At 40.6% G+C, this 230,686-nt stretch carries 197 protein-coding genes, 1 tRNA gene, 1 other RNA gene, 3 pseudogenes and 1 riboswitch (2 of these 203 cut by a window edge); of the genes and pseudogenes, 185 read left to right on the top strand and 17 right to left on the bottom strand.

Annotation, left to right across the window (positions count from 1 at the left end):
• The 5 genes in view from brnQ to BQ5364_RS13855 are tightly spaced (at most 56 nt apart) and all read left to right on the top strand, a layout consistent with a single transcriptional unit that may run on beyond the window.
• Window positions 1-108: the 3' end of a branched-chain amino acid transport system II carrier protein gene (gene brnQ / locus BQ5364_RS13870; RefSeq protein WP_071144481.1), read on the top strand. Its footprint begins 1,212 nt before the window's first position; only the last 108 of its 1,320 coding nucleotides appear in the window; its start codon lies off the left edge, out of view; its stop codon occupies window positions 106-108.
• Window positions 105-692, top strand: coding sequence for a Maf family protein (locus BQ5364_RS13865; RefSeq protein WP_004613577.1), 588 nt, complete (start codon window positions 105-107; stop codon window positions 690-692). The genes brnQ and BQ5364_RS13865 overlap by 4 nt, the downstream gene beginning before the upstream one ends.
• Window positions 689-2,038 carry an MATE family efflux transporter gene (locus tag BQ5364_RS13860; RefSeq protein WP_004613578.1) on the top strand — a complete coding sequence of 450 codons (1,350 nt, stop codon included), beginning with the start codon at window positions 689-691 and terminating at the stop codon, window positions 2,036-2,038. The genes BQ5364_RS13865 and BQ5364_RS13860 overlap by 4 nt, the downstream gene beginning before the upstream one ends.
• A 56-nt stretch (window positions 2,039-2,094) precedes the next feature.
• On the top strand, window positions 2,095-2,262 hold the full coding sequence (locus BQ5364_RS18105; protein WP_022251013.1) for a hypothetical protein: 168 nt from the start codon (window positions 2,095-2,097) through the stop codon (window positions 2,260-2,262).
• 16 nt (window positions 2,263-2,278) lie between these two features.
• Complete coding sequence (locus tag BQ5364_RS13855; protein ID WP_044987649.1) at window positions 2,279-2,932, top strand: HAD family hydrolase; 654 nt, start codon at window positions 2,279-2,281, stop codon at window positions 2,930-2,932.
• A gap of 30 nt (window positions 2,933-2,962) precedes the next feature.
• On the opposite strand, the gene BQ5364_RS13850 is transcribed toward BQ5364_RS13855, so the two are convergent.
• The gene (locus BQ5364_RS13850; RefSeq protein ID WP_071144480.1) at window positions 2,963-3,823 is read right to left on the bottom strand and encodes a class I SAM-dependent methyltransferase; all 861 of its coding nucleotides are present in this window, start codon (window positions 3,821-3,823) and stop codon (window positions 2,963-2,965) included.
• 274 nt (window positions 3,824-4,097) lie between these two features.
• Here BQ5364_RS13850 and yedF point away from each other — a divergent pair, with 274 nt between their 5' ends.
• The 7 genes from yedF to BQ5364_RS13815 are packed head-to-tail and all read left to right on the top strand — an operon-like array spanning window position 4,098 to window position 11,416.
• Complete coding sequence (yedF, locus tag BQ5364_RS13845) at window positions 4,098-4,697, top strand: sulfurtransferase-like selenium metabolism protein YedF (RefSeq protein WP_044987650.1); 600 nt, start codon at window positions 4,098-4,100, stop codon at window positions 4,695-4,697.
• A gap of 30 nt (window positions 4,698-4,727) precedes the next feature.
• On the top strand, window positions 4,728-5,768 hold the full coding sequence (gene selD, locus BQ5364_RS13840; RefSeq protein ID WP_083382863.1) for a selenide, water dikinase SelD: 1,041 nt from the start codon (window positions 4,728-4,730) through the stop codon (window positions 5,766-5,768).
• Between the two features lie 13 nt (window positions 5,769-5,781).
• On the top strand, window positions 5,782-7,185 hold the full coding sequence (gene selA, locus BQ5364_RS13835; protein ID WP_004613584.1) for an L-seryl-tRNA(Sec) selenium transferase: 1,404 nt from the start codon (window positions 5,782-5,784) through the stop codon (window positions 7,183-7,185).
• Between the two features lie 2 nt (window positions 7,186-7,187).
• Window positions 7,188-9,104 carry a selenocysteine-specific translation elongation factor gene (selB, locus tag BQ5364_RS13830; RefSeq protein WP_071144479.1) on the top strand — a complete coding sequence of 639 codons (1,917 nt, stop codon included), beginning with the start codon at window positions 7,188-7,190 and terminating at the stop codon, window positions 9,102-9,104.
• The gene (locus BQ5364_RS13825) at window positions 9,101-10,033 is read left to right on the top strand and encodes a selenium metabolism-associated LysR family transcriptional regulator (protein WP_004613587.1); all 933 of its coding nucleotides are present in this window, start codon (window positions 9,101-9,103) and stop codon (window positions 10,031-10,033) included. The genes selB and BQ5364_RS13825 overlap by 4 nt, the downstream gene beginning before the upstream one ends.
• A gap of 2 nt (window positions 10,034-10,035) precedes the next feature.
• A complete protein-coding gene (locus BQ5364_RS13820; protein WP_044987652.1) occupies window positions 10,036-11,175 on the top strand; it encodes an aminotransferase class V-fold PLP-dependent enzyme in 1,140 nt (379 codons plus the stop codon).
• Window positions 11,176-11,179: 4 nt separating this feature from the next.
• Window positions 11,180-11,416 (top strand): putative Se/S carrier protein, encoded by a 237-nt coding sequence (locus BQ5364_RS13815; RefSeq protein ID WP_004613590.1) that lies wholly within the window; start codon window positions 11,180-11,182, stop codon window positions 11,414-11,416.
• 30 nt (window positions 11,417-11,446) lie between these two features.
• Here BQ5364_RS13815 and BQ5364_RS13810 read toward each other — a convergent pair whose 3' ends face one another.
• Both BQ5364_RS13810 and BQ5364_RS13805 read right to left on the bottom strand, forming a co-directional pair.
• Window positions 11,447-12,043, bottom strand: a complete 597-nt coding sequence (locus BQ5364_RS13810) for a TetR/AcrR family transcriptional regulator (RefSeq protein ID WP_004613591.1) — start codon at window positions 12,041-12,043, stop codon at window positions 11,447-11,449.
• 121 nt (window positions 12,044-12,164) lie between these two features.
• A complete protein-coding gene (locus BQ5364_RS13805) occupies window positions 12,165-13,199 on the bottom strand; it encodes a proline racemase family protein (protein ID WP_071144478.1) in 1,035 nt (344 codons plus the stop codon).
• Between the two features lie 385 nt (window positions 13,200-13,584).
• Between BQ5364_RS13805 and BQ5364_RS13800 the strand changes: the two genes are divergently transcribed.
• From BQ5364_RS13800 to glmM, 17 genes are all read left to right on the top strand, one after another.
• Window positions 13,585-13,682, top strand: a tRNA-Sec gene (locus tag BQ5364_RS13800).
• A 126-nt stretch (window positions 13,683-13,808) separates the two neighbouring features.
• Complete coding sequence (gene prdC, locus BQ5364_RS13795; RefSeq protein ID WP_318253558.1) at window positions 13,809-15,131, top strand: proline reductase-associated electron transfer protein PrdC; 1,323 nt, start codon at window positions 13,809-13,811, stop codon at window positions 15,129-15,131.
• Between the two features lie 149 nt (window positions 15,132-15,280).
• Window positions 15,281-17,131, top strand: coding sequence for a D-proline reductase (dithiol) proprotein PrdA (gene prdA / locus BQ5364_RS13790; protein ID WP_022251020.1), 1,851 nt, complete (start codon window positions 15,281-15,283; stop codon window positions 17,129-17,131).
• Window positions 17,132-17,148: 17 nt separating this feature from the next.
• Window positions 17,149-17,436, top strand: coding sequence for a CBO2463/CBO2479 domain-containing protein (locus BQ5364_RS13785; RefSeq protein WP_004615227.1), 288 nt, complete (start codon window positions 17,149-17,151; stop codon window positions 17,434-17,436).
• A gap of 3 nt (window positions 17,437-17,439) precedes the next feature.
• Window positions 17,440-18,165 (top strand): D-proline reductase (dithiol) protein PrdB, encoded by a 726-nt coding sequence (gene prdB, locus BQ5364_RS17515; protein ID WP_083382861.1) that lies wholly within the window; start codon window positions 17,440-17,442, stop codon window positions 18,163-18,165.
• 126 nt (window positions 18,166-18,291) lie between these two features.
• Window positions 18,292-19,059 carry a proline reductase cluster protein PrdD gene (gene prdD / locus BQ5364_RS13770; RefSeq protein WP_071144477.1) on the top strand — a complete coding sequence of 256 codons (768 nt, stop codon included), beginning with the start codon at window positions 18,292-18,294 and terminating at the stop codon, window positions 19,057-19,059.
• A gap of 12 nt (window positions 19,060-19,071) precedes the next feature.
• The gene (locus tag BQ5364_RS13765; RefSeq protein ID WP_071144476.1) at window positions 19,072-19,548 is read left to right on the top strand and encodes a glycine/sarcosine/betaine reductase component B subunit; all 477 of its coding nucleotides are present in this window, start codon (window positions 19,072-19,074) and stop codon (window positions 19,546-19,548) included.
• Between the two features lie 7 nt (window positions 19,549-19,555).
• Window positions 19,556-20,206, top strand: a complete 651-nt coding sequence (locus tag BQ5364_RS13760) for a YcxB family protein (RefSeq protein ID WP_071144475.1) — start codon at window positions 19,556-19,558, stop codon at window positions 20,204-20,206.
• A 162-nt stretch (window positions 20,207-20,368) separates the two neighbouring features.
• Window positions 20,369-24,709: an alpha-L-fucosidase gene (locus tag BQ5364_RS13755; RefSeq protein WP_083382859.1), complete on the top strand. Its 4,341-nt coding sequence runs from the start codon at window positions 20,369-20,371 to the stop codon at window positions 24,707-24,709.
• Between the two features lie 253 nt (window positions 24,710-24,962).
• A complete protein-coding gene (locus tag BQ5364_RS13750; protein WP_071144474.1) occupies window positions 24,963-28,718 on the top strand; it encodes an alpha-L-fucosidase in 3,756 nt (1,251 codons plus the stop codon).
• Window positions 28,719-28,798: 80 nt separating this feature from the next.
• The gene (locus BQ5364_RS13745) at window positions 28,799-30,082 is read left to right on the top strand and encodes an L-cysteine desulfidase family protein (RefSeq protein ID WP_071144473.1); all 1,284 of its coding nucleotides are present in this window, start codon (window positions 28,799-28,801) and stop codon (window positions 30,080-30,082) included.
• A gap of 5 nt (window positions 30,083-30,087) precedes the next feature.
• Window positions 30,088-31,083: an aldo/keto reductase gene (locus BQ5364_RS13740; RefSeq protein ID WP_044988346.1), complete on the top strand. Its 996-nt coding sequence runs from the start codon at window positions 30,088-30,090 to the stop codon at window positions 31,081-31,083.
• Window position 31,084: 1 nt separating this feature from the next.
• The gene (glgB, locus tag BQ5364_RS13735; protein ID WP_071144472.1) at window positions 31,085-32,866 is read left to right on the top strand and encodes a 1,4-alpha-glucan branching protein GlgB; all 1,782 of its coding nucleotides are present in this window, start codon (window positions 31,085-31,087) and stop codon (window positions 32,864-32,866) included.
• A gap of 119 nt (window positions 32,867-32,985) precedes the next feature.
• On the top strand, window positions 32,986-33,699 hold the full coding sequence (locus tag BQ5364_RS13730; protein WP_022251029.1) for an IMP cyclohydrolase: 714 nt from the start codon (window positions 32,986-32,988) through the stop codon (window positions 33,697-33,699).
• Between the two features lie 11 nt (window positions 33,700-33,710).
• A complete protein-coding gene (locus BQ5364_RS13725; protein ID WP_004614901.1) occupies window positions 33,711-34,886 on the top strand; it encodes a phosphoribosylaminoimidazolecarboxamide formyltransferase in 1,176 nt (391 codons plus the stop codon).
• 193 nt (window positions 34,887-35,079) lie between these two features.
• Window positions 35,080-42,900, top strand: a complete 7,821-nt coding sequence (locus tag BQ5364_RS18525) for a glycoside hydrolase family 2 TIM barrel-domain containing protein (RefSeq protein WP_071144471.1) — start codon at window positions 35,080-35,082, stop codon at window positions 42,898-42,900.
• Window positions 42,901-43,079: 179 nt separating this feature from the next.
• Window positions 43,080-44,426: a phosphoglucosamine mutase gene (gene glmM, locus BQ5364_RS13715; protein ID WP_071144470.1), complete on the top strand. Its 1,347-nt coding sequence runs from the start codon at window positions 43,080-43,082 to the stop codon at window positions 44,424-44,426.
• Window positions 44,427-44,851: 425 nt separating this feature from the next.
• Here the strand turns inward: glmM and BQ5364_RS13710 are convergent, their stop codons facing one another.
• Complete coding sequence (locus BQ5364_RS13710) at window positions 44,852-45,694, bottom strand: YitT family protein (protein ID WP_004614896.1); 843 nt, start codon at window positions 45,692-45,694, stop codon at window positions 44,852-44,854.
• 121 nt (window positions 45,695-45,815) lie between these two features.
• On the opposite strand from BQ5364_RS13710, the gene eno reads away from it, so the two are divergent.
• From eno to BQ5364_RS13680, 6 genes are all read left to right on the top strand, one after another.
• Window positions 45,816-47,120, top strand: a complete 1,305-nt coding sequence (gene eno, locus BQ5364_RS13705) for a phosphopyruvate hydratase (protein ID WP_004614895.1) — start codon at window positions 45,816-45,818, stop codon at window positions 47,118-47,120.
• A gap of 114 nt (window positions 47,121-47,234) precedes the next feature.
• Window positions 47,235-47,477 (top strand): preprotein translocase subunit SecG, encoded by a 243-nt coding sequence (gene secG, locus BQ5364_RS13700; RefSeq protein WP_022251032.1) that lies wholly within the window; start codon window positions 47,235-47,237, stop codon window positions 47,475-47,477.
• 112 nt (window positions 47,478-47,589) lie between these two features.
• Entirely contained in the window at window positions 47,590-49,758 is a 2,169-nt protein-coding gene (gene rnr, locus BQ5364_RS13695) for a ribonuclease R (RefSeq protein WP_071144469.1), read from the top strand.
• Window positions 49,724-50,191 (top strand): SsrA-binding protein SmpB, encoded by a 468-nt coding sequence (gene smpB, locus BQ5364_RS13690; RefSeq protein WP_004614892.1) that lies wholly within the window; start codon window positions 49,724-49,726, stop codon window positions 50,189-50,191. The genes rnr and smpB overlap by 35 nt, the downstream gene beginning before the upstream one ends.
• Window positions 50,192-50,203: 12 nt before the next feature.
• The gene (locus BQ5364_RS13685; RefSeq protein ID WP_004614891.1) at window positions 50,204-50,437 is read left to right on the top strand and encodes a hypothetical protein; all 234 of its coding nucleotides are present in this window, start codon (window positions 50,204-50,206) and stop codon (window positions 50,435-50,437) included.
• Window positions 50,438-50,450: 13 nt separating this feature from the next.
• Entirely contained in the window at window positions 50,451-50,951 is a 501-nt protein-coding gene (locus BQ5364_RS13680; protein WP_022251033.1) for a zinc-ribbon domain-containing protein, read from the top strand.
• A gap of 31 nt (window positions 50,952-50,982) precedes the next feature.
• Here BQ5364_RS13680 and BQ5364_RS13675 read toward each other — a convergent pair whose 3' ends face one another.
• On the bottom strand, window positions 50,983-51,450 hold the full coding sequence (locus tag BQ5364_RS13675) for an NUDIX hydrolase (RefSeq protein ID WP_022251034.1): 468 nt from the start codon (window positions 51,448-51,450) through the stop codon (window positions 50,983-50,985).
• Window positions 51,451-51,617: 167 nt separating this feature from the next.
• On the opposite strand from BQ5364_RS13675, the gene BQ5364_RS13670 reads away from it, so the two are divergent.
• Entirely contained in the window at window positions 51,618-52,514 is an 897-nt protein-coding gene (locus BQ5364_RS13670; RefSeq protein WP_159431693.1) for a DMT family transporter, read from the top strand.
• Window positions 52,515-52,523: 9 nt separating this feature from the next.
• Here the strand turns inward: BQ5364_RS13670 and BQ5364_RS17965 are convergent, their stop codons facing one another.
• Complete coding sequence (locus BQ5364_RS17965; protein WP_004614887.1) at window positions 52,524-52,673, bottom strand: hypothetical protein; 150 nt, start codon at window positions 52,671-52,673, stop codon at window positions 52,524-52,526.
• 134 nt (window positions 52,674-52,807) lie between these two features.
• A riboswitch (glycine riboswitch) is annotated at window positions 52,808-52,906 on the top strand.
• Between the two features lie 87 nt (window positions 52,907-52,993).
• Here BQ5364_RS17965 and BQ5364_RS13665 point away from each other — a divergent pair.
• From BQ5364_RS13665 to BQ5364_RS13650, 4 genes are all read left to right on the top strand, one after another.
• Complete coding sequence (locus BQ5364_RS13665; RefSeq protein ID WP_004614886.1) at window positions 52,994-54,355, top strand: alanine/glycine:cation symporter family protein; 1,362 nt, start codon at window positions 52,994-52,996, stop codon at window positions 54,353-54,355.
• Window positions 54,356-54,447: 92 nt separating this feature from the next.
• On the top strand, window positions 54,448-55,059 hold the full coding sequence (locus BQ5364_RS13660; protein ID WP_004614885.1) for an aryl-sulfate sulfotransferase N-terminal domain-containing protein: 612 nt from the start codon (window positions 54,448-54,450) through the stop codon (window positions 55,057-55,059).
• The gene (locus tag BQ5364_RS13655; protein WP_071144468.1) at window positions 55,034-55,933 is read left to right on the top strand and encodes an ABC transporter ATP-binding protein; all 900 of its coding nucleotides are present in this window, start codon (window positions 55,034-55,036) and stop codon (window positions 55,931-55,933) included. Before BQ5364_RS13660 ends, BQ5364_RS13655 begins: the two co-directional genes overlap by 26 nt.
• Window positions 55,908-57,848, top strand: coding sequence for a DUF6449 domain-containing protein (locus BQ5364_RS13650; protein ID WP_071144467.1), 1,941 nt, complete (start codon window positions 55,908-55,910; stop codon window positions 57,846-57,848). The genes BQ5364_RS13655 and BQ5364_RS13650 overlap by 26 nt, the downstream gene beginning before the upstream one ends.
• 53 nt (window positions 57,849-57,901) lie before the next feature.
• On the opposite strand, the gene BQ5364_RS13645 is transcribed toward BQ5364_RS13650, so the two are convergent.
• Together BQ5364_RS13645 and abc-f are read right to left on the bottom strand one after the other, a co-directional pair.
• Window positions 57,902-58,420, bottom strand: coding sequence for a peptidylprolyl isomerase (locus BQ5364_RS13645; protein WP_004614882.1), 519 nt, complete (start codon window positions 58,418-58,420; stop codon window positions 57,902-57,904).
• 94 nt (window positions 58,421-58,514) lie between these two features.
• Window positions 58,515-59,859: pseudogene (gene abc-f / locus BQ5364_RS13640) on the bottom strand (ribosomal protection-like ABC-F family protein).
• Window positions 59,860-60,078: 219 nt separating this feature from the next.
• Here abc-f and BQ5364_RS13635 point away from each other — a divergent pair.
• The 11 genes and pseudogenes from BQ5364_RS13635 (at window position 60,079) to BQ5364_RS13590 (ending at window position 72,778) form a co-directional block, all read left to right on the top strand.
• A complete protein-coding gene (locus tag BQ5364_RS13635) occupies window positions 60,079-61,023 on the top strand; it encodes a DMT family transporter (protein WP_004614877.1) in 945 nt (314 codons plus the stop codon).
• Between the two features lie 38 nt (window positions 61,024-61,061).
• Window positions 61,062-61,898, top strand: a pseudogene (locus BQ5364_RS18945) (energy-coupling factor transporter ATPase); the annotation flags it as partial.
• Window positions 61,896-62,828: an energy-coupling factor transporter ATPase gene (locus BQ5364_RS18940; RefSeq protein ID WP_318253615.1), complete on the top strand. Its 933-nt coding sequence runs from the start codon at window positions 61,896-61,898 to the stop codon at window positions 62,826-62,828. The pseudogene BQ5364_RS18945 and the gene BQ5364_RS18940, both read left to right, overlap by 3 nt.
• A 13-nt stretch (window positions 62,829-62,841) precedes the next feature.
• Window positions 62,842-63,666: an energy-coupling factor transporter transmembrane component T family protein gene (locus BQ5364_RS13625; RefSeq protein ID WP_071144466.1), complete on the top strand. Its 825-nt coding sequence runs from the start codon at window positions 62,842-62,844 to the stop codon at window positions 63,664-63,666.
• A 3-nt stretch (window positions 63,667-63,669) separates the two neighbouring features.
• A complete protein-coding gene (gene truA, locus BQ5364_RS13620) occupies window positions 63,670-64,407 on the top strand; it encodes a tRNA pseudouridine(38-40) synthase TruA (RefSeq protein ID WP_004614874.1) in 738 nt (245 codons plus the stop codon).
• Between the two features lie 25 nt (window positions 64,408-64,432).
• Complete coding sequence (locus BQ5364_RS13615) at window positions 64,433-65,191, top strand: acyl-CoA dehydratase activase (RefSeq protein ID WP_071144465.1); 759 nt, start codon at window positions 64,433-64,435, stop codon at window positions 65,189-65,191.
• A 234-nt stretch (window positions 65,192-65,425) separates the two neighbouring features.
• Complete coding sequence (locus tag BQ5364_RS13610; RefSeq protein ID WP_004614872.1) at window positions 65,426-66,427, top strand: reverse transcriptase family protein; 1,002 nt, start codon at window positions 65,426-65,428, stop codon at window positions 66,425-66,427.
• Window positions 66,424-66,681, top strand: coding sequence for a hypothetical protein (locus tag BQ5364_RS13605; RefSeq protein ID WP_022250326.1), 258 nt, complete (start codon window positions 66,424-66,426; stop codon window positions 66,679-66,681). Before BQ5364_RS13610 ends, BQ5364_RS13605 begins: the two co-directional genes overlap by 4 nt.
• 22 nt (window positions 66,682-66,703) lie before the next feature.
• Complete coding sequence (locus BQ5364_RS13600; RefSeq protein WP_071144464.1) at window positions 66,704-68,884, top strand: DNA topoisomerase III; 2,181 nt, start codon at window positions 66,704-66,706, stop codon at window positions 68,882-68,884.
• Window positions 68,885-69,193: 309 nt separating this feature from the next.
• Window positions 69,194-71,806: a bifunctional acetaldehyde-CoA/alcohol dehydrogenase gene (adhE, locus tag BQ5364_RS13595; protein WP_071144463.1), complete on the top strand. Its 2,613-nt coding sequence runs from the start codon at window positions 69,194-69,196 to the stop codon at window positions 71,804-71,806.
• A gap of 216 nt (window positions 71,807-72,022) precedes the next feature.
• Complete coding sequence (locus BQ5364_RS13590; RefSeq protein ID WP_004614868.1) at window positions 72,023-72,778, top strand: aminoglycoside phosphotransferase family protein; 756 nt, start codon at window positions 72,023-72,025, stop codon at window positions 72,776-72,778.
• A gap of 201 nt (window positions 72,779-72,979) precedes the next feature.
• Here the strand turns inward: BQ5364_RS13590 and BQ5364_RS13585 are convergent, their stop codons facing one another.
• Window positions 72,980-74,059, bottom strand: coding sequence for a cell wall hydrolase (locus BQ5364_RS13585; RefSeq protein WP_004614867.1), 1,080 nt, complete (start codon window positions 74,057-74,059; stop codon window positions 72,980-72,982).
• 114 nt (window positions 74,060-74,173) lie between these two features.
• Here BQ5364_RS13585 and BQ5364_RS13580 point away from each other — a divergent pair, with 114 nt between their 5' ends.
• From BQ5364_RS13580 to mutY, 8 genes are all read left to right on the top strand, one after another.
• The gene (locus BQ5364_RS13580; RefSeq protein WP_004614866.1) at window positions 74,174-74,752 is read left to right on the top strand and encodes a hypothetical protein; all 579 of its coding nucleotides are present in this window, start codon (window positions 74,174-74,176) and stop codon (window positions 74,750-74,752) included.
• Complete coding sequence (locus tag BQ5364_RS13575; protein WP_004614865.1) at window positions 74,745-75,575, top strand: Cof-type HAD-IIB family hydrolase; 831 nt, start codon at window positions 74,745-74,747, stop codon at window positions 75,573-75,575. The genes BQ5364_RS13580 and BQ5364_RS13575 overlap by 8 nt, the downstream gene beginning before the upstream one ends.
• A 15-nt stretch (window positions 75,576-75,590) precedes the next feature.
• Window positions 75,591-76,427, top strand: coding sequence for an undecaprenyl-diphosphate phosphatase (locus tag BQ5364_RS13570; RefSeq protein ID WP_004614864.1), 837 nt, complete (start codon window positions 75,591-75,593; stop codon window positions 76,425-76,427).
• Between the two features lie 132 nt (window positions 76,428-76,559).
• Window positions 76,560-77,339 (top strand): ABC transporter substrate-binding protein, encoded by a 780-nt coding sequence (locus BQ5364_RS13565; protein ID WP_022250333.1) that lies wholly within the window; start codon window positions 76,560-76,562, stop codon window positions 77,337-77,339.
• Window positions 77,340-77,440: 101 nt separating this feature from the next.
• Window positions 77,441-78,142, top strand: coding sequence for an amino acid ABC transporter permease (locus BQ5364_RS13560; RefSeq protein ID WP_004614862.1), 702 nt, complete (start codon window positions 77,441-77,443; stop codon window positions 78,140-78,142).
• Entirely contained in the window at window positions 78,129-78,851 is a 723-nt protein-coding gene (locus BQ5364_RS13555; protein ID WP_004614861.1) for an amino acid ABC transporter ATP-binding protein, read from the top strand. Before BQ5364_RS13560 ends, BQ5364_RS13555 begins: the two co-directional genes overlap by 14 nt.
• 19 nt (window positions 78,852-78,870) lie before the next feature.
• Entirely contained in the window at window positions 78,871-79,227 is a 357-nt protein-coding gene (locus BQ5364_RS13550; protein WP_004614860.1) for an arsenate reductase family protein, read from the top strand.
• Window positions 79,228-80,988 carry an A/G-specific adenine glycosylase gene (gene mutY, locus BQ5364_RS13545; protein ID WP_071144462.1) on the top strand — a complete coding sequence of 587 codons (1,761 nt, stop codon included), beginning with the start codon at window positions 79,228-79,230 and terminating at the stop codon, window positions 80,986-80,988.
• Window positions 80,989-81,013: 25 nt separating this feature from the next.
• On the opposite strand, the gene BQ5364_RS13540 is transcribed toward mutY, so the two are convergent.
• The 3 genes from BQ5364_RS13540 to BQ5364_RS13530 all read right to left on the bottom strand — a co-directional run bounded on the left by BQ5364_RS13540 (window position 81,014) and on the right by BQ5364_RS13530 (window position 83,498).
• Window positions 81,014-81,664 carry a phosphatase PAP2 family protein gene (locus BQ5364_RS13540; protein ID WP_004614858.1) on the bottom strand — a complete coding sequence of 217 codons (651 nt, stop codon included), beginning with the start codon at window positions 81,662-81,664 and terminating at the stop codon, window positions 81,014-81,016.
• 98 nt (window positions 81,665-81,762) lie between these two features.
• Window positions 81,763-82,569, bottom strand: a complete 807-nt coding sequence (locus BQ5364_RS13535; protein ID WP_044988307.1) for a glycerophosphodiester phosphodiesterase family protein — start codon at window positions 82,567-82,569, stop codon at window positions 81,763-81,765.
• A 2-nt stretch (window positions 82,570-82,571) separates the two neighbouring features.
• On the bottom strand, window positions 82,572-83,498 hold the full coding sequence (locus BQ5364_RS13530; RefSeq protein WP_044988305.1) for a diacylglycerol/lipid kinase family protein: 927 nt from the start codon (window positions 83,496-83,498) through the stop codon (window positions 82,572-82,574).
• A gap of 135 nt (window positions 83,499-83,633) precedes the next feature.
• On the opposite strand from BQ5364_RS13530, the gene BQ5364_RS13525 reads away from it, so the two are divergent.
• The 17 genes from BQ5364_RS13525 to BQ5364_RS13445 all read left to right on the top strand — a co-directional run bounded on the left by BQ5364_RS13525 (window position 83,634) and on the right by BQ5364_RS13445 (window position 101,381).
• Window positions 83,634-84,548 (top strand): ArsR/SmtB family transcription factor, encoded by a 915-nt coding sequence (locus BQ5364_RS13525; RefSeq protein WP_071144461.1) that lies wholly within the window; start codon window positions 83,634-83,636, stop codon window positions 84,546-84,548.
• Window positions 84,549-84,636: 88 nt separating this feature from the next.
• Window positions 84,637-85,806, top strand: a complete 1,170-nt coding sequence (locus BQ5364_RS13520) for a galactokinase (RefSeq protein WP_004614854.1) — start codon at window positions 84,637-84,639, stop codon at window positions 85,804-85,806.
• A 15-nt stretch (window positions 85,807-85,821) separates the two neighbouring features.
• On the top strand, window positions 85,822-87,312 hold the full coding sequence (gene galT, locus BQ5364_RS13515) for a UDP-glucose--hexose-1-phosphate uridylyltransferase (RefSeq protein WP_004614853.1): 1,491 nt from the start codon (window positions 85,822-85,824) through the stop codon (window positions 87,310-87,312).
• 24 nt (window positions 87,313-87,336) lie between these two features.
• On the top strand, window positions 87,337-88,374 hold the full coding sequence (locus tag BQ5364_RS13510) for an aldose epimerase family protein (protein WP_004614852.1): 1,038 nt from the start codon (window positions 87,337-87,339) through the stop codon (window positions 88,372-88,374).
• Between the two features lie 87 nt (window positions 88,375-88,461).
• Window positions 88,462-88,808, top strand: a transfer-messenger RNA (tmRNA) gene (gene ssrA / locus BQ5364_RS13505).
• Window positions 88,809-88,906: 98 nt separating this feature from the next.
• The gene (locus BQ5364_RS13500; RefSeq protein WP_022251124.1) at window positions 88,907-89,824 is read left to right on the top strand and encodes a sensor histidine kinase; all 918 of its coding nucleotides are present in this window, start codon (window positions 88,907-88,909) and stop codon (window positions 89,822-89,824) included.
• 131 nt (window positions 89,825-89,955) lie between these two features.
• Window positions 89,956-90,633 carry a response regulator transcription factor gene (locus tag BQ5364_RS13495; RefSeq protein ID WP_004614848.1) on the top strand — a complete coding sequence of 226 codons (678 nt, stop codon included), beginning with the start codon at window positions 89,956-89,958 and terminating at the stop codon, window positions 90,631-90,633.
• Complete coding sequence (locus BQ5364_RS13490; protein ID WP_004614847.1) at window positions 90,633-92,114, top strand: sensor histidine kinase; 1,482 nt, start codon at window positions 90,633-90,635, stop codon at window positions 92,112-92,114. The genes BQ5364_RS13495 and BQ5364_RS13490 overlap by 1 nt, the downstream gene beginning before the upstream one ends.
• Window positions 92,115-92,131: 17 nt before the next feature.
• On the top strand, window positions 92,132-92,740 hold the full coding sequence (gene hisH / locus BQ5364_RS13485; RefSeq protein ID WP_071144460.1) for an imidazole glycerol phosphate synthase subunit HisH: 609 nt from the start codon (window positions 92,132-92,134) through the stop codon (window positions 92,738-92,740).
• A gap of 11 nt (window positions 92,741-92,751) precedes the next feature.
• The gene (hisF, locus tag BQ5364_RS13480) at window positions 92,752-93,513 is read left to right on the top strand and encodes an imidazole glycerol phosphate synthase subunit HisF (RefSeq protein WP_004614845.1); all 762 of its coding nucleotides are present in this window, start codon (window positions 92,752-92,754) and stop codon (window positions 93,511-93,513) included.
• Between the two features lie 13 nt (window positions 93,514-93,526).
• Complete coding sequence (locus BQ5364_RS13475) at window positions 93,527-94,201, top strand: uracil-DNA glycosylase (protein WP_004614844.1); 675 nt, start codon at window positions 93,527-93,529, stop codon at window positions 94,199-94,201.
• Between the two features lie 146 nt (window positions 94,202-94,347).
• The gene (locus BQ5364_RS13470) at window positions 94,348-96,582 is read left to right on the top strand and encodes a heavy metal translocating P-type ATPase (RefSeq protein WP_071144459.1); all 2,235 of its coding nucleotides are present in this window, start codon (window positions 94,348-94,350) and stop codon (window positions 96,580-96,582) included.
• Window positions 96,583-96,714: 132 nt separating this feature from the next.
• Window positions 96,715-97,074: an ArsR/SmtB family transcription factor gene (locus BQ5364_RS13465; RefSeq protein ID WP_004614841.1), complete on the top strand. Its 360-nt coding sequence runs from the start codon at window positions 96,715-96,717 to the stop codon at window positions 97,072-97,074.
• Between the two features lie 23 nt (window positions 97,075-97,097).
• Window positions 97,098-98,960, top strand: coding sequence for a heavy metal translocating P-type ATPase (locus BQ5364_RS13460; protein WP_071144458.1), 1,863 nt, complete (start codon window positions 97,098-97,100; stop codon window positions 98,958-98,960).
• A gap of 16 nt (window positions 98,961-98,976) precedes the next feature.
• A complete protein-coding gene (locus tag BQ5364_RS13455; RefSeq protein WP_071144457.1) occupies window positions 98,977-99,501 on the top strand; it encodes a tetratricopeptide repeat protein in 525 nt (174 codons plus the stop codon).
• Between the two features lie 9 nt (window positions 99,502-99,510).
• On the top strand, window positions 99,511-100,761 hold the full coding sequence (hflX, locus tag BQ5364_RS13450) for a GTPase HflX (protein WP_004614838.1): 1,251 nt from the start codon (window positions 99,511-99,513) through the stop codon (window positions 100,759-100,761).
• A 5-nt stretch (window positions 100,762-100,766) separates the two neighbouring features.
• A complete protein-coding gene (locus tag BQ5364_RS13445; RefSeq protein WP_022251118.1) occupies window positions 100,767-101,381 on the top strand; it encodes a tRNA 5-(aminomethyl)-2-thiouridylate-methyltransferase MnmM in 615 nt (204 codons plus the stop codon).
• On the opposite strand, the gene BQ5364_RS17510 is transcribed toward BQ5364_RS13445, so the two are convergent.
• Window positions 101,263-102,156 (bottom strand): AraC family transcriptional regulator, encoded by an 894-nt coding sequence (locus tag BQ5364_RS17510; RefSeq protein ID WP_117787691.1) that lies wholly within the window; start codon window positions 102,154-102,156, stop codon window positions 101,263-101,265. The genes BQ5364_RS13445 and BQ5364_RS17510 overlap by 119 nt on opposite strands.
• A 127-nt stretch (window positions 102,157-102,283) precedes the next feature.
• Here BQ5364_RS17510 and dapF point away from each other — a divergent pair, with 127 nt between their 5' ends.
• From dapF to BQ5364_RS12965, 95 genes and pseudogenes are all read left to right on the top strand, one after another.
• On the top strand, window positions 102,284-103,141 hold the full coding sequence (gene dapF / locus BQ5364_RS13440) for a diaminopimelate epimerase (RefSeq protein WP_004614835.1): 858 nt from the start codon (window positions 102,284-102,286) through the stop codon (window positions 103,139-103,141).
• A 174-nt stretch (window positions 103,142-103,315) separates the two neighbouring features.
• Complete coding sequence (gene addB, locus BQ5364_RS13435) at window positions 103,316-106,720, top strand: helicase-exonuclease AddAB subunit AddB (protein WP_071144456.1); 3,405 nt, start codon at window positions 103,316-103,318, stop codon at window positions 106,718-106,720.
• Window positions 106,711-110,364 carry a helicase-exonuclease AddAB subunit AddA gene (gene addA / locus BQ5364_RS13430; RefSeq protein ID WP_071144455.1) on the top strand — a complete coding sequence of 1,218 codons (3,654 nt, stop codon included), beginning with the start codon at window positions 106,711-106,713 and terminating at the stop codon, window positions 110,362-110,364. The genes addB and addA overlap by 10 nt, the downstream gene beginning before the upstream one ends.
• Before the next feature lie 2 nt (window positions 110,365-110,366).
• The gene (locus tag BQ5364_RS13425; protein ID WP_004614832.1) at window positions 110,367-110,630 is read left to right on the top strand and encodes a DUF1294 domain-containing protein; all 264 of its coding nucleotides are present in this window, start codon (window positions 110,367-110,369) and stop codon (window positions 110,628-110,630) included.
• Window positions 110,631-110,737: 107 nt separating this feature from the next.
• Window positions 110,738-111,061: a PadR family transcriptional regulator gene (locus BQ5364_RS13420; RefSeq protein WP_071144454.1), complete on the top strand. Its 324-nt coding sequence runs from the start codon at window positions 110,738-110,740 to the stop codon at window positions 111,059-111,061.
• Window positions 111,058-111,687: a DUF1700 domain-containing protein gene (locus BQ5364_RS13415; RefSeq protein ID WP_022251112.1), complete on the top strand. Its 630-nt coding sequence runs from the start codon at window positions 111,058-111,060 to the stop codon at window positions 111,685-111,687. Before BQ5364_RS13420 ends, BQ5364_RS13415 begins: the two co-directional genes overlap by 4 nt.
• On the top strand, window positions 111,687-112,448 hold the full coding sequence (locus BQ5364_RS13410; RefSeq protein WP_071144453.1) for a DUF4097 family beta strand repeat-containing protein: 762 nt from the start codon (window positions 111,687-111,689) through the stop codon (window positions 112,446-112,448). The genes BQ5364_RS13415 and BQ5364_RS13410 overlap by 1 nt, the downstream gene beginning before the upstream one ends.
• A gap of 61 nt (window positions 112,449-112,509) precedes the next feature.
• A complete protein-coding gene (locus BQ5364_RS13405) occupies window positions 112,510-112,710 on the top strand; it encodes an alpha/beta-type small acid-soluble spore protein (RefSeq protein ID WP_004614828.1) in 201 nt (66 codons plus the stop codon).
• Window positions 112,711-112,802: 92 nt separating this feature from the next.
• Window positions 112,803-113,483, top strand: a complete 681-nt coding sequence (locus BQ5364_RS13400) for a WecB/TagA/CpsF family glycosyltransferase (RefSeq protein ID WP_004614827.1) — start codon at window positions 112,803-112,805, stop codon at window positions 113,481-113,483.
• Window positions 113,484-113,672: 189 nt separating this feature from the next.
• Window positions 113,673-114,761 (top strand): PucR family transcriptional regulator, encoded by a 1,089-nt coding sequence (locus tag BQ5364_RS13395; protein ID WP_004614826.1) that lies wholly within the window; start codon window positions 113,673-113,675, stop codon window positions 114,759-114,761.
• A gap of 17 nt (window positions 114,762-114,778) precedes the next feature.
• Window positions 114,779-115,456, top strand: coding sequence for a cell division ATP-binding protein FtsE (gene ftsE / locus BQ5364_RS13390; RefSeq protein ID WP_022251108.1), 678 nt, complete (start codon window positions 114,779-114,781; stop codon window positions 115,454-115,456).
• Complete coding sequence (gene ftsX, locus BQ5364_RS13385) at window positions 115,456-116,367, top strand: permease-like cell division protein FtsX (protein WP_022251107.1); 912 nt, start codon at window positions 115,456-115,458, stop codon at window positions 116,365-116,367. The genes ftsE and ftsX overlap by 1 nt, the downstream gene beginning before the upstream one ends.
• Before the next feature lie 8 nt (window positions 116,368-116,375).
• Entirely contained in the window at window positions 116,376-117,506 is a 1,131-nt protein-coding gene (locus BQ5364_RS13380) for a murein hydrolase activator EnvC family protein (protein ID WP_044988296.1), read from the top strand.
• Window positions 117,507-117,522: 16 nt separating this feature from the next.
• A complete protein-coding gene (locus BQ5364_RS13375) occupies window positions 117,523-118,713 on the top strand; it encodes a S41 family peptidase (RefSeq protein WP_071144452.1) in 1,191 nt (396 codons plus the stop codon).
• A gap of 89 nt (window positions 118,714-118,802) precedes the next feature.
• Window positions 118,803-120,089, top strand: a complete 1,287-nt coding sequence (locus tag BQ5364_RS13370; RefSeq protein ID WP_071144451.1) for a dihydroorotase — start codon at window positions 118,803-118,805, stop codon at window positions 120,087-120,089.
• Window positions 120,090-120,101: 12 nt separating this feature from the next.
• Window positions 120,102-121,028, top strand: coding sequence for an orotidine-5'-phosphate decarboxylase (pyrF, locus tag BQ5364_RS13365; protein WP_004611193.1), 927 nt, complete (start codon window positions 120,102-120,104; stop codon window positions 121,026-121,028).
• A gap of 12 nt (window positions 121,029-121,040) precedes the next feature.
• Entirely contained in the window at window positions 121,041-121,823 is a 783-nt protein-coding gene (locus tag BQ5364_RS13360) for a dihydroorotate dehydrogenase electron transfer subunit (protein WP_004611192.1), read from the top strand.
• Window positions 121,823-122,725 (top strand): dihydroorotate dehydrogenase, encoded by a 903-nt coding sequence (locus BQ5364_RS13355; RefSeq protein ID WP_004611191.1) that lies wholly within the window; start codon window positions 121,823-121,825, stop codon window positions 122,723-122,725. Before BQ5364_RS13360 ends, BQ5364_RS13355 begins: the two co-directional genes overlap by 1 nt.
• Window positions 122,726-122,754: 29 nt before the next feature.
• Window positions 122,755-123,132, top strand: a complete 378-nt coding sequence (locus BQ5364_RS13350; protein ID WP_071144450.1) for a DUF4190 domain-containing protein — start codon at window positions 122,755-122,757, stop codon at window positions 123,130-123,132.
• A 10-nt stretch (window positions 123,133-123,142) separates the two neighbouring features.
• Window positions 123,143-124,072 (top strand): helix-turn-helix domain-containing protein, encoded by a 930-nt coding sequence (locus BQ5364_RS13345; protein WP_083382855.1) that lies wholly within the window; start codon window positions 123,143-123,145, stop codon window positions 124,070-124,072.
• Window positions 124,073-124,173: 101 nt separating this feature from the next.
• Entirely contained in the window at window positions 124,174-124,710 is a 537-nt protein-coding gene (locus tag BQ5364_RS13340; RefSeq protein ID WP_044986561.1) for a prolyl-tRNA synthetase associated domain-containing protein, read from the top strand.
• Window positions 124,711-125,015: 305 nt separating this feature from the next.
• A complete protein-coding gene (locus tag BQ5364_RS13335) occupies window positions 125,016-126,059 on the top strand; it encodes a virulence RhuM family protein (RefSeq protein WP_044986512.1) in 1,044 nt (347 codons plus the stop codon).
• 346 nt (window positions 126,060-126,405) lie between these two features.
• Window positions 126,406-126,849, top strand: a pseudogene (locus BQ5364_RS13325) (DUF1016 N-terminal domain-containing protein); the annotation flags it as partial.
• A 56-nt stretch (window positions 126,850-126,905) separates the two neighbouring features.
• Window positions 126,906-128,894: an excinuclease ABC subunit UvrB gene (uvrB, locus tag BQ5364_RS13320; protein ID WP_004611182.1), complete on the top strand. Its 1,989-nt coding sequence runs from the start codon at window positions 126,906-126,908 to the stop codon at window positions 128,892-128,894.
• A gap of 9 nt (window positions 128,895-128,903) precedes the next feature.
• Window positions 128,904-131,741, top strand: a complete 2,838-nt coding sequence (uvrA, locus tag BQ5364_RS13315; protein WP_071144449.1) for an excinuclease ABC subunit UvrA — start codon at window positions 128,904-128,906, stop codon at window positions 131,739-131,741.
• Window positions 131,742-131,845: 104 nt separating this feature from the next.
• Window positions 131,846-132,835 carry a rod shape-determining protein gene (gene mreB / locus BQ5364_RS13310; RefSeq protein WP_004611180.1) on the top strand — a complete coding sequence of 330 codons (990 nt, stop codon included), beginning with the start codon at window positions 131,846-131,848 and terminating at the stop codon, window positions 132,833-132,835.
• A 94-nt stretch (window positions 132,836-132,929) separates the two neighbouring features.
• Window positions 132,930-135,140 (top strand): SF1B family DNA helicase RecD2, encoded by a 2,211-nt coding sequence (gene recD2, locus BQ5364_RS13305; protein WP_022251096.1) that lies wholly within the window; start codon window positions 132,930-132,932, stop codon window positions 135,138-135,140.
• A 37-nt stretch (window positions 135,141-135,177) separates the two neighbouring features.
• Window positions 135,178-135,882: a ComF family protein gene (locus BQ5364_RS13300; protein WP_004611178.1), complete on the top strand. Its 705-nt coding sequence runs from the start codon at window positions 135,178-135,180 to the stop codon at window positions 135,880-135,882.
• A 57-nt stretch (window positions 135,883-135,939) separates the two neighbouring features.
• Window positions 135,940-136,335: a hypothetical protein gene (locus BQ5364_RS13295; RefSeq protein ID WP_004611177.1), complete on the top strand. Its 396-nt coding sequence runs from the start codon at window positions 135,940-135,942 to the stop codon at window positions 136,333-136,335.
• A complete protein-coding gene (locus BQ5364_RS13290) occupies window positions 136,336-137,394 on the top strand; it encodes a hypothetical protein (protein ID WP_004611176.1) in 1,059 nt (352 codons plus the stop codon).
• Window positions 137,395-137,427: 33 nt separating this feature from the next.
• On the top strand, window positions 137,428-138,309 hold the full coding sequence (cdaA, locus tag BQ5364_RS13285; protein ID WP_004611175.1) for a diadenylate cyclase CdaA: 882 nt from the start codon (window positions 137,428-137,430) through the stop codon (window positions 138,307-138,309).
• Entirely contained in the window at window positions 138,287-139,534 is a 1,248-nt protein-coding gene (locus BQ5364_RS13280; protein ID WP_071144448.1) for a CdaR family protein, read from the top strand. The genes cdaA and BQ5364_RS13280 overlap by 23 nt, the downstream gene beginning before the upstream one ends.
• A 19-nt stretch (window positions 139,535-139,553) precedes the next feature.
• Window positions 139,554-139,817, top strand: a complete 264-nt coding sequence (locus BQ5364_RS13275) for an HPr family phosphocarrier protein (RefSeq protein WP_022251092.1) — start codon at window positions 139,554-139,556, stop codon at window positions 139,815-139,817.
• A 17-nt stretch (window positions 139,818-139,834) separates the two neighbouring features.
• A complete protein-coding gene (locus tag BQ5364_RS13270; RefSeq protein WP_004611172.1) occupies window positions 139,835-140,752 on the top strand; it encodes a nucleotidyltransferase family protein in 918 nt (305 codons plus the stop codon).
• Window positions 140,753-140,983: 231 nt separating this feature from the next.
• Window positions 140,984-141,508 (top strand): GerMN domain-containing protein, encoded by a 525-nt coding sequence (locus BQ5364_RS13265; RefSeq protein WP_022251091.1) that lies wholly within the window; start codon window positions 140,984-140,986, stop codon window positions 141,506-141,508.
• A gap of 23 nt (window positions 141,509-141,531) precedes the next feature.
• Entirely contained in the window at window positions 141,532-144,888 is a 3,357-nt protein-coding gene (locus BQ5364_RS13260; protein WP_071144447.1) for an N-acetylmuramoyl-L-alanine amidase, read from the top strand.
• Between the two features lie 157 nt (window positions 144,889-145,045).
• On the top strand, window positions 145,046-146,986 hold the full coding sequence (locus tag BQ5364_RS13255) for a polysaccharide biosynthesis protein (RefSeq protein ID WP_083382853.1): 1,941 nt from the start codon (window positions 145,046-145,048) through the stop codon (window positions 146,984-146,986).
• Between the two features lie 11 nt (window positions 146,987-146,997).
• Entirely contained in the window at window positions 146,998-148,191 is a 1,194-nt protein-coding gene (locus tag BQ5364_RS13250) for a DegT/DnrJ/EryC1/StrS family aminotransferase (RefSeq protein WP_071144769.1), read from the top strand.
• Between the two features lie 14 nt (window positions 148,192-148,205).
• Window positions 148,206-148,886 carry a sugar transferase gene (locus tag BQ5364_RS13245; RefSeq protein ID WP_004611166.1) on the top strand — a complete coding sequence of 227 codons (681 nt, stop codon included), beginning with the start codon at window positions 148,206-148,208 and terminating at the stop codon, window positions 148,884-148,886.
• 18 nt (window positions 148,887-148,904) lie between these two features.
• A complete protein-coding gene (locus BQ5364_RS13240; protein ID WP_004611165.1) occupies window positions 148,905-150,152 on the top strand; it encodes a glycosyltransferase family 4 protein in 1,248 nt (415 codons plus the stop codon).
• On the top strand, window positions 150,149-151,264 hold the full coding sequence (locus BQ5364_RS13235; protein ID WP_004611164.1) for a glycosyltransferase: 1,116 nt from the start codon (window positions 150,149-150,151) through the stop codon (window positions 151,262-151,264). The genes BQ5364_RS13240 and BQ5364_RS13235 overlap by 4 nt, the downstream gene beginning before the upstream one ends.
• Window positions 151,261-152,379: a glycosyltransferase gene (locus BQ5364_RS13230; RefSeq protein ID WP_071144446.1), complete on the top strand. Its 1,119-nt coding sequence runs from the start codon at window positions 151,261-151,263 to the stop codon at window positions 152,377-152,379. Before BQ5364_RS13235 ends, BQ5364_RS13230 begins: the two co-directional genes overlap by 4 nt.
• 14 nt (window positions 152,380-152,393) lie before the next feature.
• On the top strand, window positions 152,394-153,707 hold the full coding sequence (locus BQ5364_RS13225; RefSeq protein WP_071144445.1) for a nucleotide sugar dehydrogenase: 1,314 nt from the start codon (window positions 152,394-152,396) through the stop codon (window positions 153,705-153,707).
• Between the two features lie 11 nt (window positions 153,708-153,718).
• The gene (locus tag BQ5364_RS13220) at window positions 153,719-154,792 is read left to right on the top strand and encodes a Gfo/Idh/MocA family protein (protein WP_071144444.1); all 1,074 of its coding nucleotides are present in this window, start codon (window positions 153,719-153,721) and stop codon (window positions 154,790-154,792) included.
• Between the two features lies 1 nt (window position 154,793).
• Window positions 154,794-155,369 carry an acyltransferase gene (locus BQ5364_RS13215; protein WP_004611157.1) on the top strand — a complete coding sequence of 192 codons (576 nt, stop codon included), beginning with the start codon at window positions 154,794-154,796 and terminating at the stop codon, window positions 155,367-155,369.
• Window positions 155,370-155,372: 3 nt separating this feature from the next.
• On the top strand, window positions 155,373-156,500 hold the full coding sequence (locus tag BQ5364_RS13210) for a DegT/DnrJ/EryC1/StrS family aminotransferase (RefSeq protein ID WP_071144443.1): 1,128 nt from the start codon (window positions 155,373-155,375) through the stop codon (window positions 156,498-156,500).
• A gap of 11 nt (window positions 156,501-156,511) precedes the next feature.
• On the top strand, window positions 156,512-157,849 hold the full coding sequence (locus BQ5364_RS13205) for an O-antigen ligase family protein (protein WP_071144442.1): 1,338 nt from the start codon (window positions 156,512-156,514) through the stop codon (window positions 157,847-157,849).
• A gap of 15 nt (window positions 157,850-157,864) precedes the next feature.
• Complete coding sequence (locus BQ5364_RS13200) at window positions 157,865-159,004, top strand: glycosyltransferase (protein ID WP_071144441.1); 1,140 nt, start codon at window positions 157,865-157,867, stop codon at window positions 159,002-159,004.
• Entirely contained in the window at window positions 159,004-160,053 is a 1,050-nt protein-coding gene (locus tag BQ5364_RS13195; protein ID WP_071144440.1) for a glycosyltransferase family 2 protein, read from the top strand. Before BQ5364_RS13200 ends, BQ5364_RS13195 begins: the two co-directional genes overlap by 1 nt.
• 1 nt (window position 160,054) lies before the next feature.
• Window positions 160,055-161,605, top strand: coding sequence for a lipopolysaccharide biosynthesis protein (locus BQ5364_RS13190; RefSeq protein ID WP_071144439.1), 1,551 nt, complete (start codon window positions 160,055-160,057; stop codon window positions 161,603-161,605).
• A gap of 117 nt (window positions 161,606-161,722) precedes the next feature.
• A complete protein-coding gene (locus BQ5364_RS13185) occupies window positions 161,723-162,757 on the top strand; it encodes a glycosyltransferase family 2 protein (protein ID WP_071144438.1) in 1,035 nt (344 codons plus the stop codon).
• A complete protein-coding gene (locus BQ5364_RS13180; RefSeq protein WP_235837171.1) occupies window positions 162,736-164,265 on the top strand; it encodes an O-antigen polysaccharide polymerase Wzy family protein in 1,530 nt (509 codons plus the stop codon). Before BQ5364_RS13185 ends, BQ5364_RS13180 begins: the two co-directional genes overlap by 22 nt.
• Before the next feature lie 188 nt (window positions 164,266-164,453).
• Entirely contained in the window at window positions 164,454-166,847 is a 2,394-nt protein-coding gene (locus tag BQ5364_RS13175) for a VanW family protein (protein WP_159431692.1), read from the top strand.
• A gap of 112 nt (window positions 166,848-166,959) precedes the next feature.
• Complete coding sequence (locus BQ5364_RS13170; RefSeq protein WP_071144435.1) at window positions 166,960-168,057, top strand: glycosyltransferase family 4 protein; 1,098 nt, start codon at window positions 166,960-166,962, stop codon at window positions 168,055-168,057.
• 2 nt (window positions 168,058-168,059) lie between these two features.
• Window positions 168,060-169,160 (top strand): glycosyltransferase family 1 protein, encoded by a 1,101-nt coding sequence (locus BQ5364_RS13165; RefSeq protein WP_071144434.1) that lies wholly within the window; start codon window positions 168,060-168,062, stop codon window positions 169,158-169,160.
• Window positions 169,161-169,178: 18 nt separating this feature from the next.
• Complete coding sequence (locus BQ5364_RS13160; RefSeq protein WP_004611142.1) at window positions 169,179-170,144, top strand: glycosyltransferase family 2 protein; 966 nt, start codon at window positions 169,179-169,181, stop codon at window positions 170,142-170,144.
• Window positions 170,145-171,050 (top strand): beta-1,6-N-acetylglucosaminyltransferase, encoded by a 906-nt coding sequence (locus BQ5364_RS13155; protein WP_071144433.1) that lies wholly within the window; start codon window positions 170,145-170,147, stop codon window positions 171,048-171,050. It begins immediately after the preceding gene.
• Window positions 171,040-172,554: a lipopolysaccharide biosynthesis protein gene (locus BQ5364_RS13150; protein WP_071144432.1), complete on the top strand. Its 1,515-nt coding sequence runs from the start codon at window positions 171,040-171,042 to the stop codon at window positions 172,552-172,554. The genes BQ5364_RS13155 and BQ5364_RS13150 overlap by 11 nt, the downstream gene beginning before the upstream one ends.
• A gap of 19 nt (window positions 172,555-172,573) precedes the next feature.
• Window positions 172,574-173,488 (top strand): glycosyltransferase family 2 protein, encoded by a 915-nt coding sequence (locus BQ5364_RS13145; RefSeq protein WP_071144431.1) that lies wholly within the window; start codon window positions 172,574-172,576, stop codon window positions 173,486-173,488.
• An 18-nt stretch (window positions 173,489-173,506) separates the two neighbouring features.
• On the top strand, window positions 173,507-173,899 hold the full coding sequence (locus tag BQ5364_RS13140; protein ID WP_004611138.1) for a GtrA family protein: 393 nt from the start codon (window positions 173,507-173,509) through the stop codon (window positions 173,897-173,899).
• A 7-nt stretch (window positions 173,900-173,906) separates the two neighbouring features.
• Complete coding sequence (locus tag BQ5364_RS13135) at window positions 173,907-175,526, top strand: DUF6020 family protein (protein ID WP_071144430.1); 1,620 nt, start codon at window positions 173,907-173,909, stop codon at window positions 175,524-175,526.
• A 29-nt stretch (window positions 175,527-175,555) separates the two neighbouring features.
• Window positions 175,556-176,950 carry an LCP family protein gene (locus BQ5364_RS13130; RefSeq protein WP_071144429.1) on the top strand — a complete coding sequence of 465 codons (1,395 nt, stop codon included), beginning with the start codon at window positions 175,556-175,558 and terminating at the stop codon, window positions 176,948-176,950.
• Window positions 176,951-177,006: 56 nt separating this feature from the next.
• Window positions 177,007-178,077, top strand: a complete 1,071-nt coding sequence (locus tag BQ5364_RS13125) for an LCP family protein (protein ID WP_022251232.1) — start codon at window positions 177,007-177,009, stop codon at window positions 178,075-178,077.
• Between the two features lie 42 nt (window positions 178,078-178,119).
• A complete protein-coding gene (locus tag BQ5364_RS13120; protein ID WP_004611134.1) occupies window positions 178,120-179,733 on the top strand; it encodes a cohesin domain-containing protein in 1,614 nt (537 codons plus the stop codon).
• A gap of 130 nt (window positions 179,734-179,863) precedes the next feature.
• Window positions 179,864-181,690, top strand: coding sequence for a glutamine--fructose-6-phosphate transaminase (isomerizing) (glmS, locus tag BQ5364_RS13115; RefSeq protein WP_022251230.1), 1,827 nt, complete (start codon window positions 179,864-179,866; stop codon window positions 181,688-181,690).
• A 91-nt stretch (window positions 181,691-181,781) separates the two neighbouring features.
• A complete protein-coding gene (locus tag BQ5364_RS13110; protein WP_162841124.1) occupies window positions 181,782-183,275 on the top strand; it encodes a S1C family serine protease in 1,494 nt (497 codons plus the stop codon).
• A gap of 141 nt (window positions 183,276-183,416) precedes the next feature.
• On the top strand, window positions 183,417-184,652 hold the full coding sequence (gene glyA, locus BQ5364_RS13105) for a serine hydroxymethyltransferase (RefSeq protein WP_022251228.1): 1,236 nt from the start codon (window positions 183,417-183,419) through the stop codon (window positions 184,650-184,652).
• 180 nt (window positions 184,653-184,832) lie between these two features.
• Window positions 184,833-187,076, top strand: a complete 2,244-nt coding sequence (locus tag BQ5364_RS13100; RefSeq protein WP_022251227.1) for a heavy metal translocating P-type ATPase — start codon at window positions 184,833-184,835, stop codon at window positions 187,074-187,076.
• An 11-nt stretch (window positions 187,077-187,087) separates the two neighbouring features.
• Entirely contained in the window at window positions 187,088-187,387 is a 300-nt protein-coding gene (locus tag BQ5364_RS13095) for a metal-sensing transcriptional repressor (protein WP_022251226.1), read from the top strand.
• A 13-nt stretch (window positions 187,388-187,400) separates the two neighbouring features.
• Complete coding sequence (locus BQ5364_RS13090) at window positions 187,401-187,598, top strand: metal-binding protein (RefSeq protein ID WP_004611128.1); 198 nt, start codon at window positions 187,401-187,403, stop codon at window positions 187,596-187,598.
• A gap of 65 nt (window positions 187,599-187,663) precedes the next feature.
• Entirely contained in the window at window positions 187,664-189,409 is a 1,746-nt protein-coding gene (locus tag BQ5364_RS13085) for a DUF3114 domain-containing protein (protein WP_159431691.1), read from the top strand.
• A 12-nt stretch (window positions 189,410-189,421) separates the two neighbouring features.
• A complete protein-coding gene (locus tag BQ5364_RS13080) occupies window positions 189,422-190,096 on the top strand; it encodes a hypothetical protein (RefSeq protein ID WP_071144427.1) in 675 nt (224 codons plus the stop codon).
• A gap of 64 nt (window positions 190,097-190,160) precedes the next feature.
• On the top strand, window positions 190,161-190,382 hold the full coding sequence (locus BQ5364_RS13075; RefSeq protein ID WP_004611125.1) for a spore coat associated protein CotJA: 222 nt from the start codon (window positions 190,161-190,163) through the stop codon (window positions 190,380-190,382).
• Window positions 190,379-190,648 (top strand): spore coat protein CotJB, encoded by a 270-nt coding sequence (locus tag BQ5364_RS13070; RefSeq protein WP_004611124.1) that lies wholly within the window; start codon window positions 190,379-190,381, stop codon window positions 190,646-190,648. The genes BQ5364_RS13075 and BQ5364_RS13070 overlap by 4 nt, the downstream gene beginning before the upstream one ends.
• A gap of 3 nt (window positions 190,649-190,651) precedes the next feature.
• A complete protein-coding gene (locus tag BQ5364_RS13065; RefSeq protein ID WP_004611123.1) occupies window positions 190,652-191,269 on the top strand; it encodes a manganese catalase family protein in 618 nt (205 codons plus the stop codon).
• Between the two features lie 163 nt (window positions 191,270-191,432).
• Window positions 191,433-193,298 carry an asparagine synthase (glutamine-hydrolyzing) gene (gene asnB / locus BQ5364_RS13060; RefSeq protein WP_004611122.1) on the top strand — a complete coding sequence of 622 codons (1,866 nt, stop codon included), beginning with the start codon at window positions 191,433-191,435 and terminating at the stop codon, window positions 193,296-193,298.
• A 7-nt stretch (window positions 193,299-193,305) separates the two neighbouring features.
• Window positions 193,306-194,499 carry an FtsW/RodA/SpoVE family cell cycle protein gene (locus tag BQ5364_RS13055; protein WP_071144426.1) on the top strand — a complete coding sequence of 398 codons (1,194 nt, stop codon included), beginning with the start codon at window positions 193,306-193,308 and terminating at the stop codon, window positions 194,497-194,499.
• Between the two features lie 89 nt (window positions 194,500-194,588).
• The gene (locus tag BQ5364_RS13050; RefSeq protein ID WP_004611120.1) at window positions 194,589-195,428 is read left to right on the top strand and encodes a DegV family protein; all 840 of its coding nucleotides are present in this window, start codon (window positions 194,589-194,591) and stop codon (window positions 195,426-195,428) included.
• 22 nt (window positions 195,429-195,450) lie between these two features.
• Window positions 195,451-195,699 (top strand): hypothetical protein, encoded by a 249-nt coding sequence (locus BQ5364_RS13045; protein ID WP_004611119.1) that lies wholly within the window; start codon window positions 195,451-195,453, stop codon window positions 195,697-195,699.
• Window positions 195,700-195,906: 207 nt separating this feature from the next.
• Window positions 195,907-196,344: a division/cell wall cluster transcriptional repressor MraZ gene (gene mraZ, locus BQ5364_RS13040; protein ID WP_022251219.1), complete on the top strand. Its 438-nt coding sequence runs from the start codon at window positions 195,907-195,909 to the stop codon at window positions 196,342-196,344.
• A gap of 26 nt (window positions 196,345-196,370) precedes the next feature.
• Window positions 196,371-197,306: a 16S rRNA (cytosine(1402)-N(4))-methyltransferase RsmH gene (gene rsmH, locus BQ5364_RS13035; protein WP_004611117.1), complete on the top strand. Its 936-nt coding sequence runs from the start codon at window positions 196,371-196,373 to the stop codon at window positions 197,304-197,306.
• A gap of 63 nt (window positions 197,307-197,369) precedes the next feature.
• A complete protein-coding gene (locus BQ5364_RS13030) occupies window positions 197,370-197,846 on the top strand; it encodes a hypothetical protein (RefSeq protein WP_004611116.1) in 477 nt (158 codons plus the stop codon).
• A 7-nt stretch (window positions 197,847-197,853) separates the two neighbouring features.
• On the top strand, window positions 197,854-199,740 hold the full coding sequence (locus BQ5364_RS13025) for a peptidoglycan D,D-transpeptidase FtsI family protein (RefSeq protein WP_207646122.1): 1,887 nt from the start codon (window positions 197,854-197,856) through the stop codon (window positions 199,738-199,740).
• Window positions 199,741-199,803: 63 nt separating this feature from the next.
• Window positions 199,804-201,537, top strand: coding sequence for a peptidoglycan D,D-transpeptidase FtsI family protein (locus tag BQ5364_RS13020; RefSeq protein WP_004611114.1), 1,734 nt, complete (start codon window positions 199,804-199,806; stop codon window positions 201,535-201,537).
• A gap of 54 nt (window positions 201,538-201,591) precedes the next feature.
• Window positions 201,592-202,548, top strand: coding sequence for a phospho-N-acetylmuramoyl-pentapeptide-transferase (gene mraY, locus BQ5364_RS13015; protein WP_022251217.1), 957 nt, complete (start codon window positions 201,592-201,594; stop codon window positions 202,546-202,548).
• Window positions 202,549-202,568: 20 nt separating this feature from the next.
• On the top strand, window positions 202,569-203,921 hold the full coding sequence (gene murD / locus BQ5364_RS13010) for a UDP-N-acetylmuramoyl-L-alanine--D-glutamate ligase (protein WP_004611112.1): 1,353 nt from the start codon (window positions 202,569-202,571) through the stop codon (window positions 203,919-203,921).
• An 18-nt stretch (window positions 203,922-203,939) separates the two neighbouring features.
• A complete protein-coding gene (locus BQ5364_RS13005) occupies window positions 203,940-205,025 on the top strand; it encodes an FtsW/RodA/SpoVE family cell cycle protein (protein WP_022251215.1) in 1,086 nt (361 codons plus the stop codon).
• Between the two features lie 24 nt (window positions 205,026-205,049).
• Window positions 205,050-205,832: a cell division protein FtsQ/DivIB gene (locus tag BQ5364_RS13000; RefSeq protein ID WP_071144424.1), complete on the top strand. Its 783-nt coding sequence runs from the start codon at window positions 205,050-205,052 to the stop codon at window positions 205,830-205,832.
• A gap of 136 nt (window positions 205,833-205,968) precedes the next feature.
• On the top strand, window positions 205,969-207,168 hold the full coding sequence (ftsZ, locus tag BQ5364_RS12995; RefSeq protein ID WP_022251213.1) for a cell division protein FtsZ: 1,200 nt from the start codon (window positions 205,969-205,971) through the stop codon (window positions 207,166-207,168).
• A gap of 212 nt (window positions 207,169-207,380) precedes the next feature.
• Window positions 207,381-208,118 carry a sigma-E processing peptidase SpoIIGA gene (locus tag BQ5364_RS12990; protein ID WP_004611107.1) on the top strand — a complete coding sequence of 246 codons (738 nt, stop codon included), beginning with the start codon at window positions 207,381-207,383 and terminating at the stop codon, window positions 208,116-208,118.
• Between the two features lie 11 nt (window positions 208,119-208,129).
• Window positions 208,130-208,873, top strand: coding sequence for an RNA polymerase sporulation sigma factor SigE (sigE, locus tag BQ5364_RS12985; RefSeq protein WP_004611106.1), 744 nt, complete (start codon window positions 208,130-208,132; stop codon window positions 208,871-208,873).
• A 67-nt stretch (window positions 208,874-208,940) separates the two neighbouring features.
• Complete coding sequence (locus BQ5364_RS12980; protein ID WP_004611105.1) at window positions 208,941-210,548, top strand: MBL fold metallo-hydrolase RNA specificity domain-containing protein; 1,608 nt, start codon at window positions 208,941-208,943, stop codon at window positions 210,546-210,548.
• Window positions 210,549-210,680: 132 nt separating this feature from the next.
• On the top strand, window positions 210,681-211,460 hold the full coding sequence (gene sigG / locus BQ5364_RS12975; RefSeq protein ID WP_004611104.1) for an RNA polymerase sporulation sigma factor SigG: 780 nt from the start codon (window positions 210,681-210,683) through the stop codon (window positions 211,458-211,460).
• 138 nt (window positions 211,461-211,598) lie between these two features.
• Complete coding sequence (locus BQ5364_RS12970) at window positions 211,599-212,261, top strand: HAD family hydrolase (protein WP_004611103.1); 663 nt, start codon at window positions 211,599-211,601, stop codon at window positions 212,259-212,261.
• A 13-nt stretch (window positions 212,262-212,274) separates the two neighbouring features.
• A complete protein-coding gene (locus BQ5364_RS12965; protein ID WP_004611102.1) occupies window positions 212,275-212,538 on the top strand; it encodes a hypothetical protein in 264 nt (87 codons plus the stop codon).
• 21 nt (window positions 212,539-212,559) lie between these two features.
• Here the strand turns inward: BQ5364_RS12965 and BQ5364_RS12960 are convergent, their stop codons facing one another.
• Window positions 212,560-212,991: an FMN-binding protein gene (locus tag BQ5364_RS12960; protein ID WP_004611101.1), complete on the bottom strand. Its 432-nt coding sequence runs from the start codon at window positions 212,989-212,991 to the stop codon at window positions 212,560-212,562.
• A gap of 143 nt (window positions 212,992-213,134) precedes the next feature.
• Here BQ5364_RS12960 and pth point away from each other — a divergent pair, with 143 nt between their 5' ends.
• The 4 genes from pth (at window position 213,135) to BQ5364_RS12940 (ending at window position 218,995) form a co-directional block, all read left to right on the top strand.
• The gene (gene pth, locus BQ5364_RS12955) at window positions 213,135-213,710 is read left to right on the top strand and encodes an aminoacyl-tRNA hydrolase (protein ID WP_022251209.1); all 576 of its coding nucleotides are present in this window, start codon (window positions 213,135-213,137) and stop codon (window positions 213,708-213,710) included.
• 12 nt (window positions 213,711-213,722) lie between these two features.
• A complete protein-coding gene (mfd, locus tag BQ5364_RS12950; RefSeq protein ID WP_004611099.1) occupies window positions 213,723-217,061 on the top strand; it encodes a transcription-repair coupling factor in 3,339 nt (1,112 codons plus the stop codon).
• A 46-nt stretch (window positions 217,062-217,107) separates the two neighbouring features.
• Window positions 217,108-218,142 (top strand): peptidyl-prolyl cis-trans isomerase, encoded by a 1,035-nt coding sequence (locus BQ5364_RS12945; RefSeq protein WP_071144423.1) that lies wholly within the window; start codon window positions 217,108-217,110, stop codon window positions 218,140-218,142.
• A gap of 67 nt (window positions 218,143-218,209) precedes the next feature.
• Entirely contained in the window at window positions 218,210-218,995 is a 786-nt protein-coding gene (locus tag BQ5364_RS12940) for a ZIP family metal transporter (RefSeq protein WP_004611097.1), read from the top strand.
• An 81-nt stretch (window positions 218,996-219,076) separates the two neighbouring features.
• Here the strand turns inward: BQ5364_RS12940 and pdaA are convergent, their stop codons facing one another.
• The 3 genes from pdaA to BQ5364_RS12925 form a co-directional block, all read right to left on the bottom strand.
• On the bottom strand, window positions 219,077-219,883 hold the full coding sequence (gene pdaA, locus BQ5364_RS12935) for a delta-lactam-biosynthetic de-N-acetylase (protein ID WP_004611096.1): 807 nt from the start codon (window positions 219,881-219,883) through the stop codon (window positions 219,077-219,079).
• Between the two features lie 140 nt (window positions 219,884-220,023).
• On the bottom strand, window positions 220,024-220,440 hold the full coding sequence (locus tag BQ5364_RS12930) for a DUF6465 family protein (protein ID WP_071144422.1): 417 nt from the start codon (window positions 220,438-220,440) through the stop codon (window positions 220,024-220,026).
• Window positions 220,441-220,559: 119 nt separating this feature from the next.
• Window positions 220,560-221,588 (bottom strand): hypothetical protein, encoded by a 1,029-nt coding sequence (locus BQ5364_RS12925; RefSeq protein ID WP_022251204.1) that lies wholly within the window; start codon window positions 221,586-221,588, stop codon window positions 220,560-220,562.
• Window positions 221,589-221,797: 209 nt separating this feature from the next.
• Here BQ5364_RS12925 and BQ5364_RS12920 point away from each other — a divergent pair, with 209 nt between their 5' ends.
• From BQ5364_RS12920 to BQ5364_RS12875, 10 genes are all read left to right on the top strand, one after another.
• Window positions 221,798-223,207, top strand: coding sequence for an amidophosphoribosyltransferase (locus BQ5364_RS12920; RefSeq protein WP_071144421.1), 1,410 nt, complete (start codon window positions 221,798-221,800; stop codon window positions 223,205-223,207).
• 155 nt (window positions 223,208-223,362) lie between these two features.
• On the top strand, window positions 223,363-224,061 hold the full coding sequence (gene vanR / locus BQ5364_RS12915; RefSeq protein WP_004611091.1) for a VanR-ABDEGLN family response regulator transcription factor: 699 nt from the start codon (window positions 223,363-223,365) through the stop codon (window positions 224,059-224,061).
• Complete coding sequence (locus BQ5364_RS12910; RefSeq protein ID WP_022251203.1) at window positions 224,051-225,118, top strand: sensor histidine kinase; 1,068 nt, start codon at window positions 224,051-224,053, stop codon at window positions 225,116-225,118. The genes vanR and BQ5364_RS12910 overlap by 11 nt, the downstream gene beginning before the upstream one ends.
• A gap of 32 nt (window positions 225,119-225,150) precedes the next feature.
• Window positions 225,151-225,978 (top strand): PHP domain-containing protein, encoded by an 828-nt coding sequence (locus BQ5364_RS12905; RefSeq protein WP_004611088.1) that lies wholly within the window; start codon window positions 225,151-225,153, stop codon window positions 225,976-225,978.
• Window positions 225,979-225,995: 17 nt separating this feature from the next.
• A complete protein-coding gene (locus BQ5364_RS12900) occupies window positions 225,996-226,787 on the top strand; it encodes a DUF975 family protein (protein WP_022251202.1) in 792 nt (263 codons plus the stop codon).
• A 198-nt stretch (window positions 226,788-226,985) separates the two neighbouring features.
• Window positions 226,986-227,444 carry a prepilin peptidase gene (locus BQ5364_RS12895; RefSeq protein WP_022251201.1) on the top strand — a complete coding sequence of 153 codons (459 nt, stop codon included), beginning with the start codon at window positions 226,986-226,988 and terminating at the stop codon, window positions 227,442-227,444.
• Window positions 227,445-227,461: 17 nt separating this feature from the next.
• Window positions 227,462-228,907, top strand: coding sequence for a selenium-dependent molybdenum cofactor biosynthesis protein YqeB (yqeB, locus tag BQ5364_RS18510; protein ID WP_004611085.1), 1,446 nt, complete (start codon window positions 227,462-227,464; stop codon window positions 228,905-228,907).
• A complete protein-coding gene (locus BQ5364_RS12885; protein ID WP_071144420.1) occupies window positions 228,882-229,775 on the top strand; it encodes an XdhC family protein in 894 nt (297 codons plus the stop codon). Before yqeB ends, BQ5364_RS12885 begins: the two co-directional genes overlap by 26 nt.
• Before the next feature lie 62 nt (window positions 229,776-229,837).
• Window positions 229,838-230,623: an FAD binding domain-containing protein gene (locus BQ5364_RS12880; RefSeq protein ID WP_004611083.1), complete on the top strand. Its 786-nt coding sequence runs from the start codon at window positions 229,838-229,840 to the stop codon at window positions 230,621-230,623.
• A gap of 1 nt (window position 230,624) precedes the next feature.
• Window positions 230,625-230,686, top strand: the start of a protein-coding gene (locus BQ5364_RS12875) for a (2Fe-2S)-binding protein (RefSeq protein ID WP_004611082.1). 403 nt of this gene lie beyond the right edge of the window; 62 of the gene's 465 nt are visible here — the first part of the coding sequence; its start codon is at window positions 230,625-230,627; its stop codon lies off the right edge, out of view.

The raw sequence follows: 230,686 nt of genomic DNA, 5'->3' as shown, positions 1-230,686 counted from the left end.
AGTCTGCCGTTATATAAAGAACAGTTAGTGTGGATCATACCTGCAATTTTCGGCTTGGCTGTGGGAATTTTGAGTTCGATTCTATTGCCAAAAAGGGGGAGAAAATGAGAAAAAAAAGAATTGTGCTTGCTTCAGCATCACCAAGAAGAAGTGAGTTGATGAAACAGGCTGGATTTACATTTGAAATTCAGGTGAGCAAAAAGGAAGAGGTTTATCAAAGTGAGCGACCGGATGAGATTGTAGAAGAACTGTCTCTTTTGAAGGCTGAGGATGTCGCGCAAAGTTTGGAACAAGAAAATGTGATCGTGATCGGAGCCGATACGGTTGTAGCTTTGGATGGAAAGATTTTGGGCAAACCAAAGTCAAAAGAAGATGCATTTGCGATGATTCAGAGTCTGCAAGGAAGAGCACATCAGGTTTATACCGGGACTGCGATTTTGATTTTTGATGAGTTCGGAAACTGCCGGACAGTCAATCATGCAGTGTGCACGGAAGTATTTGTAAATCCGATGAGTGAAGAAGAAATCACAGACTATATCGAACATGAAAATGTCATGGACAAAGCGGGGGCGTATGGAATCCAAGGGAGGTTTGCAATCCATATAGATAAGATAGAAGGAGACTATTATAACGTTGTCGGATTGCCGATTTCTTATATTTATGAAGTGCTCAAAGAGGAGGTAGAACGATGAAAAACCCAATGGAATCCAAACCGGTATTTCCGCTTTTGATGTCTATGGCAGTACCGCCGATGGTGTCGATGCTGATCCAGTCTATGTACAATATAGTGGACAGCATATTTGTTGCGCGATTGGGTGAAGAAGCGCTGACGGCAGTTTCCCTTGCATATCCCTTGCAGAATCTTGTCTTGGCGGTTGCGGTAGGACTTGGAGTGGGGGCAAATGCAGGCATTGCAAGAAATTTGGGAGCCAAAAATCAAGACCGGGTAGACCGCATTGCTGCTCATACAATTTTCTTTACGGCGATTCATGCGATTATTTTTATACTGGTTGGAATTTTTTTGACGAAGCCGTTCTTGCAGATGTTTACACAGAATGAAAACGTGCTGAGGTGGGGATGTGAATATTCATATATCGTCATCTGCCTTTCCTCCGGAAGTTTGTTCCATATTGCGATCGAAAAGATGTTTCAGTCCTGTGGAAATATGGTGATTCCGATGGCGATGCAGGCACTCGGTGCGATTATCAATATTATTTTAGATCCGATCATGATATTCGGCTATTTCGGATTCCCGGCACTCGGGGTAAAAGGAGCGGCGATCGCAACGGTGATCGGGCAATTTGCAGCATGTATCTGTTCTGTGATTTTGTTTGTGGCCAGATGTAAAGAAATCAAGATCCGGTTTAAAGGATTTCGTTTGGATAAGACAATTGTAAGCCAGCTTTATGTCGTAGCGATTCCGTCCACGATTATGATGTCACTGCCATCTGTTTTGATTGGAATTTTAAATGGAATCCTTGCGGCGATCTCTCAGGTGGGAGTGGCAGTGCTTGGAATTTATTTCAAACTGCAGTCGTTTGTATATATGCCTGGAAACGGAGTGATTCAGGGAATGCGTCCGATGATCAGCTACAGCTATGGAGCAAAACAATACGACCGTCTGAAGGAGACGATCAAAGTGAGTGTGCTGGTGTCGGGAGTCATTATGATTTTAGGGACGATGTTGTTTGTGCTGCTGCCTAGACCGATTCTGGAACTATTCAAGGCGGGAGATGAGATGATGACAATGGGAGAAACGGCGCTTCGCGTCATTGGAACCGGGTTTATTTTTTCGGCGGTCAGCACGGTGTTTGCGGGTGTGTTTGAGGCGCTTGGAAGAGGTGTGGAATCACTTGTGGTGTCTTTGCTGCGTCAATTGGTCATCATAGTGCCGGTATCACTTATGTTAGTGAGATTTCTCGGTGTGACAGGAGTTTGGATATCGTTCCCGGTCGCAGAGATTATTGCGATGGTAATTTCGATTATTTTGTTGAGACGAACCTTGCATCGCCTTGTTGAAAGAAGTACAAATTCGTAGTAAAATAGTGGTATGAAGTTACGGGAGTGTTTATCGAAGCGAAGGGAGGCATCGATATGAACGAAAACTTAATTCACAATTTGAAACATGTAAAAGAATGTCTTGTAAACAAGGAGATGGTCGGTGAAGACTGGGAGGAGCGACAGGAAGTCCTCGCAAAATTAGAAGATGTAGTGACTTATCTGAATGATGCAACGGAGGAAAGTATTAATTTTGAAGAATAAAGGTGTTAGCGGCAGCATGGAGATGAAAGCATTCATATTTGATATGGATGGACTTATTTTTGATTCGGAGCGAGTAGTACAGCGCTCCTGGAATATTGTAGGGTGCGAGATGGGATATGGAAATATCGGAGAACATATCTATAATACGCTCGGAATGAATGTGGTCAGCAGGAAAAATTATTTTTTGAAACATATCGACCCGAAGTTTCCACATGAGGAATTTACGGCAAGGACGAGAGTGGTGTTCCGTGAGATTGTAGACAGCGAAGGTCTTGCAGTGAAGCCGGGAGCGAAAGAGCTGATTATGCTTGGAAAAGAAAAGGGATATCGTCTTGCTGTGGCGACATCCTCCAGAAGAGATTATGCTTCCAGACTTTTAAAAGAAGCAAAGGTGTATGACTATTTTGACGGATTTGTGTTTGGCGATATGGTGAGCCATTCTAAACCGGATCCAGAGATTTATGAGAAAGCTTGTGAGGCGATTGGAGTGTTGCCGCAGGAGAGCGTTGCATTTGAGGATGCGCCGGCGGGAATTCGTTCAGCGGTGGCAGCGGGACTTCGAGTTGTAGCGGTTCCAGACCTTGTGCAGCCGCCAAAAGAGTTGGAAGAGATAATCTGGATGAAGCTTGATACACTGGAAGAGATGGTGAAATATATAAAAGAGGATTAAAAAAGATTGCGTGTGCAATCTTTTTTTATATTACTTCGATTCCCATCTCCCGGAGGCACCGCAAGGAAGTATAAGTCCGGTCTCAGTTACCGGAAGTCCGATTTCCTGTGAATCAACTGTCCCATTGAAGCGTTTCAATTCCGTTGCAAGCATATAAGTCAATACGGCAGGAGCGAGCCCTGTTGTGTAAGAGTTGATCAAGAAAAACAGCGGGTTGTCCGATAAAATCTGTGTACACAATTTAATTAGTGGATGAATTGCATCCTCAATCTTCCAGATCTCTCCTTTTGGTCCGCGTCCGTAGGAAGGAGGATCCATAATAATTGCATCATAATGGTTACCGCGGCGGATTTCACGCTCCACGAACTTGACACAGTCATCTACAAGCCAGCGGATCGGAGCGTCTTTCAGTCCTGATGAGACTGCATTTTCTTTTGCCCATGTAACCATTCCCTTTGATGCGTCCACATGTGTGACTTGTGCACCTGCAGCAGCTGCCGCAAGAGTGGCTCCTCCCGTGTAAGCGAAGAGGTTCAGTACCTTGATTGGGCGCCCGGCTTTTTTTATCTTCTCTGAGAACCAGTCCCAGTTCGTCGCCTGTTCCGGGAAAAGTCCGGTGTGCTTGAAACTAAATGGTTTTAAATTGAAAGTAAGGCTCTTATAATGAATCTGCCACTGCTGTGGTAAATCAAAAAATTCCCACTCGCCGCCTCCTTTTTTGCTGCGGTGATAATGACCATTCATAGTTCTCCAGCCTTTGTGAGCTTTGTTTGTGTCCCAAATTACCTGAGGATCCGGTCTTACCAAAAGATAATCGCCCCAGCGCTCCAGCTTTTCTCCGTTGGAAGTGTCAATCACTTCATAATCTTTCCATTCATCTGCTATCCACATAATATTGTAATCCTTTCTATTAACAAAGAAATTTTTGTCTTAAAACTATCATCTCATATAATTTTCAATATTGCAATTGCTGAATATAGACTACGGTCTACAGTACTCCCAATTATACCAATAATTTCAAGGCTTGTATAGATTTATTAAATTAAAAAAATAAACAAAATTTTAACAAAATCAGTTTACCTTCTGTCGGTTTAGTGATAGAATATTTCTATAAGTGAAGAATGTAGGAAAGTTGACAAGAAAAAAAGAAAAGGTGGAGAGAATGATGTTAAAAGTAAATGCAATTGGAGACAACTGTCCGATTCCGGTAATTAAAACAAAAAAAGCAATGCAGGAAGTGAACGGTAAAGAGACGATAGAAGTGTTGGTTGACAATGAAATCGCAGTTCAGAATGTGACAAAGATGGCATCGAGTGCGGGAGCTAAAGTTACTTCTGAAAAAACAGCAGAAAAAGAATTTAAGATTACGATTCTTATGAATGGAGCAAAGGAAAGTGAAGAAGAGACGGTCTGTGTGCCGGATCAGAGAGAAAATACGGTGATCGTAATCAATTCTGACCGTATGGGAAATGGAAATGACGAACTTGGAAAGGTGCTGATCAAAGGTTTCCTTTTTGCTGTCACACAGCTTGAAAAACTGCCAAAGACAATGCTGTTTTACAACGGTGGAGCCACACTCACTGCGGAAGGCTCAGATTCACTCGAAGATTTAAAGAGTCTTGAGGCACAGGGAGTAGAGATCTTAACTTGCGGAACCTGCCTGAACTATTATGGTCTCACTGAGAAGATTCAGGTCGGAAGTGTGACAAATATGTACACGATCGTGGAAAAGATGGCAGAGGCAGACAAGATTGTAAAGCCTTAACAAAAGAGGAAGAGAAGGAGAATACGATATATGAGGTATGATGTGAAACTGACACAGATGACAAAGACGGCGGGGTGAGCAGCAAAGATAGGTCCTGAGACCCTTGCCCAGGTTCTGGGTAAGTTGCCAAAATTCCAAGACGATAATTTGATCGTGGGAATCGAAACATCAGACGATGCTGCGATTTATAAAGTGACAGATGAGATTGCAATGATCCAGACGGTTGACTTCTTCACTCCGATTGTCGATGATCCGTATACGTTTGGTCAGATTGCAGCAGCAAATTCATTAAGTGATGTATATGCGATGGGAGGGGAACCGAAGATTGCATTGAACATTGTGGGATTCCCGAATTGTCTCGACCCTGAGATACTGGGGGAGATTCTCGCAGGAGGCGCGGATAAAGTAAAAGAAGCCGGTGCTGTTCTTGTGGGGGGACATTCGGTGCAGGATGATGAACCGAAATACGGATTGTGCGTATCTGGGTTTGTGCATCCAGATAAGATTTTTAAGAATTATGGAAGCAGACCGGGAGATGTACTGATCCTGACAAAGCAGATTGGAAGTGGTATTGTCAACACTGCAATCAAGGCAGAGATGGCATCTGAAGCAGCGATCAAAGAGGCGATTACAGTTATGTCATCTCTCAATAAGAAAGGGAAAGAAGTCGTTGAGCATTATCCGGTGACAGCGTGTACGGATATTACAGGCTTTGGTTTGCTTGGACATTGTGTGGAGATGGCATCTGCAAGTGATGTGACATTTGAACTTCAGGTAAAAGATATTGCATATTTGGAGGAAGCTGTTTCCTATGCAAAGATGGGACTGGTTCCTGCAGGGGCATATAAGAATCGGGAATATTCCGCAGAGATGGTCGATATGGAACATGTAGAAGAACACTATATTGATCTTCTGTATGATCCGCAGACCTCGGGAGGACTTCTGATCAGTGTGTCACCGGAATATGTAGATGATATTATGAAAGCGTTTGAAGAAAAAAATATGGACACAAAGGTGTCGATTATAGGGAAAGTAGTAGAAAAAGGCGATAAATTGATTCGCTTATATTAGGAGAACAAGTGAGATGGATAAGAATCTTTTATACCGCAGCATACCAAAAGTGGACGTGTTGCTCGAAGATGAGAAAATAAAGCAAATGATAGAAGTTTACGGAAGGGATATTGTGATAGATGCCATTCGAGTGGAGATGGACAGACTCCGTAAGTTTATTGAAAAATGTGATTCAGAAGAGGAAGCACGAGAACAGGTTCAAAATTTGATAGAGCAGATCAGGCTGCAGGCAGAGAAAATTTTTAATCCAAATATGAAAAAAATCATCAATGCGACAGGAACGATTCTGCACACGAATTTGGGACGTGCACCGATCAGTTTAAAGCATATGAAACATATTTCTGATATTGCGACAGGATACTCAAATCTCGAATATAATCTGGAAGCGGGAAGACGTGGAGAGCGGTATTCACATTTTGAAGAGCTGCTATGCAAGGTAACCGGTGCGGAGGCGGCGATTGCGGTCAATAATAATGCCGCTGCAGTGATGCTTATTTTAAGTACGATGGCAAAAGGCGGAGAGGTGATTGTCTCAAGAGGAGAGCTTGTTGAAATCGGTGGAAAATTCCGGGTTCCGGATGTGATGGAGCAAAGCGGTGCGACACTTGTAGAAGTTGGAACAACTAATAAGACCCATTTCGCTGATTATGAAAATGCGATTACGGAGGAGACGACAGCACTTTTGAAAGTACACACAAGTAATTACCGAATCGTGGGATTTACCGAGTCGGTTGGAATTGATGAACTGGTTCCACTGGGGGAAAAGCATGACCTTCCGGTGATTGAAGATCTTGGAAGCGGTGTTCTGATTGATTTGAGTAAATACGGCATCACCTACGAACCGACCGTTCAGGATTCTATTCGAAATGGCGCCGATGTCGTGTGCTTCAGTGGAGACAAGCTTTTAGGCGGACCACAGGCAGGCATCATTGTCGGAAAGAAAAAATATATTGACAGGATGAAACAAAATCAATTGATGCGTGCGCTGCGAATTGACAAATTTACGGCATCTGCGTTGGAAGTCGTTTTGAAAGAATATTTGTCCGAAGAAAGAGCGGTACAAAATATACCGGTTCTTCAGATGATGACGAAACCATTTGAAGAGGTGAAAAAAGAGGCGCAGCGTCTGAGACGTCTGCTGAATACTCTTTCTTTACATGCGGAGATTGAACTGGAGGAGTGTCATTCACAAATCGGAGGAGGATCCCTGCCGCTTGAACGAATTCCGAGCATGGCAGTGACGATCAAGCCGCTTGGAATGTCGACAGTGGAGTTGGAAGAATACATGCGTTTTCTTCCTGTGCCGATTATCCCGAGAACGATGAATGACAAAATTTTCTTAGATGTCAGAACAATTGGGATCCAGAATTTTGCATATTTTAAACAGTTACAGAAAATAGAAAGGCTTACGACCTGATTATGAAAAATATTATTATTGGAACAGCCGGTCATATTGACCACGGTAAAACAACTTTGATAAAAGCGCTCACCGGTCGAAATACAGACCGGTGGGAAGAGGAACAAAGAAGAGGGATCACGATCGATTTGGGATTCACATATTTTGATTTGAAAAACGGAGATCGTGTCGGAATTATCGATGTTCCTGGACATGAGCGGTTTATCAACAACATGGTTGCGGGAGTTGTCGGTATGGATCTTGTCATGCTTGTTGTTGCTGCAGATGAGGGAATCATGCCACAGACACGTGAACACATGGACATTTTAGGAGAGCTTGGAATCGAAAAGAGTATTCTTGTGTTGAATAAGTGTGATCTGGTCGAAGAAGATTGGCTGGAGCTTGTCAAAGAAGAGATTAAAGAAGAATTGGAAGGCACATTCCTTGAACAGGCGCCGATCGTGGAAGTGTCGGCAGCGACCGGACAGGGGATACCAGAGCTTATAGAGGTTATCGAGCGACTGACTGCGGAAGAAGTGGTAGAAAAAGATGTGAATACGATTCCGCGGCTGCCGATTGACCGTGTATTCAGCCTGTCAGGATTTGGAACGATCATTACCGGGACATTGCTTGCGGGAACGATTTCAAAAGAGGATAATCTGCAGGTATATCCGATTGGAAAAGAATGTAAGATACGAAATATTCAAGTGCATGGGCAGGATGTAGAGAAATGCTATGCGGGACAGCGTGTTGCAATCAATCTGTCGAATGTGAAAAAAAGTGAACTTCGGAGAGGGTGTGTACTTGCGCCGCCAAACAACATGAAAAATACGATGCTTTTAGACGTGAAACTAAATGTGCTGCCGTCATCTATGCGTGTGTTGACGAACCATACAAGACTGCATTTGTTTACCGGTACAAGCGAGATTCTCTGCCGAGCGGTGCTGCTTGACAAAGAAGAGATTGGACCGGGAGAGAGTGGATTTGTACAGCTTCGACTGGAAGAGGAGATTGCACTTCGCAGAGGGGACAAGTTTGTAGTGCGTTTTTATTCTCCGATGGAGACCATCGGGGGCGGAATTGTTTTAGAACCAAATCCGAAGAAAAAGAAACGATTTGACAAAGATGCGATTGAGGAATTGCAGAGAAAAGAATCCGGATCTTCGGAAGATGTCATTGAACTGCACGTAAAGTCACATGAGGAGACGATGATTACTGTGACAGAGCTTGCGAAACTGACGGCGCTTTCGATGGAAGAGGTGACGGAAGATGTACAGTCTTTGGAACAGCAGGGCATTGTGAAAGTATTTCGTATGAAGAAGGATACATATGTGTGGCATACGATACATGAACAGAATATGCGTCACCGGCTGACGGAAGCGCTTTGCGGTTATCATGAAAAATATCCGTATCGGTATGGAATGAAAAAAGCAGAGATCCATATGACTTATATGAAAAAGGTAAAATTAAACGTATTTGATTTGTATGTGGAGATGCTGTCAGAGGAAGGTGCTTTAAAACGTCATCAGGAATTTTTGCAGCTCCCGGAATTTGAAGTGCGAAAAGATGCGGTTTATGAAAAGGTATTGAAGACGGTTCAGAAACAATTTGAAAAGGTACAGTTTGATTTTCAAAGATTTTCAGAGATTTCTTTTGGGAATATAAAACGGGAAGAAGTAGAAGATATCATGCTGTTACTGATTGATGAGGATATTGTGGTGAAGATCACGGAGGATATTTACACCTTGAAAAGCATTATTGAGAAAGCGAAAGAAGTCATTCAGAACCGACTGAAAGAGAATCCGTTGATTACGATTGCAGAGGTTCGGGATCTCCTTGGGACAAGCAGAAAAAGTGCAAAACCAATCTTGGAATATATGGATAGTATCAAAGTGACAAAGAAGAATGGAACAGAGAGTGAAAGGGTAGCTTACGTATGAATTTAAAACAATTGGAGGCTTTTGTACATGTTGCGGAGGGGGAAAGCTTCTCAAAAGCGGCAAAGGAGCTGTTCTTGACACAGCCAACTGTCAGCGCTCACATAGCCGGTCTGGAGAAAGAATTGAATGCCAGATTGTTTGTAAGAAATACAAAAGAAGTAAAATTATCAGAAGAGGGAAAACTATTGTATGATTCTGCAAAACAGATTGTTGCGCTGCAGAAAAAAATTGAAAAGACATTTTTGGAGAATGAAAAGAAAGAAGAACACTGTATTACGATTGCGGCGTCTACGATACCGGCACAATATCTGCTTCCGGAGATTCTTGTGAAATTCAATGAGAAATATCCGAATGAGCAGTTCAAGGTCATTGAGACAGACAGCGCCAAAGTGGTGGAGGAAGTACTGAATCATACAGTGGATATCGGCTTTACAGGGACGGTCATAGATAAGAAACATTGCAAATATGTTCCGTTTTATCAGGATGAGTTGATCATCATCGCTCCGAACAATGAGAAATTCCGGAAATTGCAGGAGACGTCCAGTGATACTAGATGGATTTTGCAGGAGCCGCTGATTATGAGAGAAGAGGGTTCTGGCACGCGAAAAGAAGCGGAAAAGCAATTGAAGAAAAGTGGAGTTGAGATTGGCAGACTCAACATTGTGGCGAGCATGGAGAATCAGGAAGCGATCAAAAAATCAGTGAGTAATGGAATGGGAGTGTCGATCATTTCCAGACTTGCGGCGGAAGAAGAAATTGCAGAAGGAGCAATTTTGGGATTTCCACTTACAAAAGAAGATGGAAAGAGAGATATCAACGTTGTGTATAACAGGAGTTTTCAGTTGTCTCATTTGTCGGAAAAATTTGTAAAGACCGTAAAAGAGATTTACAGGCAGAAGGCACAGTGTTTGCAGAAAGTGGGGGAATGAGAATGATCTATATGGATAACGCCGCAACGACAATGCGAAAACCAAAAGAAGTTGCTGAGGCAGTCATGCATGCAATGAATTCAATGGGGAATGCAGGGAGAGGTGCGAATGAAGCGTCTTTGAGCGCTGCGAGAGTAATCTATGATACAAGAGAATTACTCGCAGATTTCTTTGACGCGGAAAATCCAAAACAGATTGTGTTTACAAGTAATTCTACAGAATCACTCAATATTGCGATCAAAGGGATTTTGAATCCGAAGGATCATGCGATCACGACAATGCTGGAACATAATTCCGTCTTGCGTCCGTTGTATGAGATGGAAGAGCGTGGAGTCGAATTGAGCATTGTGAAAAGCGACCGTAAAGGAAATATTTCTTATGAAGAGATAGAACACGAGATCCGTCAGAACACGAAAGCTATTATCTGTACACATGGATCGAATCTTACAGGAAATATGATAGATATCAAGAGAGTCGGAGAGATTGCGAAAAAGCATGGGCTTCTTTTTGTTGTGGACGCTTCTCAGACAGCGGGAGTATACCCGATCGATGTGCAGGAGATGCATATTGATATCTTGTGCTTTACCGGGCATAAAAGTCTTCTTGGACCGCAGGGAACCGGAGGGATGTATGTAAGAGAAGGCGTGAAAGTACGACCTTTGAAAACCGGCGGAAGCGGTGTGCAGACGTATAATAAAAAGCATCCGGCTGAGATGCCGACAGCGTTGGAAGCAGGAACGTTGAACGGACATGGAATTGCAGGTCTGCATGCATCACTTTCTTATCTGAAAACAGAAGGGATTGAAAAGATTCGTAAGCGGGAACTGGAACATATGTGGAAGTTTTATCGTGGCGTGAAAAATATTCCTGGAGTGAAGGTGTACGGTGATTTTGATACAGAAAATCGTTGTCCGATTGTGACGCTGAATATTGGAGAATATGATTCTTCGGAAGTGAGTGACGAACTGCTTGTGACGTATGGAATCAGCACAAGACCTGGGGCGCATTGTGCGCCACTGATGCATGAGGCGTTAGGAACGGTAGAACAAGGTGCAGTCAGATTCAGTTTTTCCCATTATAATACAGAGGAAGAAGTGGAAACTGCAATCAGGGCGATAGAAGAATTGGCAGAGGAAGAATAGATTTATGAGAAAAAAAGAGTTAAAATTAATCGTGACATTTCATACAACCGCAGATGCGATGGCGATGGAAAAATGCTGTAAAGAGCATCAGGTTCCGGGAAGATTGATTCCGGTTCCGCGGGAAATCTCAGCTGGGTGCGGACTTTCCTGGTGCGCGGATCTAAAAGAGCGCGAAAAGGTGCAGGAGATAATGAAAAGAGTTGGAATTGAAGAAGAAGAGATACACGAATGTATGGTGTAAAAGAAAGAATAGATTGTGCTTGTGCACAATCTATTCTTGTTCAAACCCGATTTTAAAGCGTTCTAAAACTGGCTGGAGCAGTTTCTGGCTGTATTCGGACAGTGAATACTTTCCTTTGCAAAGAACCCAGTCATAAATCAATGCCCGCTCAAACATAGCGTAAATCTTTACCAGTTCGCTTGTAGTGCTTGTAGAGGCAAACTCTCCTTTTTGAATCCCATCTTCTATAATCTCTGTAATCCATGTGTAATAGAATCGTTTTTTATCGAGCAGCGATTTTTTGTCTTTGGTGACCAGCTGCGAGGAGTAGAGTGATGCCAACAAATGGATATCTACACTCGTCTCTATCATATAAAATAATTCTTGATTTAAAAACATCAGTTTATCATAAGAGGGAAGATTGGGGTCTATTACTCCGGCTAATTCTTCATATTTAGAATCAAATAGATTAGACAAAGAACTTAAAAGAGCATCTTTTCCTTTGAAATAGTGATAGAAAGTTCCCTTTGAAGTCTTGGATGCAGCAATGATGTCATCTACAGTAGTGGCATCGTATCCGTTTTTGTAAAATAGATTCCATGCGGCTTTGACGATGCGGCTTTTTGTAGATTGGCGTTTTCTTGGCATGTAATTTCACTTCCTTCTTAAAAATTAATATTGTTTCAAAATGACAAAATAAAAGCGGATTGAGATAATCCGCTTTTATCATTCTTATAAATTATAACAGAATTATTTTGTGCTGTCTAGACTAGCCTACCTGAAAACCATATTTCAATGGGTCTGTTCCGTCAATGAGATATGTTCCAACACCTGTCAAGTAGCAGCTTCCTGTAATCATTGGGATGACAGCATCAAAATCTGCAACTTTTGTAGTCTCTTTGATCACACCTTTGAAAGTTGTTCCGATAAAGCTTTCGTAGATAAATTCTTCGCCTACTTTGATCTCTCCCCAGTGATGAAGTGTAGCAAGTTTTGCACTTGTACCTGTTCCGCATGGAGAACGGTCAGCCATAGCATCTCCGAATACAACAACGTTTCTCATAGTTGCTTTGTCAGGATTTGGAGTTGGTCCGTAGAATTCTACAAGATCAACTGTATCAATGTCAAGCAATGGATGTTTTACCGGAATCTCTTTGTTAATGATTTCCATCATCTTCATTCCTAATTTGGTGTACTCAGGAACTGTCTTTGGATTGATCTCTCCGATGTTTAATTTTGTTGTGTCGACTAATGCAAAGAAGCTTCCACCGAAAGAAATTGTAAATGGAATTTCCTGTCCGTCAACTGTAACAGAAAGGTTTTCTTTGTAAACAAATGCAGGAACGTTTGTTAATGTGACATTTTCTACCTTACCGTCTTTTACGATTGCTGTTGTGCGGATAAGTCCTGCAGGAGCATCCAATACAACAGAGTTCTCTCCTTCGTGAGATTCTACTAAACCAGCTTCGATGGCTACAGTGACAGCACCGATTGTACAGTGTCCGCACATGTTTAAGTATCCGCCTGTATCCATGAACATTACACCGAAGTCTGCTTCTTTGTTCACTGGCTCGCAAAGGAAAGCACCGAACATATCATGATGTCCTCTTGGCTCGAACATCAATGCTGTACGAACGTGATCGTAGTTGTGTTCCATCCATTTTTTCTTTTCGATCATTGTGTTTCCTTCAGGTTCCGGGAAGCCGCCGATTACGACTCTACAAAATTCTCCCACAGTATGAGCGTCTACTACTTGAAGTTGTGCTTCAAAACGATCAAAATCTACGTTGGCTTGTAATTTCATAATATACAACCTTCTTTCTTTTTATTTTTGTTTAATGCTTGCTCTGAATACACATACTAGTCATATCTCTAATTGGTCTCCGATTGAGCAGTCTGTGACTGTGCTTACATTCAATTATAGAAAATAACTATAAATTGTCATCTGGCAAAGAGTGCCTGATCGGATTTTTTGAATCATAACATCTCTAAAATAAGGTAAGAAATGATAAAAAACTAACGATTAGACTATATTCTAGTATCTAGTTCAGTTTATATACACTATTATGTCCCAAAAGGCTTGAAAAGTCAATGAAATTTTGCTAAAATAAATTTAATAAAAAATGTCTAAAAAGTGTTGAAAACTGCGGAAAATTGTGATAAAGTTAGTGAGCAACGAAATATGATATGGGGGTAGTTGGGTGACTGGTGTGCCTCCTGGTCTTCAAAACCAGTGTGGGGCGTTAAGAGCGTCCCGGGTGGGTTCGATTCCCACATGCCTCCGCCAAAAAAGTGTTAAAAAAAAGACCAACAGAAAAAGAGGTCTGATATATAGAAAAAACCTATAACAATAAATAAGTGAGCAGAGGGTACTCGGCTTTTACTTATATAAAAATAAAATATAAAGGAGAAGATTGTCATGGGAAATTTACAGATTCTACTAAGACAACATGTAGGTGCACCTTGTGAAGCGATTGTAAAAGCCGGCGACAGAGTGGAAAAAGGAACTCTGATTGCAACACCAACAGGGCTTGGCGCTAATATTTTTTCCAGTGCATACGGTGAAGTTGTTGAAGTGACGGAAGACAGAATCATTATTAAACCGGACGAGGAACAGAAAGATGAATTCGTACCAATTGAAGAAGGAAGCAAGCTTGATATGGTGAAAGCTGCCGGAGTAGTTGGTATGGGTGGTGCCGGATTCCCAACAGGAGTAAAACTTGGCACAGACCTTGAAGGTGGATATATTTTGATTAATGCAGCAGAGTGTGAACCGGGACTTCGTCACAACATTCAGCAGATTGAAGAAGAATGTGACAAAGTAATCCGCGGTGTGAAATACAGTATGGAGATTTCGAATGCTGCGAAAGCAATTTTTGCAATTAAAAAGAAAAATACAAAAGCAGTTCAGACATTGAAAGAAGCTTTGAAGGATGAACCTGCAATTTCTATTCATTTACTGCCGGACATTTATCCGATGGGCGAAGAAAGAGCAGTTGTAAGAGAGTGTCTTGGAATCGAACTTGATCCGACACAGCTTCCTTCAGCAGCAAAATCTATCGTTATCAATGTGGAAACACTCGCAAGAGTTGCAGAAGCAATTGATGAAAGAAAGCCTTGCTTCAGTAAGAATCTTACAGTAATCGGTAAGCTTAACGGTGGAAATCAGCCACATGTATTTATGGACGTTCCGGTAGGAACATCTGTGGAAGAGCTTATTGAAAGAGCCGGCGGTATTGATGGAGTATATGGTGAGATCATCATGGGCGGACCGTTTACAGGAAAAGCAACTACATTTGATGCGCCGATTACAAAGACAACAGGTGGAATTATCGTGACAATGGAATTCCCTGATCTTCACGGAGCAACAATCGGACTTCTTGTCTGTGCGTGCGGTGGAGACGAAGCGCGTATGCGTGATATTGCAGAAAAGATGAATGCAAAAGTTGTTTCTGTGGCAAGATGCAAACAGGCGGCAGAGATGAAGAACGGCGCTTTGAAATGTGAAAGACCGGGAAATTGTCCTGGACAAGTTAAAAACAGCATGCAGTTTAAGAAAGATAAATGTGAATATATAGTAATTGGTAACTGCTCTGACTGTTCCAATACAGTTATGGGATCTGCGCCGAAGATGGGCTTGAAAGTATTCCATCAGACAGATCACGTGATGAGAACAATTGGACATCCGCTTTACAGATACTTAAGAGTGTCTAAAAAAGTAGAACAAGATATTTAGATAACGGTATAACTATCACCAGCCGAATCACGTGGAAAACCCCCGATTTTCCAGAACTTAGATGAATCATCTTTGCGGAGACGGAAGAGTGATTGGGATATATACACTGGGGAAACCCGAGGACAAACAAAATAAGGAGGTAAGAAATTATGTCAATTACAGCCGAAACATGTAAAGAACATGCAAAGGATCCTGCAGTATTATGCTGTAGAGCAGAAGCAGGTATTACAATTGGCCCAGAAAACTTAGAAGATCCAACAATTTTTGATGATTTGGTGGATTCAGGGCTATTAAATTTAGATGGTTGCTTAACTATCGAACAGATCTTAGGTGCAAAACTTACAAAAACTTGTGATTCTCTTACACCGGTTACAGCTGATGTTATCGATGCTGTGCAGGTAGAGGCAGCACCAGCAGAGGAAGTTGTGGAAGAAACAGCAGCTCCAGTAGCAGCAGTTCCAGCAACAGCTACAACAACAGTATCAGGTGGAACATTAAAGATTCATATTGGAGAAGGTAAAGATATCGATATCGAGTTACCAATGGGAATCGGTACAGGTGCAGCTCAGGCAGTAGAAGTACCAGCAGAAGCTGTAGCAGCAGTTGAAGCAGCTCCGGCAGCAGCAAACAATGAAGAAGTAAAAGTTGTTAGAACACTTACAAGAAAACACTTCAACATCACAGAAGTTAAGAGAGGACCAGAGACAAAGATCGAGGGAACAACTCTTTACATCCGTGAAGGAATTGAAGAAGAAGCAGTAGCTTCACAGGAACTTGTTAACAGCTTAAAGATTGATATTATTACACCAGAACAGTACCACACATATTCAGAAACAATCATGGATGTTCAGCCAATCGCTACAAAAGACGGCGATGATGAAATCGGTTCAGGTGCTACAAGAGTGCTTGACGGCGTTGTTATGATGGTAACAGGTACAGATGCAAATGGTGTTCAGATTGGTGAGTTTGGTTCTTCAGAAGGATACTTAGACGAAAACATTATGTGGGGACGTCCGGGTGCACCTGAAAAAGGTGAAATCTTCATTAAAACTGAAGTGGTTATCAAAGAAGGAACAAACATGGAAAGACCAGGTCCGTTAGCTGCTCATACAGCAACAGATGTGATCACTCAGGAAATCAGAGAAGCATTGAAGAAACTTGATGAATCTCTTATCGTAGATACAGAAGAATTCCAGCAAGTAAGAAGACCAGGAAAGAAAAAAGTTGTTATCGTAAAAGAAATCATGGGACAAGGTGCTATGCACGACAACTTAATCCTGCCGGTTGAGCCAGTTGGTATTCTTGGCGGAAAACCAAACGTTGACTTAGGAAACGTTCCGGTTATGGTATCTCCATTGGAAGTATTAGACGGATGTATCCATGCATTAACATGTATCGGACCAGCTTCTAAAGAAATGTCAAGACATTACTGGAGAGAGCCACTTGTTCTTGAAGTACTTCATGATGAAGAAGTTGACCTTTGTGGAGTTATCTTTGTTGGTTCTCCTCAGATCAATGCAGAAAAATTCTATGTATCAAAACGTGTTGGTATGATGGTAGAAGCATTAGACGTAGATGGAGCTTTCGTTACAACAGAAGGTTTCGGAAACAACCACATTGACTTTGCAAGCCACCATGAACAAATCGGTATGAGAGGCGTTCCTGTAGTTGGTATGTCATTCTGTGCAGTTCAGGGAGCACTTGTTGTTGGTAACAAATACATGACTCACATGGTAGATAACAACAAATCTGAATCAGGTATCGAAAACGAAGTTCTTGCATGTAACACACTTTGCCATGAAGATGCTATCAGAGCTCTTGCAATGTTAAAAGATGCTATGGCTGGAACAGAAGTTAAGAAAGCTGAAAAGAAATGGAATCCAAACGTAAAATCTACAAACGTAGAATTAATCTCTAACGTAACTGGAAAACCAATCGAGTTAGTTGCTAATGAACAGTCATTACCAATGAGTGAAAAGAGAAAAGAAAAATACGACTAAAAGCTAGGTGACGAATTATGAAATATGGCGATAAGATAATTAAGATGGAAGGCGTAATTGTGGAAGTTCATGACGGCTGTGTTGCAATAGACTTAAAAGGTCGTCTTGGATACTTGAAGATTCCGATGAGAATGCTGATTACGGACTATCCGCTTGTGGTAGGACAGGAAGTTGCATGGAACATGAGTTTTATAGAGCAGCTTGGTCCGGAAGCCAATGATAAATATGTCAGTAACCTAGATGTCTACAATAGGCGCCAGGAAGAAATGCGTGCCAAAAATGAAGAGAATAACAAGGAGGTATAAGAAATGAGTTTAACAACTGTTAAAGGAATGCAATCAGAAATTTTCGTTCCGATTACTCCGCCGATGGTATGGACTCCTGTAACAAAAGAGTTAAAAGACATGACAATTGCTCTTGCTACAGCAGCTGGTGTACACCACAAAGAAGACAAGAGATTTAACCTTGCAGGTGACTTTACTTGGAGAAAAATTACTGACCAGATGAAATCAAGTGAATTAATGGTTTCTCATGGTGGATATGACAATGGTGATGTTAATAAAGACATCAACTGTATGTTCCCAATTGATAGAATTCACGAATTAGCAAAAGAAGGATTTATCAAAGCTTGTGCACCTGTACACGCAGGTTTCATGGGTGGTGGTGGAAACCAGGAGAAATTTAAACATGAGACTGGTCCGGCTATTGCTCAGATGTTCAAAGAAGAGGGCGTAGATGCAGTTGTCCTCACCGCTGGCTGAGGTACTTGCCACCGCTCTGCAGTATTGGTGCAGAGAGCGATTGAAGAAGCTGGAATTCCTACAATTATTATTGCAGCTCTTCCACCAGTTGTACGTCAAACTGGTACACCACGTGCGGTAGCTCCGTTGGTACCTATGGGTGCTAATGCTGGTGCTCCTAACAATGTGGAACAACAGACAGCTATTGTAAAAGCAACATTAGAACAATTAGTAGAAATCCAGACACCTGGAAAGATTGTTCCATTGCCATTTGAATATGTAGCCAAAGTTTAATTTATTAGTAGATGAAGGGCGGATGTTTTTACATCTGTCCTTTTTCTAAACAGAGAGTAAAACAGTTGGAAAAAGAAAGATAGTACGGTATAATGGTACTAGATAACTGACTGGGAGGTGTGAAAGATGGCAGAGAAAGAAAAGGATTTACGTCGTTTGGTAATTAAAGCATACCACATGAATGAAGTGGATTGGGGAGAGCATAATCATATTACAACAGATGGTAAAATGACTGTCAGCAAAGAAATGATAGAAGAGCTAGTTGGGTCAGAGCCATTGATTGAAAAAATTGATATCCAGATTATTAAACCGGGAGAACATGATCGTTGGACGAATACGATGATGGATATTATACCGATTTCTACAAAAGTGCTTGGAAAGATTGGCGAAGGAATTACCCATACGATTACAGGAGTTTATGTCATTTTAACTGGTGTGGATGTTAACGGGAAACAGACACATGAATTTGGTTCTTCTGAAGGTAATCTGAAAGATATGTTGTATTTGAATCGAGCGGGGACACCTGGAGATGAGGATGTGATTATATCGTTTGATGTAACGCTGGCTGCGGGAATGGGGCAGGAAAGACCAGGACCGACAGCTGCACATAGAGCATGTGACAAATTTATTCAGAGTTATCGGGATCAACTAAAAAAATTTAAGGGGAATTTGTGTACGGAACGTCATGAATATCATGATATCGTAAGACCTGGTAAAAAACGAGTGCTTATTATTAAGCAGGTGGCCGGACAAGGCGCAATGTATGATACACATTTATTTGCAAAAGAGCCTTCAGGTGTAGAAGGTGGTAAATCAATTATAGATATGGGTAATATGCCGGTGATTTTGACACCGAATGAATATCGAGATGGTATTATCCGATCTATGCAGTAGGAGGTGTGCACTATGGGAATTGGTCCTTCGACAAAAGAAACATCATTGCATCATTTTAGAGATCCGTTGTTAGATGTTGTTTCAAAAGATACAGATGTAGATTTAATGGGAGTAATGTTGGTTGGTTCGCCAGATGGAAATGAAGATAAAATGCTTGTCGGAACGAGAGCAGCTGTATGGGCAGAGTGTATGAGAGCTGACGGTGTAATTCTTTCCTGTGATGGTTGGGGAAACAGTCATGTAGATTATACAAATACAATGGAACAGATTGGGTCAAGAGGAATTCCAGTTACAGGGATTACATTTAATGGTACAGTAGCACAATTTGTAGTTGTAAATGATTATTTAGATGGAGTTGTTGATATGAATAAAAGTGCGAGTGGTGAGGAGACGAATGTTGTAGGTGAGAATAATATGACAGAACGTGATTGTAAACTAGCACTTGCAAAATTAAAATTAAAGATACGTCAAAAAGAGCAGAAAGAATAGATAAGAGATGTCAATAAGATATAGAGTAAAAACGAAACATACAAAAGAACTTTTAAAAGATTTTGTAAAATTTTCTTTTCGTGTAAATCATCCAAAGGCTACGGCGCGTCTGGGAATCATCGGAGTAGGGTTTTTGATTATTGGAACTGGTATGAAACAAGGTTCATTGGCAATGTGGCTGTGTTTGGTGTTTGGAGCTGTGTTCTGTGTGCTTGCTTGTACAAGGGATCGCATCGGTGTTATGCAATTAAAGAAAAATGATAAAATTTATCAAAATGACTGGGAAGTAGATACTAGTTTTTTTGATGGAGAGATCAGAATCAAAAATAGTGGAGATTCAAAAGGGTTTTCGAAAAGTTATAAAGAAGTTGCTGCTTTGTATATGGATGAGAAAAATTATTATATTGGAATAGAGGGGGATGATTTGTATCCGCTTCCAAGAAAAAGTTTTGTGGAAGGCAAGCAAGAAGAATTTGAGAAATTTATCAAAGAAAAAACAGGAAAGAAAATGATGTATGTTCCGTTTAAAATGAAAAATAAATTTGCAATCATAAGAGAAAATATGAAGGCAAAAGAAAAGGAACACGATTTAAAACTAGAGAAAAAGAAAAAAGGGAGCATCGGCTCTGTGGATGAAAATTCATCTACGGAGCGATAGCTCCTTTTTATTTTATGAAAAATGCTGAAAAAATGAGAGGAAAACAGTGCATAAAGCATAAAAAAATATTTAAAAATTCCAAAAGGTTGTTTGTTGTATACAAATGTGTTATGATATAGAAATGTTATATACAATTTTCTAAAAAGGAAAAGGAGAAAGATTATGAAAAGGAAAAAAATACTTAGTTTTTTACTTGCTGGTGCAATGCTTGGACAGACATTTCCGCTTGGAACAATGATTGTTTCGGCAGAAGAAAAAACAATGGTAGGAGAGGAGCAATTAACGGATAAAAAAACAGCGGCTCCGGAAAAAGACAAAGCGGTTCCGAATAAAAATCAATATAAGTATCAAAAGGATGAATTGGCAGCGTTTTGTCATTTTGGTCCAAACACTTTCACAGGAAAAGAGTGGGGAGATAATTATGGGAATACAGATCCAAATCAACTTTTTACTCTGAAAGAAAATTTTGATGCGGAGACATTAGTTAAAACAATTAAAGATGCGGGCTTTAAAAAGTTAATTATTACAGCAAAACATCATGATGGTTTCTGTCTATGGAACAGTGATTATACTACATATGATGTAGGATCGACAGACTATGCTAAGAAAAATTATGATGGCATGGGAGGTGATATTCTTGCTGAAATTTCCAAAGCCTGCTCTGATGCGGATTTAGATATGGGACTTTATCTTTCGCCGTGGGATATTCATGAACCATCTTATGGAAACAATTCTCCTGGAGATTACAATGAATTTTATAACAACCAGTTGAAAGAAATTTTGAGTAATGATAAGTACGGAAATAAAGGAAAATTTGTAGAAATTTGGATGGATGGAGCAAAAGGTGGAGGAGCAGACCCGCAGGATTATAATATTAAACAGTGGTATGATACAATTCAAGAATATGAAGGGCAAGATGGGGAATGTATGATTTTTGGTGCAGGTCCATATGCAACAGTTCGTTGGATTGGAAATGAAGATGGTGCGGCGGCAGATGAGACATGGTCAAAATCTATATTGACAGAGGATAATAAGATTAAAAATGATCCTAGCCAAAAAGCGGATGATTTTAAAGGTGACCCGACAGACCATTATTCCAATGGATATGCGGAAGGAAACAAATGGACTGTTCCGGAAGTAGATGCTCGTATTACATCTGGTTGGTTCTGGGGCAATGGAAAACATTTGCCGAAGAGCATGGAGCAGTTGTCGAATATGTACTTTAATTCTGTTGGTCATAATGCACCGCTTCTTTTGAATATTCCACCGAACAATAAGGGAACGGTAGATGATGCAATTCTTAATCGAGTGAAAGAATTTGGAAGTGCAGTAAAAGAAACATTTTCTACAAATCTTGCAAAAGGAGAAAAAGTAACCTGCACAGCAAGCGAAGTGCGTGGAAATGATAAAGCATATTCGCCAAATAAAGTTTTGGATGGCAATCAAGAGACATATTGGACGACAGATGATAAAACGGCAGCAACAGAGGCAACGTTAGAAGTGAATTTAGGCGAAACAAAGCAGTTTGATGTTGTATCAATTGAAGAGGCGATTCAATTTGGCCAAAGAATTAGTGAATTTAAAGTGGAGTATAAAAATGGGTCAGAAGGATGGAAGCTCTTTGACAAAGGAAAGACGGTTGGAGCTAAAAGACTTTGTAGAAAGAACCCAGTAAAAGCAGATAAGATTCGGATTACAGTTAAGACTTCTGAAAAAGCAGAGCATAAAGCGCCAATCATCAGCGAAGTTGGTGTATACCGTGCGGCGGCAGATTTTGCACTTGGAAATGGAATCCCGGAAGGTCTTGGTGTTATAGAGGATACAGATAGCAAATTTGAATTTAAAGGAAGTTGGGGCAATGATTCTGGAGATGCATACACAGGAGGAACAGGACGCTGGGCAAATCCTGGATCGGGAGTGGAAGCAACCGTTAAATTCAAGGGAACAAAAATATGGCTTCTTGGAACAATAGATCCAAATCATGGTACAGCGGATGTCTATATCGATAATCAATTGGTGAAAACTATTGATACTCACGGTGATACAAGAAAGTTACAGCAAAGAATTTTTGAATCAGACACGCTGTCAGATGGGGAGCATACATTGAGAATTGTTCCGAAAAATAAGGCAACAGGACTTGATGCAGCTCTTGTATTAGACAATGAAGGAAAAGGAATGTTTGATTTGTCAGCAACTTCGTTTGAAGTGAATGAAGAGTCTATGGCAGAATTCACGGTGAAGCGTCTTGGTGGCTCTAAAGGAACAGCAACTGTAAATTATGCAGTGAATCCAGGAAGTGCAATTCAAGATCACTTTAATGCAGATGCAAAGGGAACGCTTACTTTTGCGGAGGGTGAGACAGAAAAGAAATTTGAAGTTCAGATTAAGACGGTAAATGTAGATAATTTGGCGTTTACAGTAGAATTAAACAGTCCATCTCAAGGATGTATTACAGGATTTAATACACCGGCAAGAGTAGTGATTCGTGATGGGAAAACAGAAGATAAAGGCAATTATGACGAGAATAACAGATTCCAGTTCCCAAGTAAGAAAGATGCATCAGCAACTTTAGAAGCAGAATTGATGCAGCTCACAAACAATACTGAGGGAGATAATAATTGGCCGTTGCAAGTAACAGAAGAACAGACAGCTAGCAATGGTAAGTTCTTGAATTGTTTGAATTCTAACGATCAGGCTAAATTATACTATAACGCACCAAAAGCTGGAACTTATACAGTGACAGTACGTTATAGAAGTGGTGATGAACAGAATGGATTCAAATGGACAGAAGAAAATGGTAAAGTGGAAGCTGGGAATGTTACTGCAGGTGCAAGCGATCAGGCGGCTGCTTATCATGAGAAGACATTTGAAATGAAAGTGCTTACACCTGGAGAAGGTGTGTTGACTTTCGTAGGGGCAGAAGGACATAATGCACCACAGCTTGACAAGTTTGACATTGTAGCAAAAGAAGTACAGACAGTTGAGTATAATGTGACAAAAACAGCAGGAACAAATGGTTCTATCACAGGACCAGATAAAGTAGAAGCTGGAATGGATGCAACATTTACAATTACGCCAAATGAAGGCTATCGTGTTGCGGATGTAAAAGTGAATGGAGTTTCAGTGGGAGCTGTTACAACTTATACAGTGAAAAATGTAGCGGCAGATGTGAAGATTGAAGCTACATTTGTGGCAGAAGACTTCAAATATACAGAAAAGAATCCGTTTGAGTTCCCGACAAAGAAAGATGAAGTGAAGACGTTAGAGGCGGAGCATGCGACAGAATTAGTGAATAGTACGGATGCAGATTCAGATCCTAGTTGGCCACTTGAAATTGCAAAAGAAACTTGGGCAAGCAATGGTAAATATGTAAATTGTCTAGCTTATAAAGACTATATTAAATATGCTTACACAGCAAAAGCAGGTAAGTATGAAGTGAAATTAACTTATAGAAGTGGTTCGGATACAAATAAACTTGCGTGGGCAGAAAAAGATGGAAATGTTGTAGCAGGACAAACAGCTGTAGCTAATACAAACGTAAATGATTCATTGCAAGTAAAAACAACAACGTTTGAACTGGATGTGAAAAAAGATGGAGCGGGAATGCTTTCTTTCACAGCACCAGATACAGGGAAAGGACCACAGATTGATAAATTTGAGATTAAACGAATCAGTGAAACAGAGCCAGCGCCAGAAAAAGTAGATAAGTCACAGTTAAATGCGGTTATTAAAGATGCAGAAGGAAAAGACTTAGGAAACTATGAGGATGGAGCAGAAAAAGAAGCATTTAAGAAAGCATTAGAATCTGCAAAAGCAGTTGCAGGAAATGAAAAAGCAACACAGCAGGAAGTAAATGATGCAAAGGCGACACTTCAGACAGCGATGGACAAACTGGTAGAAAAGAAACCGGTAGAACCAGAAAAAGTAGATAAGTCACAATTAAATGCAGTTATTAAAGATGCAGAAGGAAAAGACTTAGGAAACTATGAGGATGGAGCAGAAAAAGAAGCATTTAAGAAAGCATTAGAATCTGCAAAAGCAGTTGCAGGAAATGAAAAAGCAACACAGCAGGAAGTAAATGATGCAAAGGCAGCACTTCAGACAGCGATGGATAAACTGGTAGAAAAGAAACCGGTAGAACCAGAAAAAGTAGATAAATCTGCCTTGCAAACATACTATGATAAGTGTGTGGAATCTTATAAAGAAGCTAAATATACAAAAGACAGTTGGAAAGAATATGCAGAAGCTTTAAACACTGCCAAAGCTGTATTGGCAAAAGAAGATGCAACACAGAAAGAAATACAACAAGCAAAAGCAGATTTGGAAAAGGCAGTCCAGAATTTGAAGAAGGTGGTAGTGGATAAGAAACCAGTTACACAAAATGGAACAACAACACAAAGTAAAGTTCCGACAACTGGAGATCCGGCATCAATCATGCTCTGGTTGGCAACAGCGGCATCTTCATTAGCTGTTTTAGGAAAAAGGAAAAATAAAGAAGATTAAAATACTTCTGTGAAAGAAGAGTGATATAGGCGGAGAGAAGAGCTTGTATCGCTCTTCTTTTTTTGGAAGAGCGGAGAAAAAATTGTGCAAAACAAACAAAAATATTGTTTAAAAACATATAAAGAAACGATTTTATAATACAAAACGATGAAAAAGTATATAAAAATCAAAGATATTGCAACAAATATTGTATTAGTGATAAAATAAGAAGCATATTGATATTAAAATTTCTGAAAAAAGAAAGGGGAACGTTATGAAAAAGAAAAAAATAGTTAGTCTTTTGATGGCAGCGCTTATGATAGGACAATTTTTACCATCGGAAACAATGACGGCGTTTGCGGGAGAAAGTGCGTTAGTGGGAAAAGAACAGTTAGCAGATCGTCATACAGTGGCGCCGAAAAAAGATAGTGTAGTGCCGAATGCAAATCAGTATGAGTATCAGAAACAAGAATTGGCGGCATTTTGCCATTTTGGTCCGAATACCTTCAATGAAATTGAGTGGGGGGAAAAATATGGAGACAAAAAGCCGGATGAGATTTTTAAATTAGAAGAAGATTTTGATGCAGATACGTTTGTAGAAGCAATCAAAGAAGCAGGATTTGAAAAATTGATTGTTACAGCAAAACATCACGATGGTTTCTGTATTTGGAATAGTAAACATACAGAGTATGATGTGGAGTCCACAAGTTATGCATCAAAGAATTATAATGGCTTAGGTGGAGATGTGTTGGCTGAGATTTCAGCGGCATGTACGAAGTATGATGTCGATATGGGACTGTATTTATCGCCTTGGGATATTCATGATGACAGTTACGGCTATAAAGATAAAGATGGAAAAGCGTTAGTTCGTCTTGTAAATGGAAAAAGTGAACCGATTGAAGGGTTAACTTGGGCTGATGTAAAAGAACGGGATGCAAAAGATTATAATGAATATTATAACAATCAGCTGGAAGAAATCTTGGGCAATCAAAAATATGGAAATAATGGACATTTTAAAGAAGTGTGGATGGACGGTGCAAAAGGAAGCGGAGCCGGATATCAGGAGTATGAATTTCAAAAATGGTTCGCTACCATTCAGAAACATGAAGGAAAAGAAGCAGGATTTGATTCAGACTGTATGCTGTTTGGGGCGGAAGCTTACACAACAGTAAGATGGATTGGAAATGAGCTCGGATATGCGAACGAAGAGACATGGTCAAAATCAAAAGTAAATTATGATAATAATACAATTGACAGTAAAAAAGTAGGCGCCTACACAGTTGGTTACGAAGACGGAAACCAGTGGACGGTTCCGGAAAGTGATGCGCGTATTACTTCCGGCTGGTTCTGGGGAACAACGAAGAATACGCCAAAGAGTGTGGAGGATCTTGCGGGAATGTATTTCAATTCTGTTGGACATAACTCGCCGCTGCTTTTGAATATTCCTCCAAATACACAGGGAAAGATTGATGAGGCAATCTTACAGAGAGTGAAAGAATTTGGACAGAACATCAAAGAAACGTTCAAATCTAACTTAGCAGCACATGGAACTGCAAAAGCAACAGAAGTGCGTGGTAATGATGTGGCTTATTCACCGGAAAATGTATTAGATGGAAAAGATGATACATATTGGACTGTGAACGATAATACGACAACAGGTCAGCTAGTAGTAGATCTTGGCGGAACGAAATCATTTGATGTTGTATCGATTGAAGAGGCGATTCAGTTCGGCCAGCGTATTAAACAGTTCAAAGTAGAGTATAGTAATGAAGGAAGTGACTGGAAAGTATTTGATCAGGGAACAACAATCGGTGCAAAGAGACTTTGCAGAGAAGGCGTTGTAAAAGCAGATAAAATTCGTATTACAGTTACAACGAGTAAAGAAGTGCCGATGATTTCGGAAGTAGGAGTATACAAAGCGACTTCTGATTTTGAGTCACCATCAGCAGCTCCGGAAGGAATGCAGGTCATTGATGAAAGAGATGAAGCATTTACATTCAGTAATGGGTGGACAAAGGAAGATGGAAGTCAATATTTGAATGGCACAAATGTGTGGGCAAAAAAAGGTGCTTCTTTTGAAATGAAATTTAAAGGATCAAAAGTATATCTTATCGGTACATTAGATTCCGGACATGGAAAGGCAACTGTGACAGTAGACGGAAAAGCAGTGGAGATTAATACGAATGCATCTAAGAGAGCGGTTGGTCAGATTATTTTCACGTCTGATGATTTGGAGGACGGAGAACATACATTGAAACTGGAAGTTACCAACAATGACAACAAAGCAATTGGTATAGAAGGTGCATATGTAATTAATAATGGCGGTCTTGGAATGGTAGGAATCGAGAAAGCAGAGTACACGATGAAAGAAGATTCTGAGATGAAGATGAAATTAGTTCGTGTCGGCGGAAGCAAGGGAGAGGCAACTGTGACAGTAGCGCCTAATCCGGGAACTGCAATTCAAGATGATTTTGATACAGAAGGAACAGCAACGGTAACATTTGCAGATGGAGAGAAAGAAAAAGACGTTGTTGTGATTACGAGACGGAATACAAAAGATACCGGAGACCAGTACTTTACAGAAGAATTATCTACAAAGAATGAAGGTCTGATTCTTGGATTTACATCGAAAGCAAAGATTACGATTTTAGATCAGGAAAGACAGCCGGAAGATGTGACAGCAGAAAAACTTCCAAAAGATGTATACAAGACAGTGACGGCGACATCGGAAGAAAAAACAGCAGAGCATAAACAGGGCATTGAGAATGCGTTTGATGAAAATCTTGACACATTTTGGCATGCACAGTGGGGGGATGCTGGAAAACTGAAAAATCATCCAAACGGAATCAGTGTTGAGATGACGCTGAAAGAAGCAAAAGAGATTGCAAAATTGACATATATTCCAAAAGCGGGAGATACTGGTACAGTTGGAAATTATATTATTGAGGCGGCAACAGGAACAGATGACGCCGGAAAGACTGTTTGGAAAGAGGTCTGCAGTGGAACATTTAAAAACCAAGGCAATTCAACAGCGGCTCAGGATGCTGTGTTCAAAGAAGTGATTAAGACAGATAAGATTCGTTTGACTGCAAAGACAATGGCAGGAGGAGAACATCCTACGGCGAGAGAGATTGCACTTTATGAAAAAGCAGAGCCGATTATGATTACAGTGACAACAAAAGCTGGAGAAAACGGTATGATTACACCGGTAACGGGCAAACTAGATGAAAATGGCACGATGAAAGTGCAGGCAGGGAAATTGAAAACATTTGCGATAAAAGCAAATGCAGGTTATTCTATCAAAGATGTGCTTGTAAACGGAAAATCAGTTGGCGCGGTAAGTCGTTATACAGTAGAATCTGATACAGATGTTACAATTGAAGCAGTATTCAAAGCATGCGAACATGAGAAAACAGAAATTCAAGGTGCAAAAGAACCAACTTGTACGGAAGATGGAGCTACAGGAAAAGTAGTATGCTTACAGTGTGGTGTAACAGTGAAAGAAAGCACAGTGATTCCGGCTTTGGGACATAAGTTTGGTCAGTGGGAAGTAGTGAAAGAGGCGACAGACAAAGAAGAAGGTTTAGAAAGAAGAGCTTGTGTTGCCTGTGGTTTTGAGGAAGAAAGAACAGTTGCCAAATTACCGACAGCAGTTGATAAATCGAAACTGCAAAAATACTACGATGAATGTATTGGATATTACAAACAGGAAGGTTATACAAAGGAGGGTTGGACGGTTTACGAAGGAGCACTTAAAAATGCAAAAGCAATGCTGGATAAAGAAAGTGCAACTCAAGAAGAAGTAGATGCTGCAATTCATCAATTGGCAGATGCGGCGGATAAACTTGTTGAGAAAACAAGTGTGACACCAAAACCTGAAAATAATAATACCAGTGGTGGTAATAACAGCAATACAAGCAGTGGAAACAAACCGGTTACGGGAGATTCCGCAACTCCGATTGTGTTACTTGCAGCAGTATTGGCATCTGTATTTGCAGTTATTCGTCAAATGAAAAAGAAAATAAGATAATTCAAAAAAAGGGAGGTGCAAACCTCCCTTTTGTAGTATGATAAGAGAAAGCATATATGTATATTTAAGGAGGGAGTCTTGTGGAAGAACTTACAAGGCTGATTCGGTCAGATATGAGACCCGCACTCGGAGTGACAGAACCGGGGGCGATTGCATTTGCAGCTGCGAAGGCGAGAAGTTATACAAGCGGCGAAGTTATATCTGTCACGGTGAAGTTGAATAGCGGCATGTATAAGAATGCATTTACATGTGGAATTCCAAACAGTAGAGAAGTTGGGAGCGAGTTTGCAGCGGCACTCGGAGCAATTGCTGGAAATGAAGAATTGGGATTGGAATCGCTTTCAGATGTAAAGCAAAAGGACGCAGAAAGAGCAGAAAAACTTGTGAAACAGGGAAAAGTGCAGGTTATACTTCAGGATATTTCTAGTAGAATATTTATAGAAGTGGAAGTAAAGACAAAGCTTGATCAGGCAGTTGTGACAATTGAAGATACACACACGAATATTACTGGAATTGTAGTAAATGGAGAAGTGCGTTTTGCTAACTCAAAAGAGAAAACAAAAGGTGGAGAGGCAGAAGAAAAACCGCAAATTCACAGGTATACATTTCGGCAGCTATGCGAGTATGCAGATATTGCAGATGTGTCGGAACTGGAATTTATATGGGAGGCATATCGTGTGAATTTGGAGCTGTTTGAAGCGGGGATGACCAGTGAAAGAACGACATTTGCAAAATCTTTGTTAAGAAAAAATGGAGGAATGGTTTTTTCTGGAGAGGAAAAAAAGACAGCGTCACTTCTTTGTAATGCGGCGATTGAGGCGAGAGTGATTGGTTTGGATAAACCGGCGATGAGTATTACAGGGTCGGGAGCGCATGGAATTATTGCGACGATGCCGCTGTATGCAGCCTATAAAGTAAATGGATATTCAAAAGAACAGCTTCTGCGGGCGACCGCATTGAGTTATTTGATCTGTATGTATATCAAAGAATATTCCGGAAAACTGTCTGCATTTTGTGGCTGTGCCATTGCGGCGGGGACCGGAATGGCTTGCGCACTTGTGTATCTGCGTGGAGGAACCGTAGAGATGATGGAACATACGATTAATAATATGGCAGGAAGTATTACGGGAATGATCTGCGATGGCGGAAATCAAGGGTGCACGATGAAAGGGATTGCGGCTGTAGATGCGGCATATCAATCGGCGGAGCTTGCGATGGACGGCGTCTATATTGACGATGTGCATGGAATTATCGGAAATACACCAGAGGAGACAATGCGGAATATGGGAGAGATTGCCTCGCCGGGAATGATAGGAACTGAGAAAACAATTTTGGACATTTTACAGAGAAAGGGAAACAGGTGATTCAGATGTATCAGGCAGAGAAAAACAGATATGAAACGATGAATTATAATCGATGTGGTAAGAGTGGGTTGAAACTTCCAGAGGTTTCGCTCGGTCTGTGGCATAATTTTGGAGATACCGGAAATTTTGAAACGATGAAACAGATGTGTTTTACGGCATTTGACAACGGAATCACACATTTTGATCTGGCAAACAATTACGGACCGGAACCGGGAAGTGCAGAGAAAAATTTCGGGCGTATTTTGAAGAAGGAGATGAAAGCGCATCGAGATGAAATGATCATCAGCACGAAGGCAGGGTATTTGATGTGGGACGGGCCTTATGGCGACTTTGGAAGCCGCAAATATATGCTGGCAAGTCTGGATCAGAGCCTAAAGAGAATGGGGCTTGAGTATGTCGATATTTTTTACCATCACCGTATGGATCCTGAGACGCCGCTTGAAGAGTCGATGGGAGCGCTTGACACCGCTGTTAAGAGTGGAAAAGCTTTGTATGCGGGAATATCTAATTACGATGGGGAGACGATGAAAAAGGCATGTGCGATTTTGAAAGATTTGAATTGTCCGTTTGTAATTAATCAAAACAGATACTCTATTTTTGACCGTACGATTGAGGAAAATGGATTGAAAGCGGCAGCGCGAGAAGAGGGAAAAGGAATCATCGCATTTAGCCCGCTGGCACAGGGAATGCTGACAGACCGCTATCTGAATGGGATTCCACAGGACAGCAGAATCCGTACCGATGGAAGATTTTTACAGGAGAAGACAGTGCAAGCGAAGATGCAGAAAATTCAGCAATTGAATGAAATTGCAAAAGAGCGCGGAGAAAGTCTTGCACAGATGGCGCTGAAATGGGTGCGAAAAGATGAGGATGTGACAAGTGTTCTGATTGGTGCATCGAAACCAGAACAGATTTTGGAGAATTTAAAAGTGCTTGAAAGTGCAGCGTTTACGAAGGAAGAGTTAGAAAAAATAGATGAGATTGTATTGAAGGAGAATTAGTATGAAACTTCAGGAATTTTATGAGGGTCAGGCATTTGACGCATATGAATATTTTGGAGCACATGAAGAAAAAGACGGAGTGATGTTTCGGACTTACGCACCGGGGGCGTCTAAAGTTACGGTGTTTGGAGAATTTAATCAATGGACGGAAGAGGAAATGATTCCGCTTGAAAAAAGCGGAGTTTATGAACTGAAATGTGAGTGGGCAAAAGTCGGGATGATGTATAAATATGTGATTTATACGAAAGAAGGGTGGAGAGTAGAACATTGTGATCCGTATGGTTTCGGTATGGAACTTCGACCGAACAGCGCTTCTTATATTGTGGATTTGTCGGAATACAGATTTCACGATGAAGTGTGGATGAAAAACAGAGACAAAAATTATAACAGACCGCTTAATATTTATGAAGTGCATCTCGGTTCATGGAGAACAAATGAGAAAGATGAAAATGGCTGGTATCGCTATCATGAGATTGCAGATAAATTGATTGCACATGCGAAAGAGAATGGGTATACACATCTGGAATTTCTTCCGCTCAGCGAACATCCGGCAGACTGTTCATGGGGGTATCAGAATACAGGATATTTCAGTCCTACATCACGTTATGGAACTGCAAGAGATTTGATGGAGCTGGTGGATAAATGTCATCAGGCGGGAATCGGCGTGATTATGGATTTTGTTCCGATTCATTTTGCGACGGATTATTATGGACTGGCAAAATATGATGGAACAGAGTTGTATGAGTATGTGCAAAGTGATGTGACAGACAGTGAGTGGGGAACAAGAAATTTTGATTATTCCAGACGGGAAGTCTGCTGCTTTTTGCAGTCTGCCGCAAATTACTGGCTGAAAGAGTATCATTTTGACGGAATACGAATGGATGCAATCAGCCGTGCGATTTACTGGCAGGGAGAGCCGGATCGGGGCGTGAATCCTTGTGCGCTTACATTTATGAAAAATATGAATGCAGGATTGCAAAAACTGCATCCGACTGCGATGCTCATTGCAGAAGATTCGACAACGTTTTTGAAAGTGACGGCTCCTGTAGAATACGATGGACTGGGATTCGATTATAAATGGGATCTTGGCTGGATGAACGATACGTTGAATTATTTTAAAACTCCGCCAAAAGAACGACCGGAGCATTATTACAAATTAAAATTTTCAATGGATTATTTTTACAATGAACTTTATCTTCTTGCACTGTCGCACGATGAAGTTGTCCATGGAAAAGCGACAATTATACAGAAGATGTGGGGAGATTATGAAGATAAATTCAGCCAGTGCCGTGCATTTTATTTGTATATGATGACCCATCCGGGGAAAAAGTTGAATTTCATGGGAAATGAGATTGCACAGTTCCGAGAGTGGGATGAAAAGCGGCAGCAGGATTGGGAGTTACTGAAATTTCCGATGCACGATGGATTTTATCACTATATTCGGAAGTTGAATGAGTTGTATTGTCAGGAGGAACAGCTTTATAAAGATGAGTATGACAGAGAGATGTTTCGTTGGCTTGTGGATGATGCGACGGAGCAGTCTGTGTATGCTTACGAGCGGGGAAAAGGAGAGAAGACGCTTGTGGCAGTGTTTAATTTTTCAGATGAAGAGCAGGAATGTGTCATAGAAGAGGCGGAAAACCGAATACTTGAGGAATGCATGAACAGTGACTGGCATATTTACGGCGGAAGTACAGAGAAGAAAATAGAAGTGATTCGGGACGGAGAGATTGTATTGGCACCATTTAGTGGAAGATTTTTTTGGAGTGAAAAAGAGGTTTGATATTAATAAACATTATAAGAACTTATTAGTAAATTGTAATACAATAAGAAGAAGTTATAAGCTATAATAAAAAAGAAGAAGTTGAGAAACGATTATCACAAGATAAAAGGAGAATGTTCATGGAAATGTTATCAATCGAAAAAGAGCTACAGGGAAATGCTTATCCGGGGCGTGGAATTATTATTGGAAAGACGCCGGACGGAAAGAAAGCAGTGACTGCATACTTCATTATGGGAAGAAGTGAGAACAGTAGAAATCGTGTATTCGTAGAGGAGGGAGAAGGAATCCGCACGCAGGCATTTGATCCTTCCAAATTAACAGATCCAAGCTTGATTATTTATGCGCCGGTAAGAGTGTTGGGAAATAAGACAATTGTGACAAACGGTGACCAGACGGATACTATCTACGAGGGAATGGACAAGCAGCTGACGTTTGAGCAGTCTCTCAGAAGCAGAGAATTTGAGCCGGATGCACCGAACTATACACCTCGTATTTCCGGAATTATGCACATTGAAAATGGAACATACAATTATGCAATGTCCATTTTGAAAAGCAATAATGGGAATCCGGATGCATGCAACCGTTATACATTTGCATATGAGAATCCGGTAGCAGGAGAAGGACATTTTATTCATACATATAAATGCGATGGCAATCCGCTTCCAAGTTTTGAAGGTGAGCCAAAATTAGTTGGGATTTTAGACGATATGGAGGCATTTACGGAGATGCTTTGGAACAGTCTGAATGAAGACAACAAAGTTTCGTTATTTGTGCGTTATATTGATATTGCAACAGGAAACTATGAGACAAAGATTGTAAACAAGAATAAGTAGGAGCGAGACAGATGAAAGAATTAGAATTAAAATACGGATGTAACCCAAATCAGAAACCATCTAAGATCTATATGGAAAACGGAGAACTTCCAATCAAAGTATTGTGCGGAAAACCGGGATACATCAACTTTTTAGATGCATTTAACGGCTGGCAGTTAGTGAGAGAATTGAAGAGGGCAACCGGACTTCCGGCAGCAACTTCTTTCAAACACGTATCACCTGCAGGAGCAGCCGTTGGACTTCCATTAGATGAGACATTGGCAAAAATCTATTGGGTAGACGACATGGGAGAACTTTCACCACTTGCGTGTGCATACGCAAGAGCAAGAGGTGCGGACAGAATGTCTTCTTTCGGAGATTTTATTTCTCTGTCAGATGTGTGTGATGTTGCAACCGCAAAATTAATTAAACGCGAGGTATCAGACGGTGTCATCGCACCGGGGTATGAACCGGAAGCGTTAGAACTTTTAAAACAGAAGAAAAAAGGAAATTATGCGATCATTGAGATCGATCCAAATTACGAGCCGGCTCCAATCGAACATAAAGAAGTGTTCGGAATTACATTTGAGCAGGGAAGAAATGAGCTTGTGATTGATGATGAATTATTATCGAATGTCGTGACAGAGAATAAAGAAATTACAGAACAGGCAAAAATTGACCTTGCCATTGCTTTAATTACATTAAAATATACACAGTCAAATTCTGTATGCTATGCAAAAGATGGCCAGGCAATTGGTATCGGTGCCGGACAGCAGTCACGTATCCACTGTACACGTCTTGCTGGACAAAAAGCAGATAACTGGTGGCTTCGTCAGTCTCCACAGGTACTGGGACTTCAGTTCGTAGACAGCATCGGAAGAGCAGACAGAGACAATTCAATTGACTTATATATCGGAGATGAATATGAAGATGTACTTGCAGAAGGAACATGGCAGAATATCTTCAAAGTAAAACCGCCGGTATTTACAAGAGAAGAAAAACGTGCATGGTTAGATAAGCTGGAAGATGTAGCATTAGGCTCAGATGCGTTCTTCCCGTTTGGAGATAATATCGAACGTGCTCACAAAAGCGGTGTGAAATATATTGCGCAGCCGGGAGGATCCGTTCGTGACGACAATGTAATCAGCACATGTGACAAATATAATATGGCGATGGCGTTTACAGGAATCAGACTGTTCCATCACTAAATCGAAACAAAAGCTGCAGTAGAACGTGTTTCCACTGCGGTTTTTTATTTGTTCTTTTATGTGATTAGAAAAAAATATTTGTGCAAAAAGAACAAAAAAACAAAATATTATTTGAAATAATATACAAAAGCGATATAATAAAACTTGAAGCAAAATAATTGTTGGTTGAATTGCTGAAAAGGAGGAGAAGGGAATGCAAAAGAGACGAAGAATTATTGCAATTGTGTTAACGGCAGCCTTGAGCGGAACGATGCTCCCGGCAAACAGTCTGACCATGTATGCAGCCGACAAACTATCGCCGGCAAAATCTATTAGGGCAGATGTGGATAAGACGAAGTTCACACACAAAGAGTGGACAGGAACGGACTACACAGATGTAGAGGGCAAAAAAGTAACTGGAGAGGACGTATTTGGAATTAATCGTGAGGATGCAACGACAACATTGATTCCATATCAGGATATTGCCTCTGCATCGGCGGCGGTTTGGGATTATAATGCCAGAGAAGGATCGGAATATTTTAAACTTCTCACAGGAGACAGAGAAGACTGGGATTTAACTGTCGTGCAAAATCAGGAACAGGCTCAGAAATTTATGGGAGCAAACGGATTCATGACGAAAGAATTCCAGAAAGACGAGGCAGACGGATGGAAGACTGTTCAATTGCCTAAGAGCTGGACAAGGGACGATTTTGACTTTTCTATCTATACGAACGTACAGATGCCATGGCAGTCAAAATATGATCAGAATGTGTCTGTGCCAAATGCGCCGACAAATTACAATCCGGTTGGTCTGTATCGGAAAACATTTAATGTAGATGATAAAATGTTGGAAGATAACCGGAGAGTATATGTGAACTTCCAGGGGGTGGAATCTGCATATTATGTGTACGTAAATGGAAAAGAAGTCGGATACAGCGAGGACAGTTACAGTCCACATCGCTTTGATATTACGGACTATCTTCAGGAGGGGGAAAACCTTCTTGCCGTGAAAGTGCATAAGTTCTGTGACGGAACATGGTTTGAAGATCAGGATATGATTTATGACGGCGGTATTTTTCGTGATGTCTATCTGACAAGTGCACCGCTTGTTCAGATTCACGATTACACAGTTCGGACAGATTTGAATTCAGACTATACTGCTGCAAATTTGAAATTATCAGTGGATGTGCGAAATTTATCATCAGCGGCTCAAGACGGATACAGCATTGATGTAAAAGCGCTTGATCAAGCCGGAAATGATATTTTAGGCGGAGTCAATGTTCCGGTTTCTGAGGTCGCATCGACGGAGACAGGAACGGTAGAGATAAATCAAAAAGTGAAGAATCCCAAATTGTGGTCAGCTGAGAATCCAAATCTGTATGCGTTAATTCTCACGTTAAAAGACCCTTCTGGAAAGGAAGTGGAGACACTTTCAGCTCAGCTTGGTTTCCGTGAAATTGAATTCACATCTACAGAGGTGGATAGCAATTACAGAGTGACGACAAAAGAATGGGAGCCAGTTAAGATTAATGGCGAGAGACTGCTTTTAAAAGGTGCAAACCGTCACGACACTGACCCATTCTATGGAAAAGCGGTTCCACAGGATACAATACTTGAAGATGTCACATTGATGAAGCAGAATAACTTAAATGCAATTCGTACGTCTCACTACAGCAATGATGATTATCTTTACTGGCTGTGTAACTCATACGGCTTGTATATGATGGGCGAGACAAACATGGAAAGTCATGCGATCATGGGAAACAGCAATGCGATGGGATTATTCTATGAGCTTGGCATGGATCGAACAGAGACAGCGTATGAGCGGTTAAAAAATAATCCGGCGATCGTAATCTGGTCTATCGGAAATGAGATGGTTTATACTTCAGATGCGAACCATTCAAACGGTTTGTTCCGTGATATGATCTGGTACTTCAAAGACAATGACCCTACAAGACCGGTACACAGTGAAGGTCAGACGGACAGTATGGGTGTAGACATGGGAAGTAACATGTATCCAAGTGTAGGTACCGTTCAGGGAAGAGCAGGAGAAGGGAAAATTCCATATGTAATGTGTGAGTATGTTCATGGTATGGGAAACTCAATTGGAAACTTGAAAGAGTACTGGGATGCAGTGAGAAGTTCTGAGAATATGCTCGGCGGATTTATCTGGGACTGGGTAGACCAGGCGAGAGCGGTCGATTTGAATGATCTTGGTTCTACTTATAAGATGACAGACAAAACAGGTGTGAGCGGAGAGGCAGTTGGATACGAAGAAGACTGGAAGAACGATGCAGGAAAAGAAAGTCTGAATGGCGGTAAATCATTCTCAGGCTACACTGTTATGGAAGACAATGAGAAATATAATGCGGCGCTTTCAGGAACTGGAAAAGAATTTACGTTTGAGGTAATGGTAAAACCGGCATCTACATCACAGAACAGTGTACTTCTTTCCAAAGGAGATACACAGGTTGCATTGAAGACACAGAGCAGTGGAAGTGGATTGGAATTCTTCGCGTATAACAACGGAAGCTGGAAGAGTACATCCTGTGGATTCCCAGAGGATTGGACAGGTAAATGGCATCAAGTAGTCGGTGTATATGACAAAGGTAATTTAAAGATTTATGTAGATGGAGAAAAACTTTCAGAAAATACGGTGCAAGATAGTATTGCTTCAAGCAGCAGACCGGTTGGTATCGGATATGATGCGGAAAAAGGACGAAAAGTGGACGGAGAAATTTCAATTGCACGTATTTACAATAAAGCGTTAAGTGCAGAGGAAATTAACGGACAGAGAAAAGCAGTTCCAGATATCGCAACGGATGACAGCAGTGTACTGCTTTGGATGGATTATGCGGATGAGCATGAGACAGCACAGGTTACAGGATGGGATTATTACGCAACAGAAGAGGCTCATACAAACCTGTATTCAGAGGAAATCAAAGGAAAATTCTATGGATACGGCGGTGACTGGGGAGACTCTCCAAACGATGACAGTTTCTGTCAGAATGGTATTGTAAGTCCTGACCGTACACCACAACCGGAACTGGCAGAAGTAAAATACCAATATCAGAATTTCTGGTTCAGTGCAGATGTTGCAGATTTAGATGTACGCCAGGTAAATGTGTATAATGAAAATAATTTTAAGAATCTGAATGAGTATGATGTATCATGGTCATTGTTAGAAAATGGTCTTGTTATTCAGGAAGGCAAAGTGGAAGATGTTGATGTTGCTCCGCAGTCTACAGGAAAAATATCAGTACCATTTACAATGCCTGAGACAATTGATGCAGGAAATGAATATCATTTGAACATTTCTGTAACTTTAAAAGAAGATACAGAATGGGCGAAGGCAGGAGCTGAAATGTCCTGGTCACAGATTTCTGTTCCGGTGACAGTAGAGCAGGCTGCCCCTGTGATCAGTGAAGAAAAAGTGACAGTTGCAGAGGATGATGCAGCTTGGAATGTGACAGGAAATAATTTTAGTTTTGCAATTGAAAAAGCAACAGGTACATTGAAAAACTATACATATAACGGTGATATGCTTGTGGAGGAAGGACCGGCTCCGAACTTCTGGAGAGGCACGGTAGAAAACGATAAGACTGCGTTTGACTGGAATTGGGCAAATGCGGCAAAAACAATAAACGTTGAAGAGATTACAGTAGTTGAGAATGAAGCAGGTCAGCAGGTGATTACAGCGAATTTAGTATTCCCTACAGCAGGAAATACGAAAGAGACCATCGTTTACACAGTAAACGGAAACGGAGAAGTAACTGTGAAGATGTCTGTGGATGCAACAAAGAGCGGAATGGGCAATTTCCTTCGTGTTGGTTCTATGATGACACTTCCGGAAGGCTACGAGAATGTAACATGGTACGGAAATGGACCTGTTGAAACATTCAACGACAGAAAGACAAATGGAAGACAAGGTGTTTGGGAAAATACGGTATCTGAATTCTTCTTCCCATATTTGAAAGTAGATGATTCTGGAAACTTAACATATGTAAAATGGATCTCTGTAGATAATGGGGAAAATGCACTTTTAGTTTCTGCGAAAGATACAGTAGAAGCAAGTGCGCTTCACTTTACACCGGATGACATCAATGCGGTAGATCATGTATATGGATTAACGCCAAGAAAAGAGACGATCTTGAGTGTGAACTATGGTTCACTCGGAACAGGTGGAGCTACATGTGGTCCTGGACCTCTTACTCAGTATCAGCTGCCATCCAGCCGAGTTTACGAGTGGGAATTCACAATGATTCCGGCAAAAGCAGATGCAGATGCGCAGGCATTGACAGAGATGGCAAAACCTTATCATCAGGTTTCTTCATTTAACCGTGAAGACTATGACAAAGAGTATGCAGCAGAATTGATTGAAAAAATTGATTCCTTCGTTGCATACAGCTATGACCAGTTAGAGGAAGTAGAGGAATTACAGGCTGATGTGAATGCGATGACAGAAGCGCAGGCTGCAATCGTAAACAAAGATAAAGACAGAAGCAAATTAGTAAAGGAATATGTGGAGGCAGTCAAAGCCTTAGAAAACAAAGAAACTTATATTCAGGATGAGAGCAACAATGCTCTGGAAGTTCCATATGAGTCTTCAGCGAAATTCAAAAAGAATGGAGAGACCGTCGTTATGAATGGAAAACTCGCAGTTCCATTTAACGATGTTCTGGATCCTGTTTTTGAGGGAGATGCATCATTCTCCGTAGAAGTGAATGTGACACCTACAGGAAGCCGCGACTACAATATGTTCACAGGTAAAGGCGATAATGCATTTGCACTTCGTATCCGCGGAACAGAGAGCTTAGATTTCCATATTTATGCAGGCGGAAGCTGGAGAAGTATTGAATACGCAATTCCGGAAAATGAAAGAGCAGACTGGCTCGGAAAAGAACATCAGGTAATCGGTGTATATGACCATGAAGCACATAAAATTCAGTTCTATGCTGATGGAGAATTAAAGAAAGAAACAGCAACTAACACAAATGAGGGTGTGGCACATTCTGATTACAATCTTACAATCGGTGCATGTCCGTCGACAGGAAGATCTTCAGCTGCTGACTTTACATCTCTTCATGTTTACAACAGAGCGCTTTCAGCAGAGGAAGTGAAAGCTCAAAACAGCGAGCAGTTAGCAGTTCAACCGACAGATGAGGCAGTGGCATTGTGGCTTGACATGGAAAACATTCAATTCCACGATAAAGAAAATATTTATCAGGTAGAAATTGATCCGGCAAAAGCAGCAATTGAAGTTGGAAATGAAAAAGAATTTACACTTGTACCGGACAATGCAGATGCAAAAGTGACAAGCGTAAGATGGTCTGTTTTAGATGCAGACGGATTTGATGCAGATGGGGTTAAAGTACAATACAGTGCGAAAGATTACACGAAGGCAACAGTAGTAGTTTCAGAAGAAGCACAGGCAGGCGAATATGTACTGAAGGCAGAAAATGTAAATGGAGAAGAAGAATTGATGGCAGAGGCTCAGATTACTGTCACAGCAAAACCTGAGCAGGAAGACCAGATAATCTTTGATTCAAGCAAGAATAAACTGGACACAGTTCTTCCGGACACAGCACAGTTTACAGAAGGTGAATCGGGAGAAGTGGGTGCTTTGAAGGGATACTTCTCTGTAGATGATGAAAATAAAGTGGTAAACGATGCTATCTCAGGCAAAAATGCGTTTACTGTATCATCGAGAGTTTATGTTCCAGCATCCGTAAAATCTACTGACACAGGTGTATGGGACAAAGATAACCCGCACGAAAAACATAATATGATTGCAAGTATGGGTGACAACAGTTTTGCTTACCGTATCTACTACGATAAGAACAGAAAGGATATTCATATTGATGCATTTATCAGTGATGGAAGTTCATGGCTGCAGGCAACGACAGGACAGCTTCCGAGTGATTTCTTTGATAAATGGCACACATTATCCGTATCTTATGATGGTAAAACATTGAAAGTATATGTAGATGATGCAGTGACGGAAAAAGCAGGAGAAAAATCTGTTCAGAAGAGTGAGAATACATTCTCTGTAGGTTACGAGCCACAGAAAGAGGGAAGAAAATCTGAACTCACATTTGAGCAGGTACGGGTATTTAATCAGGCATTGACAGCAGAACAGTTGAATGAAGCAACTGATCCGAATGCAGAAAATGTTGTACTCTGGCTTGACTTTGATGTCAAAGAAGACGATTCGGCAACAGAAGCAGATAAGCTGAATTTACAGAATCTGATCAATGAATGTAAAGACATGAAAGAAGCAGATTACTTTGGAAAAGGCTGGACAGAAATGCAGACAGCACTAGGTGCAGCAGAGGACGTATTACAGAAAGATGCGCCTACAAAAGAGGAAGTAAAGAACGCTTATGATGCATTGAGAGATGCGAAAGGTCAGCTTGTATTCATTGGTGATTTGAAAGCAGTCGTTGATGGCGCAAAAGAAATCGTTGAAAACAAAGATTCTTACACGAAGGACTCTTACGAAGTATTCGAGACAGCATTAAATGCAGCAAAAGCAGTTCTTGAAAAGGAAGAATCTACTCAGGAAGAAGTCAACAATGCGAAGATCGCACTGTTAGATGCACAAAATAAACTTGTGAAAAAAGCAGATATCACTACTTTGAAAGAGGCGATTGCGAAAGCAGCAGAGATCAAAGAAGAAGAGGTTACTCCATCTTCATGGGAGAGAGTTCAGGCAGCGAAAGCAGCAGCAGAAAAGGTAGTTGCAGATTTTGAAAAAGATGAGACAAGTGTAACACAGAGTCAGATTGACGCAGCTGCAAAAGCGCTTCAGGATGCACTGGATTCTGTGCAGAAACGTGCAGACTTCACAGCACTTCAAGAAGCTGTGGACCGCATCAGCAAATTGCAGCTGGACGGCTACACAGAGGAAAGCGTAAAAGTGTTGAAAGATGCATTAAAAGAAGCAGAGGCTGTTTTGGAAGAACAGGAAGCAACTCAGAATACAGTAGATGAGATGTTGACAAAATTACTTGCGGCAGAGGAAGCTCTGACAAAAGAGGAAACAATTGAGAAAGCAGATTTGGAAGATTTGATCAACTATGCAAAAGCACAGCAGAGCAAAGAGGAATACAAATATTTGGTTCCGGTAGTGAAGGAAAGATTTGAGAAGGCTTTGGCAGAGGCAGAGACAATCTACGGAAAAGCAGATGCAACTCAGGAAGAAGTGAATGTAGCTTATGACAAACTGCTTCAGATGGTTCACTATCTTGACTTCACCGGAAACAGTGAGTCATTAAAAGTATTGGTGGACGCAGCAAAAGGCTTGAATGAGAAACTTTACACAGAAAAATCATGGGCAGTGTTTGAAGATGCATTGACAAAAGCAGAAGCTGTACTTGCAGATACAAATGCATTGCAGGAGGAAATCGATGCAGCGAGAGAGGCATTGCATAAGGCGATGGATCAGCTTGTCAAGGTTCCGGTAGATAAGTCAAAACTTCAGACACTGGTAGAAAAATCTAAGAAGTATGAAGACAAATTGAAAGAATACACTCCTGAGACAGGAGAAATATTCAAGGGCGCATTGGATTATGCAAGAGAGATTCTCGCAAATAAAGATGCAACTCAGGAAGAAGTCGATGCAGCATACAATGCATTGCAGAATGCAATCTTTGGATTAAGACTAATTCCGGATAAAGATAAGTTAGATGATTTGATCAAAGAAGCAGAAAAGACAGATTTTGAAAAATATACAGAAGAATCCGGGGTAGTCTTAAGAACAGCAATCGCAAATGCGAAAGCAGTGTTTGCAGACGAGAATGCAACAGAGACTGATGTAAAAAATGCAGAAAAAGAACTGAAGACAGCAATGAAGGGCTTGAAAGTTGCTTCGAATGATGAAAAAGACAATCAAGGAAACAGTAATGGCGGAACATCTGCAAGTAAAGCAGATGAGAATTCACCGAAGACAAGAGATGCCGCTCCTGTAGCAGCAACAGGTGCCGTAATGCTAGCTGCATTCGCACTGGTAGTTGCAATGAGAAAGAGACGGTAGTTGACTGATTGGGGACGTAGTAAAATTGAATTTTACTACGTCCCCAATTGACATTAGCCCTGTCCCTTTTTGAAAAAAGTAGTTGTATATTTTATGGCATGAGTATATAATAAAAAAGGTTGGAAAACTGATTGTGCAAAAAAAGCGGCGAATAAGCCAAATTTATGGAGGGAATTAATATGGGAAAATATTTTGGAACAGACGGATTTCGCGGAGAAGCAAATGTGGTTCTGACAGTAGAGCATGCTTTTAAAGTAGGTAGATTTCTAGGATGGTATTATGGTCAGGAACATAAAGCGAGAGTTGTCATCGGAAAAGATACAAGAAGAAGCAGTTATATGTTTGAGGACGCTCTGTCGGCAGGGCTTACTGCATCCGGTGCAGATGTGTATCTTTTGCATGTAACGACAACACCGAGTGTTTCGTATGTGACACGTACAGAAGATTTCGATTGTGGAATTATGATTTCCGCAAGCCACAATATTTTCTATGATAATGGAATTAAAGTCATCAATGCAAAAGGACATAAACTGGAAGCAGAAGTAGAAGAAAAAATTGAGTCATATATTGATGGAACAGGGGGAGAGATTCCATACGCAACACGCGATGCAATTGGGCGCACGGTAGACTATTCGGCTGGAAGAAATCGCTATATTGGACATTTGATCGCGATGGCAACTCGTTCTTTCAAAGATAAACGTGTGGGGCTTGATTGTTCAAACGGAAGTGCATCTTCGATTGCGAAAAGTGTATTTGATGCGTTGGGAGCAAAGACATACGTGATCAACAGTGAGCCGGATGGAACGAACATCAATAGAAACTGTGGATCTACACATATTCATGTATTGCAGGAGTTTGTGAAAGAAAAGAAATTAGATGTAGGTTTTGCTTACGATGGAGATGCGGACAGATGTCTTGCGGTAGATGAAAATGGTAATGAAGTTGATGGGGATCTTATTCTCTATGTATGCGGAAAATATTTGAAAGAACAGGGAAGACTGAACAATGATACAATTGTAACGACAATCATGTCAAACCTGGGATTATATAAAGCATGTGATAAAGCTGGAATCAAATATGAAAAGACTGCAGTTGGAGATAAATATGTATATGAGAACATGGTGCAGAACAACCATTGTCTCGGAGGAGAGCAGTCAGGGCATATTATTTTCAGCAAATATGCGACAACAGGTGATGGTATCTTAACTTCGTTATTGTTGATGGAAGTTATGCTGGAAAAGAAACAGACACTTGCAAAGCTAACAGAAGAAGTGAAGATTTATCCACAGCTTTTGAAAAATGTAAGAGTATCTGATAAAAAGACAGCAAGAGAAAATGCAGAAGTCATAAAGGCGGTGGAAGCAGTGACGGAGGCACTTGGAAATGATGGACGTATTTTGGTACGTGAAAGTGGAACAGAGCCGGTAATTCGTGTGATGGTGGAAGCATCTACAGATGAACTGTGTGAAAAATATGTAAATCAGGTTGTTGAGGTAATGCATCAGCAAGGACTGATTGTAGGATAAGTCAGAAGAGGGAAAGTAGCGATTCATAGAAGTAGCTGCTTTCCCTAAAATTATCTCTACATAATAACAAATTAATATATTGATATATTGTTTGTTGGGTGATAATATAAAAAATAAAAACAGATTTAGAAAACCATTGCTTAAAGGAGAGGATAACTATGAAAAAGCAAGAGTTACAACATGTTTTTGGAAAGATTTAAAATTCCATTTATATTTTTGTGGGTAGTTTTACTCTTTGAGCCTGTTTTTGTTTCATATTTGGAAAGTAGAGATCAAGATCCCTTTGTTACTGGCAAAACAGAGCGGCTAGGGTGGTAAATAGTTTTACTACCCCAGCTGTTGCAATACAAAGGAACTTCTATGATAATGATGGGCGAAAGACTTGAGAAAAACAAGCTTTTCGCCCTTGCTTTATTTATATAGCCCTATACGTTATGAAATCCTTTTCCGATAATCTCGCTTGTGTTAGAAATCAAAATGAATGCTCCAGGCTCTTGCTGCTTAATAAAATTACGAAGCTTAATAGCCTGCTGGCGGTTCAGTGCAGTAAAAATAATATAGCGGTGTTCACCGGAAAATGCGCCCTGAGCATCCACAATCGTTGCACTTCTCATCAAATCATGTGTGATGAAGTCACAAATGGGTTCGGGATGGCTGCATACAACATTGAAATATTTTGAAAGATTAAAACTTTCGATAAAGTTATCAATCATAAAAGAGCGAATAGACAATCCAAGCAAAGAATATAGACCGGTTTTAATGTCAAAAATAAAGAAACCGGCAATGGTAAATGCCAAATCTGTCAAAAGCAATGCTCGTCCGATGTTGATGCTCGTATATTTTTTAAAAATCGCAGCAATGACATCTGTACCACCACTGGAAGAACCAATGTTAAAAAGTACAGCAGAGCTGAATGCGGGAAGTGCGATTGCAAAGGCAAGTTCCAGCATCGGCTGATCTGTCAGCGGATGGGACATAGGAAAAATACGCTCCAGTAATGATAAAAGCACTGAGAGTAAAATACTACAGTAAGCAGTAGTCAGTGCAAATGTTTTACCGAGAACGATAAGTCCAATCAGTAAAAGGAGCATGTTCATAATAAAGGTAAAATCACTGGCGGACATCACGCCTGTTTTGGCAACTAAAACAGCAAGACCTGTAATGCCTCCAAATGTGAAATTGTTGGCAAATTTGAAAAAGTAAATTCCGATTGCCATTACCAATATACTTCCAGTCAACAGGAAAAAGGATTTTGATTTTTCTTTCATTTGATGTTTTCTCCGTATTCTATTTCTATTCATACGAATTGTAACGCTAGAAACATAAAAAGTCAACGCATTAGAGTGCATAATATGGTAACAATAGAAATAGAAGAGGAGGGATATAAAAATGAACAGATATTTGGCGATTACAGACGTATACGCAAGAGAAATATTAGATTCCAGAGGGAATCCTACAATAGAAGTAGAAGTTTTGGCGGGAGATGAGTTCCTGGGGAGGGCAGCAGTGCCGTCAGGAGCATCTACCGGACAATACGAAGCTGTGGAACTGCGAGATAGAGAGGAGAGGTATGGCGGACTCGGAGTACAACGGGCGGTGGATCATGTCAACACAAAGCTTGCACAGGCGGTCATTGGTCTGAATGTATTCGATCAAGCGCATTTGGATCAAGTGCTTTTAAAAACGGATGGGACACAAAACAAGAGTAATATGGGGGCGAATGCGTTGCTTGGGGTTTCGATGGCTGCTGCGAGAACAGCGGCAAAAGCGTTGCGTATTCCGCTTTATGCCTATCTTGGAGGAGTCAATGCGAAAAAAATGCCGGTTCCGATGATGAATATTTTAAATGGAGGACGGCACGCAGATAATACGATTGATTTTCAAGAATTTATGATCATGCCGGTCGGTGCGTGTTGCTTTCGAGAGGCACTTCGGATGTGCTCAGAAATTTATCACGCGCTAAAGGCATTGCTAAAAGAGCAGGGTTACAGTACAGCGGTGGGGGATGAAGGTGGATTTGCACCTGATTTTAAAGATGCAAAAGAAGCATTACAGTTTATTGTAGATGCGGTAAGAAAGGCAGGATATGAGCCGAGAAAAGATATTGTGATCGCATTGGATGCGGCCGCGACAGAGTTCTACAACAAAGATTTTAAAAAATATGTATTTGAAGGAGAAGGAAAAATGCGGGGCGGTCAGGTAATTCGTTCCGTGGAGGAGATGATTGATTATTATGAGGAACTGATTATGGAATTTCCAATCATGTCTATTGAAGATCCGCTTGATGAAGAAGACTGGGAAGGATGGGAACTTTTGACGACAAGACTTGGAAGAGACGTGCAGCTTGTTGGAGATGATCTGTTTGTCACTAACACAAAGCGTCTTTCGCGTGGGATTGAACAGAAGGTAGCAAATGCGATTCTTGTAAAAGTGAACCAGATTGGGACACTGACAGAGGCATTTGAGGCAATTGAAATGGCGAAAAATGCGGGATATAAGACAATCATTTCCCACCGGTCGGGAGAGACAGAGGACAGCATCATAGCGGATATTGCTGTTGCATTTCAGTCGGGGCAGATTAAGACAGGGGCACCTTGCCGGTCGGAGCGTGTGGCAAAATATAATCAGCTGCTTAGAATAGAAGAACATCTTGGCAATGTGTCATGTTACGAAGATCCATTTAAGCGCTTTTAAGGTGACAGAACAGTAACCTTTTAATAAAAAATATACGAAATCCAATCGAAACGCTTGCAGAATGAACAAACATATGGTAAAATAAATATGTTATTTATTCAGGAGGTGTGTAAAATGGATATTTTAAAAACAGTATTGATGATTTTATTTGCAATAGATTGTATCGTATTGACTGCGATCGTATTACTTCAAGAGGGAAAGTCAGCAGGACTGGGAACAATCAGCGGTGCTGCAGAAAGCTACTGGGGACAGAATAAAGGACGTTCTATGGAAGGCGCTCTTGTAAAATCTACGAAGTTTGCAGCTGTGTTATTTATCGTATTGGCAGCAGTATTGAATTTGAAAGTATTTGCTTAATCATATACGGGCGAATGAGATTTGCGAAACACTCTTATTGATATAAGAGTGTTTTTTTTACACTGTGCAGAAGGAAGCACTTGTTTTAGACTAGAAAGACAAAGGAGAGAGAATGGATCAGACATTTGAAAGACGAAAAAAATTAATTTATGATTTTATTTGTGATGAATTTTATGTGCCGATGAAGCTGAAAGAACTTGCAATCTTACTGCAAGTACCGAAGGATCAGAGAAAAGAACTGAAAGCGATTATGGATTCGTTGGAAGCGGAAGGCAAGGTACATGTATCTAAAAAAGGGAAGTATACCAAGGGAGAGGCAAAGCGTATCGTAGGGACTTATCAGGCTCATGCGAGAGGATTTGGCTTTGTTGCGGTAGAAGGGGAAGACGATGATATTTTTATATCAGAAGATGATACAAATGGAGCTTTTCATGGGGATCAGGTTGAAGTGACGATCAAATCGGCACCAGATGGAAAGAGACGGGAAGGAAAGGTTGTGCGGGTTTTATCACATGGTACGACAAGGCTTGTTGGATATTTTCAGAAGAATAAAAATTTTGGCTTTGTCGTTCCGGACAATCAGAGGTTTATCAAGGACGTATTCGTGCCGTTAGAGCGCTCGAAAGGAGCAGTCACCGGACACAAAGTAGTTGTGGAACTTACGAAATATGGGGGAGACAATAAAAAGCCGGAAGGAAAGATTGTGGAGATTATCGGGCATGTCAATGATCCGGGGACAGATATTATGTCCATTGTAAAAGGGTACGATCTTCCAATTGAATTTCCGGAAAAGGTGTTGAATCAGGCAGAGCGTGTGGCAAAAGATGTCAGTACGGCAGACATGGCAGGGAGAATGGATATCCGTGACTGGCAGATGGTGACGATTGACGGAGAAGATGCAAAAGATTTGGACGATGCAATCTCCCTGACAAAAGAGGGAGAGAACTATAAACTGGGAGTGCATATCGCGGATGTGACAAACTATGTACAGGAAAAAAGCGCGCTGGATCGCGAGGCTTACAAAAGAGGTACAAGTGTGTATCTTGTGGACAGAGTGATTCCGATGCTCCCCCATATACTTTCTAATGGAATCTGTTCTTTGAATGAAGGAGAAGATCGTTTGGCATTGAGCTGTATTATGACTATCAATGACAAGGGAAATGTAGTAGACTATAAGATAGCGGAGACAGTTATTTGTGTCGACCGCCGAATGACATATACGAGCGTGAAAAAGATTCTGGAAGAACAGGATGAGGAAGAAAGCAAAAAGTATGAAGAATTTGTACCAATGTTTCAGATGATGGAGAAAGTAGCGGGAATTTTACGCGAAAAGCGAAAAAAAAGAGGCTCTATTGATTTTGATTTTCCGGAGACGAAGATGGTTCTGGATGAGCAGGGAAAACCGATTGAGCTGAAACCATATGACAGGAACGTGGCGACAAAGATTATTGAAGACTTTATGCTGCTTGCCAATGAGACGGTGGCAGAACATTATTTTTGGCAGGAGATTCCGTTTGTTTACCGGACACATGAACAGCCGGATGAAGAAAAGATTCAAAAGTTGGCGATTTTTATTAATAATTTTGGGCACTCTATGCACATTGCAAACAATGCAGTTCGTCCAAAAGAGATTCAAAAGCTGCTTGCAAAAGTAGAGGGGACGAACGAGGAGGCATTGATCAGCCGACTGGCGCTTCGATCTATGAAGCAGGCAAAATATACACCGGAAAACACTGGACATTTTGGTTTGGCTACAACGTATTACTGTCACTTTACGTCGCCGATCAGGCGGTATCCGGATCTGCAGATCCATCGCATCATCAAGGAAGATTTGCGAGGCAGAATGAATGACAATCGACGTGAGCATTACGAGAAGATTCTTCCGGAAGTGACGAAACAGTGCAGCGAGAGAGAACGTCTGGCAGAAGAGGCAGAAAGAGAGACGATCAAGTTAAAGAAAGTTGAGTATATGGAGGAGCATATCGGCGAAGTATTCGAGGGTGTGATTTCAAGCATTACCAAATGGGGAATCTATGTGGAACTGCCAAACACGATTGAAGGTCTTGTCCATGTAACTAATATGCATGATGATCATTATGATTATATAGAAGAACGATTTGAGATGGTCGGAGAGCATACACGGAAAGTCTACAAACTTGGACAGACTGTATATATTGTGGCAACAGGGACAGATCGGCTTCAACGGACGATTGATTTTGAATTCGTAGAAAAAGAAGAGGTGGATTATGGCAAAAGAACAGGGGAAACTAATTGCGAATAACAAAAAAGCATATCATGATTATTTTATACTGGACACATACGAGGCGGGAATTTCTCTGCATGGGACTGAAGTAAAGTCCCTTCGCATGGGAAAATGCAGCATCAAAGAAGCATTTATCCGTATTGAAAACGAGGAAGTGTTTGTCTATGGAATGCATATCAGTCCTTATGAAAAAGGAAATATTTTCAATAAAGATCCACTGCGGGTGAGAAAGCTATTGCTTCACAGATCAGAGATTAATAAAATTACAGGAAAGATCAAGGAAAAGGGAATGGCGCTTGTCCCGCTGAAGGTGTACTTTAAAGGAAGTCTTGTAAAAGTCGAGATCGGTCTTGCAAAAGGAAAGAAACTTTATGATAAACGGAACGATATTGCAAAGAAAGATCAGCAAAGAGAAGCACAGAGAGACTTTAAGATCAGAAATCTGGATTAGGAGGATATAGATATGGTACCAAGAACAAAAGAAGAACTCAGTAAACTGGTGACGGAGGCGACTGTTGAGACATACGAGGAACTGACGCCGCAATTGATACAGCTGATTGATCAGACAAAGCACAACGAGAATCTGACGGAAGCACAGAAGCAGGATGAGATTTCGCTTCATATGTTGGGATATGTGAAATCTTGTACGAACGAGATCATCATTGATGTTCTGGCAGAAATATTAGGACTTGACTAAGGAGGAAGATGCTATGAGATATTGTGTGAAATGCGGAAGACAGGTAGAGGACAGTATGAATTTTTGTCCGTCATGTGGTGCACAGATTCCAAAAGAAGAGACACATCATACATATGAGTACGGTAATGGTCAATATACGCAGAATCAGACAGAGCAGCGCAATTTCAGAGAACAAACCGTTAAGGAGGAGGGGACAGACAGAGTGCTGGCAGTGCTTGCATATTTGGGACTGCTGGTGTTTGTGCCGATTTTGTCGGGAAGTAAATCAGAATTTGTCAGATTCCATGCGAACCAGGGACTTGTGCTTTTTATCTGTAGTGTATTGTGGAATGCATTGGACTGGATTTTATCGCGTTTTGTATGGTTCATGGATGTTGGGATTATCTCTTTGGGAGATCTCTTAGGTATTGTAAATTTGGCACTTGTTGTACTTGCAATAATCGGAATTGTGAATGCATGTAAGAGCAAAAAAGAAGAATTACCGTTTATCGGGAACATTGTTTTGTTCCAATAAAAGAAAAAGGGTAAGAGGAGCCGGACAGCCGTTATACAGGCTGTCCGCTTAATTTTGCCTCAACTAAAACGTCGCCTTCATAGCGAAGTTTCAGTGAAAAAAATGGAGCATTTTCAGCGATCAGGCGGTGAAAGATCCGATCTCCTTCCCAGAGATTCAACTGATAGATATCCTTTTTGGGAACCCATTCTAAAGTGCCCTCATCACAGGAAATCATCTCACCTTCGTAGCCGTCGGCAGTATAGAGACACATATATTCAGCGTGTCCGACTTTGTCTGAAATGAATGTGACAATTCCCCGGAACTGATAAGAAGTCAGAGTAAGACCTGTCTCTTCTTTTACCTCTCGTAAAAGGCATTCCTCGGGTGTTTCGTCTTTCTCAAAATGCCCTCCTACACCAATCCATTTGTCTTTATTGACATCATTTTTCTTGGAAACACGGTGCAGCATCAGATAGCAGTCATCTTTTTCTATGTAGCATAAAGTTGTCATTTCCATAATTAGTTTTACCTCCTTGAGATAGTTTGTCAGGATTACTTTACCATGAATTTTTAAACCCAACAATTATATATTGAAAAAATTTTCCGCGCAATGCAGTTGTGAGCGAACAAAAATTTTGATAGAATTGTAGCGGAAAAGAATGTGGGAAGAGAAAAATGAATCATATGCAAAGAAGAGAGCAGTTAAGAGGAATTGCATTGACAATTATTGGAGGAATATTTTGGGGACTTGCAGGTGTTTGCGGACAGTATTTGTTTGAAGAGCGGGGATTGACTGCAAAGTGGCTTGTAAGTGTGCGGCTTGTGCTGGCCGGATTGATATTGCTTCTGACGGTTTGGGCAAAACAAAAAAAGCAGATGTTTGAAATATGGCGCGAAAAAAGAGATGTATTTCAGCTTATAATGTTTGGAATATTTGGGATGGCATTCTGTCAATTGAGTTATTATGTGGCGGTGGAGACATCAAATGCCGGAACCGCAACAGTTCTGCAGTATACGGCGCCGATCATTATTATGCTGTACGTTTCTGTTCGCAATAAAAAAGTACCGCAGAGAATTGAGATGCTGGCGCTGGTTCTGGCTGTCGGGGGAACATTCCTGCTTGCAACACATGGAAATATCACGAATCTTGCCATCTCTACGGAGACTTTAGTATGGGGACTTGCCTCAGCGGTGGCAATGGCGCTTTATAATCTGATTCCGGGAGAATTGATGAAAAAGTTTGGAACATTCAATGTAATTGGATGGGGAATGCTGATTGGAGGAATCTTTTTATGTGTATTTATAAAGCCTTGGCATGTGATCGGCATGTGGGATATCTATACAGTGCTGGCGATGGCGGCGGTAATTTTGGTTGGAACAATTTTGTCCTTTACAACATATATGGAAGGTGTTCGACTAATTGGGGCATCTAAGGCAAGTCTGTTTGCGTCTGTGGAGCCTGTGACAGCCACATTTATGACTGTGGTGTTTATGGGAGCAGCGTTTCAATTTGTAGACTTTATTGGTCTGGCAGGCATATTGGGGGCAGTTCTTATGTTGTCCTTATTGAAAAAAGAATAGCTGGAAAATTTAATCTGATTTGTTTGTAAAAGCAGTACGGAATTCTTTTTTATCGCTGTGCTGCATGGCAGACAGACGTTGTTTGGCAATTTTGCCTGTTTTTCCGGAAAAATGATAGCAGCTATAATTTGTTGTAGTTGCTGTTTTTTTTGTATTCATGATGAGGTAATCCTTTCTTAAAATTTATATATAGTGTTACCGAAAAATACAAATTTATAACAAAAGATGTCTTTCTAAGAAAAACAGTTGTATTTTTGACGAAGATGTGTTAAAGTCTTAGTTGTATAAAAAATTAAAAAAACTCTGGAGAGTCTCAAATATTAGAGCGCCGAAGGTGTACGGCAGACAGAAATGTCTGTTAATCTCTCAGGCAAAAGGACAGGGCAAATGTATGAATTTCAAAGGCCGGTCAAATGACTGGTCTTTCGCTTTGTTTAGGACATATCCGAGTGAGTATGGAATGAGCAGGAGGTTTTTAAATGGAAGCAGTAACAGAAGTAGTGAGTAAGGCGAGTGATTATTTGTGGAATGTCATTTTGATTATTTTGCTTTGCGGAACCGGAATTTATTTTACAATCCGATTGAAGTTTATCCAGATCAGGAAATTTGGTGAAGGGTTTAAACTGGTATTTGGAAATATTTCTCTGAAAGGAGAAAAAGGGAAAAACGGCGAAATGACAACATTTCAATCGCTGGCAACGGCAATTGCGGCTCAGGTCGGGACAGGTAATCTCGCGGGGGCGGCGACAGCGCTGATCGGAGGCGGCCCTGGCGCTATTTTCTGGATGTGGGTAAGCGCCTTCTTTGGAATGTCCACAATCTATGCCGAGGCGACTTTGGCACAACAGTACAAAGTCAAAAAAGACGGAGAGGTGACAGGCGGACCGGTTTACTACATACGGGCGGCATTTAAAGGGACATTTGGAAAAGCGCTGGCGGCAATTTTTGCAATTCTGATCGTACTGGCGCTTGGATTTACTGGAAATATGGTACAGTCCAACTCCATCGGAGCAGCGTTTTCGGAAGTGTTTTCAGCGAGAAATATTGAGATTCCGTCAATTGTGTTTGGACTGATTCTGGCAGCGGTCATTGGATTTATCTTTCTTGGAGGAGTCAATCGTCTCGCGTCAGTGGTGGAAAAGATTGTTCCGATCATGGCGGGAATTTATATTGTGGGAAGTTTAGTCCTGATTCTCATGAACATTACGGCGCTTCCGGGAGCAATTAAGATGATTTTTGTCGGAGCATTTAATCCGGAGGCGGTAGTCGGCGCAGGTGCAGGTATTGCAGTGCGGGAAGCAATCCGTTTTGGTGTTGCAAGAGGATTGTTCTCGAATGAGGCAGGTATGGGATCTACCCCTCATGCACATGCGAGAGCAAAAGTGGAGAATCCGCATAAACAGGGACTTGCGGCGATGATCAGTGTATTCATTGACACATTTATCATTTTGAACTTAACGGTATTTTCTATTTTGACAACCGGTGTGCTGGACAGCGGAAAAGAAGGAACAGCCCTGACACAGGCAGCGTTCACAAAAGGGTTCGGAAATTTTGGAGATATTTTTGTGGCAGTGTGTTTGCTGTTTTTCGCATTCTCCACGATTCTTGGATGGCATTTTTTTGGAGAGGTCAATGTCAAGTATCTGTTTGGAGAGAAGGCAGCAAAATTTTATTCGATTCTTGTAATCGGGTTCGTAATCGTCGGTTCTACTTTAAAGGTACAGCTTGTATGGTCTCTTTCAGACTTCTTTAACGGTTTGATGGTTATTCCGAATGCGATTGCCCTGTGGGCTCTGAGTGGAGTTGTTGTAAAGATATGTAAACAATACGGTAAAAAATAGAAATTCACAAAAGAAACATAAAAAACATAAAAAACACAAAGATACCTCACATTTTTTCTATAAACTATCGATAGAAGAAAGTGAGGTATTTTATGTCCGGAAAAGTAAAAGGTATATTGGCGGTAATTGTTTTGATGGGGATTGGTCTTGGGGCAAGATGGATGATATATGATGACTCTGCGGTGCAAGAAAGCAGTCTGTCGGAAGAAGAGGCAGAGAAAAAGAAAAAAATAAATGCAGTTTACAATACAGAGAATCAAGCAGAAATCAAGGAAGATTTGGAGCGATTAAAACAGGAGCAGACCTATACGCAAGATAATATGCTTATAAAATATAATCCGTTTGGAACCAATACACAGTCTTTGTATGTGTACTTTGAGACTGAGAATCCAGCGCAGATATCGTATACGATTCATGTGGCGGATAGTTCAATCGAAGATTTCAAAAGAACATGCTATCAGGAGTCGGAGATGCAGACACAGCATGAACTTCAAGTGATTGGACTGATACCTGATTTGGAAAATGAGATTACATTTACGATTGCCTATGAAGACGGAACTGTGGAAGAAAAAACAGTTTCTTATGATTTACTTAGGAATTCCTTAAAGGCTGTCGGAGTGGTTGAGAAAAATATTTTGTTATTTTATAATGGTGGAAAATGCAAAGGAGGGGAAGAAAATGATACAGTTGAGCAACATCAGTAAGAAATTCGGTGAGACACAGGCGGTTGAGGGGATATCGCTTATGATTCCGGATGGGAGTGTGTTTGGACTGCTTGGAAGTAATGGCGCCGGAAAGAGCACACTGCTTCGTATGATGGCTGGGATTCTAAAAGAAGATGCTGGAGAAATTTTAGTGGATGGAGATGCTGTCTTTGACAATCCAGAGATAAAACAGAATTTGTTTTATCTGTCAGATGCCCCGTATTACTTTTCGAATGCCACGCTGCAGACAATGAAAGAATTTTATCAGAATCTATATCCGCAGTTTGATCAGGATGGGTTTGAGATGTTGATCAGGCAGTTTAACCTGAATGAGAACAAACGGATTCGAACTTTTTCCAAAGGAATGAAGCGTCAGGCATTTATTATTCTGGCGATCTGTTCCAATACAAAATATATTTTGTGCGATGAGGTATTTGACGGACTGGATCCGATTGTCTCAAAAGTGGTAAAAGATTTATTTCGACAGGAACGAAAGATGCGGAAAATGACTTTGGTCATGGCGTCTCATGACTTAAAGGAGCTGGAAGATTTTTGCGATTCCATCGGAATTATACATAAAGGAGACTTGCTGCATTCGAGTGAGATTCGAAAAGAAACAAGCGATATGCACAAGATACAGTGTGTGTTTGAACAAGATGAGGAAGCATTTTTGCGAGAACATCTTCATATTGTCCGATATGGGAGAACAGGAAATTTTGTGACAATGGTAGTGAAGGGAGAAAAAGAAGCGATCATGCAAAAGATTCAGGAAAAGACTCCGGTTTGGTGTGAGACGATTCCATTGTCTATTGAGGAGATTTTTCTGTGTAATATGGAGGGGGTAGATTATGACATCAGCAAAGTTATTTTCTAAGTTTTGCAAAGAGAACCGGAGACAAAAAGGGTGGCTTTGGATATTGAGCGGACTTATTTTTACGGTGTTTACTTTTACGTTTTTTATGCAGGATGTTCTGATGGACAGCGATGAGATGTATTTTGGGCTGTATAATACGAAGATGATGTGGATTACACTCGCCGTGGCGGTTATGATCGCATTTCAGGGATATGGATTTTTGCTGCAGGCAAAGACGGTTGATTTTTACTATAGTCTTCCGGTCAAGCGAAGTCATCTATTTTGGGGAAATTATCTGAATGGGATTTGGGTGTATCTGATTCCAATGCTGATCAGTCAGCATATCTGCTTTTTTATGGTATGTGGGTTAGGAAAAGAGGGATGGAACGAGCTGACAGGATATTTACTTTGGGGAATTTTCGTCCATGTGCTTGCGCTCTTTTTCTTCTATCATCTTGCAATTATGGCGATTTACCTGGCTGGGAATATGTTTGGAGCAGTGGGGATTTTTCTGGTGCTTCTATATTGTGTTCGGATTGTGATAGATGATCTTCTGTTACCGCTGTGTGGAAAGTGCTTCGAGACATTTTATCAGATCGATATGATTAATCGGATACGAACATATGGGATTCCATGGGAACTGTACAGTGGTCTGAATGGATTATACCGCAAGATGTCAGTCAATAAATATGCCTATGCGGTAGAATGGTCAGAAATTGTGACGATTGTGTTGTGGAATATATTGATTTTGGCAGTATGTGTTATCTTACAGAAAAAGAGAACCGCCGAGAGTGCGGGAGCGCCGGTGGCATTTTTTAGAATCGAGAGAGTGCTCCATGTAGTGATTGATATTTCGGTCGGACTGTTAGTGGGGAATCTTTTGATTACGTTTGCATCAGGAACATATCAGCTCATCGCAGGTGCTGCAGGGTGCGTAGCCGGAAGTATATGTTCTTATCTTCTGTTGGAAATGGCATTTCGTATGCGGTTAAAGGTCAGATTCAGGCAGAAGGGCTTGATTGCGGCTGAGGGAATTGTAGCGGCGGCAATTGTGCTTGGATTTTTTGCAGGAAAGAATTCGTATGATACATATTTGCCGGAGACAGAGAAAATTGCGTCCGTGGGAATCAGCCTGAGAGGCGTGGATGAAAAAGAAGACTACTCTTTTACGGAGGAGCGTCTTCGGAACGTGCGTTTGACAAAAAAGGATGATATTGAGAAAATGCATACATGGATTGAAGAGCAATTACTTGCTCAGAAAAATGATGGGCAGTTGACAGATGTGACAATCGCATATCATTTGGAGAATGGAAAAGTAGTATATCGAAATTATCCGATTGCCAATGTGAGTCAGATTGAAGCATTTGATCCAATTTATACGACGAAGGACTATAAAAACGGAATCTACAGCGTGCTTTCCTATACAGATTATGAAAATCTTGAACTTACGTGGACCAATCAGGTAGAGAATATGACATTGAACATTTCTCCTGATGAGACGAAAAAACTGATGGAGACATATAGCCAGGAATTGACGGTTTTGGATATTAGGACTTTGGAGAAAGAACTTCCGGTAGGGAAACTTTTGGTGACGGACGGAGAGTTTGGCAATGAGACGAGTGCGTATTTATATCCAAGCTTCGAAAAGACACTTACGCTTCTTGAAAAGTATCAGATTCCCGCAAAGAAGAAGATTAGTGAATATGAGATTGCAAAAATCGAAGTGACAGAGCTGCGGGAAGGAACAAAAGTGACACAGAAGCGAGACACATATACCGAACCGGAGGAAATCAAACAAATTGCAGAAAAACTTGTGTATCAGGGATATGCAATTCAGCCGGTATTGAATCCAGTGGATACAGAAACAAAAGTGGAAGTGAAATTTCAAAATAATAGTAGGGAGACAGTTTATACCGTAGATTACTATATCAAATAAAGTCAATTGGGGACGTAGTAAAATTCAATTTTACTACGTCCCCAATTTGCAAATTATAATTTTTCTGGTGCAGCGTATTCTACTCCGTCTGTATCCACAGTTACAGATTTGATTACCTGTTTTTCAAGTGGTCTGTCGCTGTAGTCAGTTGCTGTCTCAGCGATTTTATTTACGATATCCATGCCTTCAATGACTTTTCCGAAAGCAGCATAGGATCCGTCTAAGTGCGGAGAATTTTTGTGCATAATAAAGAACTGTGATCCGGCAGAGTCTGGATGCATTGCGCGCGCCATGGAAAGGACACCCGGCTCATGTTTCAAATTGTTTGTGAAACCGTTCTGTGAGAATTCACCTTTGATTGAGTATCCAGGACCGCCCATACCGGTTCCGTCAGGGCACCCTCCCTGAATCATAAAGTCACGGATGACACGGTGAAAAATAAGTCCGTTGTAAAATCCGTCTTGCACTAATGTGATAAAGTTGTTTACTGTGTTTGGAGCAATTTCAGGATATAATTCAGCTTTGATTACATCACCGTTCTCCATTTCAAATGTTACGATTGGATTTGCCATAATCGATACTTCCCTTCTAAAATATAGTTATTTTGTAAACAACATTTTATAAGTCACGAATAGGTTTGTCAACCTGAGATGGAAAAACAATGTATTATAGACGTATTACCTGTGTCGCGATTGCTTCCCGGAATGCGTTGTCGTGTTCCACTAAAAGCATAGTTGGTGAAAATGTTTCTATGAGCTGTTCAATCTGCATGCGGGAATACACATCAATAAAATTCAATGGTTCGTCCCATACATATAAATGAGCCTGCTCACAGAGACTTTTTGCGATGAGCACTTTTTTCTTCTGTCCTCCGGAAAAATCAGAGATATCTTTTTCGAACTGCACGCGTTCGAAATCCATTTTCCGCAAAATTGCTTTGAATAAACTTTCGTCCAAATGATGTTTTTCGGCAAATTGAGACAGTGTTCCTCCCAAATGTGAGGTGTCTTGCGGTACGTAGGAAATGACAAGACCGGAGCCGATTGTCACAGTACCTGTATGTTCCGGGGCGTATTCTGACAGCAGTTTTAATAAACTGCTCTTCCCACAGCCGTTTTTTCCATCCAAAAAGATGCGTTCGTTGCGCCGGATTTCGAATGACATCGGTTGAAAGACCGGGCGATCGTCGTAGATTACGGATACATCAGAAAATGAGGCGAGTACGTCTGTGCGGTATGTAAGTGGCTGAATCTTCAAGAAATCTGCAGTTTCCATATTTTTCAGTAATGCGGATTTTTGTTCGATTGCCTGTTGCTGCCTCGCTTCAGTCGATTTAGAGCGTTTCATCATTTTAGCTGCTTTGTGACCGACAAAGCCTTTGTCTGCCGCACCGATTTTTGATGCTTCCACCCGGTCGGACCAGACAGCAGTGCGTTGCGCAGATTGCTGTAAGCGATGGATATCTTTTTTGAGCCGTTCGTTTTGGGATAACTCAAATTGCTGCTGCTGTTCAAAATTTCTCATAAAAGACGAAAAATTTCCGCTTTGTACTTCGATGTTGTTCCGGTTGAGTGATAAAATGTGATCGACACATCCGTCTAAGAAACATCGGTCATGCGACACCAAAATAAATCCTTTTTTCTTTTTTAAATAGGCAGATACCTTTTCACGGGCAGCGGTATCCAAATGATTTGTCGGCTCGTCAATCAGCAGAAAATGTCCTTCATTTAGAAAGAGAGCTGCGAGCAGTACCTTCGTCTATTCTCCGTTGGAAAGTGTTTCAAAAGGACGCCATAGTACATCTGCATCCACATCTAGATAGGACAGTTCACGCATCAATTCCCAGCTTTCGGCATTCGGGCAGACTTCCTGTAAAATATTTTCCGTAAGTTGCTTTTTGTCAGAAACCTAGTTTCCAGTCTGTATCAATTTGGAAACTGGTATGATCAAAAATGGCATCATAGCTTGACGGGTATGAAAAAGTAAGATTTTCAATTCGTATCATGGACATTGTAAAATACCCCCTGCTTAAAATTTTAGAAAATAAAAAGAGCTGCAAGAAAGCGACGCTTGCAACTCAAAAATATACCACTTCATATTGTGGTAATAGAATGATATAATGAGTGAATAGATGGCTGACTTTCCATCTCTTTCTTTTTAATCAGAACTGTTTAAAACATATCACAAGTCAAAAAGGAAAGTCAAGTGTAAATGGAAAAGGAGAAACAAAATGGAGAAATTATTCAAAAAACCGATTGTAATATGTGTGATGGCGCTGATCTGCTGTGCCCTTTGGGGAAGCGCGTTCCCATGTGTGAAGATCGGGTATGAGCTGTTACAAATAAAAACGACAGGAAGCCAGATTTTGTTTGCAGGATACCGATTTTTCGGAGCAGGAATACTTACGTTTTTGATGGGATGTATTATTGAAAAAAGGGTTTTGACCTTAAAAAAATCAGCAATACCATATGTGGCGGGAATCGGAATTTTTCAGACGACTCTGCAGTATATCTTTTTTTATATCGGAATGGCTAATACAACCGGAGTGAAAGGCTCTGTCATCAATGCGTCGAATGCGTTTGTGTCCATTATCGTGGCGCATTTCCTTGTGAAAGGAGAACGGATGACGTGGAAGAAAGGCGTCGGATGTATTCTCGGATTTGCGGGAGTTGTCATCATCAACCTGTCACCGGGAGCGTGGGGAAGTGGATTTTCACTGAAAGGGGAAGGGATGGTTGCAATCTGCACAATCATCTATGGAACCAGTTCGGTGTTGATGAAATTTGTATCAAAAAAGGGGAGGGCAATGGCAATCACAGCGTACCAGTTGATGGTGGGAGGCGCTGCTCTGATTGGTTTTGGATTTTTACTCGATGGAAATATCAGTGGATTTACCGTGAAGTCATCTTTGCTTCTATTTTATATGGCGATGCTGTCGGCGGTTGCGTTCAGTCTGTGGACGACATTATTAAAGTATAATCCGGTCGGAAAGGTTACGATTTATGGATTTTCCATTCCGATTTTTGGAGCGGGATTGTCGGCGGTATTTTTGGGAGAGGATATTTTTTCACTGAAGAATCTGGTGGCTTTACTCTGCGTAAGCGCCGGAATCATTCTTGTAAATAAAGTGTCGGCAGGGGAAAGAATTGTTGCAAATGAGAAAGAGATGAAGTAAAATAAAACCCAGTGAATAACATGGAAAGAGGAAAGTCTATGAGCATGATCAAAACAGACAATTTAATATTTGAATATGAGAAACGTGACGAAGAGGGCAATGTAATCGGAACACATTGTGCCATTGACGAAGTGAATCTTGACATAGAGCCTGGGCAGTTTATTGCGATTTTAGGACATAATGGATCAGGAAAATCCACACTTGCAAAGCACATGAATGCAATTTTAGTGCCAAGCGGAGGCACAATGTGGGTGGATGGAAAGGACACGAAGGAAGAGGAGAATCTATGGGATGTCAGACAGACAGCCGGAATGGTGTTTCAGAATCCGGACAACCAGATTATCGGAACAGTTGTGGAGGAAGATGTCGGGTTCGGACCGGAGAATCTTGGTGTTCCGACAGAAGAGATCTGGCAGCGGGTCGAGAAGAGCCTGTCTGCGGTCGGAATGATTGAGTACCGTCATCATTCCCCGAATAAATTATCCGGCGGACAGAAACAGCGCGTAGCTATCGCTGGTGTTGTTGCGATGTGTCCGAAATGTATTGTCTTGGATGAACCTACGGCGATGCTTGATCCGAACGGCAGAAAAGAAGTGCTGCGCACAGTGGAGGAACTTAGAAAAAGAGAACATGTGACGGTTATCTTGATCACGCATTATATGGAGGAAGTGATTGGAGCAGACCGAGTCATTGTCATGGATCAGGGACATGTTGTCATGGACGGAACGACGAGAGAGATTTTCAGCCAAGTAGAACTGTTGAAAAAATATAGATTAGATGTACCGCAGGTGACAATGCTGGCACATGGATTAAAACAGAGAGGATTAGATATTAAAGAAGGAATTTTGACGACAAACGAGCTGATTGAGGCATTGGAGAAAGCAGGAGACTGGCGGCAGAATCAAAAGAAGACATATGTTGGTCATGCAGAAACGGTTGTCAAAAAAGAGAAAAAAGAGAATCCAATATTAAAACTTGAGCATATCGAGTATGTATACAGTTCTGGGACTGCATATGAAAAGCGAGCGCTGAAGGATATCAATCTTGACATTTATGAGGGTGAATTTGTCGGGGTAATCGGGCATACCGGCTCTGGAAAATCGACGATGATCCAGCATTTGAATGGACTGATGAAAGCGACAAGCGGAGCGCTTTACTATAATGGCGAGAACATTTATGATGAGAAGTATAATCTGCGGCAACTTCGGAATAATGTAGGACTTGTGTTCCAGTATCCGGAACATCAGTTATTTGAGATCGATGTCCTGACAGATGTTTGTTTTGGACCGAAGAATCAGGGGCTTACGGAGGAAGAATGCAAAAAGCGTGCGATTGAGGCACTGGAACTTGTAGGACTTTCTGAAAAATATTATGACACTTCTCCGTTTGATTTATCGGGAGGACAGAAACGCCGTGTGGCTATTGCAGGAGTGCTTGCTATGCGACCAAAGGTGCTTGTCTTAGATGAGCCGACAGCAGGACTTGATCCGAAAGGACGCGATGAGATATTGGATCAGATTGCGTATCTTCAAAAAGAACGGAATCTGACAGTTATTCTTGTGTCGCACAGTATGGAGGACATTGCGAAATATGTGGACCGTATTGTCGTGATGAACAAAGGCAGAAAAATGTATGACGGGGAGCCGAAAGAAGTGTTCGCACATTACAAAGAACTGGAAAAAGTAGGGCTTGCAGCACCGCAGGTGACTTATATTATGCACGCGCTTTCTGAGAAAGGAATGCATGTGAACACGGAGGTAACGACGATTGAAGAAGCAGTAGATGAGATTATGAAAGAGATATAAGATTGGAGAAACAATGATTAGAGATATTACAATTGGGCAATATTACCCGGCGAATAGTAAATTGCACCGCTTAGACCCGCGGGTCAAAATAATGTGTACTTTATTCTATTTGATTTCTTTGTTTTTATTTAAAAGTGTTTTGGGGTATGCGATTGCAACCGTGTTTTTGGTAGCAGTTATCCGTATTTCCAAGGTACCGCTGAAATTTATCCTGAAAGGTTTGAAACCGATCATCATGCTTTTGATGATCACGGTTGTGTTCAACCTGTTTTTGACAAAAGGTGGAGATGTTTTGTTTGAAGCCTGGATTTTTCAAGTGACGGAAGAAGGGCTTCGGACGGCTGTTTATATGGCGGTGCGTCTGATTTACCTGATTATTGGTTCGTCGCTTATGACATTTACAACAACACCGAATGCACTGACTGATGGAATTGAAAAACTGCTTTGGCCATTCAATAAAATCAAGATGCCGGTACACGAGATTGCGATGATGATGTCAATTGCGCTTCGTTTCATTCCGATTCTTTTGGAAGAGACAGATAAGATCATGAAAGCGCAGATTGCAAGAGGGGCGGATTTGGAAAGCGGAAATATTATTCAAAAAGCAAAAAGCATGATTCCGATTTTGGTGCCTTTGTTTGTGTCAGCATTTCGACGGGCAAATGATTTGGCGATGGCAATGGAAGCAAGATGTTATCGCGGCGGTGAGGGACGTACAAAGATGAAACCGCTTGTATATCAAAGCAGAGACTATATCGCATATGCCATTACTATTGTGTATATGGTGGCTGTGATCGTAATAGGGAGGTTAGTTCCATTTAAAGTGTGGATATTTTAAAGTATGAAGCGAATAAAGTTGACAATTGCCTATGACGGCACAAATTATTGTGGTTGGCAGGTACAGCCGAACGGAATTACGGTAGAAGAAGTAGTAAACAAGGCATTAAAAAAGTTGACTGGTGAGGATATTCAGGTGATTGGGGCAAGTCGGACTGATTCAGGAGTGCATGCCCTTGGAAATGTTGCAGTGTTTGACACGCATACGACGATTCCGCCGGAGCGGATTTCCTATGCATTGAATCAGAGATTGCCGGAGGATATCGTTATTGTAAAGTCAGAAGAGGTGGCAGAAGATTTTCATCCCAGGTACTGTGACTGCAGTAAGACTTACGAGTACCATATTTTAAATATGAGGATTCCGATTCCGACAAAACGGCTTACAAATTATTTTGTATCCTATGATCTGGATGTTGAAAAGATGCGAAAGGCAGCAGGATATCTGATTGGAGAACATGATTTTGTCAGTTTCTGCAATGTGCGGACAGATGTGGAAGACACGGTGCGGACAGTTACTGAGCTTGAGATTTTGAAAGATGGAGAGGAGATTACGATCCGAATCAGCGGAAATGGTTTTCTCTACAACATGGTTCGCATTATCGTGGGAACACTGATCCGTGTCGGACGTGGATTTTATGAGCCGGAAAAGGTGAAAGAGATTTTAGAGGCGAAAGACCGAAAGGCTGCCGGAGTGACGGCACCTCCACATGGTCTGATACTGGCAGAGATTCGATATGAATAGAAAGTATGCTTGAGGAGGAAAGAGTATGAACTATGTAGGAATCGACATTGGATCTACTGCATCCAAGGTCGTAGTGCGTGGAGACAATGAGATGTATTTTGTACTGCCGACGGGATGGAGCAGTAAGGAGACGACAAACATCATACGAGAACGTCTGAAAAATGCAGGGGTTGATGTGACAGCACAGGAGACTAAAGTGGTAGCAACCGGTTACGGAAGAGTTGCGGTTGATTTTGCAGACAAAGTCATAACAGAAATTACCTGCCATGCAAGAGGCGGGCGGGAGCTTGCCAGTGGAGACTGTACGATCATCGATGTGGGGGGACAGGATACAAAAGTTATCCAGGTAAGTAACGGTGTGGTGATGGATTTCCTTATGAATGATAAATGTTCTGCGGGAACTGGAAAATTTTTAGAGATCATGGCAAACAGACTGGGTATTACGCTGGATGAGCTGTTTGACTTGGCAAAACAAGGAAAGAGTATCCCTATTAGTTCTTTGTGCACCGTGTTTGCGGAATCAGAAGTAATCAGTTATATCGGAGAAGGACGGGCAAAAGAGGATATTGCGGCCGGTGTGATTGAATCCGTTGTGGTAAAGGTGGCGCAGCTTGCGCAGAGACAGGCGTTGGCAGATACAATCATATTGACAGGGGGCCTAAGCCACAGCACTTACTTTACGGCACGTTTGTCAGAAAGATTGGGAAAATATGTGATGCCGGAAGAATTTGGAAGATTTGCGGGGGCACTTGGTGCGGCATATCTTGCGGAAGAGAAGAAATAGTATTATAATTGAATAACAGCAGGAACGATAGCATATCCAAGACAGATGTTTTGGCAGGGGAGCGAGTCGCTGCCCGGTACAGGAGATGAAACGATGAAACGATAAGCTGCTTCGAGGTACTTTTGCACACTTCGTGTGCATGGACCTTGCGGTCCGAGTACATCTACGCATCTTACGGAATCACTTTATTGTATTGTTCCTGCTTTTTTATTTTTGGAAAGAAAAGGATAGATTATGGATAATCAAAGATTATGGCAGCATCGCTCGAAAGAGGAAGACAAAGAGGCAATTCTTTCTTTGAACTTACTGGAAAGGGCAAATGTTCCGAAAGAAAAAACGTTGAAATGTATCTATGCGGTCAGTAATCACATAGAAGAACACTATCGTGAAGTTTTTATTCCGAAAAAGAAAGGTGGCAGGCGCAAACTGCTTGTTCCGGATTATCTTCTGCATACGATGCAGAAAAATATTCTGCGAATAATATTAAGTGAAGAGAAAGTTTCAAAGTACGCAAAAGCCTATTGTCCGGGGAGAAGGATTCGTGACAATGCGTTTGCACATGTCGGTGCAGAAACAATTTTGGAGTTGGATATCAAAGATTTTTTTGAAAATATTACATATATTATGGTGTACCAGTGTGTTTTTTCGGGAGAATATTATCCGCCGGCAGTGCGTACACTGCTGACCCAACTTTGCTGTTACAGGGACTATCTTCCGCAAGGAGCACCGACATCACCGATGATATCAAATCTGGTGATGTTTTCCTTTGACCAATATATGGGAAAATGGTGTGAAGAGCGGGAAATTTGTTATACAAGATATTGTGATGACATGACGTTTTCCGGGAAATTTGATGTGCGGGAAGTAAAACAAAAAGTAAGAAGTTACCTTCAGGTACTTGGATTTGAATTGAATTTGAAAAAGACGAAAGTGCTGAAACAATATAACAGACAATCTGTGACCGGAATCGTTGTCAATGAAAAAGCGCAGGTGTCTAAAACATATCGGAGAGATGTCAGACAGGCTGTCTATTACTGTGGAAAATATGGAGTACAGGAGCATTTACAGAGAACTGGGGCGCAAATGTGGCTGCAAAAAGGAGAAGAGCGGTACCTTCAGCATCTGATGGGAAAGGTGAATTACATTTTGCAGGTAAATCCGGAGGATTGTACGTTTCAGGAAGTTCGGAAGAACTTGTTGAGAATACAAAGGCAGTGCAAAGGAGGAAAACCATGATTACGATTTTTAACAGAAAAGAATTGATTGTCACAGCAAGTATGGAAAAACAGGCGGAAGTCAGGGATATTCTTGCCAAAAACCATATGCCGTATGAAGTGAAGACCGTGAATCGAAGTAGTGGTTCGGCTTTGGGTGGAAGAACGCGTGCGGTAACTGGGACATGCGGAGAAAAACCGGAACTTATGTATGAATATGTAGTGTATGTGAAAAAAGAAGATTATGAAGAGGCTGCTTCTTTGATTAGAAAATAAAATTAGGATGGGAAAATAAGACATGAAATCATTAGTAATTGCAGAGAAACCGTCTGTGGCAAGAGACATTGCCAGAGTACTGAAGTGTAATAAAAATATTTCCGGAGCAATCGAGGGAAATCAATATATCGTTACATGGGCATTAGGACATCTTGTAACACTTGCGGATCCGGAAGGGTATGATAAAAAATTCAAGGAGTGGAACATGCAGGTGCTTCCGATGATGCCTAAGAAGATGGAACTGGTTGTCATTAAGAAAACGGCAAAACAGTACAATGCGGTGAAGACACAGATGTTTCGAAAAGATGTAGGGGATATCATCATCGCCACAGATGCCGGACGTGAAGGAGAACTTGTGGCAAGGTGGATTCTGGAAAAAGCAAATTGCCACAAGCCAATCAAAAGACTTTGGATTTCTTCCGTGACAGATAAGGCGATCAAAGAAGGATTTGCAAAGCTTGTGGATGGAAGGAAATACAATGATTTGTACGCAGCGGCAGTCTCAAGAGCAGAGGCGGACTGGCTTGTAGGAATCAATGCAACAAGAGCGTTAACGTGCAAATACAACGCGCAGCTGTCTTGCGGGCGTGTACAGACACCGACACTTGCGATGATTGCAAAGCGGGAGGAAGAGATTCGCACATTCCAGCCGAAAGAGTACTATGGTGTGACTGTGCAGGCAGGAAAAATCAAGTGGACATGGCAGGATCAAAAGTCGGGAAGCTACCGTTCATTTTCAAAAGAACGAATAGAAAAGCTGGCAGAAGATTTGAATGGTGAAATTATGGTCGTGGAACAGGTGGAAAAATCTGCGAAGAAATCATTTGCGCCAGGATTATATGACCTGACAGAATTACAGAGAGATGCCAACAGGCGATTTGGCTTCTCCGCAAAAGAGACATTGAACATCATGCAGCGCCTGTATGAGAACCATAAAGTATTGACCTATCCGAGAACAGATTCCAAATATATCGGAAATGATGTGGTTGACACTTTGAAAGACAGACTGCGAGCAGTAAGTGTAGGTCCATATAAAAAGCTTGCGGGAAGCCTGATTATGAAGCCGATCAAGGTCAACAAATCATTTGTGGATGACAAGAAAGTAAGCGATCACCATGCGATCATCCCGACCGAGCAGTTTGTGCAGTTGGAGCATATGACAAACGAGGAGCGAAAAATTTATGATCTCGTTGTCCGCAGATTTTTGAGTGTTCTCTATCCGCCGTTTGAGTATGAGCAGACGACATTGCTTGGGAAAGCGGCAGGAGAACGATTTGCTGCGAGAGGAAAAATCGTAAAACATGCGGGCTGGAAAGAAGTCTATGAACTGGGAGACGGAGATGAGACAGATGTGGAAGAACAGTTGTCAGAACAGTCACTTCCGGAAGTGAACAAAGGGGCAGCACTTCCCGTACAACAGGTGCAGATGGCCAGTGGAAAGACAAAGCCGCCGGCAAGATTTAATGAGGCAACATTATTGTCTGCCATGGAAAATCCGGTGAAGTATATGGAATCCCGCGATAAACAGGCGGTTAAAACATTAGGCCAGACCGGAGGGCTTGGAACAGTTGCTACAAGAGCGGACATTATCGACAAGCTATTCCATTCTTATCTGATGGAATTGCGTGGAAAAGAGATTTACATTACGTCGAAGGGGAAACAGCTTTTGGAACTTGTGCCGGAAGATTTGCGGAAACCGGAATTAACAGCAGACTGGGAAATGAAGCTTTCCAATATTGCAAAAGGGAAACTAAGAAAAGAAACCTTCCTTCAGGAGATCAAAGGATATACGGTGGAGATCATCGACGAGATCAAAGGTGGAACCGGAACATTCCGACATGATAACATGACAAATAAAAAGTGTCCGGATTGTGGGAAACCGATGCTCGCGGTAAACGGGAAGAATGCAAGGATGCTTGTATGTCAGGACAGAGAGTGCGGACATAAAGAGGTGGTTGCAAGGATTTCCAATGCAAGATGCCCGCAATGTCATAAGAAGATGGAGATCATCAAAAAAGGGGATGAAGAACAATTTGTATGTAATACTTGCGGTCATAAAGAAAAGATGTCAGCATTTAAGGCGAGACGGGAAAAAGAAGGTGCAGGCGTGAGCAAAAAGGATGTACAGAGGTATTTGAAACAGCAAAAAGAAGAGCCGGTGAATACTGCATTTGCAGATGCATTCGCGAAGTTGAAACTGTAAAAACAGAAATGATTGTTATTATATTAACGATAATGTGCTTTGGGAAGAACGTAAACAGATATTCACAAAGAGAGTCGTAAATAGTTATAATGTGAGAAAAGGTTGAAAAACAAGTATTTGCAAGTCAAAAACCAGAAAAAACTTATTTCTGTACTGTATAAATTGCATAATGAAATAAAAAAAATGGAAAATTCATTGTGTAAAAAGTCGTAAATGAGAAAAAAGGAGACAATATATTGACAAATATTTAACGAGGTAGTATACTAAGCCTCGTAGTAAAGAAATACAACACTTACGGAGGATATTGATATGTCAAAGAAGGAAACGAACGTACCAGGAATTATTGATAACGTAGAAGCTCTTGTAGCAAAAATGGAAGCAATGAGAGAAGCACAGAAAGTATTTGCTACATTTACACAGGAACAAGTAGATAAGATCTTTTTTGAAGCAGCAGTAGCAGCAAATACACAGCGTATCCCATTGGCAAAGATGGCAGTAGAAGAGACTGGTATGGGTATCGTTGAAGATAAAGTAATCAAGAATCATTACGCAGCAGAATATATTTACAATGCATATAAAGATACAAAAACATGTGGAGTTATTGAAGAAGATAAAGCTTATGGAATTAAGAAGATTGCAGAGCCAATCGGTTTGATCGCAGCGGTTATTCCTACAACAAACCCAACTTCGACAGCAATCTTTAAGACATTGATCGCATTAAAGACAAGAAATGCAATCATCATCAGCCCACATCCACGTGCAAAAAATGCGACAATTGCAGCAGCAAAAGTTGTATTGGAAGCAGCTGTAAAAGCTGGAGCACCAGAAGGAATCATCGGATGGATCGACGTACCTTCATTAGAGCTTACAAACGAAGTAATGAAGAGCGCAGACATCATTCTTGCAACAGGTGGTCCTGGAATGGTTAAAGCAGCTTACTCTTCAGGAAAACCGGCGCTTGGTGTTGGTGCAGGTAACACACCGGTTATCATCGATGACACAGCTGATGTTAAACTGGCAGTTAACTCAATCATCCACTCAAAAACATTTGACAATGGTATGATTTGTGCTTCAGAACAGTCTGTAACTGTTTTGGAAAAAGTTTATAAAGAAGTAAAAGATGAATTTGCACTCAGAGGATGTTATTTCCTGAAAAAAGATGAGATTGAAAAAGTTCGTAAGACAATCATCATCAACGGTGCATTAAACGCTAAAATCGTAGGTCAGTCAGCACATACAATCGCAGCACTGGCAGGAGTAAAAGTACCGGAAGAGACAAAGATTCTAATCGGGGAAGTGGAATCTGTTGATATTTCTGAAGAATTTGCTCATGAAAAATTATCTCCGGTACTTGCTATGTACAAAGCAAAAACATTTGATGAAGCAATTGCAAAAGCAGAGCAGCTTGTAGCTGACGGTGGATACGGACATACATCTTCTATCTATGTTCATCCGGCAGAGACAGAGAAGCTTGCAAAACATGCAGCAGCAATGAAAACATGCCGTATCTTAGTAAACACACCTTCTTCTCACGGTGGAATCGGTGATCTTTACAACTTCAAATTAGCACCATCTCTTACATTGGGATGTGGATCATGGGGTGGAAACTCTGTATCTGAAAACGTTGGTGTAAAACACTTAATCAATATCAAAACAGTTGCTGAGAGGAGAGAGAATATGCTTTGGTTTAGAGCACCTGAAAAAGTTTACTTCAAAAAAGGATGTATGCCTGTTGCACTTGATGAATTAGGAACAGTAATGGGTAAAAAGAAAGCATTTATCGTAACTGACAGCTTCTTATATCACAATGGATACGTAAAAGGTATCGAAGAAAAATTAGATGAGATGGGAATCCAGCACACATGCTTCTACGAAGTAGCTCCAGACCCAACACTTGAATGTGCAAAAGCAGGTGCTGAGGCAATGAGAGCATTCGGTCCAGACGTAATCATCGCTCTTGGTGGTGGTTCAGCAATGGATGCCGGAAAGATCATGTGGGTAATGTACGAACATCCAGAAGCAGACTTCATGGATATGGCAATGCGTTTCATGGATATCCGTAAGAGAGTATATACATTCCCTAAGATGGGAGAGAAAGCTTACTTTGTAGCAATCCCTACATCTTCAGGAACAGGTTCTGAGGTAACACCATTCGCAGTTATCACAGATGAAAAAACAGGAGTAAAATATCCGTTAGCAGATTATGAATTACTTCCTAAGATGGCGATCATCGACGCTGACAATATGATGAGCCAGCCAAAAGGACTGACAAGTGCTTCTGGTATCGATGCTTTAACACATGCTTTAGAGGCATATGCATCAATCATGGCAACAGATTATACAGATGGTCTTGCATTAAAAGCAATGAAGAACATTTTTGAATACCTTCCATCAGCTTATGAAAACGGAGCAAATGATCCAAAAGCAAGAGAAAAAATGGCAGATGCTTCTTGCATGGCTGGTATGGCATTCGCAAATGCATTCCTTGGAGTATGCCACTCAATGGCACATAAATTAGGTGCATTCCATCACTTACCACATGGTGTTGCCAACGCATTGTTAATCACAGAAATTATGAAATTCAATGCAACAGATGTACCTACTAAGATGGGAACATTCTCACAATATCAGTATCCACACGCATTAGAAAGATATGCTGAATGTGCTAGATTCTGCGGTGTTGTTGGAAAAGATGACAAAGATACATTTGAAAAATTCTTAGTAAAAATCGAAGAATTAAAAGATAGAGTAGGAATTGAGAAAACAATCAAAGATTATGGTGTAGATGAGAAATACTTCTTAGATACATTAGATGATATGGTTGAACAGGCATTTGATGATCAGTGTACAGGTGCTAACCCAAGATATCCACTGATGAAAGAAATCAAAGAAATGTACTTAAAAGTATATTACGGAAAATAATTATTAAATTGGGGACGTAGTAAAATTGAATTTTACTACGTCCCCAATTGACATTACCCCTGTCCCTTTTTGAAGTTTGTTAAGAAAAAGACAATAAAAATATAGCGAAAAACTTTGTTAAAAAATATTCAAAAATCTATTGCAAAATTGCAAATAAGGTGTATAATAAACTTATCAAATAAGAAAAGGTGTAATACTTATAGGAGGTAAGGACATATGAAATTAGAACAAAGCAACTTAATCGTGAAACGTGCATATAAAGAAGTGTACAAATGTGACGAAGGTATTGTAAAAGTATTTGAGAAAACGCATTCAAAAGCAGATGTGTTTAACGAAGCGTTGAATACGGCAAGAGTAGAAGAAGCCGGTCTTGACATTCCTAAGGTGAAAAGTGTAACAGAGATTGATGGAAAATGGGCGGTTGTTATTGAATACAAAGACGGAAAGACACTTGGAGAGATGATGAAGACAGATCCAGCCAATATAGAGAAGTATATGGAAGACTTTGTAGATCTTCAATTGCAGATGCATAGCAAGAGAGCACCTAGATTGAATAAACTGAAAGACAAATTGGCAAGACAGATTAATAGTTTGAAAGATTTGGATGCGACAGCAAGGTATGAGCTTCTGACACGTTTGGAGAGCATGCCAAAACATGATAAAGTATGTCACGGAGATTTCAATCCAAGTAACGTTATTGTTGGAAAGAATGGAAAGATGACAATCGTTGACTGGGCACATGCGACACAGGGAAATGCAAGTGCAGATGCAGCGAAGACCTATCTGCTGTTTGCGCTGGACAATCAGGAGACAGCTGATTTATACTTGAAATTGTTCTGCAAGAAGAGTGATACGGCAAGACAGTATGTAGAACAGTGGCTTCCGATCGTGGCGGCAGCACAGCTGACAAAGAATAATGAGATGGAAAAAGATTTCTTGATGAAATGGATTGATGTATTTGATTATCAATAAGAATATATAAAAATGACTGCGGTTTCTTTAAAACCGCAGTCATTTTTATTCTTCGTCGTCTATTTCTTGCGCACCGATTAAGGCACCGGTGGAAGCAGCGACGACAGCTGCAACAATTGCGGCAATGATGCTTACCGCAATGACACAAACTAAGAATCCCATGTTAAGATACCTCCGTTTCTGTGATGAATAGTATTTGCATTAGAAGAATACATTTCCGCCAATTACAATTCCGCTATGTCCGGAACTTGCCGCCCGGAAATTGAGACAGTCACCTACGTTGTTTTTTCCGGCAATTGCATCTTTTGCAACTTCCAGACAGGAAGATTTGATTCCTCTTTTTAAAACTTTATCAAGCTTTCCGGAAGCAACCGGAGAAAATTGTCCACTTTGATAAATTACTCCGGTAATGGTATCCGGATAATATCTATGGTTGACTCTGTTCATGACAACGGAGGCTACGGCAAGCATTCCGTCATAGTCAGTACTTCCAGCCTCACATTCAATCAATGCGGCAAAAATCTCTAATTCACTGGCGCTGACATCGGGAGTCTGATTCTGAGAAGAATCAGAGTTATCGTTATCAGAAGGAGGAGTAACAGACGGTGTCTCCGGTTCAACCGGTGTCACTTCTTTGTCGAGAGCCTCCTGTGCTGCTTTTGCACGCTCTTTTGCCTCGGCGAGTTTTGCAGAATATTGCTCTAATTCGCCTGATGTGGAAGAGATTTTTGCGGTAAGATCCGCTTGCTTTTGATTGAGCTCATCCTGAAGTTTCGTCAGTTGAGATTGCTCAGTTTGAAGCTGTTTTTCTTTTTCGGCAACGGCATTCTGTGCGTCGACCAGTTCTTTCAGACGATTGCGGTCGTACTCGCTTACAGCGCTGATAAATTCAGCTTTATTTAAAAATTCACTCATGCTCGCAGAAGAAAACAGCATCTCTAAATAAGAGGTATTGCCACTCTCATATATATGTTTGATTCTCAGTTTCATAGATTGATACTGAGCTGCTTCCTCGCCTTTTGCAACAGCAAGATCCGCTTTCACTTGCTCAATTTCTGCTGTGGTGGTATCCATCTTTTTCATAATGGTATCCAGTTCTCCACTCAAGGCGTCGAGTTCACTATTTAAATCGGATAATTCATTCTGTAAGTTTGATGTTGTGCCCTCAAGTGATTCAACAGAATCTTCAGCATATGAAGAAGTAGCAAAAACTGTGAACACTGCGATGGAAGTTAAAATGGAACAGGTACGTATCAGCATTTTTAACTTTTTGTTTTTCATAAGTAATTCCTTTCCTGAATAAATAGTTATTAAAATATTATACTATAAATTGCGTTATTAATCAAATTTTGTTAGAATAGAATCAAATAGCAGAAGAAAAGAGGGCAGTAGAATATGATGAAATACGAAGAGGAGCATTATCTTTATGAGAATATCAAGGATAAGATTTATCCGTGGGTGAAAGAATCTCTTGTAGATCATAAGGCACTGAATGGAAAGTATATTTCTGATAAAGATACTCCGATAGTCTCTTTTGCAGGGGATTTGATGGTGATATTTGTAATTGAAAGAGACAAAGATACATATGAAATATTAAAGGACAATATGCTTCCGCCGGATACGGACATGGAACTGCTTTACCATACAGCGTGCGAGAATCTTGCAAGGAATGTAAAATTTGTAATTGGACACACATTATATGGTGGCTTTAGTATTATCGCTGACGGTTATCATGAGGCAAGTTCACTTTGTTTTAAGTATATTTGGTCTATGTGCAGTGAAAAGCTTGATGATGATATTGTCATTATGGCGCCGACGAAAGATATGGTTCTATTTGTTCCAGCAGGCAATCAAAAGCAGATTGAAGAGATGAAAGCTTATGGAATACAATCGTTTGAACGTTCATTTGACAAGGTAAGCACGAAATTACTGCGTTTTACAAAAGAAGGAAAGGAACTGACCGTGTATGAGTAGAACAATCAGGATGATTGGGGTGGATCTGGATGGGACATTGCTGAACAGTGAAAAACAGCTGACCGCCTATACAAGAGAGGTGCTAAAAAAGGCGATTGAGCAGGAAGTGGCTGTAGTTGTGGCTACTGGACGTCCATTTTCGGGAGTGCCTGATGAGCTGAAACACTTTCCGGGAATAAGATATGCGCTTACGGCAAACGGTGCAAGAATATTGGATATGCAGAAGCAGAAGGTAGTTTATGAGAATTTACTTTCAGTGGAGAGTTCCGAAAAAGTTATAGATATTTTGAGAAAGCATCATGCAATTCACGAGTTTTTTGTTGACGGAGTCGGCTACATGAATGAAGATGGTCTGAAGAATGTATATGCATATTTTGAAGATCCTCATATGGCAGAATATTTACAAAGCACAAGAATTCCGGTAAAAGATGTAAAAGAAAAATTACAGACGATGAAGTGTGAGGTAGATAAGCTACAGGGAATTTTTAGAAATCAGAAAGATAAAGAGGAAGCACTGGAAGAACTGAATACCCTTTCTGGCATCGTTGTCACAGCAGCAATGGATAATAATCTGGAGATTAATAAAGAAGGAACAAACAAAGGACTTGGTCTTTTGCAGCTAGGGAAATCTCTTGGAATTTCAAGAGAGGAGATTATGGCGTGCGGTGATGGTGGCAATGATGTGGAGATGTTAAAAGAAGTTGGGTTTGCTGTTGCCATGGCAAATGGTTCTGATCCTGTCAAGAAGGCAGCAGATTTTGTGACCGTTTCGAATGATGAAGATGGAGTGGCAAAGGCAATTGAGAGGTTTGTGCTGGACTAGAGGAGGAATAGAAGAATGTTAGATATGTTAAAAGTAATTATACTTGGAATCGTGGAAGGTATCACGGAGTGGCTGCCAATCAGCAGTACAGGACATTTGATTCTGGTAGATGAGTTTATTAAGCTTGGGGCGAGCAGAGCATTCAAAGAGATGTTTAATGTGGTGATACAGCTTGGGGCGATTTTAGCGGTTGTAGTTTTGTATTTTCATAAACTGAACCCGTTTTCACCAAAGAAATCAAGAAAACAGAAAGTGTATACGATTCAGTTGTGGATGAAGGTGATTGTTGCATGTTTACCGGCGGCTGTTCTTGGAATCCTGTTGGATGACTGGATGGAGGCGCATTTGCATAATTATGTAGTAGTATCCATTACACTGATATTGTATGGTATTTTATTTATTGTGATAGAAAATTGGAATAAAGATAAGACACCGCAGGTGACAAAACTGCACCAGCTTTCTTATCAGACAGCATTGCTTATCGGGGTATTTCAGGTTCTTTCGCTTGTGCCGGGAACGTCACGTTCCGGTGCGACGATCATCGGTGCATTGTTGCTTGGTACTTCCAGATATGTGGCGGCAGAATTTACATTCTTCCTTGCAATTCCGGTTATGTTCGGTGCGAGTGGAATTAAATTGTTGAAGTTTATCAAAGTTGGCGGCGGCTTCACAGGGATGGAAGCAGCTATGCTGATCGTAGGATGTCTGGTGGCGTTTGTTGTATCGATCATTGCAATCAAATTTTTGATGGGATATATCAAGAAAAATGATTTCAAAGTATTTGGTTATTACCGTATCATCTTGGGTGTGATCGTGCTTGGGTACTTTGCGGCAAGCGGATTTTTAAAATAATATACAAACGGGTGGCTATTTATGCAAGAAAAATGTATAAATAGCCACTTGCTTTTTTTGGAAAATGTGATAGAATATAACACAGAGTTGAATTTTTATGCAGAATAAATTGCGAAAGGGAGAGATTGGATTATGAAGAAGAAATTATTAAGTGCATTATTGGTGGCAACATGTGTGGTATCTATGGCAGCGTGCGGAAGTAATAAAACAGAAAAGGAAGCTAAGGATGACAAGATTATTGTCGGAACAGAGGCTGGTTTTGCACCATACGAGTACATGAAAGGCAATGAAGTTGTCGGAATTGATATGGATATCGCAAAAGCGATTGCGGATGATATGGGAAAAGAGCTGGAGATCAAGAACATGGATTTTGACGGTGCTTTGGCAGCGGTTGCAAGCGGAAAGGTAGATTTTGTTGCAGCAGGTGTGTCTATCGATGAAGACCGTTTGAAAACAATGGACTTCTCTCATGAATATGTAAATTCAACAGAGGTAATCGTTGTAAACGGTGAAAGCCCGGCAGTGACTCCGGCAGGAGCAGAACTTTCAGGATCAGATCTTGACGGAAAAGTAGTTGCGGTACAGCAGGGGAATATCGCAGATATCTGGGTATCAAATGAAGAAAACTGCAAGCCGAAAGAAGTAAAACGTTATACAAAATTTGCTCAGGCTGCAGAAGATTTGAAAAACAACAAAGTAGATTGTATCGTAATGGACCAATATCCGGCAGAACAATTAGTAGCTTCTAATGGAACATTGAAAATTTTAGATGGTGTGCTGTTTGAAGATAAATATGCAATTGCAGTGAAAAAAGGAAATCAGGAATTACTGGATAAAATCAACAAAGTAATTGATCAGTTGATTGAAGATGGAAAAATTGAAGAATTTACAGCAAACCATACACAAAAGTAATAAAATAGTGTAAAATAGAAGATAAGTAATTTTAGAATCAGCAGATTTTGTATAGTCTGCTGATTCTTTGATGCAATTACAAAAGAAAGAGAGGAGAAAAGATGGACTTCATACAAAGGTTTATAGAAGGGTTTCATCATGCGGTAATTTATGACCAGCGGTATTTGGTTTATTTGGATGGTCTGAAGGTTACTATTTTAATTTCCATATTTGCAATCCTGATCGGTGTGGCGATTGGTCTGTTTATTGCGGTGGTGAAAGTAACGGTTTCCAAAAATATTTTTGTCAGAATTTTGAAGTGGTTCTGTAATGTGTACACGACAGTGATTCGAGGAACACCGGTTATGGTACAGCTTTTGATCATGTACAATATGGTGTTTACGGCAAGAGACACAAATGAAATTTTTGTCGGTGCAATCTGTTTTGGTATCAACTCGGGTGCGTATGTGGCTGAGATTATCAGAGCGGGAATTGAATCCATTGACAGAGGGCAGATGGAGGCAGGTCGTTCACTTGGCTTCAACTATATACAGACGATGCGCTATATCATTGTCCCACAGGCAGTGAAAAATATTCTGCCGGCGCTTGGAAACGAGTTTATCGTATTGATCAAAGAGACTTCTGTGGCAGGAGTAATTGCGGTGACAGATTTAACAAAAGCAGCGCAGTACATTGGTTCTACAGACTTCATTGTATTGCCGCCGTTGTTTGTAGCAGCAGGCTGCTATCTTGTGATCGTGTTAGGACTTACAAAATTGCAGAGTTTATTGGAAAGGAGGTTGTCACAAGGTGATCGTCACTAAGAATTTACAAAAATCATTTCATGGAAACAAGGTGCTTTGTGGAATTGACGAGCATATTGAAAAGGGAGAAAAAGTAGTAGTGATCGGACCGTCTGGTTCCGGGAAATCTACATTTTTGCGATGCCTCAACCTTCTGGAAGAACCGACAGGCGGAGAAGTGTGGTTTGAGGGGAATAACATCACAAGCAAAGATTGTGATATCAACAAACTGAGACAGAAGATGGGCATGGTATTCCAGCAGTTCAATCTGTTTCCGCATTTATCGATAAAGGAGAATATCATGCTTGCACCGGTGAAGCTTGGTGTGATGACAAAGGCAGAGGCGGAGAAGAAAGCAAAAGAATTGTTGCAGCGTGTGGGACTCCCTGACAAAGAGAATGCATATCCGAGACAGTTGTCAGGTGGTCAGAAACAGCGTATTGCAATTGCAAGAGCTCTGGCGATGAATCCGGATGTGATGCTGTTCGATGAGCCGACGTCTGCGCTTGACCCGGAGATGGTAGGAGAGGTTCTGGAACTGATGAAAGAACTGGCAGATGAGGGAATGACGATGGTAGTCGTGACGCATGAGATGGGATTTGCAAAAGAGGTTGCAACGCGTGTACTGTTCATTGATGAGGGAAAAGTAAAAGAAAGCAACACGCCGAAGGAATTCTTTGAAAATCCACAAGATCCGCGTCTGAAAGAATTTTTGTCAAAAGTATTGTAAGAAAGCGAGGGAGAACGTGATGAGTATTTTATTTGTAGAATATCCAAAATGTACGACCTGTAAAAAGGCGAAGAAGTGGCTGGAGGAAAAGGGCATTGCCTTTGAGGACAGACATATCGTGGAGGCAAATCCTACTGCGGAAGAATTAAAGGCGTGGCATGAAAAAAGCGGTCTTCCACTGAAGCGTTTTTTCAACACAAGCGGTATGAAGTATAAAGAACTCGGGCTGAAAGATAAACTTCCGAATATGACAGAAGAAGAGCAATATGCACTTCTTGCGACAGATGGAATGCTTGTGAAACGTCCGCTTTTAGTAGGTGAAGAGTTTGCTGTTCCGGGATTTAAAGAGGTTTCCTGGGAAGAGGTTTTAAGTTAAATGAAATATGAAAGAATTGAGATTGGGAGGTTCATTGAACGTCCCAATCGCTTTATTGCGTATGTAGAAATTGCGGGTAAGAAAGAGACCGTGCACGTGAAAAATACAGGGCGTTGTGCTGAACTTTTGACACCGAATGCATCGGTGTATGTGCAGCGGGCAGAAAATCCGGATAGAAAGACCCAGTGGGATCTGATCGGTGTAAAAAAAGGAAAACGTATGATCAATATGGATTCCCAGATACCGAACAAAGTAGTGGAGGAATGGATTAAGCAAGGGAATTTGTTTCCGGACGCGATAGTGATCAGACCGGAAAAGACGTACAGGAAATCCAGATTTGACCTTTATGTGGAAGAGGGAGATAGAAAAATCTTTGTAGAAGTAAAAGGAGTCACACTGGAGGAAAATGGAATTGTAAAATTTCCGGATGCACCGACTGAGCGGGGGATAAAGCACATCGAAGAGCTTTGTGAGGCGACAAAAGAAGGATATGAAGCGTATATCTTTTTTGTGATCCAGATGAAAGGCGTGCGGTATTTTACTCCGAATATGGAAACGCAGCCGGCATTTGGCGAAGCGCTAAAACGAGCGAAGGAGCAGGGAGTGCATGTACTTGCATATGACTGTAAAGTTGGAAAAGACAGCATTGAGATTGGAAAGGAAGTGCCTGTTCTTTTGGAGGATGAGAATCTAAAGAAAATCGCAGATCCGCTGGTCGAATGGTATAGGGAGAATAAAAGAGAACTTCCGTGGAGAGAACAGATCAGTGCCTATCGTGTGTGGGTGTCAGAGATTATGTTGCAGCAGACAAGAGTGGAGGCGGTGAAGCCGTTTTATGCCCGATTTTTAAATGCGCTTCCGACAGTAAAGGATTTGGCGGAGGCGGAGGAAGACCAGCTCTTGAAGTTGTGGGAAGGTCTTGGATATTACAACCGTGTGCGGAACATGCAGAAAGCGGCAAAGCAGATCATGGAAGATTTTCATGGAGAATTTCCCAAGACCTACGAGGAGATAAAAAGTCTTACAGGAATCGGAAACTATACGGCGGGAGCAATCAGCTCATTTGCATTTGGGATTCCAAAACCGGCGGTCGATGGCAATGTACTTCGTGTGGTTTCGAGGATCACGGCAAGCTATGATGACATTATGAAAGCGAGCGTGCGAACAAGGATAGAAGAGCAGCTGGAACGTATCATTCCGAAAAATGCGGCGAGTGATTTTAATCAGGGTCTGATTGAACTTGGTGCAATTGTATGTGTGCCGAATGGGGAACCGAAATGTCTGCTGTGTCCGTTGAGGCAGCTCTGTGAAGCGAGGGAAAAAGGAATTGAGTCAGAGCTCCCGGTGAAGACAAAAGCAAAAGCGAGAAAGATTGAAAAGAGGACAGTATTCATTTTTCAGGATGGCGAGAATGTAGCAATTCGGAAACGTCCGGCAAAAGGCCTTTTGGCAGGATTGTATGAACTTCCGAATATTGAGGGAGAATTAAGTGCAGATGAAGCGCTGGAATACAGTAAGAAAATTGGACTGCAGCCGCTGAGAATAAAGGAACTGGGGGTGGCAAAACATATTTTCAGCCATGTGGAATGGCATATGACCGGGTTTGCCATTCGAGTAGATGAGTTGGAAAAATCTTGTACAGAGAAAATGTTGTTCATCCATCCGGAGGAAGTGCAAAGAGAGTATCCAATTCCGGCAGCATTTGAATATTATGCCGATTTTGTGGATATCAAACTTGGACAGGAAAAATATGAGGAATAAGAATAGGACCAGCAATCTGCTGGTCCTAAATTGTTTGTCTGGATATGGCCGGCTGTTTTTTGAATGCAGCCACATATACGAGCTGATAACAGATTACAGCCATTGCACCGGCGCCTACCACGTCGATCACAGAGTGTTGCTTTAAAAACATGGTAGATAAGATGATGAGTCCGCCAAGTACAAGCGAGGCGTATTGAATCCATCGATATTCTTTTAATCTTTGGCTATGCATAATTGCAATGCAGGCACCGATGGAGTTATACACGTGCAGGCTTGGGAAAATATTCGTCGGTGTATCAGCACGGTATAACTGCTTTACTAAATCGACAAAAATATTGTCGTGCTCAAATGTTGTCGGACGTAAAATCTGCCCATTTGGATAAATAGTTGAAAATATCAAAAAAATCGTCATTCCAATACAGAGAAAGGCTGAAAGTTTATAAAAATCAGTCTTATCTGTGAAAAAGAAATATCCGACAGTCACTGCGATGAATACAAACCATAGTCCGTAAGGAATGATGAATATCTCTAAAAATGGTATCTTTTCATCGAGACTGGTATGGATAATATGGAAATCTGTTGTCACATGTTTTTCCAGATAAAAAAACCAAGGAAGGTAAATGAATCCGTAAAGAAAAACCCATGCATGTCTATGTTTTTGTAGGAAGCTTTTCATGCTATCAAAATCCCTTCATAAAGTGAATTAAAGTATGTAGATGATTATAGCATGAAAAAGATTGAGCAACAACAGTCTTCATACTATCTTTAGAATTTTTAAAACTTTTTTTCGAATATGACCATATCGTATTGCCGTTTTGCCTGGAGAAATGATTCTGGTGTACGAAGTGTCCAGACTGCGACCGGTGTGCGGTAGAGAATTCTTATTATTCGGAGACTGATGTTGGAGGCGTCTTTGAATTTATAAGAAATAAAATCGGGTTTTGCAATACCGTTTAAAAGGAGAAAACGGACAAGAAAACAGGCAAGCCAAGGCTCGGTCTTTCGTGTCTTTGTCAGGTTCGAGGATAGCTGACCACGCAGAATATGCGGGGCATTTTTTCGAAACCAGAAAATCCCGATTGTGTTAAAAGACTGAATCAGATAAGCTCCCTGATAAGTTTCCAAAAGCTTGTGTACTTCATGACAGAGTCTGGTGCTTTTTGTAGGAAGTTTTAATTCGATCAAAAGCGGAACACGACCGTTGACGTACGACAACACATCGGAGAGAAGCGGAATTTTTTCCGATGTGTGATTCAGGTAAAGTTTCTGCAAGTCTTCATAAGAGGTTTCTTCGATGAGGGCATCAATCTGGCACATCCTTGTGAGCGTGTCATCGTGAAAAACGACTACTTTTTCATCTTTTGTCAGATGGACGTCAAGTTCGATGCCGACATGCTGCCTGACTGCTTCCTGAAAAGCTTTCATGGAATTTTCAGGAATGGCACGGGCATCTGAAAACAGGCCGCGATGGGCGAATTCTGTATGAAAAAATGGTTCCATCATTTTACGTCTGGCGAGATTCGGACAGATGAAGATCAAATACAAGAATAACAATAAAAATAGTAATACAATAAAAAACATAACTACCTCCTTTGCGGCACGATGACCTGAAGCATTTTAGAATCGCATGAGGCGGAAATGCTTTTTTGCAAAAATACAGGTTCTCCGTCTGTGTGAACCGGCAATGCTCGTTCTGCGTGAATGCTCACATGGCGGCACTGATAGGTATGGACACCTTTAAAATGCGTATGCCAACCGGTAAATGCTGTCGGAAGGAGGGTGAGAATCTTTAATTTTGAAAGATCAGAAACAACAATTACATCGAGCAGATTGTCATCGGGGCGAGCATCGGGGCAGAATTTGACCCCTCCGCCTTCGTATTTGTGGTTCATAATTGCGGCAAAATATGCAGATGGAAAAGAGAATTCTTCTTTATGATCCAATGTTACTGTCATTTTCTGGGGTGTTGTCAGAAAGAGACGGTGCAGGGAAATGCCGGCATAAGTGAGTTTCCCAAGGTGGATCTTATTCAATGCAACTTTCAATTTTGAAATGACTGCCTCGTGGCAGATAGCGGCGTCAAAGCCAATACCTGCACTTACGGCAAAATGTTTCAAGCGGTCTTGATACTGCAATCGTCCGATATTTATCGAGCAGGTGTCATGTGCCGCGAGAATAAGCTCCAAAGCCTCTTTGGGTGAAGAAGGGATATTCAGGCTTCTGGCAAAATCGTTGCTTGAGCCAATTGGAATATACCCCAGAATCACCTTTTCATAATCTTGGATTCCGTTTACCACTTCGTTTATCGTACCATCTCCGCCGAGTACAACCAAAGTGGAAGGAGCATCATCGGAGGTGGCTTTGCGGGCAATCTCGGTCGCATGTTTTTGATATTTTGTAAAATACGCTTTATAAGGTATGTTTTGCTTTTTTAAAATAGATTCTAATTCGTCCCACACGACATGTCCGAGACCGGAACGAGCGTGCGGATTTACAATAAAAATGTACATTTGCATCACCTGTCTTTTGTTCTTGGAGATATTATAACATTTATAATTGACGATGGTCACTAGAAAAGTTAAAATAAATATAACAAGATTTTTGGTATAAAATAATAAATATAGTGCATTAAAGAGGAAAGAAAGATGGATAGAACGGAAAAGTATAATTTGAGCCAAAAAGAACAGCTTGCATTAATTGGAAAAGCATTGTCATCGGAATTGAGACTCCGGATTTTGAGTGAACTGGAAGAAAGAGCTTATAATGTAAATGAAATTGCCGAATGTTTACAGATACCGGCATCTTCGGCAGCGCTGCATGTTCGGGTTCTTGAGGAAGCTGGACTGATTGAGACAGAACTTCGGGCAGCAGTCAGAGGATCTATGAAAATCTGCAGAAAGAAAGTAGATGGAATTTTTATTGACTTACAGCAGGAGGAAGAAGGAGAAATCGATGAGATCCACATGCCAATCGGAAATTATGTGGATTACCATGTGGAGCCGACTTGCGGAATAGTATCTCAGGACGGGTACATTGATGTGGAAGATGAGGCTTCGGTATTTTATAATCCTGCAAGGGTAAATGCAAAGCTCATTTGGTTTGGAAATGGATATTTGGAATACCGTTTTCCAAATGTGACATTAAAAAAGAAAACACTCAGGAAAGTGGAGGTGTCCGCAGAAATATGTTCGGAAGACCATGAGTACAATATGGACTGGCCTTCTGATATTACACTGTGGATCAATGACGTTGAGGTTGGAACGTGGGAAAGTCCGAGCGATTTCGGCGGAAGACGCGGGAAGCTGAATCCGGCATGGTGGTCATCGGATAAGACCCAGTATGGCATGTTAAAGAACTGGTGTGTAAAAAAGGACGGAAGCTTTCTGGACGGTGAAAAGATTTCTGATGCCGGACTGGAAAAATACAACCTTTCTGACAAGGATTATATTTCGGTGAAGATCGGAATTAAGGAGGATGCAGCACACAAAGGCGGAATTAATATATTTGGGGACGGCTTTGGAGATTATCCACAGGATATTGTTCTAAAATTGAGTTATTAAAGCTTTACAGTATAGGAAAATGTGATATAATAAATAACAAATAAGGTGTTTTAAAACAAAAATATTAAAATAAAAAAGGAGAAGAAGAATGAAAGCGAGACTGGTAGAACAATTCAAACAATTATTTGGACCAGAAGGGGATATCCGGGCGTATTTTGCACCGGGGCGTGTGAATCTGATCGGGGAACACACAGACTACAACGGAGGGCATGTGTTTCCATGCGCGTTGACATTAGGTACATATGCGATTGCAAGAAAGAGAGAAGATGACAGGCTGAGACTGTACTCTGCAAATTTTGAATCTCTCGGTGTGATCGAGTCAAGCCTGAATGATCTGGTTCCGTCAGAGGCAGCAGGATGGACGAATTATCCGAAGGGAGTTATGTGGACATTTGAAAAACGTGGATATAAGCTTACAAACGGACTTGATATTCTGATTTACGGAAATATTCCGAACGGCTCAGGGCTTTCTTCATCTGCATCGTTGGAAGTTCTGACAGGAGTGCTTTTGAAGGATATGTTTGCATTTGACGACTTGACGATGGTTGAGATCGCGCAGATTGGGCAGTATTCAGAAAATAACTTTAATGGCTGCAACTGTGGAATTATGGATCAGTTTGCAAGCGCGATGGGAAAGAAAGACAATGCTATTTTCCTGGATACCAATACGCTGCAGTATGAATATGCACCGGTTGTGCTTGAAGATGCAAAAATTGTAATTGTAAACAGTAAAGTAAAACACAGCCTTGTGGACTCTGCATACAATGACAGAAGAAATGAATGTGAGACTGCCTTAAGAGAACTGCAGAAAGTGTTGGGTATCCAGACGCTTGGTGATCTGACAGAGGAGGAATTTGAGGCGCATAAAGATGCAATCCAGTCTGAGATCAGACAGAAAAGAGCAAAGCATGCGGTGTATGAGAACCGAAGAACGATCAAGGCGGTAGAAGCGCTCAAAGCAGATGATATTGAGACATTTGGAAAGCTGATGAATGCATCTCATGTATCGCTTCGAGATGATTATGAGGTATCTTGTGAAGAGATTGATATTTTGGTGGATCTCGCATGGTCAATCGAGGGCGTAATCGGATCACGTATCACAGGAGGCGGATTCGGCGGATGTACAGTAAGTATTGTGAAAAATGATGCAGTGGATCATTTCATCGAGACTGTCGGAGCACAGTATGAGGAGAGAGTGGGACACAAAGCGGAATTTTATGTAGTAGACATCGGAGATGGAGCAAAAATTTTAAAATAAGCAGGAGAGAAAAAAATGTTATTTGAAAATATTAAAAAATTAGTACAGTATGGAATTGACACAGGATTGACGCCGGAGTGCGAACGTATTTATACAACGAATCTGTTGTTGGATCTTTTTCACGAAGAAAACTATGAAGATACGGATATTCATGATGAGACAATTGAACTTGAAACAGTTCTGGCAGGGTTACTTGATGAGGCATGTAAAAGGGGAATTATTGAAGACAGCATTGTGTACAGAGACCTGTTTGACACAAAGATTATGAACTGTCTGACACCACGCCCGGCACAGGTACAGGCTGAGTTTGCAAAAAGATATGAGGTTTCTCCAAAAGAGGCGACAGACTATTTCTACAAATTGAGTCAGGACAGCGATTATATCCGTCGCTACCGAGTGAAAAAAGACCGCAAATGGAAAGTGGACAGCGCTTATGGTGAGATTGATATCACAATCAACTTATCAAAACCGGAGAAAGATCCAAAGGCGATTGCGGCTGCGAAGAATGCAAAGGCAAGTAGTTATCCAAAATGTCAGCTCTGTGTGGAGAATGAAGGATATGCAGGTCGTGTGAACCATCCGGCGAGAGAAAACCACCGTATTATCCCGATCACAGTGAATGACAGCGCATGGGGATTCCAGTATTCGCCATATGTATATTATAATGAACACTGTATCGTATTTAATGGTGAGCATACGCCGATGAAAATTGAAAAACAGACATTTGTAAAATTATTTGATTTTGTAAAATTGTTCCCACATTATTTTCTGGGATCAAACGCAGACCTTCCGATTGTAGGAGGCTCTATCTTGAGTCATGACCATTTCCAGGGAGGAAATTATACATTTGCAATGGCAAAAGCGCCGATGGAAGAGACATTTACAATCAAAAACTTTGAAGATGTAGAAGTTGGAATTGTAAAATGGCCATTGTCTGTATTGAGATTGAGAAGTACAGATGAGTCGCGTTTAATTGAACTCGGAGCACACATTTTAGATGCATGGCGAGGATACACAGACGAAGCGGCGTTTGTATTTGCGAACACAGATGGAGAGCCACACAACACGATCACTCCAATCGCAAGAAAAGTTGGGGATACATATGAGCTGGATCTTGCGCTCCGCAACAATATTACAACAGAAGAGCATCCGCTTGGAGTATATCATCCACATGCACAGTGGCATAATATCAAAAAAGAGAACATTGGTCTGATCGAGGTAATGGGACTTGCAGTGCTTCCGTCTCGTCTGAAAGAAGAGATGGAAATCCTTGCAGATTATCTTGTGGAAGGCAAAAATATCAGAGAGAATGAAAAGATTGAAAAACATGCAGACTGGGTAGAGACATTCCGAGGAAAATATGACGGATTTACAAAGGAAAATGTAATGGAAATTTTGGAAAAAGAAGTTGGAATTGTATTTACCAATGTTTTGGAAGATGCAGGTGTCTATAAATGTACAGAAGAGGGAAGAATTGCATTCAAACGGTTCATAGAGACACTGTAGGCATTTGGAGAGGATGAGAACAGAATGGAACAGAGAGCATTTGGAGCGAACAGCAAAGGTGATGCTGCTTTATTATATACATTTACGAACAAGAACGGCATGATGATCGGGGTGACTGATCTGGGGGCAACGCTCCATGCGGTCCTTGTGCCGGACAGGGATGGCAGTCTCTGTGATGTGGTACTTGGATATGACACGGCAGAGCAATATGAAGAAGGAGCTACTTTTTTTGGAGCTACGGTGGGCCGGAGCGCGAACCGCATCGGTGGTGCATCATTTGTGCTGAATGGGAAAAAATATAATCTGGATAAAAATGACGGTGAAAACAATCTTCACAGCGGGTTGGATTTTTATAGTTTCCGTGTGTGGAAAGTGAAAGAACAGACGGAGAACAGCATTACATTCGCATTGCACAGTCCGGATGGCGATCAGAATTATCCGGGTGAATTGGGCATTGAAGTGACTTATACGTTGACAGATGACAATGAAATAAAAATTCAGTATCATGGAGTGCCGACAAAAGATACGATCATCAATATGACAAATCATAGTTACTTTAATCTGTCCGGACATAAATCCGGTTCGGTGTTAGATCAAGAAGTATGGATTGATGCGGATGCTTACACGAGAGCGGATGCAACGTCGATTCCAACCGGAGAGATCGTTTCCGTAGACGGGACACCAATGGATTTTCGTGTGCCAAAGACGATTGGAAGAGATATTGAAGAAGATTATGAGGCATTGAATTTCGGAAATGGATATGACCATAACTGGGTGTTAAAGCCACGTGACGGAGTTGGAAAGGTTGCAACACTTTATTCTGATAAAACGGGGATTGAGATGGAAGTGTATACAGACCTTCCTGGAGTGCAGATGTATACAGCCAATTTTGTAGAGGATGAGTGTGGAAAAGAGGGCGCAATCTATCAAAAACACCACGCAGTCTGTTTTGAGACACAGTATTTCCCGGATGCAGTGAATCATGAGAACTTTGTAAGCCCAATCTGTCGTGCAGGTGAGGCGTATGACACGACTACGGTTTATAAATTTGGGGTGAGATAGGAAGGATTATTGTATCCAGCCTTGACAAGGTAAAAAAGGTGGCATATAATGAATACTACGTTTGCGAACCACGACAATGCTGAATTAGGGCTTGTACTGGTTTCGACGGGGGTTCAGAAGTTTGGGAAGCCATCTGCGGGGCGGGCCCGCATAACAATCCGTACTTTAAAATTAAACGCAGACGAAAATTTAGCGTACGCTGCCTAGTGGCAGCAGTCGGCCTTAAGTCGCTCACTGCTTAAGTCACCGGCTTCAACGAGGTGAGGCACTTCGTTTCCAAAGCTTTGAGGGGATGGAAGAATTTATGAAGCTACTGAGATCAGAAGCCTGTCATTAGGCGGCTGATGGAGGGAATGTCAAAATAATGACTGTGATGGGAGATGCCTCGATGGAAGGGCTTTCGGACAGGGGTTCGATTCCCCTCAGGTCCATTTCAAAACCTCAGCATATGCTGAGGTTTTATTTGCATATGTTTACAAGTAGTGCTATAATTTTTTACAGGGGAAAATGCAAAAAAGGGGTATCAGGATAAATGGATAAGATAAGTATTATTGCTATTGTAATTGCTCAGATTGTAGTTGTCATCTGTGTGTTGGTCGTATTTTTACAGAGAAGAAGTATGAAGAATCTCATCGAGAATCTGACAACGATGATTGATGATGCAACAAAAGGAACATTGAAATCAAAAAGGCCGGATGGCTCTGTGTTTTCGGATCTGGAAGTTAAGATGAATCAGTATCTGAAAATATGTATTGTGAGAAACAGACGTGCAAAAGAAAAAAAAGACAGGATCAAGTCATTGATTGCAGAAGTTGCTTTTCAGACGCAGGCACCACTTGCAGATGTGAAGATGTATTCTGATATGCTGGTTGAGCAGAAAGATCTCTCAGATGACAGCAGAAAGATTGCAGAGCGCATCAGTGCACAGGGGGAACGCTTGAATATGATGTTGGAGGCAGTTGTGAGAATTTCTGTGCTGGAGAGTGGATTGAATTCTATTGAGCCGAAATCACAGAATCTTGGGAATCTTTTATGTGAAGTGAGTCAGGAATTGCTTCCATTGGCAGAGAAAAAAGGAATTGCAATTCAATATAAGAAAAAGAAGATTCAGGCGGTGTTTGATTATCCGTGGACGCTCGTGGCGCTTTCGAATATTTTGGAAAATGCAATTAAGTATTCAAAACCGAATTCCATGGTCAAAGTAAGTGTGATGCAGTATGATATGTATGCGAGAGTAGATATTACGGACAATGGAATGGGAATTGATTATACAGAGACAGAGGCGATTTTTAAGAAATTTTATCGCACAAAAGAGGCAAAAGAGCAGGAAGGTCTTGGAATTGGTCTCTATCTTGCGAGACATATTATACGAGAACAATGTGGATACATTAAAGTGTCCTCGATTGTTGGAAAGGGAACGATGTTCTCTGTATTCCTACCGAGGGTATAAAATATAGTAAAGGGCAGATGGCAGTTGGAAAAACTAAAAAAAGGAGTTTTCTGACTGCCATTTATTGTTTCACAAAGTTGACATAAATCTTTGGTATGATAAAAAGAGAATATTAAACGAGGTGAAGATATATGGAAAAATTGAAAATATTGGTTGTAGATGATGAGAGCAGAATGAGAAAACTGGTAAAAGATTTTTTAGAGAGAGAGGGACATATTATTATAGAAGCTGCTGATGGGATGGAAGCGATGGATATTTTTTATGAGAATAAGGATATCGCTTTGATTATTCTTGATGTGATGATGCCTAGAATGGATGGATGGCAAGTGTGCAGAGAGGTGCGTGCGCTGTCTCAGGTTCCGATTATCATGCTGACAGCACGCGGGGAAGAACGGGACGAGCTGCAGGGATTTGAACTTGGAGTGGATGAATATATTTCAAAACCGTTCAGTCCGAAGATTTTGGTTGCGCGAGTGAATGCAATCTTAAAAAGAGGAAGAGCAGCGGCTTCTGAAGATTTGATTGATGCCGGGGTCATTGTGATTGATAAAGCAGCACATCTTGTAAAGATTGATGATGTACCGATTGATCTGAGTGTGAAAGAGTTTGAACTTTTAACATATTTTGTGGAAAATCAGAAGATGGCATTGTCCAGAGAAAAGATACTGAACAATGTGTGGGATTATGATTATTTTGGCGATGCGAGGACAATTGATACCCATGTGAAAAAACTGAGAAGCAAGCTGGGAGAAAAAGGAAATTATATTAAGACGATATGGGGAATGGGATATAAGTTTGAGGTGGAATAATGCGAGGATCAATTAAACGTCAGATTTCAGTCATATTTATCGGGCTGGTAGTGGCAATTCTTTTGATTTCACTTGGAGTGAATGCAAAATTTCTCGGACAGTATTATATCCTGAATAAACAGGCGAGTCTGACAGAGGTATATGAAAAGTTAAAAACAGCTTCTGAGAAAGGGAAATTGACATCTGACAGCACGGTAGAAGAATTGAGCGAGATGGTTGAGATTGGTAATATTACGCTTGCTGTTGTTTCAGGAAAAGAGAAAGTCCGTCTTTCGATTGCGCAGAATGAACAGAAAAGTGATGAACTGGTCATGCAGCTGATTGGTTATATGCTAGGGCGGAATCAGGAGAACGGGACGCTTTTAAAGGAGAGCGATACCTATCAGATTCACAGTGCAAAAGATGTGCAAAGTGGGTACGAATATATCGAGATGTGGGGATATCTGGAAGATGGAAGTACATTTATTTTAAGAAGTCCGCTGGAGAGTATTCGGGAAAGTGTGGCGCTCTCGAATAAATTTTTATCTTACATTGTGGTTGTAGTTGTACTGATCAGCACCGTCTTGGTATGGTATTTTTCTAAAAGGATTGCAGATCCGATCATGGAACTGGCAGTTTTGTCGAAGAGAATGGCGGATTTGGATTTTGATGCGAAATATACAAGCGGCGGAGATAATGAGATTGGAGTTCTTGGAGAGAACTTTAATGCGATGTCAGAGAAACTGGAGCAGACCATTTCGATGCTGAAAAAAGCCAATTATGAATTGCAAAAAGATATTGAGAAAAAAGAAAAGATGGAAAATATGCGAAATGAGTTCCTTGGAAATGTATCTCACGAATTAAAGACACCGATTGCTTTGATACAGGGGTATGCGGAAGGACTGAAAGAGGGAATCTCGGATGATCCGGAGAGTCGGGCGTTTTATTGTGACGTGATTATGGACGAAGCAGGAAAGATGAACCGTATGGTGAAAAATCTGCTGACATTGAACCAGTTGGAATTTGGAGAAGAGGAAGTGTCTTTTGAGCGTTTTGACATCGCGGAACTGATTCGCGGAGTAGTGCAAAGCTGTGAGATACTGATACAGCAGAAGAATGCCACAGTGCATTTTACGCAGAATGAACCTGCGTATGTCTGGGCGGATGAGTTCAAGGCAGAGCAGGTTATTCGAAACTATGTGAGTAATGCATTGAATCATGTAGAGGGGCAGATGCTGATTGACATTCGCATTTCAAAAGGAGAAGAGCCGGATACGACGAGAGTTTCGGTGTTCAATACCGGAAAACAGATTCCAAAGGAGGATATCGGGCACATTTGGGATAAATTCTACAAAGTGGATAAAGCGCACACAAGAGAATATGGTGGTAATGGAATCGGACTTTCTATTGTTAAGGCGATTATGGAATCGTTCCATCATGAGTATGGAGTGAACAACTATGAAAACGGAGTGGAATTCTGGTTTGAATTATCTGCAAAATAGAGGAGGGCACAAGTGATATGATAGCGATTATTGATTATGATGCGGGGAATATAAAAAGCGTAGAAAAAGCATTACAAAAGTTGGGACAGGATGTTGTGATCACACGCGAGAAAGAGCAGATTTTAGCTGCGGATAAAGTGATTCTGCCTGGAGTCGGGGCATTTGGAGATGCGATGAAGAATCTGAACGAGTATGGTCTGGTGGAGGTTATTCATCAAGTGGTGGAAAAAAGGATTCCCTTTTTGGGGATTTGTCTTGGGCTGCAGCTTTTGTTTGAAAAAAGCGACGAGTCGGAAGGCGTGAAAGGACTTGGAATTTTAAAAGGAGAGGTTTGCAGAATTCCGGATCAAGAAGGGTTTAAGATTCCGCATATGGGATGGAACTCTTTGCATCTTCAGAATGACGGAAGACTCTTTCGGGGAATTGAAGAGGACGCATATGTATATTTCGTGCATTCTTATTACCTGAAAGCCAAGGAGGAACAAATTGTGAAGGCGACGACAGAATACGGCGCACACATCCATGCATCTGTGGGAATGGATAATGTGTTTGCATGCCAGTTTCATCCGGAAAAAAGCAGTGATGTGGGACTTCGGATTTTGAAAAATTTTGTAGAGCTTAGCTAGGAGGAAGAGAGATGTTTACGAAAAGAATAATCCCTTGTTTGGATGTGCACAATGGGCGCGTGGTGAAAGGAGTTAATTTTGTAGATTTGATAGATGCCGGTGACCCGGTTGAGATTGCGAAGGCATATGATGCAGCAGGAGCAGATGAGATTGTATTTTTGGATATCACAGCATCGTCAGATGAGAGAGAAACTGTTGTCGATATGGTGCGGAAAGTGGCCGCCAATGTATTTATTCCTTTTACAGTTGGCGGAGGAATCCGGACGGTAGAAGATTTTAAAGTACTTTTGCGGGAAGGAGCGGATAAGATTTCAATCAATTCATCTGCGATCAATCGTCCAGAGTTGATACGGGAAGCGGCAGAAAAATTCGGCAGTCAGTGTGTGGTTGTCGCAATTGATGCGAAGAAAAGAGCGGATGGAACCGGATGGAACATCTATAAAAATGGTGGAAGAGTCGATGTCGGTATCGACGCGGTTGAGTGGGCAAAAAAAGTGGGTGCGCTCGGAGCGGGAGAGATTCTTTTAACGAGTATGGATGGAGATGGAACAAAGGCAGGGTATGACCTGGAGTTGACAAGAGCGATTGCGGAAGCAGTATCGATTCCGGTCATCGCATCAGGCGGTGCAGGAACGCTGGAACATTTTTATGAGGCGTTGACGGAAGGAAAGGCAGATGCGGCGCTTGCAGCATCTCTATTCCATTTTAAAGAATTAGAGATTAAAGAAGTCAAACAATACTTGCGAGAGAAAGGCGTTTCAGTCAGAATGTAAGGAGGAAGAAAAGATGGCGGCAATCAACGGAGATTGGCTGGAAGCATTAAAGGATGAATTCAAAAAAGACTATTATAAGCAGCTGTTTGAGAAGGTGAACGAAGAGTATCGGACGAGATTAATATTTCCACCGGCAAATGACATATTTAACGCATTTCATCTGACACCTTTAAAAGATGTGAAAGTGGTTATCTTAGGACAGGATCCGTATCATGGAAATAATCAGGCGCATGGACTTTGCTTTTCGGTAAAGCCGGAGGTGGAGATACCACCATCGCTTGTAAATATTTACAAAGAACTGCATGATGATTTGGGGTGCACGATTCCTGACCACGGATACCTTGTGAAATGGGCGAAACAGGGAGTGTTAATGCTCAATACTGTTTTGACTGTGCGGGCGCATCAGGCAAATTCCCACAGAGGAATCGGCTGGGAAGAGTTTACAGATGCGGCAATCCGTGTGTTGAATACACAGGATCGACCGATTGTGTTTATTTTATGGGGAAGACCGGCTCAGATGAAAAAAGCGATGTTGAATAACCCAAAGCATCTGATATTGGAAGCTCCACATCCAAGTCCACTGTCTTCTTACCGTGGTTTTTTTGGAAGCAGACCATTCAGTAAGACGAATCAATTCCTTGAGGCGAATGGAGTGGAACCGATCGACTGGCAGATTGATGAATTGTAGAGAAAAGAGATGTAACATAGAATAAAAGTTGAGATATGCGAATGGAAGGCGTATGTTTCAACTTTTTTTAATTGATATCTTGACATTTCACATAAAATATGGTTATATGAACATATGAACAATCACTCATATGAGGAGGTAGAAAGATGAAACAGAATCATGAAGAACATAAAGAGCAACATCATCATAACCATGAAGCCTGTGGATGTGGTCACGACCATGAACACGAAGCCTACGGATGCGGACATGACCATGAACATGGGAGTGGTGATAAAGAAAGTCATTCGCATGTTCAATCGGATGCGAAGCAAAAAGTATATATCTTAGAAAATCTTGGTTGTGCAAACTGTGCGGCGAAGATGGAGAGAAAGATTAAGGAATTGCCGGAAGTGGAAGATGCGGTGATCACATTTGCGACAAAGCAGTTAAAAGTTGCATCGAATCATCAAGAGGATCTTCTTCCGGTACTACAGGAAATTTGTGCATCGATAGAGTCTGAGGTAGTGGTAAAACAAAAAGAGTCAAAAGTACACAAAGAAAAACAGGAGGAGAACCAAAAAGCGATAATAGGTATTCTTGCAGGTGCAGTATTGTTTGCAGCAGGGATGATATTTGAGGATTCTTATCCGACAGTGACATCAATTGGATTTGTTATAGCCTATCTGATTCTTGGTGGGAAAATTGTATTACAGGCAGCGAAGAATCTGAAGAAGGGGCACGTGTTTGATGAAAACTTTCTGATGAGTATTGCGACGCTGGCGGCATTTGCAATTGGAGATTTTGCTGAGGCGGTAGGTGTGATGCTGTTTTACCGGTGTGGAGAGTTGTTTGAAGATATTGCAGTGGAAAAGAGCCGTGGACAGATTATGGATGCGGTTGACATGAGACCGGAGGTTGTAAATCTTCTGCATGGAGATGAGGTGGAAGTGATTCCGGCAGAGGAAGCGCAGATCGGAGACGTGCTCCTTGTGAGAGTTGGAGATCGAATTCCGCTTGACGGAGTGATTTTAAGCGGTGAGAGCCGCATCGATACAGCGCCGGTGACAGGTGAACCGGTTCCTGTAAAAGCAGGCGAAGGTGACCGGGTAATCTCAGGGTGTGTCAATACTTCCGGAATGTTAAAGGTTCGGGTAGAAAAGACACTTGGCGACTCTATGGTTACACGGATTCTGCAGTCTGTCGAAAATGCGGCGGCAAGCAAGCCGAAGATAGACCGATTTATTACAAGATTTGCAAGGGTCTACACACCATTTGTAGTAATCCTGGCATTGGGAACTGCAATTATCCCTTCACTGATTACGGGAGATTGGAAATTTTGGATTTATACAGCAATCACATTTCTCGTTATAAGCTGTCCATGTGCGCTCGTATTGAGTGTGCCGCTTGCATTTTTCTCCGGAATTGGCGCGGGATCTAAAAAGGGAATTCTTTTTAAAGGCGGAATTGCTTTGGAGGCGTTAAAAGAGGTCAAGGCAGTTGTCATGGATAAGACAGGGACTATTACAAAAGGAAATTTTGAAGTGCAGAAGTGTATTTCATTGGGGGCATGGAAGGAAGAAGAACTCTTAGCAGTTGCAGCAGGATGTGAGAGTACATCCACGCATCCGATTGGGAACAGTATTGTGGAGGAAGCAAAAAAACGTTTTGTAGAATTGGAACGCCCATCAAAAGTGGAAGAAATATCAGGAAAGGGAATCCGTGCGCAAATGAAACTCGGCGAGGTGCTATGCGGAAACAGAGCCCTTTTAGAAATGCATCATGTGAATGTGCAAATGATGGAGAGCGACGTTTATGGAACCGAAGTATTTGTCGCGATAAATGGAGAGCTGGCAGGATATCTTGTCATTGCGGACACTTTGAAAGAAGATTCCGTTAGTGCAATCAGAAAGATGAAAAAATACGGACTTCGAACAGCAATGCTTACAGGAGATGCCAAAACAAGTGCAGATGCCATAGCCAAAAAGGCAGGTGTAGAAGAAGTGTACGCACAGCTTTTGCCGGAGGATAAGGTAGAAAAATTAAAGGAGATACGTCAAAAGAACGGAGCTGTTATGTTTGTTGGAGATGGAATCAATGATGCGCCGGTGCTGGCTGGAGCAGATGTCGGAGCCGCGATGGGAAGTGGAGCGGATGCTGCGATTGAAGCGGCAGATGTAGTGTTTATGACATCTTCGATGGAAGCGATTCCGCAATCTGTTGCAATTGCAAAAGCGACCGGAGCGATTGCCATGCAAAATGTTGTGTTTGCACTGATTGTGAAAGCTCTGGTAATGATACTTGGACTTATGGGATTTGCAAATATGTGGCTGGCAGTGTTTGCCGATACAGGAGTTGCGATGCTCTGTGTATTAAATTCCATCCGAATTTTATATAAGAAATAAAAGAAGTGCGGCTGTTGTCCTGCGGTGAGTCAGGGGAACAGTCGTACTTATTTTGCAGGAAAGTATTGACCAAACAGAGTACATCATTCATAATTGTTCTATGAATGTCGAGTCATATGAAAGGAGTAAGATATGGAAAAATCGGAAATAGAATGTTGTGGGACAACGCATTTGCATGACAGTCTGGTACACCAGATTGAAGACGGAATGCCGAAAGAAGAAACGATACGAGAATTGTCAGATTTCTTCAAAGTATTTGGAGATATGACGAGAATAAAAATTTTATGTGTGTTGTTTCAGGCAGAGTTGTGTGTGTGTGATTTGGCAGAAGTTGTGGGAATGACTCAATCTGCAGTGTCACATCAACTGAGAATATTAAAACAGATGAAGTTAGTAAAGAATAGAAGAGAAGGAAAGACGGTATTTTACTCGCTGGCAGACGGGCATATACAGAGCATCTTGAATCAGGGAATGGAGCATATAATAGAGTAGAGGCTGTTTGATGAGGGCAGGTTATGAAGGAAAGAATACGTAATAATGTGTACATGACAGTGTGCGGACTTTTGTTGTATTTGGGAAGTGTCTGGCTGAGCAGAAGTTATCATTTGCCGTCGGACATTGCGTTTGGCTGTTTTTTTGCAGCGTACCTACTGGCTGGGTACAGTGTGTTTCAGAAGATTGCGGAACATTTTTTGGAGAAATTTTTTCTGGATGGGAATGTACTGCTTGTAATCACTACAATTTGTGCGTTTGCCGTTGGATATTATGTGGAGGCAGTGGCGGTGATCTTGATTTTTCAGGTTGGACATCTGATCGAGATGATCACAATAGATCGCTCCAAACGAAGAATCAGAGAACTCATCGATGTACATGCAATCCTTGCAAATAAACTGGTAGATGGGGAAGAAATACAGGTAGAGCCGTCAGAGCTTGAAAAGGACGACAGAATCTTGATCAGACCGGGCGAACGAGTTCCGGTAGATGGGATAGTCGTTTCGGGGACAACTTCGCTTGATACACAGATGATTACGGGAGAGGCAATTCCGCGTGAGGAAGAGCCGGGCGGAATTGTATATAGTGGAAGTCTGAATCTGACAGGCGCCATAGAAGTCAAAGTGCTTCATACATATGATGATTCTACGGTGTCAAGAATCTTGAATATCGTAGAAAATGTAGATACGAAAAAGGCAGAAAGTGAGCACAAAGTACAAAGATACATTCAGATTTATGTAGGCTTGATATTAGCGTCGGCAGCGATGCTTGTTGTTTTGCCAAGTCTGTTTGATAAGACATATGAGTATGTGACTGGAATGAAGAGAGTTGTTGTATTTTTGGCGGCAGCCTGCCCATGTGCGATTGGGATGTCTGTATCCACAGCATTTTTAGGCGGGATTCTTTCCGCTGCTAAAAAAGGTGTAATCGTAAAAGGAGGCGTGTATCTGGAAATTTTGGCGAAGGTGAACACCTTTCTGTTCGATAAGACGGGAACGTTGACGGAAGGTGTTTTTGAAGTGCAGGAGGTACATGCACAGTGGCTTACAGAGGAGGAATTATTGGAGATTGCAACATATGTGGAAAGCTACTCGAATCATCCGATTGCTGTTTCCTTGAAAAATGCTTATGGGAAAGAACTTGAAAAGACCCGTATGACTGAGATGGAAGAGATTCCGGGATATGGATTGACAGCAATTTACGAGGGAAAGAAAGTGTATGTTGGAAATGCAAGACTGATGGAAGAAAGAGGCATCCGGTTTCAGGAAATACACAAGTCAGGAAGCGTAATTTACATTGCGGTTGACGGGAAATATGCAGGTTATATCGTCGTTTCAGATATGATAAAAAAAGATGCAAAAGAGATGATTATGTATTTGAAAAAGCATTGTCAGGCAGTCGCTGTGATGGTGACGGGAGATACCCAGTTTACTGGAAAAGAAGTGGCTGAGGAATTGGAATTAGACTATTATTATGCAAATCAGCTTCCGCAGGATAAGGTGGAGCGATTGGAAGAATTTTTGAATATGCAGGACGACACGGAATGTCTTGCAGCAGTTGGAGACGGTATCAATGATGCGCCGGTGCTCACGAGAGCCGACGTAGGGATTGCTATGGGAGCGCTTGGCTCAGATGCAGCGATCGAAGCGGCGGATATTGTCCTGATGGATGATGAACCGTTGGCGCTGGTAGATGCAGTCCGTATTGCAAAGGAGACGTTGAAGGTCATCAGGCAGAACACGGTTTATGCGGTTCTTATTAAAATAATCGTATTGGGATTGGCGCTGTGCGGAATGATAACAATCAAGGGGGCGATCATTTGGGAAGTATGTGTGATTGTGCTTGCGATTGTGAATGCTGCATGGGCATCTAAAAATCCGGCATAATAGAAAAGGAGCAGAGATGAAAAAAAGGAAAATAGCAATGCTTGTCATGACGGGAGTTTTATTGACAGGCTGTATGGGAACAAATTATTTGGAAGAAGGCGTTTCTCAGTTGGAAGAAAAGCAATATGAGGAGGCGAGCAAGTCTTTTCAGAAGGAGATCGATGAAGAAAAGAACTTAGATGAGGCATACCGCGGAATGGGAATTGCATATTTTGAGATGGAAGAATTCGAAAAAGCAATTGATGCGTTCGGGGAGGCATTGGACAATGGGGCAGAAGAAACGGCAACGTTATATAATTTTATCGGTATCAGTAATATGAAAATCGAAAATTATGAGGAAGCGGTATCTGCCTTTGAAAAAGGTATGTCTATGGAGGATTGCTCTGATACAATGAAACAGGAGATGCTGTTTAACACGGTTGTATCATATGAAAAGTTGGGGGACTGGGACAATGCAAAAGAGAAAGTGAGCGAGTATAACGAGCAGTATCCTGGAGACTCGAAGGCAGAAAAAGAAGCAGAATTTTTGGAGACCAGATAGGAGGGCTTTATGGCGGAAATGATAGAACTGAAACAGGTGAAGGAAAAGGTCATTTTGGTCGGAGTCAGCACGGATGATCATGATGATACGGAGAAATCGCTGGATGAACTGGAAGAACTGGCGTCAACTGCAGGGGCAGTGACGGTCGGGCGTGTTGTTCAAAATCTGTCACAGATCCACCCGGTGACCTATGTCGGAAAAGGAAAGTTGGACGAGATAAAAGACCTGTTGTGGGAGACAGAGGCGACGGGCATCATCTGTGATGATGAATTATCGCCGATTCAGCTTGGAAACATGGAAGATGCGTTGAATACAAAGATTATGGATCGAACCCTCATTATTTTGGATATTTTTGCAAACAGGGCGTCGACCAATGAGGGGAAAATTCAAGTAGAACTTGCGCAGTTGAAATACAGACAGTCGCGTCTTGTGGGACTTGGAAAATCATTGTCAAGACTTGGCGGCGGAATCGGGACAAGAGGTCCGGGAGAGAAAAAGCTTGAGATGGATAGGCGTCTGATCAAGGGGCGGATTGCCCAGTTGAACCGAGAATTGAAAGATGTCAAGCGGCACCGTGAGGTGACAAGAGAGCAAAGAAGCAGAAACCAAGTTCCGGTCATTGCGATTGTCGGTTACACAAATGCCGGGAAATCTACACTTTTGAATACACTGACGGGGGCGGATGTGCTGGAAGAAGATAAGCTGTTTGCGACGCTGGATCCGACAACCCGGAACTTAAAACTCCCAAGTAAACAAGAGGTATTGCTGACGGATACAGTTGGATTTATCCGAAAACTGCCGCACCATCTGATTGAAGCCTTCAAAAGTACGTTGGAGGAAGCAAAATATGCAGACATCATCCTGCATGTGGTGGATGCATCTAATCCGCAGATGGATGAGCAGATGTATATTGTCTATGAGACACTGATGAATCTGGAAGTTAAGAATAAACCGGTTATCACGGCGTTTAATAAACAGGATAAAGTAGATGGTGAGGTTATTTTACGTGATTTTAAAGCAGATCATGTTGTGAATATTTCGGCAAAGACTGGTGAGGGATTAGAGAATCTGCAAAATGTAATCGAAGAAGTTTTGCGGGAACAGAAAATTTTAATTGAGCAGCTTTATCCGTATGCTGATGCGGGAAAGATACAATTGATTCGAAAATACGGGGAACTGTTAGAAGAAGAGTACCGGGAAGAAGGTATTTTTGCAAAAGGGTACATTCCGATTGAAATCTATGAGAAAGTGAAACTGTGAGAGAAATGAAAAGATATCAGATTACAGAGTGGTGCCATCATTTTATGGAGAATCATGTGAAAGAAGGAGATCTCTGTATTGATGCGACAGCCGGAAACGGAAATGATACGCTCTTTTTGTGTGAACTTGTAGGAGAGTGTGGACGGGTGTTGGCATTCGACATTCAAAAAGAAGCGGTGGAAAATACGAAAAAGCGGATTTTGGAACATCAGATGGAAAAACGTGCAGATGTTTTTCTGGAAAGTCATGCGAAGATGCAGAAGTATGCAAAGGAAGAAACGGTAGACTGCATCGTATTTAATTTCGGATACCTTCCGGGCGGTGACCATCAGCTTGCGACTAAAGCAGATACAAGTATAGAGGCAATCAGACAGGGACTGCGACTGCTGAAGGTGGGAGGCATGATGAGTCTTTGCATTTACAGCGGAGGGGACAGCGGATTTGAGGAACGGGATGCAATCCTGTCATTTCTGAAATGCCTGGATACAAAATATTATCTTGTTATTCTGAGTTCCTATTACAATCGCCCCAATCATCCGCCGATACCGGTGATGATTCTGAAGTTAAAGTCTGACGTGGCGATTCATGAAAACACTTCCGATAAGCACGGGAAAAAGTAGAATAATCTTGAAAACCACAGTCAAAACAGGCTTCTAGAACCGGAGACCCCTGTAGGATCAAGTCTTTGGCAAAAAGAAGTCGTTTTTGTGTAATATAATTTCCGAGGCTGTATCCGGTCTCGGATTTGAACAGGCGCATCATATAGTATTTGCTTAGATAGAATCTTGAGGCGAGGTCATCAATTGAAAGATGGGCGGACAAATTGGCATTGATATAGTGCAGAATGTCCGCTATTTTTTCGTTGTAGACGGCGGTATCCAAAAAGAAAAGCTGTCTTGCGTGCGCCGCGCGATTGAGATGAATCATAAATTCTAAAAAAAGAACTTGCCTGTAGAGTTCGTTGGCATAGCCATCAGAGGAAAAGGATTCTTCCAATCTTTGGATTGTCTGAAACAAAATACTTTTTTGACGAGTGGGAATCCGAAGCACACTGGATTCCTTTTTTGCTGCTTTTTGAAAACAATATCCCAAGTCGTAGTCCTGTGTACGGTAGTTTTCAATAAAAGTGGGAGAGATGTAAATAATAATCCGCTCATATGGCGTGGTTGTGTCGACGACCGGGCGGTGAATCTCATTATGGCGGACAAGAACCATATCGTAAGGTTCGAGCTGATAGGTTCGTCCCTCGATGGTATAATGCACATTTCCCTTGATTAAAATAGTGATCTTATCAAATTCATGGTAATGATATTTAATATTTGGAATACTCCTGTCTGTCAGATGAAACAACCGGAAATCACTGCTTAAATATCCTTTTTTTTCATAGTGTTCCATATCAAACCCTCCTGCTATGAGAGTATTATATAGCATTATTTGCAATATAGAAAGCATTATTTGTGTATTTGTGACATATAATGCCTGTTAAGATAGAAGTAGTAAAAATGCCGTGGAGGGTGAATGTATGAACGTTGTATTAGAAAAATATCATGGACTTGGAAATGATTACCTTGTATTTGACCCAAATAAAAATGAAATGGAATTAAATGAAGAAAATGTCAGACTGTTATGTGACCGCAATTATGGTATAGGAGCGGAAGGGATTTTGGAAGGTCCTGTTTTTGAGACAGAGCAGATGGGTGTTCGAATCTGGAATCCAGATGGAAGCAAGGCAGAAATGAGCGGAAATGGGGATCGTATTTTTGCAAAATATTTAAAAGATGCCGGTTATGTACAGAAACGAAATTTTCATTTTCAGACACCGGGAGGAGAAATTGAGGTTTTCTACTTAAATGAAGATGGAAGCCGCATTCGTCTTTCGGTGGGAAAAGCATCTTTTTGGAGCGACGAAATTCCTGTGACAGGGGAACGAAGAGAAGTGGTCGATGAGGACATGGTGTTCGGAAGAAACCTGTATCCGACGACTTGTGTGTCTGTCGGAAATCCACACTGTGTGATTCCGATGAAAGAAGTGTCGAAACATCTCGTGTGCAAAATCGGAAATCATTCAGAGATTGCAAGATATTTTCCGAATAAGATCAACACACAGGTGATGCAGGTGATTGATGAAGAAAATATTCGGATTGAAATCTTTGAGCGCGGCGTGGGATATACGCTTGCATCTGGCAGCAGTGCATGTGCTGCAGCGGCAGCTGCATATAAACTTGGACTTACGAATCCGGGTGTGACAGTGCACATGCCAGGTGGTGAGTTGCAGGTGGAGATTCAGGAGGACTGGGAGATATTTGTGACAGGTGAAGTATTTTATATTGGAAAGATGATACTTGGAAATGAATTGAGTGAAAAATTGAGAATGATGTAGAGAAGAGGACTGTCCGCGGTGGATGGTCCTTTGCTGATATTGCCCGAATATTCAAGTGTAAAAGGCATTGCAACTTAAAAACAGATTGTTTATACTAAAGGAGAGAAATATTGACAGAGAAAAAGCAGAGCAGTATTACCAACAAAATCTGAGAGAGCTGAAAGGATAGAAGGAATGGCATTACAGTTTATTATGGGACCACCCGGTTCGGGAAAGTCCCATTATTTATATGAAAAAGTAACAAAAGCATCTTTGGAGCATCCCGAGACCAATTATATTGTGCTTGTGCCGGAACAGTTTACCATGCAGACACAGAAAGATCTTGTGATGGCAAGCCCGAGAAAAGGAATTATGAATGTAGATGTGCTGAGTTTTGGACGACTTGCACATCGTATTTTTGAGGAGACCGGTGGAAACCAGCGAAAAGTTCTTGATGATGTGGGGAAAAGTTTTGTGCTGAGAAAGATTGCGGGGGATTGTGAGGCAGAGCTTCGCGTACTTGGAAGTAATCTGAAAAAGACCGGATACATCGGGGAAGTGAAGTCGGTTATATCGGAATTTACACAATATGATATACAGGAAGAGACGTTGGAACAGATGATAGAAGAGGTGAAAGACTCTTCTAATCTTTATTATAAATTGCAGGATATCAAGACTATTTACCATGGATTTCGAGAATATCTGAGAGAAAAATATATTACAGGGGAAGAACTTTTAGATGTCCTTTGTACTGTGGTGGGGAAATCTAAGATTTTAAAAGACAGTGTGGTTGTACTGGATGGGTTTACTGGATTTACGCCTGTTCAAAATAAGCTTTTGCGTGAACTGTTTGGTGTCTGCAAGAAGGTTGTGATTACAGTGACAATGGAGCAAAAGGAGAATCCATTTTCTTATAAACATCCATACCAGCTGTTTGCATTGAGCAAGCAGATGGTGACTTCCCTGATTACAATTGCCAAAGAGACAAAGACAGATGTAGAGGAGCCGATATATCTATATGACAGACCGATTTATCGATTCCGCGAGAATACAGCGCTTGCATTTTTAGAGGCGCATCTGTTCCGCTATTCAAAAGAGCAGTATGAAAAGGAACAGGATCGTATTCAGGTTTATTGTGCGAAGAATCCGAAAGAAGAGGTCGATTTTGCTGCGCAGAAGATTCGAAATCTGGCTCGGACAAGAGGATACCGTTATCGGGAGATTGCAATCATTGCAAGTGACTTGAACACATATGGAAATCAGATTGAAAAGATTTTTGGAGAATATCAGATACCGATCTTTATGGATCATAAAAGAAGTATTTTGTTGAATTCATTTGTGGAATACGTCAGAAGTCTTCTTGCGATGGTGGAACAGAACTTTTCATATGAAAGTGTATTCCGTTATCTGCGCACGGGACTGACCGGGTTTTCAGACGAAGAGATTGACATTGTGGAGAACTATGTTATTGCACTTGGAATCCGTGGATACAAAAAATGGCAGGAGAAATGGATTCGAAGAGCCAGAGGGATGGAGGAAACGGAATTGGAACGTATTAATGACATCAAAGAACGTTTCCTTATTCAAGTGGAAGATGTGACAATGGTATTAACAAAACGAAACAAAACGGTCTCAGAAGTCACAAAAGCACTGTATGACTTTCTTGTGAAGGAAGAATTGCAAAAAAAGGTAAAAGAATATGAAATTAGATTTGGAAATGACGGAGAACTTGCATTAGAAAAAGAATATGGACAGGTATACCGTATTGTAATTGAATTATTTGATAAGTTTGTAGAGTTGCTTGGAGAGGAACAGATTGCGCTGAAAGAGTATTGTGAATTGTTGGATGCAGGACTTGAGGAGGCGAAGGTTGGTGTGATCCCGCCAAGTCTTGATCAGGTTGTGGCGGGGGATATTGAAAGAACCCGTATCAAGGACATAAAGGCGGTGTTTTTGCTTGGAGCCAATGACATGTATATTCCAGGAAAAGAAAATGCGGGAGGTATTCTCTCAGAGCATGACAGGGAGCTGTTCCAAAAAGGAGGAGTGGTACTGGCTCCGGGAGCGAAAGAAAAAGCATTTATCCAGAAGTTTTATCTCTATCTGCTGATGACAAAACCATCCGAACAGTTGTATGTGACATATAGTAAGGTCTCTGCGGATGGAAAGACACTTCGCCCGGCATACCTGATTCAGGATTTACGGCGAATGTACAAAAAGATGGAAATTCAAGATGCAGATTGTCAGCCAGACAAAAAAGAATTGACACCGAAAAGCGGATTTGCATATCTGATTGAAAAGTTACAGAAAAAACACGAAGGATTGGGCACTGAGTGGCAGGAATTGTATACATGGTACAGACAAAATCCAAAATGGCGAAAAAAAATAGAACAGATAGTGGAAGCTTGTTTTTATGAAAAACCAAAAGATGGTCTTACAACAAGAACAGCTCAACGATTGTATGGGACTATTTTAGAGAACAGTGTAACCAGATTAGAAAAATTTTCGGCATGTGCCTATGCTCATTTTTTATCTTACGGGCTAAATTTGCGGGAACGTGAGGAATATACTTTTCAGGCGATCGATCTGGGAAATATTTTCCATAGTGCCATTGAACATTTTGCAAAAAAACTGGAGGCGGAGGGGTACACATGGACGACGCTTCCGGAAGTAAGAAGAGAAGAACTGATTGAAGAAAGTGTGGAGGAAAGTATTGTGGATTATGGAAATACAATCCTCTATAGCTCGGCGAGAAATGAATATATTATCAAACGTCTGAAACGTATGATGAGGCGCACCGTCTGGGCGCTGACAAAACAGTTGGAGAAGGGCGATTTCATGCCGGGCGGGTATGAGATTTCTTTCGGAGGAGCATCCGGACTATCCACATCGGACATTGCGCTGGATGGACATGGGCGAATGAGACTGCGTGGAAAGATTGACAGGGTTGACATCTGTGAGGATGAGGACAATGTCTATGTCAAAGTGATTGATTATAAGACGGGGGCGAAAGCGTTTGATCTGGGGGAATTGTATTATGGCTTACAGTTGCAGCTCGTTTTATATCTGAATACGGCATTAGAACTGGAGAGCAGAAAAAATCACGGGAAAACAGTGATACCTGCCGGGATTTTTTATTATCAGATGAAAGATCCAATCGTGGACAAGGAAAAAGATGAAGAAAAACTGGAAAAGAAAATATTAAAAGAACTGCGTTTGGATGGCGTGGTGAATGCAAGGGAAGAAGTGGTGCGGCATTTGGATAGGGAGATATCCGGAAATTCACTTGTTGTGCCGATCGGGCGAAATAAAGACAGGAGTCTGTCAAAGGCATCCAAAACAGCGACACAGGAAGAGTTTGAGCTGATTTCAGAGTATGCCAAGAAGCAGATGAAACAGATTGGGACAAGAATATTAGAAGGGGAGACGGAGGTGTCCCCATATGAGCTTGGAACGATGACAGGCTGTAGTTACTGTCCTTACAAGGCGATTTGCGGATTTGAAGAAAAAATTCCGGGATATGAATATCGGAGACTGCAGAAACTGAAAAAAGATGAGGCGCTTATGAAGATGAGAAAGGAGGTGTCAGAGTGGGAGTAACATTTACACCGGAACAAAAGCAAGTTATTGACCTGCGAGATCGAAATATTTTGGTATCGGCAGCAGCCGGATCAGGAAAGACTGCGGTGCTTGTAGAGCGTATTATTACGAGGCTTACAAAAGATCAAAATCCGATAGATGTAGATCAGCTTTTGATTGTGACCTATACGGAGGCAGCAGCATCAGAAATGAAAGAACGTATACGTACAGCAATTGAAAAAGCACTGGAGGAGAATCCGGATAATGTGCATCTGCAGCGTCAGGCGACATTGATTCACAGTGCACAGGTGACGACGATCCACAGCTTCTGTCTCTCTGTCATAAGGGATTATTTCCATACGATCGATCTGGATCCGGGATTTCGGATTGCCGAAGAAGGAGAACTCAAACTACTTAAGCATGACGTGATGGAAGAGCTTTTAGAAAGATATTATGAAGAGGGGAGTCAGACCTTTCAGGAATTTGTAGAGTGTTTTGCATCTGGAAGAGACGATAAGAAACTAGAGGAGCTTATTTTGCAGCTATATGAATTTTCAAGAAGTTATCCGAATCCGGGGAAATGGTTGCAAGAGTGTGTGGAACAGTACGAGTTTGACAGTCTGCAGGCGATGGCAGAGTCAGAGTTTGTAGAACATATTATGCGCAATACAAGATATTATATGAAAGATCTGAAAGAAACTATTGTATCAGGGCTGCAAGTATGTGACTGCGAAGATGGGCCGTATATGTATCGGGAGACTCTGGAAGCAGACCTGCAGAATATAGAAAAAATTAACAGTGCAGAAGACTTTTTGGAGATGTCCAACTTGATTTCTAAGGTGAAATGGGCAAGGCTTGCAACCAACCGCGACAAGAGTGTTTCGGAAGAACTGGCTGCCTATGTGAAAGGTGTCCGGGAGGAAGTCAAGAAGACGGTGGCTTCGGTTGTAGAACAGTATTTTTTTGACGCTCCCGAAGAGTTGTATCAGGATATGCTCTCGGCAAAATCGAATATGGAAGTGCTTGTACAGCTTGTAAATGATTTTGCTGATACCTTTGCAGAGAAAAAAACTGGGAAAAATATGATTGATTTCGGAGATATGGAACAGTTTGCTCTGCGGATTCTGACATTGGAAGAGGGCGGGAAACTAGTGCCGTCTAAGGCTGCCAAAGAGTATCAGGAGAGATTTGCGGAAGTTATGATCGATGAGTATCAGGACAGTAATCTGATTCAGGAGGCGATTCTGACGAGCGTATCCAAAGTCTCTAAAGGAAGCTATAATATTTTCATGGTGGGGGATGTTAAGCAGAGTATCTATAGGTTCCGTCTGTCAAGACCAGAGCTTTTTATGGAAAAGTTCAACACATATAGTCTGGAGGAGAGCGACAAGCAGAGAATTGATTTACACAAAAATTTCCGAAGCAGAAGAGAGGTACTTGACAGTACGAACTTTATTTTTGAACAGGTCATGACAAAAGGGCTTGGAGGCATTGCATATGATGACAAAGCTGCTCTCTATGTCGGAGCAGCCTATGAAGAGCAGGCTGGAAATGAGACAGAAGTTACTTTGATAGATACGGATTTTGAGGATGAGGATGATCAAAAGATAGAGGAAACGAACCGGGAGCTGGAGGCGAGAGCTGTGGCAAGACGGATCAAAGAACTTGTCGGTCATCACATGGTATTGGATAAGGAGACGGGAGAATACCGGACTGCCAGATATAGTGATATCGTAATTTTAACGCGAAGCCTGAAAGGATGGACAGATGTATTTACGAATATTTTGAACCGGGAGGGGATTCCGGCGTACAGCGGTTCTAAGGAAGGGTATTTTGAGACGAGAGAAATTCGGACAATTTTGGACTATTTGCGGATTTTAGACAATCCGAGACAGGATATTCCGTTTGCGGCAGTGCTGACCTCCTGTTTTGGCAAGCTGACGAGTGAGGAGCTTGCGAATATACAGTGTGAAGGGGAAGGAAAGACATTCTATGAGCGGACATTGTTCTATTTGGAAAATGGAAGTGACGAAAATCTCAAAGAGCGGATCACAGATTTGTTGAGAAAGTACGAAAGATTCCGAAGAAAAGTACCTTATACGGCTATTCACGCATTGCTATGGGACATCATAGAAGAGACAGGATATGGAGATTATGTGGCATCTTTACCTTCCGGAGAACAGAGAAAGGCGAATCTGGAGATGCTTGTGGAGAAAGCAGTGAGCTTTGAGAGTACCAGCTACAAAGGATTATTCCATTTTATCCGCTATATCGAGCAGCTTCATAAATATGATGTGGACTATGGAGAGGCATCTGTTTTGGATGAACAGGCAGACACCGTCAGGCTAATGAGTATTCACAAAAGTAAGGGCTTAGAATTTCCGATTGTCTTTGTGTCCGGCATGAGCAAGCGATTCAATACACAGGATATCAAAGGAAGTATTGTGATTCATCCTGAATTTGGTGTCGGAATTGACGCGGTGGATGTAGAAAGAAGAACGAAGGCACCAACATTGTTGAAACGGATGATTCAAAGAGAAGTGTTGATGGAAAATGCGGGCGAAGAACTTCGTGTTTTATATGTGGCACTTACAAGAGCGAAAGAAAAACTCATTATGACGGGGACAATATCGAATTTGGAACAGAAAATAAGAAGTTATGAAGGGCTTCGCAGCCATGAGGAAACGGAGCTTACATTCAGCAGACTGACAAAAGCAAATTCCTATTTCGACTGGGTACTTCCGGCACTTTACCGTCATGCTTCCTTTGCACCGATCTTAGAGACGTACAATATAGGAGCGCCGTTTATGAATCCGCTGTATGATCGTGATGTGCCAATCCGGGTATACAAAATGGGAATCGGAGAGATTGTCGCGGGGGAAGTTGCAGAGGAGCTGAGCGGACAGTATACGAAAGAGCTGTTGCATAACTGGGATGATACTCGCACCTATGATGAGCAGATGAAAGAACAGTTGGAAATACAGTTCGGGTATCAATATCCATATGAGCGTGAGCGAAAACTGAAGCAAAAAATGACGGTATCAGAACTGAAAAAACGTGCTTATTTGGAAGAAGAAGCCGGAGAACTTGTGTTTGATGAGGCAGATGTCGTTCCCCTTCTTCCGAAATTTTTACAGGAAGAGGAGGAGCTTACCGGGGCATCAAGAGGAAGCGCTTATCATAGATTGCTGGAATTGCTTGATTTCTCGAAAAAGTATGATGAAGTGACATTGAAGGAACTGATCGAGGAGCAAAAACGAAGCGGAAAGCTGTCGGAGGAGATGTGTACTTCGATTCGGGAGAAGGATATTTTACGGTTTTTAAACACACCTGTCGGAGAGAGAATGCATCGAGCGGCAGTTCGGGGGACACTGTGGGCAGAGCAGCCTTTTGTTCTTGGAATAGATGCAGATGAACTTTATAAAGGGGAAAGCCTGGAAGAAACTGTTCTCGTTCAGGGAATCATCGACGTCTGGTTTGAAGAAGATGGAGAATTGGTTGTTTTGGATTATAAGACAGACAGAGTGTTCAAAGAAGAGATATTGAGGGAAAAATATCATACACAGCTTGATTATTATGCGCGGGCATTGGAACAGCTTACAGGAAAATGTGTAAAAGAGAAGATTATTTATTCCTTTACAATGCAAAAAGAAATCGAGGTGTGAATATGAGATATATAATGTGGTATTTACTGGCGATCAATATCGTGACATTTTTCTTATATGGAATAGACAAACAGAAGGCGCGCAAAAAAAGGTGGCGGATACCGGAGGCGACGCTTCTTTCAATGGCGGCTTTGGGAGGCTCTGTTGGAGCCTGTGTCGGGATGCAAATATTCCGACATAAGACTCAGAAGCCGAAATTTTATATTGGAGTGCCTGTAATTCTTTTGTTGCAGGCTGGAATTGTGATATATGTTTATTTGAAGTAGGAGATAAAACTCCTACTTTTTTGTAATATTATATTGACTAATAATATTATATGACATATAATATGTGTATAAAAATAATATTGCATCAAATAGAAAGGAGTGAGGTCATGATATTTAATACAGGAGCAGCCTTGCTGGATGCGATTGTTCTGGCTGTAGTATCAAAAGAGCAGCAGGGGACTTATGGATATAAGATCACACAGGATGTCAGACAGGCGTTGGAAGTATCGGAGTCAACCTTATATCCGGTGCTCAGGCGACTTCAAAAAGATGGGTGTCTGGAGGTGTATGATATGCAGTTTGACGGCAGGAACAGGCGATATTACAAAGTGACAAAGAGAGGGGAAGAACAGTTGGAGATGTATCGAAAAGAGTGGAAAAGCTATTCAGAGAAGATCTGCAAGATATTTGAGGGAGGTGTGGACGAATGAACAGAGTAGAATATATGACAAGACTTGCATCGATGCTTCAGGACATTCCAGTGGAAGAAAGACAGGAAGCAATGAAATACTATAACGACTATTTTGATGAGGCCGGTGAGGAGAATGAAGAAAAAGTTGCAGCAGAATTAGATAGCCCGGAAAAGGTAGCGGCGGCAATCAAAGCGGAAATTTACGGGAGAAATAATACTGGGGAAACGAAAGCACCTGTGTATCCGGCAGAAAAAGAAGAGAAAGATACGAACAATTGGTGGAAGATTCTCCTGATTATAGTAGGTGGACTGTTTGTTTTATCCATTGCCGGCCCGATCGTTCTAGGGGTGGCGCTGACGGTATTGGCAGTGGTGTTTTCGGGATTTATTGCTCTGATAGCATTTGTTATAGCGGCAGGCTGTCTTGCAATTGTAGGGATTGCATTGTTTATTGGCGGGCTTACGCAGATTGCCGTGGCGCTTCCGGAGGCATTTACGTTGATTGGCAGCGGAATGATTTTATTCGCAGTTGGAATGGTGGGAGTTGTGTTGCTTGTGCAGCTTTGCTTCGTTGCATTTCCGAAGATGTTTCGGTGGATTGTAAAAATCTGCAAAAAACCATTTCATAGAAAGGCGGTGTCATAATGAAAAAAGGATGGAAGAGATTTTGGATCACAAGTGGTGCGATTGCCGGAATCGGCGTACTGTTTTTGATTTTGGGATTTATACTGGGGGTCTCTTTTTCAAAGATCAATTTTAGCTTCCTACATATATTTCCATTGAGCAATAGGATGGTGACAGTAAAGGAAAGCGAAGGGCAGACCGGCGAAGAGAAAACGTTCGAAGGGGTAAAAAATCTGGAAATTGATGTGGATCATATGAGTGTATATCTGAAGCCTTCTCAAAATGGAAAAGTATGTGTGGGCACTGAAGATATTGACGAGAGAGCAAATCTCCAAATCTATAAGGAAGGAAACACACTGAACATTGAGACAGATTTGGAAAATAATCGAATCAATCAGGCAGGGACGATTATTTTGTACTTGCCGCAGGATGTGAAATTCTACGAGATGGACATTTCAGTAGGAGCAGGAAGTTTGAAATCAGAGCTCCAAAGCGTACATGCGGAAAATGCGGATGTTGCGGTGGCGGCAGGAGCCGCAGAGATACAGGGCATTATGGCGCAAGAGATGTATCTGGAATGTGGAGTGGGTTCTGCAACGCTTGTGCTCCATGGAGAACAAGAAGACTATAACTATAGTCTGGAGTGCGGAATGGGTGAAGTGAAGATTGCAGACGGAAGTTATTCAGGAATCGCAGTTGAGCAACAGATTGACCATGGGGCATCGAAAAATTTGAATATTGAATGTGGCATGGGAAGTGTCAATGTAAAATTTGAAAAATAGTCTGGAATAAAAATGAAAAAAATGGAAATCCTCTTACCATCACGGAAAGGGGATTTTTATTATGTCTAAAAAGAAAGAAAAACCGATTTGCTTAAGCAAGCTGGAGCCGGAAGAAAAATTAAAATATGAGATTGCAGAAGAATTGGGATTGCTCGATAAGGTGCTGGAGGATGGCTGGAAGGCGCTTTCTTCAAAAGAGACCGGGAGAATCGGCGGACTGATTACGAAGAAAAGGCGAGAGATGGAGAAAGCAAAAGAGTAGTGACCAAAGTGTGAACAATTTCGAACCGGACTTGAAAAGAGAAGGGAGATTTGTTATAATCGTAAAACTGGGGAGAAACAACAGGTGAGGTTATGAATGAGAAAATAAAAGTATTAGGCGTGTCAATTAATCATTACACGGCTAAGGAAGCAATGAAAAAGGTCATGGAATATATGGAGACAGAACCGATCAATGTGATCGAGATGGTGACGATGAATACGTTGTCGCAGCTTTTGAACAAAGAAGAAAAGCCATATATTGATGAGTTTGACCTTACATTTGCAGGAGATAAATCAATATTAGAGGCGGCAGGAGTGACTGACTCAAAATATTTGAATGAGGCCAAGACACTGCTGTTCGTGAAAATGGTAATGCGATTTCTGCATAAAAGCCACAAAAAGGTTTTTTTGCTCGCCGAAGATGAAGAGGCTTTGTCTGAACTGAGAGAATATGTGACAGGAAAATACAGCGGGATTGTTATCTCTGAGACTGCGACCATGGAAGAACACGGAAAGTCCGATGACATGATTGTCAATCGAATCAACGGTGCAGAGACCGACTGTATCTTTGCGGCGCTTCCATCTCCGCTTCAGGAAGAAGTCATTCTTCGTAACCGCACACTTTTGAATGCCAGAATTTGGTTCGGAATGGGTACTGGATTGAAAGAACGCAGGAGAACGGGATTTGGAAGAAGACGGCTGAAGGCATTTTTTACACAACACATCGTGAAGAAAAAGATTGAGAAAGAACGTAAGCAAAATCAGAATTTGTGAACAATGTATAGTGTGGAAAAAGGATAAGAGCAAAAGGAAAATTGAGGAAATGCATAAAAAATTATGATTTCCTCTTTCTTTTTTTGCTGTTTTGCATTAGTATATAACGTAGAAATATGCGTTTAACCATTTTAAGAAAAAAATGTATTGTAGAAAATGCATATGAAAATTACGAGTGGAGGGAATTGAATGATATCAAATCAAATACTTCAAAACACAATTGAAGGACTAAAAGCAATTACAAGAATTGATTTATGTGTAGTAGATATAGAGGGAAAAGTGCTTGCGGGGACTTGTACAGAGACAGATGACTATGCAACCTCGATAAAATCTTTTGTAGATTCACCTGCAGACAGCCAGGTGGTGCAAGGATGTCAATTTTTTAAAATTTTTGACGAATATCAGTTAGAATATATATTACTTGCTTACGGGGAAAATGAAAATGCATATATGATCGGAAAGCTTGCAGCATTCCAGATTCATAATCTGTTGATTGCATATAAAGAAAGATTTGACCAGGATAATTTTATCAAAAATCTGTTATTGGATAATCTGTTGCTTGTGGATATTTATAATCGTGCAAAGAAACTACACATTGATACAGATGCAAGACGTGTCGTATTTATTATCGAGATGGCGTATGAGAAAGATGCGAATATGATTGAACATGTGCGAGTGTCCATTGGAAGAAAAAACAAAGATTTCATCACAGCTGTCGATGAAAAAAATATTATTGTCGTAAAGGAACTGGAAGCGAGGGAAGGCTATCAGGAGATGGAGCAGGCTGCGAATGCAATGCTGGAATTATTAAAAGCAGAAGGCGAAGAAGGATTGCATGTCGCATATGGTACGATCGTAAGCGACATCAAAGAAGTTTCAAAATCTTATAAAGAAGCAAAGCTTGCGCTTGATGTCGGAAAGATTTTCTTTAACGAAAAAGATGTGATAGCATATAGTACACTCGGAATAGGACGTCTGATCTACCAGCTTCCGATACCACTTTGTAAAATGTTTATCCGAGAGATTTTTGAGGGGAAATCACCGGATGATTTTGACGAGGAGACTTTGATCACAATTAATAAGTTCTTTGAGAACAGTCTGAATGTATCTGAGACATCAAGACAATTGTACATTCACCGTAATACGCTGGTGTACAGACTGGATAAGATTCAAAAGAGCACAGGACTTGATCTGCGTGTCTTTGAGGATGCCATTACATTTAAGATTGCGCTGATGGTTGTAAAATACATGAAACATATGGAAACGTTGGAGTATTAATAATTATGGAGGAGCGTATGATAGAATTAAAAGATGTTACGAAGGAATACTCAAAGGGGATAGCTGCGCTCAATGGAATCAGTCTGACGATTGAGCAAGGCGAGTTTGTATTTATCGTAGGAGACAGTGGGTCGGGAAAATCGACTTTGATTCGTTTGCTGATGAAAGAGCTGGATCCAACATCCGGAACAATTACTGTTATGGGTGAGGATCTTGGAAAAATGAAACACAAACATATTCCGAAATACCGCAGAAGAATCGGAGTTGTGTTTCAGGATTTCCGCCTTTTAAAGGATCGGAATGTATATGAAAATATTGCATTTGCACTTCGTGTGACAGAGGCACCAACTCGTATTATCAAACAGAAAGTTCCTGCGGCATTATCGCTGGTGGGACTGGCGCAAAAGTATAAATCGTTTCCGAAGGAGCTGTCAGGAGGAGAACAGCAGCGTGTGGCGATCGCGAGAGCGATCATCAATGAGCCGTCTATTTTGCTGGCAGATGAGCCGACCGGTAACCTGGACCCGTCTAATTCATGGGAGATCATGAAGTTGCTGGAGGAGGCAAACGACAGAGGAACTACAGTCATTGTAGTTACACATAATCATGAGATTGTAAATGCAATGCAAAAACGAGTTGTAACAATGAAACAGGGCAGCATTGTCAGCGACGAGAAAAAAGGTGGGTATGTATAATGAGAATCAGTACACTAGGATATTCGATAAAGCAAGGGGTTAAGAATATTGGGAGAAACAAGATGTTTTCCATTGCCTCTATGGCGACGATGGCAGCATGTATTTTCCTGTTCGGCGTATTTTTTTCAATTGTAATAAATTTTAGATACATTGTAGATAAGGCTGAAGAAGGAGTAGCAATTACGGTGCTTTTCGATGCAGATGCGACGGACGAGCAGATTAAAGAGATCGGCGAGAAACTAAAGAGCCGAGATGATGTGGCAGAGGTGAAATATATTTCCGCGGAACAGGCATGGGAAGACTTCCAGAAAGATTATTTTGGAGAGGACAATGCGGATGCGGCAGCGGGATTTGAAGGCGATAACCCGTTGATTGACTCTGATAACTACGAAGTATATTTAAAATCAGTTGAGACACAGGCAGACCTTGTAAAATATGCAGAGGGACTTGACGGAGTTCGCCAGGTCAACAAATCAGATGTCGTTGCCGATGCGTTAGGAAATGTGAATGTGCTCATTGCATATGTCTCAGGAGGAATTATCCTGATTCTGCTTGCAGTATCTATTTTCCTGATCAGCAATACGGTTACGATGGGAATTACAATCAGACGTGAAGAGATTGCGATTATGAAATACATAGGTGCAAAAGACTTTTTTGTAAGAGCGCCATTTATCGTGGAAGGTATCTTCATCGGTTTGATCGGAGCGGCGGTACCGCTTGTGGCACTGTACTTTGCATATGGAAAAGTTGTTAATTATGTTTTGGAAAGATTTAAAATTTTAAATAATATTTTAGACTTTCTTCCGGTGGGGCAGGTATATCAGATATTACTGCCGGTTGGATTAATTCTCGGAGTAGGAATTGGTTTTGTGGGAAGTTTCTTTACGATTAGGAAACATTTAAAGGCATAGGTGACTTTATGACAAAAAGAAGAAGAATTGCGAACTGTATGATTGCAGGAGTACTTTCACTCAGTTTTATCATGCCGACATATGCGACGGATTTATCCGATGCACAACAGAAGGCACAGCAATTAGAAGAACAGAAAAAGGCCGCCGAATCAGAAAAGTCTTCTTTGGCGGAACAATTGAATACCATTGTGACGGACATGAAAAAGTCAGAAGAGGACATGACAAAAAAAGAGTCGGAAATCGAAAAGGCTGAAGAAGAACTTGTCAACGCAAAGGTAGATGAGCAGAATCAGTATGAAAGCATGAAAAAAAGAATCAAGTACATTTATGAAAATGGAAGTTCCGAATTTTTAGAGATCATGCTGGAAGCAAAAGATATGGCAGACTTTTTGAATAAGGCGGAGTACGCCACAAAGATGTCTGAGTATGACAGAGATATGTTGAAAAAATTCCAGAAGCTTGTAAAGAAAGTGGAGGAAGAAGAGGCAAAGTTAAATAAAGAATATGAAGAGCTGCACACACTTCAGGCGAGTCTCACAGAAAAGCAGACAGCAGTGGAGAAGCTTTTGACGGAGAAGGCTTCGGAGATTGCGAGTATTGAATCCGAGATGACCGAAGTGCAGGGATTGATCACAGCTGCCAAGGAAGCAGAGCGAAGAAGGCAGGAAGCAGAGGAGGCAGCTAAGCAGCAGGCACAGCAGAATAATGGAAATTCTGGCGGTACTGCCGGAGATTCTGTTGTGAGTGGGAATGGTTTCTTCACTCATCCTTGTCCGGGTATGAGTTACCAGTCAAGCTACTTCGGAGAAGTACGTGAGGGAATCGGTGATTCCAGACCGCACAAGGGACATGATTATGCTGCGGCGCCGGGGACTCCGATCTATGCGGCAGCAGCCGGAAAGGTGACAACAGCCGGATACAGCAACTCTGCCGGATACTGGGTTGTTATCAACCATGGCAATGGGCTTGTGACAAAATATATGCATATGTGGCAGATGCCGTATGTGTCAGAAGGTCAGACAGTGGAAAAAGGGCAGAATATCGGAGGCGTAGGTACGACAGGACAATCGACCGGAAACCACCTGCATTTTCAGGTGGAATTAAATGGTGTTCCGGTGAACCCGTCAAATTATATGTAAGAAGGTATATTGGTGAATGGAAAAGAAAAATAGCTTTTTAAAAGGGGCACTTTGCGGTGCCCTTGCTATGTTATTAGCGGTAGCATTTGTAGGAGGCAGCTTCTTCATCTATAAAATGTCTAGAGATGACAAAGTTGTCACGATGGGAACTGAAAAGAAATTGGAGACACTTAGAAGCTTGATCGATGAAGTTTATCTTCATAGTGATGAAGTTTCAGATGACGAATTGAAAGAGTTTTTGATCAAAGGATATGTAAGTGGTCTTGGTGATCCGTATTCTGTTTATTATGACAAAGAGGAGACGGACAGTCTGTTTGAGTCAACAGAAGGAAAGTTTAGTGGAATTGGTGTTTCAATCACGCAGGATTCTGAGACAGGAGCCATGACATTTGTGAATGTGTACGAAGAAGGAGCAGGAGCAGAAGCCGGATTTCAGGCGGGAGATATTCTCTATAAAATCGATGGAGAGGATGTGACCGGTCAAGATCTCAATAATGTTGTTGCCAAGATTAAAGGCGAAGAGGGAACACAGGTAGAGATTACAGTTCTTCGTGGTGAAAACATGGAAGAGTATACGGCGACAGCGACGAGAAAAATGGTGGAAGTACATACGGTTGAACACGAGATGAAGTCAGACGGAATCGGCTATATCAGAATTACAGAATTTGATTCCGTGACGTATGATCAGTTTGCTTCTGCCTTGGAAGATTTAGAGGCTCAGGGAATGACAGGACTTGTCATTGATCTTCGCGACAATCCGGGAGGAAATCTTGACACTGTTTGTGACATCCTTGATCTGATTTTGCCGGAAGGAACTATTGTTTCTACGAAAGACAAGAATGGAGAAGGAGAAACTTACACATCAGATGAGGAACATAAGCTGGAGATTCCGCTGTCAGTGCTGACAAATGGAAACAGTGCCAGTGCATCTGAGATTTTTGCGGGTGCGGTTCAGGATTATGGAGTTGGAACACTTGTGGGAACAACTACATTCGGAAAAGGGATCGTACAACAGATATTTCCGTTGACAGATGGAACAAGTATTAAATTGACCATCTCCGAATATTTTACACCGAAGGGAAGAAATATTCATGGGACGGGGATCGATCCGGATGTGGAAGTTGAATATGAATACAATGAAGAAGATCCGGCGGCAGATAATCAGCTGGAAAAAGCAATTGAGATTGTGAAGGGAAATGGAATGTAAATTTTGCATTCCATTTTTTTTATCTCTATGATAGAATAAAAGTAGTATGTAATTTTATGCTCAAATCTAGAAGAAAGGATGAAAACATAATGAAAACTTTGATTCAAAATGGACATGTGCTGGATCCGGAAAGTAAAACAGAGGGGATATATGATATCCTTGTGGAAGGAAAAAAGATTGTAAAGGTGGCAGAACATATTGCAGATGCAGCAGATAAGGTGATTGATGCGAAAGGCTGTTTTGTGATGCCAGGATTTATTGATTTGCATGTGCATTTGCGAGATCCGGGACTGGAATATAAAGAGACGCTTAAGACGGGAGGAGATGCGGCGGCAAGAGGTGGTGTCACGACAATCTGTGCAATGCCAAACACAAAACCTGTTATTGATACAGAAGAGAAAGTGAGACAAGTGCATGAAAGGGCAAAAAAAGAGTCCAAAGTGCATGTGATACAGCTCGGCGCGATTACAGTTGGGCAGGCAGGCGAGGAACTCGCAGATATTGTCGGAATGGCAAAAGCAGGATGCCACGCAATCAGCGAAGATGGAAAATCTGTGATGAATGCATCTTTATACCGCAAGGCGATGAAGATTGCAAAAGAACAAGGAATTGCGATTTTTGCACACTGTGAAGATATTACAATGGTGGAAGGCGGAGTGATGCACGCCGATAAAAAGGCAGAGACACTGGGGCTGAAAGGAATTACGAACGCGGTGGAAGATGTCATTGTGGCAAGAGATATTCTCCTTGCGAAAGAGACTGGGGTGAGGCTGCATCTTTGTCATTGCTCAACAGAGGACAGTGTCAAACTGGTGAGGGCAGCAAAAAAAGAGGGCTTGCCGGTCACAGCAGAGGTGTGTCCGCATCATTTTACAATGACGACAGGGGATATTACAGAAGATCATGGGAACTTCAAGATGAATCCGCCGCTTCGAGGAAAAAGCGATGTGGAAGCGCTGAAAGCAGGACTGAAGGAAGATATTATGGACGTGATTGCTACAGATCATGCACCGCACTCAGAGGAGGAAAAAAATAAGTCTATGAAAGAGGCGATGTTCGGTATCGTAGGACTTGAGACAATGGCAAGTCTGACTTACACGGAATTGGTGGATACCGGAGTTCTGACACCGATGCAGATGGCAGAAAAAACAAGCTATTACCCGGCAAAGATTTTAGGCTTGCAGGACAAGGGAGCAGTTTCGGAAGGAAAGATTGCGGATCTCGTGATTTTCGATCCGAACAGAGAATACATAATTGACAAAAATACATTTTTCTCAAAAGGGAAAAATACACCGTTTGACGGTTGGAAAGTGAAAGGCGATGTGCGTTACACATTGGTGGACGGCACTATCGTATATGAAAATACATCATACTAGGAGGAATGAAAGATGATTAACAAGTTAGTAGAGAATATTAAAAAGACAAAGGCGCCGATCGTAGTTGGTCTGGATCCGATGCTCAATTATATTCCGGAGCAGGTGCAAAAAAAAGCGTTTGCAGAATTTGGAGAGACATTGGAAGGCGCTGCGGAGGCAATCTGGCAGTTCAATAAAGAAATCGTGGATAAGACATATGATCTGATTCCGGCAGTCAAACCACAGATTGCAATGTATGAGCAGTTTGGGATTCCGGGATTGGAAGCATTTAAAAAGACAGTGGATTATTGTAAAGAAAAAGGACTTGTTGTCATCGGTGACATCAAACGTGGTGATATTGGTTCTACATCAGCAGCATATGCAGTCGGTCACCTTGGACGCGTGCAGGTGGGAAGTAAATCATATGTGCCGTTTGACGAGGATTTTGTGACAGTGAACCCATATCTTGGTTCGGATGGGGTGAATCCATTTATCGATGTGTGCAAAGAAGAAAAGAAGGGACTCTTTATTTTAGTAAAGACATCGAATCCGTCAAGTGGAGAATTTCAAGATCAGTTGATCAATGGAAAACCATTGTATGAATTGGTAGGAGAAAAAGTGGCACAGTGGGGAGAAACCTGCATGGGAGACGAATACAGCTATATCGGAGCTGTTGTAGGGGCAACTTATCCGGAGATGGGAAAAGTACTTCGTAAAGTAATGCCAAAATCTTACATCCTTGTTCCAGGATACGGAGCGCAGGGAGGCCAGGGAAAAGACCTTGTTCATTTCTTTAACGAAGACGGACTAGGAGCAATCGTAAATTCTTCACGTGGAATTATCGCGGCGTACAAACAGGAAGCATATGCGAAATTTGGCGCAGAGAATTTTGGAGAGGCTTCAAGAGCAGCTGTTGAGGCAATGGTGAAAGATATTAATGGAGCGCTCGAGAGCAGATAAGGAGAATGTAAGATGGCAGCGAGAAAGAGAGAGACAGTTACAGTTGTTTCACAGGAACAGCTGGCAGACGGGATTTTTAGTATGTGGATTCAGACGGAAGCTGCAAAGACTGCAAGACCGGGACAGTTTATTTCCATGTACACAAATGACGGAAGCAAACTGCTTCCAAGACCGATCAGTATCTGCGAGATTGATACGGAAACATCGAAACTTCGGGTTGTATACCGTGTGACAGCAGAAAAGACGGGGACAGAGCAGTTTTCCAAGATGAAAGCGGGAGATACACTTCCGATCATTGGACCTTTAGGGAATGGTTTTCCGTTAGAAGCAGGAAAAGGGAAACGAGCATTTTTGATAGGTGGAGGTATTGGAGTTCCGCCGATTTTGGAGCTTGCAAAACAGCTTGACTGTGAGAAGCAGATTATCATGGGATATCGTGATGCAGATACATTTTTAAAGGAGCAGTTTGAGGAAAATGGAACCGTCTATATCTCGACAGAGGATGGAAGTGTCGGAACAAAAGGAAATGTCATGGATGCGATTCGTGAAAATGGACTTGAGGCGGATATCATTTACGCATGTGGACCTACTCCAATGCTTCGCGCAATCAAACAATATGCAGAGGAACAAGGAATTGAATGTTATATTTCTCTGGAAGAGAGAATGGCGTGCGGTATCGGGGCATGTCTTGCGTGTGTATGCCAGTCAAAAGAAAAGGATCACCACAGCAATGTAAATAACAAGCGCATTTGCAAGGACGGTCCGGTATTCCTGTCTACGGAGGTGGAGATCTAATGAATATGAAAGTAAATATTGCAGGTGTAGAGTGGAATAATCCGGTGACAGTGGCATCCGGTACATTTGGTTCGGGAGCAGAATTTGCAGAGTTTGTTGATTTGAACAGACTTGGAGCCGTCACGACAAAAGGAGTTGCAAATATTCCTTGGGCGGGAAATCCGACACCGAGAGTTGCAGAGACATACGGTGGAATGATGAATGCAGTAGGTCTTCAGAATCCGGGGATTGAATTGTTCTGTGAGAGAGACATTCCGTTTTTAAAACAGTATGACACAAAGATTATCGTGAATGTGTGTGGAAAATCTACAGAAGATTACTGTGAGGTTGTGGAACGTCTTGCAGACGAGGGTGTAGATATGCTGGAGATCAACATTTCCTGTCCAAATGTCAAGGAGGGTGGAATTGCATTTGGTCAGAATGCGAAAGCGGCAGAAGAGATTACAAAAGCAGTAAAGAAATATGCAAAACAGCCGGTCATCATGAAATTGAGTCCGAATGTGACTGATATTGCAGAGATGGCGAAGGCAGTGGAAGCAGGCGGAGCAGATGCAATTTCTCTGATCAATACACTTACAGGAATGAAGATTGACATTAACCGTCGCAAATTTGTGCTCGCAAATAAAACGGGCGGAGTGTCAGGACCGGCGATTCATCCAATCGCAGTCCGCATGGTATATCAGGCATTCCATGCGGTAAAAGTGCCGATCATCGGAATGGGAGGAATCGCAAGTGCGGAGGATGCAATCGAGATGATCCTTGCAGGAGCAAGCGCAGTCTCTGTCGGCACAGCGAACTTCCATAATCCATCTGTGACGATGGAAATCGTAGATGGAATTCAAGATTATATGAAACAATATGGATTTACTTCTGTGAATGAGATGGTTGGACTGGTAGACTGATTGTAGTGTGAAGAAAGAAGGGATACAAGATGGATAACCAATATAAAGGACTGGGAATTACCTCTATGGTACTTGGGATTGTCTCTATTCTTTTGTGCTGGACGGTGGTGATGTCCGGATTATGTGCAGTTGTGGGAGCAGGACTTGGGGTCTATTATCTGTCTAAGAGAAAACAGGAACGTGGATTTGCGATTGCAGGTATTGCGACATCTGCATTTGGACTGATTTTATCCGTATTTGCGGTTGCTATAATTTTGATAGCGGGCACAGTGGAGAGTCAGGTTCCTTCCATAGAAGAACAGACTCCGTACTATGAAGAACAGCCGCGTGATGATTTCTTCGATGATTATTATGACGATTTCTTTTACGATGATGATGACATGAATCAATATCGAGACTTTTTCTAAATAGAGTGTGATGAAAATGCAAAGATGTAATCCAAAGCAGATAGAAAAACCATTACATGAGATTAATTATTATACGGATAAAGGGTTTCCGATTGAGATGTACACGGTAACGCAGGGGAATATTGAACCATCGGGAAGGGGATATATGGACTTGCACTGGCATGAGGAACTGCAGTTTACTGTCGTGACAAGCGGAAAGCTGAAATTGAGAGTAGATGGGAAATTATATACGCTGGATGAAGGAAATGGAATTTTTATCAATCGAAATCTTCTCCATATAACGACAGAGATTAGCGATGGAGGCAGATATCTCAGTTTTAATTTTCCGGACAAGGTAGTATCTTTCTTCTCAGGGAGTACTATGGAGGAGAATTTTGTGCTTCCCTATGTGGGAAATTACGGGATAGCGGTAGTTGAATTTAAAAGGACAACGTCATGGCAGAAGGAGATACTGGATACTCTGCTAAAGATGGAGCTCCTGTTTAAAAGAAGAAGAGAGAAAAGACAAGCTGTTGGAAGAGAAGAATATCAGATTGCAATAAAAATTGTGGAGATATGGTACATGATGATTTGCAATATAGAGAAAAGTGGAAAGAAAATTTCCAACAGCTATATTAGAAAGCAGGAACGGATACAGGCGATGCTGTCTTATATCCATAATCAGTATATGCATCCGATGTGTCTGGCGGATATTGCGCAGGCAGGGAATGTCAGTGTTGGAGAATGCTGCAGAGGATTTAAGGAAGTTGTCTGCAAAAGCCCGAACGAGTATCTGGCAGAATACCGCATATTGAGAAGCAAAGAGTTGCTAAGAGGGACGGAACTATCGGTAACGGAAGTTTCCGGGGCGGTTGGATTCAACAGTGTGAGCCATTTCATTCAATGTTTTAAGAAAATGACTGGTGTTACTCCAAAAGCTTATAAAAATATGAAATGTTAAGATATTAATATTTTTTGTTAAGGTTTTGGTAGTTCTTTTTACTCGAAAATGCTAAGATGTCCTTATCAAAGACAAGCATTAGAGAAAGGGGAACTAAGATGATATATATTAGTGATATTTATACAACAGCACCGACGGATGATCGCGTAGCAACAGAAAAAAAGGTGTATCAGATACTGGATAAACTGAAAATTTCTTATGAGAGAGTCGACAATGATGTTGTGGAGACGATGGAAGAGTGTGAGGAGATTGACAAGGCGCTTGGAACAGAGATTCGAAAAAGCATTTTCTTGTGCAATAAGAAAAAAACGAGTTTCTTTTTGGTTGTGCTTCCGGCAAACAAATCTTTGGATACGAACACATTGAGTAAAAAAATCGGAGTACCGCATCTTTCATTTGCCTCAGGAGAACTGATGAAAGAGCATCTTGGAACGAAACCGGGATCTGCGTCTGTCATGGGATTGATCAATGACGAAGACGATTATGTTCAATTGATTGTGGACAAAGAAGTTGCACAGGAAGAATGGTTTGGCTGCAATCCGGGGATTAATACAAGTCATTTGAAAATGAAGACAGAAGATTTGTTGAATAAATTTTTGCCACAAATCAGACATAAAGCAAAGATTATGGAATTGTAATAGAATAAAGAATCAGACCAGCGGAGATTCAGGGAAAGATGAATCTCCGCTGGTTTTTGCGTGATAAAGTACACTAGTGCAGAGATGAAATTAGCAAAGAAAATAGCAAGGAAGTGCAAGAAATTCCTAAAAAGAAAAGTTGACACAAAACAGCACATAAGATAAAATGAAAGAAGAACATTTGTTCTTTGAGAGCAGAATATTATGATGAAACAGAATAGATGATTATTTACGGATGACCAAGAGAGATATTCTCCATACAAAAGGGAAATATATGGTATAGAAATTATGAAAGGTGGGAGAGAATGAAAAAGAAGAAAGAGATATCTATGATACGTTCTTCAGCAGCAGAATATTTAACCTTTATTACAGCAACTGGAGAAAGTGATGTTAATGCTATATATTTTGATGAAAATGTGTGGCTGACTCAAAAAATGATGGGACTCTTGTATAATGTAGAAACACATACTATTAATTATCATTTGAAGAAAATATTTTCAGATGGAGAAATAGATGAGAATGCAGTTATTCGAAAATTTCGAATAACTGCTTCAGATGGAAAAAGTTATAATACGAACCATTATAATTTAAAAGCCATTATTGCAGTGGGTAATAAAGTTGATTCACCTAGAGCAGTTCAATTTCGTAAGTGGGCAAATGATATTATAGAAGAATTCACAATTAAGGGATTTGTGATGGATGATGAGCGATTAAAGAATTTTGGAACTGTATTAACAAAAGATTATTTTGAAGAACAACTGGAAAGAATTCGTGAGATTCGGTTGTCTGAGCGGAAATTTTATCAGAAAATTACAGATATTTATGCGACAAGTATAGATTATGACTCTAAAGCACAAACAACAAGACTATTTTTTGCAAAAGTGCAAAATCAATTGCATTGGGCAATTCATGGAGAAACAGCGGCAGAAGTGATTTATCATAGAGCAGACAGTGAAAAGCAAAACATGGGATTGCAAACATGGAAAGATGCACCTAGCGGGAAAATACAAAGATTCGATGTGACAGTCGCAAAAAATTATTTGACTGAGCAGGAACTTTCGGCAATGGCAAGGATTGTTAATGCTTATTTAGATTTGGCAGAAATGCGGGCTGAAGAACAAGTTCCGATGACAATGGAAGATTGGGCAGAACAATTTGAAGGTTTATTGAGACTGTCCAAGAAGGAAATTTTAACACATGCAGGGAGTATTTCTGCTAAGATAGCAGAAACACATGCGCTAAATGAATTTGAAAAATACCGTGTGAAGCAGGATCAATTGTATCAGAGTGATTTTGATCGTGTTTTGCTGGAAACAGCAAAGGTGGTGGATGCAAAAGATGAACAATAAAATATATTATCATTATTGCTCTGTGGATACATTTTATAACATTTTACAAACAGATATCATTAGATTTGGTAATCCACTAAAGATGAATGACTCGGCTGAAAGTATTTGGTTTCCAGCAATGGTAAAAGACTTTTTAAAAGTTGGATTAATGATGTTAAAATAAATTATGAACTATTGGATTTATATTGGGAACTTGGGAAAAATATTGTCAGCAAGCAGAAAAATGCTAAATAGGGAAAATCCTTTCTGAATGTGATGAGTAAAGATTTGCGGAAAGCTTTTCCGGGAATGTCAGGGGTTTCAACACAAAATTTGAGGAGCATTCGGTTTTGGTAGAAAAAATGCAAAAAAATTATCAGTTGCAGTAAATATGACGATGGTATACCTCTGTTATGAAGCAGGGAGAATGATTGTGGAAGAAGAACAAAGTGGAAAAGAACGTGCAGCATATGGGAAGTACATTTTGAAAGAATTGTCTCAGAGACTGACACAGAAATTTGGAAGAGGATATTCATACGATAATTTAAAACTTATGCGTAAATTTTATCTGGTTTATTCCAAGGACTCAATTGGGGAAACGCCGTTTCCCCAATCTGAAAAACTTCCAGTTACACAGGAAGGGAGAAAATTTTATCTAAGCTGGTCTCATTATCTTATTCTTATGCGAATAAACAATATTGAAGAACGCCATTTTTATGAGATAGGAGCATATAGAAATGGGTGGAGTAAAGATGAATTAGCTCGACAGTATGGAAGTTCGCTCTATGAACGTTTGGCATTGAGCAGAAATATTGGACGATAAAAACTTGGAATAAATGAGGGTTGATTTGAACAGAGGAGAAACATATGGAACATTTTGAATTGGTATCAGAATACACCCCAACCGGCGACCAGCCTCAAGCCATTGACCAGCTTGTAAAGGGTTTTAAAGAAGGCAACCAATGCCAGACCCTTCTTGGTGCAACCGGTTCGGGAAAGACATTTACGATGGCGAATGTCATTGCACAATTGAATAGACCAACATTAGTAATTGCACATAACAAGACCTTGGCAGCACAGTTATATGGCGAATTTAAGGAATTTTTTCCTAATAATTCTGTAGAACTATTTATGAGTTATTATGACTATTACCAACCGGAAGCATATGTTCCGTCATCTGACACTTATATTGCGAAGGATTCATCCATCAATGATGAGATTGATAAGCTGCGCCATTCGGCAACGGCAGCACTTTCTGAGCGACGGGATGTGATTATTGTGGCGAGTGTATCCTGCATTTATGGATTAGGTTCGCCAATTGATTATCAGGAGATGGTAATTTCACTACGCCCTGGGATGATAAAAGATCGGGATGAGGTTGTTGCGAAGTTGATTGAGATACAGTATGATCGCAATGATATGGATTTTAAACGCGGGACATTTCGGGTAAGAGGAGATGTGCTGGAGATCTTTCCGGCAGTTTCGGAAGATTATGCAATTCGTGTGGAATTTTTCGGGGATGAAGTGGAGAGAATAACAGAGATTGATGTTTTGACGGGCGAGATTAAAAATGCGTTGAAGCATGTAGCGATTTTCCCAGCATCGCATTATGTTGTGTCAAAGGAAGCGCTGGATCGAGCAACAAAGGCGATTGAGGAAGAATTGGAAGAAAGAGTCCGATATTTTAAAGGAGAAGACAAGCTTTTGGAAGCGCAGCGTATTGCAGAGCGGACGAATTTCGATATTGAGATGATGCGAGAGACGGGATTTTGTTCGGGAATAGAGAATTATTCAAGGCATTTGACAGGACTGGCGCCGGGGCAGCCGCCGCACACATTGATTGACTATTTTCCGGATGATTTTTTGATTATGATTGATGAATCGCACAAGACCATTCCTCAGATTGGTGGAATGTACATGGGTGACCAGTCTAGAAAGTCCACTCTTGTAGATTATGGATTCCGTTTGCCGTCAGCAAAGGACAACAGACCGCTTAATTTTGAAGAATTTGAAAGTAAGGTAAATCAGATGTTGTTTGTATCTGCGACGCCGGGAGAATATGAAGAAAAGAATGAACTTTTGCGTGTGGATCAGATTATCCGACCGACAGGTCTTCTTGATCCGGAGGTTGAAGTGCGTCCGGTGGAAGGACAGATCGACGATCTGGTCGGTGAAGTGAACAAGGAGATTGCAAAGAAAAATAAGATTCTTATTACAACGTTGACAAAACGAATGGCAGAAGATTTGACAGATTATATGCGTGAACTTGGTATACGGGTGAAATATCTTCATTCAGATATTGATACGTTAGAGCGGACAGAAATTATTCGGGATATGCGTCTCGATGTATTTGATGTGCTTGTCGGAATCAATCTGTTGCGTGAGGGGCTTGATATTCCTGAGATTACATTGGTTGCAATTTTAGATGCCGATAAGGAAGGATTCCTGCGTTCGGAGACTTCGCTTATTCAGACGATTGGGCGAGCTGCCCGTAATGCGGATGGTCATGTTATCATGTATGCGGATCATGTGACAGAGTCGATGGAAAAAGCGATTCAAGAGACAGAACGAAGAAGAAAGATACAGATGGCATACAATGAGGAACATGGAATTACACCTCAGACTGTTAAAAAGTCAGTGCGAGATCTGATCAGTATTTCTAAGAAGGTAGCGGCGGAGGAATTGCGTCTTGAAAAAGATCCGGAGTCAATGAGTGAAAAAGAATTGGAAAAACTGATAAAAGATGTTACAAAGCAGATGAAGAAAGCAGCGGCAGAATTGAATTTCGAGGCGGCAGCAGAGTTGCGCGACAAATTGATTGAGCTGAAAAAGCAGTTACAGGATATGGAAGGTTAGGAGTATACGATGGCAAAACAATATATAAAAATACGGGGTGCCAATGAGCACAATTTGAAAAATATAGATTTGGATATTCCGAGAAATGAACTTGTTGTGTTGACGGGCCTAAGTGGATCGGGGAAGTCATCCTTAGCATTTGACACAATCTATGCAGAAGGACAGAGAAGGTATATGGAATCGCTGTCTTCTTATGCGAGACAGTTCCTTGGCCAGATGGAGAAACCGAATGTAGAAAGTATTGAGGGGCTTTCACCGGCGATTTCTATTGATCAGAAATCAACGAATCGAAATCCACGTTCTACAGTTGGAACGGTGACAGAAATTTACGATTATTTTCGTCTGCTCTATGCAAGAATAGGGATCCCACACTGTCCGAAATGTGGGAAGGAGATAAAAAAGCAGACGGTGGACCAGATGGTGGATCAGATTATGGAGCTTCCGGAGGGAACAAAGATCCAGCTTCTTGCGCCGGTTGTGAGAGGACGAAAAGGAAGGCATGAAAAGTTGCTGGAAAAGGCAAAGAAAAGCGGTTATGTACGTGTGCGCATTGATGGAAATTTATATGAATTGTCAGAAGAAATTTCTCTGGACAAAAATATTAAGCATAATATAGAGATTATCGTGGACAGACTTGTTGTAAGAGAAGGCATTCAAAAGAGATTGACGGATTCAATTGAAAGTGTACTGGCATTGGCGGAGGGACTTTTGGTTGTGGACGTGATTGGCGGAGAACCTTTGAATTTTAGCCAAAGTTTTTCGTGCCCGGATTGTGGAATCAGTATCGAAGAGATTGAACCGAGAAGTTTTTCTTTTAATAATCCATTTGGGGCATGTCCGGTTTGCTTTGGACTGGGATACAAGATGGAGTTTGATGTAGATTTGATGATCCCGGATCAATCGTTAAGTATAGATGAAGGCGCTATCGTAGTGATGGGATGGCAGTCTTGTACAGACAAAGGAAGTTACACAAGAGCAATATTAAAAGCTCTTTGTAAAGAATATAATTTCTCGTTGGATACGCCGTTCCAAGATTATCCGCAGGAAGTCAAAGATATTTTGATTCATGGAACCAATGGACGAGAAGTGAAGGTGTATTATAAAGGGCAGCGCGGAGAAGGTATTTATGATGTTGCATTCGAAGGAATTATAAAAAATGTAGAGAGAAGATATCGTGAAACAGGCTCAGAGACGATGAAGGCGGAATATGAGAGTTTTATGCGGATTACGCCTTGTCATGAATGTGGCGGACAGAGATTGAAAAAGAGCGCGTTGGCAGTTGCAGTGGGAGATAAAAATATTGCGGAAGTCACGTCGCTTTCTATTGAAAAACTTCAGCAGTTTTTGGAAGGATTAGAGCTCACAAAGACGCAGGAGTTAATCGGTGGACAGATTTTAAAAGAAATCAAAGCGCGTATTGGATTTTTGATGGATGTAGGATTGGATTATCTGACACTTGCCAGAGCAACAGGAAGTCTTTCGGGAGGAGAGGCTCAGCGTATCCGTCTGGCAACACAGATTGGTTCAGGTCTGGTTGGAGTGGCTTATATTCTGGATGAGCCAAGTATCGGACTTCACCAGCGAGATAATGATAAACTATTGAAGACATTGAAACATCTACGTGATCTGGGAAACAGTTTGATTGTAGTAGAGCATGATGAAGATACGATGCTGGAAGCGGACTATATTGTGGATATTGGTCCGGGAGCGGGCGAACATGGTGGAGAAGTTGTTGCAGCAGGTACTGCAAAAGAGATTATGCGGAATAAGAAGTCTGTTACTGGTGCATACCTGAGTGGACGCATGCAGATTCCGGTACCGGATGTGCGCAAAGAACCGAAAGGCTGGCTGAAAGTAATTGGGGCAGCAGAAAATAATTTAAAGAATATTGATGTTTCATTTCCGGTTGGTGTAATGACGTGCGTGACTGGAGTTTCTGGTTCAGGAAAAAGTTCTTTAGTAAATGAAATTGTTTACAAAAGACTTTCTAAGGATCTTAACAGAGCGAGAACAATTCCAGGGAAACATAAGAGGATAGAAGGAATTGAACAGTTTGACAAAGTCATTGACATTGATCAGTCGCCGATTGGAAGAACTCCTAGATCGAATCCGGCAACGTATACAGGAGTTTTTGATTTAATCCGCGATCTCTTTGCGGCAACTGCGGATGCAAAGGCGAGAGGATACAAAAAAGGAAGATTTAGTTTTAATGTCAAAGGCGGAAGATGTGAGGCTTGTTCAGGAGATGGGATTTTAAAGATTGAAATGCATTTTCTTCCAGATGTATATGTTCCGTGTGAAGTCTGTGATGGAAAGCGATATAACAGAGAGACGTTAGAAGTAAAATACAAAGGAAAGAGCATTTATGATGTGCTGAATATGACTGTGGAGGAGGCGCTTCATTTCTTTGAGAATGTTCCTAGCATTCGAAGAAAGATGGAGACCCTGTATGATGTTGGACTTTCCTACATTCGATTAGGTCAGCCGTCCACTACACTTTCTGGCGGTGAGGCACAGAGAATTAAATTGGCAACCGAATTGAGTAAGAGAAGCACAGGGAGAACAGTTTATATTTTAGATGAACCGACAACAGGGCTTCATTTTGCGGATGTGCACAAATTGACAGAAATTTTACATCGTCTGTCAGCAGATGGAAATACCGTAATTGTGATTGAACATAATTTAGATGTGATCAAGACTGCGGACTATATTATCGACATAGGACCAGAGGGTGGAGACAAAGGGGGAACCGTTGTGGCAACGGGAACTCCTGAGGAGATTGCTGCCAATCCGGCATCGCATACAGGCAAATATATTGATGCAATCCTTAAAAAAAGTTTAAATTAAAAAAAACTCTTTGCATTTATTGGAATTTTTATTATAATAGGTAAGGTATATGTATAATAACGAAAGATGATAGAATAGATAAGTGCAGTGAAAGGAGAAATCAGATGTCAGTTGATATCGGAATTGATTTAGGAACCGCCAGTGTTCTCGTATATGTAAAAGGAAAAGGTGTTGTATTGAAAGAACCTTCCGTAGTCGCTTTTGACAGAGATACCAATGCGATTAAGGCGATTGGAGAAGAAGCGAGACTGATGCTTGGAAGAACACCGGGAAATATTATAGCTGTAAGACCGCTGAGACAGGGAGTTATTTCAGACTATACAGTGACAGAAAAGATGATTAAGTACTTCGTACAGAAAGCGGTAGGAAAGAGAACTTTTAAGAAGCCGCGTATCAGTATTTGTGTGCCGAGCGGTGTTACAGAAGTAGAAAAGAAGGCAGTGGAAGAAGCGACTTTTGCAGCTGGTGCAAGAGAGGTACATTTGATTGAAGAGCCGGTTGCAGCGGCAATTGGAGCAGGAATTGATATTGCAAAGCCATGTGGAAACATGATTGTAGATATCGGTGGAGGAACTGCAGATATTGCGGTTATCTCACTTGGAGGAACAGTAGTAAATACATCAATTAAAATTGCAGGCGATGATTTTGACGAAGCAATTGTAAGATTTATGCGTAAAAAGCATAATCTATTGATCGGAGAGCGTACTGCGGAAGATATCAAGATTAAAATCGGGACAACTTATCCATTGGTGGAAGAAGAGACGATGGAAGTGCGTGGACGTAATCTTGTGACAGGTCTTCCAAAGACTGTGACAGTGACATCTTCAGAGACAGAAGAAGCTTTGAAAGAGACAACAAGTCAGATTGTGGAAGCTGTTATTGCGGTATTGGAAAGAACACCACCGGAATTATCAGCGGATATTTTGGATCGAGGAATTGTTCTGACCGGAGGAGGAGCTCTCCTTCGTGGATTGGAAGAGTTGATCGAGGAAAAGACAGGAATCAACACGATGACTGCCGAAGATCCGATGAAAGTTGTTGCGGTTGGAACCGGTCAGTTTGTAGAATTTATGAGTGGAAGAAAAGAAGCGTAAGTGTGTAGAGTGATTGAGGGCTGTCTCTTGAAGAGACGGCTCTTGTCGTCTGGCGGCAAAATAATTTTGCTCGGAGAATATGGAGGATGAGGTTTTGGAAGTCATAAAGGGATATGTAGAACATATCGTATTCCGAAATGAAGAGAATGGCTATACGGTGTTTCATTTAACAAATAAAGATGGAGAGCTTACATGTGTCGGGACTTTTCCCTATATTAGTGAGGGTGAGATGCTGGAAGTGTCCGGGGAATATACGAATCACAATGTGTATGGCATGCAGCTGCAAGTGATTTCACATGAAGTGAAAGAGCCAGAGGATTTGATATCAATTGAACGATATTTGGGATCTGGTGCGATCAAGGGGCTTGGAGCTGCGCTTGCAGGGAGAATTGTACGCAAATTTAAAGACGATACATTTCGTATTATTGAAGAAGAACCAGAGCGTCTTGCGGAAGTAAAAGGAATCAGTGAACGGAAAGCACGTGAGATTTCAGAGCAGGTGGAAGAGAAGAAGGATATGCGAAAAGCAATGATTTATCTTCAAAAATATGGGATATCGCTTGCTTTGTCAGCCAAAATCTATGAGCATTATGGGCAGAGTGTTTATCGTGTGATGGAGGAGAATCCGTATCAGATTGCAGACCATGTTCAGGGCGTTGGTTTTAAAACAGCAGACGAGATTGCATCGAAAGTAGGAATTCATACAGATTCCGATTTCAGGATACGAAGTGGGATTTTTTATGTGCTGCTGCAGAGTGTGACAGACGGACATGTCTATCTTCCACAGGAAGAGCTGCTCAGGCGAACGATGCAGCTTTTGGAAGTCGAGATCTGTGATATACAGAAGTATCTCATGGACTTAGCGATGGAAAAGAAAGTTGTTCTAAAAGAGAAAGAAGATGGAATCCGGGTGTATCCGGCGCACTACTATTATTTAGAGTTAAATACGGCAAAGATGCTTCACGATTTGAATGTTTCTTACGATATTGCGGAGGATGCGATTGAAAAGAGACTCCGGCAAATTGAGGAAGATGCGGAACTTTCATTGGACGAACTTCAGCGGACGGCAGTGAAAGAAGCTGTGAGGAATGGAGTGCTGGTTCTGACAGGAGGACCTGGAACCGGAAAGACAACAACAATCAATGCGATGATTCATTTTTTTGAGAGCGAAGGTATGGATATTTTTCTGGCGGCACCGACAGGGCGAGCTGCAAAACGTATGACGGAGGCGACCGGGTGCGAGGCGAGGACAATTCACCGGATGCTTGAATTGGCATACGCGCCAGGAAATGACGATAATCGTATGGAATTTGCGAGAAATCAAGAGAATCCGCTGGAGACAGATGTTATCATTATCGATGAGATGTCGATGGTGGATCTGCCGTTAATGCATGTGCTGCTCAATGCGGTTATGGTTGGGACAAGACTGATTCTTGTGGGAGACCAGGATCAGCTTCCTTCTGTAGGGGCGGGAAGTGTTTTGAAAGATTTAATCAAATCAGAATGTTTTCCTGTTATTACATTGACAAAGATTTTCCGTCAGGCAGAACAAAGTGACATTGTGGTGAATGCTCATAAGATCAATCGGGGTGAAGAGGTCATTTTAGATAATAAGAGCAGAGACTTTTTCTTTTTAAAAAGACAGGATGCCAACACGATCATCAGTGTTGTGATTGCGCTGATTCAAAAGAAATTACCGAAATATGTGGGGGCAGATCCGTTTGATATACAGGTTTTAACTCCGATGCGGAAAGGGCTTTTGGGTGTGGAACGGCTGAATACGATTTTGCAGCAGTATCTGAATCCGCCCGATAAAAGTAAAGAAGAAAAAGAATATGGAGATAAGCTTTTTCGTGTTGGTGACAAAGTAATGCAGATAAAAAATAATTATCAGCTGGAATGGGAGATTGCAACGAAATACGGTCTTGTCGTAGATAAAGGAATCGGCGTATTCAATGGAGATATCGGAAGAATTACATCAATTAATTCTTATACGGAGACGGTAGAAGTCGAATATGAGGAAAAAAAGAAAGTAAATTATCCATTTCAGTTATTAGACGAGTTGGAGTTGGCATATGCTATCACCATACATAAATCGCAGGGAAGTGAGTACCCTGCGGTTGTGATTCCGCTTCTGCAGGGACCACGGCAGCTTTATCACCGAAATTTGATCTATACGGCGGTGACGAGAGCTAAAAAATGTGTAACACTTGTTGGAAGCGATGTGACATTTCAAGAGATGATTCGAAATGCAAATGAGCAGAACAGATATACAAGTCTGGCGGAATGCATACAGGATTTTTAGACGATAACCAGGAGATGTGTCAAGAGTCCGTAAAATAATGAACATTTGGAAAAAGATTTTGGGGATAATTTATCCGAAAACATGCTGCTTTTGTGGAAAAGTCAGCGACAAGGAATTGTGCAAGGATTGTGCAGAAAAGGTAGTTTATATAACGGAGCCGAGATGCAAAAAGTGCGGTAAACCGGTTCGCTATGCTGAACAAGAATATTGTTATGACTGTCAGAAAAATGTGCATGCATATGATCAAGGAAGAAGTATCTGGATACACAAGATGCCGGTCAGTATGTCGATATATCAGTTCAAATATAAAAACAGACGTATTTACGGAGAGTTTTATGCGAAAGAGATGATTCGAATCTATGGCAGACTGATACGGGAGTGGGAGATAGAGGTGATTGTTCCGATTCCGCTGCATCGTAAGAAAAAGAGATTTCGTGGGTATAATCAGGCGGAGATTGTAGCAAAGCATCTTGGAGAGATGATGGGAATTCCGGTTGACAGCAGATCTGTAATACGCAGCAGATACACGAGACCGCAAAAAGAACTGAACGATAAGGAAAGAAAACAAAATTTAAAGCACGCATTTTCAGTTACAGGTCAATGGAAGAACTACAAAACGGTGTTGGTCATTGACGATATTTATACGACAGGAAGCACAATTGATACAGTGGCAGAGGAATTGAAAAGCAGAGGTGTTCAAAAAGTGTGTTTTTTGACTATAAGTATTGGACAAGGATACTGAATAATGCTATACTGAAACTAATGTCTTGAGGGGAAAACAAGTTTAGAGGTGACGTTTATGTTGAATGAAGAACGAGTAAAACTTATGGTGCAGCTTGCTTCCTACGAACAAAAAGAAGGAAAAGAAGATTTTAAGGTGAGTTCTTACTATAAGAAAGATTATGTGAGCTTTCATAGGCTGGCGACAATGATCTGGACGACAATCGGATATGCGATGGTTGCCGGACTGATTGGAATTGCATATATGGATCAGGTTTTAGAAGAACTGACGTTGGTAAAAGCAATTATTTTAGTAGCAGTGATTTTGATAATCTATGTGATTGTGTTAGTCGCATATTGGATAGCGAGCGGGCGGTTTTATCAGAAAAAGCATAGTGAAGCCAGAACTCGCGTGAAAAAATATAGCCATAATCTGTTAGTGTTAAACAAGCTTTACGAGAAGGAGAATATGTAGATGGATCGTTTGATTGAGGTAAGAGAGACTATACTGAGACTATATGCGAGATATTCTAAAATTGTGGATAAAGGAGTTCAGTTTATTTTAGCGTTGGCAACTTTTATGTTTATCAGCAGTAACATTGGGTTTATGAAGATTTCAGCGAATCCGATGGTCACACTTGGTCTTGCAGTGATTTGTACATTTTTGCCGATTACAGCGACAGTGGTAGTGGCTGTGGCACTTACAGTTGTACAGTTTTATGCGTTGTCCGTGGGTGTGGCTGCGGTGGCAGCAGTGATTTTTTTAATCATGTTTATTTTGTATTTCCGATTTACGCCGGATAAGGCGATTGTTCTATTATTGATGCCGATTGCCTTCACACTGAAGATACCGATGCTGATACCGATTGTATACGGATTGACAGGAGGACCTTTATGTGCAGTTCCGATTGCATTTGGAACGATTGCGTGTTATATGGTTACATATGTAAAAGCGTATGAGACAACGATAAAAGGAGCAGGGGATTCAGAGATGTTTGCCCAACTCACCGCTTTTGCGCAACAGTTATTTAACAATAAGGAGATGTGGACTGCGATTATTGCATTTGTGATCTGCTTACTTGTAGTATATAGTGTGAGAAAATTATCAGTTGATAATGCGTGGAAGATTGCGATTGTTTCAGGCGCACTTGTATATGTGATCGTAGTGGTGATCGGAAGAGTCACGATGCATGTAGATGTTCCGTATGTGGCGGTTATTATTGGGACAATTGTTTCGATATTATTGGCGCTTGTGTTAGAGTTTTTTGCATTTGCGGTTGACTATTCAAGAACAGAGAATCTTCAATTTGAAGATGATGAGTATTTTTATTATGTAAAAGCAGTCCCGAAAGTGACGGTGACTGCACCTGAGAAAACGGTAAAACGAATTAATGAACGTCAGGAGACGTCGCGGATGGATGAGTTGAAGCAGGAAAAAATCCTGAAGAACCAGACCGACGAGATGCTTCTTACGAAAGCGTTGCAAGAAGAACTTGAGATTCAAGAATTACTAGAAGAAGAATTAAAACATTAGTAAAAAAGATGTGAAAGAGATGGAGGTGAGAAAATGGGACAGAAATTACAGAATTTCTTTGAAATATATTTTAAAGAGTTGTATTTCCCGAAAATACAGGTGACAGATGTTGTTGAGATTATTATTATTGCATTTTTGGTTTATCAGTTGATGGTGTGGATCAAACATACGAAAGCATGGATGCTTTTGCGGGGAATTATTGTTCTGCTTGTCTTTATTTTACTCGCGGCTATCTTCAAGATGCACACAATTCTGTGGATTGCAACGAATTCCATCAGCGTCCTGGCAACAGCAGCAGTTGTCGTGTTTCAGCCGGAACTGCGAAGAGCGTTGGAGCGTCTCGGGCAAAAAGATTTTTGGATTGCAGTAGTTCCGTTTGAACGAAGCAAAGAATCAGGAAGGTTTGATGATAAGACGATCGATGCACTTGTGACGGCATGTTATGAGATGGGAAAGGTAAAGACCGGAGCATTGATTGTGGTAGAGCAAGAGATTATGCTTACAGAGTATCAGAATACAGGTATTGAGTTGGACTGTCTGGTATCCAGTCAGGTGCTGATTAATATCTTCGAACATAATACACCGCTTCATGACGGAGCAGTTATTGTGAGAGGTAATCGAATTGTCTCGGCAACATGTTATCTGCCGTTGTCTGATAATATGGGACTTAGCAAAGAGCTTGGAACGAGACATAGAGCAGCGGTAGGAATGAGTGAAGTGAGCGATGCGCTTGTGATTACAGTTTCAGAGGAGACTGGATATGTATCTATAGCAATGGGAGGACACCTTACACGGAATGTGAAGCCGGAATTCTTAAGAGAGAAGCTTGTCCATGTACAGAATAAATCTTTGGAAGAAAAACGGTTTATGATATGGAAAGGAAGGCGAAAGAATGAAAAACAAACTGACAAATAATTTTGTCCTAAAGTTCATAGCACTCCTTTTTTCAGCGTTTTTGTGGCTTATTGTGATGAATATTTCGAGACCGATTGTCACAAAGACGTTTTATCCGGAGATCACAGTCGCAAACCCGGAGGTGGTAACAGAGCATGGGCAGACCTTTAAAATTGCGGATGATGTAAAGCAGATTGCAGTTACAGTGAAGGCAGAACGTTCGATTATGGAAAAAATCAAGACGGAGGATATTAAGGCGGTTGCAGATTTAAAAGAAGAGCAATCAGGTTCTGTTCCGGTAAGAATTACCATAGAAGGTTTTGAAGGAGATTACAAGGAGGCATTACCTAATCCGAGAAATATTCAGATTGTGAAAGAAAATATCGAAAATAAGACATTTCCGGTTACGGCGATTGCGACAGGAGATTTGCAAAGTGGTTATGTGATAGGTGAGCTGGAAGCAGAACCACAGTCCATTGATATCAGTGGTCCAAAGTCATCACTTGGAAGAATCAGTAAAGTGGTTGCGAGAGTAGATGTGTCGGGGTTGTCGGAAGATACAACCTTAAAGGCGGATGAACTGATCTATTATGATTCAGCGGACAATGTTATAGATAAAAGCTTGCTATCCAGCGATGTGGACAGCAGTGGTGTGAATATTAAAGTGCATTTGCTGGAGACAAAGGAAGTGGAGTTGAAGTTTGACCAATCAGAGATTGGAACTGAAAGCGGGTATGCAGTGTCAGGACTTCAGATCGAACCTCAGCGTATTACGATTATGGGAAATCGCGAAGACGTGGAAAAGATAGATGACATAGAGGTTGCAAGCAGTGCGCTCAAACAGGAAAATCTTACAGAGACGACAAAGGTTGTGGTGAATATTACAGATTATCTTCCGGACGGAATTAGTTTGGCAGACAGTTCGGCGGGAAGCGTAGTGGTAAATATTCTGGTTGAAAAAGAAGGAATCAAAAATATTGCAATTCCGGTACGGTCGATAGCGGTAAACAATTTGCCGGAAGGCATGGAACTTTCATATGGTCCGGAGCAAAATGTAGAATTGCAGTTTGAAGGACTTGATGAAGCATTAGAAAATATGTCTGCAGAGAAGATTGCGGCATCTATTGATTTGAAAAGTTACAGTGAAGAAGGAACCTATGATGTTCCGGTTACAATAGCGAGTCTTCCGGAAGGATGCAGTTTTGTCGGAGGCGCCACGATACAGGTTATTTTGACAAAAAAATAAAATGAGGGGAGCTAAGAGAATGGTACGAAGAAAATTGACAATCAATAATCCAACAGGTCTTCATTTGAGACCTGCCGGGCTGTTTTGCAAGACTGCAATGCAGTTCCAAAGTAAAATTACATTTCTTTCCAAGAATACAACTGCCAATGCCAAGAGCGTGTTGAGCGTATTGGGTGCTTGTATAAAAAAAGGTGATGTGATTGAGTTAATTTGTGAAGGTGAAGATGAAGAAAAAGCTATGCAAGAGATGGCGAGAATCGTAGAAGAAGGGCTTGGCGAATAGCGAACAGGAGGAAGAAGATGGCAAAAGCAACGTTAGTAATTATGGCAGCAGGTATTGGAAGTCGTTTTGGCGGAGGAATTAAACAGTTGGAACCAGTAGGACCAAATGGCGAGATCATTATGGATTATTCTATCTATGACGCTATGGAAGCTGGGTTTGATAAGGTTGTATTTGTTATCCGCAAGGATTTAGAAAAAGATTTTAAAGAAGTGATTGGAAACAGGATTGAAAAAGTTGTAGAGGTCGCTTATGCATATCAAGAGATTTCGGATATTCCGGAAGAATTTAAAGGAAAATATGCTGACAGAGCAAAACCTTGGGGAACCGGTCAGGCAATTCTTTGCTGTAAAGATGTTGTGAGTGAACCGTTTTTAGTAATTAATGCAGATGATTATTACGGAAAAGAAGCTTATGTGGAGGCGTATAATCATCTGATTCAGGAGCAGGAAAGAAATGATAAACTTCAGGTGAGTATGGTTGGATTTGTCCTGGGAAATACTTTGAGTGAAAATGGCGGAGTGACAAGAGGAATCTGTAAAGTGGATGAAAATCATATGCTGACAGATATTGTTGAGACTTCCAATATTGAAAAGACGGAAAAAGGAGCTGCTGTTCGCACGGAAGATGGAATGGTAGAAGTTGATGTACATTCTCCTGTTTCTATGAATATGTGGGGATTACATCCCGAGTTTTTTGAAGTACTTGAGAAGGGATTTCGAGAATTTTTATCAAAGGTTGAAGAAAATAGCTTAAAAGCAGAATACCTTTTACCTACAATTGTTGGAGATTTATTGGCGGATGGAAGCGCAGATGTAAAAGTATTGCGTTCACACGACAAGTGGTTTGGGGTGACTTACAAAGAGGATAAAGCGGCGGTGGTCGCTTCTGTGCGTGCGCTTGTAGATGGCGGTGTGTATCCGGAAAAGTTGTTTTAGAAAATTCATTTCGGGGAGTCCCCGAGTCTGATTGTCGGCAAGTTTAGCAGTTCTGGCTAAGCTTGCCGATGAATGAAAATAAGTCGATGCCGTTTCGGGCAAATATTCAAAAAAGAGAAACAGAGGAATTCTATAGATAGAAGAAAAAAGACAATATTATGCTTTTTTGTTGAAAAATGTAGGAAGATATAGTAAATTGGAACTGAATATAATTAATTAGGAGGTGAAAAAGTGAAAAGAAAAATAGTAGTGGTACTATTTGCTGTGATGTTGGCTTTTTCTGGTTGTAGCAAAGGGGAGACAAGTCAGCCGGAAAAGGAACCAGAGAAAAATGAGAGCGTAAAAGATGATGCAGAAGAGGAATTAGAGAATGGCACAGATAAAATAGAGCAGAAATTAGGAGTCTATTATATAGACGAAACAACAGGAGAAATTACTAGAGATGAGGTGACTGTGGCAGGAGAGTTACAGGAAGTAATTGTTGCCAAATTAAAAGAAGCATCTGTATTATCTGAAACTTGTGAGGTTCAAAGTGTTTCTGTGAATGATTCCGAAGAGAAGATTGATTTAGATGTTAATACAGCATTTGGTGATTATCTAAGAGGAATGGGGACGACCGGTTCGGAACAGGTACTAGAATGTGTTGTTAGGACATACTCAGAGGCGTATGATTGTGATGGAGTTAAAATTACAGAAAACGGAAATCCGCTTGATACAGGACATGCCGTTTTGGAAGGATATATCAGCTATGATTAGGTGAGAGTGAAGAGGAAAAAAAGATGAAAAGCATAAGAAAAAGGTTTGTGGCAATTATTCTGCTTGCAGTGATGGTGTTTTCTGATTTTCAGATGAGCACATCATTGGCAATGGACAATAGTTCGGCGGTAGAAGAAACAGAAGTAGCTGAAACAGACGCGGCCAATACAGTAAAAGCAGAAAACAGATTGAATTATATTTTAGTAGAAAGTCCCTATTTGGAATCACCGAACACACAAAACGTTGTTGTGTCTTGGGGAGATGGAACAGAACAGATAAGCAATATGCGGATTACTGTGCAAAAAGAAGATGGTTCAACAGAAGAATGGACATGCAGTAATCAGTCTGGATATCTGTATGTGTTCTCGAAAGAATATGTGGATGAAAGTGAGCAGAGTACATATAAGGTAACAGACATCAGATTTGAGGAAAATCAGCAAGAACAATGTTTTTTATTAACTGACTTAAATGTAGAAGCAGAATTTGGAGTGAACAAAGCATACGATGGGATTGAAGAATTGCAGCCGTTGGATCCGGAAGATGCAGTGGAGACATCGATAGTAACGATTGACGAAAATGGAGAAACTGAGGCACAGGATAATATTGCATCAGCGTTAACTGCCGTTTCAGAAGAGATGGGAGCAGTGGCGGGAATAAGAAGCGCAGAAAAAGCGGGTGAGATTGTCGTGGCGCTGGATCCTGGACATGATAACAGACATGGCGGGACAAGTGGGTCAGGTCTGACAGAACAAGAATTGACTTTAAAAATAGCGAAGTATGCAAAGGCAGAATTAGAGACATATAATGGTGTGAAAGTTTATATGACAAGAACAACTGCAGCGTGTCCTTATCCGAAAACGGGAACTTCGGGAGCTTGTATTGAGAAAAGAGTACAGGCAGCAGCAGAGGCAGGAGCAAAAATATATGTAAGTCTTCATTTGAATTCAGGAGCTGCCAGCGCAAATGGTGCAGAAATTATTATCCCGAATAGTAGTTGGAAACCACAATTGTCAACGCAGGGAAAAGAACTTGCAGAGAAAATATTAAATGAACTGACAGCAGTTGGTTTAAACAAACGTCCGACACCGATTTACAGCAAAGATACTACTGTCAATGAGAAATATCCAGATGGTTCTATTTCAGATTATTATTCAGTTCAAATCTGTGCGAAAGAAGCTGGAATACCGGGAATTATTGTGGAACATGCTTTCTTGAGCAATGCAAATGATGTGAACAAGTTCTTGAAAACTGAGGCAGGATTAAAGAAGCTCGGTGTTGCAGATGCAACTGGAATCGCAAAGTACTTGGGACTGAGTAAAGGACAGTGGGTTCAGGTTGGAGATAAGTGGAAATATCTAACGAATGGGAAGTACGTAGTAAACCAGTGGATGAATATTTCAGGAGAAACATACTATTTCGATGGAAATGGATATCGGGTAACAGGATGGCAGACAATAGCCGGAAAGAAATATTACTTTATGTCAGATGGTCATATGCACACCGGCTGGTTATCGTTTGGGAGTCGATATTATTATATGATGCCGGATGGCCATATGCACACCGGTTGGCTATCGTTTGGAAGTACCTACTATTATTTGAATAGTGAGGGGATAAGAGTAACGGGCTGGCAGACGATAGATGGACAAAGATATTATTTTATGCCAGATGGGACGAGGTACAGCAATGGTTGGTTATCGTTTGGAAGCACCTATTATTATATGATGCCGGATGGCCATATGCACACTGGTTGGCTGTCGTTTGGAAGTACCTACTATTATTTGAATAGTGAGGGGATAAGAGTAACGGGCTGGCAGACAATAGAAGGAAAAGAATATTATTTTGACCAAAATGGAGTAAGGAAAGATAATATAAAAAAGAGTGGCTGGCAGACAATAAATGGGAAGAAATATTACTTTGATAAAAATGGAGAGTATGTAACAGGCTGGCAGACGATAGCCGGAAAGAAATATTACTTTATGTCAGATGGTCATATGCACACCGGCTGGTTATCATTCGGGAGTCGGTATTATTATATGATGCCGGATGGCTATATGCATACCGGTTGGTTATCATTTGGAAGTACCTATTATTATATGAATGATGAAGGGTTGCGTGTAACAGGCTGGCAGACGATAGCTGGAAAGAAATACTATTTTATGCCGGATGGAACAAGATATAGTAATGGATGGCTATCATTTGGAAGTACTTATTATTATATGATGCCGGATGGTCATATGCATACAGATTGGCTGTCGTTTGGAAGTACCTACTATTATTTAAATAGTGAGGGGATAAGAGTAACAGGCTGGCAGACGATAGCCGGAAAAGAATATTATTTTGACCAAAATGGAGTAAGGAAAGATAATATAAAAAGGAGTGGCTGGCAGACAATAAATGGGAAGAAATATTACTTTGATAAAAATGGAGAGTATGTAACCGGTTGGCAGACGATAGCCGGAAAGAAATATTACTTTATGTCAGATGGTCATATGCACACCGGCTGGTTATCATTCGGGAGTCGATATTATTATATGATGCCGGATGGCTATATGCATACCGGTTGGTTATCATTTGGAAGTACCTATTATTATATGAATGATGAAGGGTTGCGGGTAACAGGATGGCAGACGATAGCCGGAAAGAAATACTATTTTATGCCGGATGGAACGAGATATAGTAACGGTTGGTTATCATTTGGAAGTACTTATTATTATATGATGCCGGATGGTCATATGCACACCGGTTGGCTGTCGTTTGGAAGTACTTACTATTATTTAAATAGTAATGGAGTAAGAGTAACTGGCTGGCAGACGATAGATGGAGAAGAGTACTATTTTGATAAAAATGGAGTCAGACAAGAAGGATATTTGATTGAAGGTACAAGTGCTGTAACTGCAAACAGTCTGGCTATGTACTTTAAAAGAAAAAATGGTGTTTATCCAATTTTTTATAAAAATTCTGATGCACCAACGATAGAAAAGTTTTGCCAAATCTATGTAGAAGAAGCAAAGGCAGAAGGTATCAAAGTAGAAGTCGCATTTATGCAAGCTATGGTTGAAACGGGCTGGTTGAAATTTGGCGGAGCAGTACAGATTTCTCAGTATAATTTCGCTGGTATTGGTGCTTTAGATGGCGGTGCACAAGGAGCAACGTTTAAAACTGTAAGAGAAGGTGTCAGGGCGCAGATACAACATTTAAAAGCCTATGCGAATGAAAAGCCACTCAATAATACACAGGTTGATCCAAGGTTCCATTTGGTAAAACGAGGATCAGCAAAATATGTAGAATGGTTAGGGCAGAAAGAGAACCCAAATGGATATGGTTGGGCAACAGCGGAAGATTATGGGTATAAAATCCTTCGATTGATAAAAGAATTATAGTATATAGGATAAAATGGAGATGTATTTTTACATCTCCGTTTTCATATAGAAAAACTTAAGAAGATAGATATTGTATAAAAGAGCTAAATCTGATATTATAATAAAGTATGTAAAAAAATTGTAAGAATTTGCAATAAAATTGTAAAGAGGGAGTAGTATGAAAAATATAATAAACTGGAGAAGCTCAAGAACAAGAATGTTTATGCTGTTTATCGTAGATGTATTGACCATTGTTGTGAATGCATATTTGTCTTTGATTATCAGACATGAGCTGCACTATAGCTGGATACCACAGGAATATATTAACAGTATCAAGAGCTATATGCTGATTAACATTATCACAACAATTGTGATCTTTATCTTGATGAAACTATATAAGAGTGTATGGTCATTTGCGAGTGTGCATGAATTTACGCTTATTTTTGGAGCCTGTATTTTGTCGACCGCATTTCAGGCATTGGGAATGCAGTTCTTAGTATTGAAAGTGCCGAGAAGTTACTATATCTTTTATTTCTTCTTGCTATTGATGACAACAACTGTCACAAGATTTTCATATAGAGGGCTTCGTATTGTGATGCACGGTTTAAACAGACCGGAAGAAAGAATTTTAAATACGATGGTCATTGGAGCCGGAGAAGCTGGAAGCATGATTATTCATGAGTTGAAATTCAGCAAACATTTGAACCGCAAGGTTGTATGTGTCATTGATGATAATCCATCAAAAAAAGGAAAATATCTACACGGTGTTCCGATTGTGGGCAATAAAGATACGATCATTGAGAAAGCCAAGGAATATAACGTGGACGAAATTGTATTGGCAATTCCTTCAGCAGGGACAAAAGTCACAAGAGACATTTTGAGAATTTGCAATCAGACAGAATGTAAATTGAAAGTGCTTCCGGGAATGTATCAGTTTATTACAGAAGAAGTCAGCGTTTCAAAACTTCGTGAAGTTTCGATTGAGGATCTGCTTGGAAGAGATGCAATTGATATTGATTTAGACAGTGTTCTTGGATATGTAAAAGGAAAAACAGTTCTTGTTACAGGTGGCGGTGGCTCTATCGGAAGCGAACTTTGCCGACAGGTGGCAAAATATAATCCGAAATGTTTGATTATATTTGATATCTATGAAAATAATGCATATGATATTCAACAGGAATTGAAAAAGAAATATCCGATGCTGCATTTAGAGACATTGATTGGTTCTGTAAGAAATACAAAGCGTATCGAGAGTGTTATGGAATTATACCGGCCGGATATTGTATATCATGCAGCAGCGCATAAGCATGTACCGCTTATGGAAGACAGCCCAAATGAAGCGATTAAAAACAATGTATTTGGAACGTATAAGACAGCACGTGCGGCGGACAAGTATGGTGTGAAGAAATTTGTTTTAATTTCTACAGATAAAGCTGTAAATCCGACAAATATCATGGGCGCATCTAAGAGAATGTGTGAGATGATTATTCAGACATTTAGTAGATATTCTAATACAGAGTTTGTAGCGGTTCGATTTGGAAACGTGCTTGGAAGTAATGGAAGTGTAATTCCACTGTTTAAAAAGCAGATGGCAGCTGGCGGACCGGTGACGGTCACTCATCCAGATATCATTCGTTATTTTATGACAATTCCAGAGGCTGTTTCACTTGTGCTTCAGGCAGGGGCATATGCGAAAGGTGGAGAAATCTTTGTGCTGGATATGGGAGAGCCGGTTAAGATTGCGGATCTTGCAAAGAATTTGATCCGTCTTTCTGGTTATACTTTAGGTGTAGACATGGAAATTAAATATACAGGACTTCGCCCAGGAGAAAAATTGTACGAAGAGCTTCTGACAAAAGAAGAAGGTTTACAAAAAACAGAAAACGAATTAATATATATAGGAAAGCCATTGGAATTTGACGAGGTTCATTTCTTGAGTGAATTGAGAAAGTTAGAGCAGGCAGCAATTGATGAACGGTTTGATGTAAAAGAAATTGTTTCTGGTATTGTGCCGACATATCATATCAGAGAAGAAGATAAAGAACGTGATTCTGCAATCTATCAGGAATTTTGCAAGCTTGGAAGAGCGAGTCATGAAGGATCAGTCATGGAGGAGTAGTTATGAGTAAAATGAATATATTATTTTCACCGCCGGATATCACGGAGGAAGAGATCGAAGAAGTAGTCGATACACTGAAAAGCGGATGGATTACAACCGGTCCCAAAACAAAGTTGTTTGAGCAGAACATTGCAAAGTTTTGCAATACAAGCAAAGCGGTGTGCTTGAATTCTGCAACAGCGTGTGCAGAGATGGCATTGCGTGTTCTGGGGATAGGACCAGGAGATGAGGTAATTACAAGCGCCTACACCTACACTGCATCTGCTAGTGTTGTCTGTCATGTGGGAGCAAAATTAGTTTTGGTAGATACGCAGAAAGATTCGTATGAGATGGATTATGAGGCGTTAGAAGAAGCTATTACAGAAAAAACAAAAGCAATTATTCCGGTCGACATAGCCGGAGTAATCTGCGATTACGAAAAAATATATGAGATTATAGAGAGAAAGAAGAGTTTGTTTCAGGCGAGCAGCGAACTGCAGGGAAAATTAGGACGTATTGCAGTAGTTGCAGATGCAGCACATGCGTTTGGCGCAATGCGTGATGGAAAACATTGCGGAGAAATTGCTGATTTTACAAGCTTTTCTTTTCATGCCGTGAAGAACCTTACGACAGCGGAAGGTGGAGCCTTAGTGTGGAGAGATATAGACGGTGTGGATAATGATGCGCTGTATAAACAGTTTATGCTGTTATCACTGCATGGTCAGTCTAAAGATGCGTTGGCAAAAACACAGCTTGGCGCGTGGGAATATGATATTGTGGCGCCTTATTTTAAATGCAACATGACGGATATTATGGCTTCATTAGGACTTGTGCAGTTGAAAAGATATCCGGGAATTTTGGAGAGAAGAAAGGCGCTTATTGAAAAATATAATGAGGGCTTAAAAGATCTTCCGATTACTGTGCTGCAGCATTATGGAGAAAATTTTGTTTCAAGCGGACATCTGTATTTGGTACGAGTGAACGGAAAGACAAGACAGGAGTGCAATGACATTATTATAAAGATGGCAGAGCGTGGAATCGCTACGAATGTACATTATAAGCCGTTGCCAATGTTGACAGCATATAAGAGTCTGGGATTTGATAAGGCAGATTATCCGAATGCGTGCGATTTGTTTGAAAATGCAATTACCTTGCCGCTTCATACGAAATTGACTGATGAAGAAGTGGATTATGTAATTCAAAATTTTAAAGAATGTATAGAATAGGAATTAAGTAGATCATGAGAAAATGGAATGACCTTCCGAAAGAAATGCAAGTGGAACAAGTAAAAAAATATTATGAAATACTGCAATGCCATAAGGGAAGTTTGCTGGCAAAACGAATTTTTGATATCATAGTTGCGAGTCTGCTTGTCGTAATTCTTTCACCGATATTACTTTTTCTGAGTATTTTGATCAAAATAGATTCACCGGGACCGGTGATGTTTCGTCAGGTAAGAGTGACAACATATGGAAAACCGTTTCGTATCTTTAAATTCCGCACAATGGTAAATAATGCGGATAAGATCGGAACACAGGTAACAACAAAGGGAGATTCCAGAGTAACTCGTATGGGAAAGATGCTTAGAGGTTGTCGATTGGATGAGTTGCCACAGCTTTTTAATGTGTTAAAAGGTGAGATGTCTTTTGTTGGGACAAGACCGGAAGTAGAAAAATATGTTGCACATTATACAGATGAGATGAAAGCAACTCTGCTTATGCCGGCTGGAATAACCTCAAGAGCAAGTATAGAGTATAAAGATGAGGAACGATTGCTTGAGTCGGCAGAGAATGCAGATGAGGTATATATCCATCAGGTGCTGCCGGAGAAGATGAAGTATAATTTAAGAGCAATTGAAAAATTCAGTTTTTGGGATGATATAAAAACAATGTTTGCCACTGTGATAGCAGTGATAAAATAGTAGAGGAGAACGACACGCATGAATGTATGGATTGTTAATCATTATGCAATTCCACCGAGTATGGGAGGATTAGTAAGACATTATTATTTTTCGAAATATCTACAGAAAAATGGTCATACAGTAAAAATATTTACTTCCAGTAAGATACACAATACGGACATTAATATGATTCGTGATAAATCGCTTTATAAAGAAGAGATAGTGGACGGAATTGAGTACACGTTTGTGAAAAGCAGAGATTACAGAGGGAATGGTTTGCAAAGAATACTGAATATGGTTGAATTGCCGTTTCAAATGTGGAAAACAATGAAGCTTTTTTTCAAAAAAGAAAAACCCGATGTAATCTACACTTCGTCACCGGATTTGTTTGTGGCATTTTTTGCGTTGGTGTTTGGTCGAAAGAAAAAAATTCCAGTTGTTGTGGAAGTCCGAGATCTTTGGCCGGAGTCGATTGTAGAGTATAATGGCATGTCCAGAAAAAATCCGATTATTCAGATACTTTATCAGTTGGAAAAGTGGATTTATAAGAAGGCGGACAGATTGATTTTTACTATGCCAGGAGGCAAAGAGTATATTAAAGATAAAGGCTGGGATAAAGCAATAGATTTACGAAAAGTACACCATATTAACAATGGAGTAGATTTAGAGGAGTTTGAATACAATAAACGAAACAATCATGTTTGTGATGAAGATTTAGAGTCAAATGATAAAAAAATAGTTTATGTGGGTTCGATCCGCCTTGCAAATAACTTGGGACAATTAATAAAAGCTGCAAAGGTTCTAAAAGAGAAGCATAGAGACGATATTAAATTTTTGATATATGGTGACGGGACTGAGAAGGAGCAACTGGAGAAATTTGCTTGCGAAGAAAAGTTAAATGTAGTGTTCAAAGGGAAGGTTGAGAAAAAATATATACCATATATATTGAGTAAGGCAGATGTAAATATTATCAATGTGAAAAATACCGGATTGACGAAATATGGGTGTAGTTGGAATAAACTTTTTGAGTATATTGCAAGTGAGAATCCAATAGTTTGTAATTTCCCACAGAAATATGACTTGATAAATGAGTATCATTTAGGAAAGAGTGAAAAGTTTGCATCTAGCAGAGATTATGCAAAAAGGCTCAAAGAGTTGGTAGACATTACTGAGGAAGAAAGAAGAGTTGTCCGTGAGAATGCAAAGCAACTGAAGAAAGAATATGATTATCAATATCTGACAACGTGTTTGGAAAAAATATTCAGTAATGTAGTAGGAGAAAAATGATGAAGATACTTTTTTTATCGGCTGCGAACAGCATACATACTGTCAAATGGATAAATGCACTAGCGAGTAGGGGACATGAAGTTTATTTGGTATATAATAAAGGGCATGAGCCAAAGATGGATCAAATAAATAAAAATATACATCAGCACCAGTTGAAATATAAGGGTGGAGTAGGATATTATTTGAATGCGAAAGAATTGCGAAAACTGAAGAAAGAGATTTCGCCGGATATAATAAATGTTCATTATGCAAGTGGATATGGAACATTGGCCAGAAAAAGCAAATTGTGCCCAATATTATTGTCGGTATGGGGAAGTGACGTATATGATTTTCCAAATAAAAGTTTTGTCAATAAAAGTATTCTAAAAAAGAATGTTCTTCATGCGAAGAAAATCGCATCTACTAGCAATTGTATGGCAAACGAACTTAGAGACGTTTTGAAAATGCCTAAATTACAAATAGGGATTACACCATTTGGAGTTGACTTAGAGAAATTTAAAGGTTGCACGGAAGAAAAAGAAAAGAAAAATCATAAGATTTTGATAGGAACAATAAAAACGTTGAAACCTTTGTATGGAATTGCAGAGCTAATAAAGGCAGTAAAGATTTTAAGTGAAAATTTGGTAAAAGACGGATACGAAGAAATTTGTAAACAATTGCAGGTGGAAATCTATGGAGATGGACCACAAAAAGAAGAACTAGAAAAACTAATTCAAGAACTTTCATTAGAGAATGTGATATACTTAAAAGGTCAGATCCCAAACAAAGATGTACCTCAAGTGCTATCCCAATTTGATGTTTTTTGTGCAACAAGCTTTAAAGAAAGCTTTGGAGTGGCTGTGGTAGAAGCGATGGCTATGAGCCTTCCGGTTGTAGTGACAGATACAGACGGTTTTAAAGAGGTTGTTGCAGATGGCGAGAATGGTTATATTGTTCCAATAGGAAATGAAAAGGCGATTGCATTGAAATTACAAGAATTGATTATAGATAGAAAAAAAAGAGAATGCATGGGAAAAGCTGGAAGAAAACGAGTAGAGGAATTGTATGATTGGGAAAAGAATGTTGATACAATGGAAAAATTATATGAAGAAGTGAGAGTGAAAAAAGAGTGAAAGAAAAAAGATGTATTTTTCATATTCCCAATTATATTGATCCAAATAGTAAATCAGGTTCTAGTCTTAGACCAAAAAAAATGATACAAGGGTTCAAAGAAAATGGATATATTGTTGATTGCGTAATGGGATATGGAAAGGAAAGAAAAATTCAAATAGAGCACATAAAGGATAATATTCGCAAAGGTGTGAAATATGATTTTTTATACGCTGAAAGTTCTACAATGCCGACACTTTTAACAGAAAAGAATCATGTACCGAGATATCCAATGCTGGATTTCAAATTTTTTAAATTTTGTAAAGCACATAATATAAGAATAGGTCTATTTTATAGAGATATACAGTGGAAGTTTTCGGTATATAAGGATAACGTATCATGGTATAAAAAATGTATTTCGATTCCGTTTTATAGATATGATTTGCTTCAATATAAAAATCTATTAGATACATTTTATCTTCCTACAGACGAAATGAAAAAATATTTGACAGAGAATGATAAATTATTGAAAAAAACAAAAATTTTAATGCCTGGATGTGAAGATGATAAAGAATTATTAGTAAAGACAGAGAAAATAGATTTGCCTTTGAAACCACTTAAAATTTTGTATGTGGGTGGGATTGATAGAATTTATGACTTGAAGATATTTGTTGAAACAGTGAGTCAAATGAGAGAAGAAGTAGAAGTGTATATATGTTGTCGTGAAAATGAATGGAAAACTTCAAAGGGGCTATATGAACCTTTTATGGGGGAAAATATAAAAATTATTCATAAAAGTGGAAAAGAATTAGATGATTATTATGAAAAGACGGATTTATGTTGTGCTTTTGCAGGGGTGGGAGAGTACATGAAAATGGCTATGCCAGTAAAGATTTTTGAATATTTGGGGAAAACAATTCCTATTGTGGCAACAAAAGGGACAGCTGCTGGAGAGTTTGTAGAGAATAGTGGAATCGGTTGGAGTATAAATTATGACATACAGTCATTAAAAAAATGCTTGAAAAATATAATTCAAAATCCACAAGTCTTGGAGGAAAAACGAAAAAGAGAACTGGAAATAAAAAGTTGTCATACATGGAAAGCGAGAGCGCATCAAGTAATAGAAGATTTAAGGTAAAGGAGAAAAATAAAATGAAACAAGAATTATTAAAAAAAATCGAGGAAAAATCAATTGTAGTAGGTGTAGTAGGATTAGGCTATGTAGGTTTACCACTTGCGGTGGAAAAAGCGAAAGCTGGATTTAAGACCATTGGTTTTGATGTGCAGGATGAAAAAGTAAAATTAGTAAATGAAGGACATAATTACATCGGTGATGTTGTTGACAGCGATTTGAAAGAATTAGTAGAGAATAAGATGCTTACAGCAACAACAGATTTTAGCTTTGTAAAAGATGTTGATTTCGTTGCTATTTGTGTACCGACACCATTAGATGCACATCAGCAGCCGGATATCAGCTATGTAAAATCTTCTACAGAAGCAATTTCAAAATATTTGACAAAAGGTACTATGGTAGTATTAGAGTCTACAACATATCCGGGAACAACGGAAGAACTGATTAAACCTATCTTGGAGGAAGGTTCAGGATTAAAATGTGGAGAAGATTTCTATTTAGGATTTTCACCGGAACGTGTTGATCCAGGTAACTTGATTTACAAAACAAAAAATACGCCAAAAGTAGTTGGAGCAATCGGAAAAGATGCTACAGAAGTAATTGCAACAATGTACAGAGCAGTATTGGAAGGCGATGTTTACGAAGTATCTTCACCTGCAATTGCTGAAATGGAAAAAATCTTAGAAAACACATACAGAAACATCAATATCGGATTGGTAAATGAATTGACAATGCTTTGCAATAAATTAGGAATCAGCATGTGGGAAGTAGTGGATGCTGCGAAGACAAAACCATATGGATTCCAGGCATTTTATCCAGGTCCAGGACTTGGTGGACACTGTATTCCATTAGATCCATATTATTTGTCATGGAAAGCAAGAGAATACGGATTCCATACATCTATGATTGAGAGCTCTATGATGATCAATGATCAGATGCCGGAATACTGTGTAGAAAGAGCAAGCAAAATTTTGAACCGTCATGCAAAAGCAATGAATGGAGCAAAAGTACTTGTAGTAGGTGTCGCTTACAAACAGGATATCGATGATTATCGTGAAAGTCCTGCACTTCGTGTAATTGAGGTATTGAAACGCGAGATGGCGAATGTAGAATTCTATGATCCATGGATTTCAGAATATAAATATAAAGGTGAAAAACATCAAGGATTAAAAGAAATCAGCCCGGAAATCATTGCTTCATATGATTTAATTATGATTACTGCTGCACATACAAATGTGGATTATGACATGATTCAGAAAAATGCAGTTGCAATCTTTGATACAAAGAATGTTATGAAAAATATCGCAAATAGAGAAAATATTGAAGTATTATAGGAGTGGTAAAAATGAAATATGCACTAATCGGATGTGGACGTATTTCCACAAATCATGTAAAGGCAGTTATTAATAACAACTTAGAGTTTGTTGCGGTATGTGATGTTGTACCGGAACATATGGAAGAGGTATTAGCGAAGCATGATTTGCAAAATGATACAAGTATCAAACGATATACAGACTATAAAAAGTTAGTGGAAGAAAATGAACTTGATCTTGTGGGAATTGCCACAGAGAGTGGCATTCATGCAGAAATCGCTTTATATTGTATTGAGCATAATATCAATGTGATTATTGAAAAACCTATGGCAATGAGCATTGAAGATGCAGATAAGATTATTAAACTTTCTGAAGAGAAAGGTGTTAAGGTATCTGCATGTCATCAGAATCGTTTTAATATTGCAGTTCAGGAAATGCGAAAAGCGTTAGAAGCAGGAAGATTTGGAAAGTTATCTCATGGTTCTATTCATGTGCGTTGGAACAGAAACGAGAATTATTATACACAGGCGCCATGGAGAGGAACATGGTCTCAGGACGGTGGAGCGCTTATGAACCAGTGTATTCACGGAATTGACTTGCTTCGCTGGATGCTGGGAAATGAGATTGACGAAGTATATGGTGTGACAAAACAGCAGTTCCATGACTATTTAGAGGCAGAAGATATCGGTATGGCAGTTGTAAAATTTAAAAATGGAGCAGTTGCTACAATTGAAGGAACAACGAATGTGTATCCTCAAAATTTAGAGGAGACATTATATCTGTTTGGAGAGACAGGAACTGTAAAATTAGGCGGAAAATCAACAAATAATATTGATGTATGGAATTTTGCAGATGAGACAGAAGAAGATCAGGCAAACAAAGGCTTGGAGGAAGCAACAAGCAATGTATATGGAAACGGACATACAAGTCTTTATGCAGATGTGATCGATGCGATTGAAAATGACAGAGCGCCATATGTAGATGCATATGCAGGAAGAAATGCATTGGAACTTGTGTTAGCTATTTATAAGAGTCAGAAAGAAGGAAAAGCGGTAAAATTACCATTAGATAAATTCGCAAGTGTAGATATGACAGGAGAGTTTTAAAATGAGTGAATATTTTGTACATGAGAGCAGTTATGTTGATGAGAACGTAAAAATTGGACAGGGTACAAAAATTTGGCATTTTTCACACATTCAAAGTGGAGCAGTTATTGGTAATAACTGCTCCTTTGGTCAAAATGTGAATGTATCCAATAATGTAAAAATCGGAAATGGAGTAAAGGTTCAAAACAACGTCGCAATCTATGAAGGAGTTGAATTGGAAGACTATGTATTTTGTGGACCATCAATGGTATTTACCAATGATCTGACTCCGAGAGCCAAGTATCCGAAAGGAAGCGTTGGATATAAAAAAACGTTGTTAAAAGAAGGAGCAACAGTAGGGGCAAATGCGACAATTGTATGTGGACATACAATTGGAAAGTGGGCGATGATCGCGGCAGGAGCAGTTGTTACAAAAGATGTTCCAGACTATGCATTGATGGCAGGAGTACCGGCAAAACAAATTGGATGGGTTTGTGAATGTGGAGAGGTATTGCATGAAAATACAACATGCTCAAAGTGTGGAAGAAAATATGAAACAAATGATGAAAAACTTTACGAAGTGACAGAAGGGAAGTAGAATATGCAGTTTAGAGATTTGAAAGCACAGTATGAAGCATTAAAGAGTGATATTGATGCGGCAATGACACAAGTGGCATCTGATTGTAATTTTATTAGCGGAAAACAGGTAAGTGATTTAGAGACAGAATTGGCAGAGTATGTCGGTGTGAAACACTGTATTACATGTGGAAATGGAACAGATGCACTGACTATGATGATGATGGCGTGGAATATCAAAGAAGGAGATGCTGTCTTTGTTCCTGATTTTACCTTTTTCGCTTCCGGAGAGGTGGTGTCTTTTGAAGGCGCAACACCTGTATTTTATGATGTGTGCCAAGATACATTTAATGCAGATGCAAAATCATTAGAAAAAGCAATCAAAGCGGTAATTGAAGAAGGAAAGTTAACACCGAGAGCAATTATTGCAGTTGATTTATTTGGACAACCTGCAGATTACGTAACATTGGAAGCATTAGCGAAAAAATATGATTTGCTTTTATTAGAAGATGGAGCACAAGGATTTGGCGGAATGATCGGTGAAAGAAGAGCGTGCAGCTTTGGTGATGCAGCAACGACATCATTTTTCCCGGCAAAACCACTAGGATGCTACGGTGATGGTGGTGCTATCTTTACAAATGATGATGAGGTGGCAGAGTATTTAAAATCAATTCGTGTACATGGAAAGGGCTCTTTCAAATATGATAATGTTCGTATTGGATGGAACTCAAGATTAGACACGATTCAGGCAGCTATTTTGCAAGTGAAATTGAAAGCGTTTAAAGAATACGAATTAGATGCGGTCAATAAAGTTGCAGATCAATATACAGAATTGTTAAAGGATATTGTGAAGACACCTGTGGTTCCTTCTAAGATGTATTCCAGCTGGGCTCAATACACACTGCAATTAGATTCGGAAGAAGAAAGAGATGCATTACAAGCATATTTAAAAGACCAAGGAATTCCAACTATGATTTATTATCCAAAGCCGATGCATAAACAATTGGCATTTGAGGGAGTTAAAGAATATGTGGAGTGTCCGATTACAGAAAAATTATGTAAAACAGTGTTGTCGCTTCCGATGCATCCGTATATAAATGATGAGGTGAGTGAAATATATCATGCAATAGCAAAGTTTATGACTAATGAATAAGGAGATAGACAATGTATACAAGAGGTTTGAATTTACTAGAAGAAAAAATTTGTTTTTTATTAAATCTCGTAGGAAAAGTGTCATTAAAAATAGATGATAAAAAGAGGGAAAGATTATTACAATTTTCTTTGATGCTTATTGGGATTTGTGCATATGGATATTCAGCTTTGCCTATTAATGTGCATTTGTTAGTAAAATGTGTGATAGGTGTTCTTATTATGGGAGCTATTATACTGTTTTCAATAGATAGAAAAATAAAACCAGTACAAGTAAATTTGGTTATAGTAGGACTATGGATAGGCATTTCAATTTTTCAGTTAATAGGTGGGGTTCTGACTTCTGTAGAATATCTTCCAATGGGGTGTGTTTGGCTGGTGGGATTCCCAACTCTGTTTTTAGTTTGGAATAACCGACAAGATTATGAAGTGCTATTTCGTGGAATTTATAGAGGGTGTTTGTACTCAGCATTGTTTTGTATGATTTGGTCCATGATTTTTATTCCTATTAATAGTAGCGGCTATGCAGGTGTTTTCAGAGGTATTAATGCAATTAGTACACATGCAAGCGCGATTTTTGCTATTATTCTATTGAGGATTTTAACAGGCAAAGGAAGAAAAATATGTGTAGATTTTATTGGGGGCTGTTTGTTGATCAGTTTTGCATTTTTCTCACATAGTAGATCAATCGCACTTATTATAGTTGGAATTGTAATCGTTGCAGTTTGCGCATCCATTATTGTTTTGAAAATTTCAATGAAAGAAATTTTTAAGAAAAGCGTTATGTTGATTTTGGGAAGTATTTTGATGACTATGTTAGTATTTCAAATAAATTCATTTTCTACAAGAATTTTTCAACATGAAACTTCTCAAAAATCAAATATGGAATCAGTTGTAGATGGATATGTATCCCGTATGGAGGGAAAAGATAAAGCTGGTGGCGGAATTGACAATTATTCTTCAGGAAGAGTTGGTATATGGAAAGAAGCAATCAGTAAATTTAAAGTTTTTGGAAACCCAAGTAGGGATCATATTGTGACAGAAAGAAATGGAGATGTTAAAAATAATACACATAACCAGTTTATACAGTTCTTTTATAATAACGGTATTATAGTAGGTGTACTATTTTGTATAATGGCTGTGATTGCCTTTGTTGATATCATGAAAAAATGCTTTAAGAATGAGAATAAGCAATTATATATACAAGTAATGTTAATTCATATCTCCTACATAGGATTATGTACATTTGAAAGCATAGATTTACCATTTCTATATGAATTAAGTTTTATATATTTAATGAGTTATGTGGTGTTATTTCCTAAAAATAAAGAGAAGAATTTAAAAAGTTTGTAATAAGGAGAAAAAATAGTGAAGGTGTTAATTATACCATCGTGGTATCCTAGTAAAAGTTATCCAAACAATGGGAGTTTCTTCAAAGAACAGGCAGAAGCATTCAAACGCGAAGGGATAGAGGTGGATATTCTTTGTATTGATATTCCATATCGAAAAACTAGAAAAGACTTTTCATATTTTACAAAGAATAGCTATGTAGAAAATGGAATAAACGTATATCGTTATGTATTTCCGGTTGGAGTTTTACATAGATTCCCTAAACTTTATTATGTATTTTTAAAATGGATAGCAAAAAGAATATATGAGAAAGAATTAAAAGGGAAAAAATATGATGTGATTCAGGCACAATCCTTTCTTATAGGAGGATACGTTGGAGTGTGTCTAAAAAAAACCTTTGGATGCAAATGTGTGATTACGGAACACACCTCAAAAATTTTAAAATCTGACTTAAATCAGGTGGAAAAAAAAGTATTAAAAAAATGTATGGAAGAGAGCGATAGATTCGTATGTGTGTCTGAAAATTTAAAAAGTAATGTGATGAAAATGACTCAGACCCAAAAGAATATAGAAGTTTTTCCTAATTTAGTAAATGAAATATTCAGTTATGAAAAAAAAGAACGAGAACCGTTTATATTTGTAAGTATAGGGAATTTGATCCCTTTAAAACGAATGGATTTACTTATTGAAGCTTTTTGTGATACTTTTAGTAAAACAGAAAATGTTAAGTTAGAAATTGTTGGAAGTGGAATAGAAGAAAAAAATCTTGAAAATATAATTAAAAAGAATAATCGTGAAAGCCAAATTGTTTTATGTGGAGCATTAACAAGAAAAGAAGTATCAAAGGTTTTGAAAAAAAGTCATGTGATGGCATTAGTAAGTGAAAAAGAGACATTTGGAATTGTTTACATTGAAGCTTTGGCTAGTGGGAATATATTGATAGGAAGCGATAATGGAGGCGCCAATGACATTATTACTAAAGAAAATGGAATTATATTGAAGGATTCCAGCAAACTAGAATTAGGAAAAACTTTGAGAATGATGTATGAACAATATTCACAGTATAATTCGGAACAAATAAGTAAAAATGCAATTTGTAAATATGGGGAGAAAGCTTTTGTGAGAAGGTATAGACAATTGTTTGAGGAGGTTGAGTAGTGGACGAAAAGAAATTTATTTCCTTTATCATACCGGCTTATAATGCGGAACAAACAATTAAGAGATGCTTGGAAAGCATTAGTTTTATATCAAGAAATGATATGGAAGTATTGGTAATAGATGATGGTTCAGAAGATGACACAAGCAAGATATGCAATAACTTAAAAGATTCAAGAATTCATATTATATCACAAAAAAACTCTGGAGTTTCATCTGCTAGAAATCATGGAATTGAAAAGGCAAAAGGAGAATACATTTGTTTTGTTGACGCAGATGACGTGATAAATGCAGAAGAGTATACAGAAGTAATTAATCAGATTAGAGAAGATGATGATCTTATCATGTTTAATTATTGCAAGAAAAGTGGCGAAAAAATAGTATTGCAAGAATTGCCAGAGAGCGAAGGTGTTTATGAACGAGAGGTATGTAAATCTATTGCTCGAAGAATGAAGAGCAGCTATACATATAAAAGGGAGAATACCAATCCATTTGGTGCCAAAGTTTGGCAGTACATTTATAAAAAAAGTTTTTTAGAAGAACATAATTTGAATTTTCAAACAAAATTGCCATATGCGGAGGATCTTTGCTTTTGTGTTGAACTTTTATTAAAAATAGATAAGATAAAAATTGTAGACATATGTGCATATCAGAACAATGAGATTGAAGGAAGTGCAAGCAGAAGATATAGAAGTGAATTTTGGGAAGAACTACAAAATGTTTTAAATATACTGGAAATTTCAGAAGAACACGAATATTATCAATTATATTATTCATATGGAAAGAGCGCAATTAATCATTTTACCAAATATTTATCTTTTAATCAGGCATTACAGAAATGCGAAAATATTGTGAAAAATTTGGAATTTAAAAAGGCAGTCAGCTTAATGACTTTTCCTAGAAAGACTTTTTCTGAAAAATTAGAAGATTTTTGTTATCAAAGAGGAAAAATTATTATTATTGTATTGTATAAGAAATTAAACCAATCGGTTATGAGAACAGGGAGCAAAGTGAAACATATAATAAAAAACATAAATAATAGGAGACGTTAAAATGAAAATTAATCGGACTCAAAATGCAACACGCAATATTGCGTTTGGAGTTGTTTTGAGAATTTATCAGATGCTGATGCCATTTGTTATGAGGACTATTATGATTTACCTATTAGGGGTTAATTATCTAGGACTAAATAGTCTGTTTACGTCTATTTTGCAGGTCCTTAACTTGGCGGAGATGGGTGTTGGTTTGGCTATGGTTTATAGTATGTACGAACCCATTGCAAAAGATGATTCGGAAAAAGTATGCGCATTAATGCAATTGTATAAAGTATATTATAGAGTTATTGGAGCTGTCGTTTTAATTGGTGGCTGTCTAGTGATTCCATTTTTGCCTAAGCTGATAAAAAGCGATATTCCGCCAGATATGAATATTTATATTTTATATATTTTAAACTTATTGGCAACAGTATTGACTTATTGGCTTTTTGCATACAAAAATAGCATTTTATATGCACATCAACGAGCGGATATCTCAACAAAAGTTGCTATTATTACAGAAACTATCAAGTATTTGCTTCAGATAGTTGTTCTGGCGGTATTCCAAAGCTACTATTTATACACAATTGTAATTGTTGCCACGCAAATACTTACCAATATAATCACTGCAGTAGTAGCTGGAAAAATTTATCCTCAATATAAGGCAAGTGGAAAATTGTCCAAGGAAGAAGTACGTCAAATTAATGCAAAAATAAGGGATTTATTTACTTCTAAATTGGGAACAGTTGTATTTAATTCAGTGGATACAATTATTATTTCCGCTTTTTTAGGTTTACGGATATTAGCAATATATCAGAATTATTATTTTATTGTTACATCTGTTACTAGTTTGATAAGTATTATATTTTCATCAAGTACAGCAGGGATTGGCAATAGTCTAATCATAGAGAGTGAAGAGAAAAATTATAATGATTTCAAGAAATTTACATTAATAATAATATGGATTTCAGGATTTTGTACAATGTGTATGTTGTGTCTTTTTCAACCATTTATGAAAATATGGGTTACAGAAAAATTGATGTTAGAGTTTCATGCTGTGATATTATTTTGTGTATATTTTTTTGTTAATCAAATTAATTTATTAATGGAAGCATATAAAGATGCGGCGGGGATGTGGCACGAAGACAGATTTAGACCATTAACTTTGTCTGTTATTAATTTAGTTTTAAATCTGATTTTAGTACAATTTATTGGTGTTTATGGGGTGCTATTGGCAAGTTGCATAACAAAGGCGTTTATTGGAATACCGTGGGTGATATACAATTTATTTCACGTTGTATTTCGACAAAATGTAAGTGAATATATAAAAAAATTATGTTTAGATATCAGTATTGTTTTAGTTGTATCTGTATGTATCTATAAATTATGTTTATTAATTCCATTAGAGGGGATAATAGGGTTAGGAATCAAGTGTATTATTTGCTGTTTAGGAGGAAATCTTTTGTACCTTATGGCTTTCCGATTAGATAAAGAATATAAATCTGTAATACTTATCGGAAAGAGTATATTACCTCGAAGATTGAAAAGGATAGTTGATACTATTGTGTGAAAAATAAGAAAGTGATTAAAATATGGAAAAATTCAGAAAAAGTTAATATGTTTAAGAAAAAAACATGCTATACTATTTTAGAAAAATAGAACAAAGTAAAAGTAAAAGGAGAAAAGGATGACAGTTTCAGTATGCATTATCGCTTATAATGAAGAAAAAACACTAAAATCTCTTTTTTCAGATATTGTACATCAAGACTATCCACATGAAAAAATGGAAATTATACTAGTAGATTCGATGTCCACTGATCATACAAAAAAAATAATGGAAGAGTTTTCTAATCAGCAAAATGGATTTGAAAGGGTCAAAGTTTTGAGTAATCCGAAAAAGAATCAAGCAGCAGGATGGAATGTTGCTATTCGGAATTCCATAGGTGATATTATTATTAGAATTGACGCTCATACAAAAATCCCAAAGGAATTTGTTAAGAAAAATGTAAATTGTATTAGTAGTGGGGAAGATGTTTCGGGGGGACCAAGACCCAATATTGCAGAAGATAATAATATATGGAAACAGACGTTATTATTAGCAGAAAAATCAATGTTTGGCAGTAGTATTGCAACATATAGAAGGAGTCATCATAAAACATATGTAAAATCAGTGTTTCATGGAGCATATCGAAGAAAAGTATTTGAAAAAGTAGGCTTATTTAATGAAAATTTAGGAAGAACAGAAGATAATGAAATGCATTATCGAATTACAAAAGCAGGATATAGGATTTGTTATACCCCTGATATTGTTTCTTATCAGCATACAAGAAATACATGGCATGGAATGATAAAGCAAAAATATGGAAATGGCTATTGGATAGGTCTCACTGTGGGAATATGTATTAAATGTTTTTCTGTGTACCATTTTATACCGTTTTGCTTTGTGTTGGCATTAATTATAGGTGGCATATTAGCGGTAGGCGGCATTGGTTGGCCACTTGTAACATTAGTAATACTTTATTCGCTTGTTAATATATTAATGTCTGTTGCAAGTATTGTAAATGAAAAGAAAAAACATCTTTCATATTTATTGTTACCTTTTATTTTTGTGTCATTGCATATTTCATACGGTATAGGAACTATTATTGGACTTTTAAAGATGCCATTTTGGAGAAAAAAGTTGAAAACAAGTGAAAATTTTTGGGAGAGTTTGGAAAAATAATGAAAAATATTGTTTTTTTTGAAAAGTTATCTAAGAGCCAAATATCAAGATGCATATTAGGAATGGCAAGTGTAATTATGTTAATAGTGGGAATCATAAATGGTGGATTTAATTTGCTACTAATTAGTATGACATTGTTGTTGTGTCATAATATTGTGTATGCGTTTGAAGATATAAGAGAGAGATTGTTATTTTTGATTATTCACATCACCATATTTACGTTCCTAATATCAAGACCTCTAATAGGTATGTTTAGGGGAGAGTCATGGTGGACTGCTTCTAGTCAAGCAGCCGAGAATGTATATGCGTCCATTTATTTTATTTGGATTTCTATGTCGATGTTATGGATAGGTGCTATTGGAGGTCGAGTTTATGCAGAAAAAAAGACTGGAATAATAGCGAAAAAAGATAATGAGAAAAGGGAAAATTTTCGTATACATCTCCAGATTGTAGCGGAAATTGTATTTTATTCGACAATGTGCTTCTTTTTGATTCAGGAAGGTGAAAAATTATTATATATGTTGGGAAAAACATATACAGAGTATTATGTAAGTTTTCATAGTCAGCTTCCAGGAATAATTTATACAATTGCTTCGTTTATGAAATATAGTTTATGTATATTTCTAGCAACGTTTCCAAGTAAAAAGAGAGCATTTATACCGTTAGCATTATATGTGATTTCAGCAATACCAGAATTAATAATAGGCGTTAGAAATCCAATTATGTTAAACTGTTTATTTGTATTTCTTTATTATGCAATTAGAGACATATGCAGAGATAAAGAAAAATGGATTGGACGAGTTGAAAAAATTCTGACATGTATTGTAGCACCAGCATCTTTAATATTTATGACAGTATATGCCTATATAAGAAGTGGGCTTGGAATTGCTAATCGGAATATTTTTCAACTGTTTATAGATTTCTTTTATGGTCAGGGTGTTACGTTTAATGTATTAGGAATTGGGTATGGATACCAGACAAGTCTTCCAGAACGAGTTGGGAGAAATTACACCTTTGGAGGAATTATTGATTATATTGTTCATGGAAGAATTGGACAAATGTTATGGGGAACGCAAGGATTGCCTGATGGAAACAATATTATCAATGGAGTAGAAAGCAATAGTTTGGCACATAATCTGGCATATGTTACAAGAACCGAAGATTATCTAAAGGGTCAAGGATGGGGGACATCCTATATGTTGGAAAATTATATTGATTTTGGGTATGTAGGATTGATTATTTTCAATTTAGTATTAGGGTTTCTATTTATTTACATGTTAAGAAGGTTTGAAAAAAATATGCTGGTTGATACAATAACGTTGATAGCTCTTACAAGTATTTTTTTTATACCACGAGCAGAAGCAACAGGATGGTTGACCTTTATAGTAACAATTCAGTTTTGGGCATGTGTTATAGCTTGTTATTTAGGAGCGTATATTTGTACAAAGTGTAGATGGTTACAGAATATTTTAAAGATGCTGCATTTGTATCCCAAATGCAAGAATTAAGATGTTTGTAAGCTAATATAGAAACTAATTTTGAGAGAATAAAAGAGAGGGATGATGATATGAAAATTAGAATGAAAAAATTAATTTCATTAGGCTTGATAGTATCTATATTTAGTAATAGTCTACTTATAGTAAGAGCAGAAAATTCATATCAAAATAATACAGAATCTTCAACTATTTATAGTGAGATGTATAGTATAGATGAGAATATGGAGTACGGTTCTGTGAAAGAAACACGGGAGGAAAAACAAACAGAACAGCCTATAGATAAAAAAGATAGTACATCTGGACAAAATGAATTAGAGCTACAAAACAAAAAAGGATTTTTGATAAGCTCTGAAAAAATAGAGCTTCAGGTTGGAGAAAAAGCTCGTTTTTACATAATATCTATGTCAGATAATTCAGAGTGTTTTCCAGTGCTAACTTTATCAGATAGCAGTTTGGCACAGATATCAGAAGTTGCTTTAGAACAAGCGTCTGAGGAAGAGAATGGAAAAGCCTTGCTGGAAAATGCTCCGTCAAATGCAAAATGGTATGAGGTTACAGCAAATGCTGCGGGAAATGTGAGCGTTACAGTTGAATATGAGGGTGTTCAAAAAGAAATTGAGATTCTGATTCATGGAGCAGAGATAGACAAAAATGCAGAGGAAAATACTGCGCATGAGAATGAGACGATTCTATCACAGAGGATTTCTGATGGTTGGTCTCAAGATGGATTGTATTATTACATCGATGGCGTGCCGGTGAAAGGGATTGCGGAAATCAAAGGAGTCTTGTACTATTTTGATGCTGCCACTGGAAGATTATGCAAGAAAGCACAGTGGATTGATCAGGATGGAAAGCGTTACTTCTGCAATGCGGAAGGAATTTTATATAGGAACCAGTTTATTAAGTTTGGAACCATCTATTATTATATGGGAAGCGACGGAAGTATGCAGACAGGAATTGTCAAAGCAAACGATGGTCGCCTGTATTATATAGGAGAAGATGGAACGGTACAGAAAAAAGCGCAGTGGATCGAGCAGGATGGGAAACGATATTTCTGCAATGCAGAAGGAATTTTGTATCAAAATCGGTTTATTAAGTTTGGAACCATTTATTACTATATGGGAAGCGACGGAAGTATGCAGACAGGAATTGTCAAAGCAAACGATGGTCGCCTGTATTATATGGGAGAAGATGGAACGGTACAGAAAAAAGCGCAGTGGATCGAGCAGGATGGAAAGCGATATTTCTGCAATGCAGAAGGAATTTTGTATCAAAATCGGTTTATTAAGTTTGGAACCATTTATTACTATATGGGAAGCGACGGAAGTATGCAGACAGGAATTGTCAAAGCAAACGATGGTCGCCTGTATTATATGGGAGAAGATGGAACGGTACAGAAAAAAGCGCAGTGGATCGAGCAGGATGGAAAGCGATATTTCTGCAATGCGGAAGGAATTTTGTATCAAAATCGGTTTATTAAATTTGGAACCATTTATTACTATATGGGAAGCGACGGAAGTATGCAGACAGGAATTGTCAAAGCAAACGATGGTCGCCTGTATTATATAGGAGAAGATGGAACGGTACAGAAAAAAGCGCAGTGGATCGAGCAGGATGGGAAACGATATTTCTGCAATGCGGAAGGAATTTTGTATCAAAACCGGTTTATTAAATTCGGAGATACATACTATTACTGTGGAAATGATGCAGCGATTGTAAAAGGTACAACTCAGGCAGTAAACGGAGTGCTTTATCGATTTGATAGTAATGGTATTATGATCAAAGAAGGTGGATGGGGAGAATACAAAGGCAACAAGTATTACAAGAATCCTGCAACTGGTTTTCCGTATAAAAATCAGTGGGTAACTTTTGGGAGAATATGGTATTACGCGAACTCCAATGGCTTTATGGTAAGTGGCTGGCAGACAATTGGAGGATATAAGTATTATTTTTATTATGACACAAAATATATGGCCAGAAATGCAGTAATTGAGGGTATTAAAATAGGTGATGATGGGCGAGTAGTGGCTTATGGGACTCGCATGTCAAGTTTTACTACAGTTTCTACAAATAATGCTAATGGTACATATAATATGAGTAAAGCGTTAAAGAGTTTTAACCAAGTTGTCATTCAGCCAGGGCAGACTATTTCATTTTTTGATATTGCAGGTCCATGTGGAAAAGCAGAAGGATATTTACCAGCTGGTGTAGTTGGCGGTATTGGATATGGCGGAGGAATTTGTCAAGCAAGTACAACACTGTATGGGGCAGCTCTTAGAGCAGGTCTTACAATTGTAGAAAGAAGAAATCACTCTGTTCCATCAACTTATGTTCCGATAGGACAGGATGCAATGGTCAACTATGGAAGCTCAGATTTGAAAATCAGAAATGATTTTAATTTTCCGGTGAAACTTGTTACCTATACAAAGGGAAAAACATTATATGCAGAAGTATGGGGGACACAGCCAAGCTGGTACGATTACATATCGATAGAATCTTGGTGGAGTGGAAGCAGAAGTGCAGTCGCATATAGAAAATATATTAAAAATGGCCAAGTTGTAAAAACAGAACAATTACCAAGTTCATACTATTAAAAGAACTTCTAAAAACTTAAGAATCTCTTACCCCCCTTGAGAAACCCTCTGATTTATGGTATAAACTTATTTTGAGATAGATGAGTATTGTTTGACCAAACTGGAGTGGATTATGAAGAGATTATGTTTTGTAGAATATGATATGACAGTAACAGGAGGCGTTGAGCAAGTGACGACATCACTTGCCAACGCTTTTTGTGATACATATGAGGTATATATATATGGCATTTTTGGAAAAGGGAAACATGTTCCGTACGATCTGGATCCGAGAATTCACTATCGAGCGGAACTGGCAGAAGACTGCAGAATCCGAAAACGGATCACAAGTGTATTTAAACCATTTAAGGAGTATATAAAAGAAAATGAGATTGATGTAGTATTCCTAATGGAGAATCATCCGGCAATTACCGTATCACCGGTTCGATTTTTTACAAAGGCAAAATATGTATTTTGCGACCATGGTGCCCTAATGAATGAGTGGGAGAAGAAAGATATTACAGCATTTCGCTTTTGGGATGGTTTGATTTCTCATAAGATTGTGACATTGACAGAACAGACACGTCAGGACTATATCAAAAGGTTCAAGACAAATCCGAAAAAAATTCAGAGCATCTATAATTGGATACCGGAAGAAGTATTAAAGGCAAGAAGACCGTATGATAGCACATCAAAAAAGATTATTACAGTTGGAAGATTCAGCGAGGAAAAAGGACATGATATGCTGGTAGAAGCAGCGAAGCTTGTGTTGCCGAAATATCCGGACTGGCAGTGGGATCTTTATGGAACAGGAGATACACTTGATGAGATTCGGAAGAAGATAGAAGAATATGGATTGGAGAAGCAATTGATTCTAAAGGGCAATGTAAAGGATGTATATCAGGTATATGGAGACTATGCATTTCTTGTGCTGCCGTCTTATCGGGAGGGGCTTCCACTTGTACTCTTAGAGGCAAAAGCGTTGGGACTTCCGATGATAAGTTTTGATATTACAACCGGACCAAATGAGATTATCAAAGACGGAAAAGATGGATATTTGATACCACCATATGATATTCCAAAGATGGCGGAGAGAATAGAAAAATTCATAACGGATGAAGAGCAACGGGTGTCATTTTCAAAAAATACAGAAGATGGTATAGAGAAATTTGAAAAGAAACAGATTTATGATCAGTGGGTACAACTAATCGAAGAATTGACTGGGGAGAATTAAAAATGAGAATATTACAAATTGGATTATCCCATAATCCAGGTGGAGTAGAGAGTTTCGTAATGAATTATTATAGAGAACTTGTGAAATATGGTGTGCAGTTTGATTTTATCAGCATGTATGATAGTCTTGCGTATGAGGATGAGATAAAGTCTTTGGGAGGAACAGTTTTCTATATTTCCAATGTGAAAAGGCATCCGATTCGTTTTCGAAGAGAACTTTTAAAGATATTGAAAGAGGGGAAATATGCTGCAATTCATGTGAATATGCTGTCTGCGGCAAACATTGTACCACTGGAAATTGGGAAAAAAGCAGGGGTGCCAAAAGTGATCGCACATTCCCACAATTCTTCTACACCAGGGCTGCTGAGAAATATACTGCACCGTTTGAACAAGCCGCGGATTTTACATTATGCCACTGATTTTTTTGCATGCAGTAAAGTTGCGGGAAAATGGTTGTTTGATGAGAAAACTATGCGAAGTGACCGATTTCATATCATCCACAATGCACTGCATGTAGAAAAATTTTTTTACCATGAAACGATCAGACAAAAGATCAGAGAAGAACTTGGTGTGGAGAATCGGTTTGTAGTTGGACATGTGGGTAGGTTTGAAGAACAGAAAAATCATGAATTTCTGGTTGATATATTTAATGAGATTGCGAAAGAGCGTGAAGATGCAGTTTTGCTGCTTATAGGGGATGGAGAGTTAAAAGAACAAATTACTGCGAAAGTACAGGAATATGCAATAGAAAATCAGGTACAGTTTTTGGGAGTCAGAAAGGACATTCCGCAGTTATGGAATGCGATGGATGTATTTGTGTTTCCGTCGCTGTTTGAAGGTCTGCCGTTAGTTGCATTGGAAGCGCAGGCATCCGGAGTTTACAGTGTGATGGCGGATACGATCAGCAAAGAAGTAAAAATTACAGATGCAGTAACGTTTTTGCCATTGGATCATAATGCAAAAGAATGGAAGGAGTATATTTTGGAACTGGGAAGTGTTGGGAGAACGGAAGTTCAAAATGCTATTATAAAGGAACAGTTTCAATGTGCTGGATATGATATTATGACAGCTGGAAAACAGTTATTGGAATATTATAAGAAATAAAAGTGATGGAGGAAAATTATGCCAAAAATCAGTGTGATAGTGCCGGTATATAAAGTAGAAAAATATATTCATAAGTGTGTGGATTCTATTTTAAATCAGACGTTTTCGGATATTGAAGTTATTTTGGTAGATGACGGAACTCCGGACAGATGCGGGGAAATCTGTGATGCATACGGAGAACAGGATTCGAGGGTAAAAGTGATACATAAGGAAAATGGTGGATTGAGTGATGCAAGGAATGCAGGAATGCCACATGCGTCAGGGGAATATATCATTTTTATAGACAGTGATGATTATATTGAGTCAGATATGCTAGAATATATGTATACCCGGCTGACAGAGGCAGGAGCTGATATGGCGACGTGTGGACTCTACGAGGTTTACAGTGACCGTATTGAACAACAGAAAGAGGAAAAAGATTTTGTGTGTAGTGGGGAAGAGGCATTTCGATGTATTCTGCAGGGGCACACAATTCGCGGAGAAATTTGGAATAAACTGATTCGCAGAAGCTGCATTGAAGATCTGCGCTTTCCAAAAGGAAAGCTATATGAAGATATTTACTTTACTGTGGATATGATGCAGAGAATCAAGAAAGTTGCGGTGGGTACGAAACCGAAATATTATTATCTACACAGAGAGGACAGTATCACAGGAAAGCCATATCGACCACAATTATATGATATTATAGACGGATATACGAAAAATTACAAAGTAGTGCAGAAAGCATTTCCGTCATTGACGGAAGAAGCAGAGTGCCTTTGGTTATGGTCGCGCTTTATTGTACTTGATAAGATGCTTTTGGAAGAAAACTATCGAACCATTGAGGGCAGAAAAGAGTTGGTTTTATTCATACGAAGGCATATGATTCGAATCCTAAAAAATAAGTATTTTAATCGTAATCGAAAAATATCGGCAATGATATTATTTTTAAATCTGGAATTGTATCGCAAATTAGTCTTTATCAGTGAGGAAAAGAAAAAGTAAATGATGAAAAAATATGCATATTTGATCAAAGCGCATCATCAGTTTGCATTATTAAGAAAATTGCTGATGTTGCTTGATGATGAGAGAAATGACATTTATATTCATATAGGAATGGATGTAAGGTTTGAACGAGAAGAACTTAAGGGTGTGGTGAAAAAATCTGCTTTGCATTTTGTGGAGAACGTCCGTGAACAGTGGGGAGGATATAGTCAGATTCAAAGTGAGCTGATTTTATTTCAGGCAGCGTGGGAACATGGCTATGAATATTATCATTTGATAAGTGGTGTGGATTTACCGATTAAGACGCAGGATGAGATACATGAATTTTTCCGTGAGCACTACGGAAAAGAATTTATCTATTTTTGTCCCAAAACGTTTTGGGAGGAATCCAGATATAAATATGAACAATATTACTGGCTGCAGGAGAAAATTGGACGAGAAGGACATGGATTTCTTCGGTTTGTAGAAAAAGTATCACTGTTTTTGCAGAGGAGAATTGGCATAAAGCGTCATATGGAGAGCATGGAGTACTGTCTTGGGGCAAATTGGGTGAGCATTACACATGAATTAGTGGGATTTATTTTAGAAAATAAGGAACTTATCTATAAGATGTTTCATGCGACACTTTGCGCAGATGAGTTTTTTATACAGACACTTGTCTGGAATTCAGGTAAATACAGAAAAAAAGTCTTTTCGCTGGAAGATGACTATTTTGCCAGCCTGCGTCTGATTGATTGGAAACGAGGGAATCCATATGTATGGAGAGAGAATGATTATGAGGAACTGATGCAAGCACCACATTTGTTTGCGCGTAAATTTGATGAGACAGTGGATGCTGCTGTTATAGAGAAAGTTTTTAATACGATTATGGATAGACAAAGGAAAGGTAAATCATATGAGAAGTGAACAGGCATTTAAGAATATGGTCGCAAATCTATTTTTGCAGGTCATCGTATTTGCATCCGGAATTATATTGCCAAGATTTTTTCTGGAAGCGTATGGCTCAAATATAAACGGAATGATTACTTCGATCAATCAGTTTTTAGCATATTTGGGACTTGCGGAGGCTGGGGTTGGAACGGCGTCTGTAGTTGCCTTGTATGCACCGCTTGCAAATAACAATACAAAAGAAGTAAATGGAGTCTTGTCTGCTGCAAGACGTTTCTATAACCGTTCGGGGATGCTGTTTCTCGGACTGGTAGGAGTGCTTACAGTAGTGTATCCATTTATGATTTCCGGACAGCTTGATAACACACTTGTAAGAAGTATGATCTTAGTGCTGGCGAGCAGTACACTTGTGGATTATTTCTTTTTGGGAAAATACAGAGTATTGCTGACAGCAAACCAAGAGGGCTATGTAGTGGCTCTGATTCAGTCAGCAGGAACGCTTGTGAATATGGTTTTATCCATTGCACTGATTTATCAGGGGGCAAATGTATTATGGGTAAAGGCAGTTGCCACAGGGGTGTATATGCTGCGACTTTTCTTGGTAAAGCGCTATGCAAAGAAACGCTATCCGGAACTTGATTTTCATGTAGAACCGTCTACTTCTGCTTTGACTCAGAGAGGGGCTGCACTTCTCCACCAAGTTGTTGGAATTATCGTAAACAATACAGATGTTGTTTTGCTGACGATTCTTCTTGGCAAAGGTTCCTTGTTAGAAGTGAGTGTATATGGTGTGTACAATTTAATTGTATATGCAGTTAACATGCTTTTGACATCTTTCTCCAACGGATTGACGGCAGGTTTTGGAGAGGTGATCTCAAAAGGGGAAAGTGAGACACTGAGAAAAAGTTATTCAACCTATGAATACATGTATATCATTATTTTGTTTATAGTAACGGTCTGCATGGGAGTGTTGATTTTACCTTTTGTGTCTGTCTATACAATGAATATGACCGACACGAATTATATGAGACCGGTTATCGCAGGACTGTTTACGGTGATTGTACTTTTGCAGAATATAAGAATCCCGGGACTTACGATCATCTGTGCAGCGGGACATTATAAAGAGACACAGTATCAGGCAATTTTGGAAGCAGTAATCAATATTATTGTATCTGTTTTATGTATTCATAAATTTGGAATGGCGGGAGTTCTGTTTGGAACAGCGTGCTCGTATGCATACCGCTCTGTTGAAGTTATGATTTATAACCATAAGAAACTGGTCAAAGGTTCTGGTGGGAAATCATTAGCAAGAGTGTTGAGAAATCTTGTGATGAGTATTCTTTTGATTTTTGCAGGAATCAAATTTGTACCACAGCAGATGGATTCTTTTATTATTTGGTTTGTATATGCACTGGCTGCCGGAGTTGTGAGTGCTGTGGCAATAGTAGTAGTGAATATGGGATTTGAACCGAGGGAATTCAAGGCACTGATAAAACGGGTGACTGGAATTATACGTAAATAAGTTGAGAAGGGGAAAAATTATGAGTGAGATAGCAGTATTAATACCATGTTACAATGAAAGTATCACAATTAAAAAAGTAATTGAAGACTATAAGAAGGCATTGCCAGAGGCCACAATTTATGTGTATGACAATAATTCAACAGATGGCACGGATGAAATTGCAAGAGCAGCAGGTGCGGTAGTCAGATATGAATATCGTCAGGGAAAGGGAAATGTCATCAGGAGTATGTTCCGTGAGATTGATGCGGACTGCTATCTGATGATTGACGGAGATGATACATATCCGGCAGAGCACGCGAGAGAGATGGTGGACAAAGTATTGAACAAAGGTGTGGATATGGTAATCGGCGACCGTCTCTCATCTACCTATTTTACAGAAAATAAGAGACCATTTCATAATATGGGAAACCGGACAGTGCGTTTTTTTATCAACAAGCTATTCGGAAATGAGGTCAAAGATATCATGACGGGATACAGGGCATTCAGCAGGATGTTTGTAAAGTCGTTCCCGGTATTGTCAAAAGGGTTCGAGATAGAAACGGAGATGACTATTCATGCAGTGGACAAGAACTTCTTGCTTGAGGAAATTCCAGTTGTTTATAGAGACAGACCGGAGGGAAGTGATTCGAAACTGAATACGTTTTCTGATGGAATGAAAGTGTTAAAGACAATTGCGACGTTGTTTCGAGAATATCGCCCGTTTGCGTTTTTCTCTCTGATAGCGGCAGTGCTATGGACAATCACCTTGATTTTGTTTGTCCCGGTATTTGTGGATTATCTTCAAACAGGACTGGTTCCGAGATTTCCAACTTTAATTGTGTCCGGTGTGATAGCAGTTTTGGGAATGTTGCTTTGGGTCTGCGGTATTATTTTAGATGTAATTGTAAAGAAACACAGACAATTATATGAGCTGATGCTGAATCAGATGAAATAAAAAACAGGAAGTGAAGAGATGGAAAAATTAATAAAGCAGATTATGAAGTTTGGTGTTGTAGGGGGAAGCGCGTTTGTCATTGATTATGGTATCATGATCTTTTTGACAGAAGTATTTCACATCAATTATTTGATTTCCAGTGGGATTTCTTTTGCGGTGTCTGTTATTTTTAATTATGTCATGAGCGTGAAATGGGTATTTGAGGTAGAAGAAAACAGAGATAAAAAGCAAGAGTTTGCGCTGTTTGTTGTACTTAGTATCATAGGTTTGGGGATCAATCAGCTGATTATGTGGCTTGCGGTGGAAAAATTCAGAGTTTTTTATATGATATCTAAAATTGGTGCTACAATCGTTGTAATGGTCTATAATTTTGTTACGAGAAAACTGTTTTTGGAGAAAAAGGATAGTTGAGGGTAAGATGAAGTTTGAAGTAAAGTGGAAAAGGGAAAAAAAGGAACGCAATTTTTTAATAGTGTTATCAATTGTATTTGCGGTGTTTTGGGTTTTAGGAAATTATGAGGTGCTTGGGTTTTCAGGATTATCTTTGATTTGTGTTTGTACAGCACGTGTCATTCTTTATAGTATCATTTTATATATTTTACTGGGAATTATTTGGGATAAGATTTTAGCTTTTGAAATGATGGATAGTAAAGAAGAGCGAAAAAAGTCGAAAAAGTTATATTGGGGAATCGTTGGAATCTGTCTGATATGCTGGCTGCCATATTTTTTGACATTATATCCGGGGGTAGTGACGTGGGATTCAGAATGGCAGGTAGAGCAGGCAATCGGACTTAGCAGTTACAGCAATCATCAGCCATGGATTCAGACGTTGATGATTAAATTTTGCTGCTTTTTGGGAAAACTAATCAGTGACAGCATAAATACAGGTGTTGCCATTTATGTGATGTTTCAAATGTGTGTCTTAGCACTGATTTATGCCTATGTCATTTATTATCTGTATCAGAAAGGGACAAGAAGAATATATCTGATTGGCTGTCTGATTTTCTATGCAGTTTTTCCAATCAATGCGTTTTATGCTGTGACAATGTGGAAAGACGTGCTTATGGGAGCAATAGTCCTTTTGTTTTCTGTGATTTTGTGGAAAATGGAGTGCAATGAACAGACAAAAGTGGACTGGATTTTATTCTTCATAACAGGCATTCTTATAAGTCTTTTAAGAGGCAACGGATTTTATGCATATGTGCTGTGTATTCCGTTTATTATATTTTTCATGAAGAAAAAAAGAGTTCAGACGGGACTCATCTGTATTGCGACTGTGTTTCTTGTAATGTTTGTGAAGGGGCCTGTTATGGAGCACTATAAAGTGGTACAACCGGATACGATTGAAGCGCTATCCATTCCTGCACAGCACATTGCACGTGTTATTACAGATGGAGGAGAACTGACCCAGGAACAGGAAGAATTATTGAGTAAAGTTGTAGATTTGGAACGGGTGCCAAAAGAGTATGACAGTACAATCTCAGATCCGATTAAAACGTTGGTGCGAGAAAAAGGAAATCAGGATTATATTAAGGAACATGCAAAAGAGTATTTGAAATTATGGCTGGAGCTTGGAATGAAATATCCAGGAACATATCTGAAAGCACAGATCGATCAGACGAGAGGATTTTGGTGTCCCGGAGTGGAATACTGGGCTGTGTCGACAGAGATTAAAGATAATATATTTGGAATGGTAAGAGATTCAAAATTACCATCAGTATTTCAGGCTGGATTGGAAAAAGTGGAAGGTTTCTTTTATGCGATGCCGGTAATAGCATGGTTTTGGGGAATTGGGATTTATACATGGATCGCAATTGCGATGTTTTGGATCAGCATTTTCAAAAAACAGAAAATTTTAGTGTTTTTCCCTGTGCTTGCAATCGTGGCTTCACTTATGATTGCGACACCGGTGTTTGCGGAGTTCCGATATGCATATGCAGTTGTAGTTACAGTTCCGTTTTTTATTGCGATAGGATGCAGTAAAAAGCACCTCATACTTGCTGATAAAAAGATTTTAGTGTATGATAATATCAACTGATTTTGAGCAAAAGAAAAGGGGAAACTCATATGGAAGGAAAGAAGGGGAGATTAACTAACTGGTTCACACGCCTGAGCAGGGGAAAGAAGATTGCTTTGTGCATCAGCGGCGTTATTATTTGCCTTGCAGCATCAGCGGGATTCTATGTGACTGCAAAACTTGGAAAGGTAAAGCGAGAAGTGATTCCGAAGGAAAAGATTGTAGTCAATGATCTGGAAGAAGATGTGGGCGTGGGATATACGAATTTTGCTGTTTTTGGAGTGGATTCGAGAGAAGGAGAGATGGAAAAGGGAACGAGAACAGATTGTCTGATTGTTGCCAGCTTGAACAATGAGACAAAAGAAGTCAGGCTTGTGTCTGTGTATCGTGACAGTTTTTTAGATCTTTCAGACGGAACACTTCAGAAATGCAATGCGGCGTACAGTTATGGTGGTGCCGAGCAGGCAATCAATATGCTGAATATGAATCTTGATTTGGATATACAGGATTTTGTGACCGTCGATTTTACTGCTGTTTCAGATGTTGTAGATTTGCTTGGCGGCATTGAGATTGAGATTCAGGAAGAGGAAGTTCAGTATATCAACGAGTTTATTGATGAGACAGGTGCAGTTGCAGGCAAGGCTGCGAACCATATCACGACGGCCGGATTACAGACATTGGATGGAGTTCAGGCTACAACTTATGCGCGTATCCGATCTACGGCGGGAAGTGATTTCACAAGAACAGAGCGACAAAGAAGAGTAATTGAGAAAATTGCTGAAAAAGCCGTAAAAAGTGATTTGGTGACAATCAATAAAATTATCGATCAGGTATTTCCGAAAATAAAGACAAGCCTGAGTATTACGGAAATCTTAAATTACGCAAAGTCGTTTGCGAAATATAAGATCGCGGAGACAACAGGATTTCCGATGGAAAAGACAACGGATACCATTCCAGGAAAAGGAAGTATTGTGATTCCCACAGATCTACTTACAAATGTGAAAATGCTTCATGAATTCCTATATGGAACGGTTGATTATCAGCCTTCGGCAAAAGTACAGAGTATTGACAGTGCGATCAAGGCAGAGCTTGGGACAAGCCAGTCAGACAGCAGCGCAGAGCAATCAGGGGAAGCGTCTGGTGAGACACAGGAGAATCAGAATTATAATAATAGTTATAATAATAACAGCAATGGCAATGATAGCAGTGAGGAAAGTACAGGCGAGCAGGTCGCGCCGGAAGAACCGGTAACTCCGCAGGAGCCGCAGCAGCCAGTAGAACCGGAAAGTCCGCCGACGGAGCCGACGGACCCGCCTACAGAGCCGACGGACCCGCCGACGGAACCAACAGATCCGCCTGCAGAGCCGACGGATCCACCGACGGAGCCAACAGATCCGCCAACGGATATTGAGAGTATAAGCATTCCCAAAGAGAAACATAGATAGGCTGGGGATGCTTATTTCAATAGGGGATGATAAATATTAAGAAGGGAATTGGTTTGATGAAAAAGAAGAGAAAAAAATCGAGGAGAAAAAAGAGAGTTCTTTTTTTGCTGGCAGAGATTGTGATTCTTGCAGTATTACTGGCAGTGGGCTATGTGATTTTAAAGTATGATAAGTTTCAGGTCACATCATTTGATGAGGGAGACATCAAAGTGAATGAGGGAGCAAATCAGGAAGGATATACAACGGTTGCGCTGTTTGGAGGAGATTCCAGAGAAGGACAGCTGGAAGAGGGAACACATGCGGACTGCATCATTGTAGCAACAATTGATAATCAGACGAAGGAAGTAAAGATGGTGTCTGTCTATCGTGATACGTTGACGGAGCAGATGAATGGAGAAATCAAAAAGGCCAACAATGCATATTTTACAGGCGGTCCGCAGGATGCTATCAATATGCTGAATAAAAATCTGGATTTGGATATTCAAAATTATGTAACAGTTGACTTTAAAGCGTTGGCGGATACGGTTGATCTGCTTGGCGGAATCGAGGTTGACATTAAGGAAGAGGAAGTCCAGTACATGAATGAGTTTTTGGAAGAGACAGCGCAGGTGGCTGGTAAAGAAGCGAAGTTCATTGAGCATTCCGGTAATCAGCTCCTTGACGGAAGTCAGGCGGTTACCTATGCAAGAATTCGCTCCACGGCAGGTGGAGACTATACGAGAACGGAGCGGCAGAGGCTGGTTTTGGAAAAAATCTTTGACAAAGTGCTGCATACAAAGCTTGGAACAATCAATAAGATTATTGATGAAGTCTTTCCACAGGTGTCGACAAGCTTTTCGCTGAAAAATTTGATTGGATTGGCAGCGGATGCGACTCAGTATCAGCTTGGCGAGGCGAAGGGATTTCCATTTGAGCTGACAGATGGCAATGTGGATGGTGTCGGAAGTTCGGTTATACCGCTTGGACTTGCAGAGAATGTTCAGGAACTGCATGAGTTTTTGTACCCGAAGGACGAGTATACAGTGTCTGAAAAAGTGAAAGAGATTGCGAGTGAAATCGAGACACTCACAGGATATACAAGGGCTGATTATACGGAGAGCGCACAAGATACGGAAAATCAGGAATAATGTCAAATAACTAGACAATTTGATGAAAACAGTGTAATATGTATGAAGAATGTCAGAAACTGGCATGCAATAATTGTTACGAAACGAAAGAAAGAGGAAGAACGCATGAAAGTAATGAAAAAAATAGCCACATTTATATTGTCGGTATGTCTGATAGTACCATGCTTTGGAATGCTGACATATGCAGCAGATGGACAGATTGTATTCAGTGATCCATCCACAAAAGTAGGAGAGACGGTAGAAGTTACCGGAGTAGTCAGAGCGGGAGCGGCAATCGGTGATGCAGACTTGAATCTGACTTACAATACAGAATATTTAAAATTCAAAAGTGGTGATAATGTCACGGAATCCGGAAGTGGACAGTTAGTCTATTCCGGCAAAGGAACAGGAAGCGAGACTGAATTAAGATTTAACATGCAGTTTGATGTATTGAAAGAAGGAACTGCAAAGATTGAAGTCAGCAGTTATAAAGCATGGCTTTACTCAGATGAGACTTTGAACTGTACTGAAGGTTCATCTGCGGTTACAATTGCAGCAGGAGATGGCACAACACCGACAGATACAACAGAAGGCTCAACAACTGATGTGAAAGTAACTGTGAACGGAACAGAATATACACTTTCTGAATCATTTTCAGAGGCGGAGATTCCATTAGGGTTTGCAGAGGCAACTATGGAATATGAAGGAGCACAGCGCAAAGTAGTAAAGCAGCAGACAGCAGATGTATATTTAGCATATTTGGTAGATGCGGACAACAATGGAAAGTTTTTCTTGTATGACAATGACACATCGACATTTGTTCCGTTTGAACAGATTAATATTTCTGACACAGCGGCGATTATGCTTCTTTCAGAACGAGGAGATATCAAACTTCCAAAGGAATATCAGGAGACTGAGATTACATTGAACGATCAGACATTTCCTGCCTGGAGAAATGCAGAAGAGAGCGATTATTACATTCTGTATGCCATGAATAACCAGGGCGAAAAATCATTATATCAATATGATTCTGTAGATGGAACATATCAGAGATTTGATGCTCCGACGGTAGAGACAGAGGAAAAAGCAGACTCATTTTTAGGGAAATTTATTTCATCTATTGAGAACTATTTAAATTATGTGATATTAGGTGCAGCAGTACTGTTTGTCATTTTGATTGTGATTTTAATTGTATTAGCAGTGAAACTCCACAACAGAAATGCGGAATTAGATGAGCTGTATGATGAATATGGAATTGATTTAGAAGATGATGAAGATATTGAAATGATCGAGACGGATGAGGAGTCTGAGAATGAGACTGCAAATCAGGAAGCAACTGCAGAAGATGCCAATCCTGAAGAGACATATTTAGAGGAAAAACAGGTTGCAGAGGCAGATGTTCAGGAGAAAGATACTTTTGCAGATGAAGATGAGTTTGAAGATGACTTTGTAGGCGAAGACGATTTCGGAGATGATTTCGATGATGACGATTTTGATGATGATTTCGGGGACGACTTCGACGACGATGATTTTGATGATGATGACTTTGGTGACGATGACTTTTCAGACACCGACTTTGGCGCTGATCGTTTGAATGATGAGAGAACAGCATCGGCGAAAGAAAAGAAACAATCTTATGAAGATTTTGACCTTGATTTTATTGATTTAGACGATTAAGGAAGCGAAAAGAGGAACTTGGGATAACTAAGTATCCTCTTTTTTTCTTTACAAATCAGTTCAGGTTTGCTACAATAAACCACATAGTGCAAAAAAAATGGTGATTTGTACAAAAGTGGAGGTAAAAATTATGTGTGGAATCGTAGGATACATTGGAAATGAACAGGCAGCCCCTATTTTGTTAGATGGATTGGCAAAATTGGAATATCGTGGATATGATTCAGCGGGGATTGCCGTATATGATGGAACAAAGGTAGCAACATTAAAATCAAAGGGAAGACTGAAAGTGCTAAGTGAATTATCTCACGATGGTGCAACACTTCCGGGAACAGTCGGAATCGGTCATACAAGATGGGCAACACATGGATCACCATCGGATGTCAATGCACATCCGCATTTCAACAAAGAGGAATCTATTGTTGTTGTTCACAATGGAATTATCGAAAATTATCTGAAACTAAAAAAGAAACTGGAGAAAAAAGGGTACGAGTTTATCTCTGAGACGGACACAGAGGTTATTGCTCATTTACTTGATTATTATTACAAAGGCAATCCGTTGGAGGCAATCACAAAGATTATGCATCGTATGGAAGGCTCCTATGCTCTTGGAATAATCTTCAAAGATCATCCGGAAGAATTGTATGCAGTCCGCAAGGACAGCCCATTGATTGTAGGACATACAGAGAATGGAAATATCATTGCATCAGATGTTCCGGCAGTATTGAAGTATACAAGAGATGTATATTTCATTGAAAATGAGGAGATTGTCCGTATGACAGACTCTACAATGGAATTTTTCACAGTGGATGAAGAGCCGATCGAAAAAGAATCCACAAGAATTGACTGGGACATCAATGCCGCAGAAAAAGGTGGATTTGAACATTTCATGCTGAAGGAGATGTACGAACAGCCGAAAGCGATTCTGGATACATTTTCGCCGAGAATCAAAGGCGATGACATTGTGATTGAAGAATTAAAGATGAGCGATGACGAGATCCGTGCGATTAAAAAGATTATGATTGTTGCATGTGGTTCTGCGAATCATACAGGAATGACAAGCAAATATATTTTTGAAGGACTGGCAAGAATTCCTGTGGAAGTGGACTTGGCGTCTGAATTCCGTTATCGCAACCCGATTTTAGAAGAAGGGACACTTGTCATCGTAGTTAGTCAGTCCGGAGAGACAGCAGATTCTCTGGCAGCGCTGAGAGAGGCGCAGGCAAGGGGAGCAAAAGTGCTTGGAATTGTCAATGTTGTCGGAAGTTCAATTGCAAGAGAGGCGGACAATGTGATGTATACATGGGCAGGTCCGGAGATTGCGGTAGCTACGACGAAGGCATATTCTTCTCAGTTGATTGCATTGTATTTGCTCGCAATGAAATTTGCGCATGCAAGAGGTACTTTGGATGACGCAGGCTTGAAAGAGATGCTGGAAGACCTGCAGAAGCTTCCGGAACAGGTAGAATTGCTGTTGAATAATAAAAATAAAATTCAGAAGTTTGCAAACCGCTATCTGGCTGCAAAAGATGTATTCTTTATCGGAAGAGGAATTGACTATGCTATTTCCATGGAAGGTTCTCTGAAATTAAAAGAGATATCTTATATTCATTCAGAGGCATATGCAGCGGGAGAGCTGAAGCATGGAACTATTTCTCTGATTGAAGAAGGGACATTGGTTGCAGCGGTGCTTACTCAGGAAGATTTGTATAAAAAGATGATCAGCAATATGGAAGAAGTGCGTACACGTGGGGCGTTCGTTATGGCAGTGACAAACGAAGGAAATACCGATGTGGAGAGAGTAGCAGATTATGTCATCTATATTCCGGAGACAAACAGATATTTTGCAAATTCATTGGCAATCATTCCACTTCAACTGTTTGGATACTATGTATCTGTCGGAAGAGGATGCGATGTGGATAAGCCGAGAAACTTAGCAAAATCAGTAACTGTAGAATAGTTTTTCAAAGTTTTTTTGCAAATAAAACACAGTTTTATCACAAATTATTGTTAGACTACTATCATCAAAGGAAATGAAAGGAGTCTTGACAATGGATAATGAATATAATTACGGAAATAATGAAGAAAAAAGAGAGGAACCGGCAAGAATAGAACCGCCGGTACCGGAAGATGGGATAATAGAGGAAGCTGCACAGACGGAACAAAGAACAGAGCAGGAGAATACATCATACTATGAAAAACCGCCGGTATATGAATCTTCCACACAAGAGTCCCAGACACGTGATTCTCAGTCGTATGATTCTCAGTCATACGATTCTCAGACATATGGTGCGCCGACATATGAACAGCCAGATGAGGAGTCAAAGAAGCAGCCGAGTCGCCATATGAGAAAGGAAAAAGAGAGAAAGCCGATTCATATTGGTGTGAAGTGGGCAACATGCATCTGCATGGCACTTGTATTTGGTTTGTTGGCAAGCGCAGCATTTCAGGCAAGTAATCTTGTGATCAATAAAGTGGTTGGAAATAAAACTACGGTCGCATCATCCGGACAGAAGGTGAATTCCACAAAAGTATCGACGAATACGAGTTCAGATGTAGATTCCGATCTTGCGGATATGGTGGAAAATGTAATGCCGTCAGTTGTATCAATTACAAATTTAAGTGTACAGCAGGTACAGGATTTCTTTGGCGGTGTTCGTGAATATGAAAGCCAGAGCAGCGGATCTGGAATTATTATCGGACAGAATGATTCAGAGTTATTGATTGTGACAAATAACCACGTAGTAGAAGGAAGCAGTACACTGACAGTTACTTTTGTAGATGAAGAGAGCGTTGAAGCACAGGTAAAAGGAACAAATTCCAACATTGACCTTGCAGTTGTAGCCGTTCAGTTAGATCAGATTAAAGACTCTACTATGAAAGAGATTAAGACAGCGACACTTGGAGATTCTGATGCAATTCGTGTAGGTGAGCCGGCAATTGCAATTGGAAATGCTCTTGGATATGGTCAGTCTGTAACAAACGGAATTATCAGTGCAAAAGACAGAACTGTAGATGGTTTTGAGACAACTTTAATTCAGACCAATGCAGCAATCAATCCTGGTAATAGCGGTGGAGCACTTTTGAATGCCAAAGGTGAAGTAATTGGTATCAATACAGTAAAAGTAAATGCAGATGCAGTAGAAGGTATGGGATATGCGATTCCGATTTCAGATGTGACAGATGTTATCAATGATTTGATGAATCGTCAGACAAGAACCAAAGTAGATGAGTCAGAGCGAGGAGCGCTTGGTATCAGCGGTACAGATGTGGACTCACAGAGTGCTCAGGTGTACAATATGCCGGAAGGTGTGTTTATTTCCGACGTAACAAAAGACGGCGGAGCTGAAAAAGCTGGTCTCACAAAAGGAAGTATTATCACAGAGTTTGACGGAACAAAGATTGATAGTATGGATACTTTGAAATCTCAGCTGGAATACTACAAAGCAGGCGAGACTGTAGATGTAACTGTTCAGGTACCGGAAAAGAATGGTGAATATAAAGAACAGACTGTACAGGTAACACTTGGTGAGGCAGCTAAGTAAGATAATCGGACTAAAAGATACATGGAATAAATGCAAAATTTATTTCCATGTATTTTTTTGACTGTTCAGACCCGGTTGAAAAATCAAAAAACATATGCTATTCTAAAATTAGTTCGAAAAATGGTGAGGAGGTATCTGAAAATGTACGAATTTGATGAATTAAAAACAGCAGACGCTGAAATAGCAGAAGCGATAACGAAAGAGATGGAAAGACAGAATTCTCATATTGAGCTGATTGCATCAGAAAACTGGGTGAGTCATGCGGTGATGGCAGCGATGGGAAGCCCTTTGACGAATAAATATGCAGAAGGGTATCCGGCTAAGCGTTATTATGGTGGTTGTGAGTGTGTAGATGTTGTTGAGAATCTTGCAATAGAACGTGCAAAAAAATTATTTGGATGTGATTATGCGAATGTACAGCCTCATTCAGGAGCGCAGGCAAACATGGCGGTATTTTTTGCAATGCTGATGCCGGGAGATAAAGTACTTGGCATGAATTTGGATCATGGCGGTCATCTGACACATGGATCACCGGTTAACATGTCCGGAAAATATTTTGATGTTGTGTTTTACGGGGTGAATGATGAAGGATTCATTGACTATGAAGATGTGAGACAGATTGCATTGAGAGAACAGCCGAAATTAATTGTGGCAGGTGCAAGCGCATATGCAAGAACTATCGACTTTAAAAAATTCCGGGAGATTGCAGATGAAGTAGGAGCGTATCTTATGGTGGATATGGCACACATTGCAGGACTTGTGGCTGCCGGACTGCACCCATCGCCAATTCCGTATGCAGATGTGGTTACGACCACTACTCATAAGACGCTCAGAGGCCCTCGTGGAGGAATGATTTTATGTAATCAGGAGGCAGCAGATAAATTTAACTTTAACAAAGCCGTGTTCCCGGGAATTCAGGGAGGACCGCTCATGCATGTGATCGCTGGAAAAGCGGTATCCTTTAAAGAAGCATTGCAGCCGGAATTTAAGGTGTATCAGGGGCAAATCGTAAAAAATGCAAAGGCGCTCTGTGACGGATTAATGAGACGTGGAGTGAAAATTGTCTCAGGTGGAACGGATAATCATCTGATGCTTGTTGATTTAAGCGGAACAGATTTAAGCGGAAAAGAATTGGAAAAACGTTTGGACCGTGCACATATTACATGTAATAAAAATACGATTCCAAACGATCCAAGATCACCGTTTGTGACGAGCGGTGTTCGACTTGGAACTCCTGCAGTTACGACAAGAGGTATGGTCGAAACAGATATGGACAAGATTGCAGAGGCAATCGCACTTGTGATGGAAAGTGAAGAAAATATTGAAAAAGTAAAAGTAATGGTGGCAGAATTAACAGAAAAATATTCGTTGTCTTAGATGAGAGAAAAGCCTTGGAGATCCAGGGCTTTTTGTTGTATGCATGGAAATTGAGTCCTATTTACATAACAAATGTTCTGTAAGAATCACATTTGCTTCAAAATATCCCTTGACAGATTGTGATAGATAGAATAATATATACATATACCCCCTATATGTATATTGAGAGGAGTGAATGTTATGGTTACAGAAAAATATAATATATCAGGAATGACATGTGCGGCATGCAGCAGTGCGGTGGAGCGTGTCACAAGAAAGCTTGAGGGTGTCTCGGAGAGCAATGTGAATCTGACAACGGGAATTTTGACGATCACGTATGATGAGACAAAGATTACACAAAATGATGTAGTGACAAAGGTGGAACGTGCAGGTTTTGGGGCAGAACTGCATGTGGAGAAGAACAAAGAAGAAAAAGTGAAAGAGGAGGAAGCTTTAGAGCAGGACATCAAAAAGACAAAGCATAGATTGGTCACGAATGTACTGCTGGCAATTCCGTTGCTTTACATTTCCATGGGGCATATGGTTCCCTTCCCGATGCCTTTGCCGAACATTTTGGACATGCACCATAATCCGCTGAATTTTGCTTTGGCACAGCTGATTTTGACAACGATTATCTTATATAATGGAAAAAAATTCTATCTGGTAGGATTTAAAAGTTTGTTCCGCGGACATCCGAATATGGATTCCCTTGTTGCAATCGGAACAGGAAGTGCCTTTTTGTACAGCTTAGTTATGACGATTTCTATTCCGGGCAATGAAAATGCAGTACACAATCTGTACTATGAATCTGCGGCAATCGTTGTTACGCTTGTCATGGTAGGAAAGTATATGGAAGGACGAAGCAAAGGAAAGACGTCAGAGGCAATTCGCAAGCTGATGGAGCTAGCGCCGGATACGGCAGTTGTGATACGAGACGGAGAACAGAAAGAGGTACCAGTGGAATCTGTCGCGCTTGGCGAACTGATCTTGATTAAGCCGGGGAGTCGTATTCCGCTGGATGGAATTGTGGTGGAAGGAAGTACCAGTGTGGATGAATCGATGCTCACAGGTGAGAGTATCCCGGTAGAGAAAGAAAAAGAAGATGAAGTAATCGGAGGAAGCGTAAACTATCAAGGTGCGATCACTGTAAAAGTAACTCATATTGGCGCAGACACGACACTTGCAAAAATTGTGAAGATGATGGAAGACGCACAGGGAAAGAAGGCTCCGATTTCAAAATTGGCAGATACTGTGGCAGGCTATTTTGTTCCGACTGTTATGACGATTGCAGTTGTGGCAAGTATCATTTGGATGCTACTTGGACATGATATTACCTTTGTGCTGACAATTTTTGTATCTGTGCTCGTCATTGCATGCCCGTGTGCGCTTGGACTTGCAACTCCGACAGCGATCATGGTAGGAACCGGACTTGGGGCAAACCACGGTATTTTGATTAAGAGTGGGGAGGCACTGGAGATCAGCCATAAAGTTGACGCGGTTGTATTGGATAAGACGGGAACGATCACAGAGGGAAAACCGACTGTTATGCAAGTGATAAGCCACAGCGAAAGTGAGGAAAAATTGCTTCAGATTGCAGCGTCCTGTGAACAAGTGTCAGAGCATCCGCTTGGAGCCGCGATTGTAAATGGTGCAAAAGATCGTGGAATAGAATTAGAAAAAGTGGTTGAGTTCCAAAGTATTACTGGTCAGGGAATTGAAGCAATCATTGCCGGAAAGACTTATTATATAGGAAACAAAAAGCTTTGCGTGGAACAGAAGATCGATTTTTCCGAATATGAGGAGGAGGCGCTTCAGATTGCGGGAAAAGGACAGACACCGATGTTTGTAGCTTCAGGCGGTAAAGTAATCGGGATTGTGAGTGTCGCAGATACTGTCAAAGAGACGAGTAAAGCGGCAATTCAAAAAATCAAAGAACTGGGGATTGAGGTACACATGCTGACAGGAGATAACCGTCTGACAGCAGAATATATAGGAGAAACAGTGGGGGTAGATCATGTGATTGCAGAAGTGCTGCCAAATGATAAAGCATCTGTTGTAGAAGTACTGCAAAAAGAAGGAAAATGTGTTATGATGGTAGGAGATGGAATCAATGATGCACCGGCGCTTGTACAGGCAGATGTCGGAGTTGCAATCGGAAGCGGAAGTGATATCGCATTGGATTCCAGTGATATTGTATTGATGAAGTCAAATCTGCAGGATGTATATAAAGCAATTCGGTTGAGCAAGGCAACGATCCGCAATATTAAACAGAATCTGTTTTGGGCATTTTTCTATAATGCATGCGGTCTTCCGCTGGCAGCCGGAGCGTTATATGCAATCAACGGAACGCTGTTGAATCCGATCTTTGCAGGGTTGGCGATGTCTCTTAGCTCAGTCTGTGTAGTTGGAAATGCTTTGAGACTTAAGACGACAAAGTTGGACTAGGGAGAATGAACATGGAAGAAAACAAATGCTGTGAAAGAACAAAACATCGTTCAGAAAAAGAGAAGAAAGACTTGATAACTCGCCTGAATCGAATCGAAGGTCAGGTCAGAGGGATTAAGAACATGGTGGAGGAAGAACGCTATTGCGTTGAGATTTTAAATCAGGTATCAGCAGTTCAATCCGCACTGAACAGTTTCAATAAAAAGTTGTTGGCAAGTCATATTCATTCGTGTGTAGTAGAAGACATACGAGACGGAAAAGATGAAGCGGTAGATGAACTGTGTGAGGTAATACAAAAATTAATGAAATAGTGGAGGAATTAGTATGACAATCATTAAAGCAGAAGATATGCACTGTGAAAAATGTGTAGAACGAATCACGAAGGCGATGACAGATGCAGGACTTGATTTTCAGGTAAGCCTTGCAGACAAGACAGTTTCCATTGATGGATGCGACAGTTGTGTGAAAAAAGCGCTGGAGATTTTAGATGATTTGGGATTCGAGGGAATCGTTCAGAAATAGGGATGTACAAAGGACAAGTATCAGGAAGAAGCTGGTACTTGTCTTTTGCAAATATGGGGGATTGTATGAAAGAAAAATGGAAAATAGCAGTGGCATTTCTTGTACTGGGAGTATTTATTGTGGCAGGAAATTTGCGTGTGAGTGCAACAGAATCCGAAGACCTGTTCCTGAAGGATATTTTGGATGACAGTACGTATGTAAAAGCGATACTCGGAGGAGGGTATCTTGGCAAAACCATTTTGTATGATGTAGATGGAGAGAAGACAGTTGTATATCCAAATGACGGTGAACATAAGACGATTGTAAGAAATGGGCAAAAAGCGACTGTGTTTTATGGGAAATATCGAGGAAAAGATGAGCATAAGGACTATCGGGATTTGTTTCCGGAACTGGATATTTCATTTTTTTATGATCCGGTGAAAGAATTAGGGCTAAAGATGAGTGAAATACAGGAACAGAATTATCAGATTGAAGTAACTAAGCAGGAACAGATTGAAAACTTCCTTGTTCCGTTATCTTTTGTGGGTGTGATTGACAATGAGATGTTTACGATTTCACAAATCGATATTTTGTTCGATGAGGCATGCCGCCCGATTGAGATACGGTTTCACATCACATCGGATGTGGCGCAGCAGGATCGGATTACCTATTTAGAGCAGCAGCTGAATCAGAAGTTTGAATATACAACAAGAGAAGTTGTAGAGAATGCTTTTTCTGATGTGGAAGACGAAATTGCACAGATCAAACCGTTTGAGGAAGTTGAAGTAATTGACTATATTGATGAACTGTCAAATGTGGTCAAAGTGACAGATGAGCATTTTCTGCTTGTTCTACAGGCGCAGACGGAAGAGTTGACGGACCGTGCGGGGTGGGACAAAAGAGCTGTGTTTGCGTATCTGGAGGCGGTCGATAATAAGTTCGGACAGTTTGCCAAGGGATATGAAGGGGAACAGATTACACAAGAGGAGTATCTGGAGCAGTTGGACAGAGTGTACAAATCGGCACATTTGGTCGGCTCAGATGTCTATACCTATATGTTTGAGTCCAGTGAGCTTAAAGCAAAGAAGAAAGCGTTGCTTGTCATAGAGCAGATGGGTGGATATTTGGATGAGAACGGGATGTTACAATTGAAAGACGGAGATGAATTTTATCTGAGTATGGAACCACATTCTGTTTTTCTGGAGGATTATGCCCAATGTGTCCGAGATGCTTATCAGAAGAAAAATAAAACGTATAAGCGGTTGGATGATACGATGATTCACCAATTCCGTATGTATATAGATAAACATAATATAGAATATGTGCGCAATAACTTTGACGGGAAGACGGACTATGAGAAATTGAAAAATTATGCGGCGGAGTTTGAGTTCTCTTTGTATTATGGAGAACCCTCCAGACATCACAATAAAATTCAAAAAGACAGTGCATTTGACGGACAAAAGTACGATAAAATTCTGACGCCGAACAGGCTGTCAGAGTTTATCATCAATGTGGAGACGGGAGAATTTGTGACAGAGTGGGACGTGCTGAAAACGAAAGATACACAGACTGTGATGAGCAAAGATTCTTCCTATAAAAAAGAGAAAGAAAGTTCCCAAAAAAAGGTGGTGGATACGGAATCTTTCAATTATGCTCCGGCGGACTATGTGGAGGCACATCAGATGCTTGATGTACTGCCGGCATCGCCTGCCAAGGAGAAAAAGCTTTATTTGGAAAATGATTTGAAGAAACTGTTGAAAAAAACATGGAAAAGTCCAGAGAAGAAAATTTACCGGGAAAAATACAGGAAACCAAGTGATTATTTAAAATAGAGGAGAAAAAGGATGAGAAAAAGAAATAAAGTGCTATTTGGGATTGCAAGCTGTCTGTTTTTGACTGCATGTGCAAAAGAGGTAGATGGTGCGGAAAAAATCAATGATATTTTAAAACAGCAGCCATACGTAGATGTTCAGCTTGGGGAGGAATATCATCAAAGTGAGGTGAAATTTTCTACGGAGGAAGACAAGGCGGTCGTGCCAAAAGATGCTGAGTGGGGAAGAGCAGAGTACCGTGAAAAAAAAGAAGCCGGGATATATTATGGAGAAGGGGAAGGTGGAGAAATCTTTGAGACAGATTCGGAAATCACACCGGAGCTTTATATGGATGCTTATTTTGAGTCTATTCAGAATCTGAATCTGACGGCCGCCCAGGTACAAAAGGAAGAATATGTGATTCAGGTAACAGAAAATAAAAAACTGGAATTATTTGAAGAAGAATTACGGATGCTCACCGGAATCATCATGAAAGACCATTATGAATTGACGGGGGTAGAAATTACATTTGACAAACAATGCAGACCGGTACAAAAAAATTTCCAACTGCAGGATATTGATGAAGATGAATTAAAAAAAGGAACAATTGAAAGTGAGGACTATGTGCAAAAGTTTTCATATGAGACAGGACAGGGGAAGTTTGACAGGACAATCAAGAAAGTGAAGAAAGAAATCAACGAAGAATAGAAGAACCAATTTCAGCAGCATACATACAATATACTATAAGTATTCAAGAAAGGGAAAAATATGTATGCAAAATTATCGCGATAATATCATGCAATACCGGGCGAACAGACAAATGGCTCCGTGCTGCGAAAAAAATGATGCATTAGAGGGAATGCCTCTGGCGATGGCATATGTGCCATGGCAGATGTGGAGAAAGCTTTATGATGCAGAAAAAGGGTTCTCCTGTGGAACGATTTTCGAGGAATTGAATAAACCATTTCGAGGGATGGGAGGGTGTCAGAGATGATGGCAAAACCTTGTAGAAAAGATTTACTGCAATGGATCAATGTAGTAAGTTTTGCGGTAGATGATGTGAAATTGTTTTTGGATACCCATCCATGTGACCAGAATGCGCTTGCGTATTTTCAGGAATACAGCAGGATGCGAAATGAGGCGTTAAAAGAGTATGCGAAATACTACGGACCGCTTACGATTGACACGGCGGCGGAATCCTGCGCAGACAGATGGAACTGGATCAACGAGCCATGGCCATGGCAGGAAGGGGGATGTTAATCGATGTGGAATTATGAGAAACGATTGCAGTATCCGGTAAAAATTACGCAGACAAATCCAAAGATTGCTCAGGTAATTATTACGCAATTCGGAGGACCTGACGGCGAACTGGCTGCTTCTATGAGATATTTGTCGCAGCGTTATACGATGCCGTATAAAGAAGTGACCGGAATTTTAACGGACATCGGCACGGAAGAGCTGGCCCACATGGAGATGATTTGTGCCATTGTCCACCAGCTCACCAGAAATCTTTCAGTAGAAGAGGTTGAAAAATATGGCTTTGACAAATATTATGTAGACCACACCCTTGCGCTTTGGCCACAGGCGGCAAGCGGAGCACCGTGGACGGCGACATATTTTCAGTCAAAAGGAGATCCAATTACGGATCTACATGAGGATATGGCAGCAGAGCAGAAGGCGAGAACGACGTATGACAATATTTTACGTCTCGTAAAAGATCCGGAAGTGTGTGATCCGATTCGTTTCCTGCGAGAGCGTGAAATCGTGCATTACCAAAGATTTGGTGAAAGTCTTAGAATCGTGCAGGATGATTTGGACAGTAAGAATTTCTATGCGATCAATCCGGAATTTGATATGAGAGGGAACTGTAATTGTAAGTAGACAGAGTGTACAAGGAAAGTTTAACAGGAAAAAACAAGTTGTTTTTATGAAAAGATGTGGGTATAATGTTAAAGTAACGTCGGTGTGGCAGTTGCGGCACCGGCGCTGCGTGAACAAAAGACAGCAAGAATGAAACAGAAGGAAAATAGAAGGAGAACAATACATGTGCGGATTTACAGGATTTGTAGGAGCAATCGAGAATAAAGAACAGGTGCTTGAAAATATGATGAATACCATTGTACATCGTGGACCAGACAGTGCAGGGACGTTTTTAGATGACGATGCAGCGCTTGGATTTCGACGCTTGAGTATCATCGATATCTCTTCGACAGGTGACCAGCCGCTGTATAATGAAGATAGAACAAAAGTACTGGTATTTAATGGAGAAATTTATAATTATCAGGAATTGAGAGAAAAATTAATTGAGGCGGGACATGAGTTTAAGACACATACCGATTCAGAGACACTTCTTCATGGATATGAGGAGTGGGGAGAAGCGTTGGTTGACCGTCTTCGTGGAATGTATGGGTTTGTAATTTGGGACAGAGAAAAGAAAAAAATGTTTGGCGCGAGAGATATTTTCGGTATCAAACCATTTTACTATGCACAGATGAACGGAAGTTTTTTATTTGGTTCCGAGATCAAATCGTTTGTGGAACACCCGAAATTCGATAAAGTATTTAATGAGGAGGCACTGGGAAATTATTTATCATTCCAGTTTGTGCCTACAAATGAGACCTTTTTTAAAGGGGTATATTGTCTCCAGCCGGGACATTATTTTACTTACGAGGATGGAAAGCTTGAGGTTACAAGATACTTTGAACCGAATTTTACAGGAGATACGGACAAGTCATTTGATGAGGTTGTGGATGAAATCGAGAAAGTGATGAAAGAGTCTGTAGAGATGCATAAGATCAGTGATGTGGAGGTTGGATCTTATCTTTCAAGCGGTGTGGACTCCAGCTACATGGCTTATTTAGGACAGGTTGACCGCACGTTCACAGTCGGATTTGGGGAAGAGAAATACAGTGAGATTCATGATGCAAAAGAATTTGCAAAGAGTATTCATATGAAGAACGACAGCAAGATTATTGAACCGGATGAGTATTGGGATGCGCTTTCTGATATTATGTATTATATGGACGAGCCTGTGGCGGATCCGGCAGCGATTGCGCTTTACTTTTTGAGTAAGGAGGCCGCCAAAAAGGTAAAAGTAGTTCTGTCAGGAGAAGGTTCAGATGAGTTGTTCGGTGGATATAATATTTATTGTGAGCCTCTTGAGTACACCGGATTTAACAAAGTGCCGTTATTTATCCGCAGGATGTTAGGGGCATTTGCGGAAAACTGCATGCCAAGGTCGATGAAGGGACGCGGATTTTTGATGCGTCACGGAAAAACGCTAGAAGAGCGTTATATTGGAAATGCGAAGATATTTACAGAAAAAGAGGCGAAGAAAGCGATTAAAAAAGGATTTGAACCGGGTTGCATGAAAGTGACTGCTCCGATCTATGAGAGAGTAAAAGGAAAAGATCCGGTCACAAAGATGCAGTACCTGGACATTCATCTCTGGCTTGTGCATGATATCCTGATGAAAGGGGACAAGATGGGAATGGCAAACTCTTTGGAAGTGCGTGTCCCATTTTTGGATAAACAAGTGCTGGAATTGGCGCAGACGCTTCCGCTTCAGTATAAGGTGGACGCGCCAAAGACGAAGATTGCGCTTCGTGCGGCAGCGGAGAGAGTCATTCGCAGCAAGACTGCAGAAAAGAAAAAACTTGGTTTCCCGATTCCGATTCGTGTATGGCTCAAGGAAGAGAAATATTATAATAGGGTAAAAACGCAATTTTCATCAAAAGAAGCACAACAGTTCTTTAATGTATCGTATCTTCTGAAACTTTTGGAAGAACATAAAGCAGGAAAGCAGGATAACAGCCGTAAGATATGGACGGTATATATTTTCTTATTGTGGTATGACAGATATTTTGCAAATGGGAAACCGATACATCCATCTATGAATAACGGGCAGTAAGAATTCGATGGGGAGTGTAAATGTGACTACTCGTAAAAAACAAAGGGAAAAACGAAAAGAAAAAAAGCAGGTAGAAGAAGGTGTTGTTCAGTATTTCGATTACAGTCTGCTGGCAATTGTCATTTTTCTCATGTGCTTTGGGCTTGTCATGCTTTATAGTACAAGCTCTTATCGTGCGCAGATTAAATATGGGGACAGCATGTATTTTTTTAAACGTCAGGCGCTGATCAGTCTGGCGAGTGTGTTCGTGATGCTCGTAGTTGCGAAGATTAACTATCACTGGTATGCAAAGCGTTCAAAGATTTTGTATATTGTGGCGTTTGTCCTGATGGCGCTGGTGCTCACGCCTCTTGGAATTGAGGTGTACGGTGCAAGAAGGTGGATCAGACTGCCGCTTGGGCAGCAGATGCAGCCTTCAGAAGTGATGAAGATCGCAATTATCCTATTTATCCCATACCTGATTTGTCAGGCGGGAAGCAAGGTGAAACAACCAAAGGAGGCGCTTAAGATATTTGCGTGGGGAGTGGCAGCTGCGCTCGGAGTGTATAAGCTGACAGATAACATGAGTACGGGAATCATCGTGCTTGGAATTGTGAGCATTATGCTGATCATTGTCTATCCGAAATCAGCTCCTATTGTTGTACTTGGAATTGCTGCCTGTATTGTTGGATATGCGGGACTTCACCTTTTAGGCGAGTATCTGGAATCAAGTGGGGGTTTTCGTATGGAGAGGATTCTTGTGTGGCTGGATCCGGAGAAATATGCCTCAGATGGCGGACTTCAGGTTGTGCAGGGGCTTTATGCGATTGGTTCCGGCGGATTTTTTGGGAAAGGGCTGGGAAACAGTGCGCAGAAGATGATTATTCCGGAAGTACAAAATGATATGATTCTGGCTATTATCTGCGAGGAGCTAGGTGTATTTGGAGCGATTATCGTATTGGTATTGTTTGCAATACTGTTGTACCGGTTGTTGTTTATTGCACAGAATGCTCCGGATCTATATGGATCTTTGATCGTGATTGGAATTTTTGCACACATTGCATTACAGGTTATTTTTAATGTGTGTGTTGTGCTGAATCTGATTCCGACAACAGGAATTACACTCCCGTTCATCAGCTATGGGGGGACTTCGATTTTGTTTTTGATGATAGAGATGGGAATCGCTCTTGGTGTGTCAAGTCGTATTCGGTTTGAAGAATAAAGAAAGGTCTTTTCAAATATACATAAATATGATATAATAATATGTAGTATTAAAAACTATATCGTACGGTGCTTTGGAGGAAAAGATTGATGAGTTATAAAATTATTGTAGACAGCTGCGGCGAATTGACAAAAGAGATGAAAGAGAGCGGGATTTTTGAAAGTGTTGCCCTAGGTATAGAAGTGGGAGGACATCATATTGTAGATGATGAGACATTTGATCAGGCAGATTTTTTAAAAAGAGTGTCAGAAAGTCCGGAATGCCCAAAATCATCCTGCCCATCCCCGGAACGATATATGGAAAGTTATCAGTGTGATGCACAGCGTGTATATGCAGTGACATTGTCGGCAGAACTGAGCGGTTCCTATAACAGTGCGGTTTTAGGGAAGAATTTATACACAGAAGAACATGGCGAAAAGCAGATTTATGTATTTAATTCCCGTTCCGCTTCAATCGGGGAGACATTAATCGCACAGAAGATTGCAGAATGCGAAGAGCAGGGAATGGAATTTGAACAGGTTATCGCAGCTGTAGAAAAATTTATAGCGAGACAAAATACATATTTTGTGTTAGAATCATTAGAGACGCTTCGCAAGAATGGACGGCTAAGCGGTGTGAAAGCGCTTGTGGCATCAGCGTTGAATATTAAGCCAGTTATGGGCGGTTCAGAAGAGGGAACTATTTATCAGATTGGTCAGGCGAGAGGAATGAAGAAAGCGCTTGTAAAGCTTGTGGATACTCTTGTTGAAAAGGTTGAAGATCCGGAGAATAAGATACTTGCGATTGCCCATTGCAATTGCAAAGAACGTGCCAATGATGTGAGAAAGATGATTGAGGAAAAGATTCATGTGAGAGATGTTATCATACTTGACACAAAGGGAATCAGTTCCATGTATGCAAGCGACGGAGGAATTATTGTCTCAATATAAGAAAGCGGACGGAGGATGAAAGATGAGTCAGGAAAAAGTGTCACGTTACAAGGAAGAAAAAGCAAACCGAAAAGCGATGATGAAGAAAGAAAAGAGAAAGCATTTTTTTAGAAAATGTGTAGTAGGAATAGTAGCACTCGGCTTGGTTGGATGGATTGGATATTCTGCATATAGCATGTATGAAAGCAGCAGACCGCGCCAGACAGCAGAAGTAGATTACAGTGCGATTGACTCTTATATAGATAGTTTGAACGGAACAGAGACAGAATAGAGAATGAAAAAAGAACTGCGTGTCAGTTCTTTTTTATTATGGAAGAAAAGTTTGTGAAAAGTTTGTGAAAGGTTTACACAAACTTATAAAAAATGCTTGAAATGGCAGGAAAAGTAGTTTACAATGGTTTTAGGTGGTAGAAAGTGGTGAATAGTGGTGTGAAATGGTAGACAAGTGGCAGTACCATTTCGAAAGAAGGTGTTTTCATTGTTGACAGGAGAATTTAATCACAGTATCGATGCGAAGGGCAGATTAATTATCCCTTCTAAATTTCGTGATATCCTGGGTGAAGACTTTGTCATCACAAAAGGATTGGATGGTTGCCTGTTCCTGTACCCAAATAATGAATGGAAAATCTTTGAAGAAAAGCTAAGAACCTTACCGCTGACAAATAAAAACGCCAGAACTTTCACACGTTTCTTTTTGGGAAGTGCAGTGGATGGCGGCCTTGATAAACAAGGCAGGGTATTAATCTCTTCTGCCCTCAGAACTTTTGCGGGATTGGAAAAGGAAGTCGTTTTAGTAGGAGTGCTAGATCGAGTGGAAATTTGGGATAAAGCAAAATGGGATGAAAATAATGCTGTTGTAGAAGAAGATATGGACGAGATCGCAAGTCAGATGGAGGAGTTAGGACTTGGAATCTAAGGCTTTGACTACATTTGGAGGTAATTATGGTATTTGAGCATAAATCAGTATTGTTAGAAGAGACAGTAAATGGTCTGAACATCAAGCCAGATGGCATTTACGTAGATGGAACGCTTGGTGGCGGCGGACACGCTTATGAAGTGTGTAAGCATTTAAACAACAAGGGGAGATTTATAGGAATAGATCAGGACGAAGCTGCGATAGAGGCAGCGGGCAGCCGACTAATCGACTTCGGGGAGAGAGTTACGATAGTCAGAAGCAACTATTGTGATATGAAGTCGAAGCTTCAAGAATTAGGCATTGACAAGGTAGATGGGATTGTGCTTGATTTGGGCGTATCCTCCTATCAACTGGATACGGCAGAACGGGGATTTTCCTATCGGGTAGATGCTCCTTTGGACATGAGAATGGATAGGCGTCAGAAGATGACGGCCAAAGACATCGTCAATGAATATAGTGAGATGGATCTTTTTCGGATTATTCGTGATTATGGGGAAGATAAATTTGCGAAAAATATTGCAAAGCATATTGTGCTGGAGAGAGAAAAAGGTCCTATCGAAACTACTGGACAATTGATAGAGATCATCAAACGTGCCATACCGATGAAATTTCAAAAAACAGCAGGACATCCTGCAAAGAGAACCTTTCAGGCAATTCGTATTGAATTGAACAGGGAGCTGGAAGTGCTGAGAGAAAGTCTGGATGACATGATTGAGTTATTGAATAAAGATGGAAGGATATGTATCATTACCTTCCATTCATTAGAAGACAGGATTGTAAAAGGGATTTTCAGGAAGAATGAGAACCCATGTACCTGTCCGCCTCATTTTCCGGTATGTGTATGCGGGAATGAGTCGAAGGGGAGAGTTATTACAAGAAAACCAATTTTGCCAAGTGCAGAAGAGTTAGAGGAGAACAGCCGATCAAAAAGCGCAAAGCTGCGTATCTTTGAGCGCACATAGTGCAGGGCTTATAATTTAATGAAAGTAACAGGGAGATAAATAATCAGAAATGGGGTGAGTGATATGGCATATGTATATGGAAATACCATACGAAAAGAAACACTTCCAAAGACAAAAGAACATATTTCTCCGGACAAGCCCAGGCAGACAAGCCGGCAGGTGCGGAAGAATAGAAATAAGGCATTACATATGAGTGCCGGATATGTTGTGTTTTTGGCGATTGCAGCAATTGCGGCATTGATTGTCTGTACAGGATATTTAAAGCTGCAGTCTGAAATTACCAGTCGCTCAAGAAATATTGCGTCTCTTCAGGAAGAGCTTGCAGATTTAAAAGAAGACAATACAACGAGATATAATGCTGTTTTGAATTCGGTCAATCTGGAAGAAATCAGGGAGAAAGCAATCAATGAACTGGGAATGGTGTATGCCAGCCCAGAGCAGATCATCAAGTACAAAAGTCCGACAAGCAACACAGTAAAACAATATGAAGATATACCGAAAAGCGGTGTTCTTGCAGGTTCAGATAAAGTAGAAAAATAAGGGTGAAATGATGTCAAAGAAAAAACGAGGAGTGCGATATACGAGACAGAAGTTTCCCAAAAAGATGCAAAAAAAGCTAGTAATGTTGTTTGGGGCAATCATACTAGCTTTTGTTTTCTTAATTGGAAGAATTACGTATATCAATGCAGCAAATGGCGAAAAATATACAAAAATTGTATTGGAACAGCAACAGTATGACAGTAGAGTGATTCCGTTTAAAAGAGGGGATATTTTGGATCGAAACGGAACGAAAATCGCAACGAGTGAACGTGTTTACAATGTGATTTTGGATGCAAAGGTCATGCTGGCATCTGAGGATGAGAAGAAAAAGAACAAAACGATCAGTCAGACGAAGAAGGCGCTTGAAGAGTGCTTTGGCATAACGGAAGAAGCGGTCGACAAAGTAATTGAGGAAAATCCGGACGGGCGTTACAACATTATGCTCAAAGGCGCCACATATGCACAGGCACAGGCGTTTGAAGCGATGGAAGAAAATGAAGATGACAAAGAAGAGTATGCATATATTTCGGGAGTGTGGCTGGAAGAGGATTATGTGAGAACGTATCCGTACAACACGCTTGCATCGGATGTAATCGGCTTTACCGTGTCCGGAAATGTTGGGAACGGGGGGCTGGAAGCATCTTATAACAGTATTTTGAATGGGACAGATGGAAGGGAATATGGATATCTGGATTCGGATTCTTCACTGGAGCGCACCGTGAAATCTGCAATCAATGGCAACACAATTGTGTCTACAATTGATGTCACACTGCAAAGCATTGTGGAGAAACATATCAAAGCGTTCAACGATGAACATAAAGGTGGGGAAGATGAGAATGCACAAGGCAGTCTGAATACAGCTGTTATCATTGCAAACCCGAATACCGGAGAGATTTTGGCTGAGGCATCTTATCCAAATTACGATTTGAATAATCCAAGAGATTTGTCTGCGTACTATACTCAGGAAGAATTGGATGCAATGACAGATGAAGAAAAGCTCGATGCGATGAATTCACTTTGGAAGAATTTCTGTGTAAGTGATGCATTTGAGCCGGGCTCGACGATGAAGCCGTTTACCGTTGCAGCAGGGCTTGAGACCGGAAAGCTTACAGGAAATGAAACCTACAATTGTACAGGTTCATTGATGATTCCGGGATATCCAAGTCCTGTAAAATGTCATAAGTTAAGCGGACACGGCATTCAGACAATAGAAGATGCGATAGCCAATTCCTGCAACGTTGCGCTTATGCAGATGGCAGAGACAATTGGTGTAGAAGACTTTGTAAAATATCAGAGTATTTTGGGTTTTGGAGAGACAACCGGAATCGATCTTCCGGGAGAAGCAGAGGGACTTCTTTTTTCTGCAGAAGATATGAAACAGATTGATCTTGCGACAAGTTCATTCGGACAGAGTTTTACCGTGACAGCAACTCAGATGGTAGCAGGATTTTCGTCTCTGATCAATGGTGGAAATTATTATGAGCCACATATTGTGAAACAAATTCAGGACGAGAATGGAAATATCATTGAAAACAAAGATCCGGTATTGTTAAAAAAGACCATCTCGGAAGAAACCAGCAAGACGCTGAGAGAATATATGAGAAAAACAATGACGGAAGGAACCGGAAAAAATGCACAGGTGGAAGAATATGACATCGGTGCGAAAACCGGAACGGCACAGAAAATTCCGCGAACAAGTGGTAAGCATCTGCTTTCTTATATGGGATTTGCGCCGGTAGATAATCCGGAAGTGCTTGTATATGTCATCATTGATGAGCCAAATGTGGAGAATCAGGCAAACAGCAGTTATGTGACAGATTTGGCGAGAAATATTATGACGGAAGCATTTCCGTATTTGAACATTACGAAAGCAACAGAAAGTACAGAAGAATAAAGGTAGAATAACCTCATAAAAGCGTTAATAAATTATAACAATAACTTTTATGAGGTTTTTTATATGAAAAATAAGACGTATAACCGTAAAAAGATTATGGTCGTCTTTGTATGTGCGATGCTTGTGTTGCTTGGACTGATTGGGAGACTTGTATATCTGATGATATTTGACGCAGAATATTATCAGGAGAAAGCAGAAGCGCTGCACGAAAGAGAACGAGAAATCAAGGCGGCGAGGGGAGAAATTATTGATCGGAATGGGACAGTGCTTGCAACCAATAAGACGGTGTGTACCATTTCCGTAATCCACAGTCAGATCAAAGACAAAGAAAAGGTAATTCGGGTATTATCAGAGGAATTGGAACTTGAACCGGAAATCGTCCGCAAGCGTGTGGAAAAGGTTTCTTCTATGGAGCGTGTCAAGACGAATGTAGACAAGGAGATAGGTGATCGGATACGGGAATATGAGCTGGACGGAGTGAAGGTGGATGAAGATTTTAAACGCTATTATCCATATGATGAACTTGCCTCAAAGGTGCTTGGATTTACAGGAGGAGATAATCAGGGGATTATCGGTCTTGAAGTGAAATATGAGGAGTATCTAAAGGGGATCAATGGCATGATTTTGACAACAACCGATGCGAGAGGAATTGAGCTGGAGGGAATCGCGGAGGATCGAAAAGAGGCAATTCCGGGAAATACATTGCAGATTAGTCTGGATTATAATATTCAGAAATATGCACAGCAGGCGGCGGAAAAAGTGATGGAAGAAAAGGCGGCAGACCGGGTGTCTGTTCTGGTTATGAATCCGCAAAATGGGGAAATCCTGTCAATGGTGAATGTGCCTGAGTTTAATTTGAATGATCCTTTTTCCTTAGAGACGACAGGGGTATCTGATGAAAGTGTGAAAGCGGAAGAAAAACAGGATCTTCTGAATCAAATGTGGAGAAACGGCTGTATCAATGACACGTATGAACCGGGATCTACATTTAAAATTATTACATCATCTGCGTGTCTGGAAGAAGGGGTAGTGAAGCTTGACGATACGTTTCACTGTCCGGGCTACCGGATTGTAGAGGATCGAAAAATTCGATGTCATAAGGTCGGCGGACATGGGTCTGAGACCTTTGTGCAGGGAGTACAAAATTCTTGCAATCCTGTATTTATCGACATCGGACTTCGTCTTGGGGTAGATAAATACTATGATTATTTTAAGCAGTTTGGGCTGATGGATAAGACGGGAGTAGATCTTCCGGGGGAGGCGGGAACAATTACGCATAAAAAAGAAAATGTCGGGTTGGTGGAACTGGCAACGATGACTTTTGGACAGTCATTTCAGATTACACCGATTCAGATGGCAACCACGGTCAGTTCTCTGATTAACGGTGGCAGGAGAGTGACTCCGCATTTTGGGGTGAAAGTGATTAATGAACAGGAAAAGCATGAGAAAATATTTGAGTATAAGGAACGAAAAAATGTGGTGTCAGAAGAGACGTCGGAGACGATGCGGACGATATTAGAAAGCGTCGTGTCGGAAGGTTCAGGAAAGAATGCTTATATTGAAGGATACAAAATCGGCGGAAAGACAGCTACGTCTCAGACACTTCCGAGAAGTGCAAAGAAATATATTTCCTCATTCATCGGATTTGCACCGGCAGATAATCCGCAGGTGCTGGCAATGATTGTCATACATGATCCACAGGGAATCTATTATGGAGGTACCATTGCGGCGCCGGTTGTGAAGGACATTTTTGAAAATATCCTGCCGTATCTGGGGATTGAAAAGGAAGGGGAATAGTTGTATACTGTATAAGGTTATAGAAGAATAACTAAAGAGATGAAGAGGTGTGGTATGGATTATAAAATGGTGATACCGGTACTGGTGTCATTTGCTTTGAGTGTGATTATGGGACCGGTTGTGATCCCGATACTTAGAAAGTTGAAGATGGGGCAGACAGAGCGAGAAGAAGGTGTGCAGTCACACTTAAAGAAAGCGGGGACGCCGACAATGGGAGGCGTGATCATTCTTGCGAGTATCGTTTTGACGTCTCTGATTTATATAAAAGATTACCCGAAAGTGATTCCGATTTTGTTTGTGACACTTGGATTTGGGATGATCGGATTTTTAGATGATTATTTGAAAGTTGTGATGAGACGGTCTGACGGACTGTATCCAAAGCAGAAAATGGCACTGCAGATTTTGGTGACGGGAATATTTGCTTATTATATTGTTCGGTTTACAGATGTGCCGCTCACATGGCTGATTCCGTTTTCGGAAGGAAAATATTTGGATTGGGGAATTTTTGCGCTTCCGCTTTTGTTTGTTGTAGTGATTGGAACGGTCAATGGAGTGAATTTCACAGACGGACTGGATGGTCTTGCATCCAGTGTGACGGTTTTGGTGGCAACGTTTTTTACAGTTGTGGCAATTGGAACAAAAAGCGGGATTGAACCGATTACTTGTGCAGTCGTGGGCGCGTTGCTTGGATTTTTGTTGTTCAATGTATATCCGGCGAGTGTGTTTATGGGGGATACAGGTTCTCTTGCGCTTGGGGGCTTTGTCGCATCGACGGCTTATATGCTGCAGATGCCGTTTTTTATAGCGATTGTAGGGTTGATTTACCTGATTGAAGTACTGTCGGTAATGATTCAGGTAACTTATTTTAAAAAGACCGGTGGAAAGCGCATTTTTAAAATGGCGCCAATCCATCATCATTTTGAACTTTGTGGCTGGTCTGAGACGAGGGTTGTGGCCGTGTTTTCGATTGTTACGGCAATCTTATGTCTTATTGCACTTATGGCGATATAGAAAAATGCAGGAGGAACGATATGGATATGAAAAATAAAAAAGTACTTGTATTTGGTTCTGGAATCAGCGGAATCGGAGCAGGAAAATTATTAGAACAGGTTGGAGCATCGGTTGTTTTATATGACGGAAAAGAGACACTCGACAAAGAAGTGTTAAAAGCACAGCTTGGTGACGATACAAAAGCAGAAATCATTTTGGGAGAACTTTCAGAGGAGGTTATGGAGACGCTTGATCTTGTTGTGATGAGTCCTGGAGTGCCTACAGACCTTCCGGTTGTCTTAAAGATGCGTGATATGGGAATTCCGATCTGGGGAGAGGTCGAGCTTGCCTATACATATGGAAAAGGCGATGTGCTTGCAATCACAGGAACCAATGGAAAGACGACGACGACTGCACTTTTGGGAGAGATTATGAAGAACTATAAAGAGAGTGTATTTGTGGTTGGAAATATCGGAAATCCATACACGGCAGCTGCGTTAGAAATGAGAGAGGACAGCGTGGCGGTGGCTGAGATGAGTAGTTTTCAGTTGGAGACAATCCATGAATTTCGCCCGAAAGTCAGTGCAATTTTAAATATTACACCGGATCATCTAAACCGTCATCATACGATGGAAGCGTATATCAAGGCAAAAGAGGATATCGCCAAAAATCAGACGAAAGAAGATACTTGTGTACTGAATTACGAAGATGAAGTGACAAGAAAAATTGGAGAAAATGTAAAAGCGAATGTTCTATATTTCAGTAGTCAGCGTAAACTAGACAGAGGGATTTATTTAGATGATGGGAATATTATATTGAGGCAGGACGAAGAAATCCTGGTCTGCAATGTAAATGAGCTGAAATTACTTGGGACACACAACTACGAGAATGTGATGGCAGCAGTTGCTATGGCTGCGGCATATGGGACACCGATGGAGGTTATCCGCAGGACGATCAAAGAATTTGCGGGAGTGGAGCACCGGATCGAATTTGTGCGTGAAAAAGACGGTGTTGCATATTACAATGATTCCAAAGGTACGAATCCGGATGCGGCGATCAAAGGGATTCAGGCGATGAACCGACCAACAGTTCTGATCGGCGGCGGATATGACAAAGACTCTGAGTACGAGGAATGGATTCAGGCGTTTGACGGGAAGGTAAAACTCCTCGTATTAGTCGGGGCAACAAAAGAGAAAATTGCAGAAGCAGCCGAGAGAGTTGGATTTGTGTCATATGTTATGGCAGACTCTTTTGAGGAAGCAGTAGAGAAATGTATTGAGGCGGCAGAGCCTGGGGATGCAGTTTTGTTATCGCCGGCATGTGCAAGCTGGGGAATGTTTAAAAACTATGAGGAACGAGGAGATAAATTCAAAGAACTTGTAAATTGTCTATAAGTGGGGAGTGGATTTATATTGACGCGGCAGAACAAAAAGAGAGGATATGATTACAGCCTTCTCGCAGTTGTTTTCCTGCTGGTAATCATAGGGTTGGTTATTTTGTACAGTACAAGTGCCTACAACGGACAGGTAAAATTCCACGATCGGTTTTATTATTTGAAAAAACAGGCATTTGCGACGGCGCTTGGACTGGCACTGATGTTTTTTATGGCGAATATCGATTATCATATTTGGCAGAAATTTGCAGTGCCGGCATATATTACGGCGCTAATGCTGTCTGTAGCTGTTTTGCTTGTAGGTGATGAGTATAATGGGTCCAAAAGATGGTTATCTTTCGGACCTTTGTCATTTCAGCCTTCAGAATTTGCAAAGATTGCAGTGATCTTATTCTTGGCATGTGTGATCACAAAGAATGTGCGAAAAATGAAACAAATGCGATATTTGCTGTTTGTCATGCTTCTGATTTTGCCGATCGTAGGACTTGTGGGGGCGAGTAATTTAAGCACCGCAATCATTATTCTTGGAATTGGCGCTGTGCTTGTGTTTGTGGCAAGTCCAAAGTATGCACAGTTTGTATGGCTCTGTGTCAGCGGCGCCGGATTTATGGGGATTTTTCTGGCGCTTGAGAGCTATCGACTGGAACGGCTGGCAATTTGGAGGAATCCGGAAAAATATGAAAAAGGCTATCAGACATTGCAGGGATTGTTTGCAATTGGCTCGGGCGGTCTCTTTGGAAGAGGTCTTGGGGCAAGCGTGCAAAAGCTTGGATTTGTTCCAGAGGCGCAAAATGATATGATTTTTTCCATTGTCTGTGAAGAATTAGGTCTTGTGGGAGCGTCATTTATTATTCTTTTATTTCTGATTTTAATCTGGCGTTTTTTTATGATTGCCACACATGCAAAAGATTTGTTTGGGGCGCTGATCGCGTCCGGAGCGATGGCGCATATGATGATTCAGGTCATACTCAATATTGCAGTTGTCACCAACACGATACCAAATACAGGAATCACGCTGCCGTTTATCAGTTATGGAGGAACTTCGGTTATGTTTCTTCTATTAGAAATGGGGCTTGTCCTGAGTGTATCGAATCTGATAGAATAGAAAAGAAACGACAGGAGGAAAAAGATGGAGCAGGAAAGAGAAGAGATCGAAGAAAGACCGAGAAAAAAAAGAAAAAAGAAAAAAAGTAAAATTGGATATTATTTATATGCGGTTGTTGTGCTGATACTGACGATCGCTATCATAGTAGTAGCTACATTGATTTTATTTCATGTGCAGAAGATAGATGTAAAAGGAACGCAGTACAGTGAAAAGAATGAGGTGCTAGAGTGGGTTCGGGAAGATAAATACACTTCGAATGCGTTGTATGCATTTTGGAAATTTAAGTTTGGTTCCTATAAGATGCCGCCATATCTGGAAAAAGTAGAGGTAGGGCTTTCGGCTCCGTGGGCATTAAAAGTAAAAGTGACAGAGAAAAAGATGATTGGCTGCATAGTATCAGACAATGAGTATGTATATTTTGACAAAGAAGGGCTTGTGCTTCTGAAAAGTACTGAGAAGATGGATGGGGTACCGGTGATAGAAGGACTGGAAACCGAAACGATCGAACAGTACAAAAAGCTTTCTGTGGATAATGAGAAAGTATTCTCTTATATTGTGGAGTTGACAAAAGAGATAAAGAAAAATGATTTGGAGCCGGATCGCATTGTGTGGGAAGACAACAGCATGGATCTGTACTTTGAAAATGTGTGTGTGCGTCTTGGAAGAAGCCGTTTTGACGAAAAAGTGGTTCAGCTTCCACCTATTTTAGAAAAATTAGAGGGAAAAACAGGCGTGCTCGATATGGAATATTACAATGAAGCAAGTTCAGATATCAGTTTTAAAGAAGAAGTTACAACAAACGAGTAAAAAAATGAAAAAATAAGGAAAGTTTCTATTGATTATTTAAGGAAAAGCCGATATTATATAACTATGTGACAAGAAGCATATAAAGTATAATCCAGGGATGTATAAGATAAATAGGGAAACAAAGGAGGAGAAACTCTTGTTAGAAATCAAAACAAATGAATCAGAAGCAGCAGCAAAAATAATTGTAGTAGGTGTCGGTGGCGGCGGTAACAATGCGGTGAACCGCATGATCGATGAGCAGATTGCCGGAGTTGAATTTATTGCAATTAATACAGATAAACAGGCGTTACAGTTGGCAAAAGCTCCAACATTGATGCAGATTGGGGATAAGCTTACAAAAGGTCTCGGTGCAGGAGCAAAACCTGAGATTGGTGAAAAAGCAGCAGAAGAAAGTGAAGAAGAGATTGCAGCAGCATTGAAAGGTGCTGATATGGTATTCGTGACATGTGGTATGGGTGGCGGAACCGGTACAGGTGCTACACCGGTTGTTGCACGTATTGCGAAAGAGCAGGGAGCGCTTACAGTTGGTGTCGTTACAAAACCTTTCCGTTTTGAATCAAAGACACGTATGAACAATGCTCTTGCAGGAATTGAAAAGCTCAAAGAGAATGTAGATACACTGATTGTAATCCCGAACGACAAGCTGCTTGAAGTGGTAGACAGAAGAACGACTATGCCGGACGCGCTGAAGAAGGCAGACGAGGTATTGCAGCAGGGTATTCAGGGAATCACAGACTTGATCAATGTACCTTCTTTGATCAATTTGGACTTTGCCGATGTGCAGACAGTAATGCTTGACAAAGGTATTGCACACATTGGTATCGGATATGGAAAGGGAGATGACAAGGCTCTTGAGGCAGTGAAGGAAGCTGTTTCCAGTCCACTTTTAGAGACAACAATTGCAGGTGCATCTCATGTTATCATCAACATTTCAGGTGATATCACATTGATGGATGCAAGTGATGCAGCTGAATATGTACAGGATCTTGCAGGCGAAGAAGCTAATATTATTTTCGGTGCAATGTATGATGATACAAAGACAGATGAGGCGACAATCACAGTTATTGCGACAGGTTTACATAATACAGGCGGAACAGCTTCTAAATTAAAATCAAGATTAGAGAAGACTGTTATGCCGACTATCCAGAATGTAGAAAGACAGGAAGCTCCTGTAGCTCAGCAGTCAGCGAACAAGTTTGATCTTGGAGCAGATGCCGTGAATGCAGCACAGCCAAAGACTGCAGGTGGAACGATGCCTACATTACAGGTTCCAAGAACACCAACGAGCCATGTAAAGGAACAGTCTATTAAGATTCCATCATTTTTGAAAAAATAAGAGATTGATGAATAAAAAGAGATATGCAAGAGCATGTCTCTTTTTTTGTCGAACGAAAGGGGCAGTTTCCCAAGCGTATTTGACAAATTTTTCGGAGGACATTCCGTATAATGAGTTTTGCTTGAGTACCAAATCGATTTTGCGTCGAAAGAGAAAGAAGGTGGGACGTGTACTATGAATTGTATATAGACGTGCTGTTCCTGGTAAATTTTATGATGGACTATATACTTTTGCTTTTAGTTCGAAAGATGTTAAAGTGTACTGCCACGCACGGTAATATCTGTATAGGAGCAATGACAGGATCTTTTCTGACGTGTCTGGTCATCATATTACCGGTCTTACATCCGTTTTTGAAATTCATACTGTTCCATGTAGTTGTAAACACAGCAATGATCAAAGCAGGGCTTAAGATCAAAGATATGAGAAATTTTGTAAAAGCGCTTTTGATGCTTTATACGGGTGGATTCCTGCTGGGAGGTGTGATGGAGCATTTCAGACAGTACATAAAGATTGGAAGTATGTTTCTGCTTGTCGCAGTCGCTGCATATTACGTTGTTACATGGATATGGAGTTTTATCGTTTCCGTTCAAAGAGTGAATCAATATCAATGTAGAGCGCAGTTGTATCTGGGACAAAAGAAATGTTGTATAAAAGGCATGATTGACACTGGCAACGGACTGAGAGACCCTGTCACAAATGAGCCTGTCAGCATATTGGACAGAAAGACGGCGATGAAATTTTTGGGAGAAGAAAAAATGGGGAAGATCAGATATGTTCCGTATCATTCAATCGGAAAGCGGGAAGGGGTTCTTCCGGTTGTGCGGATTGACAAAATGTGTGTGGAAAATGATGAAATTCACTGGATTAAAAATCCGTTGATTGGAATCAGTGAGGAAGAAATTACGGCAGAAGATACATATCAGATGATTTTAAATCCTGACATATTTTAGGAGGAGTAAAAATGGTTATCAACACAGTGATGTCACATCAGTTTAAATTTAAATTTATACCGGGATTTCGAACATTTTTGTTTCCGGAAAAGAAGGATATACATTACATAGGGGGCTCTGAAGTGCTTCCGGCTCCACTGGCGGTGGAGGAAGAAGCAGAAGCAATCAACGAGCTCGGCTCAAAAGACGATGAGTATGCCAAGAAAGTTTTGATTGAACACAATCTGAGACTTGTCGTCTACATTGCAAAAAAATTTGACAATACAGGGGTTGGAGTAGAAGATCTGATATCGATTGGGACGATTGGTCTGATCAAGGCAATCAATACATTCAATCCGACAAAGAATATAAAGCTTGCGACATATGCCTCCAGATGTATTGAGAATGAGATTTTGATGTATCTGAGAAGAAATAATAAGACAAAGCTGGAAGTGTCAATTGATGAGCCGCTAAATGTTGACTGGGATGGAAATGAGCTTTTGTTGTCCGATATTCTGGGGACAGAAGAGGATACGATATATCGTGATCTGGAAAATGAGGCAGAGCGAAAATTACTTGTTAAAGCAATCGGCAGGCTTTCCAACAGAGAGAGGATGATCGTGCGGATGCGTTTTGGGCTTGGAACACTTGACGGGGAGGAAAAAACGCAAAAAGAGGTCGCTGACCTCCTTGGCATTTCACAGTCTTATATTTCAAGATTGGAGAAGAAAATCATGCAGAGATTAAAGCGGGAAATGGTGCGTTATGAATCTTAAAAATTGGTAAAAAGACTATCGAAAAGAAGGAAAAAGTGGTAGGATAAAAAGAAAAGGGGTTGATTGTATGAAATTAACGTTTATCGGAGCAGCCCACGAAGTGACTGGAAGCTGTCATTTGCTGGAGACGAATGGTAAGCACATTTTGATTGACTGTGGTATGGAGCAGGGACCGGATTTGTATGAGAATCAGGAACTTCCGATTGCACCGGGAGATATTGATTTTATACTTCTGACACATGCACATATTGACCATTCAGGTTTGATTCCGCTTATGGTGAAAAATGGATTTAAAGGACAGATTGTCACCACTTTTGCAACCGCGGATCTCTGCGATATTATGCTTCGAGACAGTGCCCATATTCAGGAGTTTGAAGCGGAGTGGAGAAATCGAAAGGCAAGACGTTCCGGTGAGCCGCTGTATGAGCCGCTGTATACGATGCAGGATGCACAGGATGCAGTGGAACTTTTGGCACCGTGCGATTATGAGCAGCGGATAGAGCTGTGCAAGGGCGTGGAAGTGCGTTTTACGGATATTGGACATTTGCTTGGCTCTGCCTGTATTGAGATTTGGATTACAGAAGAGGGGCTATCACGGAAAATTGTATTTTCAGGAGACGTCGGAAATATCAATCAGCCGATTATCAAAGACCCGAAACAGATAAAAGAGGCAGATTATGTTGTGATTGAATCGACTTACGGAGATCGTCTGCATGGAGATGAGAGACCGGATTATTTGGGAGAATTTACAAGGATTTTGCGAGATACCTTCCAAAAAGGAGGCAATGTGGTGATTCCTTCTTTTGCAGTGGGAAGGACGCAGGAACTACTGTATTTTATCCGTGAGATCAAAGAGAAGAATCTGCTGAGTGATTTCCCGAACTTTGATGTGTATGTGGACAGTCCGCTTGCGATTGAGGCAACCAGTGTGTTTACAAAGAATGAGAGAGATTGTTTTGATAAAGAGGCAATGGAATTGGTGGATCAGGGAATTAACCCGCTTGTATTTCCGGGTCTGAGGCTTTCTGTGACGAGTGACGATTCCAAATTGATCAATTTTGACAGCAGACCAAAAGTCATTATATCCGCTTCCGGAATGTGCGAGGCGGGCAGAATCCGGCACCATCTGAAACATAATCTCTGGAGAAAAGAATGTACGATTCTTTTTGTAGGTTATCAGGCGGTCGGTACACTCGGACGAAAACTGATCGAGGGAGCGCCTGTTGTCAAGCTGTTTGGCGAGACTATTGAGGTGGCTGCCAGAATTGAATCGTTGAAAGGAATCAGCGGCCATGCGGATATGAATGGACTGCTTGACTGGCTTGGTGGATTTGAATCGGATATCAGGCATGTATTTGTCGTGCATGGCGAGGATCAGGTGACCGATTCCTTTGCAGAGACAGTGACTGAGAGATTTGACATACCGGCATTCGCACCGTATTCAGGCGGATGTGTAGATCTTGCGACGAATCAGATTCTGTCAAAAGGAAATCCGATTGTGAAGAAGAAAGTGGAGAAACCAGAGAAATTGAGAGCAGAAAGTGCATTTAACCGCACGGTAAACGCGGGAAAATATCTGCTTGAAGTTATTATGAAAAATGAAGGTCTCGCAAATAAAGACCTTGCGAAATTAGAAGCTCAGATTAAAAATCTGGCAGATAAATGGAACCGGTAATGAACCGTTTGAAATAATAGTTCTTGAACAAGTGTCAAGGACTATTATTTTTTTTATTTCGTTCAAAATAGTATATTTACACCGCACAATGCAGAGAATCCTACTAGAAAGAAATCGTGGGAGGATACGAAGATGGCACTGAATAAAGTGGAAATATGTGGTGTGGACACGTCGAAGCTGCCGCTGCTTAAGGAAGAAGAGAAAAATGCACTATTTGCAAAGATTAAGGCAGGAGATGAGGGAGCGAAAGAGCAATATATAAAAGGAAATCTAAGACTGGTATTAAGCGTAATCAAGCGTTTTACGAATAGCAATGAAAATCCGGATGATCTGTTTCAGATAGGATGCATCGGGCTGATCAAGGCAATCAATAATTTTAACACAGAGCTGGATGTCAAATTTTCTACCTATGCAGTTCCGATGATTATCGGGGAGATCAGAAGATATATGAGAGACAATAATTCGATTCGTGTAAGTCGTTCGCTGCGGGATACGGCATACAAAGCAATCTATGCAAAAGAGGGATATATGAAACGGAATCTAAGGGAGCCGACACTTCAGGAAATCTCAGAAGAGATTGGCATAGCAAAAGAAGATATTGTGTTTGCGATGGATGCGATTCAGGCGCCGATGAGCTTAAATGAGCCGGTCTATAATGACGGTGGAGATGCACTTTATGTGATGGATCAGATCAGTGACAAAAAAAATAAAGAAGAGAACTGGATTGAGGAACTGGCGCTTCAGGCAGCGATGGAACATCTGGGAGAGAGAGAAAAATATATTATCCGATTACGTTTTTTTGAGGGGCGCACCCAGATGGAAGTTGCGGAGGATATTGATATTTCCCAGGCACAGGTGAGCAGACTTGAAAAACACGCATTGAAGGTGATGCGCCAGTATCTGATGGCATGAGAGGGGAGAAAAACATGGGCAGTGTGCGAGGAGAGAAGTATACTGCCTTCACTACTTTTTGGAGGTTGTAAAAAAAGATATTGAAATTTCAGAGTGTTCATACTATACTGATGCTATAAAAAATTAAGGAGGCACACAATGTATAAAGCATGCATATTTGATTTGGACGGGACATTGACAGATACATTAGAATCCTTAACATATTCAGTTAATGAAACGTTGAAAGAATTAAAGCTTAAGAAAATTACACAAGAGCAGTGCAGAAGCTTTGTCGGAAATGGTGCGAGATGTCTGATCGAACGTGCCTTGGTGGCAGGAGGAGATTTAGAAAAATCTCAGATGGAGCCGGCAATGGAGATATATGGACGTATATTTGGAGAAAATTGTACATATCATGTAACACCATACGATGGAATCGCAGAGATGCTTGAACAGTTGAAGAAGAGTGGAATCAAGCTGGCGGTGCTGTCGAACAAGCCGCATTTGCAGGCTGTTGATGTGGTGAAGGAATTTTTCGGGGAAGATGTTTTTTCATATGTTCAGGGACAGATAGACAGTGTACCGAGAAAGCCGGATCCGAGCGCAGCGCTGATGATTGCAGAGAAGCTTGGATGTAAAAAAGAAGAATGTGTGTACGTCGGAGATTCTGAAGTGGATATTAAGACGGGGCATGCAGCGGGTATGAAGACAGTGAGCGTATCCTGGGGATTTCGCTCAAGAGAAATACTTAAGGAAAATGGTGCGGAGCATATCATTGACAGACCAGAAGAATTAATTCATATGATAGGAAAGGGTATATAGGAGGAATTTTAAAATGTATGAATATGATGAAGAATGTTTAAAAGTTTTTTTGGAGAAACAGTTACAGTTATTTGACGAACCGGTTGCGGAGACTCTTGAGGAAGCAGAGGCATTTTTGGAGGACTGCATGGCAGTTGTCGTGGATTCGTTGGACGAAGTAAGAGATTACTTTGAAGAGAACGGAGCGGATATCGCAGAGATGACAGATGATGAGCTTGAGGAGGCTTCGGAAGTATTTCCGGTTTCTGACGGACGCTATCTTGTTGTAGAAGGCTAAGAGAAGCAAAAAGCCACGGTTTTATTTGACCGTGGCTTTTTTTAATGCATCATCAATTGCGTTTATGATGACCTGAGAGGTGTAAGGATTATCTTCCGGGAAGGATATATTTTCCAGCGACTGGGAATCATAGACTTGCTCTGCAATATTTTCGATTGCAGGCTGAATCAGCGGGTACATTGTTGCAACTGTTTCATCCAGATTGCTGAACCGGATGGAGTTGATGTGTGAGCTGTCCACTGCAACTTCCACTTCCAGAGAAGTGTTATTTAAAGTGACGGTGGAAGTGTAGACACCGGGCATATATTCTTGTTTTTTGGATGTATGTTTTTCATCATTTGGGAGGAACATAAAGGTTAGCAGCAGGATCAGCAAAATTCCCAGCACGACAAACACTACAGTATAAATCACTTCTTTCATGTGTAAGACAACGATTTTGGTCTTGGAACTCATAGAGGCCTCCTAATCTATCGAACGATAATTGTTTACTTTTTATAATGTATGAAGAAGTTTGGAAAATTATTCATGGCTTTTGCGTGACAAACGAGGATAGTTCTTGTAAAATAAGAAAAGCAGTAAAAAGAAGAGGTGAAATGATGTTTGTTATAGTAGGATTAGGAAATCCGACGGCTCAGTATGAAGGAACGAGACACAATGCCGGGTTTGATGTCATAGATGTGTTGGCGGAGAAATATAATATATCAGTGGATGCAAGGAAGTGTCGGGCATTCTGCGGGAAAGGAGTCATTGCGGGGCAGAAAGTACTTCTTGTAAAACCGCAGACTTATATGAATTTGAGCGGAGAGAGCGTTGGGGGAATTGTAAATTACTACAAGATTGATCCGGAGTCTGATCTGCTTGTCATTTATGATGACATCAGTCTGGATGTAGGACAACTTCGCATCCGCAAAAAAGGAAGTGCGGGCGGTCACAACGGAATCAAGAGTATTATCGCCCATCTTGGCACAACGGTATTTCCGAGAATTAAAGTAGGAGTAGGAGAAAAACCGAAGAATTACGATCTGGCAGACTATGTGCTCGGTCATTTTTCTAAACAGGAAAGAGAATTGATGGAAGAAGGATATGAACATGCATCTGATGCAGTAGAGCAGATTGTGCAAGGTGAGATTGAGGCTGCGATGAATGTGTTCAACAAAAAAGTAAAAGCATAGAAGGAGGAGAACATGCAGTTTTTTGCAGGACCGCTGAAAGAATTGGCGGAGTATGAAGAGATTCAGAAAAAAAGAACGGAAAAGCAGGGAATGATACAGATATCAGGTTGTGTCACTTCCCAGAAAACACATTTGATGTATGCGCTGGGCGATGGTTTTAAACGAAAAATCATCGCTGTTTCCAGTGAGCTCAAGGCAAAACAAATTTATGAAGAGTACCGTTTTCTGGATTCTGATGTATGGATCTATCCGGCAAAAGACTTATTGTTTTATCAGGCAGATCTTCGTGGCAAGTTTTTGATTAAACAGAGAATGGAAGTGTACCAGGCATTGCTTGAACAGGAACAAGTCACTGTGATCACAAGCTTTGACGGCTTTATGGATTCTTTGCTTCCGCTGGAAGAGATGGAAAAGAGGGTCATCTCTTTGGAGGCGGGACAGGAACTTGACTTTGAGAAATTAAAAAAAGATATGGTGCTTCTTGGATATGAGAGGGAAGAACAGATCGAAGGTCCCGGACAGTTTGCGGTGCGGGGAGGTATTTTAGATATTTATCCGTTGACGGAAGAAGTACCTGTGCGTATTGAGATGTGGGGAGATGAAATTGATTCTATCCGTACATTTGATGTGGAAAGCCAGCGCTCTATTGAGAATCTGGAATCGATTCGTATATATCCGGCAACAGATTTTCCGGAAGAACAGGCAAAACGTGTTTCATTTTTAGATTATTTTGATAAGAAAACAAGTATGCTGTTTTTGGATGAGCCGGTGCGCCTGATTGAAAAGGGAGAGTCTGTGGAGGAAGAATTTGTGCAGGCACAGGCAAACCGTATGGAATGTGGGTATGCGGTCTCGGACGAGGAGATGAAACTGTTCTCCACAAAAGAGATTGCCGACAAGATGAATCAATACTATAGTATCGGGATGTCGGCATTGGAGATGAAGTGCAAAGAATTTAAGACGCGTGGACTGTATCATTTGCAGGCAAAAGGGGTAAACCCGTATAATAACAGTTTTGAGATGCTGACACGGGATCTGAAGCAGTTAAAGAGAAAAGGGTACCGTGCGATCTTGCTTTCCGGTTCCCGAACAAGAGCAAAACGTCTGGCAGAAGATTTAAGAGATTATAATCTAAGCAGTTTCTACAGTGAGGATGTAGAACGAGAGGTTAATCCAGGAGAAATCATGGTGACTTACGGCCATGTGACGGAAGGATATGAATATCCGATGATCAAATTCATCGTCATTTCTGAAACGGATATCTTTGGGCAAAAAAAGAAAAAGAGAAAGCGTAAAGTATATGAGGGACAGAAAATACAGAGCTTTTCAGAACTGAAGGTCGGAGATTATGTAGTACATGAAAATCATGGATTGGGGATTTATCAGGGAATCGAAAAGATTGAGGTGGATAAAGTTTCCAAAGACTATATGAAAATTGCTTATGCGGCGGGCGGGAATCTGTATATTCCGGCAACTCAGCTGGATCTGATCCAAAAGTATGCAAGCGCAGATGCAAAGAAACCAAAGCTTAATCGGCTTGGTGGACAAGAGTGGACGAAGACGAAGACAAGAGTTCGCGGGGCAGTAAAAGAGATTGCAAAGGACCTTGTCGAACTGTATGCGGCAAGACAGGAAAAACATGGATTTGTCTATGGAGAGGATACAGTATGGCAGAGAGAATTTGAGGAGATGTTTCCGTTTGAGGAGACGGAGGATCAGCTGCTTGCAATCGAGGCGACGAAAAAAGATATGGAGAGCACCAAGATCATGGATCGCCTGATCTGTGGAGATGTTGGATACGGCAAGACAGAGATTGCGATCCGCGCGGCATTTAAGGCGGTGCAGGAGAATAAGCAGGTGGTGTATCTCGTTCCGACGACGATACTTGCCCAGCAGCATTATAATACGTTTGTGCAGCGCATGAAGGAGTTTCCGGTGCGAGTCGACCTGATGTGCCGTTTCCGTACTCCGGCGCAGCAGAAAAAGACAATTGAGGACACAAAACGCGGTCTGGTGGATATCGTGGTAGGTACGCACCGTGTGCTGAGCAAAGATTTGGAGTTTAAAGATTTGGGACTTTTGATCATCGATGAAGAACAGCGTTTTGGAGTGCAGCATAAGGAGCAGATTAAAAAATTAAAAGAGAATATTGATGTGCTGACGCTGACAGCGACACCGATTCCGAGAACCTTGCATATGAGTCTTATCGGAATACGTGATATGAGCGTGCTTGAGGAGGCTCCGGTTGACCGTATGCCGATTCAGACATATGTCATGGAATACAATGATGAGATGGTGCGCGAGGCGATACAAAGAGAATTATCCCGTCAGGGACAAGTGTATTATGTGTATAACAAAGTGAAAGATATCGATGAGATTACGGACAAGGTGCAAAAGCTTGTGCCGGAGGCAAATGTGGCATTTGCGCATGGGCAGATGAAAGAACGGGAGCTTGAGAACATTATGCTTGATTTTATCAATGGGGAAATCGACGTGCTTGTGTCGACGACGATCATAGAGACGGGACTTGATATTTCCAATGCAAATACAATGATTATCCACGATGCAGACCAGCTCGGACTTTCGCAAATGTATCAGCTAAGAGGACGTGTGGGACGTTCCAATCGAATGGCATATGCGTTTTTGCTATACAAAAGAGATAAACTCCTGCGTGAAGTGGCAGAGAAACGCCTGTCAGCAATCCGTGAGTTCACAGATCTTGGTTCTGGTTTTAAAATCGCCATGCGGGATTTGGAAATCCGCGGAGCAGGGAATCTTCTGGGGGCAGAACAGCACGGACATATGGAGGCTGTCGGGTATGACCTGTATTGTAAGATGCTCAATGAGGCAGTTAAGCAGCTGAAGGGTGAGATTGAGGAGGAGCCATATACAACAACAGTAGATTTGAATGTAGATGCGTTTATTCCGGCGTCGTATATTCCAAATGAGTACCAGAAACTCGATATTTATAAGCGGATTGCAAGTATTGAAAATGAGGCGGAGATGGATGACATGCTGGAAGAATTGATTGACCGATATGGAGATATTCCGAGAAAAGTTCAGCAGCTTTTGCAGATTGCGCTGTTGAAATCACTTGCACACAGTGCATATTTAGTTGCTGTGGAGCAAAAAGGGGAACAGTTCCGGTTTACAATGTATGAACGTGCGAAGGTGCATGCAGAGCGGATTCCGATGCTGCTTGATCAATACAAAGGGGCGCTTAAATTTACGGTTGATACGAATCCTTATTTTGTCTATGAAAAGAAAGCAAGAAATAAAAAAGAGAAAGACGATGATGTGCTGGAACTTGTGAAAAAAGTGTTAAATGATATAAAAACATTGATAGAATAAAGAAAAACCGCTATAATTAAGAATTAGAAATACAAAGGAGGCAGTTATGAGGAATCTGAAAAAGAAAGTAGTCGTATTTGCGACAGCGGCATCTCTTGCAGTAGTCTCAATGACAGGATGTGCAAGCTTTGAAAACGCAGATACAGTGGCAACTGTTGGAGGGGATAAGATACCGGCAGGAGTTGCAAATTTTTATGCGAGATACCAGCAGGGAATGATTGAGACAAACTTAGGCTCTATGCTTGGAGACAACATGTGGACGCAGGAAGTAAGTGAGGGAAAGACTTATGAGGACAATGTAAAAGACAGTGTGATGGATGCGCTTCAACAGATGTATATTCTGGAAGACCACATGGCAGAATACGAGGTTGTGTTGACAGATGAAGAAAAGAGTGCGATTCAGGAAGCGGCAAAGAAATTCGATGAGGGCAATGAGCTGGAAGCCAAAGAATTGGTATCCGGAGAGACGGAGTATGTGGAAAGAGTGCTGACTCTGCTTACGATTCAGAAGAAGATGACGGATGCGGTGACAAAGGATGTAAGCACAGAAGTTTCGGATGAAGAGGCTGCGCAAAAGAGTATGCAGTATGTAAGTTTTCCATATACGACAACAGACGAAGAAGGGAATTCTAAGACTTTGACAGATGAAGAAAAGGCAGCCCTGAAAGAGACGGCAGCAGCTTTCCTGGAAGGTGCAAAAGCGGCGGAAGATTTTGCGGCTTATGCGACAGAACAAGGCAAGGAAGCGCAGACAGCTACCTTTGATTCAGAGAGTACATCGCCGGCCGCGGAGTTGATTGCGGCAGCAGATTCTTTGGGAGTGGGCGGATTTACAGATGTCATAGAGACAGAGAATGGACTCTACGTCGCAAAAGTGACAAGTCTGCTCGACAGAGATGCGACAGATGCGAAAAAGGAGACAATCGTAAATTCTCGGAAAAGTGAAAAGTTCAATGAGGTTTATGATGGCTGGAAAAAAGACACTAAGATAAAAGTGAATAAAGACGTATGGGCAAAAGTAGATTTTCAGGATGTCGGAGTAACTGTCAAACAGAATGAAGAAGAGCCATACACAGAATAATTAAGGAGACAGCTTTCTTTCACGGAAAGCTGTTTTTTTCATATAGTATCAGCAGAGGTGATCGTATATGAATGGAATTTTAATGGCACTATTTGGAACACTTGGAACCTTTCTCATAACAGCTTTAGGAGCTGCGGGGATTTTCTTTGTCAGACGGGAAGTCAGCGGAAATCTGCAGTGTGGATTTTTAGGATTTGCCGGGGGAGTTATGATAGCTGCGTCCGTGTGGTCGCTGCTGCTTCCGGGGATTGATTTTGCAGAGGCAAACGGGCAGGTTGGATGGCTTGTCATGACCGGTGGTTTTTTGTTGGGAGTCATCACATTGCTTGTGGCAGACGGGCTGATGAAAGCATGGTATGAGAGAGAAAAAAGTACACAGCTTACATTGGGAAAAAGTACGGCAATGCTGATCATAGCAATTACAACTCACAATATTCCGGAAGGAATGTCAGTCGGGCTTGCATTTGCACTGGCGGGACAAAATATGCAAGATACGGCGTTGTTGTCAGGTGCGGTTGCACTGGCGATCGGAATTGGAATTCAGAATTTCCCAGAAGGGACGGCAGTTGCATTGCCGCTTGTGAAAGAAGGGGTAAGTAAAAAAAGAGCATTTGTCATTGCGAGTATGACAGCGGTTGTAGAACCTCTTTTTGGTGTGCTTGCAGCAGTATTTGCGAGATTTGCGAATGCATCGATTGCAATATTACTTGCGTTTGCTGCTGGAACAATGATCTATGTCGTTGTGGAAGAACTGATTCCACAGGCTCATATGGGAGAAAACGGGAAGATGGGCACACTCGGATTTGTTGTCGGTTTCCTTGTAATGATGATATTGGATGTTGCACTTGGATAAGAAAAGTGCTATTTAGAAGCGAGTGTGGTAAAATGGAGAAAGGATGGGGAACGAAAGTAATGTTCACCCATCTTTTTGGCTTTATGGCATCTGGTCCAGAGATTTGAAGGTATATCCCATTTCTTCCCATTTTGTCAGCAACTCATCTAAGATTTGTCCGTTTGTGGAAGAAGTGTTATGCAGCAGAACGACAGCGCCGGGATGTATTCTTCCAAGTAGTTTGTCAAATGCCTCTTCTTTTGTCGGTTGTTTATCCTGATACCAGTCAACATAGGCAAGACTCCAGAAAAACGTCTTATAGCCGAGTTCTTTTGCCATTTTTAAGTTTTCTTCACTGTATTTTCCTTGCGGAGGGCGATAAAATTTTATCATTTCTTTTCCGGTGATTTCCTGATAGAGTTTTTCGACATCCTGAATTTCCTTTGAAAAGCTTTCCATCGTGGAAATTTTGGACATGTCCGGGTGCGTATAAGTATGATTTCCTACGATATGACCTTCCTCGACCATACGCTTGATCAGATCGGGGTTGTCGGAGAGGAAATTCCCGACGACAAAAAATGTAGCCGGAACATTGTGTTTTTTCAGTGCATCTAAGATGGCTGGCGTGTTACCATTTTCAAAGCCGGCATCGAATGTAAGATAGATTACCTTTTGGTCGGTATTTTCGGCGTAGTAAGCATCATATTGCTTTAAGTCTTCGTAGGTCGCATTTGCAACGGGAGGTTTTCCGTCCTCCTGAAAACTCAGCCCCCAATTGCCGGTGGCAGATGTGGTGACCGACTTTGTCTGAAAATGTTCCACTGTCCGGGCAAAAAAGTGACCGACGAGGAATGCAGCGATAAATAAAAGAGAAGTACCGATTATTTTTTTGTGTGAGAATGGCCTCATAAGAACCTCAAAAATAGGATTTAGTTTAGTATATAAAAAAGAGGCTGTCTCTATTCCGGAGGAAGAAAAAAGGACAGAAGTAAAAACTTCTATCCTATCCTTACAATCATATATATCAAGTATTGTTATTCCAGTAATGATTAAAATGCTACACTTCCGGTCTCGGTTGTGTTGATTACATAATATACAGCGGCTTCTTCAGGTTTTACATATAATGTCATAGTCTTGATGTCGCCAATTTTTCTACCTGATTTCGTCCATGCCTTTTTCACTGCTGCAATCATGTCTTTGTCTTCCACTTGCTTTCCTTGGTGCTCTACGATCAAAGTCGTCTTCATCTCTTTTTTTGGAGCTGCTTTTCTTACCTTTTTTGCAGCTTCTTTTGTCTCTTCCACAACTTTTTCTGCAGCTTTCTCTACGGCAGGGGCAGTCTTTTCTACGACTTTCTCCACTACAGGAGCAGCTTTCTCAGCAACCTTTTCCACTACAGGAGCAGCTTTTGCTTTCATTGCATTTAATTTACTTTCTTGTTTTTTAACTTGTCTTTTTGTAGCCATAATCATACCCTCCTAACAAACTGTACGGCAACATAATACATTATTCTTTTCTATTATAGCATACTGTCAATAAAATTGTTGCCAATAATTTTGAATTTTACGAATAAATGATGTATTTTCTATACAATTCGAAAATATATTTTGTCCCGTCCCATGAAAAAATGGGAATCCTGAAGTTCTGGCTCATTGTCTGGAATGGCATCTACAATGTCGGATAACAAGATTTCTTGTTTGGCGGCTGGTGTGTGATATTGAAAATATTCAAGAATTTTTTTCGGAACACCTAATTTCACACGGCGCTTTCTGGCATATTCATCTGTTTCGTCTTCATCTATGTTGAGTCCGAAAAGTTCCAACTCAATCTCCAGATAACCGTCAATATAATCAATGACACTGTCAAAAGGCCTCCGACGAAGAGATTCATCAAACAATTCACAGATATGTCGGTAGTAGAGAGTCAAAAACTGTTCTTTGTCAAAGTGGACATCGGCTTTTTTACCTTCCGGTGCATTGCGGAGAATTCCCTGAAGCTCATTGTGTTTGGTGTCAAAATAGGTCATAGATGCCATTGCAAATGCGAGTGCCTGCCCATTTACACTTTTGATACCGAGCACTTGATTGAATGCATCGCTTAATGCCTTCGGAGCATGATCACGTTTTCCTGTCGGCTCCCAGATACTCCATTTTTCATCGGCTTGTGTCAGACCGACAAAGGAGGGTTTTTTGCGCCCGTTGCAGATAAAAGATTCTTTCCCGTAGACCTGTTCAAAAAGTGTTGTGTTCAAAAAATAGTCTGTCTGAAATTCTTTCATGCTGAAAAGCTTTGTAAAAATAAGTCCCAGATAGTAGGAGGTAACACTTTTTTCGCTCGCATCTAAATATTCTGTCTCAGGAGATTTGATTAGATAGCCGTCGCAGACAGAAAGAATGGATTCAATCATCGATACTTTAAAAATAAATTCCTGGCTCCGCTTTTCATGATGCCATAAAGCCAGATGCTGAGATGGAGTCGCGCATGTCACAAGAGCGTGCAGCAGTTCCAGATTGTTGAATTCTAAAATCTTAGAAGAAAAAAACGGCCATTCCATTCCGTTACAGCCTGTAATTTCCAATGCTAGTTTGTAGCAGTTATCCTGTGTTAGTTTCATAGAGATTCCCCGGCTTTCGAAAAGAAAAATACATTGTTTCTATGTTCTTATTATATGTGATTTTTCTGCATGTTACAATAGTATTATTAATGAGACTTATAAACCCTCTTTAAAAATAATTAACTATCTTTCTTTGCACTTGCGGGCGATTCGTGCTAAACTTATTCTGTTAATGAGCTAATAAGATAATTGAAAAGAGGAGAAAATACATGGGTGGATTTTTTGGCGTTGCTGCAAAGACAGACTGCATATTAGATTTATTTTATGGCGTAGATTATCATTCACATCTGGGGACAAGACGCGGTGGAATGGCAACATTTGGAAAAGGCGGTTTTCACCGTGCGATTCATAATATTGAGAACTCTCCGTTTCGTACAAAGTTTGAGCGGGATGTCGAGGAGATGAAAGGAAATATCGGAATCGGCTGTATTTCTGATTTTGAACCACAGCCGCTTTTGATTCAGTCGCATCTGGGAAGTTTTGCAATCACAACAGTTGGAAAGATCAACAATCTGGATGCACTTTTGAATATTGTCTATGAGAATGGGCATACACATTTTCAGGAGATGAGCGGCGGGCAGATCAATGCAACTGAACTGGTAGCATCGTTGATCTGCAAAAAAGAGACGATCGTGGAAGGAATCCGATATGTGCAGGAGATCATTGATGGCTCCATGACAATGCTGATCATGACAAACGAGGGAATCTATGCAGCGAGAGACCGTTATGGACGTACTCCGCTGATGGTTGGCAAAAAAGAAGATGCATATTGTGTTTCATTTGAAAGTTTTGCATACATGAGTATGGGATACTCTGATTATAAAGAACTTGGACCGGCGGAGATTGTCTACATTACACCAGAGAGTGTGGAAGTCGTTTCAGAGGCAAAAAAAGATATGAAGATCTGTTCGTTCCTCTGGGTGTACTATGGATACCCGACTTCTTCTTACGAGGGAGTGAATGTGGAAGAGATGCGTTATAAATGCGGCAGTATGCTGGCAAAACGTGACAAAGGAACCATCGAGCCGGATGTGGTAGCAGGTGTTCCGGATTCCGGTATTGCACATGCGATTGGATATGCGAACGAATCGGGCTATCGTTATGCGAGACCATTTATCAAATATACACCTACCTGGTCCAGATCATTTATGCCTACAAATCAGGCACAGAGAGAAAAAGTAGCGAGAATGAAACTGATCCCGGTACCGTCTTTAATTGAAGACAAGAGACTGCTTTTGATCGACGATTCAATCGTGCGAGGAACACAGCTTCGTGAGACGACGGAATTTTTATATAACAGTGGCGCGAAAGAAGTTCATGTAAGACCGGCGTGTCCGCCGTTGCTTTATGGATGTAAATATTTGAATTTCTCACGTTCAAAATCAGAACTGGATCTGATTACCCGCAGAATTATTTTGGAACGTGAGGGAGAGAATGCAGAAAAGGTACTTGGTGAGTACGCAGATCCAAACAGTGACCGCTATGCAGCAATGCTGGAAGGAGTGCGCAAGCAACAGAACTTTACGACATTGAGATACCACAGACTGGATGATTTGATTGCGTCTATCGGATTGGAACCATGTAAACTTTGTACATATTGCTTTGATGGAAAAGAATAAGACTTTTTGAGTAGGATTTTAGGAAGATCAGCTGGTAATCGCTGGTCTTCTTTTTAATTTGGATAAGAAAGATGGTTTATTTAAGAAAAAATATATATTTTGTACACAAGAGTTTGCTATAATACTTTTAAACCGTTAAGAAAAGAGGAAAATATATGGCGATAAACATTCTTGTAGTAGATGATGAAGAGGCGATTGCAGATTTAGTAGAAGTATATTTAAAAAGCGAAAATTACAATGTGCTGAAATGTTATAACGGAAAAGATGCGTTAAAGTGTGTAGAGAAAGAGGATATTGACCTTGCAATTTTAGATGTGATGCTTCCGGATATCGATGGATTTGATATCTGTCAGAAGATTCGTGAGAATCATCACTTTCCGGTGATTATGCTGACTGCAAGAGACGAGAACATTGATAAGATTACCGGACTTACGATAGGGGCAGATGATTATATCACAAAGCCATTCCAGATGCTGGAGCTTGTTGCAAGAGTCAAAGCACAGCTTCGCAGAGTGACGAAGTATAATCAGCAGGATGTAAAGATGAATGAAAATGTGATCATCATCGGCGGTCTGGTTGTAGACAAAGAGAACCATGAATGCACGATCAATGACGAACCATTGTCTTTGACCCCGACAGAATTTTCGATTTTGTGGGTATTATGTAAGAATCGTGGTAAAGTTGTGGATTCTGAAAAATTGTTTGAGGAAGTGTGGGGAGAAAAGTATTTTGTGAACAGTACGAATACAATTATGGTTCACATCAGACATTTGCGGGATAAGATGAATGATTCGGCGGAGAATCCAAAATATATCAAGACTGTGTGGGGAGTGGGATACAAAATTGAAGGATGATGTTCGGGTATTTAAGAAAAAAATATTGTGGAAGACAGCATTTTTTCCCGGAGTTCTCACCATAATATGGGCAGTCAGTCTGTTTATTATATCTGATGGAGTACTTAAGGAGGAAAGGCAGAAAGAGATTGTCTGCATAGTCGGAACAATCCTGTTTTTTTTAACCGCATATTCTTTTTCGTTAAAGAAAATTATAAAATATTTTGATGAGATTGGAGCCGGCATCAATCAGCTTCTGGAGGAAGAAAACGACAAGATACAATTGGAGCCGGAACTGGAATTTATTGAGAAGAAAATGAACCGGCTGAAGATCACGCTGGAACAGCGAACCAAAGATGCAATCCGCACAGAGCAGAGAAAGAATGATCTGGTCGGTTATCTTGCGCATGATATCCGTACACCGCTGACTTCCATAGTCGGCTATCTGGAACTTCTAAATGACATGAAACAGATGGAAAGGACACAGCAGGAAAAATATTTGCGGATCACGTATGATAAAGCAAAGCGATTGGAAAAACTAATCAATGAGTTGTTTGATATTTCAAAATTAAATATGCAGACAGTTGCCTTAAAGAAGGAGCAGGTGAATCTGACTTTCATGTTGTATCAGATGGCAGATGAATTTTATCCGATGTTGGAACAAAAAGGACAGAGCATGAAGATGGAGATTGACGAGAAGATTTTGATATACGGAGAGGCAGACAAATTGGCGCGTGTGTTTGGAAATATTTTAAAAAATGCAATCGCTTACGGAGATGCGGGAAGTGAGATTACAGTGCAGGCGGCGAAAGGTGTGGAGAATGTTGTGGTCACCTTTGTGAACAGGGGAGCAGAGATACCAAAACATCAGTTGGAACATATTTTTGAGAAATTTTATCGTTCGGACAGTGCAAGATCTACAGATACCGGAAATGCCGGACTTGGTCTTGCGATCGCAAAAGAGATTGTCACGCTGCATGGTGGGGAGATTTGGGCAGTTAGCAATAAAGAAGATACAAAATTTATTGTAAAACTTCCGATTTTATGTCATTGCGACTTCGGAAGTGAAGATGTATAATGGGTATATAAAAAGAAAAGGGGGCTTATTTTATGAAGATAGATATGCATTGTCATGTAAAAGAAGGATCCCCGGATAGCAAGGTAAGTTTAGATGAATATATTACGATTCTAAAAGCAAATGGCTTTGAAGGGATGCTGATTACTGATCACGACACGTACAAAGGATACAGGTATTGGAAAAACAAGATGAAAGGAAAAAGCCATGAGGATTTTGTCGTCCTGAAAGGAATTGAATATGATACCTGTGATGCAGGGCATATTATTGTCATTATGCCGGAAGGGGTAAAGATGAGGCTTCTGGAACTAAAAGGACTTCCGGTCTCTGTGCTGATTGACTTTGTCCATCGGCATGGAGGTGTGCTTGGACCGGCGCATCCGTGCGGAGAAAAGTATATGAGCTTTACGAACACAAAGAGATTTTATAAAAATCCGGAAATCATAAAGCGATTTGATTTCATTGAAGTATTCAATGCGTGTGAGTCAATGGAGTCCAATGAAAAGGCGGCAAAGCTGGCTTATAAGTATCAAAAAGTGGGAATCGGGGGAAGCGACGCACATCGTCCGAACTGTGTAAGTATGGCTTACACAGATTTACCGGAGAGGGTGACTTGTGAGACAGAGCTGATTTCCCTGATTCGAAAAAAGGTGCCTTTGGAAGTCGGCGGAATGTTATATAATAAGACGACGAAGGAAAAGCTTGGAAAGGCAAATAAGATTCTGGTGTATTCGTTTTGGATCTATAACAAAACAGGTGGACTGATTAAAAGAAGCAAACGAAAGAGAAAGAGTATGCTGGAGAATCCGATAGATCCGATAGATCCAATCGAGATGGAATATCTTGCAAATTACAAAAGATAGCAGAAGGGAAGACAGTTATGTGGACAAGATATGATTTGAAGATGAATGCGAAGATGGCATTTAAGAGAAATTACTGGACGTGTGTGGCTGCAAGTCTGGTGGTAGGAGTTTTGAGTGGAAGTATGTTTGCCGGTTCCGGAAGCGGTGTGCAGACTACGCTGGAGGTACAGCATAATAATCCATATGCGTATGACAGTTACAGCGCATATTCTTATAACAGCAGCAATTCGATATTCGGGGGAGTTATTTTTTCTTCGATAGTAATCGCGATTTTGCTGGTGATTGCTTTGTTAGCTTCGTTATATACGATTTTTGTCGGAAATGCGGTATCGGTAGGCGGATGCAGATATTTTATGGAGAACAGAGAGCATCAGACAAGTGCTTCAAAGGTGTTTTATGGATTCCAGAATGGAAGATATGGAAATGTGGTTAAGACAATGTTTTTCCGGGATTTGTTTATTTTATTGTGGACACTGCTTTTGATCGTACCTGGAATCATTAAAAGCTACAGTTACAGACTTGTTCCATATATTTTGTCAGAGAATCCACATATGGACAGAAAACGTGCGCTGGAGCTGAGTCAGCAGATGATGGACGGGCACAAGATGGAAGCGTTTGTGTTGGAACTGTCTTTCTTTGGCTGGTTCTTATTATCGGCATTGACTTGCGGACTGGTTGGTATCTTTTATGTAAATCCGTATTTGGATGCGACATTTGCAGAATTTTATGTGGCAATCCGAACAGAGAGCATCGGAAAAGGACTGGTGGCAGAAGGAGAACTTCCAGGTTATAGTGCTCAGACAGTTTAAAAGGAGAATCCTGCATCTGCAGGATTCTTTTTAAATTATAGGAAATTCCTTTGGAATCCTATAATTCAAAAAAATGCACTTTGTGCAAAGATGCGCAGCTCGCGGGGGTGAAATTATCACTGCGTGAACCGCTCGCGCGCGAAGATTGCGCAATAGCGCAATCTTTTTAGGATAAAAGATGGAAAAAAGAGGACAGATATGGAAAAAATCTTTCTAATAGGAGTTGTTTGTGTTATCTTAATATCGATTGCAGTAGTGGATGCAAGAAAAAAGAAAATTCCCAATATACTTTTGGGAATACTTTTTTTCTGTGCGGTGCTTTCCGGATTTATCTTTCCGGAGATATCGTGGCCGGATCGAATTGCGGGAGGGATTCTGGTCAGCGTAGTGTTTTTGACCGTGATATGGATTCGACCGGGAGCATTTGGGGCAGGTGATGTCAAGCTCATGGCGATATCTGGTCTTATGCTCGGTGTGGGGAGAAATCTCACTGCATTTGGATTTGCGACAGCGTTAGCGGCATTATATTGTCTGCCGGGGATATTGCGCAGAGATAGAAAGAAAGAGTCGGAGATTGCCTTTGGACCATTTTTGTGTGTGGGAATTTTGCTTTCTATCTTTTTGGGAAAGGCATTTATCCGATGGTATATCAGTTAAAAGTGAGGAGAAAATAGATGATTATTGTGAGAGGAGCGGGAGATCTTGCGACAGGAACAATTTATGAACTTCATAAGGCGGGATATCGTGTACTTGCCCTTGAATGTGCAAGACCGACGGCGATTCGAAGAGAAGTTGCCTTCAGTGAGGCGGTCTATGACGGAGTGAAGGAGGTAGAGGGAGTCACTGCGCGTAAGATTACTTCTGTAGAAGAGGTGGCAACGGTTTGGGAAAAGGGAGAGATTCCTGTTTTGATAGATGCCGAGGGGAAAAGTATTGAAGCATTACGTCCGTTGGCAGTGGCGGATTTAATTTTGGCGAAGAAAAATCTTGGTACAAGGCAGGATATGGCGCCGCTTGTAATTGGAGCGGGACCGGGTTTTGCCGCAGGAGAAGATGTAGATGTAGTGATTGAGACGATGAGAGGTTATGAGCCGGGAAAGGCGATTTATCAGGGAAGTGCACTGGAAAATACAGGCATTCCGGGAATGGTAGGCGGATATGCAAAAGAGCGGGTGATCCATTCGCCGGCAGAAGGAGTTCTGAGACAGAAGCATCACATTGGAGAAATCGTGCAAAGAGGAAGCGTGATTGCTTTTGTTGGGGAAGAACCGGTGTATGCGACACTGACGGGAATACTGCGCGGATTAATCCGAGATGGATTCGCTGTGAAAAAAGGAATGAAGATTGCGGATATCGATCCGCGACCGGACAAGCAGGCTGCATGTTATGAGCGGTCGGACAAAGCAATTGCAATTGCAAAAGGGATTTTAGATGTAGTGCAGAAACATTTGAGATTACAACACTTACTTCAGATACATCCGACACAAGACAGAGTGATCGCATTTGTAGGAGGCGGTGGAAAGACGACGTTGATATACGAACTTGCAAAAGAATTGGAGTCGGTTGGAAAAAGAGTAATTGTCACAACAACAACGCATATGCTGAGACCGAAAAATGAGTGGGAATTGCTTCATACAGTCGGGGTGCCGTGTGAGGAGGAACCAGAGAAAATTAGGGGACTTTCGGAGGAGGAGTACCGAAAACTGAAAACACAATGCGATGTGCTGCTAGTCGAAGCGGATGGAGCTAAGCGAAAGCCGCTCAAAGTTCCGGCAGAGCATGAACCGGTGATACCAGAAGATACGGATATGGTAATTGGGATCGCAGGAGCCTCAGCGATTGGGCGGACGATCAAAGCAGGCTGTCACAGAGGAGAACTTGTGGGGGAGTTACTTGGGAAAAAACTTAGTGAGATCCTGACAGAAGAGGATGTGATGACAATCCTGAAAAGCAAGGCAGGACAGAAAAAGCATGTGAAGCAGAAATATCGTATGGTCATCGGACAAGCAGATCTTTTGACGCAAGAGCAGGTGGAAAAATTCAAAAAAGAACAGGGGATTTGCCTGTATTCAAGGAAAGGAGGAGCAGATACCAATGGAGAAAATATCGGAATATCGTGAAATTGCAAGAATGTTAAAGGACGGAAAAACCGTGGTAAAAAAGACGAGGATTACAAAGGAGCGCTGTCTGGAAGAAAGTCTTAGCGGAGGATTTACACTGGTAATATGTGGAGGCGGACATATTTCGTATTCACTTTGCAATCTTGCGAAGATGCTTGGATATCAAGTGTGGATCATTGATGACAGAGAAGAGTTTGCCAATGAAGAACGGTTTCCGCAGGCGGATCACGTATATTGTATGGGATTTGAAGAGGCATTTGACAAGGTGATTTTTCCAGAGAGCGCATGGTATGTCATCGTGACAAGAGGTCACCAAAATGACTATGAATGTCTCAAAAAAGTGATGGAGCGAAAGAGCAGCTATGTAGGAATGATTGGAAGTAAAGGGAAAGTGCGAACGACACTTGAACGTCTGAAAAAAGATGGGGTTACAAAAGAACAGCAGGAGCAGATACATGCTCCGATCGGGCTGCCAATCGGAGCAAATACCCCGGAGGAGATCACAGTTAGTATCATGGCTGAGATGATACAGGAAAAATCAAAGCTTGGTTATACAGATTTGCCGAAAGAGATGATAGAGTGGCTTTTGAACAAAAAGCAACCGATGGTGATGACCACGATCGTGGGAAAGAAAGGCTCGGCTCCGCGCGGAGTTGGTGCGAGAATGCTTGTTGCAGCAGACGGCACGATGACAGGGACGATTGGTGGAGGTGCAATTGAGCATCTCGTGTTACAAAAGGCATGTATCATGCTCGAAGAAGAGAAAGAGTTTGCCTTAGAGGCTTATGATCTGACAGCGAAAGCGGCGGCGAGTACCGGAATGATCTGTGGAGGATATGTAGAGGTTCTGTTTGAAAAGGTCATCTAAATATGATAGAATATCAGATTGGGTAAAGAAGCATAAAATGACGAAGAGAAAGGGGAATATCGTTGTTTCACGCAAAAAATTATATAAAAGTAACAAGCCTTGAAGAGGCATATGAATTGAATCAAAAAAAATCAAATGCGATTATCGGAGGAATGCTCTGGCTGAAGATGAGCAACCGAAATATGCAGACAGCAATTGATCTGTCGGGACTTGGTCTGGACAAGATTGAGGAACAGGAAGATGCGTTTTCCATCGGATGTATGTGTACACTTCGCCAGTTGGAAATACACGAAGCATTGAATCGCTATTTTGGAGGCGCGATGAAAGCTTGTACAAGACATATTGTCGGTACACAGTTCCGCAATGGCGCAACGGTCGGCGGAAGCATTTTTGGAAGATTTGGATTTTCGGATATATTGACTTGTCTTCTGGCATTAGATACATATGTGGAATTATATCATGCAGGTGTGATTGCGTTATCTGAGTTTGTGGAGATGCCACGCGATAATGATATCTTGGTGCGCATTATTATAAAAAAAGATGGCAGAAAGATTGCATATCGGTCACACCGTGAGGCGGCGACGGATTTCCCGGTGATCGCCTGTGCGGTGGCAAATAAAGACGATCAGTGGTATGTATCTGTCGGGGCAAGATCAGGAAAAGCGAAACTTCAGGTAAGACAGGCGCAGATTGAAAATGCAGAGATATTTACCAAAGAGGTGATTGCCGGATATACATTTTCTTCTAATATGCGTGGAAGTGAAGTATACAGAAGACATTTGGCAGAGGTGTATACGAAAAGAGCAGTGGAAGAAATACTGGCAAAAAACAGTGAGAAGGGAGCATAACATGGCGGAATTAAAATTGGTTTTAAATGGAAAGACAGTCCTGGAAGAGATTGCACCGGATAT

Source organism: Coprococcus phoceensis (assembly GCF_900104635.1).
In the GTDB taxonomy this organism is placed as follows: Bacteria; Bacillota; Clostridia; order Lachnospirales; family Lachnospiraceae; genus Faecalimonas; species Faecalimonas phoceensis.
Note: the sequence above shows the minus strand (reverse complement) of the source record. Positions and strands in the feature narration are given on the sequence as shown.

Excerpts from the sequence above, each read along its gene's own strand:
- BQ5364_RS13865 (WP_004613577.1), top strand. The coding sequence starts at position 105 with ATGAGAAAAAAAAGAATTGTGCTTGCTTCAGCATCACCAAGAAGAAGT.
- BQ5364_RS13860 (WP_004613578.1), top strand. The coding sequence starts at position 689 with ATGAAAAACCCAATGGAATCCAAACCGGTATTTCCGCTTTTGATGTCT.
- BQ5364_RS18105 (WP_022251013.1), top strand. The coding sequence starts at position 2,095 with ATGAACGAAAACTTAATTCACAATTTGAAACATGTAAAAGAATGTCTT.
- BQ5364_RS13855 (WP_044987649.1), top strand. The coding sequence starts at position 2,279 with ATGGAGATGAAAGCATTCATATTTGATATGGATGGACTTATTTTTGAT.
- BQ5364_RS13850 (WP_071144480.1), bottom strand. The coding sequence starts at position 3,823 with ATGTGGATAGCAGATGAATGGAAAGATTATGAAGTGATTGACACTTCC.
- yedF (WP_044987650.1), top strand. The coding sequence starts at position 4,098 with ATGTTAAAAGTAAATGCAATTGGAGACAACTGTCCGATTCCGGTAATT.
- selA (WP_004613584.1), top strand. The coding sequence starts at position 5,782 with ATGGATAAGAATCTTTTATACCGCAGCATACCAAAAGTGGACGTGTTG.
- selB (WP_071144479.1), top strand. The coding sequence starts at position 7,188 with ATGAAAAATATTATTATTGGAACAGCCGGTCATATTGACCACGGTAAA.
- BQ5364_RS13825 (WP_004613587.1), top strand. The coding sequence starts at position 9,101 with ATGAATTTAAAACAATTGGAGGCTTTTGTACATGTTGCGGAGGGGGAA.
- BQ5364_RS13820 (WP_044987652.1), top strand. The coding sequence starts at position 10,036 with ATGATCTATATGGATAACGCCGCAACGACAATGCGAAAACCAAAAGAA.
- BQ5364_RS13815 (WP_004613590.1), top strand. The coding sequence starts at position 11,180 with ATGAGAAAAAAAGAGTTAAAATTAATCGTGACATTTCATACAACCGCA.
- BQ5364_RS13810 (WP_004613591.1), bottom strand. The coding sequence starts at position 12,043 with ATGCCAAGAAAACGCCAATCTACAAAAAGCCGCATCGTCAAAGCCGCA.
- BQ5364_RS13805 (WP_071144478.1), bottom strand. The coding sequence starts at position 13,199 with ATGAAATTACAAGCCAACGTAGATTTTGATCGTTTTGAAGCACAACTT.
- prdA (WP_022251020.1), top strand. The coding sequence starts at position 15,281 with ATGTCAATTACAGCCGAAACATGTAAAGAACATGCAAAGGATCCTGCA.
- BQ5364_RS13785 (WP_004615227.1), top strand. The coding sequence starts at position 17,149 with ATGAAATATGGCGATAAGATAATTAAGATGGAAGGCGTAATTGTGGAA.
- prdD (WP_071144477.1), top strand. The coding sequence starts at position 18,292 with ATGGCAGAGAAAGAAAAGGATTTACGTCGTTTGGTAATTAAAGCATAC.
- BQ5364_RS13765 (WP_071144476.1), top strand. The coding sequence starts at position 19,072 with ATGGGAATTGGTCCTTCGACAAAAGAAACATCATTGCATCATTTTAGA.
- BQ5364_RS13760 (WP_071144475.1), top strand. The coding sequence starts at position 19,556 with ATGTCAATAAGATATAGAGTAAAAACGAAACATACAAAAGAACTTTTA.
- BQ5364_RS13755 (WP_083382859.1), top strand. The coding sequence starts at position 20,369 with ATGAAAAGGAAAAAAATACTTAGTTTTTTACTTGCTGGTGCAATGCTT.
- BQ5364_RS13750 (WP_071144474.1), top strand. The coding sequence starts at position 24,963 with ATGAAAAAGAAAAAAATAGTTAGTCTTTTGATGGCAGCGCTTATGATA.
- BQ5364_RS13740 (WP_044988346.1), top strand. The coding sequence starts at position 30,088 with ATGTATCAGGCAGAGAAAAACAGATATGAAACGATGAATTATAATCGA.
- glgB (WP_071144472.1), top strand. The coding sequence starts at position 31,085 with ATGAAACTTCAGGAATTTTATGAGGGTCAGGCATTTGACGCATATGAA.
- BQ5364_RS13730 (WP_022251029.1), top strand. The coding sequence starts at position 32,986 with ATGGAAATGTTATCAATCGAAAAAGAGCTACAGGGAAATGCTTATCCG.
- BQ5364_RS13725 (WP_004614901.1), top strand. The coding sequence starts at position 33,711 with ATGAAAGAATTAGAATTAAAATACGGATGTAACCCAAATCAGAAACCA.
- BQ5364_RS18525 (WP_071144471.1), top strand. The coding sequence starts at position 35,080 with ATGCAAAAGAGACGAAGAATTATTGCAATTGTGTTAACGGCAGCCTTG.
- glmM (WP_071144470.1), top strand. The coding sequence starts at position 43,080 with ATGGGAAAATATTTTGGAACAGACGGATTTCGCGGAGAAGCAAATGTG.
- BQ5364_RS13710 (WP_004614896.1), bottom strand. The coding sequence starts at position 45,694 with ATGAAAGAAAAATCAAAATCCTTTTTCCTGTTGACTGGAAGTATATTG.
- eno (WP_004614895.1), top strand. The coding sequence starts at position 45,816 with ATGAACAGATATTTGGCGATTACAGACGTATACGCAAGAGAAATATTA.
- secG (WP_022251032.1), top strand. The coding sequence starts at position 47,235 with ATGGATATTTTAAAAACAGTATTGATGATTTTATTTGCAATAGATTGT.
- rnr (WP_071144469.1), top strand. The coding sequence starts at position 47,590 with ATGGATCAGACATTTGAAAGACGAAAAAAATTAATTTATGATTTTATT.
- smpB (WP_004614892.1), top strand. The coding sequence starts at position 49,724 with ATGGCAAAAGAACAGGGGAAACTAATTGCGAATAACAAAAAAGCATAT.
- BQ5364_RS13685 (WP_004614891.1), top strand. The coding sequence starts at position 50,204 with ATGGTACCAAGAACAAAAGAAGAACTCAGTAAACTGGTGACGGAGGCG.
- BQ5364_RS13680 (WP_022251033.1), top strand. The coding sequence starts at position 50,451 with ATGAGATATTGTGTGAAATGCGGAAGACAGGTAGAGGACAGTATGAAT.
- BQ5364_RS13675 (WP_022251034.1), bottom strand. The coding sequence starts at position 51,450 with ATGGAAATGACAACTTTATGCTACATAGAAAAAGATGACTGCTATCTG.
- BQ5364_RS13670 (WP_159431693.1), top strand. The coding sequence starts at position 51,618 with ATGCAAAGAAGAGAGCAGTTAAGAGGAATTGCATTGACAATTATTGGA.
- BQ5364_RS17965 (WP_004614887.1), bottom strand. The coding sequence starts at position 52,673 with ATGAATACAAAAAAAACAGCAACTACAACAAATTATAGCTGCTATCAT.
- BQ5364_RS13665 (WP_004614886.1), top strand. The coding sequence starts at position 52,994 with ATGGAAGCAGTAACAGAAGTAGTGAGTAAGGCGAGTGATTATTTGTGG.
- BQ5364_RS13660 (WP_004614885.1), top strand. The coding sequence starts at position 54,448 with ATGTCCGGAAAAGTAAAAGGTATATTGGCGGTAATTGTTTTGATGGGG.
- BQ5364_RS13655 (WP_071144468.1), top strand. The coding sequence starts at position 55,034 with ATGATACAGTTGAGCAACATCAGTAAGAAATTCGGTGAGACACAGGCG.
- BQ5364_RS13650 (WP_071144467.1), top strand. The coding sequence starts at position 55,908 with ATGACATCAGCAAAGTTATTTTCTAAGTTTTGCAAAGAGAACCGGAGA.
- BQ5364_RS13645 (WP_004614882.1), bottom strand. The coding sequence starts at position 58,420 with ATGGCAAATCCAATCGTAACATTTGAAATGGAGAACGGTGATGTAATC.
- BQ5364_RS13635 (WP_004614877.1), top strand. The coding sequence starts at position 60,079 with ATGGAGAAATTATTCAAAAAACCGATTGTAATATGTGTGATGGCGCTG.
- BQ5364_RS13625 (WP_071144466.1), top strand. The coding sequence starts at position 62,842 with ATGATTAGAGATATTACAATTGGGCAATATTACCCGGCGAATAGTAAA.
- truA (WP_004614874.1), top strand. The coding sequence starts at position 63,670 with ATGAAGCGAATAAAGTTGACAATTGCCTATGACGGCACAAATTATTGT.
- BQ5364_RS13615 (WP_071144465.1), top strand. The coding sequence starts at position 64,433 with ATGAACTATGTAGGAATCGACATTGGATCTACTGCATCCAAGGTCGTA.
- BQ5364_RS13610 (WP_004614872.1), top strand. The coding sequence starts at position 65,426 with ATGGATAATCAAAGATTATGGCAGCATCGCTCGAAAGAGGAAGACAAA.
- BQ5364_RS13605 (WP_022250326.1), top strand. The coding sequence starts at position 66,424 with ATGATTACGATTTTTAACAGAAAAGAATTGATTGTCACAGCAAGTATG.
- BQ5364_RS13600 (WP_071144464.1), top strand. The coding sequence starts at position 66,704 with ATGAAATCATTAGTAATTGCAGAGAAACCGTCTGTGGCAAGAGACATT.
- adhE (WP_071144463.1), top strand. The coding sequence starts at position 69,194 with ATGTCAAAGAAGGAAACGAACGTACCAGGAATTATTGATAACGTAGAA.
- BQ5364_RS13590 (WP_004614868.1), top strand. The coding sequence starts at position 72,023 with ATGAAATTAGAACAAAGCAACTTAATCGTGAAACGTGCATATAAAGAA.
- BQ5364_RS13585 (WP_004614867.1), bottom strand. The coding sequence starts at position 74,059 with ATGAAAAACAAAAAGTTAAAAATGCTGATACGTACCTGTTCCATTTTA.
- BQ5364_RS13580 (WP_004614866.1), top strand. The coding sequence starts at position 74,174 with ATGATGAAATACGAAGAGGAGCATTATCTTTATGAGAATATCAAGGAT.
- BQ5364_RS13575 (WP_004614865.1), top strand. The coding sequence starts at position 74,745 with ATGAGTAGAACAATCAGGATGATTGGGGTGGATCTGGATGGGACATTG.
- BQ5364_RS13570 (WP_004614864.1), top strand. The coding sequence starts at position 75,591 with ATGTTAGATATGTTAAAAGTAATTATACTTGGAATCGTGGAAGGTATC.
- BQ5364_RS13565 (WP_022250333.1), top strand. The coding sequence starts at position 76,560 with ATGAAGAAGAAATTATTAAGTGCATTATTGGTGGCAACATGTGTGGTA.
- BQ5364_RS13560 (WP_004614862.1), top strand. The coding sequence starts at position 77,441 with ATGGACTTCATACAAAGGTTTATAGAAGGGTTTCATCATGCGGTAATT.
- BQ5364_RS13550 (WP_004614860.1), top strand. The coding sequence starts at position 78,871 with ATGAGTATTTTATTTGTAGAATATCCAAAATGTACGACCTGTAAAAAG.
- mutY (WP_071144462.1), top strand. The coding sequence starts at position 79,228 with ATGAAATATGAAAGAATTGAGATTGGGAGGTTCATTGAACGTCCCAAT.
- BQ5364_RS13540 (WP_004614858.1), bottom strand. The coding sequence starts at position 81,664 with ATGAAAAGCTTCCTACAAAAACATAGACATGCATGGGTTTTTCTTTAC.
- BQ5364_RS13535 (WP_044988307.1), bottom strand. The coding sequence starts at position 82,569 with ATGTTTTTTATTGTATTACTATTTTTATTGTTATTCTTGTATTTGATC.
- BQ5364_RS13530 (WP_044988305.1), bottom strand. The coding sequence starts at position 83,498 with ATGTACATTTTTATTGTAAATCCGCACGCTCGTTCCGGTCTCGGACAT.
- BQ5364_RS13525 (WP_071144461.1), top strand. The coding sequence starts at position 83,634 with ATGGATAGAACGGAAAAGTATAATTTGAGCCAAAAAGAACAGCTTGCA.
- BQ5364_RS13520 (WP_004614854.1), top strand. The coding sequence starts at position 84,637 with ATGAAAGCGAGACTGGTAGAACAATTCAAACAATTATTTGGACCAGAA.
- galT (WP_004614853.1), top strand. The coding sequence starts at position 85,822 with ATGTTATTTGAAAATATTAAAAAATTAGTACAGTATGGAATTGACACA.
- BQ5364_RS13510 (WP_004614852.1), top strand. The coding sequence starts at position 87,337 with ATGGAACAGAGAGCATTTGGAGCGAACAGCAAAGGTGATGCTGCTTTA.
- BQ5364_RS13500 (WP_022251124.1), top strand. The coding sequence starts at position 88,907 with ATGGATAAGATAAGTATTATTGCTATTGTAATTGCTCAGATTGTAGTT.
- BQ5364_RS13495 (WP_004614848.1), top strand. The coding sequence starts at position 89,956 with ATGGAAAAATTGAAAATATTGGTTGTAGATGATGAGAGCAGAATGAGA.
- BQ5364_RS13490 (WP_004614847.1), top strand. The coding sequence starts at position 90,633 with ATGCGAGGATCAATTAAACGTCAGATTTCAGTCATATTTATCGGGCTG.
- hisH (WP_071144460.1), top strand. The coding sequence starts at position 92,132 with ATGATAGCGATTATTGATTATGATGCGGGGAATATAAAAAGCGTAGAA.
- hisF (WP_004614845.1), top strand. The coding sequence starts at position 92,752 with ATGTTTACGAAAAGAATAATCCCTTGTTTGGATGTGCACAATGGGCGC.
- BQ5364_RS13475 (WP_004614844.1), top strand. The coding sequence starts at position 93,527 with ATGGCGGCAATCAACGGAGATTGGCTGGAAGCATTAAAGGATGAATTC.
- BQ5364_RS13470 (WP_071144459.1), top strand. The coding sequence starts at position 94,348 with ATGAAACAGAATCATGAAGAACATAAAGAGCAACATCATCATAACCAT.
- BQ5364_RS13465 (WP_004614841.1), top strand. The coding sequence starts at position 96,715 with ATGGAAAAATCGGAAATAGAATGTTGTGGGACAACGCATTTGCATGAC.
- BQ5364_RS13460 (WP_071144458.1), top strand. The coding sequence starts at position 97,098 with ATGAAGGAAAGAATACGTAATAATGTGTACATGACAGTGTGCGGACTT.
- BQ5364_RS13455 (WP_071144457.1), top strand. The coding sequence starts at position 98,977 with ATGAAAAAAAGGAAAATAGCAATGCTTGTCATGACGGGAGTTTTATTG.
- hflX (WP_004614838.1), top strand. The coding sequence starts at position 99,511 with ATGGCGGAAATGATAGAACTGAAACAGGTGAAGGAAAAGGTCATTTTG.
- BQ5364_RS13445 (WP_022251118.1), top strand. The coding sequence starts at position 100,767 with ATGAAAAGATATCAGATTACAGAGTGGTGCCATCATTTTATGGAGAAT.
- BQ5364_RS17510 (WP_117787691.1), bottom strand. The coding sequence starts at position 102,156 with ATGGAACACTATGAAAAAAAAGGATATTTAAGCAGTGATTTCCGGTTG.
- dapF (WP_004614835.1), top strand. The coding sequence starts at position 102,284 with ATGAACGTTGTATTAGAAAAATATCATGGACTTGGAAATGATTACCTT.
- addB (WP_071144456.1), top strand. The coding sequence starts at position 103,316 with ATGGCATTACAGTTTATTATGGGACCACCCGGTTCGGGAAAGTCCCAT.
- BQ5364_RS13425 (WP_004614832.1), top strand. The coding sequence starts at position 110,367 with ATGAGATATATAATGTGGTATTTACTGGCGATCAATATCGTGACATTT.
- BQ5364_RS13420 (WP_071144454.1), top strand. The coding sequence starts at position 110,738 with ATGATATTTAATACAGGAGCAGCCTTGCTGGATGCGATTGTTCTGGCT.
- BQ5364_RS13415 (WP_022251112.1), top strand. The coding sequence starts at position 111,058 with ATGAACAGAGTAGAATATATGACAAGACTTGCATCGATGCTTCAGGAC.
- BQ5364_RS13410 (WP_071144453.1), top strand. The coding sequence starts at position 111,687 with ATGAAAAAAGGATGGAAGAGATTTTGGATCACAAGTGGTGCGATTGCC.
- BQ5364_RS13405 (WP_004614828.1), top strand. The coding sequence starts at position 112,510 with ATGTCTAAAAAGAAAGAAAAACCGATTTGCTTAAGCAAGCTGGAGCCG.
- BQ5364_RS13400 (WP_004614827.1), top strand. The coding sequence starts at position 112,803 with ATGAATGAGAAAATAAAAGTATTAGGCGTGTCAATTAATCATTACACG.
- BQ5364_RS13395 (WP_004614826.1), top strand. The coding sequence starts at position 113,673 with ATGATATCAAATCAAATACTTCAAAACACAATTGAAGGACTAAAAGCA.
- ftsE (WP_022251108.1), top strand. The coding sequence starts at position 114,779 with ATGATAGAATTAAAAGATGTTACGAAGGAATACTCAAAGGGGATAGCT.
- ftsX (WP_022251107.1), top strand. The coding sequence starts at position 115,456 with ATGAGAATCAGTACACTAGGATATTCGATAAAGCAAGGGGTTAAGAAT.
- BQ5364_RS13380 (WP_044988296.1), top strand. The coding sequence starts at position 116,376 with ATGACAAAAAGAAGAAGAATTGCGAACTGTATGATTGCAGGAGTACTT.
- BQ5364_RS13375 (WP_071144452.1), top strand. The coding sequence starts at position 117,523 with ATGGAAAAGAAAAATAGCTTTTTAAAAGGGGCACTTTGCGGTGCCCTT.
- BQ5364_RS13370 (WP_071144451.1), top strand. The coding sequence starts at position 118,803 with ATGAAAACTTTGATTCAAAATGGACATGTGCTGGATCCGGAAAGTAAA.
- pyrF (WP_004611193.1), top strand. The coding sequence starts at position 120,102 with ATGATTAACAAGTTAGTAGAGAATATTAAAAAGACAAAGGCGCCGATC.
- BQ5364_RS13360 (WP_004611192.1), top strand. The coding sequence starts at position 121,041 with ATGGCAGCGAGAAAGAGAGAGACAGTTACAGTTGTTTCACAGGAACAG.
- BQ5364_RS13355 (WP_004611191.1), top strand. The coding sequence starts at position 121,823 with ATGAATATGAAAGTAAATATTGCAGGTGTAGAGTGGAATAATCCGGTG.
- BQ5364_RS13350 (WP_071144450.1), top strand. The coding sequence starts at position 122,755 with ATGGATAACCAATATAAAGGACTGGGAATTACCTCTATGGTACTTGGG.
- BQ5364_RS13345 (WP_083382855.1), top strand. The coding sequence starts at position 123,143 with ATGAAAATGCAAAGATGTAATCCAAAGCAGATAGAAAAACCATTACAT.
- BQ5364_RS13335 (WP_044986512.1), top strand. The coding sequence starts at position 125,016 with ATGAAAAAGAAGAAAGAGATATCTATGATACGTTCTTCAGCAGCAGAA.
- uvrB (WP_004611182.1), top strand. The coding sequence starts at position 126,906 with ATGGAACATTTTGAATTGGTATCAGAATACACCCCAACCGGCGACCAG.
- uvrA (WP_071144449.1), top strand. The coding sequence starts at position 128,904 with ATGGCAAAACAATATATAAAAATACGGGGTGCCAATGAGCACAATTTG.
- mreB (WP_004611180.1), top strand. The coding sequence starts at position 131,846 with ATGTCAGTTGATATCGGAATTGATTTAGGAACCGCCAGTGTTCTCGTA.
- BQ5364_RS13300 (WP_004611178.1), top strand. The coding sequence starts at position 135,178 with ATGAACATTTGGAAAAAGATTTTGGGGATAATTTATCCGAAAACATGC.
- BQ5364_RS13295 (WP_004611177.1), top strand. The coding sequence starts at position 135,940 with ATGTTGAATGAAGAACGAGTAAAACTTATGGTGCAGCTTGCTTCCTAC.
- BQ5364_RS13290 (WP_004611176.1), top strand. The coding sequence starts at position 136,336 with ATGGATCGTTTGATTGAGGTAAGAGAGACTATACTGAGACTATATGCG.
- cdaA (WP_004611175.1), top strand. The coding sequence starts at position 137,428 with ATGGGACAGAAATTACAGAATTTCTTTGAAATATATTTTAAAGAGTTG.
- BQ5364_RS13280 (WP_071144448.1), top strand. The coding sequence starts at position 138,287 with ATGAAAAACAAACTGACAAATAATTTTGTCCTAAAGTTCATAGCACTC.
- BQ5364_RS13275 (WP_022251092.1), top strand. The coding sequence starts at position 139,554 with ATGGTACGAAGAAAATTGACAATCAATAATCCAACAGGTCTTCATTTG.
- BQ5364_RS13270 (WP_004611172.1), top strand. The coding sequence starts at position 139,835 with ATGGCAAAAGCAACGTTAGTAATTATGGCAGCAGGTATTGGAAGTCGT.
- BQ5364_RS13260 (WP_071144447.1), top strand. The coding sequence starts at position 141,532 with ATGAAAAGCATAAGAAAAAGGTTTGTGGCAATTATTCTGCTTGCAGTG.
- BQ5364_RS13255 (WP_083382853.1), top strand. The coding sequence starts at position 145,046 with ATGAAAAATATAATAAACTGGAGAAGCTCAAGAACAAGAATGTTTATG.
- BQ5364_RS13250 (WP_071144769.1), top strand. The coding sequence starts at position 146,998 with ATGAATATATTATTTTCACCGCCGGATATCACGGAGGAAGAGATCGAA.
- BQ5364_RS13245 (WP_004611166.1), top strand. The coding sequence starts at position 148,206 with ATGAGAAAATGGAATGACCTTCCGAAAGAAATGCAAGTGGAACAAGTA.
- BQ5364_RS13240 (WP_004611165.1), top strand. The coding sequence starts at position 148,905 with ATGAATGTATGGATTGTTAATCATTATGCAATTCCACCGAGTATGGGA.
- BQ5364_RS13235 (WP_004611164.1), top strand. The coding sequence starts at position 150,149 with ATGATGAAGATACTTTTTTTATCGGCTGCGAACAGCATACATACTGTC.
- BQ5364_RS13225 (WP_071144445.1), top strand. The coding sequence starts at position 152,394 with ATGAAACAAGAATTATTAAAAAAAATCGAGGAAAAATCAATTGTAGTA.
- BQ5364_RS13220 (WP_071144444.1), top strand. The coding sequence starts at position 153,719 with ATGAAATATGCACTAATCGGATGTGGACGTATTTCCACAAATCATGTA.
- BQ5364_RS13215 (WP_004611157.1), top strand. The coding sequence starts at position 154,794 with ATGAGTGAATATTTTGTACATGAGAGCAGTTATGTTGATGAGAACGTA.
- BQ5364_RS13210 (WP_071144443.1), top strand. The coding sequence starts at position 155,373 with ATGCAGTTTAGAGATTTGAAAGCACAGTATGAAGCATTAAAGAGTGAT.
- BQ5364_RS13205 (WP_071144442.1), top strand. The coding sequence starts at position 156,512 with ATGTATACAAGAGGTTTGAATTTACTAGAAGAAAAAATTTGTTTTTTA.
- BQ5364_RS13190 (WP_071144439.1), top strand. The coding sequence starts at position 160,055 with ATGAAAATTAATCGGACTCAAAATGCAACACGCAATATTGCGTTTGGA.
- BQ5364_RS13185 (WP_071144438.1), top strand. The coding sequence starts at position 161,723 with ATGACAGTTTCAGTATGCATTATCGCTTATAATGAAGAAAAAACACTA.
- BQ5364_RS13175 (WP_159431692.1), top strand. The coding sequence starts at position 164,454 with ATGTATAGTATAGATGAGAATATGGAGTACGGTTCTGTGAAAGAAACA.
- BQ5364_RS13170 (WP_071144435.1), top strand. The coding sequence starts at position 166,960 with ATGAAGAGATTATGTTTTGTAGAATATGATATGACAGTAACAGGAGGC.
- BQ5364_RS13165 (WP_071144434.1), top strand. The coding sequence starts at position 168,060 with ATGAGAATATTACAAATTGGATTATCCCATAATCCAGGTGGAGTAGAG.
- BQ5364_RS13160 (WP_004611142.1), top strand. The coding sequence starts at position 169,179 with ATGCCAAAAATCAGTGTGATAGTGCCGGTATATAAAGTAGAAAAATAT.
- BQ5364_RS13155 (WP_071144433.1), top strand. The coding sequence starts at position 170,145 with ATGATGAAAAAATATGCATATTTGATCAAAGCGCATCATCAGTTTGCA.
- BQ5364_RS13150 (WP_071144432.1), top strand. The coding sequence starts at position 171,040 with ATGAGAAGTGAACAGGCATTTAAGAATATGGTCGCAAATCTATTTTTG.
- BQ5364_RS13145 (WP_071144431.1), top strand. The coding sequence starts at position 172,574 with ATGAGTGAGATAGCAGTATTAATACCATGTTACAATGAAAGTATCACA.
- BQ5364_RS13140 (WP_004611138.1), top strand. The coding sequence starts at position 173,507 with ATGGAAAAATTAATAAAGCAGATTATGAAGTTTGGTGTTGTAGGGGGA.
- BQ5364_RS13135 (WP_071144430.1), top strand. The coding sequence starts at position 173,907 with ATGAAGTTTGAAGTAAAGTGGAAAAGGGAAAAAAAGGAACGCAATTTT.
- BQ5364_RS13130 (WP_071144429.1), top strand. The coding sequence starts at position 175,556 with ATGGAAGGAAAGAAGGGGAGATTAACTAACTGGTTCACACGCCTGAGC.
- BQ5364_RS13125 (WP_022251232.1), top strand. The coding sequence starts at position 177,007 with ATGAAAAAGAAGAGAAAAAAATCGAGGAGAAAAAAGAGAGTTCTTTTT.
- BQ5364_RS13120 (WP_004611134.1), top strand. The coding sequence starts at position 178,120 with ATGAAGAATGTCAGAAACTGGCATGCAATAATTGTTACGAAACGAAAG.
- glmS (WP_022251230.1), top strand. The coding sequence starts at position 179,864 with ATGTGTGGAATCGTAGGATACATTGGAAATGAACAGGCAGCCCCTATT.
- BQ5364_RS13110 (WP_162841124.1), top strand. The coding sequence starts at position 181,782 with ATGGATAATGAATATAATTACGGAAATAATGAAGAAAAAAGAGAGGAA.
- glyA (WP_022251228.1), top strand. The coding sequence starts at position 183,417 with ATGTACGAATTTGATGAATTAAAAACAGCAGACGCTGAAATAGCAGAA.
- BQ5364_RS13100 (WP_022251227.1), top strand. The coding sequence starts at position 184,833 with ATGGTTACAGAAAAATATAATATATCAGGAATGACATGTGCGGCATGC.
- BQ5364_RS13095 (WP_022251226.1), top strand. The coding sequence starts at position 187,088 with ATGGAAGAAAACAAATGCTGTGAAAGAACAAAACATCGTTCAGAAAAA.
- BQ5364_RS13090 (WP_004611128.1), top strand. The coding sequence starts at position 187,401 with ATGACAATCATTAAAGCAGAAGATATGCACTGTGAAAAATGTGTAGAA.
- BQ5364_RS13085 (WP_159431691.1), top strand. The coding sequence starts at position 187,664 with ATGAAAGAAAAATGGAAAATAGCAGTGGCATTTCTTGTACTGGGAGTA.
- BQ5364_RS13080 (WP_071144427.1), top strand. The coding sequence starts at position 189,422 with ATGAGAAAAAGAAATAAAGTGCTATTTGGGATTGCAAGCTGTCTGTTT.
- BQ5364_RS13075 (WP_004611125.1), top strand. The coding sequence starts at position 190,161 with ATGCAAAATTATCGCGATAATATCATGCAATACCGGGCGAACAGACAA.
- BQ5364_RS13070 (WP_004611124.1), top strand. The coding sequence starts at position 190,379 with ATGATGGCAAAACCTTGTAGAAAAGATTTACTGCAATGGATCAATGTA.
- BQ5364_RS13065 (WP_004611123.1), top strand. The coding sequence starts at position 190,652 with ATGTGGAATTATGAGAAACGATTGCAGTATCCGGTAAAAATTACGCAG.
- asnB (WP_004611122.1), top strand. The coding sequence starts at position 191,433 with ATGTGCGGATTTACAGGATTTGTAGGAGCAATCGAGAATAAAGAACAG.
- BQ5364_RS13055 (WP_071144426.1), top strand. The coding sequence starts at position 193,306 with ATGGGGAGTGTAAATGTGACTACTCGTAAAAAACAAAGGGAAAAACGA.
- BQ5364_RS13050 (WP_004611120.1), top strand. The coding sequence starts at position 194,589 with ATGAGTTATAAAATTATTGTAGACAGCTGCGGCGAATTGACAAAAGAG.
- BQ5364_RS13045 (WP_004611119.1), top strand. The coding sequence starts at position 195,451 with ATGAGTCAGGAAAAAGTGTCACGTTACAAGGAAGAAAAAGCAAACCGA.
- rsmH (WP_004611117.1), top strand. The coding sequence starts at position 196,371 with ATGGTATTTGAGCATAAATCAGTATTGTTAGAAGAGACAGTAAATGGT.
- BQ5364_RS13030 (WP_004611116.1), top strand. The coding sequence starts at position 197,370 with ATGGCATATGTATATGGAAATACCATACGAAAAGAAACACTTCCAAAG.
- BQ5364_RS13025 (WP_207646122.1), top strand. The coding sequence starts at position 197,854 with ATGATGTCAAAGAAAAAACGAGGAGTGCGATATACGAGACAGAAGTTT.
- BQ5364_RS13020 (WP_004611114.1), top strand. The coding sequence starts at position 199,804 with ATGAAAAATAAGACGTATAACCGTAAAAAGATTATGGTCGTCTTTGTA.
- mraY (WP_022251217.1), top strand. The coding sequence starts at position 201,592 with ATGGATTATAAAATGGTGATACCGGTACTGGTGTCATTTGCTTTGAGT.
- murD (WP_004611112.1), top strand. The coding sequence starts at position 202,569 with ATGGATATGAAAAATAAAAAAGTACTTGTATTTGGTTCTGGAATCAGC.
- BQ5364_RS13000 (WP_071144424.1), top strand. The coding sequence starts at position 205,050 with ATGGAGCAGGAAAGAGAAGAGATCGAAGAAAGACCGAGAAAAAAAAGA.
- BQ5364_RS12990 (WP_004611107.1), top strand. The coding sequence starts at position 207,381 with ATGATGGACTATATACTTTTGCTTTTAGTTCGAAAGATGTTAAAGTGT.
- sigE (WP_004611106.1), top strand. The coding sequence starts at position 208,130 with ATGGTTATCAACACAGTGATGTCACATCAGTTTAAATTTAAATTTATA.
- BQ5364_RS12980 (WP_004611105.1), top strand. The coding sequence starts at position 208,941 with ATGAAATTAACGTTTATCGGAGCAGCCCACGAAGTGACTGGAAGCTGT.
- sigG (WP_004611104.1), top strand. The coding sequence starts at position 210,681 with ATGGCACTGAATAAAGTGGAAATATGTGGTGTGGACACGTCGAAGCTG.
- BQ5364_RS12970 (WP_004611103.1), top strand. The coding sequence starts at position 211,599 with ATGTATAAAGCATGCATATTTGATTTGGACGGGACATTGACAGATACA.
- BQ5364_RS12965 (WP_004611102.1), top strand. The coding sequence starts at position 212,275 with ATGTATGAATATGATGAAGAATGTTTAAAAGTTTTTTTGGAGAAACAG.
- BQ5364_RS12960 (WP_004611101.1), bottom strand. The coding sequence starts at position 212,991 with ATGAGTTCCAAGACCAAAATCGTTGTCTTACACATGAAAGAAGTGATT.
- pth (WP_022251209.1), top strand. The coding sequence starts at position 213,135 with ATGTTTGTTATAGTAGGATTAGGAAATCCGACGGCTCAGTATGAAGGA.
- mfd (WP_004611099.1), top strand. The coding sequence starts at position 213,723 with ATGCAGTTTTTTGCAGGACCGCTGAAAGAATTGGCGGAGTATGAAGAG.
- BQ5364_RS12945 (WP_071144423.1), top strand. The coding sequence starts at position 217,108 with ATGAGGAATCTGAAAAAGAAAGTAGTCGTATTTGCGACAGCGGCATCT.
- BQ5364_RS12940 (WP_004611097.1), top strand. The coding sequence starts at position 218,210 with ATGAATGGAATTTTAATGGCACTATTTGGAACACTTGGAACCTTTCTC.
- pdaA (WP_004611096.1), bottom strand. The coding sequence starts at position 219,883 with ATGAGGCCATTCTCACACAAAAAAATAATCGGTACTTCTCTTTTATTT.
- BQ5364_RS12930 (WP_071144422.1), bottom strand. The coding sequence starts at position 220,440 with ATGGCTACAAAAAGACAAGTTAAAAAACAAGAAAGTAAATTAAATGCA.
- BQ5364_RS12925 (WP_022251204.1), bottom strand. The coding sequence starts at position 221,588 with ATGAAACTAACACAGGATAACTGCTACAAACTAGCATTGGAAATTACA.
- BQ5364_RS12920 (WP_071144421.1), top strand. The coding sequence starts at position 221,798 with ATGGGTGGATTTTTTGGCGTTGCTGCAAAGACAGACTGCATATTAGAT.
- vanR (WP_004611091.1), top strand. The coding sequence starts at position 223,363 with ATGGCGATAAACATTCTTGTAGTAGATGATGAAGAGGCGATTGCAGAT.
- BQ5364_RS12905 (WP_004611088.1), top strand. The coding sequence starts at position 225,151 with ATGAAGATAGATATGCATTGTCATGTAAAAGAAGGATCCCCGGATAGC.
- BQ5364_RS12900 (WP_022251202.1), top strand. The coding sequence starts at position 225,996 with ATGTGGACAAGATATGATTTGAAGATGAATGCGAAGATGGCATTTAAG.
- BQ5364_RS12895 (WP_022251201.1), top strand. The coding sequence starts at position 226,986 with ATGGAAAAAATCTTTCTAATAGGAGTTGTTTGTGTTATCTTAATATCG.
- yqeB (WP_004611085.1), top strand. The coding sequence starts at position 227,462 with ATGATTATTGTGAGAGGAGCGGGAGATCTTGCGACAGGAACAATTTAT.
- BQ5364_RS12885 (WP_071144420.1), top strand. The coding sequence starts at position 228,882 with ATGGAGAAAATATCGGAATATCGTGAAATTGCAAGAATGTTAAAGGAC.